Source organism: Neobacillus sp. DHD-1R, assembly GCF_057747995.1.
This window is the reverse complement of record NZ_CM173232.1, coordinates 57,672-288,357: the sequence shown is the minus strand read 5'-3', so window position 1 is coordinate 288,357 and position 230,686 is coordinate 57,672. Positions and strand designations below refer to the sequence as shown.

The window sequence follows — 230,686 nt, the reverse complement described above, 5'->3', positions numbered from 1 at the left end:
CCATGCGAGGTTTGTCCTCAATAGCCTTTATTGAGGACAGTTTCCACGCTATCCATGCCAGGTTTGTCCTCAATAGCCTTTATTGAGGACAGTTTCACCACTAACCATGCGAGGTTTGTCCCCAATAGCCCTTATTGAGGACAGTTTTACCGCTTTCCACGTGAGGTTTGTCCCCAATAGCCCTTATTGAGGACAGTTTCACCGCTTTCCATGCGAGGTTTGTCCTCAATAGCCTTTATTGAGGACAGTTTCACCGCTTTCCATGCGAGGTTTGTCCTCAATAGCCTTTATTGAGGACAGTTTCACCACTAACCATGCGAGGTTTGTCCCCAATAGCCCTTATTGAGGACAGTTTTACCGCTTTCCACGTGAGGTTTGTCCCCAATAGCCCTTATTGAGGACAGTTTCACCGCTTTCCATGCGAGGTTTGTCCTCAATAGCCTTTATTGAGGACAGTTTCACCGCTTTCCATGCGAGGTTTGTCCTCAATAGCCTTTATTGAGGACAGCTTCCCCGCTATCCATGCGAAGATTATCATTAATTTTTCTAGAGAATTACTTGTTTCTTGGGAAAAAAACCAGCTTAAATAGTTGCTTTATCCTTCATGGTATACGGCTTAGACTCTCTAACAGGAGGCATAACATCCTCTGGAATTCCTGGTTCATAGGTTTTACCCTTCGTACTTTCTTCAAATTCCCTTTTTGCCTTTTCCAGTACATGACCTTTGTTTAGCAGAAGGTCATAGACCGACAAGGCCATCGTTTTTGCTGCAAGATGCATGCCCTTAAAACCGATCGGTGAGCCGAAGCTGGCGGTAGCCTGCCAAGTATGAAATTGGACTCCGACTGGTGCACAAGTTGTAGAAATTTGTCCAACAGGAATGATCCAGCATACATCACCAACATCTGTCGAAGCGCCAAATGATGTTCCCAATTGGTGTTTATTGTTCTGATAAGCGATAGGCAGCAAGTCTTCAATGCCATCCTTTATTCTGCTATGATTTAGAGTTTTGACTAATTCTTTAGCGAATATGCAATCCTCTTCTGTGAACTCCTGGCATTCTAGTTGTAACATATTCTCATACATCAAATCATTTAATATTTGGTTCGGCAGCGTTTCATATGGATTAGCCAATATCTCCCAAGCAACAGTTGTTTCGGTCATCATCGCAGCACCTTGGGCGATTTTAATTAATCTTTTTTGCATGTGCTCGACTAGTTCTTTTGTTGCTCCACGCAAATAATACCAAACACTCGCCTCATCAGGGACAATGTTAGGAGCAAGTCCTCCATTTGTAATAACGTAATGAATTCTTGAGCCATCAGGAACATGTTCCCGCAAATAGTTGGATCCCACATTCATTAGTTCTACTGCATCTAGAGCACTTCTGCCGGTGTGTGGCGCTGCACCGGCATGTGCGGTAATTCCTTTAAAATAGAACTTCATCGAAATCATCGCTTGTAAGCTATAATTGGTCACTTCATTTGAAGTACCTGGATGCCAGGTCAAGGCACAGTCCAAATCATCGAAGGATGCGGCTCGGGCCATAAAGGTTTTGCCTGATAATTCTTCCTCAGCGGGGCAGCCATAATAGCGAATCGTTCCACCCAGTCCTTCTTGATCAATGGCCGTTTTTAAAGCCAGTACTGCTTCAACGCCGGCAGTCCCAAGCAGATTGTGACCGCATCCATGACCCGGTCCGTTTGGAACCACTTGGTCTCGCGCGGTACTTACCTTTTGCGATAATCCCGGCAGGGCATCGAATTCCCCTAAAATGCCGATGATTGGTTTACCGGAACCGTATTCCGCCATAAAACTTGTTGGCAGATTACCGATATTCCTTTTAATCTTAAAACCTTCTTCGCTAAGTTTCTCCATCTGTAATTCTGAAGCAAATGTTTCGTTAAATGCCACTTCAGGATGCTCCCATATCTTTTGGGCCATATTGGTGAAAATAAGCTGATTCTCATTAAACCATTGTAGAATATCCTGTTTACTCAGAACGACTCACTCCTTTTAATGCGGGAAAGTATTTTTGAAATAAAACAACATTACATGGATTTTCCCCCCGTTACCGTCTCATTCCTTTCGAAGTTAAGTTCCTTTCTAGAATTAATGCACAAAGCGGCAATAATACTCACTACCGCACAACAGATTAAATAAATGAAAGAAGGGTTATAGGATCCATTAAAGACTTCAATTAAATACCCCATGACCATCGGTGCAAAGAACGCGCCAATCATTCCCCCTAGGTTGATAATCCCGATTGCTGAGCCGATATTGCTTTTTGAAATGACTTTATGAGGCAATGACATGACTGTTGCAAATACAGTGCCGTGGAAAAACAAACAAATAGATTGATAGAAAATCACCAAAGTTACAGAGGGTGCGTTAAATAATAAGTAGAGAAACAAAATAACTAAAATGGAACTGATAATGGCAACTATTTTTTCCTTTCCGCTTAAGTAAGATTGGAAAAGTTGGCCCGCGACTACAGTCCCTATAGCTCCAGTTAACGCTGGAATGGACGTAAGCATTCCCATTGACAACAGGTCAAGGCCTCTTACTCCTACCAGATAAGGGGGCATCCAAGAAATAAGGCCCCAGACAACCGTGCTCATTCCAAACCAAATTACCGCTAATTTCCATGTAATAGGGATCTTGATTACATCTTTAATTGAAGCTTTTTCTTGAACCGCTTCTTCTGAACTGTCCTCAATCATATTCTCCGGCTTAAGATACTTCCAAAGGATCCAGGCGACAAGTACACCAAGAATACCAATTGAAATAAAAAGATGTTTCCACCCAATCCACACAAGTAATGGTGTTGCAATCAGTGGTGCGATGACCCCGCCAAGTGAATTGGAAGACATCATAATGGTCTGTGCACCAGGACGTTCCTTCTTTGGAAAAACACTCGCAATTGCTTTTGAGCTTGCTGCAGGATATGCGCCTTCTCCAAGACCAAACATAAAGCGAATCGTTACCATCGCCATCAACGACCAGGCCATCCCCGTTAATACTGTAAATAAAGACCAGAATATGATGGCAATGGTTATTACTTTTCTAGAACCGAATTTATCAGCAAGCCAGCCCCCAGGTACCTGCATTAAAGCGTAGCCGGCAAAAAAGCTGCTGAGCACAACTCCCATAACAGTCGGACTGAGTTTAAAATCCTTCGCAATTTCCACAATTCCTACATTCATGGCCATTCTATCAAGATAGGATAAACACCAGCCAATAAATAAAAACGTCAGAATAATATACCTTTTCTTATTTACTTTTATGCTGTTTTGCATAACCTTCCCCCTTAACATGTTCTTGTAAAATTTACCCTTCTGGCTAAAAACAATAGACAGAATCTAAATGTCTATCCCCCTTTACATAAAATGAAACCGCATACATAAATAGTTTGAATTTTTGTACTTTTCAGTACTAAATAGATAGTATAAAATATTAGATAGATAAACAATGTGGATATCTCCACTGTTTATTCAACCTAGTTGTTATTATCCACAGTGGAGGTCATGGATATGGGAAAAGGCTCCCTTCTTGGAGAGTTAAAGATGGAAAATCAGCAGGCACAAAATGCTCTGATAAATATGATTGAAAGTTTTCAAGCCATTAACTCTTCACTTGAATTGGATAAAGTGTTGAAAAAAATTATTTATAGTGCCATCAATATTGTCCAGAATGCAGATGCCGGGTATATCCAACTCTATGACAAATTTCTCAACAAACTAGTGATAAAGTCCTACGTTGGTTTTAACGATCATATCCAATTTTTTAAGATAAATGTGGGTGAGTCCATTACTGGAAGGGTCTATCGGGACGGTACTGTAAGTTTGATAGGATCAAAAGCAAAAATTTATGAAAATATGTTTGACTTAAGAAAAGAGAATATAGACTGTCTTGAAATAGCACATGGGCAGCGAAATATTAAGTCTATTTTATCGGTTCCCATTTCTTTTAGAAGCAATAAAATTGGCGTTATGACGCTTCACTGCTTTGATAAAGAAGATGGACTCAATGAAACAGACCTTCTCTTTTTGCAGAGTTTTGCTTCTCAAGCTGCGATTGCCATCCATAATGCTCAGTTACACATGGAGGTACAAAAAAGCCTGGAGGAAGTCACGTTTTTATCAAAAAAGCTCACGGATGCCAATAGATTACTGGCAAAGAGGACAGACATCCACAATCTCCTAACCAGATTGTCGATGCAAAACCGAGGACTCGATTCCATTATCGTTGAAATGAATAAACTGATGGATAAAAAACTATTCTTTTTAGATTACCTTTCAGGAGAATGCAAACCCGAACACAATATTCCTTTCCACCAAAGCTTTGATGATCTATTACTGCTTTTTACAAATAAAACGAAGCCTGCCTATGTGTCCATCTATGATTCAGTCCAAACTGACTACTATATTTACCCGATTCGGTCCGGATCGATTTTTTTAGGATGCTTAATTGTAGAAGCCCCTAGCGGCATGTCACCGCTTGACTGCTTAATCCTTGAACAAGGAGCGCCTATTCTCTCTTTAGAAATAATGAAGCTTCGGTCACAAACGGAGATTATGTATAAAAAAACCTATGAGGCGTATCAGCAATATCTAAAGACAAAAAATCTCAAACAGGTGGAACTGCTTGCAGGGGAATTAGGAATTCAACCGCATTCTTTTCACATGACCGCTTTAATCGAGCTTGATGGAATCGCGGATTTGCAATCACTTGAAAACCATGCCATGTTACTACTCACACAACTGAAGAAGAAGTTACATCTAAAAAACAGTCTTCTTTTTCATTATAATAACAAAATTACCATCTTTTCTTCCTCCCTTAATGGAGGCAATGAAGGCCGCTTTATTGAGATGGTGGAGAGTACTATTCATTGGTGGAACCAGCAGTTTCCCGTATCCGCTCGAGCGGGCCTCTGTACAGGACATTACTATCCAGAACAGGCAGAAGAAAATCATGTAAAAGCCGAAAAGGCCCTGCTTCAATTAAAAAAGCAAAAGAAAAAGGGCGTCCTGCATTACAGAGACATCGGGATCAGCCGTCTCTTTTTACATCACCATTCCGAAGAAATTACCTCATTCCTAGAAGAAACGTTTTCTCAGTTATGGAAGGATCAACAAAAATACGGGGAACTTTTTCATACGCTTTTATCGTTTATCCAAAATAATCGTTCTATGACAAATACGGCTATAGACTTACATATTCACGTAAATACCCTCTATAACCGCATTAAAAAAATTGAAGAAATTCTTCATCTGGATTTTAATCTTTTCGAAGACTATTTAAAGGTGCAAATGGCCGTCTATCTTTATAAATCGTATATCAAGTAAAGACTAGAGGATCGGTATTATCACCATTTGTTTCTAAGAAACACCTAAAAAAGCCCTTTCTTGAAGGGCTTTTTTTGATTGCGACTATCCCTGTTATAAGGTGTAAGTCTGTGCTTGAATATGATCTTTTAGCGGCTACAGTCTAGATTATGCATCTGTTTATTTAAAGAACCAGGTGGTTAAGCATTTTTTATATTTTTATTTTTAAGTAACTAAGCACTTGAGTCTTTTTTCGCTACATAGTGCAGTTTCCTGTAATGATTCTCTCTAATAGTAAAGATTGGGCTATTGTATTTAGCAAGAGCCTTAACACCTTTTGATTTTTAACATATTTTGTATTGAATCGATTTAAAGGAGGTTATTAAATGGATGGTGTAGGAGCTGGCGGAGGATTCGCATTAATAGTTGTATTGTTTATCCTTCTTATTATTATAGGAGCATCTTTTTGCGGCGGAGGATACGGAGGATTTTATTAATTAACAAATAATCTTTAAACGGAGGGGATATATATGTTCGGATATGGAGGATTCGGCGGCTGTGGCTGCGGTGGCTACGGTTACGGCGGCGGCTTTGGTTATGGCGGAGGTTTTGCCTTAATCGTTGTCTTGTTTATTTTATTAATTATCATTGGAGCAACTTGCTTTTATTAATTAAAAGCATCCAACCAAATTTCTTCAAATAAAAAGGCCCTGTTTTAGGGCCTTTTTACTTGGCTTTCATGCACCGAACGCATAAAAAGCGCTGAGGAAGTAAAAGGTAACGCGGTATGGCTGATGGCACTTCTAGCTTATGCATCCGTTTTATATAAAGTATCGTTAAATTAAGCCCTTATTTTATCTTAAATATTCTTTACGCAGTTTTAATAATCACGTTTCAGTTAGTTTAATAAATTTAATATAATTGTTAACAATAGGGATATTAAAAAGAAGCCAGCCATAAAATACCCAAAATATTTTAATGGTTTAGGCAATTTTTTTACAGCATCCTTGCTCACAACATTTGCAGCATTTCCTTCTATTTTGTTAAGGTGGTCTATTACATCATTAAAAGGCTTATTTTCTTCTTTCATCCAACCGCCCCCTTTACCACATTTTAACATATATATTTATTTTATTCTGGTGGTTATCTGGGGGAGAAGAATTATAAATTCTGTCCCCCTTTCCCTTTCACTGATTACTTGTATTTTCCCTTTGAAAGAACGGATAATTTGATAGCTTACCATCATTCCTAGTCCTGTCCCACTTTCCTTTAAGGAATAAAACGGAGAGCCAAGCCTATCCATTTGCTTTTTTGTCATCCCAATTCCTTGATCTTTAATGGTAATCTTTATAGATCCATCATCTGTTGGAAAACAAGTAATCCAAACCAATCCACCATTCGGCATAGACTCTATCGCATTTTTCAAAATATTAATCAAAGACTGATTTAATTTTTGCGGATTAGCATAAATCCAACAGTTATCAACAAAATCCGTTTTCATCTCAACACTATGGTTTAGGGCGTAACCTTGCATGATATTGACTACACGCTGTACCTGATAACCTGCGTCGGTTCTTTCGTTGCTATTTAATGAGGGTTTACCAATCGATAAAAAATCATTAATAATTTCATTGGCCCGATCTAATTCTTCAATCGAAGTTTGGATATATTCCTTCTTGTTCTTAGGCAAGTCAGGCTCGTTTAGAAGCTGCAGAAAACCTCGTGTCACTTGCATCGGATTCCTAATTTCATGTGCAAAAACACTTGTTAATTCACTTATAACTCGCAATTTCTCCGAGTTTTGCATATCCGCCCGGAGCTGGTGAATCTCTCTGAGCGTTTCATGCAACATAATAAAGAACCACGTAACTACCACTACAAAGAAAAGATGAATAATCTGTACTTTAAGATTCTCTATCGAGAAACCTCTTAGAATACCGGAAAAAGTCAGGCCAATTAAACAGTAGTAAAAAGAAAGACCAACCGCAATTTTAACCCGTTTATCTTTTTTCGAACGTATAAACGACTTTTGAAAAAACAATATAACTGGCAATGAGACTAATAAGACAAGAATTGTATTATAAAAACCGATACTGATTCCAAAATAAAGTCGATAAAGGATGATAAGTGCTGAAAGGAAGATACCTGGCCAAATTCCTCCGTATAAGCTCCCAAATAATAGCGGAATAATTCTTAACTCTACCCGTGAATTTTGACCAAAACTCACTGGAAAGGACATTAAAATTAATATGGATAATCCCCACAAAATGGACATTATTACGTTTTTACATTTATTACTCTTTACCCTCTCCGTAATAAAGGTAAAGTAAATAAATATGGGTATTACGATAAGCGTTGTTTGCAGTAAAAAATCCTTTATTATACTCATCTTCGTTACCTTCCAAAAGAATCCAATGATTTAGTGATTATTCCCTATTATACTTGAAAGTTATCATCGTTGGCAGAATTTTCATTATTCTATCAAGCCAAATTCATCAAAACTGACACAATAAAAAGCTGCCAACTGACAGCTCTGTTCTATAATTCTGGACGATTTAGTTAAGATTGATGTACGTTAATTAGTTCCTGAAGTGACAGGTGATTGTTGTTTTTCCCAATCTGTAGGTCCCTCAGCTGGTTCAATAAACTTTCGCCAATAGTCCCCACTTTGCTTATCAAATAAAATGATGTTGGAATCATTTGGTGAGATTAACTCATATCTGAATGTGTCATCCTGTTTTACTATTTCTTCTTTATTCTCAGAGGATTTTAACGATTGTGCTATAAACCAAGAAGCTAAAGCAATACAAAGTCCCAAAAAGATAATGGAAAATGAAATTAGATTTTTATTCATAATAACCCCCTATTTTTCCCTTTCTAGAACTTATTCTACAGCACAAATAATTAAACCTTTTTTAACTTTCTGCTCGGTTCCTACAAATGAAAAAATTCCCGCTTATTAAAGAAGCTCCCTCATTAGTTAAAAAAAACGGATTAAATCCATTTAGCAAACCAGGCTACATAATAGGCTGCAGGGATAAACAAAAGTTGAGCCACAATTGTACCCAAAAATTTAGAACTAATCATTGTCAAAGAATAACTTTTTAAAAAAATATAATCACTTTGTTTTTTCATCACTCGATCCGCTAACACGGAGGCTTTGGGATCAATGAACAAGGTTAATAAAATCGTGGCTATACCATTTATGATCCCTGATGACATTAATGCCGCCTGCGCATAGTCTTTAGGAACTAACATAGATGCATATATGGAAGATAACACTCCAATGGTAAATACAGCAGAAATGATTACATTAATCACAAAGAGACGTTTTGGAATAGTTTTTAGTGTAATTCCTTTTAGGTACGTAAGTCGTGGAAGTCTAAAACACCTAACGACCTTTTTAATCCCATTTTGATTAAATTGATTCATAAATAGGGCAATAATGGAACCACGTTGATTGGAAAGTTGCACAATGGCTCGTGAGAAGATATTGATGAATGTCGGAAACAGAAGTATTCCCAACAACACACCAAAAGATGTGACCCCAATTAAAATTCTATATTGTTCCTCTATGTAGTGTAATTTGTGTAAATGCGGGGCTTCGGCAATAAGTTTTGCTGTCAGAGGTTGTTGAATCATGGTGGAAAACCTCGAAACAATCACCAATGTACTAAACAAAGATAACGCAGTGGCAATTAATTTTACCCTTGCCCCTGAAATCCTTGTTGAATAGGCTAATGTCTCAATCATTGTAATGATCAATAAAAATAGTGCTATCATGATTACCTTACCAGTAATTAGTTCCATATTAATCCCCTTACTAAATTCTTATAGCTGTATTATAAACTAAATCTGTTGTTTGGAAATCAGTAAATAGACACGGTCGCTAATTGAATCAGAGCATCTACTTCAAGGCCTAACTAAATTTACTGTTTAAAAGATAATCCTTTTTCCTCCAAAGTTGCCCTTAGTTTCGGTAAAGAGGCTGGTCCCATCCCGTGAAATTTCAAAATCTCTTTTTCACTATAGGTCGATAACTTCTGTAAAGTAGTAATTCCATTGTTTTCGAGTGCTCGTCTCGCTGGTGCTGACAGCAAGGCAAGAAACCCATTTTTTGGTTTGCGTTCTTGCTCACAGATCGGACAGGTCGGACAATCGCTGCTTTTATAATATATGTGGCCGCTGTTACAAGTTTTTTCATTTTCATTTAACGTTTCCATGTTAACATCCTCCTATTTTTATGAATCATTATTATCAGTGTTCTTCGGGTGATTTATCCTCTTTTAATTGTAAAAATAGGTATCTATACTAGTCCGTACCATTAAGAGTTACATAGACTAATGATGTAACATGACAAATTCCAATGGAGGTCATTTTAATGATGAAAAGACAAAGTGGTTTTGGTGGGTTTCCACCCAATATGATGTCAAATGCAATGCCAAATATGATGCCAAATGCAATGCCTAATGTAATGCCAAACGTGCAGCCAAATTTAATGCCAAGTCAGTTTGCTCCAATGCCAGCAATGCCCGCACCATGCCTGCCACCACCGCCATGTCCGCAATACTGTCCACCTCAAGTGTTTCCAGCTCAGTATGATCCACCACTCGTTTCACCGGGTCAGGAATATGTAAAAACTAATTTATTTAATAAGGTCGTTACACATCTACATCCTTCCCACACAACGACAGTCAACAAACATCATATTAATCATCAACACTATTTCCCGCACACAGAATCATGTGTAAATGAATGCTGTGAAACACATACGATGTGCGGTGTGCCGGTTAATCCTTGTTGTCCGACTGGTCCATTTGGATTCTAGCTTCGTTTAACCCCCTTTATCGGGGGTTTTTTTTTAACAATTACTGGACATTTGCATAAACTAAAATCGTGTTCTAAGATACAAAATCTCCTTTGGTACCTTTTGGGTACCTTTTTTATCTATTTATGAGTCGTGAATACTCCTAATCTATATTCAGGATTCTTTCTACTATCTAATTCCGTTTAACTTCCTCTTATTGTAAAATATATCTAAAAAAGTCGAGGGCTCTCATGATAAAAGGAAATTCTTATATTCTTGTTTTCTCTATGGTTCTCTTTTTAATCATACTATTTGTTTCCACTACACCTATAATCATTAAAACTTTACTTGTTATTATTACGATAGGGTTTCTATTTCCTATTATTAGAAGGGTTCTTTTTAAAGATAAATATAGAAAAATGAAAGTAGCTGTCTATTCATCGTTGACCTTTACATTTGGAATTTTTCTATTCGCTATGATTGAGGGACAATCATTCTATTTAAATGGAGAGTTCTTTCTTTTTATGCTAATTGTGCTTTCTTATAGTTTAATTGGGAATTTCATTTATGGCTTACCTGTATCACTCATTGCTGAATTGATCTCATTGAAGTTTTTTAATATTCGTTTTTGGATTTCTGCAGTCATTCATATTGGATTTGGCTTTGTGACCTATTTAATTGCCCCAGACTTTTTTATCCCAGCGATTATTTGCTCGATCCTCTTTTTCGCTCTTGATGAAATCACTCGAAAAAAAAGCGACTTCTAAGGGAACTAAACCGGTCTGTTAATAAGAAAGCATTCCTGCTTATAATAGAAACGCCATGGTTAATGCATGAAAAAACTTTTCTTTAATGAAATTAGTTATTATATAGTTATAATTAATGAATCCCTGTAAATTTGGCATGCTCTTCTTTTACTAAACGGATGAATTGCTCTCTTTCGTCGTCCATACTAAGAATCATTTTGACATTCTTTTCGCTGCTTAAGAAGCGCTTCACTCTTATGTTTTGATAAATAATATAGCCGTATCTAACATCCTTCTCCATGGTGGCAAACCAATCTTCTTCTTTTAATCTGATAATGTTTTTTTCAAATTTTGACTTTGAATTAGGAATGAGATGTTCAATGACTTCGCCTACAAGATCAACAATTACCTCAAAAATAAATTCAAAAAAACTACTAATGGAAACCCACTCCTTCGGCCGTATGCTTAAAAAATTGCTTGGGCGATACAAATGGCAAGATCAGTTTTACTAAATATTAACATATGTTCATTCTCTTACTAGTCATTTATTTGTTAAAAGTTATTGATGAGTTAATGATAAACACCTGTAAAATGCTATCACAAAATAAAAAAGGCTCAGAGTATAACGAACCCTGAGTTTTTTCTGCTAATGGTGCTTTTATGATAACTTATTGTTCTAATGGGGATAAATGGCTGTAATCTTCCATTACGACTCTAAAATCACCTTTACAGTTCAACTTTATACTGTTGCAGGACGGAAATACTTTTAAATGGATCAGGTCATCCACATATTGTACGCTGCCATTAAGCGGGGCATCTACTTTAATCCTAACGGTTAAATCATATGAATGATTGGTTATAATGCATATTTGTTATTCTTGTCCATTGCCATCCAATGTTATCGTCACGATATTCTTTTTGAACGGCCTTATCTACAATAGGAAAAATAATATCGAAAATAATATCCTCCGTGGTCACATAGATACCTTCATCAACGTTTGCTGCTTGAACAGCATTTAAAGGAGTAAAGGCAATTAAACAGGACCCTAAAAAGATTAAGCAGCGCCTCATCATCGAGATTCACCTCTTCTGTATGTTTACTCCTTATTCTTTACAGGGACTATATTGTTATTCGTTGTTGAATTGGTCTGTATTTTTTATCTCTTTTAGCAATTCCACTATCTTTTCATTGGATTTATTAAGCCTCATCAACTGCGATTCTATCGACAAAATAGCTACTATAATAAATAAAGTTGTTATGATCCCAGCGACCATTAACCAAAGCACCATTTTAACAACTTTATCCGACAATTGCGCTGCCTTATCCGTTAATTGCCGCCTCTTTTCCGACAATTGCCGGTGCTCCTCGACAATCACACTCCCTTATCCGACAGTTGGACCGACTTTTCCGTTAATTGCAGCTGCTTATCCGACAATTGCCACATTCGTACCTAACAGAAAAAGGCGTTGCCGCAGCAACACCTTTACTTTATTTCAATAATCCATATATTTTTACAATTACCCACAGGATCACTGCACTCCACAGGGCAATAATGAGGAAACCCACGATCCAATTCTTGGGCTTACCCTTTTTCATCAACTCTTCTGCCTTCACTTCACAATCCGAAATGACATTCTTCGGTATCATTTTTAATGCCAGCATAATTCCCAATGGAACAATAATAATGTCATCTAAGTAACCAAGAATCGGAATAAAATCAGGGATTAGGTCAATCGGACTGAATGCATACGCTACAACACAGGCCGTAAATAATTTAGCATACCAAGGTACTCGTTCATCTTTGTAAGCAAAGTAAAGAACAAATATCTGTCGTTTTAGAAGCTTCGCCCAAGCCCTTATTTTCCCCATAACTTCTCCCTCTTACTTTAATAATATGATAGTTAAGTTTATGATAACTCAGCTAATGGTTTAGTGCCAGTAAAGTAGGTGATAGCTATTAAGCTAGTTAAGTGGCAATCCAATAAAAAGGAAGACAATGAGTACGATGGAGCAAAGCCCTGACTAAATTTCAGGGCTCCGGGCATTTTGAGTTTTATAAACGACTGTTCGGACAAATCCCACTGGCCTCCGGGCGTTTATGAGCTTTATAAACGACCGTTCGAACCCTTTCCCCTAGCCTTCGGGCGTTTATCGGCTTTATAATCGACCGTTCGAACCTATCCCCCTGGACTCCGGGCGTTTATCGGCTTTTTAATCGACCCTTTGGAACTATCCCCTTGGACTCCGGGCGTTTATGAGCTTTATAAACGACCGTTCGGACCTATCCCCTTGGACTCCGGGCGTTTATCGGCTTTTTAATCGACCCCTCGGACCTATACCCCTGGCCTCCGGGCGTTTATGAACTTTATAAGCGACCTTCTTGGCCAAAACTAAGATCCGGTAGTAGCTAATGACACCTATAAGCCCTTTTATTTCGTAAAATGATAAGGCACCGTGGTGACAATTACGTTTCTTCGATAAAGCAAGTAAGATCGAATCAGTAAACTCGATTGATTATGAAGAATATTCTCCCAGCTATGCTTCGTAATAAATTGCGGGATCACGACAGTTACTCGATAATCAGACTCACTAGCTTTATGTTCAACCGTATCAATAAATTTAGTTAATGGATTAATAATACTTCTGTAATGCGAGTGCAGCGTCACGAGTCGCACATCTGGCTGCCATTTCTTCCATTTTTCCTCGAACTTTTGCTCGTCCTCTCGTTCAAACGCTACGTAAACGGCAATAATTTGATCTGGCGAAAGGGATTTAGCATAATTTAGTGAGTTCTTTACCACATTCGTTATCCCAGCAACTGGGACAATTATTACATTCCCTTCAATCGGAAAAGGCTCCTGATTATTGATAACCCTCAGCTGTTCCCCTACCGCTTCATAATGCCTTCTAATGCGGTGAAACAGTAAGATGATGAGCGGTAGAAATACTAAAATTGGCCAAACTTGAGCAAATTTTGTTAAAAAGAATATTAAGGTTACCGTCAAACTAATCAGTGCACCGATCGTATTAATAATAAATTTTGGAACCCAGCCTGCCGGCTTTTCACGGATCCACTTCACCATCATGCCTGATTGCGACAATGTAAATGGTACAAACACCCCGACGGCGTAAAGTGGAATCAGGTGCTCGGTTTGCGCGTGAAATGTAAGGATTAAAATGATCGATGCCACGCCAAGAATGATAATTCCATTTGAATAGCCTAGTCGGTCTCCTCTTATTAAGAACATCCTTGGAATAAACTTATCTTTAGCAAGATTAACCGCCAGCAACGGGAAGGCCGAATAACCAGTATTCGCAGCCAGGATTAAAATTAACGCGGTCGTTCCTTGAATAAAGAAATACATAAAGTTACGTCCGAACACTTCCTCGGCAATTTGCGAAACCACCGTGACCTCTGCTTTTGGAGTAACGCCGTAAAAATAGGCTAACGTCACAATTCCCGATAACAGGACGGCAAGCAAGAGGCCCATCATCATTAACGTTTTAGCCGCATTGTTCGGTGCTGGATCTTTGAAGTTCGGAATCGCATTCGAGATGGCCTCAACACCTGTTAAGGCTGAACTTCCTGAGGCAAACGCCCGTAAAAGAATAAACAAACTGATTCCCGCCACAGGCGTCCCAATTGGGGTATGTAATTCTGGCGCAACTCCGCCAGTTACAATGTGGTAGACTCCCACCCCAATTAATATGAACAAGGCTAAAACGAATAAGTAGACGGGATAAGCTAGTATCGAAGCGGACTCCGTTACCCCCCGTAAATTTAACAAGGTAATAAAAATAACAAACAATATTGTAATTTCGACATTATAGCTATGTAAATTGGGAAAAGCTGATGTAATCGCATCGGTACCGGCAGAAACACTTACCGCCACCGTAAGAATGTAGTCAACCAATAAAGAGCCGCCGGCAACTAAGCCTGGATTCACACCCAGATTATTTTTCGAAACAACATAGGCTCCCCCTCCATGCGGATAGGCAAAAATAATTTGCCGATAGGATAAAATGAGCGCCGTTAACAGAATTAGTACACCCACCGCGATCGGAATCGAATACCAAAATGCGGCTGCTCCGATGGTAAACAATACGATCAGGATTTGTTCCGGACCATAGGCCACCGATGAGAGGGCGTCAGAGGAAAGGATGGCTAATGCCTTCGTTTTGTTAATTTTTTGCTCGCCTAATTCATATGATTTTAAAGGCCGCCCAATTAGAAATTTTTTAATGGATGAAAACATGTCTTCCTCACCGTCCTGTCATGTTAATAAACTATATATTCCCCCATTAACAAAGATTTCACAGGGGAAAAATAAAAAAATGCCTACAAGTCAAAGGAAATAGACCTGTAGACACATCAATTTTCTTGCGTCACCAGTTTCACCATCCTTCTCATATAACGCTTACGAGGTTAGCTGTCGGATTCGGACCTTGAGTAGCCCTACCTTTTAAAAGGATTCACCCCATAGATTAAAATGGTTCCCCCGTACCTATTGGTTTCAGCGGTTTAGAACATCGAAACTGTGATTATATTACTCCTGTATCTTTTAAAAGTAAATGATTTTTATGTAAAGAGTTTAAGGTTTTGGAAAACAGAGATACTAATCCTAGACACAAAGGAGGGCTATTATGTTCAAAAAAAATAATCCCCTATTTTCCGATGAATTTTTAGATGAGCTAGTAAAAGAAATAAACCAGCAATTCGGGTTCAATAATGAACAAACTGAGGAACAATCAAACGAAAATTCTTATTAAAACAAAAGACACACGTTGAGAATAAAATCACGTGTGCTTTTTTCATTATTTTGACGTCTTATTTACTGTAATTATAAGATGAGATTTTTACCTACTATTTGCGAATCATTTGCGAATCGTTGTTTTCTAATCAAAAACTTCTTCTTTCCAAGCCGCCCCCTCCTCTAAATGCGATTTTTTGGGTATAATAATGGAATATGGATTTTTTTATGAGCGACTAGTTTAAAAACCAAAGAGTTTTTTTCATAAAGTGCATTTTATTTTTCAAAAAAAGGGGGGCGCGGCCATGGAGTCAACGCCTGCTGCTGAACGGATTGAACTCTTCGCGGAACAGGTGCGAGAGATGCTGCAGCCGACTACTACGGAGGATGCGAAGCTGGTTCAAAAAGGGTTAATGCTTTACCGGCAAGGGCTCGTGAAGCAATTGCAAATTTGGAATGAAAAAGTCACATCTACGGTTCAGGACGTGACACCCTGTTATGTGAAACTGGAGTTAAAGTTTCTGACCATGAGCAGCTGTTCGTGTCCTGCTGAAGGCTTTTGCCGCCATCAGATGGCAACTTTTTTCGCGGCTTACGCAAAGGTTGGCAGTGTCGCCGACTGGGTGGCGGAGTGGCGCGAGCCGATTCGGGAGTCTAATGCGGTTTCCGGCTGGGGCTTGCAGACGGCAAGAGATTTGATCAAGGCGAACGGAGTGATGCAGCCAGACTACAGCCGCTGGGTCCATTCGTTTGAGGTGAGCTTTGATACACTGCTCGGTTCGAAAAAGTTCACCAGTGCGTATGTGATTCCGGAGTTATTCGGGATTTATGAGCGCCGCATTCATGCGAGTGCGCCTGTTGAGCAGGAATGGCGCCTGCTTTATGAACTGGTCGGGATCGTGGTGTCCTTTCGGAAGCTGGCCGTGCTCAGTGAGCAGCTCGGGCATGATGAGGACACAGTAAGGCGCGTCTATTTGCATTTGTTCCAGAATTTGCTGGATGATGCGGAGGATTTGGCCGTCAAGATTGGTGTGCAATCGCTGCCGTTTGCATTTGATGAGTTTATTGAAAAGTTGAAGGATGATGCCTTTGAGTTGCTGACATGTGCGAGCAGGTTGGAATTTGAGCGGACCATTTTGTATCGGCTGTTGTGGGTCCAATTTTTCAAAAAGAAAGCTTGGCGTGAGGCCGAGTTGGTGAAGATTCAGGCGGCTCTAAAGGGGCTGCAGGATTGGGAGAGTCCGTTACCGTTGATGATAGCCGGTGCTCATCTCAATCTGCTGGTTGGGGACGATGAAAAAGCGTTAAAGTTTATTGGACAGTTTACTGATGAAGAAATTGTGCCCTATCTGGTGTATTGGATTGATTATTTGTCTGGCTTGAAGGCGTGGAAGCGTGTCGGGCCGATGATTGAGTTATTTTTGCATAAAGTAAAGGCTTATTTAGAGGTGTTGGGTGGTTATCATAGCTGTGTGACCTTTACTCGGAATGCCTTGAAGGTGATTGCGCCGTATTGTGCGGAGAATGACCGGGTTGATTTGTATGAGCGCTCGCTGCTTATGATGCTCCCGTATAGTTTCGGAGATTACGAATATTTGTTGTTTGAGCGCAAGCAGTACGACCGTTGGGGCGAACTCCAGGCGTTTGTCGGCTTGGATTTCTATGATTTGCCGAAGGAGCGGTTGAAGGTGATTGAGAAAGAGCGGCCAGAGGTGCTGCTTGGGATGCTGCACCAGACCGCACAGCGTGAAATCGACCAGAAAAACCGGTCCAGTTATCGCCTCGCGGTCCGGCATTTGAAGAAACTGCGGACGCTGTATAAAAAGCTGAAGCGCGTCGATGACTGGGAATACTTCTTGGAAACGCTAATGGAGCGCACCAAACGACTGCGTGCCTTTCACGAGGAATGCCGGCGGAGTAAGTTGATCGATATCTAAACTCGGTAATTTTCTTATTCGTTCATATGGGGTTTTGTATAAATTTAAGTTGGTTTTGTATATTTTTTGGGGGATTTTGTGCCTTTTTAAGGTAGTTTTGTGCCTTTTTTTAAGGGTTTTGTGCCTTTTTAAGGTAGTTTTGTGTAAATAGACATTATTTAGAAAAAATCATTCGATTTTACCACTAAAATATCCTAATCCCCCTGTTAAAGGAGCACGTGGCACGATGCTGAAGACTAGGTTTTTGAAGTTAATGACAACTAAATTAGGGGATGGCCGCTTTCTTCTGACGGCTCAGGATGAACGTGGTTCGTATATGAATCCATTTAGGTGGAAAAACCTCGTTTTTAGCAACCATGAAGAAAGCTTTTTTGGCACGCTTTTGGAAACGGAGACCGTCAATGGAGTGGAAGGCGTGGCCGTCAGCGGCTGGCAGCTCGTTTCTCTTTTTGCCAAGGAGTCGTTCAATCGCTTTATTGAATGGGACTGGAATGAGCAGTCAGAGATTTGTTTAGCAGCAGCTTTTTCGCTTTATGAGGGGATTTTAGAGAAAGACTGGTTACCAGACTTTTCGGTGTGGGAGCATGGCGATTTCCGCTGGAAGCTTCCAGAACGAGTGAAAGATGAATTTGATCCTTCTTTTTGGGAACAAAAAGTCGAACTGCATCCGGAGTCAGAACCTGGTGAGGCGGACTCCTCCCAAGTCGGCACAACTAAAGAATACATTTCCGTTTTATTTAATAGCGCCCTTGATGCCTATTTAACAAGAAACGCAGCGATGAAGGAGTTGTTCGGGCCGAAGCTTGAATTGTTGCGAAAACAAAATATTTCGGGCGGAGAATTAGCCCGTTATTTTGATGAGGAAAGCTGGCTTGAGTGGGTCGGAATTAAGGAAAGCGACACGCCGTTTACAATCGGGATCCGTTTAGATGAGCCAATCGATGGCGAAGGTGCCTGGACGCTCGACGTCTTTTTGCGCGGTAAGAAAAATATCGATGAAATTGTTGATATCGAAGGAACCAAGAAAATTCCGGCAAAATGGCAGCCTTATTTAGATAAAGTCGATCGAGAGCGGAGCCGCTGGGCCCTCTTGATTCCATGGCTCGAGGAGGATGGCTACATCAAAACCCATCTTACCGAGGAAGAAGCCTGGATGTTTTTAACCGAGGCTAGCGAGACGTTGGTGGCCTTGGATGTCGAGATTCTCCTCCCTTCTTGGTGGCAGGCGATGAAAAATGCCAACCTGAAGGTAAAGGCATCACTGAAAGGAACTTCGAGCCACCGTCCGTCGTTCGTGGGACTGCAGGCCATGCTCGATTTCAACTGGCGTTTTTCAATGAATGGCGTGGATTTGTCTGAAGAGGAGTTTGGCCAGCTTGTTGAGGAAAAACGGCGGCTCGTTTATATTCGCGGGCGCTGGGTGAAGCTCGACCCGCAGTTTATTCGACAAATTCAAGATTTGATGAAACGAGCTGAAAAAGAGGGTCTTCATGTACGGGATTTACTTGAACAAGAGCTCGTGGAATCCACGGCAACCGAGGACGAGTTGGAAAATCCAAAGGCGTTTGCGAAGATTCAAATTGAATTAAACCGGCAATGGAAACAGATGGTCAAGCAGCTAGCAGAGGTGCACGATATTCCGATGGAGCCTGTTCCAGACGGGCTAAGAGGCGAACTCCGCCAATACCAGCAGCTCGGCATGAGCTGGCTCTGGTTCTTGCGCCAATACGGCTTTGGCGCCGTCCTCGCCGATGACATGGGCCTCGGCAAAACCGTCCAACTCATCTCCTACCTATTAAAGGTAAAAGATGAAGAGGTGGTGCCTGACACCGTTGCTACTACTAAGAGCAGGAAAACCGTAGAAATGGTGCCTGACACCGTTGACACTACTAACATCAAGGAAACCGTAGAAATGGTGCCTGACACCGGTGATGACACCGTTGCTACTACCAAGAGTAGGAAAACCGTAGATACGGCATCCGTTTCGAAGGAGAAGGTTCCGACGAAGGCGGCGCTGATTATTTGTCCGACGTCTGTGCTGGGGAATTGGCAGAAGGAGTTGGAGCGGTTTGCACCGGAGATGAAGGTGTATTTGCACTATGGATCGAACCGCTTGAAGGAAGATGCCTTCTCCGATATGGCTCAAGCTTCCGATGTGGTGCTGACATCATATGGATTGAGTCACTTAGATTCTGAAGAGTTCGAGTCCCAGCTTTGGAGTTCGATTGCCATTGATGAGGCCCAAAATATTAAGAACGCGGCTACAAAGCAATCGAAGGCGGTGCGGAGACTGCGCGGCCGTCACCACATAGCCCTGACAGGAACGCCGATGGAAAATCGCCTTTCCGAGCTGTGGTCGATTTTCGATTTTACCAATCACGGCTATCTTGGCAGCCTGGGACAATTTCAGAAAAAGTTCGTCATTCCGATTGAGAAGGATGATAAGAAGGAAAAAGTCCAACAGCTCCAATCATTGATCCGACCCTTCCTGCTGCGCCGTACGAAAAAGGATGAGGAGGTTGCTCTCAATCTTCCCGATAAACTGGAACAAAAAGAGTATATCCCATTGACCACTGAGCAAGCGTCATTGTATGAACAGCTCATTCATGACACGTTTGCTGAGATTGAAAAGCTGTCTGGCTTTGAGCGGAAGGGGCTAATTTTACAAATGCTCAGCCGCTTGAAGCAGCTCTGCAACCACCCTGCCCTATATTTAAAAGAAAAATCAGCAGGGCGCGAGCTGCTTGACCGTTCGAATAAGATGGAGAAACTGGTCGAACTTGTGGATGCGGTTTTAGATCAGGGTGAAAGTTGTTTGATTTTTACCCAATATATCGAAATGGGTGAAATGATTCGCGCGACATTGAAGAAGAAATTTGGCATCGAGGTACCGTTCTTGAACGGAAGTGTACCGAAAACGCAGCGTGACAGCATGATCGAGCGGTTCCAGAATCAGGAGTTCCCTGTGTTCTTGCTATCGCTGAAGGCAGGCGGTACAGGCTTGAACCTGACAGCGGCGAATCACGTTATTCACTACGACCGCTGGTGGAATCCGGCCGTTGAGAACCAGGCGACAGACCGCGCTTACCGGATTGGGCAATCAAGGTTTGTCCACGTGCATAAGCTCATTTGTACAGGTACTTTGGAAGAGAAAATCGACGCCATGCTTGAGAAGAAACAATTTCTCAACGACCAAATCATCACCAGCGAAAACTGGATTACCGAGCTTTCGACCGATGAACTGAAGGATTTGGTTTACCTGGGGTGATTTTGTCCAAGGTTTGTGAATTTTCCTTCCAATTGTAAAATAAAGACTCGCTACATTTTGGGACTGTTGGTTAATTTTGATAAACAGTTCCAGAAATAGGCGAGTTTTTTACTAATGAATTGACCGAACCTGTGGTCCGATAATCCCGTTTTTCTGTTAAAATAAAGTCATCGAGGTGAATAACATTGACCGAAGCTGAAAAAGAACTAAAGGGGTTCGATACAAGCATTATTTATGATTACAAAGAGTACCCAGATAAAATTAGTGGACGTTGTGATAATTGTGGAAATGCCCTATTTCATAGTTCAGTTAAAAATTTTGTCTTCATTCGCGAATGCCGCACCTGCGGAATGAAGAAAAGTATTTGATCCTATTTAGCCGTAGGATCTTTTATTATGTCCACGGTGCTTGACACCCTTTCTATTTTTGCGGTTAGGGTGTTGTAGAATTTTTGAGGGATGTCTGGGCGGAGGTGGGCTTTGGTGACTTTTTTCTTAATTCCGTATAGGTATTTGGCCTCGATTGGATGATGGAATTCGATTTCGATGGTGGGTTTTTCTTTCATAAAGTCGGCCACGACTGCATTGAAGATATTTTTTTCCTCTGCTTTGGTTAATTTTTCAGGATTATAGTGAACACATTTAATGTCTTCAAGTGGAACGATTAGCTGCTTCATGATACCGACCTGCATGTAGACATGGCAATCTGTAATCATAAACGGACAATGCCGGATTGCTTGTATTTCAGCTAGAAAGATTAATAGAGCATAAACATTAAATACTAAAGCGATGATCGCCATAATCGCATTCCACGAATGAAGAAGGAAGTGAAACCCAACCGACTCTAAAACAAGCGCGTGGATCAACATCACGTAGAGAGCAATGGCACCGGTTTTTTTATGATAGGTAAACGCGACCTCATCATTTCGCACTATCGACAATGGCTTTTTCCGCCAAGAAAATAAGCCGTAATAAAACGTAGTCAGGTCAGAGAAAAGAATCTCGCCTAAACGGGATGGCTGTATATGCTGATCCCAAGCACCCTTCATTCGATACTTAAAGGTAGGAATGTCGGTGTTGCTTGCCCGGTAGCTTTTGATGATGGCCGGAATTTTTAGCAACAGTTGAAACACAACGAAAAGCTCGACTAGGAAAAACAATGCCTCGCCGGCAAACAAAATATATTTTACAAAGGAATAAGCAGATAGTAGGCCATGCGGAATAATCAGCAATGAAACACCGTATCCCGCCACCATGACAAGGGATATATACTTTAAGGAGAACCTCTTTCGGATGACAAAAAAGTATACGAGTAGTGGAATGGTAATGAGAAAATCGAATAAGGTGCCTAGGGCCATTCCGATGGGTAGAGGTCCTAGACTGTCTAAACGGTAAATCAAGAAATTGGAGGTAATCACCAACGAGAGCAAAACACTGAACCAAAGCCATTTATTTTTCGTTAAAAGTATCACATTTAGGCCTCCTCTAACAAAGAATCCATACAGGACTATTTTAACATAAATTCCATTTTTTGATTTAAATAACACTTTGAATATAAGAGAAACATCTAACCGTTTCATAAACCCTGATGGCTCTCCTTAGTGAAGCTGTTTAGGTACATTCCGCTGGTGCTCATTAACTACTTCTGTAAATATATCCTCCTTTGTACTAGAAGCTGTATTCATATTCCCTCTCATAAATTTCTCCAAGTCACCCATCGTAACCGGCCGGGCGTGGGGCATTAGTTCATATCCCAATTGACCGTTCACTTCGATTGTCCCTATTTTTACATCCTCAACCTTTGAAATACCTGCTATTCTCAGCCTTTTTTCCAAGTCATTCACGGTTAAACGCAGCTTTTTCAAATTGATTAGATCAATTTGGCCATTAACAATCACTGCCATGGATTTTCCCTGCAGCACGGTTTCAAATGGTTTCCATTTCAGAGCGATCCACTCCGATATCACGAGAAAGCCCACAAACGTCGCTGTAGCTAATACCGATTCGGGTAGACCCTTACCGGACACTTCAGATCCGAGCACCGCACCAATCGTAAGCAAGATAGCAAACTGAGGTATCGACATTTCTGAGATTGATTTCCGACCGCCTATTCTTAAAATCAATGTCCCAAAAAAGGCCAATACTATAGATTGCCAAAATACTAACCCATTGAAAAAACCCCCTTTTTGAATTATAGATAGTTTTCCCAATGAGATGGGGCAATACACGAGGAAGTTCTATACTAATAAACGGATTGGTTATACATACTAAATGCTATCGGCATCAAAATTACGTTTAAGAACGAGGAATTACGTTTAAATATAAGAAATGGCTAGGTTGTAAGGAGGAGGAGATCACATGTGGATTGCTGCAATGTGGGGAGCGATCTCGGGGTCGGCGGTGTTCCTGGGTGCCCTTGGCGCCTTATTTTTACCTATTAAGAAAAAAATAATAGGCGATATTATGGCGTTTGGTACCGGCGTTTTAATAGGCGCCGCTTCCTACGAACTGCTCGCCGATTCCATCCATAAAGGCGGATTAATTGCGACTGCCATCGGCTTTATGCTCGGCGCTGCGCTGTTTACCCTTTTTGATTATGCCATTTCCAAAAAGGGGGCGTCTCAGCGAAAAAGGGCCGGACAGCAGGCCACAGGAGCCGGGCTTGCCATTTTTATAGGAACGGTAATGGATGCTGTGCCTGAGTCGATCATGGTCGGGGCCAGTCTGTTAGAAAGGGCGTCCGTCAGCTGGCTGTTGGTTGTCGCCATTTTTTTGAGTAACATTCCTGAAGGACTTTCGAGCACCGCAGGTTTACAAAAAAGTGGCTACAGGAAAACAAAGATCTTCTTTTTATGGTTTACGGTTCTATTTATTTCGGCATTAAGTTCATGGGGTGGATTCTTTTTCCTGTCAAACGCCCCGGACTACCTGATGGCCGGAATCGCCGCGTTTGCAGGGGGCGGCATTATTGCGATGGTGGCCTCAACCATGTTGCCTGAAGCCTATGAAGATAGCGGACCCGTGACGGGATTAATGGCTGCCTTAGGTTTGCTGGTCTCCCTCATCCTTGATCACTTTTCGTCTTGATTGCTTTTCCATTAAAAGAGCTTGTTCCTTTTACCGGAAACAAGCTCTTTTAATGAAATACATATAAGCCTATGCGATTAACTTCCGGCATGTTTCTGCACATTTGAAGCAAGTATCGGCACATTTTTGGCAATGGTCATGTTGATGTTTTTTACACTCATTTCCACAAGTTTCACAAATCTTCGCACATACCTCCGCTAATTCGGAAACAAACGGAGTTCCTCTGCTAATGGATTGGGCTAAAAATGCACAAATATCGGCGCACTCTCGATCCAACCGAATACAATCAGCCATCATTTTAATATTCTCTTCTTTCAAACAAGCGTCATAACAGTGATTACAATCCATCATACATTCATGCAGGGTCTCAAGGACGGCTTGATGTTGTTCATGAGACATAATTGATTTCCTCCTTTCATCATCTCTTCCATATTTACGTACCCCACATCCTTTTCCTTAAACAGTCATTTCCCCAAAGAGTCGAATTCATTATGTAAGAGTCATCCGCTGTTTCTACTTTTCTCTGGACCTAAGACCTGCCCATCCATTTCTCCCGCTTGGTTTTAAATATTTTTCATCCCTCTGTCATAAACTAAAGCCATTATGAATGAGGAGTGTTTCGGATGAAGCCATTATTGTTGATTAGTGTCCTGTTAGGAATGGTGTTTTCCTTTCAAATCGAGGCAGCGGCATCGACTCAAAGTCGTGAGACCTATGAAAAAACGGGACATGTTTTCTGGGATATAAACACGAAGGAAAAGGTAGTTGCCCTTACATTTGACGATGGTCCCCATCCCTATTTCACTCCTCAAATCCTTGACCTATTAGCGAAATATGATGCGAAGGCGACCTTTTTTGTGGCTGGGTATAAAGTGATCCGATTCCCGGCTGTTTTAAAAAGAGAAATAAAAGAAGGGCACGAAATTGCTAATCATACTTACCACCATATTTATGCTAATCAACTAACTTCAGCAAAACTAACAACAGAATTACAAGAAACCGATAAAATCATTCAGAAGTATACTGGTAAGATCCCAGCTCTCTACCGTCCTGTTGGGGGTGTTTATAATGACCGGATTATCAATACAGCCAGAAAAAACGGAAAAGAAGTTGTATTATGGTCATGGAATCAAGATCCTCGTGATTGGACCGACCCTCCCGCAAGTCAAATTTGTAACTATGTCATTAAAGGCGTAAAGCCAGGGAATATTATTCTTTTTCATGATTGGCATGGGAGTGAATTTTCTCAAAAATGTTCGACCGTTAAGGCATTAGCGACGATTTTAGACTTTTTAGACAAGAACGGCTATAAGTGTGTGACGGTCTCGGAATTGCTTTACCGCTCGACAAAAATCATTCCCGATTCTTTTGAACTATACCCAACAAAGCGAAACAACACGTCGCCCATTGATTTAATTTCATCATCCCTTCCAGATGTAAAAAAGAAATGACTTCTTGAGACAAATAAAGAAACGGTTCGCCAATGATGGCGAACCGTTTCTCGGGCAACGCTATGATTGGATAAACGGGCGATCTTTAAGATGGTCCGTATGCTCCTTCATGTGAACGTAAAACAATTCATAGCGCACCCAGCGAAGCGGGAATGTAAACGCAAGTTCGTTTTTCTTGTTGTAGACGAGAACGTGCTTTTTGTTGTATTCTACCTTTTTGATTTCATCCATTCCAATCGTGTTTAGCTTGGTTCCATCTTTCTTGACAAGCTTTTGGCCGACGACTTGAATTTTCTGCCTCTTGTTTCTTGTCAGCTCGTACAGGCACATTGCGCCCCCAATGACTGTAATCATCACCAAGAATGGTATGGAATCTTCTTTAAACCCTGTTGCAACCGTTTTTATCCAGTGAACTATGGCAAGCCCAAGGAAGAACCAAGCACCTCGACTAAGCCGTGGTGAGCTTTCAAAATAAACACTCGTTTCATGTTCTTGCTGTTCCTGTTCCCTTTTTTTAAAAAAAGCGGCCTTGTGCTCTGAAATGCTGACTGCTTCCCATTCGACAAAATCCGTGTAGCTGCCGTCCCATAGTTCCGCCGTATCATCGCCATCCTCGAGCGCAAAGCCGCCTGCCCAGCCGGCATACCGTGTACCGTTCTCTAAAAAGCTTAGCAAATAATAGCGCACAGGCTGGCCATAGGTGTTTTCCGTTTCGACTTGATCGATGACGTGGATCTCCTCCGGAAAGCGAATGACTCCTTCTTCTTCCTCCGGCAGGTTGATAATGGTCGAAAAAAGTCTGGTTTTTGCCAAGTGGGGCTGCTTTCCTTCAAGGATAGGATACAAATGCTCAAGATTCTGTTCCCTTAATTCCCAATAAACCATTTCCGCTGTTTCAATATGCTGGGCAGCTTCTAGTAAGGTGGTTTGGCTATAAGGGAGATTTTTTGCCAGGGATACTACAAGTGCTTGGGTTTTCAGAAAAGGATCGCGGAACCTCATCGCCTGCTCCAGCTCCGCACCGATCTCAGCGGAATAATAAAATTCCATTAAACTAATATATAATCGCATTTGTGACCGAACGGCAAAATAGCTATTTTTCCAAGCGGTGTACACATATTTACTTGAAAAATCAGGATCGAATTTGAGGTATTCCTGTTTCTTCACCTGATAATCCTCGAGCAAGGACGGGAGAATGACCTCTTTTTTATAGCCTTTTTCAAAACCGGAGGCGTTCAACGATAATAATAAATCATACAACATGAATTTATAATGGCTGGTATGGAGCTTGTCCAGCGTTTTATCAAGAATCCCCTTGATTAGCATCGGATAGGCAGCAAGCTCCTTGATGGGAATAAGGAAATCCTCTGTCTCGATCAACTGGACGATTTTTTCCTCGAGCACATAAAAAATACCTTCGTCCTCTGTTCCAAGCAAAAATTCAATCGCGCGCTCTTTTGCCTGCAGGTCAAGTCCGTCGAAATGCTGTAGGAGACCGTCCACCACTTCTTGCATCGGAAAGTCACAGACAAAATCGATAAGATAATAGGATGGGTTGTCCCACTGATCGACACGCTCCGGAAAGGCGGAGGCAGCCGTTTTGATGATATCCTTCAGAACATCTATGCGCAATTCGAGCCCTTCCTCAAGCTTATATTGAAAAAGCTGATCAAGAGCCTCATATCTTTTTTGTGGATTCTCGCTTTTTACCTGCTTTAAAATCGACCGCAACTTTAATTCGTTCAAGTTCCCACCCTATTTCTTTTTCTAGTATATGACAATATTAATCTATTTTATTTCATAACCATTTTCACCGTCAATTCCCTCCACAAAAATTCTTTTTTTGTAAACTTCCTCCTATTTTTAACAACAAATTTACACATCCTTTCAACAATAATTGGATTTATCTGGAACCTAGACCCGATCCACCATCCACTTACCACCCCCAAAAAAAGAAACAGCCTAATTTTAGGCTGCTTCCTTTTGAGGTACATCTTTCAAAACTTTATTTAATAGCGTTACTGAGTGTATACATTGTTAAACCGCAAATGAACAAATTTCAACATCCTTAATAAATCTACAAGCCTCACCATTACACGCGTTCCACTTTCCCACTTCTTGCTTGCCGGTATACCTTTGAAGTAGGGTTCGCACGATAGGACCTTGATTTTTGATGACCAGTCTTCTAGTACTTTTGGATTGTTAACATAGAAAAACATTTTTGCGCCCTTGTTCCCCGATTTTTCAACTGTCCGATTTGAAGTCTTTAACGCCATTTTTGATTCTGCATCGAAGTACAACTCACCACCTGGAAAGCGAAGCGCCATTTCCTGAATGATTCCCTTGAGTTGATTTTCCTTAAAATAGTAGAATACTCCCGCAGCGACAAAAAGTATGCCGTCTTCCTCATTAAATATCACATCATCAAACCATGAAACATCAAAAAAGGATTTGGCAATACTGATGTTCCTCGGAGACTCAGCGATCAGTGTTTTGCGGAAAGCAATCGCATCTGGTAAATCAAGATTGTACCAGTTAAGTGTGCCATTATCCACTCGTGAAAAGGTAGTATCCAGTCCAGCACCGATATTTACAATCGTGGCCCGAGGATGTTTTTCTAAGAAAGCTCGAATGGTATTATCCATTTTTCGTGCCCGGACGATATAACTGATGCCGCCATATTCTCCAAAGGTCTTAGCTATTTCAGAAAAATTAAAATCACAACCTGCGATAATCTCGATTGCTTCCTTATCGTACAAAATTTCTGGATTCTGTTCACTTGCCTGAGCGCGTCCCCAAAGAGGTATTAACATGGTGCCTTGAACAGATTGCAAATTTAATGGCATGTTATTTTTCCTCCATTTTTCTAAGCAAGTAATTCACCTTATGCAACGCATACTGAAGATCTTGTTGCTCCTCACGATCTAACTTTGCTAGGTCATTGACAAAGTTCTGATAAATTTTTGCCCATTTTTCTTGTTGTGAAGCTTTCCCTATTTCTGTTAACTCAATGACAATCGAGCGCTTATCCTTCTTATTTTGACTTTTTGTAATATACCCTTGCTCAAATAAACGCTTAAGCAGGTCTGTCATTTGCTGCTTTGGTACATTTAAGCCTTCACTTATTTGTTTGATCGTTAGGGGATAATGATTCATATAGACGAATTCTAAGATTTGGTTCTGTAAATGTGTTAAATGACTAGATTTTTGATTTAATCGTTGAAAACTCTTAAATACATTCGGGATTAACTCGATATATTCTTTACTAATTTGCGACATAGTATGGATCAGCTCCTAATATAGTCATTTATTTTATACTATTTTCTTAAAAACACAAGTTTGTATTTAATATATAGTAATCAATTATTTACTATTTTATAGTCAAAATAAAAAGAACTGACCACCCACTACCAGTTGCGATTATGTATAAAGCCTGAGCAGCGCGACTTTAGCAAAACACAAAAAGGGCGCCTGCCCCTGTTTGGGACGGCACCCTTTTCATTTTTATTAATATCTTAAGCGCGGGTCATTCGGATTGTCTGAAGTGAGTGCCGAATCGGTTGGATGATTGGATGTCATCGGTCCACCTGTCAAGTTGTCGTTGGCACTAGCATCAAAAGGACTCTGTCCTACACGGTTTTCGCGGCGATCCACTAGCACAAGGATTTTACCCTCCTTGACATAGCCTTCATAACGATCCGCTTCCTCCTCTGGAAAGCCCATTCCAATTAAAGCGCCTGCCAAGCCGCCGACGCCTGCACCAACTGCTGCACCGCCGAGGGTTGCGGCAATTGGTCCTGCCGCAACGAGCGGCCCAATGCCTGGAATCGCAAGGGCACCGACGCCTGCCAACAAGCCTAAAATTCCGCCAAGTGCACCGCCTGTTGCTGCCCCGGCCACAAGGTCTTCTTCCGTTTTTGTACCAGTAGCATCATTAATTGTGTTTACTTCGTCATTGTTTTTTCCAATTACTGAAATTTCCTCGGGCGCATAGCCTTGACGTTTTAGATCTTCAACCGCTTTGATTGCCTCATGTTCAGTATCGTAAACTCCTACTAGGTGCTTTTCATGTTCATACATTGAAATTCCTCCTTTGGACGAGTAGTCACTACACTACTATACCTACCCGGCTTGGCGGAGGATGAAACATTTCCTTATAGGTGTAACATGGACTTAATTTATGTAACATTCTTATTTTTATATTCATTATGTGGTCTAAATCTCTCGTAAATCCAATATTTTATAGGAAGAATCTGAAATTCATTCCATATGAAATAGGTGGGATCAACATGTTTGCTGTTCATTTTTTTGAAAATAAAAATCTGCTATTAACTCAGCTGCTTAGACGTATTCCTGCTGAAGGGGAAGATTTAAAAATCAAAGGTCGTAAGGCGAAAGTCACCACTGTAAAGAATATGGATGAAAAAAATGTGCATGTTCAAGTTGTATTAGAACCTGTAAATAAAAATAAATTCGTTGCTGTCGATCCTTCCAAAAAGAAAAAGCGCTAACCGGCGGAAATACCTAGGATTGCTCACTCATTTTAAGTGTAAAATTCACCATATCAGCGAATTTCATCGATTTATCAGCGAATCTTAAATTTTATCAGCGAATCTAATCCATTTATCCACGATTTTACCATTTTATCAGCGAATGAATAAAAACAGCAATTTTTTTAAAATGAGCTATACAAAAAGAACGCACAGGTAGGCGATGTGCGTTTCTTTTTTCGTAAAATGACCTTTCAATAAAAAGCAAACTCATAATTCCATTGTCATAAATACGCTGTTGGGGTCCTCGCTATAGTCGGCAAACGGCTTACCATCGCGGAACCCGAAACTGGCATATAAGCTCCTTGCGGGTTCGAATGCAGCCATCGATCCCGTTTCCAAACTTAACCTTTGATAACCGCGGCGTTTGGCCTCTTCGATGATATGTTGAAGCATCTGTTTGGCCACACCTTTTCGTAGATGGGCCGAGGCCGTTCGCATCGATTTGATTTCTCCATGTTGGCCATCAAGTTCTTTCAGTGCCCCGCATCCTGCCAATTCCTTACCTTCCCAGGCGCTCCAAAAGGTAATCTCTGGTCTGTGCAATTGATCGAGATTTAGGGCATGAATACTTTCCGGCGGCGAATTCAAGCTCATCCCTTGGAGATGCTCCCTTATCAACGCCCTCACTTCCGAACCTGTTAAATCATCTAACTTAATATCCATAAAAACCTCCGTTAGACCGATCTTGTAAATAGTAAGTGCCTACAAGTTAAATCTATCCATTCCCCCTTTTCCTTTCAAGACATTTGGCAGGAAATTTCACTTACCTAAATTTCACTTTTAAAGAACCCGTTAAAACACTTACGACATGAAAAAGGTATAATTAGAAAAACCGCAGGAAAAGGGAGTAAGAAAAATGATAAATTATGAGGGTCGAAAATTTGTTTCAATTGAAAATACAGCTAACGGTGAGGTCTCTTCAAAAACTATTTTTGAATATAAACAAAAGGGAAATATCATTACAGCCAGCTATAGTGGAGGACAGATTATCCAAGGAACACTTATTGGATTAGTAAAAGAGGATAGTAGTTTAGAGTTTAGATATAACCACATTAATAACAACAATGAAATAAGGGGCGGAAAATGTATTTCTACTCCTAACCTATTACCAGATGGCCGCATCAGACTATACGAAAAGTGGCAATGGCTTGACGCTGAAGCCACTGAGGGAACTTCAATCATAGAGGAAATTTAAATCTAAATCTATTATAGGTGTCAGGCACCGTTTCTACTATTATCAACTTTTTTATGGAAAAAGAATAATTTTATATTATATTTCTTAAAAAAGGGTAAACACTTGGTATTATCGTGTCGTTAAATCTAGTGTAGACGTAATTTCTCTCTTTTAGCAATAAAAAAAGACCTAACACTTCCCATGTTAGGTCTCCTATTCTTAATCTTATTCTTATTGCATAATAACCACTTTTACGGTTTTTCTGCCCCATGATAACGCGGCTGCCTTTGTTGGTAATAACACGTCGATTTTGTGGCCCTTAATGGCACCACCTGTATCGCCAGCAATTGCCACGCCATAACCTTCAACCCAAACTTTACTGCCTAATGGAATAACAGATGGGTCAACCGCAATCAATTTCATATTCGGATTGGCTCCAATATTATAACCCAATTTTGTGATAGATCCTGAATCATATGGAGTATAAGCAGTAGCTGTAACATACATTTCAGTACCATTTACGGCTGCAGCACTTTTAGCTTGTGGTGCAGGTGCAGATGCAGTTGTAGAAACGGGTGTCGCTTTGACAGCAGCAGCTGCACGAGCTTTTGCCTCAGCTTGCTCCCTAATAATGCTTGCTTGCAGATCCTTCATTTGTGTTTCAATGCCTGCTTTTTCTTGCTCGGCAAGCGCCACTTGTTGAGAAATTTGCGTATATTTTTCTTGCATAACGGTTAACGCTTGTTGTCTTTTTTGCATGTTTTGATCAAGATTAGCCTGCTGACTTGCAAGCGCTTTCCGACCCTCTTCTAATATTGTCTCTTGACGGTCAATTTCGGCCTTATCACTTTCGACCTGGTTTAAATCTTCTTTCTGTGCTATTAAAATGTCTTTATCCGCATCTATTAAAGTCGATGCCGCACTAGCACGCTGGATAAATTCAGATATACTATTAGATTCGAAGAATAAGTTAATTACTAGATTAACATTACTATCTTGTTGCATGGCCACGGCACGTTTTTTCATAATATCTTTGCGAGCCAGCATTTTGTCCTCTAGTACCACAATCTCTTCTTTTTTCTTTTCAATGAGTTGGTTCGTTGCATCTATTTTTTCCTGTGTTTTTGCCATTTCTTCTTTGTTCTTTGTAATCTCATTGTAAAGAGAATCTAATTCTGTTTGAATATTTTCTATATCTTTATTAACCGCTTGTTGTTCTTGTTGTTTTTGCTCTACGATTTTTTGTTTTTGCTCTAGCTGCTGCTGAGCATTATGTAGCGCATTACTATTAGTTTGTGCATATGTAACCATGGAACCTGATACACATAACATCGTTGTAAGTAACATGAGAATTATACGCTTGCTGATCGTTTGCATACGCTTCCCCCTCCTTAATACTATATTTATAACAGACTAATGTACCAGCTATGTTACAAAAATATTAAAAGTGTATCACAATTTGTCTTATTTCGTGAGAAAGTGTCAATTCTGTGGCATAACAGTGTAAATATTTGGGTATAATTATTTACTTTTGGTGATACCACCTTATTATTCCATCAGTTATCGCTCGTTGGCCGCTGCTTGTCTCCGAGTTTTTTTTCTTTTTCAAATGCACGCATCTTTTTTCTTTTATTTGGCGGTATATTACGGTACGCAGGGAGATCCAAGTAGGTGACCCGGTTACCCTCTTTGACAAAAAAGTGGGCGAAAATATCGAAGACTACTTCTTCCGTAAGAAGAATATCCTCCTCTATCATCCGTAATAATCGGAGGTGATGGTTTAGTTCGATGTTGAAATGACTGTAACAGAAAGTAGGTGTGTCGCTTTTAAACGGGATCGACAGGTAAGGAGATTGCTTAAGCTGGGGTGACTGAGATAATAGTTGAATAGCATCATAGAAACTTGGCTTGCTGATTGGATGGATCTTTTGGTTGTCCACGAGTTTACCAATAAAGTGTAACGTCATTTTTTTATTCAACACAATTCCTCCAAATTCACACGTATCCGCCATAATTATTCGACAATAATTTGGTTTTTCCTGCATTTGGATAGAGAACTTGTGTCTATTTTTTGAAAAATTTGACTTTATTATTAAGTTTTGAAACCAAAAAAGAAGCCGCTGATCTAAGTTCAGCGGCCTTTTAAATAAAAAATCAGGGGGTTTTCTATTAGTGTACCCGAATCCCCCATTATTAAACCCAGAAATTTAACCTTCAGCTTTAAATTCACACAAAAAAATCGGCACCTATTAGATAGATGCCGGGAGAATGAGGATGCTTCGGGGATGTATTTGATTTTCTTTACGAACTAAAACCCGTTGCGGGGGGTGACCTTTCAAGTACATCGCGCCTGCTCTTGATAAGCACTCCTGATGCTGGTCTGAGGCGTATTTTTTCGGAAAAAGCGGTATTCAAAGGTGTAAGGGAAATTTAGCTGAAGTTTCTTGTGGGTGTCTGGAGTAGTTTGGGATGGGGCCTTGGTCCTTGCTTTCTAGCTGCTGCTCTCTTATTAGCCATTCTAATTGGCCGACCCGCTTTTGCAGGCTGTCTACATTTTTATTAGCTTTTCCAACCATCTTAATTAAACTTTCAAGTAACATTTCTAAGTTGTTGAGATCTGCTTCACGATACCCCAATCGTCGTTTCCTCCCTCTTTGCCTCTGGTAACACCTGGGTTTCTTCCTTCTTTTCCTGAGGTAAAATGGTATTCGGCTTGGCACTGAGAAAGCGGATCGTTTCAGCAATTACCTCGGTAACATAAACCCTTTTTCCCTCTTTATTGTCGTAATTTCGGGTCTGCAGCCTGCCTGTAATCCCGACCACTGCCCCCTTTTTACAATATTGACAGGTATTTTCTGCAGCTTTTCGCCATAGTGTGCACTGCACAAAATCCGTTTCAATCTCTCCATTATGATTGCGATAATTGCGGTTAACCGCCAGTGTTATGTGTGCAACAGGAGTCCCCTCTGTCGTCATTTTTAATTCCGGATCCCGGGTCAATCGACCCACAAGCGTGACCTGATTAATCATATTCTCATCTCCTTCATTATTTGATGGCTTAATCATAGACCGGGTCCCAATCGTTGTAAAATGGTGAAAAAACAATTATCAAGGCGAATTTTGCTTCAAAATTTAATTTTGACCACCTTTTTTGTCAAAAATGAGCAGTTATTGGCTCCAAAAACAGTTTATCTGAATATCGACAATTTTTTTCGACATTTCCTTCTTCTCCACGTATGTTATAATTTAGTAAAAATAAACAGGAGGTTACCATGAAATCTTTTAAGTTATACTCATTGGATGTGGTGGATAATGACACTTCCGTTGAAGTTCCGTTAGTGGATGGCTTAATACTGAACAAGGAAGACGAACATTCCACCTGGCTGCTTGAGGCTTATACAGACCTGTCCCTCTATGATTATTTTAAAAAAATTTCTGAGCAAGATCGCGACATTATTGTGGAAGCGGTTATTACGAAGAAAGACAATGCCCCTGCCTATTTTCAAACAAAAATTTGCTCGTTGATTAAATTTGAAAACCATATCAGCGTCTTGTTCCAAGGTCAAATGCGGCGCAATAAAAGCGACTACTCCGAGCTATTGCTCGAAAATTTGATGCAAAAAGGGTTAGAAGGCACGGAGCTACTGACTGAATTCAAAGATAAAATGCAAAGCAAACCAAAGATTAAAGTAAAACATCATTAATGATTATCTTTTCAAAACCAGTCCGTGGGCTGGTTTTTTATTTAAGAATTTTTGACTTTGAGAAATGTCCAGCTCCAGGCCCCATTGGCTAGTGAGCTTCGCTTTTCTAATACAAATAGAAGAAATTTTTACAATTTTGTTGATTTTTTGGGAATTCCTAGAGATACTAGAATTATTAGTCGAAAGGAGGAAGTTTGTTGGAAGGATCATTAGGACTTATAATTAGTTTAATTTTTGCCATTTATTTGTATGTGGACGCACCTAAGCACAACAAAAGCCGCTGGCTGTGGGCCATTTTAGGGTTTATTTTTGGACCGATTGCCTTAGGAATTTATTTTATTAAAACCGATCGTAAAGTAGCCGGCTGGATTATTACCATTTTAGCAATATTGGTTGTTATCGTGCTCATTATTGTCTTTGCCGCCGTTATCGCTCTTTTTGTAAATGGCGGGTTTTCTTGATTAGAAACGGGACAGACTAGCTGTCCCTTTTTTTATTCGTCCTTCTTATCTTTGTCGTTTCTATCAATATCATCCTCGATGATGTCTTCCTGAGGTGTATTGTTGTCTTTAGACGGGTCCTTGTCGGTATCGGTATTTTTGTCCTCCGACTCTGGATAATGATTATTGTCAATTACATTATTATCGTTTACACGATTGTTATCATTGATATTGTCATTTAGATTATTATCGTTTACACGATTGTTATCATTGATATTGTCATTTAGATTATTATCCGCTGGATTGTTGAGATTATTGTTCGTTGGCGGTGGCGGATTTTGATTATCATTATTGTTACAGCCCACGAGCATGGCTGCTGAAAGAATGGAACCAGATAGTAACATAAATAGCTTTCGATTCATTATAAAAAGCCCCTTTCATCATTTAATTGATTCAAGGTTATCGTTCCCCTTATCAAAAAAATGTTTACAAGAACTTTTATCCAATTTTTTTATAAAAAAAAACTGGGATCACTCCCAGCTTTCTGATTATTCCTTTTTCTCCCCTAAAGCAAAAGTGATTTCCGCTTCGCACGCAATCTCGCCGTCCACCGTTGCCACCGCTTTACCCTTGCCAATTGGCCCGCGCAAGCGAATGATTTCAACCTCAAGTCGAAGCTGGTCGCCAGGCTTCACTTGCTTTTTAAAACGGCAATTGTCAATTCCTGCAAAAAAGGCTAAGCGGCCGCGGTTTTCTTCTTTTTTTAACATGGCAACTGCGCCAACCTGCGCAAGTGCTTCCACAATTAAAACGCCAGGCATGACGGGATAATCCGGAAAATGGCCGTTAAAAAATTCCTCGTTAGCGGAAACATTTTTTAGGCCAATCGCTCTTTTTCCTTCTTCTACTTCCAAAATACGGTCTACCAATAAAAATGGATAGCGATGAGGGATAATTTCTTTTATTTGATCAATATCAAGCATGTCTTTAGTACCTCCTACTAGAAACAGATGTTTATTTTCTATTCTACTATTAATCCTATACAAAAGGGAAGGGCCATCGCTCCTTCCCGGCTATTTCTTATTCACTAAATCCATGATATGTGTCCACGTTGACTCTTTGAAAACCTCTGCCACATTTCCGCCGCCAAGCATACCGTATCCAACGGCAGCACCGGACACCGCACAAATGACAACAAGGACAACCAAAATCACAAGACGCAGCCAAATCGGAATCAAGCGAATCCGAATCCGCTTACTTGACTGTGGTGCTGTGGGTGCATCCGTCTTTTCCGCCTGTACCTTTTTCTTGCCGTCTTTTATTTTTTGCTGCGCTTCGGTTTTAGCCTTTTTATATTCTTCTCTTGTCCTTGGCTGTTCTTGATTTAGATTGTTCACTGTCATTCATAATTCCCCTTTAACCCAATTCCGTTCATTCTGCGGATTCGGCGAGTTAATACCTATTATAACCGATTTATTTTATAAAAATTGCATTGTTTTAAAGTTCATTATCTCTATTATAAAAAATTATTCGTAATTGCACATTAATTTTTTACAGAAAAAAGTCAATCTTTGTAAAAATTACTCGTAGTTTGCGGTTTTTTATTTTAACAAAAATTAAAAAAGCCCAATGATCGAGGCTTGTCCAGCCTGCTTCATTAGACTTTTTTATATAAACTCTTATATTGTGGTAAGATGTCCTACCACAAAAATGTCCATGGGATCGGGTGAATTTTGAAACAATGACTATTACCCTAAACGACGGTTTGGAATTTTGTCGATGTTATCAAGCATGATGCCTGTGCCAATTGCCACACAATCCATAGGGTTTTCTGCAACCAATACGGGCACTTTAAGCTCATCGGCAAGCAGCATGTCAATGCCGTGCAGTAAGGCTCCGCCACCGGTTAAAATGACGCCGCGGTCAATGATGTCTGCAGAAAGCTCTGGAGGTGTACGTTCAAGAACACTTTTTGCAGCTTGGACAATAACGGCAATTGATTCACGTAACGCTCCTTCAACTTCTTCCGAACGGACTGTAATCGTGCGCGGTAACCCGCTCACCATGTCACGGCCGCGAATTTCCATTTCCTCTGAACGAGAACCTGGGAATACGGTACCGATGTTGATTTTAATATTTTCAGCGGTGCGCTCACCAATCAATAACTTGTATTCACGCTTGATGTAGTTAAGGATCTCCATGTCGAACTTATCGCCCGCCATCTTGATAGAGGAAGAAGTCACGATATCGCCCATTGAAAGCACTGCAACATCAGTCGTTCCTCCCCCGATATCCACTACCATGTTTCCGCTAGGTTGGAAGATGTCCATTCCAGCGCCAATTGCGGCTACCTTAGGCTCCTCTTCCAAGTAAATCTTCTTACCGCCACTTTTCTCAGCAGCTTCTTTGATTGCCTTTTGCTCCACACTTGTGATGTTGGTTGGACAGCAGATCAAGATACGCGGCTTTGATAAGAAGCCTTTGACGTTTAATTTATTAATAAAATGCTTTAACATAGCTTCGGTTACATCAAAATCAGCAATAACGCCATCTTTTAACGGACGGATCGCCACAATGTTTCCTGGTGTACGGCCGACCATGCGGCGGGCTTCTTCACCAACTGCTAACACTCGGTTTGTATTTTTATCAATCGCCACGACGGAAGGTTCATTCAACACAATTCCACGGCCTTTTACGTGAATCAGCACGTTGGCCGTTCCTAAATCAATCCCAATATCCCTTGCAAACATTCTCTTTTCTTTCCTCCTTGGAAACAAAATCCCTCAATCTATTCCTAATTGATTATTTTATCATATCCTATAAAATTTCCATAACATTTTAATGTGAATACGTAGACTTTTGTGGAAATTTGTCGGATTTGAGGATTCCAAGAGAATGTCTTTCTTTCAAATCGAAAAATCTGGAAGGAGAGGGTGCTGCTTATTTCACAACCTCGCCTTCCTTTTCCTCTTTCTGATATTTCATTTTTGTGGCCTCTCCACCCCTTAGGTGCCGGATCGATTTATGATAATCTAGAATTTCCTTCACTTCATTGGCCAACTCTGGATTAATTTCAGGAAGCCTCTCTGTCAAATCCTTATGGACTGTACTTTTGGATACGCCAAACTCCTTCGCAATCACGCGAACCGTTTTCCTCGTCTCCACGATATACTTTCCAATCTTGATAGTTCTCTCTTTGATGTAATCGTGCACACTCTCGCCCTCCCTAAATTGGATGTGAGAAGTGTGAAATGAGACCCGCTTATCACTTCGACCAATTCTGCTTCCGTGTGTGTTTTTATTGGTTACTTTTGGTGTCACTTTTTGGTGTCAGGCACCACAAAAAGACAGTGTCCACGTTAGGTGGACATTACCCTAAAGGGATGCGCGGCCCCACACGGCAGAAAGTTGTTACCTTCTGACAATACGATGAATAATCATGTCTCCAACTGAATACCCGCTAACTTCAAACGACTCTTCACCTCAAACACTCTCTTTGTAAAGGTTTGTAACCATTTTATTAGCTTGGATACGGGTTTATGCACAAAATAGTCAAAAGGGACAAGGTGATAAATATGTTTTTTGAAAATTGGACAATTTTGCTTTTTTCGACATTCCGATAAACCCATGCGGCTCTAGGTCTTTATGTGGAAATAACGATTGAGCATCAATATTTCCCGAGAAATTTGTCGGTCGATTTTTTCTGTTAAATGTTATTCCAAGGTGGTATTTAGCACTTTTTAGACTGCAAATCTCGATCCCTTTGCTAATTATTTTAAATCGAAATCGCTAAGTTTCTTGCCTCGGGACAATCACGGTTGAATTTTATGCAACTGTTGGATTGGAAATATACTCTCTTATAAGAACGCTTAATCTGATTACCAAGAAAGGTTTAACCTATTTTTATCTGGCGGATTCTCCTCATGTTAGTTGGTAAAATAATATATAATGTTCATATCGTGAATCTTACTACTATATTTGCAGCGTTTATCGATTTGCAATTTGAAAGGAACCTACTCGTGACACCATTTACCGAAAATGTAATTGAAATTATCCAAAGTATCCCCGAGGGCAGGGTGATGACCTACGGACAGATTGCAGGGCTCGCTGGCAGCCCCCGTGCTGCACGGCAGGTCGTCCGCATCCTCCATTCTATGAGTCGGAAATACAGGCTTCCCTGGCACCGTGTCATCAACGCAAAAGGCCAAATCGCCTTGCAGGACGATGAATACTACAACGAGCAGTGGATGTCACTTGAAGCTGAAGGGGTTAAAGTGGGCTTACATGGGATAATTGATTTGGAGAGATATCAATGGAAGCCACACTCGCTGTCGATGACACCGTATCACACATCCCCCCCACAATAAACTAGGTGCCAACTTGTATAGCTGGCACCCACTACTGACCCACAGATTATTTTATTTTTATAAACACGTTCTTGACTAGCTTAACAGGGATTAGGGAGCCGCCCCGGCCTTGGACATCTTCCACCATCATCGCCACCATTACACTCGGCGTTTGCGAATTATAGCCGATGAACCAGCCGTTTTCTGTTCCCGTCTCGCCTTGCTTTTGCTTGATCTCAGCTGTACCTGTTTTTCCCGCCAACGGATAATCCGCCATTTCCACAGCGTGGGCAGTTCCGCCTGCGTCACTGACAACCTTCCGTAAATCCGCCGCGATCACCCCAGCCTGTTCAGCGGAAATGACTGCATTTTTCCACATCTGGCCCTGCTGCTCGTCGGCCAATAATATCGGCTTAATCATATTGCCGCCATTCACAAACGGCGTATAAGTACTTAGCAAATGAACGATACTCATCTGCACCTCCCCCTGTCCGTACCCTGAGTCCGCGAGCGCTATATCATTGCTAAGCGTTCCCGTTACCGATTTCTCCAGTGGGTATGGGTAAGCAATCTCCTCTTCAAAACCAAACTTTTTCAGCCCCTCTACAAACGTCCCTTTCCCCATTTTCAACACAGCCTGTGCGAAATAAATATTATCCGAGAACACCAATGCCCTTTCCAAATTAACTGGTTCTGTTCCAGCGTGAACCCGTGTCACAAAGTACCCGCCCCACGATTTATCCTTTTGCCACTTTTTACCGAGGATTGGCACGGCCTCACCGGGTACAATCGCTCCACTCGATAACCCCACCGCTGCCGTCAGCGGCTTCATCACTGAGCCTGGCGCATAGGCCTGTTTAAATCGCGTTGTCAACGGCTGGCGCTTATCCTCCTGAAGTGCTTTCCACTCATCAGCAGAGAAGCCAAGCATGGCCTGATTCGGATCGAACGACGGACTGCTGACAAGCGCCAGCGTCTCCCCAGTCACAGGATTCATGGCCGCCGCTGTCCCTGTCTCCCCAGCCATCTCTGTAAACACCGAAGTCTGCAAATCAGCATCAATTGTCAACTTAACAGTCTTCCCATCTACCACCGGCTTTTCTGCGAGCACGACATCCGCAGTACCCTCAGCCTTCTTTTTAATGACAATCTTAACGCCGCTTGTGCCCTTCAGCTGCTCATCCAGTACCTGCTCCAAGCCTCGCTTGCCAATCACGTCACTGCTCGTATAGCCCTTGTCCTTTCGCTTTTCCAGTTCATCGGCTGTAATCGGACCCACATAGCCGATCAGCTGAGCCGCGGCCTGACCATTTGGATACACCCGTGCTTCGACTTTGCGCGTCTGCACCGGCTCAAGCGCCACCAGCTGCGCAATCCGCTCCTGGTCATCCATTGACACCTTCTTCAGCGGCACAAACAGCCCCGGCTTCACCCAGCTCGCGCCAAGCGCCTTCTTGATCTGATCCGGTGTCATCTTCAACAGCGGCGCCAACTGGCCGATAATCACATCGTCTGCCTTCCCGGCCGTCACGCCAACCTCGTATACCTGGCCGTTCACTGCCAGCCCGGTCCCATTACGGTCGACAATCTCGCCCCGTTTCGGCGCCACCGTGCTTACGCCAATCGTGTCGCCTTCCTTTAATTCCGGAAAAATATACTCCGTATTCCAGTCTACATACCAGTTCTTCTTATCGTCTCTTTTTTCCTCTTGTAATGAAGCTTTATGGGTGAATTGAATCGACCCAGCGATGCTGTTCATATTTGCGGTAAAAGAATATTGAACTTGTTTCTGATCATTCTGCTTATCATCTTTTGGTTGTTTGAAGTCAATCTTGAGGTCTTTAATCTGAAGGTCTTCGTAGATTTTTTGATAGCGGTTAGTAAACTCTTCTTTGGTGATGTTTTGTTTGGCATCATTTGAAAGGTAATCATACATCTTCTCAAACTTTTGCTTGTTCCATAAATCTATGTATTGCGAGAATCGCTCCTGAGGCGTGGGTTCCTTGCTGCACCCCGCCATAAGGACTCCCAACACAAGCAAAAGTACCACCCCAATCATTCTCTTCACATAATCCCCTCCTTTTACCCTTCATTCTACCATATCAAAGCGGGTGTCAGGCACCATTTCCACTTTTTGGGTAGTAAAATTGGTGCCTGACACCCTTTTTCTTTTTTTAATAGTTTTTACATTGTTTAGTCATAGTTTGTTCATATGTGGGGGGTATGATATGTACATATTCACACTTATTAAACCCCCTTTTACTATAGTCCGGCCTTGTGCCGGGCTTTTTTTTTGCCCAAAGACCCTTTTCTAAAAACAAAACAAAAAAAGAGGAAAGTGTTTTTCCCCTTCCCCTTTGTTTGTACCCATATTAAGAATTTGCTTTATCTGTAGAATTGGTTGATTCGTCGTTTGTATCGGATGCAGGATCATCAATTTTTTGTTGATTTTCCTTCATTTCCGGAGTGGACGATTCTTTGCTATCATCGGAAAGTGTGTCTTCCTGTAACGTATTCAACGATTTTTCAAAATAGTTCGTTGGGTTTACAGCTACACCGTCTTTGCGAATTTCAAAATGCACATGTGTTCCAGCTTTTTCATTGAACAAGCTTTGTCCAGCCTTGGCAACAACTTGTCCCTGTTTTACTTCTTCGCCAACCTTGACCTTTATGTCTTTAACGGATTGATATTGTGTTACAATACCTTTGTCGTGTTCGATTTCAATGACATTGCCGAGGGTTGCATCTTCTTCCACACGTGTGACGGTTCCGCTTAGTGATGCTGTTACATCAAAGCTTTCGCCGTTTTTAGTGGTGATATCAATTCCAGTATTTGGCACATACGTATTATTGTAAAATACGAGTGCGGCTTCCTGGTCTTCTGCTTTGCCTTGGAAATCATAGAATTTTGTTTTGACGATTGCTGCGTCAGCTTTGGCCACTGGCATTTTGAAGTTTTCCATTGCTTTATTAACTTCAACTGCGGGTGCTTGGTTCTTTTTACCAGAAAGATCAGTAGCTTTATAATCGAACTTATCTGTATTGCTGCTGCTTGATTGGTACCAAAGAACTCCCGTTAAAATGATTGCTGCACTTGCAATATAAATGGCTGGAAATACCCAACGCTTTTTGAAAAAGCGTTTTACGCTGGAACCTTGAGAAGATCGTTTGTTTTCTTCCTCTCTCATTTTCATCACCTCAGCAATCATTCTGAACAGATCAGTAGAATTATATACACAAGTCAAAAAATTTTTTTAAAAAGTTATTTTTCGACAGTGGGAATAATTTTATGCATGAAGGTAGAAAAAATTTTTTTGTATTGGAGGATCCTTATATGAAAATCGGTAAATGGGTGCTCCGTATGCTGCCCCTTCTTTATATGGCCGCAGTGTTTATTATGTCGAGCCTGCCATCCAACCAATTTGTCGAGCTGCCCAATTCGGCTATTGATCACTATATGAAAGAATCTTTGCATTTAATAGAGTTCGCGATTTTGTATGTTTTACTAGTGTTGGCGTTCCTAACGCGGCGCGGAAACTTTGGTTCTTCGTTAAACGTCGCTTGTGCTGTGTTTGCGGCCCTCTACGGCGTCAGTGATGAAATCCACCAATCCTTCTATTCCTACCGCTCAGCGTCCTGGTTTGACCTTGTGAAGGACTTCATTGGGATTAGTGTCTGTTTCTACTTTGTACGCGGGGCGTTGTTTAAAGGGAAGTTTGTGCGACTGGCAGGTTGGCTGGAGCATGTACGGGGGATGTAGGTAAAGGTTATGGAGCCACTGCAAATTTTTTGCGGTGGTTTTTTACTTCCACGCCGGATAATAAATTCTGCCTCTGTTCGTGCCTGAAGACGTGCAGCCCAGCTTCCGCAGCATATTATTTGCACTTCTAGCTGAGTCAATCTGTAAAAATCGTCTTAGCTCTGCATTAGTGATTGAAGGTTTGATTAAAAGAAAATAGTCATTAATGGCCTTCAGATGGGCCGTTTTTGATTTGCCGTTACAATTGGGACAAATCCAGGTGCCGAAACTATATTCCATAGGTAAGTGTTGGCATTGTGGACATTGAACTCCAGGGTGAATATCATTTTTCGAAAGGTGGAAGTGTTCGAGGATATCGAAATTTTCAGGCGTGTGGCAGGTCAATAGAAGGCGTTTTAATTTGCGCAAATCTTTTGGACCTAGTCTCTCTAGCTTATTATAGGCGGCCGTTTGCGAAATTTTTCCCATTAACCCCTCGCTATTACATATATTACGAAGGATTTGCTCGTTGCCCTGTTCAATTTTAATCCTAGCTTTTTCATTACTATTGACAAATAGATAATGGATTGGGTATTCAGGATAATTATGCTTCTTTAGCCAATTATTCAGTTTCAGCGCCTGCAGCCTGGCTTGGAGGACGGGATTCATAATTCTGTCCTCTTTTCCATTCCATTTTAGAATGGTTTGATTAAGATGTTTTTCGAAATGGTACTCTCCAATCCGATTTTTCACCTCGAGAACAAGCGCAAATGCAGCACAAAGGATTAAAATGTCTATTTGGAAAAAGTATTTTCCCAATGGAAGGCGAATGTTATGGAAGATTAGATATTTCTCGTCTGGGAGCATGCTTAGGTGGAAGTCGAGGGATTTTTCACCTTTGTAACCAGCCATCCAATTTTTATATTCGGTTAATAGGGTTTCGCGGATGGGATGATTAGCGGGGATTCTCGGTTCAAGCGCTTCGTACTTCTGGATTCTCAATGGTAGTGTGCATTCCTTTGCGATCAATGGCATCAGTCCTTTCTGTTTTTTAAAAATTTCTCTTCTCCTAGCTGATTTCCTGCAAGTATTGAATGTAAACTTTGTCTGATTTATGAATATTCGATTGAGGTAGCGTGGGGAGTGGAGCCATAAACCGGGTTGGGTGGGAATATCAACTAGGGTTCGCTGATTATCAACCAGTTTCGGTGGGATATCAACCAAGTTCCATGACCTATCAACCAAGGGCGCCGGGATATCAACCGATTTCAGCCTCTTATCAACCAGCCCCCATTTTTTAGTTAAAAGCCAAGCTTCAGCCTCACCAAGGTCATTGTTTTTCTCCATGTATAAAGAAGTGCTCCATTTTAGGTGGAATTCCCTGGCTCAGATCCATTTTAAATTACCTTTTTTGGGAGGGGGTATGGAGGTATCAACCGGTTTGGGGCGTGTATCAACCGATTTCGCTGGGATATCAACCGATTTCCGGCACCTTTCAACCGGTCCGCCTAGATATCAACCGGTCTAGATCAAATATCAACCAGTCCCCTTTTCCTGTCATTTTTATGCTAAAAAGCCAGGCTCCAGCCTGGCCAAGCTTATTGTTTTTTATCCATATATCTTAGAAAAGTTCCATTTGGAGGCTGAGACCCAGTTAAAATGGCCTTTTTTAAGTGGGGAATCGCGCTATCAACCAGTTTGGGGCAGATATCAACCAATTTCGCCCTGATATCAACCGGTTTCCTTGTCTTATCAACCGAGGCCCCACCTATATCAACCGATTCCCGCCTCTTATCAACCACACCTCCAAATAACACACTAAAAAAAAGCCAGGCACACCAGCCTGGCTTTCCCAACCAATCCCAATTCCTACTTCCTCGCAGTTATCGTCGCCAGCATATTCTCTGCCGATGTGATTTCCACACCTTTATAATAGTGCCTCACAATCGCCTTATAATCGGAACCCTCTTCCGCCATTCCGTTCGCACCATACTGGCTCATACCGACACCGTGACCGAAGCCTTTCGTCGTGATCACGATATTGTCACCCTTTCGCTGCCAAGCAAAATCAGACGATTTCAGGTCGAGTTTTTCTCGGATGTCCCTACCCGTCAGCACCTTACCGTTAAAATCCACTTTTCCGACACGCTTTCCGGTCGTCCGTTCGACAATTTTTCCAATCGTTGAACTCGAGCCAATTTTAACACCCAGCTTTGCTTCAAACTGTTTAACCGTCAGCACCTTTTGATTGGAAAATTTCGGGGACTTTTTATCCCATGGACTGGACACACTTCGTAAATAAGGGATATTCCCAGCCCAGTAGTCTTCGGAATTCTCAGTATAGCCGTTACCTGTGGAGAAGAACAGCGCATCGATCGGTTTTCCATCAAAGGTTAAAATTTGGCCGCTCGTCGCTCGGACGGCCTCAAGGACCTTTTCCCTTTTCCAGCTATAATCCTTCCCCCAGTCACGCCTCATTTCCGCATCATTCATGAAAACCTGATGAATTTGGGTGTCCGTAACCTGAGCACCCTTTGGTACGCCCATCGTATCCTTACTGACTAATCTGTTTATAATATAGGTTCGAGCTGCTAAGGCCTGAGCCTTTAGGGCCTCCTCTTTAAATTCTGCAGGCATTTCCGCGGCCACTACCCCAACAAGGTATTCTTCAAAAGGGACTTTTTCAATGATTTTCTTCGATGAGCGAAACACTGCAATGTCTACTGCCGTATTTGAGTCGATCGTAGAGGTTCCATTCGTCTCTTTCGCCGAGGCCTTCCTTAAATCCTCTCCTAATTTCCCGCTCGATTGATGCCCATTCGAAAAAGGTAAGACAAGCACTGCAGGAATTATTAAGGTCAAGGCAATGAGGAGTGATGCTAGTACGATGAGTGGTTTGATTTTTTTCATGATAGTGCCTCCAGTTTGTAAAATTCACAGCCAGCCCAACAGCTGGGATGTGTCTCCATTCATACATATGGAAGCGGACAAGCATTTATTACAGATTTTTTCTAAAACTGTTCATGGTGTCAGGCACCGAAAGCACAGTAAACATAGTGAAAACGTGAAAACTGTCCGGCCACTCACCGATCCTTATAAACAGTGTGCCAAGCTGCCAAATGGTGCCTGACACCCATAACAACCATAACACTCCCTAAATGCTGTAAACGGCGCCTGACACCACGCATGTGCCCCATCACGCTCAATCGAACCCCCGCACAACACAAAAAATCCCTTAATGTGCAGCTGTCTGATATCAGACGACTTCACCCTAAGGGATTTTGCTCATCAAAAGCACGATTGAATTATGCGTTCAAATCGGAGACGAATTTTGGAACATCAACGAAAATTTCATCTGCTTCTTTAACACGCTCGATGTCAGCACCTAAACTAGCCAGCTTGCCGTGGAAGTTTACATAGCCGCGGTCTAAGTGTTTCAACTCAGTCACGCGTGTCACGCCTTCAGACACTAAACCAGTTAAAATCAACGCAGCCGCTGCCCGAAGATCGGTTGCTGACACTTCAGCGCCCTGTAAATTCGACGGACCATTTAAAATAACAGAACGGCCTTCAATTTTAATATCTGCATTCATACGGCGGAACTCTTCAACATGCATAAACCGGTTCTCAAACACCGTTTCAGTAATCATCGAAGTACCGTCAGCACGAAGCAATAACGCCATCATTTGTGACTGCATATCCGTTGGGAAACCTGGATGCGGCATCGTTTTGATGTCAACCGCCTTCAATCGTTCAGGACCAATGACACGAACGCCATCGCCTTCCTCATGAATCTCCACACCCATCTCTTCCATTTTCGCTATCAAGGAAGAAAGATGTTCCGGAACAGCGCCTTGCACCAATACATCTCCGCCCGTAATCGCTGCAGCTACCATAAAAGTACCCGCTTCAATCCGGTCAGGAATAATCGCATGATCTGCGCCAAATAATACATCAACGCCCTCAATTCGTAACGTGCCAGTGCCGGCACCTTTCACACGAGCGCCCATTTTGTTCAAGAAATTCGCCAAATCCACGATCTCTGGTTCTTTTGCAACGTTCTCGATGATCGTGGTCCCAACCGCGAGGGACGCAGCCATCATAATGTTTTCCGTTGCCCCAACACTTGGGAAATCCAAATAAATCTTTGCACCTTTTAAGCGGCCGTCTACTTCCGCTTCAATAAAACCATTTCCTACCTTCACACGTGCACCCATGGCTTCAAAGCCCTTTAAATGCTGGTCGATAGGACGGGATCCAATTGCACAGCCGCCTGGCAAAGCAACACGTGCCCGGCCATTTCGAGCGAGCAGTGACCCCATAACAAGCACAGACGCACGCATTTTTCGTACGTACTCAAACGGCGCCTCATCTTTTAACACTCTGGATGCGTCAACTACAACTGTATTATTTTCAAATACCACTTCAGCATTTAGATTGCGTAAAACTTCATTAATTGTGTATACATCGGAGAGTGTAGGTACTTCACGTATCACACTTTTTCCGTCACTTGCTAATAATGTTGCAGCGAGAACAGGTAGAACGGCATTCTTTGCACCTTCAACTTTAACCGTTCCATATAACCTTTGTCCGCCGCGGACGATGATCTTTTCCAAGAGTATTCCCCTCCGCGTCCATTTTCTCTATATTAATATTCAATCGTAATGATAGGGGTTCCAACTACAATGGTAGTCTGCGCGCCCAATCCTTCGGAGCGTATGCCAATTTGCAAATTCATGCTATTTTTTTCATCTATTGAGCCTGCAAACATCGGCGAGCTCGCCGAAACAGACATGAAAGTCTCCTCTTTTAACGCTTCGATTTCTTTTGCATTAAAACTTGACAATACCTTACTGGCTCTTGTATTTAAAGCCGTATCAATCTTATCACTGTAAACGCCTTTCATACAAGAAAAAACTGTAGGTTTTCCTCGAAATATGTCGGATAGCCTACTTTGGAAATTCTTAGTAGTGAAAAAGGACTCTGACGCCTTATTCCACGCCTTCCCTTTCACACTATATACTATATACGCATTGACAGGTTGTTTTGTGTGGGTTGCCATCATTTGAAGCATTTCTTGGTGGTGTTTAGAAGTTGGAGATACTGCTGTCACTTCCCATTTCTGGCTGGTGTTCGTTACAGTCCATTCCCAATCAGGAAACTTTTGCTGAAGCTTTTTCGCATAATCCTTCACTTCCTGCAAACTCTTCATGCCCGTCACATGCTCCCGTGCATAAAAAGACCAATCATCGAGCAAAATATGTTCGGCTTCCAAAACAGAACCGATTTTCGCCAAATCATCAGCACCTTTTGGAAAAATGGACAAGTTGCCGTCTGCCTGCTTTTTCGCAGTAACAAAGGTTGAACCAACGGCGTCCCTATCTTCCATCTGGATAAGGTCTTTGCCGGCCTCAGCGCGGAAAATATCTATAGCTTTAGTTGCTCGGTTCCCCATAACCACCAGGATCAAACATACAATCGAAATCATGTATAAAAACATCGTTACATTTTTTTTCATCTCTCTACTCCCCCTTACTACCATTGTTGCCAGGTAGTGAGAGAGCAATACTTGGGAAATGTCGTCACTTTTAGACAAGTTTTTAAAACAACAAACCGTCCAAATGGGACAAAAAACGCCAGAAAATGAATATTTACATAAGTTTCAAATGAAAGGGACAAACATAGCTTTCCACATAAACTCGATTGTACTCAAATATTCGATAAATGGGAACATGTAAGAAGACCTAAATTTTTACCAATTTATCAAAAAGTGTAAGCGCCCGTTCTTAGTTAAAGACCATTGGCAATTGTTGTGACCAGTGGAGGTAATCCAGGAAAAAATTACTAACAGACGACCCGATGAATATGGCTAATAATATGTAAAGTAATCGCGCCTGAAAAACATGGTTTGGCCGCAGCAGCTTATCTAAACGAATGGACTGCAGTGCCCACCAGGAAATCGCAATAAACACCAAATGGGATATGATGCTCAACATAGCTATTTGCCCTAAATCCGCCATCATTCTGTCCTCCTTTATTAACCCATGACTATTCTATCACACTGACGAATGAAAGTCCGAAAAGTTTCACTAATAGGTTAATTTTGGAAAATTCTAAAAAATGAAGGCGGTTAAATAGACAATCGCCACTCCGCTTTGGCTGCCTAAACACATTTTTAAGTATTTAGGCTGTTAATTGGCTGCACGACTAAATTCCATTCCAGACCCTATCGAGATTCAATGGAACGTAGATCCTGTCACCTTGAATTTCCTTGTGGAGAATGGGATTTTCAAAATATTGCTCTAAGCTGCGTTCCTCCTTCGGTTTATGCCTTGCAATTTTTTGACCACCTAATAATGCATCTAAGCTTTGTTTAGAAAATTTCATATCCTTTCACCTCATTTTTTTATTAGTAGCAAGCCCTTATTTTTTAAAGAATCGAGAGGAAACAAAAGCTGGTTGCTTTTGCTTCCTATCCAATCCTCAATCTTTTAAGGTTAGGCCGACTTTGATGCGATCACAACGACTTTGCCATGATCCATTTCTTCTTCGTAGTGTTCAGCTTCATTTGTTGATAGTCCCAGTGACTCTAACATCGTACGAAGTTCATCACCGCGTGTGCGGAAAACGTTAGCTATCGAATCAAAGACTCCTTGTTCTCCTACACCAATATCGCTAATATCAAGCGCATCTGTTAAATCCTCAGAGCGGTTCTTGTCGTGTGCCAATAGATAAATTTCTTCTTTTGTGTAACCTTGTGTCATGAATTGTTCAATTTCCTTTTTCGCTTGAACACCATTTTCAACAATTTTTACTTGTTCCATTTTAATTCCCTCCTCGATTGATTCAGTATGGCTTGTCTTACTATTAGATATATAACCGCCGTTTAAAATATTGAAACCTACTTTTCTAACAATCTATTAGGTTTATTCCTGAAGACATCGTGGGTATATAAGACAATACTTATTCAATTTTTCAACAAGCGGTATGAGCCCGCAAATTATCGGAGGTGTTATATATGAGGAAACTAATTTGTAAAAATTGTGGAAATGCAGAATTCACAGTGTTAGATGTAGGTGAAAACCTATGCAAGTGCGGCTTACATTTAACCAAACCAAGCGATTATCGCAGAGAAAACCCGCAAAAATGGAAAGAGCATCTACATTTAAATCAAAAACGTCAGGCGGAAGTCATCTCGAAGGTCAGCATTCTCAAACGGGAAATTGACAAGTGTCTTGATGAACGCGATCTGGAGCGCTTTAAAAAGTTAACGAGTGAATTAAAGATTTGCCAGCATTTTTTACAAACCGGCTTAAAAGATCCAGAGTTTCGCTTCAGGGAGAGATTAAAGCAGAACCAGAATCACTCGTAACTTTTTTTCACAAGGAGGTTTATCCCTTGTAGATACGGGTACTTAATAACCATACACATTGAAAAACAGAAGGGAGAGAAATATTATGGGATTTATTTGGTCATTAATTATTGGAGGAATTATCGGTTGGTTAGCAGGACTCATTCTTGGACGTGATATACCTGGAGGGGTGATTGGGAATATTATTGCCGGATTTATCGGTGCATGGCTTGGATCACTGCTTTTAGGTGGATGGGGTCCAGAAATTGGCGGATTCTTCATCATTCCAGCCCTTATCGGTGCAATTGCCCTAGTCTTTATCTTGAGTCTCATCCTAAAAAGTACAAAAAAACATACTGCCTAACGGTTAACCAAAAACTTTAAAAATGTAATGTAAAATGACCAACAAATTGTACATCAATTTGTTGGTCATTTTTGTTTGATATAAAGCGGTTTACGCAAAAATTTTATGAAAATGCAGGGGGTACACTGGCCAGTGTACCCCTGCAGATTATATTTAATTATTTTCCTCAGATTGGTCCTTGGGCTTATTTTGTTCTTCCATTTTTATAAGAATATCATCACTAATTTTCTTTTCATGCTGGTTTTTCAATGTGAGTACTGCCGCCTTCCCATCGCTGGGCGACCCATCCGAAAAATACATTGGAAATAGCGAGAAAAACAGCATATAAAATGAGAAATAGATAAACTGATCCCAAAAAACAGACGCTTCTATAATTCCTTGAGAAGTGAGGGTGTTTACCAGATATATACCTGCCAGGTTGAATAAAGACCCGCCAAGGTAAATTAAGGCGTTCGTAACACGGTTATCATGCTTTAACGATTTAAACTCACAGGCCCCATTCCAGAAGTAGTATCTTCTTACTTCAATATTCCAAAAGGAAAATACCATTGGCCCGCATCCGATGGTGATTTTTTTCTCGGCTCCCCCGAAAAGCGTAACGAAAAAAATATGCCCGCTTAAATGGATAAGAGTAACGATAGGCAGGATCCCGAAAAAAGAGATTAGAAATTTTACAATGTCAGCGAATCCAAACATGACTATCCCCCTAAAATTGACGATGTAGAATATGTCAATTCGTTTGAGTGTGTAAAGGATGTTCTTTATTTATGTACCCGCTAAACAAAGAAGATAACTGAGAAAAAATTACAATATAAGTAGAATGCGGGATACATTGAAGTTACATCCCTCCCGGCGGTCCATGAAAACGCCCCTAACCCTAATCTAAACAAAAAAAAAGAGGTACTCGCCAATGCGAATACCTTTCATTAAAGAACCCCCGAAAACAGCCGGGCAAACGATTCTTTCCATTTAACAGCCATGCTTCTTTTATAAAACTCGACAGGGCGAATACGGCGGCAATCCTTTATGTCCTCTTCATAATGATCGACTAGGCTGCCAATTGAAGCGGTGCCGGTTAAAAACAAATTGACTTCAAAGTTTAATCGAAAACTGCGCATATCGACATTGGCGGTGCCAATCGAGGCTAGATCGCCATCGACGATAATAATCTTTTTATGTAAAAAGCCCTTTTCATACGAATAGATCTCAATCCCCGCCCGCAGCAATTCCGGAAAATAAGACTGGGTCGCATATTGGGTGAGAAAGCCGTCATTGGTGTCAGGCACCATGAGGCGAACTTGAATGCCTTTGCGGGCCGCGACGCGAAGGGCCGTTTGAATAGCCTGAGTAGGAATAAAGTACGGAGTCGCAATCCAAATCGATTCGGTTGCGCATGTGATCATCGCATAATAGTGATCGCTCATGTCACGCGTTTCCGGACCAGTTGCCACGACATGGACGAGGCCATCACCCGCTGCCGGTACCGGCTTCATATACCGTTCATCGTCAAACAGCTTCTCGCCGCACACATACTTCCAATCCAATAAAAACACAGCATTTAACGTTTGAACCGCTTCCCCTTCCAGCACAACATGGGTATCACACCAAAAGCCAAACTCCTCACTTTCACCCAGATATTCGATTCCAACATTAAGCCCGCCGACAAAACCTACCTTCCCATCTATCACAATGATTTTACGATGATTGCGGAAGTTAAATTTTTGATTAAACCAAGCTGATTTTATCGGTAAAAAAGGCTGGACTTGAATTCCAGCTGCCATCATGGTTTGAATATTCGCTTTTGAAAGGGAGTAGCTGCCAACCGCATCGTATAACAGCCGAACTTCAACCCCTGTCTGTACTTTTTCCGCTAATATTTCAATCAGCTCCTGCCCGAGCCGGTCGTAGCGAAAAATATAATATTCCAGATGGATAAAGTCCTTTGCTTCCTTCAATCTGCGTTTAATTTCCTGAAACGTTTCTTCGCCATTTCGCAATACTTTTGTCCAGGTATTCTGATTTTGATCGGTTAAGGTTACCTTCTCTAAATAGCTCGCAAAGCAGCGCTGTTGATCATTCAGCTCGGACATGTCCACCGTTCTCTGCTTTTTGCCGAGTGCTTCGAATAGTTCGCGGTCGCTCGTCCGCTTACTTTTAAATAGCTCCCCTTTTACTAATAATTGACCGGAATATACATAGAAGATATAGCCTAATACCGGCAATAACACTAAGATATAGGTCCATAATAATGTATTTTGGGCCGGTCGATTTTCAAGCCACAAGGCCAGTACCGTGTAGAAAATGATAACGCCATAAAGTGTCACAAAAATGGCTTTCCACCTAAACGGCAGCCCCGTATAAAAGATCAAGTATGTAAATGCAAGCATTACAATCACAAAGACCCATTCCAAGCGTTTTAGTTTCATCATGGCGTTCTCCCTACATCTTTTTTACTATGAAATACCCTTACCAGCCATTTGTGAAACCAAAGACCGCTTCGATTAGACATAAAAAAAGCCCGCCCCCATGAACACATGGGCGCAGGCATCTACACCTTTCGGTAGATTCGTTCCTGGGGAACAAATTCTTCGTATTGCATTCCCTTGGGCATAAATAAAATCGATTCTTTATTGCCGAGTCCAATAAATCCCCCGTCTGCAAGGCTGTCATGCATCAAGGCATGGACCTGCTGCTGGAGGGCGTTGTCAAAATAAATCATGACATTCCGGCACAAAATCACATGAAACTCATTAAACGAGCCGTCGGTCACCAAATTATGCTGAGCAAAGATTAGATTTTCCTCCAAGACAGGAAAAAAATAAGCAAATTGGTGGTCGGTCGTATAGTATTCGGAAAAGGCCTTTTTCCCGCCAGCCTTCAAATAGTTTTTCGTGTATTGCTGCATTTTCTTTAGGGGGAATGCCCCCTTTTGGGCAGCGAGTAAGGCCTTTTCATTCATATCGGTTGCATAGATTTTAGTCTTTTCTTCCAGGCCCTCCTCCATCATCAGGATAGCCATCGAATAGACCTCTTCCCCTGTCGCGCAGCCGGCATGCCAAATGCGAATTTCTGGGAGCTCCCTCAGCAAGGGCACAACTTTTGTTCGAAAGGCGGCAAAAAAACTTGGATCGCGATACATTTCCGTCATCCGGATCGACAAATCATTCAATAACCGTTCCAAAAACCCTGGTTCATGGAGCACTTTTTCCGTTAAAGCCGTCACCGTTGGCAGCCGTTCCGCCTTCACGCGGTTCATTATCCTTCTGGTCAAGGAGGCTCTTACATAGTGCCGAAAGTCATATCCATACATCTGGTATAGTCCCTCGAGAAGTAAATTTATTTCTACTTCCTGCAGCTCGTTCAGCGCTTCTGTCTCTTGTTCTGTGAATATATCCTCCGAGTGCTGGTTTGATGAATTGTTCAACGTGATTTCACCTGCTCTGTTAACCATACCCGCATTAACGAGAATAGCTGCTCGATATTTAATGGTTTCATAATATAATCAGAAGCCCCTGCTTCCATACATTTTTCACGTTCGCCTTTCATGGCTTTTGCGGTCAGTGCAATGATAGGAATATTATGCATCTCGAGGTCGTTTCGGATGATCTCCATCGCCTCATAGCCCCCCATCACAGGCATCATGATATCCATGAAAATCAAGTCAAAAGCGGATTCATCATGCAATAGGTCTAATGCTTCCTTCCCGTTGTTCGCAACTTGAACATCAATTCCTTTTCTTTCAAGCGCGGTAACGAGCGCAAATACATTGCGTCCATCGTCCTCGACTAACAGCACTTTCTTTCCTTTAAACAACTGTTCCCCTGAACCTTCGGCTTCAATTGGTTCGGCCTCTGAGTGAGTTTCCATTTCCTCGATGCTTTGTTGCTCCTGTTCCACTACGACTGTACTCGAGCTTACGGCCGCTTCTTCGAGGGCCAGCTCCATATTCATATCTTCATGATAGTCGTACTCCAGCCTGCTCGGAATATATAAGGTAAACGTGCTTCCCTTTTTCGGCTCGCTTTGTACGACAATAGCGCCGCCAAGCAAGCGGGTAAATTCACGGCAAATGGATAAGCCTAAGCCGGTTCCGCCATATTGCCTGTTCGTGGTACCATCAACCTGTTGAAAGGCGTCAAAAATAATTTTCTGCTTCTCAACTGGGATGCCGATGCCGGTGTCCGTAACAGAAATCGCCAGCACAGGTACTTCCTCATCCTCTAGTCTCAATAATTCCTCTACTTTTTCAGGATCGGCCAGTTCGATTTGAACGGTTACAGATCCCTGTTCGGTAAATTTAAAGGCATTGGATAGTAAATTCTTTAAAATTTGCTGCAATCGTTGTCCATCCGTCGAAATAACCGGCGGTACATCCGTTTGGGTGATGACGTCAAACTCCAAATTCTTTTTCGCAGCAACCGGTTCGAACAGATTCGTCAACATCTGCGGAATTTCCGTTACGTTGACCTCATCTGTTACAATTTCAATTTTGCCTGCCTCAATTTTGGATAAATCAAGGATATCATCAATCAGCCGCAGTAAATCTCCACCTGACGTATAGACGACTCGAGCGTATTCGGCTACTTCATCCTTTTCCATTTCCGGATTGTTCTCCATCAACATCTGTGACAAAATCAAAATACTGTTCAATGGGGTACGGAGTTCATGGGACATATTGGCAAGAAAATCCGTTTTGTATTGCGAACTCATCTTCAGTTTCATTGAATAATCTTCCAGTTCATCCTTCGCTTTTTTCAGCTCAGCCGCGCGTTGTTCGGCAAATTGATTCCGCTCTTCTAAAAATTCATTGGTAATGCGCAACTGTTCTTGCTGCATTTGCAATTCTTCCGATTGCGCTTGAAGCTCTTCTGATTGTGCCTGTAGTTCTTCGGTTAATACTTGCGATTCTCCAAGCAGTCTTTCTACTTCCATCCGGCCGGCCACACTGTTAATGGCCGAACCAAACTTATCTTGAAGCTGATCCAGCAGGGTCAGGTGCTGTGATTTAAACTGCTGCAGGGCAGCGAATTCAACAACGGCCTCAACCCTGCCCTCAAAGAGAATCGGAGCAATTAATAAGTTACGTGGTGAGGAAGTCCCTAAGCCGCTAGTCACTTTGATGTGTTCATCCGGAAGCTTATCCACGAGAAAAAGTCTTTGATCAAGGGCAACTTGTCCGATTAAACCTTCTCCAAAACGAAAGCTTGTTGCAATCCGTTCTTCTTCCGGAATCGCATAACCCGCTACTCTAACGAAGTCCGTGACCCCGCCTTCCTGCCTGCGCAGATAGACGACTCCGTACGTGGCATTCATCAGTGGAGCCAGCTTCGTAATAAAGGCCTCTGACAATTCTTTAATATCGGTTATTCCCTGATACATCGTGGCAATTTCCGTAAGACCTTTCTGTACCCAGCTTTGTTTCTCCAGATTGCTGAGGAGATTGTTCATAGCCTCAGCAAGTTCCCGAGTCTCGTCACGGGTGTGGACCTTGATCCTTGTAGTAAGGTCGACGTCTGATTCAGAGTCGGTAATCCCCTTAATCGTTCTCACAACCTGTTTAATCGTTTTAACGATGGAATTAGATAAGAAAACGGCTGTTACGACTGTAATGGCCGTTACCAACGCGATCAGCGCATACAATGTTATTTTTAAATTTGCATTGTTTTGATTAAGCCGTTCGGTCCGCGCTGCCGTCATTTTTCTTTCATTTTCAAGAAAAGAGTCAAATTGGGTGCGGAGCTGATCAGTTATTTTCTTTCCCGTGTTATTGGCAAAATGCTCGTTCAAATTGGCGACATTATTTGTCCTTTTCGCATTGATGACATATTCTCCAGATCTTGACTGCCAGTCCATAATCATCGGTTTAATTTCTTCCAAACTCCGCTGCTGTCTGCTGTTATCGGCTAACAAGGCATGAAGTTTATTATAGTTGTCAAGCCAGCTGCGGCTTGCTTGATTATAGGGTTCAAGATACTCCTCATTTCCCGTTATGACAAATCCTCTCATTCCGGTTTCCATGTCGAGCACATTTTTTTGAATCTGATTGGCCAGATCGTGTACTTCTATATCGTGTTCAGATATGAAGTCGACCTCTTGCTGCATATCTGACATTCTATTAATCACAATTAACAGGGAGATAACCAAACAAATCAAAATGGTTAAATAGCCTGTAATGATTTTAGCGTGTATATTAAAGTTCAAGCCTTTTATGGTAATCGCCCCCAGTATATTATTCTATTAAAATATACCTTATTCTACCATACCCCTAGACTGGTATCACCCCATTCGAGTAAGATTCCATCATTTGGACTATGCAAAGGTTATTTTCTTCTATCTCTTTCTATCTATCTCTACCACATGTTTATTACCCGCTTTCTTCCTCGATGAAACCTCTTTTTTAAAAAAAATTATGTTTCAACGTGTAGCTGCACGGGTAAGAAATAGCTATAAACATTAATTTAATTTAACGGAGGTAGGAATATGGCAACGGCAAAAACAAAAGCAAATGAAAAAACAGTGACCTTAGCTGATACGCTCAACCACCAAGTGGCTAACTTCTCAGTTCTTTATATGAAACTTCATCATTATCACTGGTATGTGAAAGGGGAAAATTTTTTCACCCTGCATGTAAAATTCGAAGAGTTATATACTGAAGCGGGCTTACATCTTGATACGATTGCGGAACGAATGCTGGCACTTGGGACTTTACCGACGGCTACGTTGAAAGAGCAGTTAGAGCTTGCATCGATAGAGGAAGCGGCAGGCGACGAAAATGCGCAAGGGATGGTTCAGGCCTTAGCCGATGATTTTAACACGATCTGTTCTGAACTAACGGAAGGTATCACGACAGCCGAGGACAATAATGATCAGCCTACTGCCGATTTATTCATTGCAATTCGTACTTCATTAGAAAAGCATAAATGGATGCTGGAAGCATTTTTGGGGGAGTAAAGTTGGTTTGAATTTTTAGATGCTGATTTAATAAGTGAAGGTGTGGGCCGCCGCTTTGAGGTTGATTGGCGGCCTTTAGCATGTTGGATGTTGGCAGAGTAAAAAGCCAGGCATCCGCCTGGCTCATCCTAATTTTTACACCTAAAACCCAAAAAAGCCACCAGCCAAATCTAAAAGTAAGCGCCTCAAGCATTCGCTGATATCATGACCAAACACACATCATCCTTTGCAGCCATCGGCAGCTGCGTGCCGGGTTGTAACTGCTCTAATAACACCGCTGGATCGGCCAGTTCCTGATCTTGTAAACTACTAATCAACTTGGAAAGCGCATTTTCATAGTCATCCGCCAACCATTCCGATAAGCCATCTGTAAACAGCATGATCCGCGTTCCTTGCTCGTATGGGATGATACCTTTGGTCACTTCAATCTCTTCAAAAAGACCAATCGCACAGCAGCCATCCGTCAGCAGCTTCACTTCCCCATCTACAATCGCAATCCCTGCTGGGTGCCCGGCATTTACATACTCAATTGACTGCTTTTCCGTGTCTAGCACAAAATAGATGGCTGTGAAATAATAGTTGATCGTACTATCCGCAATATGGAGCTGATTCATGCGGCGATTCAATTCTTTCATTACTGCTTCCGGATTACTTATACCCGTAATCGTATCCTTTAAAGCTGAATATATGTACATACACATGAGTGACGAGGAAATTCCATGGCCCATCATATCAAGCAAAATCACGCCATAACGATTCGGGCTGATTTGATACCAAGCGTACAAATCTCCGGCCAGTTCAAAGGATGGTTCGTAAAAGGCCGAAATCGATACATTTCCTTCCTGAAACGGGCCGCTCAGCATGCTTCGCTGTACTTGCTTGGCCAAATCCAGCTCATATTGAATCCGCTGGTCCCGTTCCTTCCGTAAATCCTTCTCATACTTAATACGGAGAACTGACCGAATCCGAGCCAGCAGTTCAACTTTATTAATTGGTTTCATCACATAATCAAGGGCACCGGCATCCATTGCCTCCGCCATTTTATATGAATCACCCATCGCCGTGACAAAAATAATCGGCAGGTCGTTGTACCGTTCATTGGCCAGAATGGTTCGGCACGCTTCAATCCCATCAATTTCAGGCATCATTAAGTCCATCAGGATTAAATCAACCGGAACCTCTTTAGGATCCGGTGCCTCAAGCTGCAAAAATTGATACAGCTCCTTGGCGGATGACAATAATACTAACTTATCATAGCCGGCATGATGTAAAATTTTTTCCACAATCATTAGATTTGTTACATTATCATCTACAACAACAATATTCATAGCCATCACCTCTAGTATAAAAAGCACCTGTTCCCCAGCGCGTTAATGCTTTAACACAACGGGGTTCAGGTACCTAAACATTGTTTATCCCTTGTTGATACGCATCGCTGGCAAGTGCTTTACGCAGTTTTTCGATTGCCTTTTTTTGAAGACGGGAGACATGCATCTGTGATATTCCCAAATGCTCACCCGTTTCCTTTTGACTTTTATTGGCCACGAATGTCATATGGATGATTTCCCGCTCTCTTTCTGTCAATACATGCATGACACTCTCGAGCAGGAGCTTTTGATCCACTTTTTCGTATCCTTCATCAGTGGAACCAACAATATCTAAAGTGGTAACGGTACTTCCTTCCGAACCCGTTTCAATCGGAAGATCGACAGAAGCAGCTTGGTAGCTTTTCCCCATTTCCATCGCTTCCAATACTTCCTCTTCAGATATCTCTAAATAATCAGCGATTTCGTAAATCTTTGGGGATCGTTGATATTTAGTGGTCAGCTCGTCCACCACATTTTTAATTTTTGGCCATACCTCTTTAATCCGTCTCGGAACGTGAACACTCCACGTTTTATCGCGTAAATAACGCTTTATCTCCCCAATGACCGTAGGAATCAAAAAGGATTCAAAAGATTTTCCCAAATTTGGATCATATCTTCTAATCGCGGTTAATAACCCGATCATTCCTACTTGCATGATATCCTCATGGAAATTTCTACCTTTTGAATATTTTCTTGCCAGGCTGCCGACTAAAGCCGTGTAATTTTCAACTAAGATGGTTTGGGCTAAAGAGCTCTCGTTCTCTTGAAACGATAAAATGAGAGCATCGATTTCTTCCTTAGTTCGCTTCACGGGTTGAGGCAGTTGTGCCATGATTCTCACGCTCCCCACTTAGATACTTCACCATGAAGACCGTCACGCCGGATTGATTCAACACACGGACTTCGTCCATCAGTGTCTCTATCAAAAATAGCCCTAAACCTCCTTCTGTCAATTGGTCGACCGTACTAGATTCAGTATAAGGGCCTAATTCATTTCTAGTTTGAACAAAATTAAAGCTCTTACCACTGTCAGACACCATGACTTCTAGCTTGTCCGCATACACTCCAAATCCAACGATTACTTCTCCTCCTTCTTCCTGGGGATAAGCATGCTGAACGGCATTTGTACATGCCTCACTTACAGCTATTTTCACATCTTCAATTTCCTCATATGTATAACCCATCCGGCTGGCAATACCTGATAATGTTAATCGAATGACACCAACATATTCTGGCTTGGCAGGAATTTTAATTTCGAGATAATCCATCACTTGATTCATGTCCCTCACCCTCTTAATTTGCGGATATATTCATAATGTTACTTAAGCCCGTTATTTCGAAGAGCCGTTTCAATCGATCTGATAAGTCGACCAACTGTAAATCACCATCATTTTTCTTCAACTGCTTGAACAAACTAACAAAAACGCCTAAACCCGTACTATCTAAATAGGAAACATCCTTTAGATTAACGATCATCGATTTATTATGACCTTCCGCCAGCGGAAATAATTCCTCTCTTAGCTTTGTTGCCGTAAATGCATCAATTTCCCCTGCCACACTCACCAAGATGTCCTCATTATTCTGATGTTTATTTATTTGTAAATCCATATCATCATCACCTCTGACGTATTTATTTCGTACATACCCACACTCAAACACATCTAAACCTTTTAAAAAAAAAAAATAAAAACCGATGACGGAGTGTCGTTTTCTTAACTCCTATTATACCAAATATACTAATAGGACGAATAGACCTCAGGACCAATCAAAACCCAGCAGGTTTCATTCCTTTATTAATAGGGTAAACACTGATTAGTAAAGTAAAAAAATACGAGATAAAGGTGGGAATAAGATGGATGAGAAAACAAATTTAGATAAACTGTATCCTGATCTTAAGGTCCATACAACAAAGAATGGCTCGATGGCAAACGATTTGGATGAAATGAAGAAGCTCGGCAAGGAAATGAAGAAGGCAAAAACCGGCACCGAGCTCAAAGAGGAAGACAACCTGACTCCTGATCCACTGCAATAGGAGCGGCCCTTTTACAGGGTCGTTTTTTTATTTACTTCTACATGAAAGAGGCTTGCACTTTTCCGGTGCAAGCCTCTTTTTATGTTAAATGACAAGAAAGTTAAACTTTAGCTTTGAGAATTGTCCAGCTCCAGCGCCCTAGCGGCTAGTGTCCTTCGCTCTCCGCCCTACGATAAGTTAACATCAAATCGCCTTCGGCTCTTCGTGTTTCCTTTATCGCGTTTAACGGGCAGTAGATTCTCAACTGCCCGTAAGAACCCGATCGGCTCAACTAACAATCAGCGAGAAGAACATTCGCTGATTGAAGTTTCACCTTATCTCAGTTGGAGCGCTCCAGGCCATACGCCGCTGACCAGGGCGCTTGCGCTTTTCTTAATAGCTGTTTCAAATGAATCAGTTGTTTTCACGTTGATGATTAGTTGGGTGGTCTTTTTTGTCCGGTTTCTTGATAAAATTTCTCATCTTGCAGTTCGGAATCAAAATTTCCATCCCGCTGTTTTTCATTTACATACTTAGAAACGGTCTCATCGTCTTGCTGTCGGTCTTGATCACCATTCATGGAAGGCGAATTTCCACCTTTTTGCCGTTCACGTTCAGAAGCTCCAAAGGTTTGTTGATTGGCTTTGAGCCGTTCTTGATACTCGTTCTGGTATTGATTTGCCTGCTGCACTTCTGGATCACCATTGTCATTTCTTTGGCCATTCTGTTGCTCAAGTTTCGGATCGCCCAATTGAGAGCTTCGAACATTTTTTAAGTCTTTTTCATTTTCCTTGGTAACATTTTCTCCAGCTATAAATCCTACTCTTTCATCCATGTTCTTCTGTTCAGCTTTATTAATAGCCATGCTAGTTTCCTCCTTTATTTTTCACTTGCTGCCTGTTTTTCATCCCTAATACGTTCCTCAGGTTTTACCGAACATGCAACTTCATATTTACACCACCCTCTTTCTATTGTTAGCTAGATTCGTAAGTTAGGTAAGCTTATTTGCTACCCTACTAGTGTTGTACCACCAAACAAGGTTTTCAAAACCCTTTTTCCCATTTATCTACTCTCATCAATGGACTATTTGAAAAACGAGCCTCTCTTTTTCCCCTTTAGCAAGTCGCCTGTCCAGCCTTTGATTTTTAAATACCCGTAAAGGCAGAACGTCGAGACGACGATCAAAAAAATCGAAAGAATATAACCAAACCGCCACTCCAGTTCAGGCATATACTTGAAATTCATGCCCCATAATGCCCCGAACGCCATAATCGGTGTAAAAATAATCGTTATGACGGTTAAGGTTTTCATAATTTCATTTCCCCGATGCGACGAAATGACCTCCTCCAAATTAATGATCGAATCGAGCTCATGTTCATACTCATTAAGCAGGACCATCGCCCGTTCAATCCGTTTGCAGGTACTCGTAAAAATATCGCCGTCGCTGATTCCCGGAAACTGGATTTCGTCTATCGCCATTTTCACCTCATTTATGGGGATGAGAAGGTTTTTCCAAACCAATAACTCATGCCTGCGCCGGTAAACCCGTTCAAGAATCCCGGTTTCATTCCGGTCTCGAATGCTCCATATTAACGTTTTAAGCTCCTCTTCAAATAGATCAATCTTACTTAACATTTCATTCATTAGGTCTCCAAGAAGCAATAAAAAGCCATCGACCGCATTTTCCGTTCGTTCCATTTGTCGCTCCGGCTCGTTTACGTCCAGATCAATGGTCACGAGCAGGTCTTTTTTTAGAAAAAAGTGAAAGATCTTATAGTCGCGTTCTTCGGTAAAGCTTTGCTTACAAATGAGTGAACCTTGGACCACTTTTTCCTCATTTCCCAAGCCGGCCACGCGCAAATAGTTCGATTTACTTGAGCGGACATGCTCGAGCCAATCGTTCACCAATTCCTCGTGCGACAGCGGGGCCGGCATGCGGTCCATCTCATCACTGTTCAATTGAACCCATTTCCACTTGTTAGCCCCACTATATTTTTCCAAAGCATATCCCCTCCTTTTAAATGATGTTTTTCATTTACATCCCCACAAAATGCTGAAATGAAACGTTTAAAATAGGTTTGATAGCAAGATTGGCGGGGTATTCATAAGGAAAATAGAGTTTTTCAACTCTTAAGGAGGAATTCTAATGAAAGTCTTAGGTATGAGCTCACTATTTGCGGTAGGTGTTGGGGCAACGGCTGCGCTTTGGTTATCGAATAAACCGAATCGTATCAAAGCTGAGAATTTCCTTAGAGAATGGAAACGAAAGGTAAAACCAACTGTCTTTGATAAAGCGGAAGAGCTTCCGATTGAAAAGGGCGGCAATCCGCATCCACAGGATGTTGAAGATAACAACATGGTCAGCGAGGGCGCGATGTATTCTGTAAAATTTTATAATGAGAAAATCCAGTGATGGAAAAGTGGTTGGGGCTTAGTGCCCCAACTATTTTGTTGATTGAAAAAAAGTATAAATTTGGGCTTCGAGAATTGTCCAACTCCAGCGTGCTTCCGCTCTTTTTAAGGGGTGACTTATGAATCTACTTTTTTTATTTATCTATTTTATTATCATTGTGGCGGTCATTGAAATTTTCGTTGTTTTATTCCGCTTGACGGGGCTTAAAACGGAGATTTCCAGATTTCAGGTCATCTCGTTGATGACGGGTACTGGCTTTACTACGGGGGAATCCGAGCTCATTTTGGGTCATCCGATTCGCCGGAAACTGGCTACCTTTCTTATTCTGTTTGGCGCCTTTTCCCTTGCGGTGATTATTTCCTCCATTAGTCAATTCCTATCCGAGGGGCTCAGGACAAAGGAGATTTTTTATAGCGCCGGGGTAGTCATCATCATTTTTTTCATTTTTAAGATTAAGGGCTTTCAGCGATTGTTATATAAGTTTTTTAATCACGAAATGAAACAACATATCGAGATTGCTGACCTGCCCATGCGGGACGTATTTTTGAAAAATAAAGATGATGCCCTGCTCAATCTTCATGTCTATCAAGATTCCACTCTCGTCAATCGAACGGTTCAACAAGCGATAAACAACTATGATGAGTTAGAATTCGTGGTCTTGTTCATCCAGCGCGGCGAAATCAAGATTCGCAAAAATCTTTATGACACTGTCATTCATGAAGGAGATCACATCTTGTTATATGGTGCGAAAACGGTCATTTTGCAGACCTTTAACGATGACATTACCATTATGAAGAAGAAGCGGGAGGACCTTGAAACACTTCCAAACGAAATGCTGTAGCAGCGCTGCTACGGCTTTTTTGTGGTTTCCGGCTAAACTCCGCACCAAAAAAGCCTCCTAAAAGAGGCCTTGGTTACTTTTTTCTACTTCTAAATACATAATGTGGTAGCCATCAGCTTGCTGGACTTGGAATCTGTATCCCTCTGCCTCCACCCATGCCCCCACTTGGGTATCGGCCTGCTGGGTGAGAAACCAGCCGCCAATGGTATCGACGTCTTCGGCTGACAGATTGGTCCCAAGTATTGCATTCACATCGGGAATTAAGACTTTGGCCGCGATGATATAATGGTTGGCTGCCAGGGTGCGGATGTCTGCCACCTCATCCCCATCAAATTCATCTCGGACCTCCCCGACGATTTCCTCAATAATATCTTCGACCGTCACTAAACCGGAGGTACCGCCGTATTCATCAATGAGAATCGCCATATGGGTCCGTTCGGTTTGCATTTTTATTAATAAATCATGAATCGGGATCGTTTCAATTACCTGAATCACCGGCTGGATGTAGGAAGTGATGTCCCATTCTTCACCTGATCTTTTATTTAGCATTTTAGCCGTTAATACCATTTTCACGTTCATTACACCGAGAATATGATCCTTATCCCCATCCATGACGGGATAGCGGGTATATTTTTGCGTCTTCAGAGTATGGATCACCTCTTGACGCGTATCGTCAAGCGATATGCAGCTCATCTCCGTGCGGGGCACCATAATTTCTTTGGCAACTCGTTCGTCAAACTCAAAGATATTGTCAACATATTTCCATTCCGTTTGGTTAATTTCCCCGCTTTTCAAGCTTTCAGCCAGGAGAATCCGCAGCTCTTCTTCAGAATGCGCTAATTCATGCTCGGACGCCGGCTTTAGGCCAAACATCCCGACGAGCAGGCGCGCCGAATGATTTAATGCCCAAATAAACGGAAACATGATTTTATAAAACCAGATAATTGGTTTCGAAAAAATCAAGGTAATTTGTTCTGCCTTTTGGATGGCAAAGGTTTTTGGAGCTAATTCCCCGGCAACAACATGAATAAAGGTCACGATGACAAATGCCAGCACAAACGATAACAGGTGCGTCACCGTTTCATTCAAATGCAGTGCCGCAAGTAATGGATGGAACAGCTTCTCCACCGTCGGTTCTCCCAGCCAGCCAAGTCCTAACGCCGTCACCGTGATGCCAAGTTGACAGGCCGATAGATATTCATCAAGGTGGGTCACTACCTTTTTAGCTGAGACCGCGTTCTTTTTTCCTTCGATAATCAATTGTTCAATCCGGGATGTCCTTACCTTCACGATGGCAAATTCAATTGCCACAAAGAATCCTGTTAGGACAATTAATAGGGCAATGACTAATATGTTGACCGCCAGCATGGGCCGCAACACCTCCCTTAAAAATAACAAAGAGGATGTCTCAAACCAACGGCTTAGACCCCACTGCCTCAATATCTCGCTGGTACTTTCCTAAAGGGCGACTATATTGAGGGTAATACGCGGGGTCAGACCCTTTTGAGACATCCTCTGTCATGGTTTAAACCTATAGACGATTATTTTCCTCGTCTATTTTATTGTCTAGTTTACCTAAATATTTAGCGGCAAACTCTGTTCCTCCGAGTCCGAAGGCTAGACCAAACGCCAGCGCCAATCCGCCTAAGACGAGGATAAAGGCTGCATTGACAATGGAGTGGGCCACACCCAGTTGATCCAAGGCCATAAACACGGTAATCGTAAAGATGGCATATTTGGCAATCGCCGCAAGGGTGCGAGCGTAATTATGTTTGATGATATTTTGTAAAATCCGCTCAATGAAGTGGCCTAAATATAGCCCTATACCTAATATTAAAATTGCTGCTAACAACATTGGTAAATAGGCAATGACTCCTGTTGCTAAGGTAACTAAGAAGTCTAAATGAACAATTTGTAACGCTTCGACCGTAAATAATAAGACGACAATTACTTTAGCAAGCAAGCCAACTAATTGTGACAGCGTATATTTTGATTTTTCCGGTGTTACATTACCAATGCCCATCTGGTGGAAGATATTATCAAATCGTAAACGCCACAGCATTTGGGTGACCACCTTTTCCACCCATTTTCCAAGCCAGATCCCTACTAACATCAGGATAATCGCAACCGCGATATTAGGGATCAATGATAGCACTTGATGCAGCATGCCAATGGCTGGTTCGGAAATCCCTTTTAGATCTAATTTTTCTAGGGCTGTAATGACCGTTGGAATGAGGATAAAGATAAACACGATATTTCCAATGATACTAGATATACTCGTTTCCTCAATATTTTTCACCAAGCCAAACCGCTGGCCTAGGTTATCGGCACCGAGACTTTTTAATAGATTGGTTAAAACATCGCGAACAAGCTTGGCAATTAACCAGCCGATGAACACAATCAGTGCGGCGGCAAATAACTTAGGAATAAAGGCAAGCATAGTCGAAAGAACATGTGAGAATGGTTCAGAAATGCCTTCTAGCTGTAATGCACCCAATACCCCTGGGATAAATAAGAGGAGAACAAAATAAAAGATGGCTTGGGCAATCTTGTCCACCTTGTTTAGTGCTTCTAGCTGACTATCAGCCATTTTCCATTGGACGAGTCGAGATTCCAAATGGAACATTGATGCTCCCTTTTTAAAGAGGAGACGAAGGACAAAAGCAACTACATATGCAAATAATAGAATCAAAGCCGCTTTTAATAGATGCGGAATTGCCGCCGTTAATGTCGACATCATGACGACGAGTGGACGGGCAATCAAGCTCAGGTTCAACATATTGAAAAAGATAATCCACACGACGACTAGTAATGTATAGTAAACTATTTTTCCAATAATGTGTTCAGATGAGTATTTACTTCGTTTTCCACCATGGGAAAACAACTTCTCATCGAGACTGGTTTTCTTTAATGCTGCTTCTACGGCCTTCCCAATCCACTTGGCAATCAGCCAGCCTACTAATAAGACGAGAAGTGCTAATAGTAGGTGTGGAATTTGGTCAGTGTATATGTACCAACCAGCCATCATATTTCTTAGACTCATTTAACATCTCTCCTTTTCTTAGCTCTAAATTAGTTCGATTGTTGTAATACCCTGTGAGGCTGTTTTTAAACATGAAGCACCTGTCTTACGTTTATTGAAAAAAAGTTTCACTTTGATTTTCTATGGGAATATAATCACTAGTTCGATCAACACAAAGGAGGAGAACACATGAATAAGAAAGCATTGTTAACAGGAAGCTTGGCTGCGTTACTTACCTTTGGCGGTTTGGCGGGGTGCGGCGATGGGGTTGACCAAGATAATGGGGTTAGTGATGGCGAGCAAAAAGATGCCGTAGATAATGATACAAAGAAAGAAGCCAATGACTCTGTTGAAAAAACGAAAGAGAATTTATCCGATATTAAAGATAATGTAGAAAGTGAATTAAAAAAGGATGGCGTCGGTGATGGTGTCGATCAAGATAATGGCGTCAGTGATGGAGAAAAGAAAGATGCCGTAGATAATCAATAGGTTTATATTTCGTAATAATCGGGTACTAAACAAATAGAACCTAAAACATTTCGAGGAGGAATGAACCATGAATAAAGATGAAATCAAAGGCGGCTATAATCAAGTAAAAGGTGAAGCAAAAGATCAATTGGGTAAAGCAACGGATGATCCTGAGACTAGAGCAGAGGGAAAATTCGATAAAGTAAAGGGTAAAGTGCAGGAAGAAATCGGCGAATTAAAAGAAAAAACGAAATAACTCTCATTCCCGAAAATACGAATTACCCAATCCTATCATGTCGATTTTTTTAATCGTTGAAATAAAGGAATGAAAAAGAAGAGGCTTCCCCCAGCCTCTTCTTTTTGTATGTTTACCCCTTTAATTTGACTCCTTGTGCATTTCTCCCGTTTGTTGCTCAGAACCGGCCGCTTTCCCCAAAGCGGCCGGTCTTTATTTTAATATAAGCATTTTTAAGTTTTGGCTTCGAGAATTGTCCAGCTCCAGTGCCCTAGCGGCTAGTGTCCTTCGCTCTCCGCCCTACGATAAGTCAACATCGAATCTCCTCCGGCTCTTCGTGTTTCCTTTATCTCAGTTGGAGCGCTCCAGGCTATACGCCGCTGACCAGGGCGCTTCCGCTTTTCTTTATTGAAGATTGTTCAAGAAGTCGAGCGCGATGTTTGGCGCTATGCCAAACAAGACAGAGCCGACGACGGCGACTAGCAGGACAACGACGATGCCAAATGGTAGATTCAATTTGCGTTCGTCGCTGGCCGGGCGGAAGAACATTTGCGTCATGACGCCGAAATAGTAGAAATACGACACGACGGTGGTGGCAATCATGATGGCCGCCAGTACATAGTGCGGTGTGCCGTAAAAGGCGCCGATAAAGATGTTCAATTTGCCGATGAAGCCGGCTGTACCCGGGAAGCCTGCCAATGAAACAAGTAGAATTCCCATAAGGACGGCCAGCACTGGCGAGCGGCGGTATAGACCCGCAAAGTCAGCAATCTTGGTTGAACCGGACTGCTCGGTGACGACTTGGATAATCGCAAACGCGCCAAGGTTCATCAGCATGTAGGCAAGCAGGTAGAACCAGATGGAATACAGCATGTTCGAGCTCATCGTCGTTAAAGCCACAAGGATATAACCGGCATGGGCGATACTCGAATAGGCGAACATTCGTTTAATATCCGATTGCTTCAAGGCCACGACGTTTCCGACGATCATCGTTACAGCGGCAATGAAGGCAAGATAATCTTGCATTTTAAACAGGATGCCTTCACCGTTGGCACCTATCGGCGCGGCATTGTAAAAGACTGAAACAACAATGCGGATGACGATGACGAAGCCGGCTGTTTTCGAAATGACACTCAAGAAGGCTGTCACTGGTGTTGGTGATCCTTGATACACGTCCGGTGCCCACATATGGAATGGAGCCGCGGCCAGTTTAAACGATAAGCCAACAAAAAGGATTAAGAACGATAGGCCAAGCAAATAGGCCTGCTGCCCATCCGTTACGGCGGACAGGGTTTGTGCGATCGAGAAAAGATTGGTTGTTCCTGTTAAGCCGTACACATAGCTCATCCCAAACAACGTGATCGCCGTGGAAATACCGCCATTGATGACGTATTTCATAGCGGCTTCGTTTGACTGCAGGTTGTGCTTGCGGATGCCGGCTAAAATATAGGAAGAAACAGTTAACAATTCCAACCCGATAAATAATGTAATTAAATCGCCGCTTGATGTCATCACCATGGCACCGAGCAAGGCGGTTAAGAACAAGTAATAAAACTCGCCGCGATAGTCTTCCAAGCCATCCTTTGCCTCATAGCTGACGGCTAAAAACATGACGAGGGCCGAACCTGCCAAGAGAATGATTTTAAAGGCTTTGCCAAACGTATCCAATGTAAAACTATCATCCAAAATCGACGTAGCCGGTGTGTTCAGCAGGCTGGCGACCGATATAGTCGCGGCAAGTATGCCGAGAATGCTGATCCAGCCAAGGATGCGTCGATCTTGTTTTTTCGGCAAAAATAAATCTAACAAAGTAAGAGCTGCCGTAACACCCAGGATGATGAATTCCGGTGTCATTACACTCCAGTTAAATGATTTCAATGTCTCTAAGTCCATCCTTCATCACCCTCCTAACCCTAGCATGATGGTTTCAAGTGTAGTTTGCAGTGGAGAGCTTAGAACACTTGGATAAACACCAATTAACACGATTAATACCATAAGTACGATGACGGGAATAAATTCCGCACCTCTAAGATCCAAAACGCCGGCAAATTCACGGTGCGACTTGCCGTAGGTAATGCCCAGGACTGCCCGCAAGATGTACGCGGCCGTCATGATAATCCCGATCGTTCCAATCGCAGCAATCCACGGTAATTCTTCGAATAAGCCGAGGAAGGCCATAAATTCGCTGACGAAACCGGACATACCTGGTAAACCGAGTGACGCCATACCTGCGGCAAGCAAGAAGCCTGCGGCAATCGGCATCCCCTTCGCCATTCCGCCAAGGTTTTCGATCAGCGATGTATCGGTACGCTCGTACAAGATACCGACTAGGAAGAACAACAGTGCAGAAATCAAGCCGTGCGACACCACTTGAAAAATCGCCCCCTGCACCCCAGCCGTGTTCATGGCCGCAAGTCCAATTAGTACGATTCCCATGTGGGAAATAGATGAATAAGCCAAAACCATTTTAAAGTCTGTTTGAATGAACGCTAGGAACGCCCCGTAGAGAAGATTTATGACTCCAAGGATGGCAATGAGCGTCGCAAGAGTCCTAAATTGCTCGGGAAAAATCCCCATTCCGAAACGGATTAAACCGTACGCACCTATTTTTAATAGAATCCCAGAGTGAATCATCACAACCGATGGCGGTGCTTGAACGTGCACCTTTAACATCCAGCTGTGCAATGGGAAGATCGGCAATTTGACGCCGAAGGCAATCAGTAAGGCAATGAACAAACCAAGCTTCAAGTCACTGGACAGCGGTGCACTTGGGTCGGCCATGATTTGCGTTAACAGCGCAATGTTGGTTGTGCCTGTTTTTGCAAACATAATCATAATGACAATCAGCAGCACGGCTGAACCTAAACCGTTGTAGATTAAGAAGCTGTAGGCTGCCTTTTCTTTTTCAAAATAACCCCATTTTCCGATTAAGAAGAAGGTTGGAATCAGGGTCACTTCAAAAAAGATGAAGAAGAGCACTAAGTTTTCAGCCGTAAACACGCCGAGCATGCCTATTTCTAATAGAAGGAAGAGCATAAAGTAGCCTTTCCATTCCTTTTTGATAAATTTAGCCGCAGCAATCGCTGATAAGGTTGCGACGATCGACGTCAATGCCACGAGCAACAGCTGAAAGCCGCTGAGGCCCAGCTCATAATAAACGGAGAAGATCGGTTCTTCTGCATTCATGCCGCGGAATTGAATCCAATCTGTTGCCACATTGAAATCAGCTAAATTTTTACCAACTAAGAAATGAAGGTAGGCCGCTAGCGCCAAAAATAAAGCTGGCAGGGTTGCTAAAATGCCGACCACTTTAATCACTTTTGCTGCTTGTTTTGGCATGAGTGCCAAAACGATGATCCCTAGTAAAGGGGAGAATACTAGGATTGAAAGAACAGCTGATAAATTCATCGTAAGTACCCCCCTGTAAACGCAAAGATGACGGCGAGTAATGCAAGTCCGATGAAGGCCACTGCACCATAGGTCTGAACCTGACCGGATTGCAGCTTGGATCCGGCCCTGCCGAGTCCTTGGACAATCCCGGTCACGCCTTTAACAAGTCCTTCGACGAGGAAGACATCAATGAACCGTAAGAAGTAGCTTAATCCTTTTGTGAAGGCTACGACGGTCATTTGATAAAACTCATCGACGTAATATTTGTTCAATAAAATCGTATGCAGGGTATCACCTGTCCCGCTTAACCAATTACGGGCAATTGAACGTTTGTAGTACATCAAGTAGGCAAGATAGATTCCTGCTAAGGAAACGACCGTTGCTGCAATCATGATCCAGACTGGCCCTTCGACATGACCGTTGTGGGCAAGATACTCATTGCCGTCTACGAGCCAATCGCCAAGGAACGTCCCGAACCATGGTGTGTTCACATAACCGGCTATGACCGCAAGGACGCCAAGGACAATCATTGGTCCTGTCATATTAGCTGGTGATTCGTGAACATGTTTCTGATCGCCGCGTGCTTCTCCCGTAAACACCATGAAGAACAAGCGGAACATATAGAATGCGGTCATGAAGGCGGCCGCAAGGGCAAGCAAGAAGAGAATCGGATGTCCGCCTTCCCATGCTGCTGCTAAAATTTCATCTTTACTGAAGAAACCGGATAATAGCGGCACGCCGCTGATTGCCAAGGTTCCGATTAAAAACAACGGCCCGGTCAGCTTTAATTTTTTCCATAGCCCGCCCATTTCCTCGATGTTCTGCGTGTGAACCGCATGAATGACAGATCCTGCTGCTAAGAAGAGCAGTGCTTTAAAGAAGGCATGTGTCATGAGGTGGAACACACCTGCCACATAGCCGGCAGAACCCAGTGCCAGCATCATGTAGCCGAGTTGGCTGACGGTTGAGTAGGCGAGTACTCGTTTGATATCGGTTTGCACAAGACCAATACTGGCCGCAAAGATGGCGGTAAACGCACCGATCACAGCAATCGTGAGCAATGCTGTTTTACTCGCTAAGAACAATGGGAATAGTGCTGCCACTAAATAAACCCCAGCTGCCACCATTGTCGCTGCGTGAATGAGCGCTGACACAGGCGTCGGCCCCTCCATCGCATCTGGAAGCCAGGTGTGGAGCGGAAATTGACCTGATTTTCCGACAGCCCCGATAAAAATTAAGATGGCAATTAAGGTAATCATGGATTGTGAAATGGCACCAGCTTCGACAGCATGGAAGATTTCACTATATTCAAAGGTTTTCGTTTGCCAGAAAAGAAGAATCATGCCGATAAACAGGCCAACATCCCCGATACGAGTCATGATGAATGCCTTTTTGGCGGCAGCTTTTGCCTCTTCCTTGTAAAAATAGAATCCAATTAATAAGAAGGAACCTACACCAACAAGCTCCCAAAAAATATAAGTTTGCAAGAGGTTAGTCGAGATGACAAGCCCTAGCATTGCAAAGGTAAATAATCCTAAATAGGCATAGAATACTGGAAACCGCTCGTCTCCATTCATGTACCCTTTCGAGTATGTATGTACTAAGAAACTTACGAGCGATACGATAAACAGCATTAATGCATTTAATTGATTGACTTCAAAGCCCGCTGTTAGATGCAGATCTCCTATCGTGAGCCAGTTCAATTTCGTGACGTAGGTTGGCTCTGAAAAGCGCTCGAATAACACCAAAATCGAATAGATCAGCGATGCTAATGTGAAGAGAATCCCCACATACGCACTCGCCTCCTTCAGTCGCTTACCGAATAGAAGAAGGATCAAAAACGATAATAGCGGGAAAAGCGGTATAAGCCATGCATTTTCCATCATTATCACTATCCCCTTTTCGGATGGTGCCTGTGATGCTTGAAACCACCCGAATTTTGTCGATTTGCTCGGGAGGGACATGTAGAGTCTGCCGCCACCCGAATTTTGTCGATTACTCTAGTTTTTCATTGTATCCATTTCTTCAATGTTGACGGTTTTCTTGTTGCGGTAAAGTGCGATGAGAATCGCTAGACCAACCGCGGCTTCTGCTGCTGCGACACTGATCGAAAACAGAGCAAAGATTTGACCAGTAATCGATGGAGCCACGCCGTATTTACTAAAGGTAACTAGATTAATATTGACGGCATTCAGCATTAATTCAAGCGAAATTAACACAATGACGGTATTTTTCTTTGTCAACGCACCGTATAAACCGATACAGAATAATATCAGTGCAAGTGCCAGGAAGGCTGAAGCGGGAACTGAACTCATTCCTCATCCGCCTCCTTTTTCTTTTCATTTTTTGCTAAGACGATTGAACCCACTAACGCTACTAAAAGTAAAACAGAGGTTAACTCAAATGGAATGATATATTTTGAGTAAAGGGCTTCCCCAATTTGGAACGTATTGTTTTCATGCAAGTTGGTTGGCACTTGTTCAATACCGAAGTTGTAGATGCCCAAGTAAACGGCAATGCCAAAGCCAACAATTCCTAAAAACAAGAGCACCTTTCTCCATCTGCCTGTTTTCGGTTCACTTTCATCATCATGCTTCGTTAACATGATGCCAAACAGCATGATAATCGTAATCGCCCCTGAATAAATTAAAACTTGGACAGCGGCCACAAATTCTGCTGAAAGCACCACATAAATGCCTGCTATCGCTACAAATGTGAAAATCAGAGCTACGACCATATGCACGACTTTCGTAAGGTTCAATAACAGTACGCCGCCGATAATCGCCACGAGTGCGAGGCCCATAAAAGCGAGAAATTCACCTGAAAATGTCATGCTTTATTCACCTGCCGTATGTTTTCATCGTTTTCATCAAGCCATTCTAGGTTTTTAAATAACATATCACGGCTGTATTCAGCGAGCTCAAAGTTGTTGGTCATGATGATGGCCTCCGTTGGACAAACCTCTGTACAGAGATCGCAAAGGATACAAATCTCGAAGTTAATATCATATGTGTCGATAATCTTTCCTTTTTTCGCTGGATCCGGATGCTTCTTACCCGTTAATTGAATACAATCCGTCGGGCAAATCTGCGCACACTGATTACAAACAATACACTTCTCCGGATAAAACTTCTGAATCCCGCGGAAGCGGTCAGGAAGTGGCAGCGGCTCGTTAGGATAATCATACGTAACCTTCTCGCGCGATAATTGTTTTAGGGTATATTTCAAGCCTTTAAATACTCCAAGCACGTTTTTCACCCCTTTTACATTTTAAAGATTGTTTACGGTGTTAGGCACCATTTTTCCCACTATCACAGTGAATAGCCCGTTTTTGGTGTCAGGCACCATATGCTTTATGCATTAAAAGAATAATGATTTGATTAAAGCGGTTAGGAATATGTTGGCTAGTGCGATTGGCAGCAAGACTTTCCAGCCAAATTCCATCAGTTTGTCGGCACGGAAACGCGGGAGCGTCGCACGCAGCCAGATATACACAAAGACAACCAAACTGAATTTAAGTGCAAACCATACGGCTCCAGGAATAAAGCTGAGGAAACCAAATGGTGCTAACCAGCCGCCTAGGAATATGACCGTTATTAGAGCGGACATTGCAAACAAATACACATATTCTGCGAGCATAAAGAAGGCCCAGCGGAATCCCGAATATTCAACATGATAACCCGCAACGAGTTCATTTTCTGACTCTGGAAGGTCAAATGGTGTCCGATTTAATTCGGCAATGGATGCAATGAAAAAGACGATAAACGCGATTGGCTGTAACAAAATGAACCAGCCATGCTCCTGTTGTTCCACGATATCATTTAAATTTAAGCTTCCTGTTAACAGGATGATCCCCAGGACCGACATGACCAGTGGAATTTCGTAGGAAATCATCTGGGCTGAAGCACGCATGCCTCCTAAAAGGGCGTACTTATTGTTTGATGCCCAGCCGCCAAGCAGCATGCCGAAGGTTGTTAACCCTGAAACAGCAATATAGTATAGTAATCCTACACCGATATCGGCAAATTGGAATTTGTCCGTGAACGGCATGGTTGCCAGCACCATAAAGGATGGGGCGAACGCAATGACCGGTGCAATGATAAATAATGGCTTGTCGACTGCCTTCGGAATAATGTCCTCTTTTAGTAAAAGCTTAAGGACGTCAGCGACCGTTTGCAAGAGTCCCCATTTGCCGCCCACCTGATTTGGACCGTGGCGCAGCTGCATGTAGCCCAAGACTTTCCGCTCTGCTAAAATTCCGTAGGTAACGAAGCCTAATACGATTAAAAGCAAGACAGCACCGAGTAAAAAGAAAATCCCAAAGTTAGCCCAACCAGGACTCGACTGCAGCAATTCTTCTATCATTAGCCGTCAACCTCCCCAAGGACAATATCAACTGCCCCTAAAATAGCAATCATGTTGGCAATATTTTCACCCTTTAATAGTTTTGGGAGAATTTGCAGATTATAGAAGGACGGTCTTCTAAACTTTAAGCGATACGGTTCTTTTTTTCCATCGCTCGCAATATAGCAGCCAATCTCTCCACGAGGTGACTCAATTCGTACAAAGGCCTCCCCCTTCGGTGCCTTAATAATTTTCGGCACTTTAGCAAGAATGGAGCCTTCAGACGGGAATTGTTCCGCTGCCTGCTCAAGAATTTTAAGCGATTCTCCAATCTCTTCCAGTCTTAGGTTGTAGCGGGCCAAGCAATCGCCGTCCTCCGATGTTGGGACATCAAAGTCAAAACGGTTATAAATCGAGTACGGCTCATCTTTGCGCAGATCCCACTTCACACCGGTGCTGCGAAGATTAGGCCCGCTCAATGAGTAATTGATGGCATCCTCTTTCGAATACTTGCCGATCCCTTTTACCCGGTCTATAAAGATCTCATTTCCAGTGACAAGCTCATGATAGCCCTTGACCTGTTCGCGCATGTAAGGGACAAACTCTTTCACTTTTTCAATCCAGCCTTCAGGAGCATCCCACTTCACCCCGCCAACCCGCATATAGTTGAAGGTCAAGCGCGCACCTGACAGTTCGTTCAGCATATTGATAATCATTTCACGATCACGGAAGGCATAGATAAATGGACTGGTCGCCCCAAGGTCAAGGATGTATGTCCCCCATGCCACCAAATGGCTGGCAATCCGGTTTAATTCCATCGCAATGACGCGGAGAAAATCGGCTCGTTCAGGAACCTCAATTCCCATCATCGTTTCGACAGCATGACAGATGACATAGTTATTTGTCATGGAAGATAGATAATCCATTCTATCTGTATAAGGAATAATTTGCGTATATTGCAGGTTCTCAGCTAATTTTTCTGTCCCTCGGTGTAAATATCCGATAACAGGCTTTGCTTCGGTAATGATTTCCCCATCAATTTTCACGACGAGGCGGAAAACTCCGTGCGTACTTGGATGCTGAGGACCGACATTTAGTAGCATTTCTTCTGTTCTGATCATTGTCTACACCTCCACATCGTACGGCTCATAATCTTTTCGCAGTGGATAGCCCACCCAATCTTCGCCAAGCAAGATACGGCGTAAGTCCGGATGCCCTGTAAACTTAATTCCTAGTAAATCATATGCTTCACATTCAGGCCACTCTGCACCTGCCCAAAGCGGCTGCACGGATTCGATTGTTGGGTCATTACGGTCAATCTTTACTTTTAACGCCACAGATTGACGTTTTTTGTATGAGAATAAGTGAACATAAATTTCCATATGTGTTTCGAAATCTGTTCCATGAAGCTCTGATAAATAATCAAAACCTAACAGCTCATTGTATTTTAAAAATTGAGCCACTTTAAAATATGTATCACGCTTCGCCACTAGTGTTGGAACATCCTTAGATAGTTTATTAATATAAGAATCTTCTAAAACATCAGCACCTAAATTTTCTGCAATGACTTTTACATATTTATCTAAGGTTGGCTGATTGACGGATGGCTTTGCTTCCTCTTTAACGGCTGCATTGTCGTCCGTTTTTCCGCCCGCTGCTGCTTTGGCTTTCGCTGCTGCCGCGGCTTTCGCCTTCGCTTTTGCGGCTGCGATCGCCTTGGCTTTTTCATCATCGCCGCCCGCTGCCCCATCGGGATCTGTTCCTGCTCCGGCTGCCTTTGCCTTTGCGGCGGCTGCTGCTTTGGCCTTTGCTGCCGCGGCCGCCTTTGCTTTCGCCACGGCCGCTGCCTTTGCCTTGGCATCATCTCCGGCAGGTTCACTCTCGGTGATTTCAGCCGCTGGTGCTTCGCCTCCCGCTAGCTCCATGGCCTTGCGTTTTGCCGCTGCGGCCGCCTTTGCTTTCGCTACAGCTGCGGCTTTTTTCTTCGCTAGGTCATCCGCGTCCGCTTCCTCTGACGGTGCTGGCTCGGCTGACTCTTCTGGTGCTCCCGCTAGCTCCATCGCCTTGCGTTTCGCTGCTGCGGCCGCCTTTGCTTTCGCCACGGCAGCGGCTTTTTTCTTCGCTAGGTCATCCGCATCACCGGATCCTGAAGAATCGGCTTTTTCTTGTGCCGACACTGGTGACGATGGTGTTGCTTCGGCCGCGCCGGCTTCTTTCGCCTTCCGCTTAGCAAGAGCAGCTGCCTTCGCCTTTTCTGCTGCTTCTTTCTTTATTTGATCGAGATCTTTCTCCCCGCTCATCGGTTAGATCACCTTCTTCCCAGTCTTCGCTTCATAGCGAATTTTTTCCTTTAACTTATTGATACCATAAATTAAAGCGGCTGGGTTTGGAGGGCATCCTGGTATGTATACATCAACAGGAACAATTTGATCGACTCCTTTAACAACGGAATACGATTTAACGTACGGCCCGCCTGCAGTTGCACAAGAACCCATCGCAATGACCCATTTTGGCTCAGGCATTTGATCATATAAACGGCGTAAAATCGGTGCCATCTTCTTCGTCACCGTTCCAGACACAATCATACAATCCGATTGCCGTGGGGACGTCCGGAAAAACGACCCAAAGCGGTCCAAGTCATAATTTGCCCCGCCAACGCCCATCATTTCAATCGCACAACAAGCCAGACCAAATGTCATTGGGTAGATCGAACTGCTTCGAGCCCAAGCTTTAATTTGCTCCAGCGTAGTCATAAATACATTTCTTTGCAATTCTTCCATTTCTTTTGGTGAAATAGCATCTAGGTTTAAATCCATCGTAGCACCTTCTTTTTCCAAGCATACACTAGGCCAATTAGAAGCATAATCACAAAAATTAACATTTCAATCAGTGCAAAAATCCCGAGCTTATCATAGGCCACCGCCCAAGGATACAAAAACACTGTTTCTACATCAAAAATAACAAACATCAGGGCAAAAATATAATAGCGGACATTGAACTGTACACGTGAATCGTGAAATGGCTCAATACCGCTTTCATATGTGGTATTCTTCGCATCACTAGGCATATGCGGACGCAGAAGTTTTCCCAAATATAACGCTACCACAGGCAGCAGCACCCCAAGACATAGGAACGCAAAAACTATCAGATAATTATTCTGATATACATTTAAAAGTTCCATGTCTATCCCCTCCAATGTTGTAAATTTTCATACTAATGAAACTTGTAACCGAATTCATTATAACATTGTTACAAACGTGTGTCGACAAGCCAATTCCATAAAAATTGGAATTCTAGCGCCTCGAAATTTACCAGTTATGACATGTTAGAGTTCACTTTCAAATGACCTTACATTGTTAAATTTTGCATGCCTTCGTGATAGTTGATGAGCTGGCGAAGAATTTTAAAAATAACCTAGTTGGACATTCGACAACAACCTTATTTTAACCGCAAAATTTAGACGATGTCAGTGAGAATTGTCATTTAATGTTCACTTAATATCCAGTTATTAGCTATTTTTTTAAAATTATCTCCCACCACTATTTGAATGACCAAAAACTTATAAACTACATCATTAAACTAACCCAACCAATGAGCCCATCCTAGCTTTTTCCCTTACAGCATATGCTTCACAGCCGTGAACATGCATATTAATATAAAAACCAGCCCTTTCCTACTAGGAGTTAGGCTGAAACAAGTAAATTTTTCTTAAATCTAGCTAGCTATGACCATTTTCATAAAAACGAACAGACGATTCTTCCTATCAAAATAGACTTATCAACCACTTTTTCAAAGATATCCAACCGATATTAAAAAAGATCAACCACTTTTCGTGAGATATCAACCGGTTTCAAACAGATTTCAACCGATTTTCACGATTTATCAACCAAACAAAAAACTCCACCTTCTTACCAATGCCACCATCCCAAATAACACAAAAAACCCCTCCAGCAGCCTGGAAGGGTTTTTTTATATAAGAATTTATAAGTTTTGGCTTTGAGAATTGTCCAGCTCCAGGCCATACGACGCTGACCAGGGCGCTTGCGCATTTCTCATTAATGCAATCTTTTTTCCGATACGGCGAGGCGATTGATGGCACGACGCAGCGCAAGTTCAGCACGTCTGAAATCAATATGTTCGAGTTGCTGGTCTTTTATCCGCTGTTCGGCACGTTCCTTCGCTTTTAGGGCACGTTCCACATCAATTTCAGATGCTGACTCAGCCGATTGGGCAAGAACCGTCACTTGATCAGGGCGAACCTCTAAAAATCCACCGCTCACCGCGATAAATTCCGTATTTCCACCCTTTTTCAGACGAACTGCACCAATTTCAAGCGGAGCTACCAAGGGAATATGGCCAGGTAAAATACCTAACTCACCACTCTTAGCCTTGGTACTTACCATTTCCACATCTGAATCATACACCGGGCCATCGGGAGTAACAACACTGACTTTAATCGTCTTCATTTTTTACCCTCCTGGCTCTCTTTAGACCTCTACACCCATGCGTTTTGCACTCTCAACCACATCTTCAATGCGGCCGACAAGACGGAACGCATCTTCTGGAAGGTGATCATACTTACCATCAAGGATATCTTTGAATCCTTTAACCGTTTCTTTAACAGGTACATAAGAACCTGGCTGGCCAGTGAACTGCTCAGCCACGTGGAAGTTTTGCGATAAGAAGTTTTGGACACGACGTGCACGGTGTACGACTAACTTATCCTCATCAGAAAGTTCATCCATACCGAGGATCGCAATGATATCCTGTAATTCACGATATTTTTGTAATGTGGATTGTACTAGACGTGCTACGTTATAATGCTCTTCACCAACGATATCTGGTGACAAGGCACGAGAAGTCGAAGCAAGTGGATCCACCGCAGGGTAGATACCCATCTCAGAAAGCTTACGCTCAAGGTTTGTTGTAGCATCTAAGTGAGCGAAAGTAGTAGCCGGAGCCGGGTCTGTATAGTCATCGGCTGGTACGTAAATCGCTTGGATTGATGTTACAGAACCTTTATTAGTAGACGTAATCCGTTCTTCTAATCTACCCATTTCCGTAGCAAGTGTTGGCTGGTAACCTACCGCAGAAGGCATACGGCCTAATAGGGCAGAAACCTCAGAACCTGCTTGCGTGAAACGGAAAATATTATCAATGAACAATAACACGTCTTGTCCTTGCTCATCACGGAAATATTCAGCCATTGTCAAACCAGTCAAGGCAACGCGCATACGTGCACCTGGCGGCTCGTTCATTTGTCCGAAAACCATCGCTGTTTGCTTAATAACGCCGGAATCTGTCATTTCGTGGTAAAGGTCATTTCCTTCACGTGTACGTTCACCAACACCGGCGAAAACAGAAATACCGCTATGCTCTTGAGCAATGTTATTGATTAATTCCTGGATTAATACGGTTTTACCTACACCGGCACCACCGAATAAACCGATCTTACCACCTTTAATATATGGGGCAAGCAAGTCAACGACTTTAATACCCGTTTCAAGAATTTCAACTTCAGTTGAAAGCTCTTCAAAGGTTGGTGCTTCACGGTGAATCGAATCACGGCGTGCACTTGCTGGGATATCCTCTTTAAGGTCAATTGCTTCACCTAAAACGTTAAATACACGACCAAGTGTTACATCTCCAACTGGAACAGAAATCGGCTTACCAGTATCTTCTACTTCTAAACCACGAGTTAACCCGTCCGTAGTCGACATCGCAATCGTCCGAACTGTATCATCACCTAAATGAAGGGCTACTTCAAGGGTTAAGTTGATATCCACATCTGATTCATTACGCGCTTTGGTTACAATTCTCAAAGCATTATTAAGCTCAGGCAATTGACCGTGTTCAAACTTAACGTCAACTACCGGACCCATAATCTGAAGAACGCGTCCTTTGTTCATCGTTTTCCCTCCTGACTTACTCTCAAACTTCCTTCTTAAAAATGAACCTTGTTCGTACTCTCTATAATTTAACGTTGTGGCACAAAGTCGAGGGCGTCTCACCCATTCCTATTCTCAACATCTAGTCAGAGCTCCAAAATAGGGTTCATTTTCAAAAAGATTATTGTCCAGCTCCAGCGACCAGTGGCTAGTGTACTTCGCTCTTTTCCCTACGATAAGTCAACATCGAATCGCTTCGCTCTTCGTGTTTCCTTTATCTCAGTCAAAGCGCTCCAGTCCATACGCCACTAAGCGGTCGCTTCCGCTTTTCTTATTCTAACGCCGCCGCACCGCCAACGATTTCGGTGATTTCTTGTGTGATCGCCGCTTGACGGGCACGGTTGAAGACTAATGTATAGTGATTGATTAATTCTTTCGCATTATCAGTGGCATTTCTCATTGCTGTCATCCGGGCAGCATGTTCACTCGCCTTGCTGTCGAGCAGGGCACCGTAAATTAAGCTTTCGGCATATTGCGGCAGGAGAACTTCCAAAATTTCTTCTGCAGATGGCTCAAATTCATAAGAGATGAGCTTGTGAGAAGTGGTTAAATCCGTTAATGGAAGCAATTTCTTTTCCGTCACTTCCTGAGAAATGGCACTTACATAATGGTTATAAAAGACATGTAATTCATCGAATGTTCCATCAGCAAACATGCCCACCGTGCTACGGGTCACATCTTGAATATCGGCAAAGTTTGGCTGTGCAGGAATCCCAATAATCTCAAGAGCAACATTTATACCGCGCTTGACAAAATAGTCACGGGCGATTCTTCCGATCGCAATAATAGCGAATTCCTCATTCGATTTATGTCGGCTTTGAATTGTTTGATGAACTTTACGAATCACGTTGCTGTTAAACGCACCAGCTAGACCGCTATCACTTGTCATCACAATATAACCGGTTTTTTTAACAGGTCGTTGTTTTAGCATTGGATGGTTCACACCACCTGAGCCAAGGGCAATCGATGTCGTTACCTCCTGGATTTTTTCCATATAAGGAACAAATGATTTGGCATTGACGACAGCACGATTCCATTTAGCAGCAGAAGTCATTTCCATTGCTTTTGTGATTTGACTTGTCTTTTTTGTTGAATTAATACGCGTTTTTATTTCGCGTAATGAAGCCATAGGTTCTCACCACCCTTTTTCAAAGAATGTCCAGCTCGGCGTACGGCAGTATACGACGGCCGCAACGCAAAACCTTGTTACATGTCAGACCCTATTATTCGGAAACTGCAAACGTCTTTTTGAAGTCGTTGATTGCAGAAGCCATATCGTCATCAGAAGGAAGAACCTTCGTTTTTGTAATATGGTCTAACAATTCTTTGCGGTTATGGTCTAACCAATTATAGAATTCAGATTCAAAACGACGGATATCCTCCAATGGAATATCATCAAGGAAACCGCGTGTTAACGCATATAGGATTGCTACTTGTTTTTCAACAGGGATCGGTTTGTGAAGATCCTGTTTCAATACTTCAACCGTACGGGCACCGCGGGCAAGTTTTGCTTGGGTGGCCTTATCAAGGTCAGAACCGAATTGCGAGAATGCCTCTAACTCACGGTATGACGCAAGGTCAAGACGTAATGTACCAGCAACACTCTTCATTGCCTTGATTTGCGCCGAACCACCTACACGGGATACGGAAAGACCTGCGTTGATCGCCGGACGAACACCGGAGAAGAATAGGTCTGATTGTAAGAAAATTTGTCCATCTGTGATGGAAATAACGTTTGTTGGGATATAAGCAGAAACGTCACCCGCTTGTGTTTCAATAAATGGTAAAGCTGTAATCGAACCAGCACCAAGAGTATCATTAACTTTACATGCACGCTCAAGCAAACGGGAGTGCAAGTAGAAAACATCCCCTGGATAAGCTTCACGACCTGGAGGACGGCGAAGCAGCAAGGAAAGCTCACGGTATGCAGCCGCTTGTTTAGATAAATCATCATATACGATTAAGACGTGCTTGCCTTCATACATGAATTCTTCTGCCATCGCAACACCAGCATATGGAGCTAAGTAAAGAAGCGGAGCTGGCTGTGATGCCGAAGCAGTTACAACGATTGAGTAATCTAATGCGCCATATTTACGAAGGGTTTCAACCGCACCACGTACAGTTGACTCTTTTTGACCAATCGCGACATAGATACAAATCATGTTTTGGCCTTTTTGGTTTAAGATGGTATCGATGGCAACAGATGTTTTACCTGTTTGACGGTCACCGATAATTAACTCACGCTGGCCGCGGCCGATTGGCACAAGGGCGTCAATCGCCTTAATACCTGTTTGTAATGGTTCATGAACAGATTTACGAGCCATAACGCCAGGAGCAACGGCTTCAACTGGGCGTGTTTTTGTTGTGTTAATTGGACCCATTCCATCAACAGGTTGTCCAAGCGAGTTTACAACACGTCCGATCATGGCTTCCCCAACAGGAACCTCCATGATGCGGCCTGTGCGGCGTACTTCATCGCCTTCACGGATTTCTGTATATGGTCCAAGGATGATAATACCAACGTTATTTTCTTCAAGGTTTTGTGCCATACCCATAACGCCGTTTGCAAATTCAACAAGTTCTCCGGCCATGACATTGTCGAGGCCATGAACACGAGCGATACCGTCACCGACTGTGATAACTGTACCGACATCGGTCACTTGAATTTCTGCCTGATAATTTTCAATTTGCTTTTTAATCAGGGCACTGATTTCTTCAGCTTTGATGCTCATGAGTTTCACCCCTATTCTTTCAATCTTAGCTTAACATCAATTTACGTTCTAACCGGTCTAATTTACCTTTTAATGATCCATCATAGATACGGTTGCCAATTCGGAGGCGGATACCGCCAAGTAAGTTGGAATCGACAATGTTTTCGATCTTTAATGACTTTTTGCCAATTTTCGCAGCAAACGTAGTCGATAAGGCCTCGCGCTCAGCGTCTGTAAGCGCACGAACGCTGTAGACTTCAGCTTCCGCCACACCACTTGCTTCATTTGCAAGCTCAATAAATTGACTTACCACTTCAATGATTTCGTCCTCGCGGTGGCGGTCAATCAATATTAATAACGTATTAAGAATATAGACATTGATCGATGCAAAAGCATTTGTCAAAATCTCTTTTTTCTTATCAATCGTCAGTTTCGAAGATTTTAAAACAGCTTTCATTTCGGCATCGTATTGTAAGACTTCCTTAACTACACGAAGGTCCTCTTCTACTTGACTTAGAATCTGCTGTTCCGTAGCAATTTGAAAAAGAGCTGCCGCGTAGCGTTTTGCTACCATGGAGTTGCTCATCGCTCTTCTCCTGCCTCTTTAATATATTGATTAATAAGCTCTTCTTGATCATTTGCACTTAATTCTTTTTCAATGACTTTAGAAGCAATTAATACAGATAAAGACGCAACTTGTTCGCGAATCGCTGTAACTGCCTTTTCTTTTTGCTGTTCAATTTCCAGCTTCGCCGCTTCTTTGATACGTTCCGCTTCAGTCCGGGCAACCGTGATAATTTCATCACGCTGAATATCGCCTTGTTTCTTCGCGTTTTCAATCAAATTTTGAGCATCGCTGCGCGCTTCTTTTAAAAGACTTCTTTGTTCTTCTAAAACTTTTTTCGCTTCTAAACGACTGTTTTCTGCCGCATTGATTTCATTAACAATATGCTCTTCACGTTGTTTCATAATGCCCATTAAAGGACCCCACGCGAATTTTTTAAGCAATGCTAACAAAATGATAAATACTATTAACTGGAAGAAGATATCTCCAAAATTTATATGGCTGCCGCCTTCAGCAGCAGTTGCCAAAACCAAACTGCTTGTTAACACCCTGGGCTCACTCCTTTCAAGAGTCGCTAAACGATAGAAAAAACACATAAATGAATGGCGAGGATTTGTTGATCTCCGCCATCTAGAATTTTTCTAATTTTATCGGTTTAATACCATGAACGCGATAACTACACCGATAATCGGTAATGCTTCAACTAACGCAACCCCGATAAACATTGTTGTTTGAAGCGTACCACGTAGTTCAGGCTGACGAGCAACACCCTCTACAGTACGTCCTACGATAAGACCGTTACCAATACCTGCACCAATAGCTGATAAACCAATTGCGATCGCTGCTGCTAAAATACCAATTGAACCTGTCATTTCTTTTTCCTCCTTAAATGTATAAAAATAGATGATTTTTTGTTTTGTTCATAAGAATGAACGTTTATTTAATGGTCGTGACTCACTTTATGAGCCATGTAAACCATTGTTAGCATGGTAAAAATATACGCTTGGATGGAACCTACGAAAACAGAGAAACCTTGCCATAGCAGGGTTAGCGGTACTGCTGCAATCGTACCTATAATTCCTTGATGCGCCAATCCGCCTGCCAAAAGTGACAGAAGCAATTCACCGGCAAAAATGTTACCGTAAAGACGAAGACCAAGTGTTAACGTATTAGCAAATTCCTCAATAATCTTTAATGGAAACAAGAATTTCATTGGGCTGAAGAATCCTTCAGCATATCCCTTCACACCTTTTAACTTCACACCATAGAAATGGGTAAGAGCTACAACCATTACAGCTAAAGTTAACGTGATCATCGGGTCTGCCGTTGGTGATTTCCACCAAAGCGTTTCATCAACCACAATTGCAAACGGTAAACCTATCATGTTGGATACAAAAATATACATGAGGAGCGTGATTCCAAGGATATGAAATCTTCCCCCATCCTTCCAATCCATTGTGCTGTTGATGATTCCTTTTACAAAGTCCATCACCCACTCAAAGAAGTTCTGCATCCCTGTTGGTTTCATTGCAAGCTTGCGGGTTGAAAGAACAGCGATTAAAAAGACAATTACACTCGCAATCGTAATCATCAGCATATTAGCGCCGTTAAACCAAAGACCCATGAATTCAAACTCCGGAGCTTTATGTTCCATATAAATTCACCTCACTTCCGCTTCATTTATGTACATGTATAGCGTTGTAAAAATAATCTATCATAATGACAATATAGGATGTCATTAGTCCTATCACTAAACCATAAACATTAAAATATTCCGGGTATCTAAGTGCGATCACTGCCGCAATACCCGCTGTTGCCATCCTTGAAAGGGAGCCTAGGGAGCGGACTTTTTTGCCTGCTGATACTAATTTATCAAAGCTCTCTGTCTTCCTTACTAATAACCAAAGATTAAGAAAACCAAAGCAAGTCCCCAAAATCAATCCTAAAAAGATAGTTTGGTAAGAAGTAAAGCCCCAGCCAAGAACATAAATGGCCAACAAGTAGAATATCCATTTCTTTTGCCTGTTGTACATTACTCTGAAATCTGGCATGTTATTTATCTCCTGAATAAAAATGGCGGATGGAAAGAAGCATAGAATAAGTTCCCGCAGCTAGTCCGACAAGCAGTCCGATTATTAAGAAAATTGGCTCTGTGTCCAATTGCCGATCAAGCCATCTGCCTGCGAAAATACCGATAAGAATGGAGCCGACTAACTGGGAGACAATCGCGGACATTAACGCCATTGCTTGAAAGGGATTGCGGTTGTTTTGACTCACTTCATCACATCCTCACTCTAAGAGAATGCCAATCGGGCACTAGGGTAAATTTGTTCCATAAATACTATCTTTTTATAGATAAAATCCTATGAAAACCCTACCATTTACACCCTTTGTTAGCATACAATAGGCACCAATCAATGTCAATCGGTTTACGTGAATTAATCCACAAACACTCTCACCATTATATCATTTTGTTTACACTATTATTGTATTGGAAATCTTGAACGTTTTTTGGCGGAAATGTGTCTATTTTGTGAACTTTTAATTCGATTTTAATCTAATTTTAATGCACCGGGCTGAGAAGTGTGTTTTTTCCCCTCGTTTTTCCCTCAGCCCTTATCTGCTATTCATCATTTTCAATCACAATCATCCGTTCAATAAAATCCTCTTTCCCTGCCTTTTTGGCAAATACCTTGATTAAGTAGGTCCCTTCAACAGGCAGCTGTTCCGCGGAAAGATTCTTCCGAAGCTGCCCCTTTTTCACGTTCGTCTCCGAATCCAAAAAGCCAACAAAACGGTGATCCTCCGGATTAAACAAGGCGATTCCAAACTCCTCCGCCCCGCCGGGCAAGTAAACCTCGTACCTGTACTCTCCCGGCCTGTCGCCTGTTGCAAAATCAAAGCCCATCACCCGCGGATAGCCCGGTTCCTCAAACACATATAAATAGGGGATTTGAATCAGCGCCGCTCCGGCCTGCAATCGTAAATAACCATCGTGAATCTTTCCTTTAAAAACGCGAGGGTCTACCAGCAGCTCCACGGTGATATCCTTTGCCTGGCCCGCCGCCAACGTAAACGATAATGGGAACCGCCAGCTCAGCCCCTCGACCTGGGGTGGAATCTCAAACGAATAGCGCTGCGATTTATTACTCGTATTTTCAATATGCAAACGTGCTTTATGACTGTCACTTTCAACGATAAATTTCCCAAACCGAATGCTGCTCGGCGTAACCAGCGACGATGCTTTAATCGCTTCATCAACTTGAATCCTGCCGGCCCCCTGCTCATATGTCCGGTAATAGCTTTTTACAGGGCCCAAGCCCGGTTCCGCCCCATTTTTTAAAAGCGGCTTTGCCGTATTCATCAACGACGCCTTGATTTGCGCCGGCGTCCATTCCGGATGTGCCTGTTTAATCAACGCGCAGGCCCCCGCCACATGCGGAGCTGCCATACTCGTCCCCTGTAACGACAAATAACCGCCCGGAATCGTCGAATTAATCGCTACACCTGGCGCCACAAGATCCGGCTTAATCTCCCACGTCCCCGTCACCGGCCCCCGCGAACTAAAGTCAGCCAGCCGGTCCCGCTCTTCCCTGACCAAAACCTTTGCGACGACACTGCCGTTTTTTAATTCTTTTTGTAAAATAGCTCCGTCACCTTTAGAGAGTGCACCGACAGGGATGGTCAGCTGAGTATCGAGGTTTCCCATGAAGCTGCCGCTCATATTATTGTAGATCAACACAGCCTTCGCACCCGCCTCCAAGGCATTTTTGGCTTTTTCCGAAAACGTTAATACCCCTCTTTTGATGAGGACCATTTTCCCTTGAACATGCTGCAACTCCTTTTTCCGACCGAGTCCACCGTCCACCAGCTGCAAAGAGCGGTCAAGTGCCCATTTACTTGAGCCTTCTAACGGCTGGAGGTCGATTTTCTCCCGCCTTCCTTCTATTAATAAAGATGGAATCTCCATTGTTGGCGTTGAGGCCCCTACAGAAATCGCCTTGGACGCAGTCCCCGGAGAACCAACCGTCCACACATTGGGCCCGGAATTACCGGAGGCCGCCACCGCGACGATGCCTTTGTCGACCGCACGGTTTAAGGCGAGGCTGATCGGCAGGTCCGGTCCGTTGATATCATTCCCGAGCGACAGATTGACAATATCGACCTTATCTTTGATCGCTTGTTCAATCGCAGCAAGGACCTGCTCGGTCGTTCCGCCCCCGCCCGGTCCGAGTGCGCGATAGGCCACAATTCTGGCCTCAGGGGCGACGCCCTTTATTTTTCCATTGGCGGCAATGATGCCGGCAACATGGGTGCCGTGAATGGTGGCCTTGCCAATCGCCAAGGTTTCCATCGGATCCTTGTCTTTATCGACTAGATCATGACCGCCGGCATAATTTCGTTTTAAATCAGGATGGGTGTAATCGACCCCGGTATCGATCACCCCAACCGTCACCCCTTTACCGGTGAGCCGTTCATTTTTGCTATCAAAAAAACGGCGCACTTCTTCGCCGCCAATAATTTTGACACTTTCCTCTGTTTCAACCCGGTACTCGGTGACTGGCGAGACGTTAAGAATATGCTCACGCCCGGCAAGTTGAGCAATCGCTTCTGGGCTGCCCTCGACGGAAAAACCGTCAATTGCCTCACGAAAAATGCGGCGCAGCTTTACCTGTTTAGTGGAGCTGACGAGCTGGTTAATTTCCTGTTCGGATTGCGGCTGTTCCAAGACAACAATCGCAACCGTATCGTGCGCAGGTTTCGGAATGGGTGGAATGGTGAGAAGGATAGCAAGCAGAAGTTTCATGTGACAAATTCCCCTTTTTTCATATCGTTTTCCTGGAGAGGGGAAAGTATGCACCTATCAATGCGGAATCGTGTATTCATTGATTTTCTTATCATTTAATGGGCACAGAAGCTCGTTCTTCGGAAGGGTATATCGGGTACCCCGTTTGGAGCCGGTCGGAAGGAGGTTGAGCGCGCGCAATTGATTTCCTGCCACGAAGGTGGATTCGATATGCAAAAATTCACCAAACTGTTTCCTCGTAATCGTCGGTCCGAACAGGAGGAAATAATCATCCACAGCCGGAAAATGGGCTGTTTTCGAGGTTAACTTACATTTAGGACAATGCCAATTCGCCGAATAATAACTCATCACCGTTGTTTGGCAAATCGGACAGAAAACACCTGTGTGAATATCAGCTTTTGATAATTTGTAGGTGGGGAGAATATCAGGAATGGGCGTTTGATGGTGGGTTAATAGGAGATCAACTAAATGGCTCATTTTTCTTTTGCTGAACACAGTTTTTTGATATTTCATTTCTAGTTCTTCCAGTTTATCCAAAAGGGATTCAGCATAAATTACTTCTTTAAAAATTTGTTGATGGTTCGTTTCTATTTTAGTGGTGGATTTACTGATAATGACCACTTTTTCAATCGGCAGACCGGTCATATTCAGTTTTCTCAGCCAATTATCGAACTGCAGTTTCTGCCTTTTCACCTGAAGAATCGGATTCGAAATTCCTTCTTCTTGATGATTGTATTCTTTCGTGAAATGATTGGATTCCTGGTGAAATATCAATTTTTCCGATAGATTTTTCACCTCACCCATCAAGATAAACCTCGGTGAAAGGATCACTAGATCAATTTGAAAGGGCTTCTTATCGATTAACCGCAGGCCATGAAAAATGTAATATTTGTCCTCCGGCAAAAGCGAAAGATAATAGGTGCATTCCCTCTCGCCATAATACCCTTTCAGCCACCACCGCAGATCTCGCTCAACTGTTGGCCTGATTGGGTGATTCTTGATAATCCTGCGCAGGATCGCCATACACTGGTACGCCATATTAGGTAACTTTAGTTCTAAAACAACCATTATTTCACCTCATTTAATATATTCAGAGGTAATTTCTCTTTAGATTTGCGGAATCCTTCTTAAAAAGTAAGAATAATTTGTGAATTTATTTTGACCCCTTTGCGTTTTGTGCTATTTCTAGGGGGTTTTGTGCCATTTTGGATAAGTTTTGTGCGAATTTCTCACTGTTTTGTGCGATTTCCAGGTGTTTTGTACAATTTTACATTTTTTAGAAAAAATCCACAAAAAAAAGCCGAGCAACACGCTCGACTTCTTTTTATTTCGTTCCAAATAACCGGTCGCCGGCATCACCAAGGCCTGGGACGATATAGCCATGGTCATTTAACTTCTCGTCTAATGCAGCGATATAGATATCAACATCAGGGTGAGCTTCTTTCAGAGCTTCAACGCCTTCAGGGGCGGCAATTAAGCACATGAATTTGATATGTTTTGCACCGCGCTTTTTCAAAGAGCGAATCGCTTCAATCGCGGAACCACCAGTAGCCAGCATCGGATCAACTACGATGAAATCGCGTTCTTCGACATCGCTTGGAAGCTTAATATAATATTCAACTGGCGATAACGTTTCAGGGTCGCGGTATAAACCGATATGACCTACTTTTGCAGCCGGAATCAATTTTAAAATACCGTCCACCATGCCAATTCCAGCCCGTAAAATAGGGACAAGGCCGATTTTTTTACCGGAAAGAACCTTTGACTTTGCTGGACAAACTGGGGTTTCAATATCAATATCCTCTAATGACATATCCCTTGTGATTTCAAACGCCATCAATGTTGCCACTTCGTCGACGAGCTCGCGGAACTCCTTTGTTCCTGTATTTTTATCACGTATGTAAGTTAGCTTGTGTTGGATGAGTGGATGGTCGAAGACGTATACCTTTGCCACAAAAATCGCCCCTTTTTTTAAAATTATCATTCATTCGTCTCATTTTACAGAAAAAAAAGCCATAGAGCAACCTCTGTCCTTAGGTGTCCATAGTTTAAAAAAATTTAAAATATTCCCACTTAAAAACCCGCCGACAATGCCGGCGAGTCATGAAGATTGCCTGCTTCATGCAACCTTGGTATCTAAACTTGGATCCTTTTTATCGACCATAACCGTCAATACAGCACCCGCCATAATGAAGACGGCAAAGATAATATTTTTCAAGGAGAACTCCCCGCCTAGGAATAAGACATCAAGGAAAATAGCAAAGGCTACATACGAAATATTCAGGGACATTGCCCTTACAGGACCAATTAACTTAATAGCTTGATAGTACAACACATAAGAAAGTGTGCCGAACAGGGCAATCAGTCCTATAAACCAAAAGGTCTTTGTAGATGCCACTTGGACGGTAAGTGAATGACCGACAAAGATGGGAATGATTAATACGGCAAAAATCACTGCCGAGGTTAATTGGCGGATGAACAAGGCTTGCAATGGACTTACTTCGTCATCCTTCATCCCGTATGCCGAGATCACAGACTCCATGCCCCAGCCAAAAATACAAAAAATGATAAAAATAAGGCCAATTGAAACGGACGTGCCTGTAATTAACTCACCGGAATAACTAAGGGCAATCGTGAAGCCGATACTGACCAAGAGTCCGATCCAGTTTTTCAAGGAAAGCCTGTCCCTTAAAATTAAGAAAGCAAACAGGGCACCGACTGCCGGGAAAATCGACGAAATCGAGGCGGTAAACGATGCGCCGATTTTTTGAACCGAGAGGACATAAAAGGTCATCCCCACTGGGCCGCCCAGTGTGGCTGCGAGTACGACCCACAAACCGCTCTTCGTTCTAAGCTTGCGGAAGGACTCGCCGAGCTCGCCTCTGACAGCCATTAATATCATCATCCAAATCGATGAGAAGGCGTCATGTAAAAAGGTACTGAGTAATGGTGCAGCCAGGACAATATCACTAAATTTTAAAAAGGTTGTTGAGGATAAGGCATAGCCAATTAAAATGGTATCAATCGCCCATGTTAAGCCTGCTCCTAACCCAATCGTAACGCCTTTTGCATTAAATTTTTCCAAGTTGTTCGGTCCCCTTAAATTGATTTTGGTATTCCTGTAAATTAGTTTGTGCACGGGTAAAACGATTGAACGCATAGGATCCAAAATCTTCTCCGCCTGCTTCTTTCATCAAGGCCCAGATCGTCCATAGAAAATCTAAGAAAATCTTATTCAATAAAAGTTGCTGCAGGCTTTTAGTCGTTACCTGCCCCTTGAAGTATTCCAGCAAAAAGAGCTGTTCCTCTGCCGGAGACAGTTCGGCTTCAATAATATAAGCAGCCACATCCCAAAGCGGATCATTCATACCAGAAAATTCCCAGTCAATCAAGAACATCTTCTCTTCTCCGCTTTTGACAAAGTTTTCGGCAAGCGGGTCATTATGACAGGGAACAAGGGGCACATTTAACGATTTGTAGTACTCTTCAAGCTCCAGCACCTGCTGTTTGACCTGTTCGTGGCCCTCAAAAACGGCTCCGTTTAGATCGGCTAAGATCGTTTCATATTCGGTGATTTTTTCAAACACATCAAAGCGGGCATTAAAGGTTTCTCCCGAGGTATGCAATTTATAAAATAGCCCTGCTACCTGAACCAAGTTATCTTCTCGCGTACCTGTTTTCGGATTCAGCGTTTCGGCATTTTCGATAAACCGAACAATTTTCAAGCCTGTCTTTTCATTAAAATAAATGACTTCAGGATTGATTCCCAGCCGGCTCGTGATTTCGGAGCTGATTTTTTCATCAAACCGATTAATATAGTGTTCCGTTCCTTTTCCGGGAATTCGCGCTGCGTACGCTTCACCGCCCACGATTACCTTAAAGTTACGGTTTATCAGGCCTCCAAGCACTTCGACGAAGGTCACCTCATCGATGCTGATTTTCAACGCAGAAGCAATCGCTTGCTTTACTTCGCGTTCCTTAAAATCGGCTTCTTTTCGCATTAGTATCGGGTAAAACTTATCAACTACCTTAAAATGCTGTTCATAGCTATCTATTTCGGCCCAGACTAAATCGGCAATTTTATATAAGTTAACATTCAGAACCCTTGATACATCCAAGAGAATGTACTCGTAATTCACATAAGGGTTTTTATTTTTCTCATATACATTCAGCATTTCCTTGAAAAAATCATAGGAAAGTTTCGTAACTCCAGTCATCTCACCGTCAATTCTATTTAACTGATGAATATCCTTGGAGATTTTATAAAGATAATCATTTTGGATTTCAATGAAGGCTTCATCCCCTGAACCGCTCTCTTTTGTAATCAGAAGACAATCTCGTTCCTCATGGTTTAGCAGTTCTGTAACTGCATTTTCCTCTATTAAAATATCATCCTCAATCAAGAGAAAATCATCGGTGATTAAGTCAGCCGCAGCTGCAAGCGAAGCCATGCTCCCCGTCCAAAGGTAACGTGGATTTTCCACAAACTGAATGGCAGGATTTTCTTGTATGGCCTTTATTTCGGCAAACGTTTCCTTTTTATAGCCGGTTACGATGATGATTTTTTCAATCCCATTATTCTCAAGGATTCCAATCGTTCTTTGCAATAGCGTGGTGCCCTGGATTGGCAGTAAACATGCTGGTTGATCGAATTCAGCTTTTTCCCCAGCCGCTAGAATGACAGCCTGCTTAACGGTTTTTGTTTCCTGATTATGAAGAATGACCTTTGTTTCCTGTAATTGGTCTAATTCATTTTTCAAGTATTCTTTCCCTAGTTCGGTTACTTGATAGTGGTTAGCCCGGCCTGACTTTTTTATATGAATCATCTTTTCATCTGCAAGTTCGGTTAAGGTGTAATTTACCTTTCCAACTGAGAGGTTAGTTAGTTCCGCTAGCGCTCGTTGTGAAAGATTCGCATTTTTTGAAAGAGCATCTAGTAATAGAAATCGATGCATAGTAGGGTCTCAACTCCTTATTGTTCAATATTTGAACAATAAGAATCTTAACACAAACTTTACATTTTGCATACAAAAATTTTACATTTTAAGGTAACTTTTTTTCATAAAAAAAAGGCTGTCTCAAAAAGACAGCCTCGTTTGTTACGATTAATATTCTGGATAAAGTGTAAATTTGTTTGTTAATGCTTCCACACGACCGCGTGCTTCTTCCAGCTTCGCTTCATCTTCATGATTTTTCAAGGTAAAGGCGATGATGGATGCAATTTCATCCATTTCTGTTAAACCGAAACCACGAGAGGTAACCGCTGCTGTTCCAACACGAATTCCGCTCGTTACAAATGGACTTTGCGGATCAAATGGAATCGTATTTTTGTTGACGGTAATGCCGATCTCGTCCAATACCTTTTCAGCAACCTTGCCTGTTAAGCCTAGGTTTTGTACATCGATGAGCAGCAAGTGGTTGTCTGTTCCGCCAGAAACAAGCTTTATGCCTTCATTTTGCAGGCTTTCGGCTAAGCGCTTGGCATTGGCAATAATATTGCCGGCGTATTCCTTAAAGCTTGGCTGTAAGGCTTCCCTAAAAGCGACGGCTTTCGCTGCAATCACGTGCATTAGTGGGCCGCCTTGAATACCAGGGAAGATCGATTTATCAATCTTCTTGCCAAATTCCTCTTTGCAAAGGATCATCCCGCCGCGGGGGCCTCTTAGTGTTTTGTGTGTAGTTGTGGTCACGAAATCAGCGTATGGCACTGGATTTGGGTGCAGGCCTGCAGCTACAAGTCCGGCGATATGAGCCATATCCACCATTAGGTAGGCTCCCACTTCATCGGCAATCTCACGGAACTTAGCAAAATCGATTTCACGCGGATAGGCGCTGGCACCAGCTACGATTAATTTTGGTTTATGAGTAAGGGCTTTTTCACGTACATCCTCATAATTAATGCGGTGTGTCGTTTCATCAACACCGTACTCAACGAAATTATATTGGATCCCGCTGAAGTTAACAGGGCTGCCGTGTGTTAAGTGACCGCCGTGTGATAGATTCATGCCGAGCACGGTGTCACCTTGCTCGAGGATTGTGAAGTAAACAGCCATGTTGGCCTGTGCCCCTGAATGCGGTTGAACGTTAACATACTCGGCGCCGAAAATTTCCTTTGCACGGTCGCGTGCGAGGTCTTCAACGATATCAACGTATTCACAACCGCCATAGTAGCGGCGTCCTGGATATCCTTCGGCATATTTGTTGGTTAATACAGAGCCTTGAGCCTCCATGACTGCTTCACTAACAAAGTTTTCTGAGGCAATTAATTCAATTTTAGAGCGCTGACGACCTAATTCCTGCTGAATCGCTTGAAAAACCTGCTCATCCGCTTGAGACAAATGCTTCATCCTAAATCCCCCTTTTATGTAAAAACCACAAAAATTACAAAAATTACAAAATTCAAAAATTAAAAAATTCCACCTTTATTCTAACACACCCTTCGTCATTTGACACCCTAAACCCTATAAAAATAGTAAAATTGGTGCCTGACACCCTTTATAACCGTACAATAGGAGAAATGATTCCTTGATTTGTTGGCTTTTTGGTACATTGGTATTGGTGCCTGACACCCTTTATTACATATAGATAGTAGTTTTGGTGCCTGACACCCTTTGCACTACGAGCAGCTTAGATTTTCTGTGTTGCGTTCGTAGACGGCTCGGGCACCGCCGATTAGTTTTGGGCGTACTTTTGCGATGGTGATGTTAGCATGGCCGACGGTTTTTTGCTTGACGCGGACAGGCACGGCGACATGTTTCAAGTGCATGCCGATTAAAGTTTGTCCGATGTCAATCCCGGCATCTGCTTTTATGAATTCCACTACAATGGCATCCTCCATGTGCCCAAAGGCATGGGTAGCCATTGCCCCACCTGCTGTGCGGACAGGTACAACGGAAACCTCCTCATACCCTCTTGCTGCGGCCACCGATCGTTCGATGACGATGGCTCGATTTAAATGTTCGCAGCATTGAAAAGCGAGATGGATGCCTGTTTGTGATTGAAGCTTTTGCAACTGGCGAAAAATCATTTCAGCTACTTCTTCGGTACCTGAGGTGCCAATTCGTTCGCCCACGACCTCGCTCGTACTGCAGCCAACGACCAACAGTTGTCCAGGTTTAAAGGCGATCTGCTCTGTTAATTCTGTTATAACCGTTTCTAGCTCTAATTCCCATTCCTTTATCATTTTCCTCGACCTTTCATTATAAAGAAATCCATGGAACGTTAATGTGGCTTTTTGAAATGCAAAACTATTTTCCTATAGCTGGATCATCGACTTTTCTTAAGAGTGCTTATTCTCATATTCGGTGATTTTTCCAACACGATTGGCATGACGGCCGCCTTCGTATTCGCCTGTCAGCCAAATTTCAGCGATTTCCCGTGCTAATCCAGGGCCAATGACGCGCTCGCCCATGGCAAGTATGTTGGAATCATTATGGGCACGGGTGGCTTTCGCGCTAAATGTATCGTGCACGAGGGCACAGCGGATGCCTTTCACTTTGTTGGCGGAAATGCTCATGCCAATGCCCGTTCCACAAATCAAGATGCCCCTGTCAAACTCACCGCTTGCTACCTTTTCCGCAACGGGCAGCGCGTAATCAGGATAATCCACTGAAGTATCACAATCACAGCCAAAATCTACGTATTCAATCTTTAATTCCTCAAGTAAATTGGCGATTTCCTTACGAATATTGACGCCGCCATGGTCTGAAGCTAATGCCACCTTCATGTAAAATCCTCCTGTTCTTCACACAATCTGCTTCCATTTTGACACATTGTCCCCAAAATATAAAGTCAAACTTCGACTACCCTCAGAGGGCAGCCTGTCCGTTCTTCTTAGACTAGATCTCGAGAACCAAATGAAAGAGGATATTCTCAAACCAGGAGGTAAACCTCAATATTTCCTGAGAGGCGGCTCTATATGGAGTGTTAACCGTGATATTCTGAAATGGTTTATCACAAGTTGAAATCGCCGCTTATGATTTTAGTTTTTCGATGACCTTCTCAATTAATTCTTCTAATTCATGATAGGTTGCCTCATACATCTGGACATTTCCACCATATGGGTCAACCACATCGTGATAAAGTGATTCACCTGAGTATTCCTTTAAGGTAAACACCTTCATAACAGATTGAGGGAATTGCTGTTGGATCGCAAATTTATGGGACGTCGTCATCGTTAAGATGAGGTCCGCCCAATCTACCTCGGCACCCGTTAACATACTTGAGCGATGTTGGTGCGGAATATTATTGGCATCAAGGACCTTTTTCGCGTTGGTAGATGCCTCACTGCCATTTGCAGCATAAATGCCTGCGGATTTTACTTCAATGCCCTCAAGGTTTTTATTTTTCAAAATGGCTTCGGCCATTGGACTCCGACACGTATTTCCCGTACATACAAACAAGATGCGCTGCACACTTTTTGCCCCCTTTCCTATCTCCTATGGGTTTAATTTTACCCTAGGCACAGATATTTGAACCAGCTGCAACTTAACATGACTTTTAAAAAAACCCTCTCCCGATCAATTCGAAAGAAGGGTTTACAAAAATTAACGAAGCGTAATGGCCTGCTTGCCCATTTGCACCCAGCCGCGTTTGAAGGCACTAATCGTTGCCTTGCGATTCTTGGTCACGGACAGCGGATCATTGAAATAAATATACTGTCTGTCGTAGCCTGTGATGAGGACGCTATGTTCCTTATACGTAATCGAGATTTTTCCAGTCGGGGTGTTCCAGGTCTGCCAATATTTCGATGGCACGGTATCAAACAACACATTGTTAATCACCCAAACTGGCTTCCCATTATTTAAATGCTTATAGATCTCTTCAAAGTTCGATCCAGTAAAATCAATGACACGATTTGGCAGGTATTTCTTTGCCAGCTCGGCGATCGGGCCGTGATAGACACCGAGACCGGGTTTACTAAAGGAATACATATCGCCCACAAAGCCATTATACGGATTGCCAAAGTTTATTTGTCCATTGGTCTTTGAATAACGGGTCGGATCCTTTCGCACCTGAGATGCCAACGTCATCTTGTTTGTCTTAACGCCGGCATCGAGCAGCAGCATCGTTAGCGAGGTAACCTCGCAGCCGCGCGGCAGCTCAGGCATTTGCGCAACCAGCGGAGCGTCAAGCTTGGCCCCTGAAACAGCCCCGCTGCTGCCTAAAAGATACCAATCTTGGCCGCTTTGCATCCAGCCCGTTCTCATCGTACCGTTTGAATTTAAGAAGTACCATTTCCCACCATTATACAGCCAGCCCTTTGCCATGGCACCATTTTGATTGAGGAAGTACCACTTGCCGCCATTATACAGCCAGCCTGTCTGCATTGCCCCGCTGCTCTTTAAATAATACCAACGATTCGAGGTCTTCACCCAGCCCGTTTGCCTCACACCGGAACCACTTAAATAATACCATTTTCCGGCATCAAAGGCCCAGCCGGTGGCCATGGCGCCGCTTGGTGTGAGGTAATACCATTTACCGTTTTCGTTAAGCCAGCCCGTCTGCATCACTCCGCTATTTTTAAAAAAATACCACTTGCCATTAGTATAAAGCCAGCCGGTTTTCATGGCACCCGTTTGATCTAGAAAATAGCGGCTGCCCTTATCGGTTATCCAGCCCGTTTGCATCACTCCACTATTTTTTAAAAAATACCACTTGCCATTAGTAAAAAGCCAGCCAGTTTTCATGGCACCCGTTTGATCCAGAAAATAGCGGCTGCCCTTATCGGTTATCCAGCCCGTTTGCTTTGTGCCATCTTGTCCATAAAAGTACCAGAGGCCATTTTGCTTGACCCAGCCGGTGGATATTACCGTTACCTCTATTGCATATGTATGACCTATCCCATCATCTGCCGTTAGTTTCAGGATTGTGTTGGCAGGCTGTTTCGCAATCGCAACCTCAAACATTCCTTCTGCATTCGCTTGCGTAGAATTAAGCAGGACGCCTGCATTGGTTTCCACCTTAATGGCAGCATTCGGAAATGCCGTCCCCTTGATGATTGTCGTTTCAGTTGTTATTTTTTCCAATAATTGAATTTGGAATGAATCCTCCACCGATCCAGCTGATTCCGCAAAGGCAAGCTTTGGAAATAGTGATAGAGAGATTACGATGAAAGAAATAAACAGCTTTATCGATAGTGTTCGCTGCACCTGGTGCCCCTCCCCTATATGATTTAAGATTAATAGATTGGTATAGTGAAAATTTACCAATCTCTATTCTATCATAGTTGGGATGGATTTTTGAAGATTCTGTATTTTATTCACCAAAAGTTCGCCAGCAGCTTTAAACCAAAGGCAAGTAAGATCGAGCCGCCTAGGGCTTCACTATAGGTTCCGAGCCAGCTTTGTACTTTTCTGCCGAGCAAAAGCCCTGCCCATGTTTGTACGGTGGCAACGATTCCAAAGCATAATAAAACCAAAATGGTTTTTGCTCCGTAAATGCCCAAGGTCAGGCCCACTGAAAAACTATCCAGACTGACGCTTAATGCAAATACCAGTAAGCCTAAGCCGACTGGTGTAATCACCTTTTCCTCCCCTTTTTTCAGCGTCGACCAGATCATTTGCACTCCTAGTAAGATGAGTAGTAAACCGCCGATAATGGTGGCAAAGCCCCCAAACTTGTCTGATAGAAATTTTCCTGCTATTAAGCCTAACAGCGGCATCAAGACGTGAAATAGGCCAATCGTAATACCGATATTAAAAATCTTCCTCAGCCGCAGTTTGTACATCCCCATGCCAAGCCCAACCGAGAAGGCATCCATTCCTAATGCAAATGCCATTAATAAGAGTGTACTCACTTCACCAACCGTTTCTGACATCCTTTCCCGCCCCCTTGGACTAACTAACCTAAGCATATGCACGTCCAAACGGATTTAGAAGTCAGAAGGGGAAATGAACTGATTGGAGATTGAAGGGATAAATCCCCACAAAAAAAAGCACCTAACCCCCTCATTGAGGAGATCCTGGTGCATTTTCTGTGATGAGTTTATGTCCGGCTGCTTTTTGGAGGCGGTTCATGATGGCGTGGCCCACGCCTGTATTCGGAAACATTTCACTAAAAATAACATCGACATTTCCCTGGTTGAACGAGCGCAGTGTATCATATAGGGCCGCAGCGACCGTCTCCAATTCCGCCCGTTTGCCACAGGCTAGGACAAGATCAGCCTGATACACATCCACTCTTTCCTCCGTCGTCAACACGCCGACACGGAGTCCTTCCCGCTGCTTTTCATCTACCAGCCTTTGCAAAAATTCCGTGGTGGTGCCTGACACCATATAAAGCGGAGCATTCGGAGCATAATGTTTGTATTTCATTCCAGGGGCTTTTGGCTTAGCCGACTCATCCTTTAATGCTGCATCCTCATGGACTTCCCCAACCACTGCCTCAAGCTGTTCCTTTGTCACACCGCCTGGCCTTAGGATAACCGGAATCGCCTCGGTGCAATCCACAACGGTTGATTCTACGCCCACTCCTGTGGAGCCTCCATCCACGACACCGGCAATTTTTCCATTTAAATCATCTAACACATGGCTTGCGTTCGTCGGGCTCGGTTTGCCAGAGCTATTCGCACTTGGTGCGGCAATCGGCAGTCCACATGTTTTCAACAACGCCAGCGCTACCGGATGATCCGGCATTCGTACTGCCACCGTTGCAAGGCCTGCTGTTGCTTTTTCCGACAAGACACCTTCCTTTCTATTTAGAATAATCGTCAACGGTCCTGGCCAAAATGCGTCCATTAACGTTTTAGCCTTTTCCGGAACTGCTGTGACAAATCGAGTCAGCTGCTCGCGGTCGGCAATATGGATAATTAACGGATTATCTCCAGGTCGTCCTTTGGCTGCAAAAATTTTCGCTACCGCTTCGTCACTTTCAGCATTGCCGCCAAGTCCGTAAACCGTTTCCGTCGGCAAGGCAACTACTTCATTTTCTCGTAAAAAATGTGCGGCATCCACAACTTGTGGATTATTTTCAAGATTATCCACATACTTATCCACTTTCCAGACTTTTGTGTTCATAGTTATCCACCTTTATCGTCTATGAGTCTTTTATCGAAATTTGGCGAATTTAGACGGAAAGACCCATTTTTTTCACTTAGTACGTTTGAAAGTATAAAATAAGGTGGGCTTAAAAACAAGTGTTATCCACAATTTGTGCATAACTTTGCGGAAAAAGTGGATAACTTTGTGGATATATCCACAATTATAAAGAAAATTTTAAAAATAATGAGTTATCCACATTTAAAACGTGTCGAATGTGTTTTGATTGATAAAATTCTGGGGGTAATTCTTCCCGCTCAATTCGTTGGAACCCCATTAATTCAAAAAATGGCAGGGCTACACTTTTATTAGTTGCCAAAAACAAACTTTTCATCCCTTTTTCTTTTGCTAGTTGGACCACTTGATCAAAAAGGAGGAAGATTTCTTTATCTGCTTGTCCAGGTGTGACCACGAGTGATCGCAATAACCCGGATTCCCCAAATACCTCCATGCCTAGTGAACCTCTGAGTGTTCCGTCCTCATTCTCCAGCAAGAGAAAATGGTCAACAGTTTCCTCGCTTAGTCCATCCGTCCCAAGGTTTGCTCGAACAAGAAACGCTTGTAATTTCCCCAAATCCTGATTATTTGCTTTGCGTATTATTGCCTGCATCCTATCCACCTCTTTTTAAAGATTCTACTCTATTACTATGAAAAAGTAGGAAAAATAGAACAGCTTGAATGGGGGAATCTATTAAGATTTACGTGGGATTTGTTTATAGCGTCTTTTTGTAGAGGATGGTTGCATTTTATCAGCGTTACTTCTTTTAAAAATAAAAAAGGCCAGTCCGCATGGAACTAGCTTTTACTTAAACATTTTCTCCCACATTTCTACTACGAAAAACTTAACTTTAACGGGTTCTTCATCTTCGGCTGTGTAAACAGGAGCATCCTTTTTACTATGTTTCTTCGGCTTTTTCACTTCTTCATCTTGATTTACTGGTGTTTCCTGTTTTACTTCTTGTTTCTCAGGAGATTTCACTTCTATTTCTTGTTTCTTTGGAGTACTCTCCTCTTCTACTTCTTGTTTCTTTGGAGTACTCTCCTCTATTTCTTGTTTCACCGGTTCTACTTTTTCTATAACCCGTTGATTCTTACCTTTAGTGTCATCGTCGTCCGCCAATGCCGCTTCCTCTTTAACTGGTTCCGCGTTTACCTTTGGTTCGGAAACTGTTTCTGCCTTGGCGACTTTTTCTTCCTCAAACCCATCACTCACGGCTACTCCATTTGAAAAATCAAGGAAGCATAATGGCGGATAGAGCACGCACCACCAATTCGCGCCTTCCCCACTTCCCAGCGTAATCAAAATGGCTTGGTACTCTCCGGCAGGATAGAGGAACTGACCGTATAATTTCGTTGGGAACTGCACTTTACCAAACTCAACCTTTACCGACTGGTCCGACCCTTGTTCACGCACGACATTTTCAGCAATCGCCTGAATTTCCGGAAGCTTCGCATTCATGACTTTCTTTGCTTCCTGCATCGAGGTTAAATCCTGCACCCAAAGCGTAATTTGTGCATTGACCGCATCGCGCACCTTACGTTTAATCGCTTGATCTTTTTCAAAATCGCTGTTTGCTAAAATCCTCAAGCGAATCGCTTCACCTGGAATCACAATCGACTCCTTTGCCGCTGCTTCCGTTTTTGGCATATATAAACTCAACATTGTTCCCAATGATAAAACCACTAAATATCCCCAAACCACTAGTTTGCCTCTCACTCTCCGCACCGTCCCTTCTTAATATCTACATTGTGGACAAAATGCCAGAATCTTAAACTAGTATTTTTTAATATTTTTGCTTACTTTTGAGTTTTATCTCCTAACCTAAATCGAGGGAATGTTGTTGATTTTACTGCCCGCCTCTTGCAATTAAACACAAAAAGACTTCGGGTTGTTAATCCCCGAAGCCAATTTCAGCAAACACCATTCGGTCCTTGCCGTTTATATCATTGATAATTTCCACGGTCACATCCGCGAATGTTTTTTGGAGGAGTACCGCTACCGCTTCCCCCTGCCCGGCGCCAATTTCGAAACAGACAAGGGCGTGCGGAGCGAGAACTTGCGGAAGTTCCACCATAAACCGGCGGTAAAAATCCAAGCCATCCTCCCCGGCAAACAGGGCTCGATGCGGCTCATGTTCTGTTACCACCTCGGACATCGTCGTCATATCCCCGACTGGAATATACGGCGGATTCGACATTACCACATCCAGCTTTTCTCCGCTGGCGATAAACGGCTTCAGCAAATCCCCATGCACAAAGCGAACATCCGCCCCAAGCCGAACCGCATTCTCCCGCGCCACCACAAGCGACGCCTCAGCAATATCCGTGCCAATCACCGTTAACACTTGATTAACAGTAGAATTGGTGCCTGACACCAGGTATTCCAACTTCATGGTGATGGCGATGGCGCCGCTGCCTGTGCCGATATCGGCGAGCTTGATTTCTTTGCAGCCGTTGAATAGCTGCTTCATTCTTTGGAGTGTACCGTAAACAAGTTCTTCTGTTTCCGGGCGCGGGATTAACACCTCTTCATTCACGATGAAGGTCCGGCCGTAAAATTCTTCCGACCCGATGATGTACTGGACCGGCACTCCGGACACATGCTCCATGACGGCTTTTTCAAAGGCATCCCAAACAGCAGGCGTTAAATCGTCACGTACATTGGCAAACAGCTGGGCCCGCGACATGCCCGTCAAATGCCGCAGCAAGAGCTCTCCGGCATTTTCATCGCGATTCGCTTCGATTAAAAAAGAAGAAGCCCATTGAAGAGCTTCAAATACTTTTTTACTCATTAGATGCCTCTTCAAGTCTTCTTGCCTGTTCATCCATAATCAACGCATCGATGATTTCATCAAGCTTACCTTCAATGATTTGATCTAATTTTTGAATCGTTAAGCCAATCCGGTGGTCCGTCACGCGATTTTGCGGGAAGTTATACGTCCGAATCCGTTCCGAACGGTCACCCGTACCAACGGCAGATTTACGAACTGAATCGTATTCAGCCTGTGCTTCCTGCTGGAACTTATCATACACACGCGCACGTAATACCTTCATCGCTTTATCTCTGTTTTTATGCTGAGATTTTTCATCCTGAATCGATACCATGATTCCTGTAGGAATATGGGTTAAACGAACGGCTGACATCGTTGTGTTAACGGACTGCCCGCCGGCACCGCTTGATGCGAATGTATCAAAACGGATATCTTTATCATGAATTTCATATTCAAACTCTTCTGCCTCTGGCAAACACACAACAGTTGCCGTTGAAGTATGAATGCGTCCACTTGATTCCGTTTCCGGAACACGCTGCACGCGGTGCGCACCATTTTCAAATTTTAATTTAGAGTAAGCTCCGGTACCGTTGATCATAAAACTAATTTCCTTGTAGCCGCCAAGACCGGTTGGACTGGCATCAATCAGTTCCGTTTTCCAGCCCTGTGCTTCTGCAAAGCGGCTGTACATCCGATACAAAGTCCCAGCAAAAAGGGCCGCTTCATCTCCACCAGCTGCACCACGGATTTCAAAGATAACGTTTTTGTCATCGTTCGGATCCTTTGGAACAAGCAGAATCTTCATTTTAGCTTCCAACTCTTCAATTTGCGCCTCAAGGTCATGTAATTCTTCTTTTACCATTTCACGCATCTCAGCATCAAGCTTCTCATCAAGCATAGCCTTTGCTTCTTGAAGCTGCTCACGAACTTCTTTATATTGACGATACGTTTGTACAGTCTCTTGTATATCTGATTGTTCTTTTGAATATTCACGAAGTTTTTTAGTGTCATTAATAATTTGTGGGTCGCTCAAAAGTTCATTTAACTTTTCATAACGATCTTCCACGGATTGAAGACGATCAAACACAGTCCATTCACCTCAGTTTTTAGTCCATAACATTCTAATTATAGTATAGGTGAAAACTATCGTCAAAACCAATTTGCGGGAGAAATTTTTTATGGAGAAGTTTGGAAAAATAAACGCGGGGTGAAAACAGCATAGCCGGGCAGCATTCAAGCGAAAAATGATGCATTTCACCCCTGTTTAAATACAAAAACATGCCCTAAAATCAGAGCATGCTAACGTCGATCTTCCTGTACCTTCACTTCAATATTGTAGCGGGGAAGAGCTTGAATTAATTTCTTATGGAGTCGTGCTTCTGCATCATTTTTTTGCTGATCCGAAAACATTCCTTTTTTATAAACAGACACCCACATTCGATCTCCATTAATCCAAACCGAATCGGTCGTAAATTCTTTCGTTCCGGCAATGACTTGTTTTGCTTTGTTTATATCATTCCCTTGATTGTTTGCACCAGCCTCACCACCACTGCCCGTTCCCTTAAGATCAAGGAAGTTTGGATTTTGATTGGTGATATCATTTTCCACTTGATGCTGTTTGTTTTTCCCACGGTCAGCCGTCGTGTCAACATTATTGCCACCGTTGGCCATATTTTTAGGTACATTTTGAATTTGATCATTCTCACTATTGGACATATAATTTGGTGCGGTTGTATCTTTACGCAAGTCATACGCTTCCTGACCAGCATTATTTTTATTTTGACAGCCGGTCACGGCAAACAACATGATGAACGAGAGAACCATCCACTTATTCAACATACTACACCTCCTAATTACTATCATGCCCGTCCACCCAACAATTGAGCGAGTGAAATCTTTCCAAAACAACCAAACCCCTAAAAAACCACACAAAAAAACTGCCTGAGAATCCAACTCTCAGACAGTGGTAATGGTGCCAGGCACCAATTATAACTTCTAGACAATAACAACCATGTTAACATGGTCAACGGTGTCAGGCACCATTACCCTTACACCATCTTATTTTGCTGCTGAAACGGGTGCGGTTTTTGGGACTTCGTGGTGATGACGGCAGCGGGGCTCATATGCCTCAGCTGCACCAACCAAAATGACGGGGTCATGGTAGGATGCGGGACGACCGTCAATGAGTCGCTGCGTCCGGCTTGATGGTGAACCGCACACCGTGCATACTGCCTGAAGCTTCGTCACCGATTCCGCAATTGCCATCAATGCGGGCATCTGTCCGAACGGCTCGCCACGGAAATCCATATCCAAACCTGCACAAATCACACGGTGGCCGCTGTCCGCAAGCTGCTGAACAACCCGCACAATGCCTTCATCAAAAAACTGAACCTCATCAATCGCAATAATATCAATATTTGCTTCAACGTGATGCAGCAGCTCGGTAGAATGAGAAATCGGCTTTGCATGAAAAGAAGCGCCATTATGGGAGACTACAGAATGTTCACTATAGCGATTATCAATCTTCGGCTTAAATACAGCGATTTGTTGTTTGGCAAATTGAGCCCGTCTAACACGACGAATCAATTCCTCCGATTTCCCAGAAAACATACTGCCACAGATAACCTCTACCCATCCGCTTTGCTTCATTAAATACATAAACGGTGTCTCCTCCCTATAACGAACCCTCTAACGATCTTTTTAAGTATTTATATGCTGCACGCCCTGTCAGACGTGTTTTCATCTATGTGAACAACTTATTTTTCCAATAAAAAACAGGCAAGTTAAAAGTTCTCTTGCCTGTTCTTGAGCAATTATTGTTGCTGTTGCTTAAGGCCGTATTTTTTGTTGAAACGGTCAACACGTCCGCCTGCTTCAGCGAATTTTTGACGACCAGTATAGAATGGATGACATTCTGAACATGTTTCAACACGGATCTCATTTTTAACAGAACCAGTTTCAAACGTATTACCACATGCACATGTCACCGTTACTGTTTTATAATTTGGATGAATTCCTGCTTTCATTCTTTTCAGCTCCTTCCGCCCTGAATCTTTCGAAACAGAGTTATATAAGGTGAACCCTCAAATGCTTGTCTTTATAACAAGCACGAATTACTTAAAAGACACTGTCCCCATTATAACAAGGTAACCCCACTTTTGCAAGCTGGGATTTGTTGGTTTCTTTTTTTTTAAAAGGAACTCTTTGAAGCCCTTCTATCTGGCTTGTCCCCCACAAAATCCCCTATTATCTCCTTGGTTTTAACTCTTCCCCAAGCTGGGTAAAAAATTCTTCATTTGACTTGGTTTGTCGTAATTTTTTCAAGAAACGCTCGGCAAAGTCAGGTGAGTCGGACATGGATTTGCGAATCGCCCATAATTTATCCAAGTGATCTTTCGGAATAAGAAGCTCTTCCTTACGTGTTCCTGAACGACGAATATCAAGTGCAGGGAAAATACGGCGCTCTGCAAGTTGACGGTCAAGATGCAGCTCCATATTACCTGTTCCTTTAAATTCTTCATAAATAACATCATCCATCCGGGAACCCGTATCAACTAAAGCAGTAGCCAGAATCGTCAAGCTGCCGCCTTCTTCTATATTACGAGCAGCCCCGAAGAAACGCTTCGGACGGTGGAATGCAGCCGGGTCAATACCACCAGAAAGGGTTCGTCCACTTGGTGGAATCACCAAGTTATACGCACGAGCCAAACGAGTGATGCTATCCATTAGGATAACCACATCGCGTTTGTGTTCAACCAAGCGCATCGCTCGGTCAAGGACAAGCTCTGCCACTTTAATATGATTTTCCGGTACCTCGTCAAACGTTGAGCTGACAACATCGCCCGCTACTGAACGTTCAATATCGGTTACTTCTTCCGGACGTTCATCAATCAGCAGCATAATTAACTCAACATCAGGATGATTTGTGGTGATGCTATTCGCGATTTCTTTTAATAGCATCGTTTTACCTGCTTTAGGAGGTGCCACAATTAAACCACGTTGTCCAAAACCGACTGGTGCGATTACATCCATAATCCGGGTCGACAGATTTTTTTGCGCCGTTTCAAGCTTCATTTGCCTGTTAGGATAGAGTGCTGTTAAGGCTGGGAAGTAGACGCGCTCTTTCGCTGATTCAGGATCTTCCCCGTTAACGGCTTCAACGTGGAGTAATCCATAATACCGTTCATTTTCTTTTGGAGGTCGAACCTTACCGGAAACCTTATCTCCATTGCGAAGGTCGAAGCGGCGGATTTGCGAAGCTGAGATGTAAATATCCTCTGAACTTGGCGAATAGTTAATTGGTCGTAAAAATCCAAAACCCTCTGATTGGATAATCTCGAGTACGCCTTCCATGAAAAAGTAACCTTGTTGCTCCGCGCGCGATTTTAAAATCGCAAAAATTAATTCTTTTTTTGTTAGTTTGCTGTAATAGGTCACCTTATACTCGCGGGCAAGTTCATAAAGTTCCTTCAGCTTCATATTTTCTAAACTTGAAATTGTTAAGTCCATGTGTACACCACTCTTTAAAATTTTTTCATCAAATCCGCTTATTTTTCATTCGCGAGAAATCGTTCAGTAAGATATAAATTAAGAGATTAGAGGAATTGAAATTGAAGTAGAAAAGAAATGAATAGAATTGCAGAATTTATGCATACTAAAAACAATTACTATTTTACCCTCTGTACAAAAAATTAATCAACTAAAATTTAATATTTCATTCGTTGGAAATAATTTCTGGCAGGAGTTTACTCAAAGTTTCCTCTAGGAGTATTCGGAGCATTGCCATCCAGAGACTAGATCATAAACAATCTAGTCCTAATAGCAATGTTTAAATTGATGCAATGATCGTTCTACTTGTTGGTGCCTGACACCATTTGCACTACACACATATTAGTATTGGTGCCTGACACCAGATTTAATACCACATTTTATTATTTGATTACTAGGTTTGGTTTCTTGTTAAGGCTGTGGCGGCCTTCGACGAAGCGGACGGTGCCTGATTTAGCGCGCATAACAAGTGAGTGTGTTGAACCGTAAGCCCCTTTGAATTGGACGCCGCGTAACAGTTCTCCGTCTGTAACGCCGGTAGCTGCAAAAATAGCGTCATCGCCTTTAACAAGGTCTTCCATCCTTAGGACACGACTTACATCTAAACCCATTTTAATGCATCGTTCAAGCTCAGCATCATTTTGCGGCAATAATTTACCCATGATTTCTCCACCCAGACATTTAAGAGCAACAGCTGAAATTACGCCCTCAGGAGCACCGCCTGAACCAAAGAGAATGTCGACACCCGTGTTATCAAAAGCGGTGTTAATCGCACCAGCAACATCGCCGTCGTTGATGAGTTTAATCCGTGCCCCTGCCTCACGTAGCTGGGCAATGATATGTTCATGGCGTTCACGATTTAAAACCGTTGCCACCACATCTTGGATATCCTTATTTTTTGCTTTAGCAACCGCTTTAAGGTTGTCCAAAACAGAAGCATTAATATCTACTTGTCCAACTGCCTCTGGACCAACAGCAATTTTTTCCATATACATATCTGGAGCATGGAGCAGATTACCATGATCGGCAATTGCAAGCACTGCAAGGGCATTCCAGCCTCCTGATGCGACGATATTGGTTCCTTCGAGCGGATCAACGGCTACATCGACACGCGGGCCATAGCCTGTGCCAAGCTTTTCACCAATATAAAGCATAGGAGCCTCGTCCATTTCTCCTTCGCCGATCACAACGGTTCCTTTCATTGGAACGGTATCAAACACATCCCGCATTGCTGATGTCGCAGCTTCGTCAGCCTCAGGTTTCTTACCGCGTCCCATCCAGCGAGCTGAAGCAAGCGCAGCTGCTTCGGTGACGCGAACAAGTTCCATCGATAAACTTCTTTCCATCCGTCCCCATCTCCTATATTCATTTGCTCATCTAAGTAGCTTTGTATTTATGCGCGAACAACCTTCAAGTGCATCCATTATGTGTTTTTAAGATGCTCTAGTTCTTCTTTTGTCAGTTCTTCCCGCCATGCAGTAGCACCGAGACCGTTTAATTTTTCAACAAGATTGCTGTAGCCGCGGTCAATATGTTCAAGTCCGGTTACCTCGGTAATTCCTTCAGCCATGAGTCCAGCAATGAAGAGTGCTGCACCTGCCCGGAGGTCGCTTGCCTTTACTTTGGCACCTTGCAGCTGAATCGGGCCATTAATAATCGCCGATCGCCCTTCCACCTTAATATTAGCGTTCATTCTTCTTAGTTCATCTATATGTTTAAACCGAGCACCGTAAATCGTATCGGTGACAACGCTTGAACCTGTGGCTTTTGTCAACAGAGTCGTAAATGGCTGTTGCAGGTCGGTTGGGAATCCCGGATAGACTAGCGTTTTAATATCAACGGCTTTCAAATTGGCTGAACCGTCGACATACACTTGGTCATTACCGGATTCGATATGAACACCCATTTCACGAAGCTTCGCAATCAGCGATTCTAAGTGCTGTGGAATGACATTATCAATTAAAACCCCTTCTCCAACGGCGGCACCCAGAATCATATAGGTCCCGGCTTCAATCCGGTCAGGGATGATCGTGTGACGGCAGCCGTGCAAGGTGTCGACACCATCAATCCGGATAACATCAGTTCCGGCCCCTTTAATTTTTGCTCCCATGTTTGTTAACAGTGTAGCAACATCAATGATTTCCGGCTCTTTTGCAGCGTTTTCAATAATCGTCCGTCCTTTAGCTCGTACCGCTGCCAGCATAATATTAATCGTTGCCCCAACACTGACAACATCAAGGTAAATACGGGCACCGCGAAGTTCGTCGGCACGTAAATAAATCGCACCTTGCTCGTTCGTGATTTGAGCACCGAGTGCTTCGAAGCCTTTAATGTGTTGATCAATTGGTCTCGGGCCTAGATGGCAGCCGCCTGGAAGGCCGATAACCGCCTTTTTAAACCGTCCGAGCATGGCCCCCATTAAATAATAGGACGCACGCAGCATTTTTACCTTGCCATTTGGCAGCGGCATGCTAATCATGGCTGATGGGTCAACGGTCATTTCATCATCCGTAATCTGAACCTTCCCGCCAATTTCCTCGAGCAGGTCCTTTAAGATTTCGACGTCTGAAATCATCGGCAAGCCCTCAATTGTGACTGGTGATTCTGCTAAAATGGTAGCAGGTATTAAGGCAACCGCACTATTTTTGGCTCCACTGATGCGAACTGTTCCCTTTAATGGGTATCCGCCTGCAATTTTAAGTTTTTCCATTTTCGACTCCCTTCTAAGCCCATCTGGTGATTTTAGTTGATAGGATCGGACTTTTATTTTAAACGAAAGCGCGTTGCCGGGCTCAAAAGCCTGCATATGCGCGCTTTCGCTATTTTTTAAAAAGATCCTCGTATCAAGTATGGCTTTAGGTATATTTTTCCAACACCAAAAGTCAAATTCCGACAGTTTGTCTATTCTTTAGTTTACACGAAAATTTCATTTTCATGTATGGATATTAAAAAAAATTAGGACAAAAATGGAAAAACCGCATTTTGTTAGGCTTCGTTACGGGAATTCCAGTCTTTTAGGAATCCTTCGATTCCTTTATCGGTAAGTGGGTGCTTGGTTAGGCCGATTAATACATTGTAAGGAATGGTCGCAATATGAGCGCCTCTTAACGCTGCTTCTGTGACATGGATAGGGTTACGAATGGAGGCAGCAATAATTTCTGATTCGATTCCATGTACGGCAAAGATTTCGGCGATGGTAGAGATTAGCTCAAGTCCATTTTGGCCTATATCATCTAGTCTGCCTAGGAATGGAGATACGTAGGTTGCACCTGCTCTTGCTGCAAGTAGTGCTTGGTTAGCGTTGAAGATAAGGGTAACGTTTGTTTTGATTCCTTCTTTTGAAAAAGCGTGACATGCCTTTAAGCCGTCTGGAGTCATTGGCACTTTAACGGTGACATTTGGTGCAATAGCGGCCAATTCTTTTCCTTCGCGAATCATGCCTTCTGCATCGAGGGCAATCACTTCAGCACTTACTGAGCCTGGAACTAGTGCAGCAATTTCTTTAATGCGTTCATGAAAGGACACGCCTTTTTCTCTTGCAACAAGTGACGGGTTTGTAGTTACACCAGCTAATAATCCTAGTTCATTTACTTCACGAATTTCGTCCAAGTTTGCAGTATCAATAAAGAATTTCATCGTTTTATGCCTCCATTTTTCGACTAAATTTTCTGTTTTTTAGATACATATTGAAACCGCCCTTAGTGGTAAGGGCGGTTTTATTTTACCATAATTAATCATAAACAGCCAAAAATGGTTCAAGGCTGTCTGATTGTGTCAGGTTTTCGCTGTTGAAATTAAGCTCTGCCTGATGAACCGAATTCGCGCATTTTGCCGATTACGGTTTCTTTGATGGCATCGCGAGCAGGGCCTAAATATTTACGTGGATCATATTCTTCTGGTTTTGCAGCAAGTGTTTCACGTACAGCTTTTGCAGAAGCGATTTGGTTTTCTGTGTTAACGTTGATTTTTGCTGTTCCAAGTGAAACAGAACGTTGGATATCCTTTGTTGGGATTCCGGTTCCACCGTGAAGAACTAACGGCATATCTGTAAGGCTTCCGATTTCTTCCATTTCTTTGAATCCAAGGTTTGGTTCGCCTTTGTAAGGACCGTGAACAGAACCTAATGCAGGAGCAAGGCAATCGATGCCTGTGCGTTTTACTAACTCGACACACTCGTTAGCATCAGCGTATTGAATTCCGCCGATCACATCGTCTTCTTGTCCACCAACTGTTCCTAATTCGGCTTCCACAGATACACCTTTTGAGTGCGCATATTCTACTACTTTTGAAGTAATTTCAACATTTTCTTCAAATGGGTGGTGAGAAGCGTCGATCATTACCGATGTGAAGCCTGCATCAATCGCTTCTTTACATTTATCAAAGCTTGAACCATGGTCAAGATGAATTGCTACTGGTACAGTAATTTTTAAGTCTTCCATTAAGCCTTCTACCATTTTGACAACGGTTTTGAAGCCTGACATATAACGTGCTGCGCCTTCAGACACACCAAGGATCACTGGTGACTTTTCAGCTTCGGCAGCTTGAAGAATTGCTTGCGTAAACTCTAAGTTATTTAGATTAAATTGCCCGACAGCGTAGCCTTCCGCTTTCGCTTTAATAAGCATGTCTTTCATAGATACTAAAGGCATTTCTATTCCTCCTTAGATTGGCTTGTTATCCATTTCGAATCAAGGTGCGCCATAAAAGGTTTCCCTCTATTTTGACGATTATGTATACATCAAAAAGGATATCCAGCCTGTAAAAAGTTCATATGTATCATATCAGAACCTAACAGGAAATGCCATTAATCGACCACAGTTTTTTAAACTGTCATAATGAAAGCGCAAACATATAAAGGCTGCACAATTTATTGAAAAAAATTAATAAGTTTTGTTGTCAAAAAATGTTATTTAGTTTGCCTGCTGCGGTATATGTTTGCGAACGGCCGCTCTGATATCATCAATATCAAAAGGTTTCGCAAAATGAGTAATGGCACCAAGGTCCTTGGCTTCTTGAATCATATCCAATTCACCATAGGCGGTCATGATGATGACGCGTATATCTGGGTCGATGACTTTCATTCGTTTTAAGATTTCGATTCCATCCATCCCTGGAATTTTCATATCAAGCAATACAAGGTCTGGGTCATGCTTGGTGACTATGTCTAATGCTTGGATTCCATTTGCTGCCTGGAATGTTTGATATCCTTCTTTTTGAAATACCTCATTTAATAAAATTCGAATACCAAACTGATCGTCAACGATTAAAATTTTCTCTTTCATTTCCTCCACCTCTTCCTTGGTTTGTTAACTTGACTATACTAATACATACGATCCTGTAATACTTTATTTCTACCTGGAGAAGAGAATATCCTGCCTGTTTTTTTACTAATATAGTGTTATATTGTGGAAATTCGCATTTATTTTTTTCATTTCGAGAAAAAGCTTATAATAGGTAGGGTATAAGGAGGGTTACTATGTTAAAAATGTTTACTACCCAATTAACAGGAGTTTTTAAAAAAATAGATGAAAAAGAGGAATTCGCTTTTGAGGACGGGGCCCGTTTGCTCGCACAGGCGCCTGTTGGCGATGGCTCGATCTATCTTTTTGGAACGAAGGAAATGAAGGCAGTAGAATGTGAGGCGTTAAACGGGGCCGAGCCTTTCCCTGGGGCAAAGCTGCTGGCAGATTCGACTGATGCGGCAAAGCTAAGCGTGGCTGACCGTGTGCTGATTTTCACACAAACTTCCCGCGATGAGGCGGCTGTTAAACTAGCTGGTTTGCTGCGCGATAACATGATTCCCTTTGTAGCCGTGTCAACGGTGATGGAGTCGTCTTCTAACGATGAGGAGGATTTGGCTGAATTAGCGGATGTTCATATTGATCTTCGGCTGACAAAAGCCCTGCTCCCTGATGATTTCGGTAACCGGTATGGTTATCCAAGTGCGATGGCCGCGTTATTTGTTTACCATGGCTTGAAATTTACCATTGATGAGATTTTGGGGGAATATGCGGAATAAAACAGGGTTAAATCGCCCTGTTTTTTTTGTAATATCAGAATTTGTAAGTTTTGACTTCGAGAATTGTCCAGCTACAGTGCCCTAGCGGCTAGTGTCCTTCGCTCTCCGCCCTACGATAAGTCAACATCGAATCGCCCTTCGGCTCTTCGTGTTTCCTTTATCGCGTTTAACGGGCAGTAGTTTCTCAACTGCCCGTAAGAACCCGATCGGCTCAACTAACAATCAGCGAGAAGGACGTTCGCTGATTGAAGTTTCACCTTATCTCAGTTGGAGCGCTCCATAAGGAAGGCTTCGGCAGCATAGGCATCGCACGAAGGAAAAGCGATAGCTTTTCCGAGGAGGCCATACGCCGCTGACCAGGGCACTTCCGCTTTTCTTATAAAAAAACCAGTTCCCCTTCATTAACTAGGGAACTGGTCATTTGTTTATTTTTCAATTGTAGCTCGAACAAAATCACGGAATAATGGCTGGGGCCGATTTGGTCTTGACACAAATTCCGGATGGAACTGAGATGCTACGAACCATGGGTGGTCCTGCAGCTCAATGATTTCCACTAAACGACCGTCAGGGCTTGTACCAGAGAATGTAAAGCCAGCAGCTTCCATTTCTTGACGATAGTGGTTATTAAACTCATAACGGTGACGATGGCGCTCATAAACCACTTCATCCTCATAGGCAGCAAATGCTTTTGTTCCTTCCACAAGACGGCAAGGGTATAGGCCTAAGCGTAATGTACCGCCTAAGTCCTCCACATCCTTTTGCTCTGGAAGTAAATCAATGATCGGATGGGTAGTGTCAGGCAAAAATTCAGATGAATGAGCATCCGTATAGCCAAGCACGTTGCGGGCATATTCAATCGTAGCCAGCTGCATCCCTAAACAAATACCTAGGAATGGCTTCTTCTGCTCACGCGCATAGCGAGTCGCTTCAATTTTCCCTTCAATGCCGCGGTCGCCAAACCCGCCTGGGACAAGAACTCCATCCACATCATCGAGCAGCTCCGCTACGTTTTCACGCGTAACCTCTTCCGAATTTATCCACTTAATTTCAACATCGGTATCAAACGCATAGCCTGCATGCTTCAACGCTTCAACAACGGAAATGTAAGCATCCTGCAATTCCACATATTTGCCGACAAGGCCAATGCGCGTTTTGCCAGAAAGGTTGACGACGCGGTCAAGCAATACCTTCCACTCCGTCATATCGGCTTCCTTCGTCACTAATTTCAGATGGTCACAGACAATTTGATCCATGTTTTGCTCTTGAAGGGCAAGCGGAATCGAGTAAAGCGTATCGGCATCCATACATTCAATAACGGCTTTGGCATCGATATCACAGAACAAGGCAATTTTATCCTTCATGTCCTGGGAAACTGGCATTTCCGTCCGTACGACGATGATATTTGGTTGAATTCCAAGACTGCGGAGCTCTTTCACACTGTGCTGGGTTGGCTTTGTCTTCATTTCACCCGCCGCTTTTATGTACGGGATGAGCGTACAATGAATGTACATGACATTGTCACTGCCAATATCACTTTTGATTTGACGAATAGCTTCTAAGAATGGCAATGATTCGATGTCCCCAACGGTTCCGCCAATTTCGGTAATGACCACATCGGCATTCGTTTCTTTACCAGCACGGAAGCAACGCTCCTTAATTTCATTGGTAATGTGCGGAATAACCTGGACCGTCGCACCTAAATAGTCGCCGCGGCGCTCTTTACGCAGCACAGTGGAATAGATTTTTCCTGTTGTTACGTTAGAGTACTTGTTTAAATTGATGTCAATAAAACGCTCATAGTGGCCAAGGTCCAAATCTGTTTCCGCGCCATCATCGGTCACGAATACTTCACCATGTTGATAAGGACTCATCGTTCCTGGGTCGACGTTAATGTATGGATCGAATTTTTGAATCGTTACATTTAACCCTCGATTTTTTAATAAGCGGCCTAAAGAGGCAGCGGTAATCCCTTTTCCGAGTGAAGACACAACCCCACCGGTTACAAAAATATACTTTGTCATAAGTATTCCCCCTTGATTACAGTTTGTACATTATTCAGGTTGTTTAAGGATATTTTTTCGAAAAATAATTTCATTTGATCTCCAAAAACGAAAAAACTCCTTAATAGGGAGGAGTTTTTAATAAAATAAAAGCGCTCCATCTCGCTATGGCAAGGGAGCGCATATAAGTAATATTGATTCGTCCTTTTAAAAGGAGCCCAAAAAAGATAATACAGGGGCTCACGATAAAAGTCAAGCTGTTTTGCCAATAGAAGATCAAATGGACATGGCGATCAATCTCCATTTAAGCAACCCTTCCATAAGCCCTCTGGCCTGTTCCACTAGAAAAAAAGAGGATTACAATTTTTCTTCTTCTTCCTCGTCGTCGAATTCTTCTTCTTCTTCTTCAAGCTCTTCATCCAGAACTTCGTCTTCATCAAGCTCGAATTCTTCATCGTCTTCCAGGACATCGTCATCATCCAAAATATCTTCATCTAGATCAATATCCTCATCTTCATCGTCATCATCGTCTAAAAGATCGTCTTCATCGACAAAATCATCGAGATCGTCATAATCCTCATCCTCGATTTCATCAATTTCATCGAAATCTTCTTCTTCAACAACCTTTTTCGCCTTTTTCTTCTTCGGTTTAACCACGGTGACAACTTCTTCTTCTGCTGTATCCACTGGATACCAAACGCGAAGTCCCCAACGGTTATCTCCTAATGATAAAAAGCGGCCATCTATGTTGATGTCAGTATAAAATTGTGCCAGGCGAGATTTGATTTCTTTGTCTGATATTCCAGAGGCGGCTTTAATCTCATTGACTAATTCATGAAATGAGATTGGCTGCTTACTATTTTTTAAATATTCAAAAGCCATTTCGATGAGGGATAACTCTTTCAATTCCTCTTTTGAGTACTGTGCTAAACTCACTATTGGCACTTCCTTTCTCTATTCAACACTCTCAAAACTAGCAAGAGTGCATTTCTCCCAATTTGCATATTCTTCATTATAAACAAATTCTTCCGGTTTATGCTAGTTCTAGTTATTGTTTCTCTTGATTTTTTCCTTTGATAATTGATCGTTGTGACGCTCCGTCTCTTTCTTAAGCTTTTTTATTTCCTTAATCGAAATAAAGAGAAAGAAAATCGCCAGCAGCAAAAACGAGACTGCACCCAGCTGCCGTTGATAAAGATAGTTTAATGGCCAGGCAAATATAAGTAAAATAATGATTATAAGACTACCCTTCATCCATACACACCCGCCCGTAAACTCATAGAAGTTTGAATGCTAGTTCGATTATATAAGATACAAGATTAATTTCCTATCATTCGCAAAAATAATTTTACCATAAATTAAGAAAAGCGGAAGCGCCCTGGTCAGCGGCGTATGGCCTCCTCGGAAAAGCTATCGCTTTTCCTTCGTGCGATGCCTATGCTGCCGAAGCCTTCCTTATGGAGCGCTCCAACTGAGATAAGGTGAAACTTCAATCAGCGAACGTCCTTCTCGCTGATTGTTAGTTGAGCCGATCGGGTTCTTACGGGCAGTTGAGAAACTACTGCCCGTTAAACGCGATAAAGGAAACACGAAGAGCCGGAGGCGCATTCGATGTTGACTTATCGTAGGGCGGAGAGCGAAGGACACTAGCCGCTAGGGCGCTGGAGCTGGACAATTCTCAAAGCCAAAACTTATAAATTTTTATATAATAAGATAGGTGTCAGGCACCATGTGAAAATTTCACATGGTGCCTGACACCCTTTATACTATTTTCGTGTTACATATTCCTCCGGTATTGCCCGCCGACTTCGTATAGTGCTCTTGTGATTTGGCCGAGGCTGGCGACTTTGACTGTTTCCATGAGTTCGGCGAAGATGTTGCCATTGTTCACTGCAGCTTCCTTTAGCCGGTTCAAGGCGTCCGTACTCTCTGCAGTGTGCGCATCCCAGAAGGCGCGCAAATTATGAATTTGCAGTTCCTTCTCTTCTGTCGTGGCCCGGGCCAGTTCCATATTATTCACCTCTTCCAGCGAAGGTGGATTCGGATTCAAATACGTATTCACGCCGATAATCGGCAATTCGCCCGTATGCTTCTTCATCTCGTAGTACATCGATTCATCCTGAATCTTGCCGCGCTGATACTGAGTTTCCATCGCCCCAAGCACCCCGCCGCGATCATTCAAGCGTTCAAACTCCTGTAATACCGCTTCCTCTACCAAGTCCGTCAAATCTTCGACAATAAACGAACCCTGCAACGGATTCTCATTTTTCGTCAGCCCATGCTCTTTCGTAATAATCATCTGAATCGCCATCGCCCGGCGCACCGATTCCTCCGTTGGCGTCGTAATCGCCTCATCATAAGCATTCGTATGCAGGGAATTACAGTTATCATGCAAAGCCATTAACGCCTGCAGTGTCGTCCGGATATCATTAAAGTCGATTTCCTGGGCATGCAGGGACCGGCCTGAGGTTTGCACATGGTACTTTAGCTTTTGACTGCGCTCATTCGCCCCATACTTATCCCGCATTACCGTTGCCCAAATCCTTCGCGCTACCCGGCCAATCACCGTGTACTCCGGATCTAACCCATTTGAGAAAAAGAACGAGAGATTTGGCGCGAAATCATCAATCTTCATCCCGCGGCTCAAATAATACTCCACATACGTAAAGCCATTCGACAGCGTAAAGGCCAGCTGGGAAATCGGGTTGGCACCCGCTTCCGCAATATGATACCCCGAAATCGACACCGAATAATAGTTACGTACTTGATGATCAATAAAATACTGCTGGATATCCCCCATCATCCGTAACGCAAATTCCGTTGAAAATATACACGTATTTTGCCCCTGGTCTTCTTTTAAAATATCCGCCTGGACCGTACCGCGCACCGTCCGCAGTGTATAAGCGCGAACCACTGCGAATTCCTCCACCGTTAACACCCGGCCAAGCTCCGCTTCCTTCCGCTGCACCTGCTGATCAATCGCGGTATTCATGAACATCGCCAAAATAATCGGCGCCGGGCCATTGATCGTCATCGAAACTGATGTCGACGGATGGCATAAATCAAAGCCATCATACAATTTTTTCATATCATCTAACGTACAAACGCTGACGCCGCTTTCCCCAACCTTCCCGTAAATATCTGGGCGGTAATCCGGGTCTTCACCATACAAGGTAACCGAATCAAACGCCGTACTTAAGCGTTTGGCATCATCATCTTTCGATAAATAATGGAAGCGGCGATTCGTCCGTTCTGGTGTCCCCTCGCCGGCAAACTGCCGTTTTGGATCTTCCCCTTCCCGTTTGAATGGGAATACCCCGGCAGTATACGGGAACGCCCCCGGCACATTCTCCTGATAGACCCATCTTAAAATTTCACCGTAATCCTTATATTTCGGCAAGGCCACCTTGGGAATATCCAGGCCAGAAAGACTTGTTGATTTCAGAATCGTAATAATCTCTTTATCACGGATACGGGTCACTAATTGGTCGCCGGCATAGGCCGCTTTCGTTTCCGCCCATGAAGCAAGGATTTTCTGCGACTCCGCCGTCAGCTGCGTCTCCGTTTCCCGCTTAACCACTTCTAACGCCGCCACCACTTCCGGCTGGTCTTTAACCGCTTCAATCGCCCCTTCAAGCTGAAATAATTTCCGGGCAATATTCGCTTGCGCTTCAGCCTTGCGATGGTAACCGCGTACCGTCTCCGATATCTCCCGTAAATAATAACGCCGGTCCGTTGGAATGATTACGTTTTGCTTTTCCACAATCGCATCCGTTGTAAAAGACGTCACCCAATTCGTGCCCGTCTTTTCATTGATCACTTCCACTAACGCTGCAAATAAGGCATTCGTACCCGGATCATGAAACTGACTGGCAATCGTCCCGTACACTGGCATTTCCTCTAACTCTTTCTCAAACAGCATATGATTGCGCTGGTATTGCTTTTGCACCTGGCGCTTTGCATCCTCCGAGCCTTTGCGCTCAAATTTATTGATGACAATTAAATCAGCAAAATCGAGCATATCGATTTTTTCCAACTGTGAGGGCGCCCCAAATTCGCTCGTCATCACATACATCGACACATCACAAATTTCCGTGATTTCCGCATCGCCTTGACCAATCCCGCTCGTTTCAACAATAACAAGGTCAAAGCCGGCCGCCTTCGTCACGGCCACTGCATCCTTAATCGCCAGCGATAATTCATTCTTCGATGCCCGTGTCGCTAGGCTGCGCATATACACATTCGGCGAGAAAATCGCGTTCATGCGGATGCGGTCGCCAAGTAACGCCCCGCCCGTTTTTTGCTTAGTCGGGTCAACCGATAAAATCGCAACCTTTTTCTCCGGAAATTCATTAATAAAGCGGCGGATTAACTCGTCTGTTAACGAGCTCTTTCCAGCACCGCCCGTACCCGTGATCCCGACGACCGGAATCCCCTTCTCAAGCGACTTCACTTGTTCCAGCACTTGCTCAGCTGTCGCCGCAGCCTCGTTCCTTTTATCCACATGAAGCTCTGCTAAGGTAATCAGCTTGGCAATGCTATTTACATCGCCTGTTGGCAGTTTTTCAATGTATTCTGTTACATCGGTTATCACCGTGGAAAAGTCGCATTCTTGGATCATCAGCTCGATCATGCCATCAAGCCCAAGTGTCCGCCCGTCCTCCGGCGAGAACAGCCGGGCAATCCCGTAAGCATGCAGCTCATCCAATTCGCGTGGGATAATGACCCCGCCGCCGCCGCCGTAAATGCGGATATGCGGCGCGCCTTTTTCCTTTAACAAGTCATACATATACTTAAAGTACTCAACGTGCCCGCCCTGGTACGATGAAATCGCAATCCCCTGCACATCCTCTTGGATTGCCGCGTTCACCACCTCTTCGACCGAGCGATTATGGCCAAGGTGAATCACCTCCGCCCCCTTTGCCTGAAGAATCCGTCTCATAATATTAATCGAAGCATCATGGCCGTCAAATAAACTCGACGCCGTTACAAATCGGATATGATGCCGTGGCTGATATTTCCCCATCGTGCTCCCCCTTTTGTAAAAATGAACCTTATTTACCGTTCGCTGTGTTTAGTCGTTTTTCGGACTTTTCAGAGCCTCACGAAACATTTTTGAGCAGCGGCACGCAAAAATTTTATGCTGCTCCCATTGCTCTTGAACCCGTGGCAGAGTTTCGCGCGGTTACGGTTCCAGAACGTTGGCAACGGCGGCTGAACCCCCGCCATGAATCCCCGTTAAGATAAGCTCCGTTTGCAACTCGATATATTCTTCAAGGGTAAACAGCTTCCGCAGCGCCCAGCGGCGAAAGCCCCACATTTGCCCCTGGACAAAAATGTTATGGGCAATAATGGTCACTTGTTTTTCTGATAAGGCCAGTTCCCCGTTCTCGACACATCTGGACAGGAGGTCCTCAAACATTCCGACCATTTCCATTTCCTTTTTCAGGACATACGGAAGCGCATCCTTAGATAGCGACTTCACTTCTTGATACATAACGAGGACCTCTGCCTGCATTTCATCCATTACTTGAAAGAAATTGGCGATTCCGAGCTTCAAACTGTCGATCGTCCCCTTTTTTAACGCCAGATCCTGCTGGAGGCGTTCACTAACATGGTCGTAAATGCTGTCGCAGACAAGGTAAAGGACATCTTCCTTTGTCCGAATGTATTCATATAGTGTACCAATGCTAAAGCCGGCTGCATGGGCAATCTCCCTCGTCGTTGTCCGATGAAACCCCTTTTGTTTAAAAAGCGCTACGGCCCCTTTGATCATTTGGTCACGCCTTTTTTGGACGAGGCGTTCATCCTTGACCGAGGCCTGAACTTCCCTCTTTTTCATCCCTTCATCCGCCTTTGTTCGAATTAGGCGATCGCTGATTACCGCCTTTCATGTAATGTTATTTAGTTAACATCCGCGAAATAACGAGGCGTTGAATTTCTTGTGTGCCTTCGTAAATTTGCGTAATTTTGGCATCACGCATAAAGCGCTCGACCGGATAATCCTTTGTATAGCCATAGCCGCCAAACACTTGAACGGCTTCTGTCGTCACCTTCATCGCCGTATCGCCGGCAAATAATTTCGACATGGCCGACTCTTTTCCGTATGGTAAGCCATTGGACTCCAGCCAGGCCGCTTGATAGGTTAATAGTCTTGCTGCTTCAATATTGGTCGCCATATCAGCTAGCTTGAAGGAGATCCCTTGGTTTGCTGCAATCGGTTTGCCAAATTGATGGCGTTCCTTTGCATAGTCAACCGCGGCATCTAAGGCGCCTTGGGCAATCCCGACCGCTTGGGCGGCAATCCCGTTACGACCGCCATCAAGGGTCATCATCGCAATTTTAAACCCGTCGCCTTCTTCGCCAAGCCGGTTGGCAGCCGGAACCTTACAGTCTTCAAAAATGATTTCCGTTGTTGGCGAGGAACGAATCCCGAGCTTCTTTTCTTTTTTGCCAACAGAGAAGCCTGGGAAGTTGCTCTCAACAATGAACGCAGTCGTTCCTCTTTGTTTGCTGGACGGGTCGGTTAAGGCGAATACTACATAAATATCGGCCTCGCCGCCGTTCGTAATGAATATTTTTGCGCCATTTAGGATGTAATGGTCGCCTTCTAAGCGAGCTGTCGTTCTCATCCCGCCTGCGTCTGAGCCGCTGCCAGGCTCCGTTAACCCGTAAGCACCGATTTTTGCCCCTTCCGCCATTGGGCGCAAATAGGTTTGTTTTTGTTCTTCATTACCAAATTTGTAAATCGGCCAGCCAGCCAGTGAAGTGTGAGCCGAAAGCAGGACGCCGATTGACGCGTCTACGCGGGAAAGCTCCTCAACGGCGATGCAGTATGCCAAGTAATCACTGCCGATCCCGCCATACTGCTCCGGCCAAGGAATCCCGGTTAAGCCAAGCTCCGCCATTTTGTCGAAAATCTCACGATCAAAGCGTTCTTCCTCATCCCGCTCTGGCGCTGTCGGTGCGACCTCGTTGCGTGCAAAATCACGAACCATTTTACGAATCATTTCATGCTCTTCGGATAATTTAAATTGCATTCTAGGTTCCTCCTCTGAATAAAAAGATCATTTTACAAACTTGGGGGCTATCACACAAATTTGAGTGCTAATCTAAAGCTAAGGTTGCCTGATTCTACAAATTTGGATGGTAATACTACAAATTCAAGTACGATTTCTACAAATTTAACTAACCATTCTACAAAATCCAGTATTAATTCTACAAAACATGGGTTTTATTACCATTTTTAACTCATTCATCCTGAATCTGTAATCACTCCGAATCAAAGATACTTACTAATCACAATCCGCTGAATTTCGCTCGTACCCTCATAAATTTCCGTTACCTTCGCATCGCGGAAATAGCGTTCAACCGGGTAATCTTCCGTATAGCCGTAACCGCCAAACACTTGGATCGCCTCCGTCGCTACTTCAACAGCTGTTTTCGAAGCAAACAGCTTCGCCATCGAGGCTTCCAAGCCGCACTTCATTCCTCGGCTGCGTAAATCTGCGGCACGATAGACTAATAGTTTGGCAGCCTCCACACATGTGGCCATATCCGCCAGCTTAAAAGCAATTCCTTGCTGAGCGGCGATAGGTTTACCAAATTGGCGGCGTTCCTGCGCATAGGCGGCAGCTGCAGACAGTGCCGCCTCGGCAATCCCAAGTGCTTGAGTAGCAATCCCAATCCGGCCGACATCCAGGTTCGCCATGGCAATTTTAAAGCCTTCGCTTTCATTGCCAAGCAGGTTAGACACGGGAACCTTCATGTCTTCAAACGTCAGCTGCACCGTTCTTGATCCATGAAGTCCCATTTTCTTCTCATCCTTACCGATGATGAAACCAGGGGTATTTTTTTCAACAATAAAGGCGGCAATCCCTTTCGTTCCTAATTTGGGATTCATCGTGGCAAAGACAATATTCACATCAGCCTCGCCGCCGTTGGTAATAAACACCTTTGAGCCGTTAAGGATATAATAGTTGCCCATCTTCACCGCACGCGTTTTTAAACTGGCGGCATCAGACCCTGAACTTGGCTCGGTTAAACAGAAGGCCCCTAAATACTCACCCGATGCCAGCTTTGGTATATACTTTTGCTTCTGTTCCTCTGTACCAAAGTAAAGAATCGGGTTCGTGCAGACCGATGTATGGACAGATAAAATGACACCGAGCGTTGCACTTATTTTGGACAGCTCATGAATCGCAATAATATACGAGAGGAAATCCATTTCAGCCCCTCCGTATTTTTCCGGAACTGGAATGCCCATCAGGCCAATTGCGCCCATTTTGCGGAGGATTTCCCGTGGAAACTCTCCTTTTTCCATGTTCTTAATAAATGGGGTAATTTCGCGCTCGGCAAAATCACGGACCATTTTTCTCATCATCTCTTGCTCTGCTGTAAAAGTAAGATTCATGATTAACTCCCCTTTTTGAGGATGGATTCTTTTCGATGCCTACTACCAGGGGAGTTCACAGAATCAACGGTATGTAGCACGGTATGATCCACCTGGTTTTTCTGATCAGTCTATAACTGTCTAACTCCAGCTTCCAACGGCTAATAACCTCACGCTCTCGCTTTGCTTATTTTTCGTAGCTGTAAAATCCACGACCAGATTTCTTGCCGAGCCAGCCTGCTTTGACATATTTGCGGAGCAGCGGGCATGGACGGTATTTGTCATCGCCGAAGCCTTCGTGGAGTGTTTCCATAATATACAGACATGTATCTAAGCCAATAAAATCAGCCAAGGTCAATGGGCCCATTGGGTGGTTCATCCCGAGCTTCATCACTTCGTCGATGGCTTCCTTTGTGGCCACCCCTTCGTATAACGTAAAAATGGCTTCATTGATCATTGGCATGAGCACACGATTGGAGACAAAGCCTGGGAAGTCATTTACTTCAACCGGCACCTTGCTTAACGTTTTGGTTATATCTTCAATCACTTGATACACTTCGTCTGAAGTTGCGAGGCCGCGAATAATTTCGACGAGCTTCATGACTGGAACTGGATTCATAAAATGCATGCCGATTACCTTTTCAGGACGCTTTGTGGCGGCGGCAATTTCGGTGATGGGCAGGGAGGATGTGTTGCTGGCTAAAATCGCATGCGCTGGGGCAATTTCATCTAGTTGGGCAAAAATTTTCGCTTTAATTTCCATTTTTTCAACTGCTGCTTCGATCACAAGGTCAACGCTTGCGGCATCATTTAGGTCCGTTGACGAGGTCAGCCTCGCTAATACATCCTGCTTTTGTTCGTCCGTCAGCCGGCCTTTATCCACGTTGCGGGAAAGAGTTTTTTGAATAATACCTAAGCCTCGCTCGACAAATTCCGGCTTTAGGTCATTTAACAACACCTGGTAACCCGCTTGGGCACAAACCTGGGCTATCCCGGAGCCCATTTGCCCCGCTCCGATTACCATTACCTTTGAAACCTTCATTAGTTCCCCTCCATCTGAGGCCGGAACCTGCTCCGGCCTCTATTTTTAAAAACAAATTTTATGTTTAGATGGCGATCCGCCAGTTGCAGACCGTCAGCCCACATTTGCATATCGCTACCCGATATGTGCACACCGCTACCAAACAGTTACAGTTACTCTGCCCTTGGCACTTCGATCATCACGGCATCGCCCTGACCGCCGCCGCTGCAAATGGCGGCAATACCAATCCCTCCGCCGCGTCGTTTAAGTTCGTTTATCAACGTTACAATGATGCGGGCCCCGCTAGCGCCAATCGGATGACCTAATGCGACCGCACCGCCATTGACATTTACTTTTTCCGGATCAAGGCCGGCGATCTTACTGCTAGCTAAAGCAACTGCTGCAAAGGCTTCGTTGATTTCAAATAAATCAATTTCCTCCAGGCTTCGGCCAGTTTTCCGTAAAAGTTCATTAATCACAAGTCCTGGTGTTTGTGGGAAGTCCTTTGCTTCTACCGCAACGGCAGCATGACCTAGAATCACCGCTTCCACCTGAAGTCCTTCGCGGACAGCCCGTTCTTCGCTCATTAACACAAGCGCCGCCGCGCCATCGTTGACACCTGGTGCATTGCCTGCCGTGATTGTTCCTGTTGAATTAAACACAGGGGCCAGTTTGGCAAGTCGTTCAAAAGAAGTATCCTTGCGCGGGCCCTCGTCTTCCGTTACCACAACCGGTGCCCCTTTGCGCTGCGGCACTTCCACGGGAACAATCTCTTCGGCAAATTTGCCGCTTTCGATTGCAGCAATCGCCCGTACATGGCTTCTCAATGCCCACTCGTCTTGTGCCTCACGAGAAATCTCCATTTCGGCCGCTGTTGAGTTTCCATAAGTGCCCATGTGTACACCAGTGAAACTGCAGCTCAAGCCGTCATGAATCATTAAGTCTTGAACAGTGGAGTCCCCCATCCGGAAACCCCATCTTGCTTTTGGCATCATGTAAGGGGCATTGCTCATCGATTCCATTCCACCCGCTACAATCACCTCTTCATCACCAGCGCGGATAATTTGATCAGCAAGGGTAACACTGCGCATTCCGGAAGCACATACCTTATTAATAGTCTCTGTTTTGACGTCCCATGGCAGGCCGGCATGACGGGCTGCTTGGCGGGAAGGAATTTGTCCCTGTCCGCCCTGCAAAACGGTGCCGAGAATGACCTCCTGCACCTCTTCAGGCTTTACGCCAGCCCGCACGAGGGCTTCCTTCACCACAATTCCCCCAAGTTGTGATGCCGTAAGGCTGCTTAATGCTCCTCCTAATTTTCCAAACGGTGTTCGTACCCCACTTAAAATGACCGTTTTCCCCATACCAAACACTCTCCTTTTTTTAAAATATCCCCTTTGCATCGACTGAACGCTCGCTCGAAAAATACCCAAAAATTTAACGCCAGCAAGGATCCACCGTCAAACAACAAGCAAGCAGAAATCATGTAAGCGCTTTATACTATTATTCTATTTTATCTAAAAAATCACAAAAGTTGAAATATTTTACGCGAAATTCTTAAAAATTTAACTTTCAGCAGAACAGGCAGGAAGTTCCCCTTGAACAGCTGCCCGATGAATCTGCTGATCATCCAGAGGGGAAGGGCCCCCTCAGATGAAAATATTTCCTTAAGATGCCACGACTTTTACTTCCCCGCAAATCGCTTTTTCAAGCAATTCTGCAATATCGTAGGTGGACACCTTTTCTTCAACTTCTTTCGCCTTCGTTCCATCCGACAGCATCGTTAAACAGTACGGACAGCCTGAACTGATCACAGACGGTTTAACGGCAAGTGCTTGCTCGGTGCGGCTTACGTTAATGCGGTGGCCTGTTTCTTCCTCCATCCACATCAAACCGCCGCCGGCGCCACAGCACATGCCCTTTTCGCGATTTCGTTCCATTTCCACCAGCTTCACGCCCGGAATCGATTTTAAAATTTCCCGCGGTGGATCGTAGACATCGTTGTACCGGCCTAGATAACAAGAATCATGGAAGGTGATCGTTTCGTTGACGGCATGCTTCGGTACAAGGCGGCCATCACGAACCAACTCATAGAGTACCTCGGTATGATGATACACCTCGGCCTCTAAACCAAAATCAGGGTATTCATTTTTGAAAATATTATAGGCATGCGGATCAATCGTAACAATTTTCTTGACCTCAGCCTTTTCAAATTCCTCAATATTTTTTGCTGCAAGGTCTTGGAACAAGAACTCATTGCCTAGACGTCGGGCTGTATCACCAGAGTTCTTTTCTTTGTTGCCAAGGATGGCGAACTTCACGCCGGCCTCATTCAGCAATTTTGCGAAGGACAAGGCAATCTTTTGGCTGCGGTTATCGTAAGAGCCCATTGAGCCGACCCAGAAGAGGTACTCGAATTCTTCGCCCTTCTTGTTCATTTCCTTGACGGTTGGAATCTCAACATCCTCACGAGCCTCGCGCCAATTTTCGCGCTCTTTTCGGTTTAGACCCCATGGATTACCTTGGCGCTCAATATTGGTCATTGCACGCTGAGCATCCGCATCCATTTTTCCTTCGGTTAACACTAAATAGCGGCGCAGGTCGATGATTTTATCAACGTGCTCATTCATAACTGGACATTGGTCTTCACAATTACGGCAGGTGGTACACGCCCAAATCTCTTCTTCGGTAATGACGTCACCAATTAGGCTTGGACTATATGCCAAGGCTGCAGCCGTTTCTTCGGCCCCTTGACCGCTGGCAGCAAGGGCAATTTGGTTTCCTTTTGTGTTAGCAAACGCGAACGTCGGCACCCATGGCTGCTTCGACGTCACCGACGCACCGTAAAAGGTGAGATGGTCACGCATTTTCACGATCAAATCCATTGGAGACAACATTTTACCTGTTCCGGTTGCCGGACACATGTTGGTACAACGGCCGCATTCGACACAGGCATAAAAATCGATCATTTGGTGCTGGGTAAAGTCTTCAATTTTTCCAACCCCAAACGATTCTTGGGTTTCATCTTCAAAATCAACCTTTTTCAACTTACCTGGTTTGTCTAAGCGGTTAAAGTAGACATTTACCGGTCCAGCAATCAAGTGGGCATGTTTGGACTGCGGCACATAAACTAAGAAGGTTAATAAGAATAAAAGGTGAGCCCACCATGCTATGTAAAAGATAACAATCGAGGCGGTTTCACCAACCCACGAAAAAGCGAGTGAGAGAACCGAGGCGACAGGCTCCGTCCAGGAAGGCTCTTCTCCATGCCAGATTAGGCCCATCCCATTTCCGAGCAGCACAGAAATCATCAACCCGCCGATAAAGATAAGCACAAGACCTGATTTAAAATTACGCTTTAAGCGGACTAATTTTTCAACATAACGGCGATAAAACGCCCAGAACACAGCAACAAGAATCATTAAAGTGACAATTTCTTGGAAGAAGGTAAACCCGGCATATAACGGTCCCAGTGGCAAGTGTGAGCCTGGAACAAGTCCCTTCCAAATAAAATCAATTGCCCCAAACTGAACGAGAATGAACCCGTAAAAGAACATAACATGGATGGCACCGCTTTTCTTGTCCTTTAAAAGCTTTTTCTGGCCAAACACGTTCACCCAAATTTTTTGCAGCCGCTCTTTGACATTGTTATCAAACTCAACCTTTTTCCCGAGCTTAATAAACTCAATCCGCGTCTTGACCACATAAACGAATAGACTAATCGCGTAAGCGGTTACAGCAATAAACGCAATGAGATTGATCCATAATAGACCATTCAAATGAAACGCCCCTTTCTTTGTATTTCTAGAAAATAAATAATTTTCTGAATCCATATTTAACTCTATTATATAATGAATGAGCATTCAGTCAACCAATTTTTTGTAAAAATCGTTCGACTTATAGAAATGACTGCTCTCGGTAACACTAAAAAAACCGAATGGGGGATAGATTCTTAATGAAATTTGTACTCATTTTGAGCGGAATATTACTTCTCATCATTATATGGCTTGTCTTAGATTTTAAATTAGGCAGAAAGAAGCATCACTCCCTGGTTAGCAAAATGGAAACACCGATCCTCCACGGCCATTTTGACGTATATACCCATGGAAAGGAATTTTTCCATCATTATTTTACTGGACTGCGTCAGGCAAAAAAACATATCCATATCTTATATTATATTGTCAAAAATGATGACCTTGGCCGTGAGTTCTTCGCCATTTTAAAAGAAAAGGCGCAGGAAGGCGTAGAGGTTCGGCTCTTGATGGACCGGCTCGGCAGCTCAACGATTAAGAGGGCGATCGTGAAGACCTTAACAGAGGCGGGGATCCAGGTTGCCTTTAGCAATCGAATCAAGCTCCCCTACCTCTTTTATTCCGCCCAAGTCAGAAATCATCGTAAAATAACGATTATTGACGGTGAGATTGGCTTTATGGGCGGCTTTAATATTGGGAAGGAATATATTGATGAAGATCCAAAACTTAGTCCATGGCGCGACTACCAATTAAGGATGACGGGTGAGAGTGTCAATTTTTTGCAAAGTGAATTTTTGGTCGATTGGCACGAATACGGCGGCGAAAATCTCCATCAGCAGCCTGCTTATTTTTCAAAACAGCCTAAAGGGGGTATTCGCCATCAATTTATCCCAGCCGAGGCGGGGCAGCTGGAAGAACATTTCATTCTTCTGATTCAAAAAGCGACCCAAGCCATTTTCATTGGGACCCCGTACTTTATTCCTAGCCCGCGCATTTTCGCGGAACTAGTAGCAGCACGGCGGCGCGGCGTCAGCATTACGGTTGTTGTCCCCTACACTGCGGACCATATGCTTGTCCAAGAGGCCTCCTATCGCTATATACGAAAACTAATCAAAGCAGGGGTTCTCTTTTATCAATATAAAAATGGCTTTTATCATGCAAAGACGCTCTTCATTGATGATAAAATTTGCGATATTGGCACCGCTAATTTTGATAAACGCAGTTTATTTTTAAATAAAGAAATTAATTGCTATATTTATGATGCTGCCTTTTTGGAAAAATTGAAGGGAATCATTGAAAAGGATATCCTGGACTCCACTCAAATGTCCTTGGCGGCCCTCAATAAACCGAACCTGTTCAGATCTGTGAAGGAAGGTCTGGCCGGTGCGCTTTCTTGTTTTTTATAAAATTTAAGCGGGGAGTGATCCAATGAAGATCCGATTCGGATATGTTTCAACCGCGATTAGCTTATGGGACGCTTCCCCTGCGAAAACGCTCACCTTTACCCGTTACCAGCAGTTAAGTGCGGCTGAGCGCAAGGAAAAGCTGCTCGAGGTCACAAAGCAAAATCTGCATCATACGTTGCGAATGCTTTACTACAATCTGGCTCATGAAATTGAATTGTATCGGTTCTCTAGTTCAATTGTCCCGCTTGCAACTCATCCGGAGGTGCGCTGGGACTTTATGACTCCTTTTCAACAGGAATGGCAGGAAATTGGTGAGCTGGTCATCAAAAATCGCCTTCGGGTCAGTTTCCACCCGAATCAATTTACGCTGTTTACTTCACCAAAATCGATGATTACCGAAAATGCGGTGATTGACATGACGTACCATTATCAAATGCTGGAGGCCATGGGAATTGCCGACCGCGGGTTGATTAATATCCATATTGGCGGTGCCTATGGAGACAAACCACTGGCCTTAACGCGCTTCCATCAAAATTTGAAATCACTGCCTGCTCCTATTAAAAAAGTGATGACGTTGGAAAATGATGATAAAACCTATACGGCCGAAGAAACCATACTTGTTTGTGAAAAAGAGACTGTACCACTCGTGTTTGACTATCATCACCATATGGCGAATCTAAGCGCGGTGCCACTTGAGGAGTTGCTGCCGCGGATTTTTCAAACATGGTCCCATGTCCCTTCCATTCCGAAGGTTCATATTTCCTCTCCGAAAAATGACAAGGAATTCCGCTCGCATGCCGATTTTGTGGATCCGGACTTTATCATGCCCTTTTTGACGCTGCTGCGCGAGCTCGGTCAGGATGTCGATTTTATGATTGAGGCGAAGGCAAAGGACCAGGCGGCCTTGAAATTAGTCGAGGATTTAAGCAAACTGCGCGGCTATAAGCGGGTTAGCGGGGCCAGCATTGTAATAAAGTGAAAGAGTCTCCGAGTAACCTGGAGACTCTTTTCTATTCTTCAATTAGATTTAAAACGGGCACATCTTTCTCATTCTCCGGATCTTGCCGTGAATAAATCCGTGCCATTTTTGTGGCTTCATCCACATGTTGAATAATAACGGGTGTGCCGTCATAGGTTACATGGATCATATCAGCGGATTCAGCAATTTCTTTGGCTCTTCCAACATTCATTTCGGTTCACTCCTCACTAAATGTACTCTACTAATATTTGCATTTTTTTGGACGATATTCATAAAAATGGACCGTTTTTGAGAAAGTTTGTTGCACCCCCACTTTCATATTTACTGTCCACTTTATAAAAAAAAGCCCCCTTCATCTAAAAGGGAGCCACAAATACCAATGCTACATTTTTTCCGGAGCTGAAACTCCAATTAACGCTAATGCATTTTTTAACGTAATCTTCACGGCCTTTACCAGCCCTAATCGCGCCTTCGTCCGCTCTACATTCTCACGATCGAGCACTTTTTCAGCATTATAAAAGCTATGGAACGTCGACGCTAATTCAAAGATATAGTTCGTAATCCGGTGCGGCATACGCTTTACTGCGGCCTCACCGACAACGGACGGGAACTCGCCCAGCTTTTTCAACAAATCAATTTCCTTTTCAGAGGATGCCACTAAGGAAAAATCAGCCCCGGCATCTACCACAAAGCCTTGCTCCTCACCCGAGCGCAGGATACTTGAAATCCGGGCATGGGCATATTGCGCATAATAAACCGGGTTTTCATTCGACTCTGACACCGCTAAATCTAAATCAAAGTCCATATGCGTATCCGAGCTGCGCATCGCAAAGAAATAACGCGTCGCATCGAGGCCGACCTCATCGACCAAATCACGCATTGTTACGGCTTTACCGGTCCGCTTACTCATCTTCATTTTCTCGCCATTTTTGTATAGGTGGACCAACTGAATAATGCCAACCTCAAGAGTATCCTGGTCATAACCTAATGCCTGAAGTGCTGCCTTCATCCGCGGAATGTATCCGTGATGGTCGGCGCCCCAAATATTGATTAATTTTTCAAAGCCGCGATCGAGCTTGTCCTTGTGGTAGGCAATATCCGGCGTTAAATAGGTGTAGGAACCATCCTGCTTAATGAGCACGCGGTCCTTATCATCGCCAAAATCGGTTGAACGGAGCCATGTTGCGCCGTCTTGCTCATACACATAGCCGCTTTCCCGGAGTGCAGCAAGCGCCTCATCAATTTTTCCATTTTTATAAAGAGAGGTCTCTGAGAACCACACATCAAAGCCGACGCGGAAATCCTCTAGATCCTTCCTTAACTTCGCCATTTCCACATTCAAACCGTATTCACGGAAAAAGTTAAACCGCTCCTCTTCGGAAACGTTGACATACTTGTCGCCATACTCCTCGGCAAGCGTCTTGCCGATGCCGATAATATCGGCCCCATGGTAGCCGCCCTCCGGCATGTCTTTTTCCAGACCGAGTGCCTGAAAATAACGAGCTTCCACAGAGATCGCTAAATTATTTATCTGGTTGCCCGCATCATTAATATAGTACTCGCGGGACACATCGTAGCCGGCCTTCGCTAAAATATTGGATAGTGAATCACCCACAGCCGCACCGCGGGCATGGCCAAGGTGCAAGTCACCAGTAGGATTCGCCGACACAAACTCAACCTGAATTTTTTGGCCGCCGCCAACCGTTGTTTCCCCGTACTGATCCCCAGCTTCGAGCACTGTCGGAATCAATTCTGTCAAATAGCCATTGTTCATATAAAAATTAATAAAGCCCGGCCCCGCAAGCTCAATTTTTTCAATTGATGCCTTAGAACGATCGAACTGTTCCACTAACGCTTCCGCAATCACCCGTGGTGCCTTCTTGGCCACCCGTGCCAGCTGCATCGCCATATTCGTCGAATAATCGCCATGCGTCTTTTCCTTCGGGGTTTCGAGAATCACATTCGGAATTTGTTCCTCCGTTGCAAGGCCCGCCTTTAACACCGCCGCGCGGATTTCTTCCTTAATCTTACTTTGCACCTGTTCAACTATATTCATTTCCGATCCTCCTGAAAACTAATTTCTAAATGGTATGTACCGCCCGGCGAACCCTGCATCGTGAAATCATAAAGAATATCAATCAGACCTTCAGAATGCTCAATTCTTCTCGCCAATGTTATCGTCTCAAACACACCAAACGGCAGCTCGTAACTGCCTCGCAATTTCATATTTAACCGAAACGGGAGCCTCATCTTCACCGCACCGCCTCGTAATATCAACGCCTCATCGTCCGCCACCTTCACAATCGTGCGGACTGTGCCTTCCTCGAGTTCTTCCTCATACTGTAAAAAAGAAGCATTTCCCTTTTGATAGTATCGGCCAAACACCATCAATTCAAAAGTCTCCTGTTCATCAATCGTCGTCTTCACCTTAATCTTCATGGGTATTTCATTCATCGCCAAACGAATCAGCACATCCTTTATCCCTTTTTACTTTAATAAAAGGATCTTTGCGTCTTTAACTGAAATCTACCGCAACACCGCAGCACTTTTTCTATTATAAACATACTAACCATACAAATCAAAGATGCCCGCCCCAATTCGGGACGGGCAAATGGTGTCAGGCACCATTTACAATCTATGTGACTTACAAATGGTGTCAGGCACCAAAAGTGTGCAGCATTATTTTACCCAGCCAAGCAGCATTTCACGGATTAGTTTGCTTGCCGTGTTTGCGGTTTGTTCAGATGGATCGTAGATTGGTGCTACTTCAACAAGGTCACCGCCAACTACTTTCACTTCGGAACGAGCAATCGCATGAATCGAGGCAAGCAATTCTTTTGATGTGATGCCGCCTGCATCAACGGTTCCCGTACCAGGCGCATGAGCCGGATCCAGGACATCAATATCGATCGTGACATAGACAGGACGACCAGCCAGCGTTGGCAGGATCTCCTTCAAAGGCTCAAGCACTTCAAATTTAGAAATATGCATGCCATTTTCTTTCGCCCATTCAAACTCTTCCTTCATTCCGGAACGGATCCCGAATGAATAAACATTTTTCGGACCGATATGTTCCGCAATCTTACGAATTGGGGTTGAATGTGATAACGGCTCGCCTTCGTATTCCTCGCGCAGGTCAGTGTGCGCATCAAAATGGATAATCGCTAAATCCGGATATTTTTTATGGACAGCCTTCATGACCGGCCAAGAAACAAGGTGCTCGCCGCCCATGCCAAGCGGAAATTTACCCGCATCAAGAATCTGGTCAACAAACTCTTCTATCATATCAAGGCTGCGCTGGGCATTTCCAAACGGAAGCGGAATGTCACCTGCATCGAAGTATTTTACCTCTTCAAGCTCACGGTCAAGGTATGCACTATATTCCTCAAGACCAACCGACACCTCGCGAATCCGCGCTGGGCCGAAACGTGAACCAGGACGGAAGCTTACTGTCCAATCCATCGGCATCCCGTATAAAACAACCTGGCTCTCTTCAAAATTCTGGTGACTCTTAATAAACATATTACCTTGATAAGCTTCATCAAAACGCATCTATGTATCCCCTTTTCCTATGGGGGTCACTCGCCCCCACTAGTTTAACGCACTGCTGTATCAGGGGTCAGTCCCCCGTCCCTTTAACGCACTACCGCGCCGGGGGTCTGACCCCTATAGGAGGGATGACCCCACCCAGTTACTTCACTAAATCGCCCACGAATTTAGGTAAGACGAAGGCGGCTTTGTGTAGTTCTTTTGTGTAGTATTTTGTTTCGATTTCGTGGAAGCGGTCATCGCTTACTTCTAATGGATCGTATTTCTTTGAACCGATTGTGAATGCCCATAAACCACTTGGGTATGTTGGAATATTAGCCACATACAAACGAGTAATCGGGAAGATTTCTTTCACATCGCGTTGAACATTCCGAATTAGATCCGCTTTAAACCATGGATTATCGGATTGCGCCACGAAGATTCCATCTTCTTTTAATGCCTTAGAAATACCCGCATAGAAGCCTTTTGTAAATAGGTTTACGGCAGGACCAACCGGCTCCGTCGAGTCTACCATAATAACGTCATACTCTTTGTCGCTGTTGGCAATATGCATAAAGCCGTCATCGACTCGCACATCCACACGTGGGTCATCAAGCTTTCCAGCAATCTCAGGAAGGAACTTCTTTGAATACTCAATCACTTTCCCGTCAATATCCACAAGTGTTGCTTTCTTCACACTAGGGTGCTTTAACACTTCGCGAATAACGCCGCCATCGCCGCCGCCGACAACAAGCACATTCTCAGGGTTGGGATGAGTAAACAACGGCACATGGGCCACCATTTCGTGGTAAACAAACTCATCACGAACAGAGGTCATCACCATGTCGTCTAATAACAGCATGTTGCCCCACTCTTCTGTTTCAATCATATCAAGCTTCTGAAATTCAGTTTGTTCTGTATGTAAGGTTTTATTTACTTTCATTGTAATACCAAATTTTTCGGTTTGATACTCTGTGAACCAAATAGCCATGCCCATCTTCCTTTCATGATTTCTTTTATTGTCCAGCTCAAGCACTCAGCAACTGTGTAGTGGCGCTTCCGCAATTCTTCTTTTTTATGCTACCCAAACTATTGAATTACAAACATAAGAAAAAGTCTAGCAAAAATTAAAGAATTTTTCCATCGAAGTATAAAAAGACTCTATTTTTACAATACTATTACTATCTAATTTTTTTAAAACTGGAAAAACAAGCGATCTAGCTGGAGTTCTGCTCCATGCGCTTCCACTAAAAAGGCGAGGTGAACCTAGATGGAAATCATGACTGATCAGGGATTTCGGAAGACGATCAAATATTTGCGGGTATTCATAATCATCAGTTTGATCGGCATGATTTGTATGCTTATTCTCCTCTTTGGTGTACTGGCCTATGCAAAAATTTTAGGCGCACCACCGCTGGCCGTGCCACAATCGACCTTATTTTTCGCTGACGATGGGACATTAATTGGCGAGAGTAATAGCGGTCAAAAACGCTATTGGGTCGGAATGAAAGATATTTCACCTGATTTAGTGAATGCAACCGTCTCAATTGAGGATAAAAATTTTTATGAGCACCATGGGTTTGATTATAAACGGATTGCTGGTGCAGTTGTGGCCGATATTCAAGCCTTTGCCAAGGTGCAGGGTGCAAGTACCATCACCCAGCAATATGCTCGGAATCTTTTTCTTGAACACGACAAAACGTGGAAGCGGAAACTGATGGAGGCATTCTATACGATTCGGCTCGAAATGAACTACTCCAAAAAGGATATTCTCGAAGGCTATTTAAATACCATTTACTATGGGAACGGTGCCTATGGGGTGGAAGCCGCCAGCCAATTTTATTATGGTAAAAAGGCGTCTGCGCTAACCCTAGCAGAGGCAAGTATGCTTGCCGGAATTCCAAAGGGGCCGGGCCTCTATTCACCGCTTGCCTCCATGGAAAAAGCAAAAACACGCCAAGCGATTATTTTACAAACGATGGTGAAAAACGGCTACATTACCAAAAAGGCCGCTCAAACTGCGGCTGTCCAGCCGCTCACATTGGTAGGCGAACAAAGGACACAACGAATTAAAACAGCTCCTTACTTCCAGGATGCGGTTCAAAATGCATTGAAAAATCAATTACATTTAGATGACCGGACGATCGCCCTCGGTGGTTTAAAGGTATTTACAACCCTAAATATAAAGCAACAGAAAGCAGCCGAAAGGCAGGTCAACAACTACGTGGCCAGTTCATCTGAAATTCAAGTAGGGCTTGTCGCAATGGATCCGAAAACGGGGAATGTCAAAGCCATGGTTGGTGGCCGAGACTATGAAAAAAGTCCATTTAATCGAGCCGTTCAAGCAATCCGGCAGCCAGGCTCGACGATTAAGCCGTTGCTGTATTATGCTGCCCTTGAACACGGTTTTACCCCTTCATCAACCATGCGAAGCGAGTTTACCACGTTTAAGTTTGATAATGGGCAGGCCAATTATACACCGCATAACTTTAACAATAAGTATGCGGACGGCGAAATTACCCTTGCCCAAGCACTTGCCGTCTCCGATAATATTTTTGCTGTAAAAACGCATTTATTTTTAGGAGAAGAGACGTTAATAGCAACAGCCAAGAAATTTGGGCTTTCTACCAAAATGGCCGAAGTCCCGTCGTTAGCATTAGGGACATCTGGTGTACGCGTCATTGAAATGGCAGATGCCTATAGTATGCTTGCCAACGGTGGAAAACGAGTTAATCCGTCCTTGATTACGAGAGTGGAGGACTATAATGGGAATGTCATTTTTGAAAAAGAAGATCGCGCGGAGAAGGTATTAGACCCTGCCAAGGCCTATGTCATGACACAAATGCTGACAGGCATTTTCGATCCTAAGTTAAACGGCTATGCCAAAGTAACGGGCAGCACGGTTATCAAAGATATAACCCGGCCATATGCCGGAAAATCGGGCTCAACCGAAACCGATAGCTGGATGATCGGCTACTCTCCGCAGCTCGTAACAGCGGTTTGGGCAGGCTATGATGTCGGTAAGCCGATTAATCTTGTCGCGGAAAAAACGTACGCTAAGAATATCTGGGCTAACTTTATGGAAGAAGCATTACAAGGGAAGCCGGTCAAAGCATTTAAACCGCCTAAAGAGGGTGTTGTCGGTGTTTATGTGAACCCGGCAAACGGTAAGCTGGCAACAAGAGATTGTCCTGTAAGACGGCTCACTTATTTTGTGGCAGGCACAGAGCCGACTGAGTATTGCACTGATCATTTAAAAAATAAAAATCACAAACCAGCCAATCAGAAAGAAACCCAAAAAATACCTTGGTATAAAAAAATCATGCCTTGGAGCTAAGAAAAGCGGAAGCGCCCTGGTCAGCGGCATATGGTATCACCTAATAAATAGAAAAGCTCCGGATGGCTCCGGAGCTTTTCTTGTCCTAGTTTTACAGTATTTTCACACTGAATACCATAAATACTACCGATTTTCAAAAAAAACTACAAGTAAATTCCATTCTATTTTTCTAAAAAATTTTACTCTGTTAATAATCCCTTTTTCAATTCTTCCGTAGAGTTATTCCATAAAACCTCATTATGGTTACGCAAGAACTCCGCTAACACCTTTTTCGACTTGTCATCCATTTCCTCGATGATAATATGACGCTTCAACGACTTATCCATCCGGTTAACGTGTTCCGGCAAGGATTTGTAGCCGCGGCGGATTTCACGATCCACTGTCATATAACAAGCGGTTACCCCAGCATAGTACGGACCTTCTGGCATGCGGTCGATCGTCACCCATACAAGCCAGTATGGTTTCCCGTTTGGAACCTCTTCTTTATTTTTCAAAAATTTAATTCCCTTTTCAACCGCACTTCGGGCATGCATGGCGCCAACATCAATCTCCGCCTCGCCGGCATCGACATCTATGATGACAGGTGATACATTATCAAGGCTTAGAGCCCCTTTACCAAATCCTTTGTGACCATCCGTCGGGTCACTTTTAATAATATTAAATCCGAGTTTCTTCTTATTCTCTGCCATTGTTGGTGTAGGCCTCCTTTATAAAAATAAACCTCTAATAAAATTCCCGAGCACACTCCACAGCCAGGGGATGACATTGTTAAAAATCGGCTGAATGGTGTAGTTATTTAATGGCGGTACCATCACTAAAATTAAAAAGATTAAGATTCCATATTGTTCAAATTGCGTCATTTTCGCCCTGGTATGGTTGGGGACTAAATCCTCGACAATCCGATAACCATCTAGCGGCGGAAGCGGCAGCAGGTTAAAGACCAATAACACGAGGTTCAGATTGATAAAAATCTCTAAAAAATGGGCGAAGTTGTCTGATATGGTTACACCGAAGCGGCTTAACCCAAAGGCTGCTGCAAAGCCAAGCATCGCCAAGACCAAATTGCTCAGCGGCCCCGCGACAGACACCAAAACGCCAGCTAAGCGCGGCTTTTTAAAATAAAAGCGGTTGACCGGGACTGGACGGGCCCATCCAAAACCTGCGATTAAGATTAAGATCGTCCCAAATGGATCCAAATGTTTAAGCGGGTTCAACGTCAGACGCCCTTGCTTTTTGGCGGTATTGTCCCCAAATTTATATGCAACATAGGCATGGGCAAACTCATGGAATGTAAAGGCAAAAATAAGCGTAATCGCGACATACGGAATCACCGATAGCGGATATGCCAGAAATCTTTCCAATATGGTTTCTCCTTCCCTCTTGTAACGGATGGGGTCGACCCACGTTGAGCTAGCCAGCCTCCGTTTTTCTTGTTATAAAAGAATTTATAAGTTTAAGCTTTGAGAATTGTCCAGCTCCAGGCGCCATCGGCTAGTGTACTTCGCTCTTCTCCCTGCGATAAGTCAACATCGGATCGCTCCGCTCACCGTGTTTCCTTTATCTCAGTCGAAGCGCTCCAGTCCATACACCGATAGGCGGGCGCCTTGCGCTTTTCTTATGCAGATGATTTGTTCCTTTTAGTATAACTGAAACCGCTCGTAAAAAGAAAATCAAAAGTGCAACCATTATTGCACTTTTACTTTATTTATGGAAAACTACAATTAGTTCATTAAAAGGAGGAAAGACTTATGCCATATGTTACCGTTAAAATGCTTGAGGGACGCAACGAAGATCAGAAACGTGCGTTAGTAGAAAAAGTAACCGAAGCCGTCAGCGAAACCACAGGCGCTCCAAAAGAAAACGTCACTGTCTTCATCGAAGAAATGAGCAAAAACCACTACGCAGTAGGCGGCGTCAGAGCAAGCGATAAATAAGGTGTTAATGATGTTAATGGTGTCAGGCACCATGTGAAATTTTCACAATGTTTTTAGTGATCTTAAACCTAAGCAAAAGAGTGTGAAATCAATTTCACACTCTTTTTGGTTACATAAATTTTATCTCATCTTTTGGGCTGTCAATTTTCATTTTTTCTAATTCGAGCTTCATTTTTTCTGTCTCGATTAAATAGTTTTCGTGTTTTAATTTTTCGAGCTCGAGCTGATCCTTGAGCATATTGGCCTTAATTTTGGACTGTTTCTGAAAGTGGGTGGTTAAGATGGCGATAATCGGAATTCCAAATACCATAATAACTGCAATCGTTCCCGTCATAATGAAGAGCCTCCCTAAAAAAAATCACTTTATCCAAATGATAACAAATGAACAAATAAATGGGTATTCTTTTGTTAAGCATTCCCAAGACAAAAGCCGCCTGGAGATCGATCGTCATCGCTCCAGGCGGCTTTTCTTCCATCCTATTGAATTTTCCTTCTTAAGGTCTCAATGTATTGATAGGCCTCATCAATTTCAGCCTCTGTATAGCGCTGGCTGCTTTTTAAGGTAAACACCTTATTGGTAACTTCCTCTTTTGATAGATTATCAAAATATAAAACCGTAGAAACTAGCTCGAGGAATCTAGCATTTTGCTCATTCATATCGGCAAAGCAATCCTGTAAAAACGGCATCTCTACTTCATTCATGCTCAAAAACTCTTTTCCTGAATCTGTTAGCGTATAGCAATATTGAAAATAGCCGCCTTTTTTCTCTTTCACTTCATTCAGAAAACCCATATTACAAAGTTCTTCCACTCTTGTCGTCAATTCCTCCGAATACGGCCCGTAAAAATGAAACTGGTACCGCTCATGAAAGGGAAAGTCAACCTTTTTGGCAATATATATCATCTTCTGCAGCTTTTTTCTCCCGGTGATCTCACCAGAAACCATAATTGCCTGCATCAGCTTAGCGTGATCTTTTAACAACATTCGTCAACTCCTACTCCATCTAACAGGTCTCATTTGGGGTACTTTATCTTTATAGGTTTCCACTATGTGGTGTCACTTTTTGGTGTCAGGCACCAATTCTAAGATTTCCACCATCCTAACCATTTTAACTATTCTAAAAGGGTTAGAATTTGCTTTTTAAGCTCTTTTTCTGTCGCGTCATCCTTAAGGATATCAGCTGGATAATAGAGTTTGTGGTCCGTTCTTCTTTTCCCCGAAATAGCTTCCACAATCTCTGACTCCCGGGAAAGCTCCCGTAAGTCCCCATTTTCCATCAATAAATTAATCGGCAACCGTTCTTCTTCCTCACCGGGGCGATAGAAGTCATAAGGCAAGTCGGACGATGAATCAACAACTAAATAATATTCAGGGTCAAGCCCTGCTTTTTGGAAAAGTGCAGTTAATTTAGCAAGCTTCTTGTATTCTTTCGCAGGGTCAAATTCCGCATACTTGAATAGATTGCGATTGACAAAGCGCCGACAAAGATCACTTAGGATCGGGTCGGCCTCCTCCTGCCAGATTTGAAAATAGTATAGAATAACGGATTCATCCAATTTTAAGTAGTCTTCTACTGTCACTTGCTCATGGAAGATGGACGTAAAGTGAATCGGTTCATATTTAAATGCATAGTTTTCTTCAAATAACTGCTTAGCGCGATGGAGGATTTTCGTTAAAATCACCTCGGCACTGCGCGAAACAGGATGGAAGTATACTTGCCAGTACATTTGATAGCGGCTCATAATGTAATCCTCAACCGCATGCATACCACTCTTTTTGATGACAACCTGATCTTCCCTAGGCCGCATCACCCGCAAGATTCTTTCCATATCAAATTGACCATAGCTGACACCAGTGAAATAGGCATCTCGCTGCAAATAATCCATCCGGTCAGCATCAATCTGACTGGAAATCATACTAACAACCAGCTTTTTCTCGGATGTTTTCGCAATAACTTCAGCCACTTGAGCAGGGAATTCAGGACCTACTTGCAAGAGCACCTTGTTCACTTCAGTATTGCCTAAGATAATGGCTCGGGTAAAATCTTCGTGGTCAAAGTCAAACACTTTTTCAAAGGAATGGGAAAACGGGCCGTGCCCAAGGTCGTGGAGAAGAGCCGCACAGAGGGTCAGAAGACGGTCATCGTCATTCCATTCCGGTCTGCCTGCAAATACATCATCAATGATGCGGCGGACAATTTCATATACGCCGAGAGAATGGTTGAACCTACTGTGTTCTGCACCATGAAAGGTCAAAAAGGTGGTTCCCAGCTGCTTGATTCGGCGCAGCCGCTGAAACTCTTTTGTGCCAATCAAATCCCAAATCGCACGGTCACGGACGTGAACATAGCGATGGACGGGATCTTTAAACACTTTTTCTTCCATCAATTTTTCAGCCGAATATTGCATAGAATTCCCTCTTCCTCATTACATTCCTAACTTACCTGCTGCCAACCGGACAGTATTCAGTATTCCTATTATATACCAAATATCTACAAAATTCCGCAGGATTTTTCGACATTGGTGCCTTGCACCTTTTACATCACCATGAGAGTAAAAATGGTGTCAGGCACCATTATTAACTCAATAAAAGTAAAAATCACCCGAGCTCTGGTAGATGGGTGATTATTTAATCTTTTTATTTATTTTCTCCATTAATTCCTCTTCTGTTAAGGCAGCGACTGGGCGGTTGTTGACGAAGGCGAAGGTCTTTTTCCGGCCAGGGCCACAATAGGATTGACAGCCAATTTTGATTTCAGCGTCCGGGTCAATTTCTTTCAAACGAGGGATTAATGTCTTTAAATTTACGGCCTGGCAATCATCACAAACACGAAATTCATTGGACATTCCAAACAATCCTTTCTGCGGTCAATCTTTATCTAGTCTTTATCTTATCCAACAAGCAATCAACATAAGCTTGTCGAAATCAATTATCTACACGTGTCTAGCTCCATAGGTATTTTACAGTTTCTTTTTTCTCAATGCAAGTTGCAATCTTTAGCAACTCTTGTCAATCTTACTAAATCTTTTAGTTAAAAAATCTACTATCCTTTTAATCCTTTTGGTATAAAGCCTGAAAAACTTGTCAATCCTAAGACTAGAACTTTTAAAAAAAAACGTCAGATATTGGACTGGCAATTTGTAAATTATTTTAGGGAGTTGAAAGATATGAAAGTTCGTCAAGATGCATGGACAGATGAGAATGATCTCCTATTGGCTGAAACGGTGCTCAGGCATGTAAGAGAAGGCAGTACCCAGCTGAATGCCTTTGAAGAGGTAGGGGACAAGCTTAACCGCACCTCGGCAGCCTGCGGCTTCAGATGGAACGCCGTCGTCCGCCATACCTATGAAAAAGCCTTACAATTAGCTAAAAAGCAACGGAAACAACGACAAAGAGTGTTAGGCAAAGACCAAGGTGGTAAGAAAAAGTTACTTTACAATCCGCCCGTTACTGCTTCTGCAGAATTAGACACGCTCGCACCATTGGCTATGGAACTGCCGCTCGAAACACCGGTTGACATGCCAGATTTGACAGCTGAGATCGCTGTAGAAACCTATGTTAAACCAGAGGCCTCCAGCTACAAACCAGCCGCGCCAAGCTACAGACCAACAACATCGTCTGGAGGACTGACACTTGATTCTGTTATTTCTTACTTACAAAACTTCCATCATGCCAATCTGCAAAATGAAGCATTAAAAAGTGAGAATGAAAGATTAAAAAGAGAAATGGCAGAGCTACGTAAGCAAAATGAAGAAATGGCTGCAAAAATTGAGGGACTCGAGCAGAATACCGAAACCATTCAAGAAGATTACGAGACCTTAATGAAAATCATGAATCGCGCTCGCAAACTTGTTTTATTTGAAGAAGAAGAAAGACCTGCTACTAAATTCAAAATGGATCGCAACGGCAATCTAGAAAAGGTAGCAGAGTAAGCCTTTTTAGAGAGAGTAAAGGGAGAAGAGGCAAGTGCAGCAACCTTAATATAGAAGAGGATGTCTCAAAAGGGTCAGACCCTGTTGAGACATCCTTTTTTACATTTCCGCAATTTTCTCATTCCGGTCAATGACCCGTTGGTAATAGCCAGAAAATAAGCCAAGTTCGTATTCATTTAACTGGCCCGTATATAATTCATCACTATTAGCCTTTAATTGGTGTAAAAGCCGAAGCATCACATCGGCAATGGTGAACGGGGTTCCGAGCAATTCTGACAATGAGGCCATCACTTCAGGGACAATGTCCGGGTAAGCAAATTTTGTGGGCTCGTCTTGTTTAGCCAGTTTATAAAATTGTTTAACCATCTCCGCTCGTTTTTCGCCGCTGCCATACACACAAAGATAAATTTGCACCGCTACACCCTTCCTGAGGCGGCGCTGGGAAATGCCAGCAAACTTTTTCCCATTTATACTAAGATCGTAACTTCCCGGGCAATAAGAGCCGACAATTTCCCGAGCCTCAATCTGCTGCGGGAAATCGGCAAACATAGTTTGAATCAGCTGCCACATCACATCATAGCCGCGATTGATATCAATTCCTTTTTCCGCTTCAGGAAAAATTAACGAAATGTTGAGGACGCCTTCATCAAGTACAACGGCCAGTCCACCCGAATTCCTGACAATAGATTGATAGCCCTGCTCTTTAAGATACTTGATCCCTTCTTGTAAAAATGGCAGTCTCGTATCCTGGATGCCTAAAACCACGGTATTATGATGAACCCACGTCCTTGCCGTGGCCGGCGCTTCGCCTGCACCAACCGATGCACACAACGTATCATCCATTCCAAATGATTGTAATGCTTGAAAATGAGGACCAATGGCAGACTGGTCAATAACTCGCCATTCTGGCTGGCGCAGTAAACCTTCCATCCTAAAAAACCCCTTATAAAGAATACTCCTATTTTATCATACTTAAGAAAAGCGCAAGCGCCCTGGTCAGCGGCGTATGGCCTGGGGCGCTCCAACTGAGATAAAGGAAACACGAAGAGCCGGAGGCGCATTCGTGCTTGACTTATCGTAGGGCGGAGAGCGAAGGACACTAGCCGCTAGGGCGCTGGAGCTGGACATTTCTCGAAGCCAATACTTATAAATTTTTATATAATAAAAGTCGAGCTTCGCATCATTCAATGGATCGCTCCGCCCATATCCTTTAGAAAAAAGAGCCAGCCCGCCGGACCAGCTCTTCATTTAAAATTATAAACCTTGTGCTGCTGTAATTAAGGCCAGCTTGTACACATCTTCTTCATTACAGCCGCGGGAAAGGTCATTTACCGGCGCATTTAAGCCTTGTAAAATTGGACCCACCGCTTCGAATCCGCCTAAACGCTGAGCAATTTTGTAACCGATGTTACCTGCTTCAAGGCTTGGGAAGATAAATACATTCGCATCGCCTCGCAGTACGGAACCTGGTGCCTTACTTTTTGCAACAGATGGAACAAACGCTGCATCAAACTGAAATTCCCCGTCCAACACAAGGGAAGCATCACGGCGTTTTGCTTCAGCTACCGCCTCAACCACACGTTCTGTCTCCTCAGATTTTGCTGAACCTTTTGTTGAAAAACTTAACATCGCAATACGTGGCTCGATATCAAACATTTCAGCCGTTTTTGCACTTTCAATCGCGATTTCCGCTAAATCATTGCTGTCTGGGGCAATATTAATCGCACAATCAGCGAATACATATTTTTCATCCTCACGAACCATGATGAATACGCCAGATGTTTTCTTCACGCCCGCTTTAGTTTTAATAATTTGCAATGCTGGACGAACAGTGTCTGCAGTTGAATGGGCTGCACCGCTGACAAGACCATGTGCTTTATTGGTATAGACAAGCATGGTGCCAAAATAGTTTTCATCCAACAAGATTTTACGAGCTTCTTCTTCGGTTGCTTTGCCTTTACGGCGTTCCACAAAGGAAGCCACTAATTCATCCATGCCAGCATATGTGGCAGGATCATAAATTTCAGCTGACTCGAGCGTCACACCAACCTCTTTCGCCTTTGCCTGTACTTGTTCAATATTTCCTACTAAGATCGGCGTAATTAGTTTTTCCTCAGCCAAACGAGCTGCTGCACGAACAATCCGCTCATCTAATCCTTCTGGAAAAACAATTTTCAATTCACGTCCAGAAATTTTTTGCTTTAAGCCTTCAAATAAGTCACTCACAATAATATCCTCCCTTAAAAAAAACTACCTCTTCTAGCATACTTTACTAGGGTGAAAATTCAAGTTAAGTACACAATGGTAAGCGATTACACCTAAATATTTATGTTTTCAAAAAACTTCACTCACGCTTTTACTATTTACCCCTTTTTATAAAAATATCCACATCCTTTCATTAAGAGTTTCAAAAGGGCGCCACTTGGTCAAACTATGGTATAGTTAAGGATGATAAAAAGTATGATTATTTAGGAGTGATTATAATGAGTGAAGCAGCACAAACGCTGGATGGCTGGTATTGCCTGCATGACTTCCGTACCGTTGATTGGACAACTTGGAAAATGCTCTCTAGTGATGAGCGAGAAGCAGCCATTCATGAGTTTTTAAGTCTGGTTGAACGTTGGAACCACACACAAGAACGCAAAGAAGGCAGCCATGCTTTATATACAATTGTCGGCCAAAAAGCTGATTTTATGATGATGATCTTACGCCCAACCATGGAAGAACTAAATGAAATTGAAACCGAATTCAATAAAACCAAATTAGCTGAATTCACGCTTCCAGCTCATTCCTATGTATCTGTGGTAGAGCTTAGTAACTATTTGCCATCCGATGAGGATCCATACCAAAATCCACATGTACAATCACGTCTTTACCCAACATTGCCAAAGGCAAAGTATGTCTGCTTTTACCCAATGGACAAGCGCCGTCAAGGCAATGACAACTGGTACATGCTGCCGATGGAAGAGCGCCGCAGCCTCATGCGCAGCCATGGTATGATTGGCCGTACATATGCTGGTAAAGTAAAACAAATCATCACTGGTTCTGTAGGCTTTGATGATTATGAATGGGGCGTTACCCTGTTTGCAGAAGATGTACTCCAATTTAAAAAGCTCGTTTATGAAATGCGTTTTGATGAAGTAAGCGCCCGCTACGGTGAATTTGGTGCCTTCTTTGTCGGTAATCTGTTAGAGGAAGAACGCGTAGCACGATTCCTTCACGTTTAAAAAAAGCCCCAGTTGCTGAAATCATATCGAAATAAAAAAGTTCTCAGGCCCCGGCTTGAGAACTTTTTTATGATTACTACCCTATAACCAAGTCATAAATCTCCCTATCCTCTCATACTATTTAAACAGCGAGTCTATAGTTAAAGCTCCGAAGGTCTCATCAAAAAGAGGTGAGAATAGACCCTTTTATGTGGAACCAAATTGGGTTCAAGGGAGTATGGATAGGATGCTAGGCGGTTCGTTTATCCCATTAAAAGGGGAAGCGGGCGTCACTCAGATTAGCGATTAACCTTAATTATTATTAGGAGGGAAAGACATGAGCCAATATTACAATCCTCAAGGATTTCAACCTTACACTGGGGCCGCCGGTCAGCAGGGAGCACAACCGATCGCTGGCGGCGGGCAAGGATTTATGCCGCCACAACAAAGTTTTCAACAAGTTCCGCCAGCCTTTAGCGGGTCGCTTCCAGCATCACCGCCAAGTGGATCCCCAGGAATGCTTCCGATTGAGCAGTCATACATCGAAAATATTCTGCGTTTGAACAAAGGAAAATTAGTAACTGTATTTGCTACCTTCGAAGGCAACTCCCAATGGAATGCCAAAGAATTTAAAGGAATTATTGAAGCTGCCGGAAGAGATCACGTTATTTTAAGCGACCCGCAGAGCGGCACCCGTTACCTTATCCCAATGGTAGCCGTAGATTACATTACCTTCTCTGAGGAAATTGAGTATGAATATCCATACGGAGGCGGGCCATCCATGAGCACCTTCCCGCCAAGATAATTTTTTAAAGACAAAAGGCATTGGACTCTAATCCAATGCCTTTTGTAATATTAGAAATTCCTCACCGCTCCAACGATCATTAAGACCCAGGCTGCTAAAAAGCAAACCCCGCCAAGAGGCGTAATCGCGCCTAACACACCTACTTTTGTAAGGCTTAAAAGATACAAGCTTCCGCTAAATAAAATAATTCCTGCGAGCATTAACCATCCAGACCAGCCAAAAAGTGAGCTGGCGGACACTTTGCCAAGAAGCAGACCGATAATCAGGATGCCTATGGCATGAAACATTTGATAAGTGACGCCGGTTTTCCAAATCTCTAAATAATGTGCATCCAGCCTATCCTTTAATCCGTGTGCCCCAAAGGCACCGAGTGCTACTGCCAAAAAGGCATTAATGGCCCCTACAATAATAAACGTTTTCATGTAAATATCCCCTTTCCTTCGTTAGCTTCCATGCCAATCTCCTCTTGGTCAAACCAAAACGATCAGTTCGCGGACACTTCTACTTTTCACCTAAAAATCAAGCCCGGAGTAGTAAATACCCAACTACTTAAAAATCTAGCAGTGAATCACCATTGGCCTCATCGTCCATCTCTATTTTTTTAGGCTGTTGTATGGAGGCTGCCTGTTGAAAGACGGGCTGAGTCATTAATGGTTGTTGATAGATCTGCTGTGGAATCACAGGTTGAATCGGTGCCTGTCGATGTTCCGGCGCCGACTTTTCATCTAAGATCAGTTCGCATAATATTTTAATAGAGTAAACTTTTTCTCGCAAGTTTTCTTCCTTCGCGCTGTTTTTGGCCAGCTTTAATTCATCTTCTATTTTGGCAAGTAATTTATGGACAGATATATTCATGTTTGACACCTCTAATTTCAGTCTCGTCTATATTCTACATGATTATTGGCTATTTTACGAAATTATAGACACGCCTCCCACCAATCGACATGTTTCACGTGAAACATGTCGATTTGGGATTTTGAATTTTGCTGTATAAGCGATTTTTTCGAAAATGGGATTAATATCCAATTTTTGTAGAATAATGATTGATTTTTGTTGAATTACCACTGGATTTTGTAGAATTGCCTCTGATTTTTGTAGAATTCATCCTTACTTTTGTAGAATTAACTCCTTTTTTCATAGAATTCCCTTCTACTAACAGGTCACTTATGAAAGCAAGGCCCTTTTTTAAGGAAAAAACCCGCACCACTGAAGGTACGGGTTCAAAACTATCCTAATATTCGCTGATAAATGGATTTGGCGTGGGTTAAATCCTTGGTACCATGGATGAGGGCGCGGCCGTCTTGAAAAATAACCATACGTTCCCCGCCCATTTCTACTGATATTAAATAGGGATTGCCTTTTACCTGATATCCTAGCGAACTAAGCTGGCCGGCAAGCCTCTCAAGGGAAAGCTCGCCCTCGTTTGAGGGACGGATTTGCACCGTATCGCGGCCGCACAACACAGTTGTCTTCGTCATGTTCTCACGGTCTAGGTACGGATAGGTCCGTTCCTCGCCGCAGGATAAACAGCCGGCAAACTTCGCCTTTGACATTTTTAAGCTGGTATATTGGTTCCGCCATAGATCAAAGCTGACAAAGGAGGTGCGCACTGCGTCCCAGTCCTCGACCAATATCTTCAAGGCCTCCGCTGTTTGATGAGCAATCACCATTTGCACAGCAGGAGAAATAATCCCGCCCGTATCGCAGGTCATTCCTTGAAGTGGAATCGACCGCAACAAACAATTTAAGCATGGTGTTTTTCCGGGAATAATCGAAAAACCCATCCCAAAACTGCCGACGCAAGCCCCGTAAATCCACGGGAGATTATATTTTTGCGATACATCATTCATCGCCATCCGCGTTTCAAAGTTATCGGTCGCATCTACCATCAGATCGACACCGACAGCCAGTTCCTCAAGCAATGCTGGGGTAGCGTCGCCGATAATCGCCCGGACTTCCACGTCTGAATTAATGGCCCGGAGCCGCTTTTCTGCTGCGGCTGCTTTTGGAAGCTTCTCAGCAACATCCTCTTCCGTGTACAGCTGCTGACGCTGCAGATTACTAGCTTCGACATAATCCCTGTCAATGATCGTTAGTTTTCCGACTCCAGCCCGCGTCAACACCTCAGCACTTCCTGAGCCCAAAGCCCCGGCGCCGATGATGAGGACATGCTTGCTGCTTATTTTCTCCTGTCCCACTTTGCCGATGCCCGGAAAAAGGACCTGCCTTGAATAGCGTTCGTTCATCGTTTTCCCCCCTATCGTCAAGAAAACTTGCCACTTTTGCGAGCTTTTAGGGCAAAATCGTTTCTGTAAGCTCTCAAAACCGTTTAAAATCCATGATTGCAATGAATTTTACTCAGTTTTAAAGCAAATATATCGTTCATTTTTTCATTCACAAATCTTATTTGCGAAAAAGTTACGTTTATTTGCGAATCTGCATCGTTTATTTGCGAATAACTACTTTTTATTTGCGAATCCACATGGTTTATTTGCGAATAGCCCACCACTCACGAAACCGCACGCTAAAAAATCAACCGCCGCTTACGGGAGGAATAAAGGCAACCTCATCGCCTTCTTTTATGACTTCATCATTTGAAGCAAACTCTTCGTTAATCGCTGTCATAACGGTATCCATTTTGGGAAGGTCATACTTCGAAGCTAATTCCGCTTTCAATTCAGCTACCGTTTTTCCGCTCGCATCCAATGATAAAAATTCACTGCCGACGGCGTCACGCAAATGAGCAAAAAATAAGACTTTATTCATCTAAATCACCTGCCTCCGGTTTACCGCTCGGATAGGCAACCGTTTCTAGCTGATTGCCCATCCATGCTTCGCCATCTTCCCAGTGCTCTTTCTTCCAAATTGGGACGATTTCCTTAATACGCTCAATCGCATAGCGGTTCGCTTCATAAGCATCAGCGCGGTGCGGCGTTGATACAGCAATCACCACGGCGATATCGGTAATGTCTAACCGGCCGACTCGGTGGGTAATCGCAACACGGGAGCCTTCCCATCGTTCTTCAATTTCCTGACCAATTTGCTCGAGCTTCTTAACCGCCATCGCTTCATAAGCATCGTAAATTAAGAACAATGTCTTCTTGCCCTTCGTTAATTCGCGAACAGTCCCAATGAAAGTGGTAATCGCACCTGCTTCACGCTGAATGACTTTATCAATGACCGCTTGAATATCAATCGGGTCCTTGGAGATTTCGTACATTTTCATTTTTTCACCTCTTCGGCCAATCGCTTTGGCTCCGCATTTTGGACGACCAAGTAGCCGCCAATTTTTTCAACCTGCGCTTTAAACGCTGCAGATTGAATGATCTCTATCAGCTGCCGGCCGCCTTCACTTTCATAAAAGCTGCGCGTCATCAATAAATCGTATTCTTCATCGGCAACCGGCACAAAATCTAAGCCCATTGACTTTGCGGCAGGATAAATGCCGAGCCCGGCACCACACTGATCCCCTTTTACTTCTGCTGCAACTGCTAAATGGGAGAACATTTCGCGGTCATAACCGATTACCTCCTCAGCGGTAAGACCGGCTTCTTCCAAAAGTAAATCAAACAAAATGCGGGTGCCCGCTCCTTTTTGCCGGTTTACAAAGTTAGCGTGTGACCGAACTACATCTGTGACGTTCTCGATGTTGAGGGGATTGCCCTGTGGCAGGATCCAGCCTTGCTTCCTTTTTAAAAAAGGATAAAGAATGACGTCCTGGCCTGCTAAAATTCTATTTACATAGGATAGATTGTATTGTTTTGTGGCTGGGTCGAGTAAATGAATGCCCGCTACATGGGCCTCGCCTTTTCGTATCGCCATGATCCCGGCCATGCTGCCGACATGGGAGGAGACAATTTTCATTTCCGTCCGGGCGCGCTTAAGCTCCGCTGATAGAAGGTCAATGGTCATATCATGGCTGCCGCAAAAGACAATGGCATTTTTGATTTCTTCGAGCGGACGCAGCAGTTCGACTTCTGCTGAATCGCCTTGCTCATAGCCAATGATATTGGGCGGTACGATTAATAGGCCGTCTGCTCTGACGTAGGACATCGTTACCCCTGCTGCTCTTGTGAGTGGGTTGGCGACATATTGTCCATTCACATAGCCGATATTCATTCGAACAAAATCCTCTGCCCCCATTGACGAGACAATGCGGCGGCCAAGCTTGACTGTGACGGTTTGTCTTTTTGGAACAGAAATCCCTAAATACTTGCAGATGAGCGGCTGGACAAACCATTCGAGCGCCAAGTACGCGGAAACGGGATAGCCTGGTACGCCGACAACGATTTTTCCGTTTATTTTTCCTAAAATGACCGGTTTACCTGGCCGTGCGGCGACCCCATGGGTATAGACCTCGCCTATTTCCGCAATGATGTGAACGGTAAAGTCCTTTCGTCCTGCCGATGACCCGGCATTAATGACGATGATATCGGAGGTTTCTGCGGCCTCTAAGAGCACTTGCTTAATTTTCTCCGGTTCGTCCTTGACGATGGAATGCAGTCTCGGTTCGCCGCCCCAATCCTTAATAAAGCCGGAAAAGACCGTGCCATTGAATTCAATAATTTTCCCGGAAGAGAGTGATGCAGTTGCTTCGATCAATTCATTCCCGGTCGGTATAATCGTTACGACTGGCTTTTTAACAACCGCTACCTTCAGCTGCTGTGCGGCCACTAGGATACCTAAATCGGCTGGCCTTAATACATGCCCTTGTGAAAAAAGCATTTCCTCTTGGACAATATCCTCGCCAATCGGGCGGATATGCTGCCAAGGAGTAGCAGGTTCAATAATTTCAATTGTTTCATCGTCGACGATATGGACATTTTCGATCATGATCACTGCATTAAAGGGAGCAGGAATCGCGTTTCCAGTATCGACAACGACGAATTGTTCGCCGAGCTTCAGTTGGAGTGGATTTTGCTCATGGGCCTTGTATGTGTTTTCTGCCACAACGGCAATTCCGTCCATCGCTGAAGCATGGTAGTGCGGCATCGACACATGGGCAAAAATGGGCGCTGCAGTCACGCGGCCTAAGGCATCAACAGCTGAGATTTCTTCTATTTCAGAGGTCAGCTGAGAAGCTGCCAGAACTTCTACTCTTGCTTCCGCTCGGGGTTTATCTTCTAAATAAATTTTTCGTTTGTACTGTTTCTGTTCCATACTTAAGACCCCCTTACCTTGATGGAATCACAGGTACAAATTCTCCCTGTGAAACTCCTTCTTTTTCTGAACTAATCTCAACGATGCCATCACTTTTCACCAATGTGGTGATTAAGCCTGATTTGCCAAGTATCGGCTCGGCCCACCATTCGCCATCCTTTTCAAACAGGCGGACGCGGATATAATCGGCTCGTCCCATTGACGAGGGAATATTTTTGGTTATTTTTGCAAAAATGCGCTCGGGTTTACGGTCCATTTTTTCACCCTTTAGCTTTCGTAAAATCCGCTCACCGAAAAGTCTAAAGATAATCATCGCACTTGCCGGGTGTCCGGGAAGTCCCATCACTGGTTTACCATTGGCCAAGGCTAAAATCGTTGGTTTCCCTGGCTTGATGGAAATACCATGGACGAAAACGCCGGGATCCCCTAATGATTGGATCACATCGGTTGTATAGTCCTTTGCCCCGACCGAGCTGCCGCCGGAAAGGATTAAACAGTCAACCTGATCATAGAGTACACGCGCCCTCTGGCAAAATTCGTCAAAGTCATCAGGGACAATGCCACCGTAGATGACATCGACATTCCATTCTTTCGCCAGTCCGGCAATCGTTAAATAGTTGATATCGCGAATCTGCCCTTCTACCAGTGTTTCCGTTTGGTATGGGACAATTTCGTCACCAGAGGAAAGGTAGCCGATCTTCAGTTTTTGGTAGACGGATACATGGGTCACCCCTAATGAGGCAAGCGCGCCTAATTCCTGCGGTCGCAGCTTTGTCCCCTTTTCGAGGAGAACTTCTCCTTCTCTAATATCTTCGCCGGCGCGAATAACGTTTTCTCCGGGTGCCACTTGCTTGTACGTATTTAGCAGCTGGTCTAGGTCCTCACAGTGTTCAATCATGATCACGCTGTCACTGCCCTTTGGCATCATGCCGCCTGTCGGTACATAAACAGCGCCGCCATGGGCAACTACTGCCGTTGGAACCTCACCCATTTTTACTTCGCCAGCTATATTTAAAAAGCCGGGCATGGATTCAGAGGAACCATACGTATCCTTCGCACGAACAGCATATCCGTCTACAGTTGAGCGATCAAAACTCGGCACATTTTCCTTTGCGGTAACCGGTTCGGCTAAAATGAGGTTTAGTGCATCGGCAAGCTCCTTCACCACCGTTTGTTTCGTCGCCGGTATGATTTCCTCAATTAAGGAAAATGTCTCTTCAACTGTTTTCACTTTGAAAAATTGCATGGTTCCCTTATTCCCCCTTTAAAGATCTGCCTCGGCCCACTTTTTGGCATCTTCATATTCGTGTGGGTGATTCATATTAAAAAAGACTCGTTCTAAATCGCTATTGCTATATGTCTGCAATTCTTCTTCCGTTATATATCTGACGGTTAATTGATCAAGAAGATGTTTAACTCTAAGCCGACCTGCTTCAATCTGTTGAGCGACTTCTTCGACCACCTTTTTTTGAAAAACAGAAAACAGCGGGTGCTGCTTACCGTTAATGACAGGGATGACGGCATCATACTGACTGCTGCTGTTCACAAGCACCTCTGCCAGTTCAACGGAAACAAACGGCATATCACAGGCGACAATAAAGTTGACATCGTAATCTGAAGCCTTTAGGCCGGCATGAATTCCGGCAAGCGGGCCCATGCCAGGATATTGATCCGCGACCATCCTCAGTCCTAAAAATTCATATTTTTCTGGTTCATTTGTTACTAAAATTATATCATCAAACAGAAGCTTAAGCGTATCTTGGATTCTCTCAATATTCGTTTTCTCATTTATTTTTAGCAGCGCTTTATTGGTGCCCATCCGGCTGGACTTTCCGCCTGCTAAAATGATTGCTGCTGCTTTCATATCAGAACCACCATAAGATCCAACTCCTAGCTTATTCATGGAAATGTATTAATTAGTCTCTTTTTTCTCACCGACGGCGTTATAGCCATTCTCTTGGGCTACAAAATCGAGGTGAATGGAATTCAAATCTAGTAAGGCAGGAGATGGTTTTGTAATATATTGTCTTGTATCAATCATTTTAATATAGCCGCTGCACTCTTCGCAAACTTGAATTTTAGATGTAGCATCGCCCTCAATTTCTAAAAACTGCATCTTTTTGTGGTCTTCATTACCGCAATGCGAGCATTCTAAACGCTTTGCATGCCAGTGGGCGAGGCAGCGAGGGCAATGGATAACTTTTTTTCCTGCTTCATCTAAAGAAGCCAATCTTACTGGCTCACCGCAAACAGGGCAGCCTGCACCAGGAACCGCATGGTCGATTTTGGGCTGGACCTTTTCTGCTGTTAATTGCAGGTATGGACGCAGCGCGGTTTCCGCAAGGAATTGAGGAATCCATTCCTCTAGTCCGTGCTCGGCGGCAAAGCTTGTAAAATACACATGGTTGAAGGAGAAGGCTTCTTCAATCCAACGGACGGCTGTTTCCTCGTTTAATAGACTTGTAATCCCGGAAAGCTTTGTCTCGAGGTCTGGATTGTTTTTGATAAGCGCTGCATTTACTTCCTCTATCCACTGTAAAAATAGTGAAATTTCAAAATCAATGGCCGTTAAAGCAGCAACTGGCACACCTGCATCCATGGTCGCTTTATCGAGGTTAGGTTTGATTGTTTTTGGGTCTAATTGAAGCTTCCACTGCTCCTGAAGCGTGACGATTTCCTTTTGCAAGTCGAGATATTCTTTTGAAACAACGGATTTAATCATCGTTGTCGCACCTCTTTCATATAATAAAGACTTTTGTTCTACTAATTTATAAGAGATATATTCGAGTGAAATTGTTTATGCGGACAAATCTTGCTTTTTACTTCTGATTTCTGTCCTCATGGACGGCCTTAAAAGGCTTTTTAACAGAAATGGCTGTCAATTGTTCGACAGCCATTCTTTTGTATAAAATTTAAAATTTAGTTGAATGGTTTTATGGTATTAAGCACCCTTTTTATGCTTAGGGTCATCCAAATTAGGGAAGTTGCCTTTTTTGACTTCTTCATCATACCAGTCAGGATAGTGTTCTTTAGCCCACCAGGCAGGAACTTCGCCTGTAACAACGCCTGAATAGCCTGGTCTAGAGTTTTTATGAACGACACTTAGGTAGACGTGGCCAACAACAACAGCAATGGCTAAGCCGAAGCCCACATTGTGGAAGAAATAGCCCCACTGCACGAGCGCTCTTGGAAAATATTCATTAAACCACATTGGGATTCCAGAACCAATGATTAAGATCGCCGTAAAGATTTGGATAATCGAGTTAATTTTTTCACCAGCGTTAAAGAAGGTTTGTCTAATATGCTTAAATTTAAAGCCGAAGAGTTCTTTCACAAATTCGCTAAAAAATTGGAGATCCCTCTTTTTCCATGTAACAAGCTCTTTCATCCAAAGCTTAAAGCCTTTCAGGTCAAAGATGACCCAAATAAAGGTTGGCAAGACGAATGTTACCGCAAAAATCCGATGTAACAAACGAGCACCCGCTGGACCGCCAAAAACTGGATACAACCAGTCAAAGAACTCTGTGTACATTGGCAGGGCTGTAATATACAAGGCTAAGAATGAAATGCCGTTGACCGCGTGAGCCGCAACAAATCCTTTGGAAAAACGTCTAATTTTCACATTTGGCTTTGGCTGTTTACTCATGGCGGCCACCTCCATCTTCTTCTTTGCCTTCTTTATTAAATAGCTTGTTTGCAATGAACGCACCGACTACGGCCATGGTTGTTGCCCCAATCATGGCTTTGCCAATTGGCTGGGCATAATCTTTCCAAAGAACCGCAGAAGTTGGAACTTTAGGATTTTCCGGAAGACCATATACGGATGGTTTTTCAGCTAATACATACACCGTATGCGTACCGCCAACGCCTTGTGGATTATACACTTGAGCATTTGGATAACGGCCTTTAATTTCCTGGACGCGCTTCTCTGCTTTTTGAATCATCGCCGCTTGGTCGCCAAACTCCATCGCGCCAGTGTGACAGGTCGTTACGCAGGCAGGCTGTAAGCCTTCTTCGATTCGATCTGTACACATCGTACACTTATGAGCTTTACGATATTCCTTGCCGTTTTTGTCTTTATATTCCTTCAAGGAAATCACTTCAAACGGACAGTTTTGCGTACAATAACCACAGCCTACACATTTATCCTGATCGATGACAACCGTGCCATACTTCGTATAGCTGATGGCATTTTCCGGACAAACCTTTTCACAGGCTGCATCGGTACAATGGAAGCAAGAGGAGTGACGGAAGAGATATTCTAAATCACCTTTGCCATTCTCATGCTCGATGTATTGCAAGACATTCCATGTATCCGCGGTTGTTTTCGCATGCGACTGCGCACTTCCTTGGAATTCTGTTGCTTCTGCCGGAAGGTCATTCCAGTTTTTACACGCTACCATACAGGCCTTACAGCCATCACATTTCGTTACATCGACATATTTTACATATTTCGTCATACGTCAGCCCTCCTAACGTCACAGAGGAATGCTTTATATTCTGGAATCATTGTATTGGCATCCCCAATATGCGGAGTCAGGCGGTTGGCTGTATCACCTGTTGCAAATCCCTTAAAACCAAAATGCCACGGCATTCCAATTTGATGCACTTGTTTACCGCTAACTTTAAAAGGCTTATAGCGTTTGGTTACCATTGCATAGGCTTTGATTTCACCACGCGCAGAGCTGACAATCACTTTGTCTTTATTGTTAATGCCTTTTTCACGCGCTAATTCTTCACTTAATTCAATGAACATATGGCCGGCAAGTTCGGATAGCCACTCTTGATTCCGCGTCATTGAGCCGGATTGCCAGTGCTCGCTTACCCGGTAAGTCGTTGCGACAATCGGATAGTCTGCCTTGAAGCCTTTTTTGTTGAAATCCCCATCATTGATGACCACCGCAGGATTCAAATTTATCGATGAGAATGCATTTGGAACAGGACTTTCAAATGGTTCATAGTGTTCAGGGAATGGACCATCATTCATGGTTGGTGCAAATAATAAGGCCACACTATCTTTATTCATCATAAAGGCACCCGTACCGCCTGGTTCTGTTGGTGCTGTTACTGCTTTAAAGTCAGGAACGTCATTTCCAACCCATTTCTTTTGAAGTGCATCCCACCAGATGACGGCCTTTTCTTGGCTCCACGGCTTACCACTTGGGTCTGCGGCTGCACGGTTATAGAGAATACGACGGTTGGCTGGCCATGCAAACGACCAGTTTAGGTAGTGCTCACCGCCCGTATCTTTATTATCACGGTTTTTAGATCTATTTTTACCCTCTTCAGGATAGAAGCCGGAATAAATCCAGTTACCACTAGAGGTTGTTCCATCATCCTTTAGATCACCGAAGGTTGCGAGTAATTTACCTGTGGTAAGATTGTAGCCATTGATTTCTTTTGCAACAAGATCAATATCTGGAACTTCACCTGTGCCATAATTCCAATCAAGCGCTAAGAATTGTTTCGCAGCAGGTGTTGCACTGCCTGAATAGAGTTTTTTCAGTTTTAATGCTAGTTCATGAATGATATCAAGGTCTGGTCTTGCTTCACCTCTTGAATCAATTGCCTTCCAGCGATATTGCATCCAGCGTGAGCTGTTCGAAATACTGCCTTCTTTTTCAAAGGAAGCGGATGCTGGAAGTAAGAATACTTCTGTATTAATCTTCGAAGGGTCACTGCCGGCTTCTTTTTGCCAGAATGCTGAAGTTTCAGTTTCCCAAAGGTCGATCGCTACCATCCATTTTAAGTTACCAAGCGCCTCTTTTTCTTTACCGGCGTTAGGTCCGCCCACAACTGGGTTTGTTCCAAACAAGAAGGCACCGTCAAGCTCTTTGTTGTACATGGCTTTAAATAGGTTAATATGTGAATAATTTTTATTGCCTTTTGGTAAAAATTGATAGCCAAACTCGTTATCCTTTGTTGCGCTGGCGCCATACCAGGATTTCAATAGGCTGACAACGAATTTTGGTTTGTTGCTCCAATAGCCTGTTTTTGGTGTTTCTTTTTCTAAGTAGCCTTTAAGGGTAGCATGCTCAGGGACCATTGCTTTTGGTGCTGCTAGATAGCCTGTAAGGTTATCCCATAATAGACCAAAGTCTGTTGAACCTTGAACGTTAGATTCACCGCGCATGGCATTGATTCCGCCGCCCGGTAAACCAATATTTCCTAAAAGAAGCTGTAGAATGGCAAAAATACGAACGTTTTGCGAGCCGACGGTATGCTGAGTAGTACCCATCGCGTACAGAATTGTTCCTGCTTTTCCCACCTTACTTGTTTCACAGAATGCCTTACAAACCTTCAAGTAGTCCTCTTTTGGCGTACCCGTAACCGCCGTTACCGTGTCGACATCATAACGCGAATAATGCTTCTTCATTAATTGAAAAACGGAACGAGGATTTGCTAAGGTCGGATCCTTGACCGGTTTTCCATCTGGGGTTGTTTCAATTGCCCATTTTGTCTTATCATAAGTACGTTTTGCCTCATCATATCCAGAGAACAAGCCATCTTTAAAGTCATAGCCCTCTTTCACGATAAAGGACGCGTTTGTATAGTTAACAACATATTCTTTGTGAATGAGATTATTTTCAAGCGCATATTTAATCATCCCGCCGATAAACGGAATATCCGTACCGGAACGAAGCGGTGCATAAACATCAGACTGTGCAGATGTCCGAGTATAACGCGGATCCACACTGATAATTTTTCCACCTTTTTCTTTCGCTTTTGTTAACCATCTAAAGCTGATGGGATGATTTTCAGCAGGGTTCGCGCCCATAATCAATGCACAATCAGTATGCTGTAGATCATTCCAATGGTTAGTCATTGCTCCACGACCAAATGTAGGTGCCAGACCGGCAACCGTAGAACTATGTCATATTCGTGCCTGGTGTTCTAAATAAGTCACACCAAGCCCTCTCATTAGTTTAGTGAGCAAGTACGTTTCTTCATTATCAAGTGCTGCGCCGCCTAAGCTGGCAATTTTTTCAGTCTTATTAACGAAAATCCCATTTTCCTTTTCAACAAATGAGCTGTCACGTGTTTCCTTTGTACGTTTGGCAATGGTGTCGAGCATCCAATTCCAATCTTTTTCCTCCCACTTGCTGCTGCCAGGTGCACGATAAAGTGGTTTTGTTAAGCGTTTTTCAGATGTATATAACTGGCGTAATGTGGTTCCTTTACTGCAGAGTTTACCTTCGTTAATTGGATTATCCGGATCCCCTTCCGTATAAACCACGGTATTATTTTTCGTGTGAACGAGGATTCCACATCCAACGCCACAGTAGCAGCAAATGGTTGGTGTTACAGTTGCTTTGGCAATCTTGAAATCTTTTGATTTTGCATAGGCCTTTTTCTCATTAAAGCCTAATTCCACGACAGCAAGTGTTGCAGCAGTGGCACCCGATAGCTTTAAAAATTGCCGACGATTTAAGTTCATTTCAACCATCACTATTCTCCTTCCCCAAACATGATTAGAACTCCCAATTTTCTCTCTATCTTTTATTGCTAGGTTTGTGTGATTGATTCCCCCCTTCAATACTCCTCTCTAAGGCTGGTTCATTTGTTAGATCATGCTCGACTCTTCCTGTTGACGTATAGACAGTTGCCATTTTCCCTCTCAAATAGCCAATCACTTCAATATTTAAGTATTTGGCCAGTTGGACGGCCTGCTTCGTGGCAGCGGTGCGAGAGCCGATGATCGGAAAGCCAAATTTTGCTGCTTTGGAGAGCATTTCATATGAAACCCTGCCGGTTGTTAGTAAAATCAACCGTTCAGGTTGTAAACCCTTTCGTAAGGCATAGCCAATAATTTTATCCACTGCATTATGGCGGCCAATATCTTCCCGGATGGTCATTGAACCGTCTTCTTCGACAATACAGGCACCATGCATACCACCTGTTTCAAGGTAGAGGGATGAATTTTGTGCAAATTCACTTCGCTTCTTTAAAAGATAACTAAGTGTCACTATTTTACTGGATGCGACCCTGGAAAAATTTTTCACATCCGTCATCGAAAAGAAGGTCACGCCTCTGCCACATCCGGCAGTGTAATGCTTCTTTTTTGAAAAGAATTGGTCTTCATCAAATCGGGAGCAAAGTGAAACGTGGATGCTTCCCAGATCATCATTTACCGTAATGGATTCAATATCTCTTGCAGATTGAATAAATCCTTCAGAAAACAAATATCCATATGTCCAATCTTCAAGGTCGTATTTTGTCAGTTGAAAAACGGCGATTTCGTAGCCGTTAATGATTAAGGAAATTGGATATTCATCGGGACAACCTTTGCGGTTCATACGATTCCCTCCTCATCAGGAAATTTTCCTTATTTTATCATTGTAAAAATAGGACCAATGGCACTCAGCGACATTTGTCACTATTTCAAAAAGAAACCAAGATCAGAAGGAGGATTTTGAAAGAATAAAAATCGATTCCCACTAAGAAATGGCGGTTTTATCAGATTTGCCCGAAATGTGTCGATTTTCCAACATTTTATAAATAATAAACAGCTAACCATTGTACCTATATTGCTTTATAGGGGTTGGAAAACGGTTTCATTTTAAATTAACGCCCTTTTGAGTCAATCGTACGTCCCAATGTCGTTTTTGAAAGTAATATTTATCACGCAAAATACTTGTTTACCGTACAAATAGAGGAATTGTCATTTTTTTGTAACGAATGGCAGTTAGAATAGTCCGAGGATTCAACCAGATTCCTTTTATATTTATAAATTTGTTTTATAATAAGACATAGGTTTTATTTTCAAGGAGGAAAAGATAATGTCGATTAAAAAGGTATTAACAATTGCCGGCTCAGATTCAAGCGGCGGGGCTGGGCTGCAAGCTGATTTAAAAACATTCCAAGAGCTTGGCGTATACGGTATGTCCGCCCTTACCTGTATCGTAACAATGGATCCAAAGGCCAACTGGCACCACAACGTGTTTCCGATTGATGTAGACATACTTGAGAAACAGCTGGAAACAATCCTTTCCGTTGGGATTGACGGTATGAAAACAGGCATGCTTGGTACAGTTGAAATCATTGAATTGGTAGCAAGGAAAATAGATGAGCATCATTTAGAACGTGTGGTGATTGATCCTGTTATGGTTTGTAAGGGAGAAGATGAGGTGTTAAATCCCGAAACAACTGAGGCAATGCGGGAACTACTCCTTCCTCGTGCGTATGTCGTTACGCCAAATTTATTTGAAGCTGGCCAGCTTGCCGGTATGAAAACACCGCGGACAGTTGCGGACATGAAGGAAGCCGCTGTAAAAATTCACGAACAGGGAGCCAAATTCGTGTTGATTAAAGGCGGCAGCAAGCTGCAGACAGAAGAAAAGTCACTTGACCTCCTCTATGATGGAAAGGAATTTAAGCTTTACGAATCAGAAAAAATTCAAACTACCTTTACTCACGGAGCTGGCTGTACCAATTCAGCCGCCGTCGCAGCTGAAATTGCTAAAGGCAACAGCGTCTACGATGCAGTCGATGTGTCAAAGAGATTTGTCTCTGCAGCCATCCAAGAAGGCTTCCGCCTAAACGAGTATGTGGGACCTACTTGGCATGGGGCCTACCGTAATGCCGTAAAAGTAACCGAGTATTGCGAGGATTGTGAAGAATAGAATGTAATAGATGTTAGGAGAGCTGGGCGTAACCGTTCGGCTCTCCGACTTTTTTGAGGCAAGGATTTCGCATTTTCCTAATGATTTTAGTATGATAAATACATTATAAACAAGAATACACATTAAAGATGATCCATCATTATGAACGGGAAAGGAGGCGGCATGTTGGAAATCATTGATGTAAAAAACGTACAGGACGCAATCAATCACTTTGCTAATAAGGATGTTTATATTCATCTTGAAACCACCAATGGTGCCTATGCATCGCATCATGACCAATCTTTCTTTTCTGCCGGAGCGTATATCCGCAATGCTCTTGTCCGTTATGAGCTAGGGAAAATTACCGGAAACGGCCCTTATCGGATTGGTTTAAAAATAAACCTCGGCTGGATTTATGCGGAAGGTCTTACACACTTTGAAATCGATGCAGAGAATCATCTATTATTAGCCGGTCACGATCATAGCGGGAAGCTGGCTGTTGCCCTTGAAATAAGTGCCACTCCGTTTGATTAGAAAAGCGGAAGCGCCCTGGTCAGCGGCGTAGAGCTGGACCATTCTCAGTTACCAACCTTCAGCCGAAAGGAGATTAAATAATGGAAAAAGAGCGCCATCTATTGGTCGTTTTCCCTCACCCTGATGATGAAGCATTTGGGGTATCCGGAACTATTGCGACACATGTACAGAATGGAACACCCGTCACCTATGCATGTTTAACTTTAGGAGAAATGGGCCGCAATATGGGCAATCCTCCGTTTACTAATCGGGAAAACCTTCCCAAAATTAGAAAAGAAGAGTTAAAGGAAGCGGCACGAGCGATCGGAATTCAAGATTTGCGCATGCTTGGTTTCCGTGATAAAACCATTGAATTTGAAGATGAAAATAAATTGACGGACACGATTTCTGCCATCATTGAGGAAGTCAATCCTTCCTTGATCATCACCTTTTATCCAGGCTACGCCGTTCACCCTGATCATGATGCCACCGGTGCGGCGGTCATTAGAGCGGTGGAAAAAATGCCTCCCGACGCACGTCCGGTTGTACACTGCTCCGCCTTCTCTAATAATTGCGTCGAGGATCTTGGCGAAGCGGATATTATCAACGATATTACGGCTGTTGCTGATAAGAAACTGGCCGCTATTCGGGCCCACCGCTCACAGACAGAGCTAATGTTAAAAGATATGGAAGAAAAAATGAAAAATCAAGACCCGCAAATGATGATTTGGATTCACAATGAACGTTTTTGGACCTATAAATTTGCTTAAGTAAGAGCAAGAGGATGTCTCAAGACATCCTCTTTTACATTTCACAAAATGTTCATTTTTACCATAACCCCCAGTGACCTGCTTCCACCCTCATCTCTTCACAAAATGTTCAAAATTCTCTTTTAAGTTGTGCTGTGCATCACTATTTTTCCCTTGCCCTCCGTTTAGGATAAAGGTGTTCATTTTTCAAAAAAAGGGAGGGGACAAAATGAATAAGGTCATCATTAGTTTTGTTATTAGTGTCTTGCTGGGCTTTGGGCTTGGCTATCTCGTGTTTGATGTTATTATCGGAGATTCTGACCAACAGCCGCAAGTCGCACAAACAGAGACTAAGGCTGCAAACACTGCTGCCAGCGAAAAGAAGGACACAAAAGAAGCCGCCACGACAAGTGCTTCTGTTAGTGAAGACAACATCCTTAATAGTCGAGGATGCCTTGGCTGCCATAGTGTTGAATCACTTCATTTAAAAGGCGGAGCAGTTGGACCGGACTTATCTCAAGCATTTGCTAACGTTGAAGGAAAGCATGGCAAGCCCATTGAGGAATTTCTGAAAGCGCCTACTTCAGCTGTTATGTCAGGCGTCATAAGTAAAAATCCATTAACTGATGAGGAACGTAAGCAAGTACTTGAATTACTGAAACAAGCTTCTGAAGCCAAATAAAAATAAGGTGGTGTAATGTAGATGAAAAAATGGATTCCAATTGCATCCGGTTTGCTTGCCGGTTTTGTGGCCGCAACGATTTCGTTTGCTGATTTTTCAGCCAAAACTAACACAGAAGCGACTGCCAGCAACAAGAGCGATGCAGAAAAGGTTTATGTTCCATTCGGTCAAAAAGACGATTATTACTTATTCGCATCTGGCGGTCACTCGGGACAAATGTTTATTTATGGCGTTCCATCGATGCGCAAGATCAGAACCATTCCCGTATTCTCACCAGATTCAGCAACGGGATACGGCTTTGATGAGCATTCCAAAAAAATGATGGGTAACTATACATGGGGTGACCTTCATCATCCAGCTTTCTCAGAAACAAACGGTGATTATGATGGAAAATACATGTTTGCCACTGATGTGGGCAACAGCCGTGCCGCCGTTGTCAATCTTGAAACCTTTACAACAAAGGATATCATTGAAGTGCCCAATACCGCAGGACCGCACTGCGCAGCCTTTGTGACTGAAAATACGGAGTACATGTTCTTACCGACCCGTTTCGCTGTGCCGGTCGGACAAAAATATGAATCACTCGATAACTTTAGTAAAGAGTACCGCGGCGTTATGTCTGCTGTAACATTTGATGAAAAGAATGAAAAGCTCGGGATTGCTTATCAGGTTGCCCTGCCGCCATGGTCCTATGACCTTTCAGATGCTGGTAAAAAAGGGTCAGCAGACTGGGCCGTCATGACGACCTATAATACCGAGGAAGCTACAACAAACCTTGAAATTAACGCATCCCAAGCCGACCGTGACTACATTGTGCTTTTTAACTGGAAAGAGCTTGAGAAAATGGTTAAAGACGGGAAATACGAGGATGTTGGCGGCCAAAAAATGATTTATCCGGAAAAACAAAAAGGCGGGATTTATTTAGTGCCTGTCGCGAAGTCGCCGCACGGTGTTGACGTTACACCTGACGGAAAATACTTCATTGCTTCTGGTAAACTTGCCCCATCGATGACGGTATTTTCGTTTGAAAAAGCCTTTAAAGCCGTTGCCAACAAAAAATTCGCCGGGGAACGGAACGGAATTCCAATCCTTGATTATAAATCCGTCATGGAGAGCGAAGTAAACCCAGAAAATGCACTAGGACCGCTTCATACTCAGTTTGATGATAAAGGGATGGCCTATACAACGATGTTTATTTCCTCTGAGATTGTCAAATGGGATCCAAACACAGGTGAAACCTTAGACCGTGTTCCAGTTCAATATTCCCCAGGACATTCTGTTTCAGCTGAAGGTGATACGGTAGCACCTGACGGAAAATGGCTGATCGCTTTAAACAAGATTGCCAAGGACAGCTATTTATCTGTTGGTCCTTCCCACCCTGAATCGATGCAATTAATTGACATCAGCGGGAAGATGAAAGTCATTCAATCATCACCAGTCGATCCTGAGCCACACTATGCTCAAATGATTAAAGCCGATAAGATCAAGACCATTAATGTTTACCCTAAGGACGAAAAGAATAAGGATGCTATTTACAAGAAGGATGACGCGAAAATCGTCCGAAAAGGCAACGAGGTTCACGTCTACGGAATTGCGATGCGGTCAAAATTCATCTTTGATGCAAAAGCAAAACGACCTGACGTCATTGAGGTCAATCAAGGGGATCATGTCTTTATCCACCTGACTAACATTGACTTCGACGAGGATATTACGCATGGATTTGCGATTAACAGTTACAACCTGAACATGGAAGTGCAGCCTGGCCAAACCAACACGATGGAATTTACCGCCAATAAAGCCGGAACATATCCGCTATACTGTACCAACTTCTGTTCTGCCCTGCACCAGGAAATGAACGGTTACTTCCTTGTGAAGCCTAAAAATTAATTAAAAAAGGTATTTCGGGCGAAAAGATAGTAAAAAAAGGGTCTGACCTCATGAACTGCCGGGGTCTGACCCTCTGTTTTGAAAGGTGTGATTAACTTGAATGAACAAAAGAAAAAATTATCGATGGTTTCTAGTTTATTAATAGTTGTTTCAGCAGGTCTGCTCATCGTTTCTATGTTCTTCCCTTGGTGGAAGATGGTGTTCTTTGCCCCCCAATATCCGGAAGGATTAAATATTATTGTTTACCCCAATAAGCTGGAGGGGGAAATAGATATTGTAAATGGTCTTAACCACTATATTGGCATGGCAAACTTTAGCAAAGAGAACTTCCCGGAATTAGCCTATTTAACCTATCTTGTCGGCGGATTAGCGGCAGTCACATTGTTAACAGCGATCTTACGTAAAAAGTCTGTTCTATATGGATTAATTAGCCTATTCTTCATCGGCGGCGTTCTTGGTGTTCTCGATCTAAGAAAAGCTCTACATGATTTCGGAACCAACTTAAGCCCCCATGCACCCATTAAAATTGATCCATTTGTGCCACCCATACTCGGGCATAATACCGTTGCAAACTTTGTGACCAACAGTGTTCTCGGTACAGGTTCCTATTTCTTAATTGCTGCTTTCCTATTATTGCTCATTCCGTTATGGAAGGATCGAAAGTAAAATGAAAAAATTCACGCTCTTTCTTCTTGTTTTTTCTCTTTTTATCCTAATAAAACCAGAAAAAAATTTGGCAGTCGGAAATTTGCAGGCTCTCATCGATAGCTTGAAAGAGGGGGCGGTTTTGAGGCTGGAAAATAAAACGTATGATGGAAATATCGTCATAAACAAAAGCATAACACTAATAGGCTCGGATAAAACCGTGATTAATGGAGACGGAACGGGAAATGTCATTTCCATTAAGGCTCCCAATGTGAAAGTAAGCAAGCTAACTGTCACCCATAGCAGTATGAATCGAAACTCTGCTGAAGAATATGCAGCGATTAAGATTTATACGAACAACAATGTGATTGACCACATCAGGATTCGCCATTCCTTTCACGGTATTTATTTAAGCCAGGCCCATAATAATAAAATTCGATTTAACCAGATTAAAGGCATGGGAAATGGTGAAATTGCTGCCCAAGGCAACGGCATCCATGTCTATTATGCAAACGATAACTTACTAGAACATAACACGATTGAAGGCACCCGTGACGGAATGTTCTTTGACTATGCCAACCACAACCGCAGCTATCAAAACAAAATAAGTCATACACGCTATGGCTTGCACTACATGTATTCCGATGAAAATATTTTTAAAAAGAATGTTTTTACGATGAATACGGGCGGAGCCGCCATCATGAACTCTAATCATCTGAAACTAGAAGATAATCAATTTATCGTTAACTATGGAAATCAATCATTTGGCCTCTTACTCTTACAGGCCAATGATAATTATATAGCCAATAATACCTTTTACATGAACCAGCGGGGATTATACATCGATCAAGCCACCAGAAACATGATTAAGGGCAACCGGATTACGCAAAATCAAATAGGCATTGAGCTTTGGGCTAGTTCAAATGAACAAACATTTACCTTAAACCATATTTCAGAAAACACAATACCAGCTGTTACCTTAGGCGGTACCGGAGAAAACAACGCTTGGAATAAAAACGGTATAGGAAATGACTGGGGCTCTTCTTTTCCGCTTACCGACCTAGACCAAGATGGGATTGGCGACTTTCCGATAACCTATCATTCTTCCCTCCATCAGTTGATCGAGGAAGAAGAATTAACTAGTTTATTTTTAAAAAGTCCGGCGATTCCCATCTATGAAAAAATAACTAGCACCCTGAATGATGATGAAGTCATGTTTACAGACCGACATCCACTAGCAGCTGAAAAAGGCAGTCAGCCTGTGATTCTGTTTATTGTGATTGGGCTCGCTGGCGGGTTTATTTTACTAAAAGGGAGACATCTACTATGCATTACATTTGGAAGGAATGGAAAGAAAACATAAGAGGGAAAGGGCTCTGGCTTTCGTTAAGTATCATTGTTCTCCTAACAATCAGCATTTTGTTTCGGTCCTCTGCCCTTTCATTTGATAAAGGCTTTTATGTGCTCTTACTAAATTTATTTGATACGATTATTTATTTCATCCCCATTCTTTGTTTGTTTATTGGGGCCTTCTCGATTTTTCAAGAAAAGGAACAAAAGACCTTAATTATGCTGCTGACCAAGAAAGATAGTTATGCCAGCTTCTTGGTTAAAAAAAGCCTGAGCCTCTATGCAGTGGTGCTGGTGCCGTTGATTACATGGTTTTTCCTGTATCTATTATTATTAAAATTTCAGTTTCAGCTTGATATTAAAAGCTATCTCATTTTTGTATTAGCCATTGTTGTAATGGCTCTCCTATTCTTGCAAATGGGCGCAGCCATTGGCAGCTTTAGCCGCTCGCGCATGCAAATTATCGGCTATACGATTTTTGTGTGGTTTTACTTTTTCTTCCTACACGATTTTATCCTGCTGTCATTTTTACCAGATGTCACCCATGAAAATGTCAAACTATTTTCGGCGGGCTTCTTTTTAAATCCCCTTCAAGCGGTAAGATTGTTTTTAGAAACGGGGATGGGCGTGTATTCCTTCGGCCATATGTCCAGACTCATGCAGGCGTTTATGTGGACGAAACCGGTATTCTTTTTACTGGGAAATCTCATTACCTGGATCGTTGTATCCGTTGGTACAGCGATTGTGTTCAATCGGAAGGAGGGGTATGAATGATACAGGTTACCAATTTAAATCAATCCTTTGGGAAAAAGATGGTGTTAGATTCGGTCTCGTTGGAGATTAATAAGAATGAAATTTGTGCCCTTGTTGGCCGGAATGGAGCAGGAAAATCGACGTTTATTAATAGTCTGCTTGGTTTATTGCCGGTGAAACAAGGATCGATTGCCATTAATGGCATGGAGATTACCAAGAAACATGATGAATGGAAAAGGGCGATTGCCTACTTGCCGGAAAAATTTATGCTTTATCCCATGTTAACCGGTCTTGAGAATATCTCCTTTTTTGCAGAAGCTGTTTCCAAGGCGGCCGATTTAGGGCTTATTGAACAAGTTTTGCGGTCCGTCCGCTTGTGGGACGACCGTGATGTCCAGGTCAAAAAGTATTCAAAAGGAATGTTGCAGCGCCTTGGCCTCGCGATTACCCTTTATCAGGATTCCGATATTCTCATTTTGGATGAACCCACAAGTGGGATCGATCCTATGGGGAGGAAGGAAATTTTAGAGGTACTCGCTGCGCTTCGTGATAAAACGATTTTGCTATCGTCCCACCATCTTGATGAAATAAAACAAATTTGTACCCATGTTGCCTTTTTGCAGGATGGAAAAATGGAAAAGTACACCGTAGAGGAATTTTTAGAAAAACATCATTTAGGAGGGATTGGTTTATGAAGTCACGATTACTGCTTGGCTTACTTTTACTATTAGCCTTACTAACAGGTTGCAGCGTTGGCCAGCCTGATTATAAAATTGAAGTTACGAAGGAGCTTTACTACCAGCAGGATACGGCCACACCTTTTGAAATAAAGGTAACAGATAACAAAAAGGCAGTGACAGGCCTTGATATCACGGCCCAATTAGCAATGACCGGCATGGATCATGGTACCTTCGATATGAAGTTTACCGAAGGACAAAATGGAACCTATTCTGGAAAAATCAACCTGCCAATGGGCGGCAAATATGAAGCAGTGTTTTCATTAAAGAAGGATGGTCAGAAGACAGAAAAGGTAATCCAACTTAATGTGACTAAGCCAAAAGGGGTGGCGGAAATTAATGGCACATGGATCACCGATGAAGATGTCACTTTTTATAAGTTAATAAATCAGCTTCAGCTCGAGATCAACAAAGCTGCCGCCAACAAGAAATATAGCGGCCAACAATTAGCGGAACAGTTAGCCTATTTGGAATCCCAGGAAAAGACGATCGATGATCAAAATCAGCTTTTAACACAAATTATCCGCCTTCGCTCCGTTGCGCTGCTTGCAGAGGAAAAGGGGCATACGGCATCAGCTGAAGAAATTGATGGAGCTGTTGAAAAGGTGCGCGCTCAATATAATCAATACGCTGGGGCCAAAAAATTAATCAGCGCCTACGGGGAAAACAAGTTTTGGGCAACGGAAAAGCAACAGTACAAATTCATCGTCCTCTCCCAAAAGGTCCAAAAAGACCTGATTGAACAGGTTAAAAAAGAAAACCCAACTGCCGTGGAGCAAGAAATTTATTATCAAGCACAACAGCAATACGAAGATCTCCTCGTCTCCCAAGTAAGCTCCATGAAGATTGAGATTCAGTAGGGGGTATCAGCTTATTTTGGGTTTGTTCAGGTTCATGAGGACAAGTTTCGCTCTCCTTAGCCGAGTTTTGTCCTCATGATAAATCCTTTCCTTATAGAACGTCGAAAATTGCCTTCGCCACACCGTGTTCGTCATTTGTATCAGTGATATCGTCACACAGAGACTTTATTTCATAATTGGCATTCCCCATCGCAATCGACCTTCCGGCCCGCTCAAACATCGACACATCATTATAGTTATCTCCAATTGCCATCGTTTCCGCTAATTCAATTCCATTAGCCTTAGCAAAGGTCTCAAGGGCAATTCCTTTTTGAGCATTTTTGTTGGTAATCTCAAGATTCTCGTGACCTGAAGAAGATACGGCCAGTTCATCAAAGCCTGCCAGTGCCTTACTTGCCGCTTTGAGTCTGCCAGCATCAAATGAAAAGGCAAGCACCTTATAAATTTGAAAGTCCTCATCGGCAAACAGGCTTTCGTAATCTTCGGTTGTATGTATCAATCCATCGCGGATTCGTGCTCCGGCCGCATAGGTAATTTCGTCACGATCCACTTCCGGATTGGCGCTGACTATAATATCAACCAGTATTGAAACCGCCTTGTCAGGATCTACCGTGTAGGCACCCCTATCCGTGTAGATCTCAAAGTAAACGTCATTTTCAGTCAGTTTCGCTGCTACCTCTCGTGCCAGCTGCTTACTTAAAGGAGTAGACGAAAGAATTTCCCCGTCCTTGGAGCGGATTTCGGCACCATTGACACCAATAACAGGGCAGGTTAATCCTGCTTCGGATAACACATAGGTTGCTTCCTGAAAGGATCTGCCTGTGGCAACGACAAATTCTACCCCTTGGGATTGTGCTTTTAAAATAGCTTGCTTATTTTCCTCACTGATTTGTTGGACTGAATTTAATAATGTTCCATCCATGTCTGATGCAATACATTTAATCATGCTGTCCCACCTTTTCTTTGCTTCGTTAGTGCCATTCTAACATGAACCCTCGAACTAAAACGACCAGAAAGCTTATCCCACATACTTGCTTCCTTCCCGTACACTTAGTGGTGCTAACGGCTGGCTCTCGATAAACTGTTTCACAGAAGCAGGATTGGTTTTGGAATATTCCCGTAACGCCCAGCCAATCGCTTTTTGAATAAAAAATTCCTTACTCTCCGCATTTTGCTGTATGTATCGATAAAGCAATGCTTCATTTGTGTTCTGTTTATATTTCAATTGAAAAAGCAAGGCGGCCCTTCGCAGCCACATATGATCATGAACTGCCCAGCCGTCAATCGTTTCCTCAATTACTTCTGGAAACATTTCCGCTATTTTGCCCACTGGCTTAGGGGCGATGGCATCTACGGTATCCCACCATGATTTCCTTGTAATTAATTGCTCCATAAAGGGCAAATCCTCTTTTTGCAGCTTTTTCATCGATTTTTCCATATAAACCAAGGCTGTATATTGGTATTCTCGTTCATTTTTCCCCCAAAGCTCTACCACTAATTCTTGATTAAAAGGTTCCTTTAAAATCCCGGTTTCATTAAAAAATTGCTTTTCTAACGCCTTCCTTAATGGCGACTTAATCCCGAGAAAAGGGAAGTGACCCTTCATATAATTCTTCATCGGTTCAGCATTTGCCGGGTTGGCGTTTTCCTCAAATAATTTTGTCAACAAAACAACAGACAATTCCATCCATCCTCTCCTAAGTTTACCTCTTTTAATGATTCTACTATCTTCCAATTTAACCTTTATATTGCTGGCATAAACCATTCTGGCGATGCCACACTAAACGTAACAGCAAAGGAGGGATACTAGATGACAAAGAAATTTAATAAAGGCAGCCGCAACCAAAACTCTCCGCAGGCAGGGCATGCTGAGGCCGAATTTGCAACTGAGTTTGTGAGCGGAGATAACAGCAAAGGCAAAAAAAGTAATCACACTCAAAAGAAGAAAAAATAATAAATATGTCTCAAAACAAAGGGGTCAGACCCCACAACCTCAACATATCGCTGAACTTTTCCTAATAAGCGACTATATATTGAGTGTTAAACGTGAGGTCAGACCCTTTTATGACATCCTCTTTCTTACACCCTGGCCTTTGCCAGCTCATTTATTTCTTGGGCGATTTTTTCTTGAATCTTCTCCACCACGGAAAAGTCCATCGCGGCGACATAAATCGCTTCCAACTCATCATGCAGCTCTTTGGCTTTGGCAAGAAAACTTGTTGCTTCAGTCATTTTATTTTTATATTTTGCAGAAATTTTATCAATAATCTCGGCAAAAAGATCATCCGTTCCCGGCTCGATTAAGATTTCATACATATCAATAATTTCGTCGCCATCCCGGCTTGGGAAATATTCATGTGGGGCCGTACTATCGAAAATAGCCACCCCCATTTCTCTGAAAATAACCATGTCAAGGCTGCACGGATCAAAGCCGCAATGATAGACTTCTACATCCATTCCGCGCTCCTCCGCTGCCGCTGCCAGCTTTTTCAGCATCGTGGATTTTCCTGAACCTGGCCGTCCTTTGATAAAGTAACGCTTCGGGATCTCTTCCGTCAAATTTGGCACGTAATCGACAGCACCTTTTGGAGTTGCTGCTCCTAGGAAACGATGACGCACGTCCGGAGCTTTATTTAACTTCATTTTCCCAAAAAGAGAATCAATTAATTTATTCGTCAATTGATCAGCCTTTTTAAAGTTCATACTATTTATATAAATTTTCTCCCAATCATCATGAATCTCCAACGCTTCCTTAAAAGTGGCATATGCCTTTTGGAAGGAGGCGCTAATCTGATTGGTCAGCCTTTGAATAACATTTTTCTGCACACTTAATGCACGGGCATTCCAGGCTACACCAAGGTTAATATACTCTTCCACCGCGCCCGGTGCCTTCGGCTCAATGACATGCGGTGCCGTACCGTCGACAATTCCTACCTTTAGTGCCGGAATGAGGACACCATCAATGGAATTGTTATCGGATGAACAATGAAGAAACTCGACATCATAACCCTTTTCGACCCACTCATGGCCAATTTTCTTCATTAGTGAAGATTTACCTGTTCCCGGACCGCCCTTTAGGATAAATAACCGGTCTAATCCTTGCAGATTCGAGTCATAAAGATTATAAAAGCCTCTCGCAGTATTCCCGCCGGCAAAATAATTTCTAATTTTCCCTGCCACTCATCTACACTCCCTTTTCGTGAATCAACTAGACCTGCACGGAACCTGAACGTTTGGTGCAGGAAGTTTTTTTAACACAAGCCTTTGAACAAGTCTCCATATCCAGTCATACTGGGTGTGGGTGTTGGACTTTTCTCCATATCTTATGCTTTTGCCTTATATAGGTGAGTGCCTAGAAAAATTTTATCTCACATTAGGGTACCGGGAAAACCAAATTGATTGTTAGTCCCGCTTTTATTTAGTTAATGGAACCGTTTCTGCTTTGGTTAATTCCTTTAGTTTAATCGGCTCTAGTACAATTTGGATACCGATTTTCCCGCCACTGACCACGATCTGGTTAAGAAGTAGACAGCTTTCATCGATAAATGTCTTATATTCCTTTTTCATGCCAATTGGTGAGCAGCCGCCACGGATATAACCGGTCCATTTTTGAATATCCTTTACTGGAAGCATGTCCATGCTCTTTTCACCGGCTGCTTTGGCCGCCTTTTTTAAATCCAATTCCTCAGCAACGGGAATGACAAAGACATTAATGTTTTTGCTTTGGCCTTGGGCAACGAGCGTCTTATACACTTGCTTAGGATCCCTGCCGATCTTTGCCGCTACTGAAATCCCATCAATTTTCCCATCCTTATTGTCATATGTAAGCATGTCATATTCCACTTTCTTAGTATCCAGTATGCGCATTGCATTGGTTTTTGCTTGTGCCATGTACCAAACCCCCCATTTAAATACGATCCAACTATGTGAATAATCATAGCATTTTTTTCAAAAATTACACAAAATCACCCAAAATCTGTCACCCGTTTGTCACTCTATCAAATAGGTATTATAGTAAACTAAATTTAGAAACACCTATAGTTTTATAGGCAAAAAAGATGGTTATTCTCATCCTTTTTCCGTAATTGACATTATATGTGAAATCTTTCACATGAAAATATATTACATAAAACCCCTTTTTGCTACTTTTCACATACAAATGGAGGAATGTCCTCTATTACAATTTAACCTGAGGTGAAAGCAATGAAATATGATTTAGTATTATTACACGCACCAAGTGTATATGACTTTCGAAAAAACTCTTTACTTGCGGGGCCGATTAGTGATGTGGTCCCATCATCACCAGTGTTTGAAATGTATCCCATCGGTTTGACAAGTATTGCTGATTATTTAGAGCGGTACGGGCTGCGCGTTAAAATCATTAACATTGCTAATCGCATGCTAATGAGTGAAAGGTTCGATGTCGAGGCCAAACTGAAAAAAATCAAAACAAAAGCCTTCGGAATTGACCTCCATTGGCTGCCCCATGCCCATGGCAGTATCGAACTTGCCAGGATTGTAAAGGAACTCCACCCGGAAACACCGATCATGTTTGGGGGCTTATCAGCCACCTATTATCATAAAGAGTTAATTGAATATCCATTTATTGACTTCGTCATCCGCGGCGATTCCACAGAAAAGCTGACGCTCCTACTAATGAATAAGATTGAAGCAGGCAGCACCCATTATGCCGATATCCCAAACTTAACCTGGAAAAAAGGCAGCGAATGCGGCTACAATCCCCTTACGTATGTGCCTAAGGATCTAGATGATATTGACGTCCCAGGCTATCGCTATACAATACGTTCCGTCTTTAAATATCGGAATTTTCTTGACCCGCTTCCCTATAATGGCTGGCTGCAATATCCGAACACTGCCTTATTAACAGCAAGGGGATGTACGCAAAACTGTCTCATCTGCGGGGGTTCCAGAGAAGCTTATGATCAAAACTGTAACCGGCAATCGCTGGCCTTACGTTCACCGAAGAAACTCGTCGAAGATATCCAATTCATTTCACGCTTTAGCCGAGCGCCTATTTTTATCCTTCATGACTTGCGCCAAGGCGGCCGCGAATATTATCAAGAGTTTTTCAGCCGGTTGAAAAACCTTAACCTTAAAAATGAAATTGTCTTCGAATTGTTCCAATATGCCGATGAAGAGTTCTTTAAAATGATGAATGAAAGTGTGCCAAAATATAGCATTGAAATCACACTGGAAACCCATGATGAAAAAATTAGGCGCTATAATGGAAAATTCAGCTGTACCAACCAAAAGGTAATTGATACCCTTAATTTTGCCTTAAAAAATGGCTGTAAAAAAATCGATTTGTTCTTTATGGTGGGGATTCCGGGCCAGACTTATCAAAGCGCAGTGGAAAACATTGATTTCTGTGAAACCATTCATCTTGCCTGTAACCATGACCCACGAATTTTTTACTTTGTTGCCCCACTTGCGCCTTTCCTTGATCCTGCAAGCCCGGCCTTTGAACATCCGGAAATCCATGGATATAAGAAGTACTGTCAGACACTTGAGGACCACCGCAAGGCGATTACGCAGCCATCGTGGAAGCATATGCTCAGCTATGAAACAAACGATATGACAAGGGATGATATTGTAAATTCCACCTATGAAGCAGCTGGAAAACTGAATGATTTTAAATTAAAGTATAATCTGATTAATCATGAGGATTATTTAGAAATTAAGGGGAAAATTGAAAAATCAAAGGACTATATTGATAAAATCGACCATGTCCTTGCCCTGCCGGCAGAGGAACAAGCAATAGAACTTGCCAAAATTCAAAAAGAAATCCAAGAGTTAAACAAATATAGTATCTGCGGGAAAAACGAATTAAAGTGGGAAGTCCAAAAGAATTATGCCAACTTCTTTTCCCTTGCCTTAGTAGGAATGGAACAGCTATATGAAGACTATATGATCAAAATCCGCCATCGCTTAAGTCCGAAAAGGCGGCAGCAATTCCAGTTGGAACCCGAAAGAAGAAAAATGAAAATTTAATCAGAAAAGGTGTTGGGCAATGCCCCAACACCTTTTAATGTCCACCCAAGTATGCAGCGCGAATTTGGTCACTTTGACTAAGTTCTGCAGCCGTACCTGTGGCCACAATTTTTCCTGTTTCAATAACATAGGCCCGATCAGCGATTGACAGTGCCATATTGGCATTTTGTTCAACTAATAAAATAGTTGTCCCGGTTTGATTAATTTCCTCAATGATCCGAAAAATCGTCTTAACTAATATCGGAGCGAGTCCCATGGAGGGTTCGTCTAATAGCAAAAGGCGTGGTCTTGCCATGAGTGCACGGCCCATCGCAAGCATTTGCTGCTCTCCACCTGAAAGTGTCCCTGATAGCTGCTTACGGCGTTCCTCAAGGCGCGGGAAGAGCTGAAGCACTTTTTGGAAATCCTCTTTGATGCCCTTTTTATCTTTTCGCAAATAGGCCCCTAATTCGAGATTCTCCTCAACCGACATATTAGAAAACACACGCCGTCCTTCCGGAACTTGTGAAATTCCACGCTTCACGATGGACTGGGCAACTTTTCCCGCCACATGTTCATTTTCAAATAAAATTTCGCCATTTTTAGGCTTCAACAAACCAGAAATGGTTTTTAACAGCGTACTTTTTCCGGCGCCATTGGCCCCAATTAAGGTGACAATTTCTCCTTGATTAATTTCAAGGGAAACGCCCTTCAATGCGTGAATATTTCCATAGTACACATTAATGTCGTTAATTTTAAGCATTTAAGAGACCTCCTCACCAAGATACGCTTCGATGACTTTAGGATTATTTCTAATTTGTTCTGGTGTACCGTTGGCAATCAACTGACCGTGGTCAAGTACATAAATTCGTTCACATACTCCCATCACAAGCAGCATATCATGCTCAATTAAGAGAATCGTTAAGTCAAACTTCTCACGAATTAAGGCAATTAAATTCATGAGCTCTTCCGTTTCCTGGGGATTCATTCCCGCTGCTGGTTCATCGAGCAGCAATAATTTAGGATTAGCAGCCAGTGCCCGAGCAATTTCCAACCGGCGCTGCTGACCATAAGGCAGATTCTTGGCCGTCTCATACATCACTTCATCAAGCTTGAAGATTTTCAAGAACTCAATTGCCTTTTCTTCCATTTCACGCTCACCGGCAAAATGGGAAGGGAGGCGGAGGATCGAGCTTAGCATGGAATGCTTCGCAAGAGAATGATAGGCAACCTTAACATTGTCAAGAACGGAAAGTTCACTAAACAAACGGATATTTTGGAAGGTTCTGCTGATACCCTTTTTCGTAATTTTATAGGGTGCTAAACCATTTAATTTTTCACCCTCTAAGGAAATGCTTCCTTCAGTGGGAACATATACGCCCGTTAATAAATTAAAAAATGTGGTCTTACCAGCTCCGTTTGGTCCAATTAAACCGACAAGTTCACCCTGTTTTAGTTCCAAGTTCACATCAGAAACAGCCTTTAAGCCGCCAAATCGGATTCCGGCATTTTCTACTTTAAGCAATTGGTTTTTTGTTGTCATGCTGCACTCCTCCTTTAGCCGATTTACCAACTTTAAAGAATGAGGTAATCTCTTTTGTGCCCATTAACCCTTGTGGACGGTAAAGCATCATCACAACAAGGACCAAGCTATAGATAACCATCCGGATTTCTGGATAGCTTTGCAGATAGGTTGAAATAATCGTTAATAGGATTGCCGCAATAACGGCACCTGACATACTGCCCAAACCACCAAGTACAACAAAAATTAAAATATCAAATGATTTCAAAAAGCCAAAGTTGGTTGGCTGAATAATATAAAAGTTGTGTGCATACAAGGCACCAGCAATGCCGGCAAAAAAGGCACCAAGCGCAAAAGCGGCAACTTTATAATAGGTTGTATTTATGCCCATGGCATCGGCTGCAATTTCATTTTCTCTAATCGAAATACAAGCACGGCCATGTGTGGAATTCGTGAAGTTTGCAATGACTAAAATGGTTATGATAACACAGCCTGCAAGCCACGGCCATGTCGTTAAGTGCGTGACCGTCATACCACTTGCTCCACCAACATAATCAATGTTTAAAAATACAATTCTGACAATCTCTCCAAAACCAAGTGTAGCAATTGCAAGATAATCACCTTTTAGCCGTAGTGTTGGGATCCCGATAATAAGACCTGCTACCGCTGCAACGATTCCACCTGTTAATAAAGCAATTGGAAAGGGCAAACTTAATTTCATCGTCATAATTGCCGATGCATATGCACCAACGGCTAGAAAGCCTGCATGTCCAATCGAAAACTGTCCTGTTATGCCAATTATTAAATGAAGACTAACAGCTAAAATAATATTAATGCCAATAAAAAACAGGGTATTTACATAAAATTGATTTAATGTGCCACCCACGATTAGAAACTGCATGACTAGTGAAAACACAACGGCTAAAACGATAGTTGTCCAAAAAAACTTTGCTTGTTTAAAAATATTCATCGCTCAAGCCACCCCCTAAACCTTTTCCCTGACATTTTTACCAAATAAACCTGCAGGCCGGAAAATTAAAATTAAAATAAGGACCACAAATGCAACGCCATCTCGCCATAGAGAATAGCCGGCTGCACTAACAAGTGACTCAATGACACCTAATACTAATCCACCAGCCATTGCACCTGGGATAATTCCGATTCCGCCTAAAACAGCCGCAACGAAAGCTTTTAGACCTGGGATAATCCCCATTAGCGGTTCAATTTTTGTATAATACATTCCAAAAATAACCCCTGCTGCCCCTGCTAGAGCAGAACCAATCGCAAAGGTAGCTGAGATGGTGTTATTGACGTTAATCCCCATCAACCGAGCAGCATCCATATCATGAGACACGGCACGCATCGCTTTACCAATTTTTGTTTTATGCACAATAAATTGCAACAGGATCATGAGGACAAGAGATGTACCTAAAATAAGGATGGATTGTCCACTAATTTTCACTCCAAAAATCTCTAAGCTTTTTAAGGGAACCAACCCGCTTGGGTATGCTTCCGGCTGTGCACCGCGCACATAAATCGTTCCATATTCGATAAATAAGGATACTCCAATGGCTGTAATAAGGGCCGCAATTCTAGTGGCATTTCTTAGTGGTTTATAGGCAATCCGCTCAATTAAAACACCAAAGATCGCACAGACCACCATCGAAATCAATAATGCCGGGAAAAACCCTACATGAAGTACAGTAATTGAATAAAAACCAATAAATGCACCGACCATGAACACATCTCCATGGGCAAAGTTAATCAATTTTACAATGCCATATACCATTGTGTACCCTAAGGCGATTAACGCATAAATACTGCCCAAGGAAATTCCATTTACAAGCTGCTGTATTAATTCCATATGTCTTACACTCCTTCGACGGACTTTAACATTTCTATAAATTATGATTAAACAAGATTGGCATGTTGGGAAACGTGCTTTTCTTTTATAAAGGGGAATAGGGAGGCGTCACGCTCCCTATCCGTTTTGACAAACTATGTGAATGTCTAACTGCAGCACCTGCAGCTTTTTTTATGGATTTATCTTTGTCTTAAATTGTTGTTCACCATTTTTGTACTCTAAGATAACAGCGGCTTTGATTGGATCATGGTTTTTATCTAGCTTCACTTTTCCAGAAACAAGTTCTAATCCATCTGTTTCTGCAAGCGCCTTTTGAATTTTCTTTGGATCGCTGCTTCCAGCACGCTTAATCGCATCGGCAACGAAGTAGACTGTATCATATCCAAGTGCAGTAAAGGCATCTGGAGATTTACCGTTGTATTTGGCTTTAAAAGCTGTAACAAACTCTTGAACCTTTTTGTCACTATCACCAGATGAATAGTGGTTTGTAATAAATGTGTTATCAAGTGAAGCTGCTCCTGCGATTTCTACTAGTTTAGGAGAGTCCCAACCGTCGCCACCCATGATTGGTGCTTTTATGCCAAGCTCACGAGCTTGTTTGATAATTAACCCTACTTCTTCATAGAAACCTGGAACGAATACATACTCTGGATTTGATGCTTTTATATTGGTTAAAGTGGCACGGAAATCCGTATCCTTTGCCACGTATGCTTCTTCTTTAACAATTTTTCCGCCATTTTCAGTAAATGACTTTTTAAAAGAAGCTGCAAGACCTTTGGAGTAGTCACTTGAGCTGTCAATCAAAATAGCCGCTGACTTAACCTTCAAATCATTGGTGGCAAAGTTCGCTGCAACCGTGCCTTGGAATGGGTCTATGAAACATGTCCGGAAGACAAAGTCATTTAGCTTGCCGTCTTTATTTGTAATCGTTGCGTTTGTTGCAGTTGGTGTAATTAATGGAATTTTGTTATCTTGTGCAATCTGCACTTGTGCTAATGTATTGGTACTCGTTGCTGCACCAATCATCGCTACGACCTTATCTTGCGAGGCTAGTTTAATAGCACCATTGGTAGCTTCCGCTGCATCCGACTTATTGTCGACTGTCACGAGCTCCAGTTTTTTACCATCGATGCCCTTTTTGTTAATTTCCTCAATCGCTAGTTCAATACCTTCTTTTGCCGATTGGCCATAAGAAGCTACCCCGCCAGATAGTTCTAAGTTCGCACCGATTTTAATCGTTCCCCCCTTGTCCCCATCACCACTAGCACTTGAATTACATCCTGCCAAAACCCCTGCTGCTACCATAAACGACATAAAAACACCAGCTAATCTCTTTTTCCTCATAGACCTTCCCCCTCTTTTTCGTAAAAAATTTTCCCAATTACGTTGTCCAACTGTTTTAAAAAGAGATAATATTCTGAAAATATTGTACAAAATATTTGGACGTTCGTCTAGTCTTATTATGAGGTATATTAAAATAATTTTAAAAATTAAGAGAAATGAGCCGTTTCTTATTTTAAACGCTCTATTTGACTAAAGTCAAGAATAATTTAATTTTCTGTGAATAGGAAAATCACTTTTTAACTATTTGGGCTGAATATGTTTTTTTTGGCTGCAAAGAAAAAAAGAGACCCCAGCTAAGGAATCTCTTAAAGCTTTTTTATTATACTAATTCTTTATTTTTCGTTTCTTTTCCCAAAAAGAAGACCGCGCCTGCCCCGATTAGGACTGAAATGCAGAAGATCATAAAAATAGATGAAATGGAAACCTGTTTGGCAACAAGATTACCTACTAATAATGGTCCTAAGACACCGCCAATCCGTCCAACTGCTGCAGCCATACCGGTGCCTGTCCCACGAACAATGGTTGGATACTGTTCAGGGGTATAGGCGTAAAGACCGCCCCATGCGCCAAGGTTAAAGAAGGATAAAAGAATTCCTGCAGTCATCAGCATTGCCGTTGATTCTGCCGAGCCAAACAGGTACGCACTTATGGCTGTACCAATTAAGTAGACCACTAACACAAACTTCCGGCCTAATTTTTCAATAAACCATGCTGCCGTAAAATAGCCAGGCAGCTGTGCTAACGTCATGATTAACACATATTCAAAGCTTTTGATTAGGCTGAAGCCTTTCATAATCATGACACTTGGGAGCCATAAAAACATGCCATAATAAGAAAAGACGACACAAAACCAAACAATCCATAACATTGCCGTTGCCCGCCCGTAATCTTTCGTCCATAATTTTTTAAAACTTTGGAGGGGGGAGATTCTTACCTTGTCCTTTACGGCTGTAAAACGTGGTGAATCCGGTAATCCTATTCGTAAGTATAATGCATATAAAGCGGGTATGGCACTAATTAGTAAGGCAATCTGCCAGCCAAATTTCGGAATGATGAAATAAGAAATGAGTGCGGCCACTAACCAGCCGCCTGCCCAAAAGCTTTCAAGCAGAACGACAATCCGGCCGCGCTTTTCTGCAGAAACGGTCTCAGAAACAAGTGTAGAGGCAACAGGAAGCTCTCCGCCAAGGCCGGCACCAATGATAAACCGAAACATTAAAAAGACTGCAAATGAAGTGGTGAGAGCGGAAGCGCCGCTCCCAACAGAAAATAATAATAAGGTTATAATGAAGACATTTTTCCTGCCGATTCGATCAGCCATTAAACCAAAAATAAGGGCCCCTACGGCCATCCCAATCGAGTTGATACTCCCAATCCAGCCCATTTGTCCTGGTGTTAACTCCCATTCGACCTTTAAGGCTGCAATAATGAAGCTGAGCATCCCCACATCCATAGCATCAAACATCCAGCCCATTCCGGCAATCCCTAATAATCTCCGGGTTGATATTTCTTTTTTGTTGTTCATCTGGATCCCCCTATGTTCTAACTGTTATTTACATTATTCCCTAAAATCCACTAATTTAGGTACAGGTCGTAAAACTATCAAACAATATGTATTCTATCAACTGTCTTTACACTTGTCACCACTTTATTAAAAAAGTGGATAAAAAAAGAGAGAATGCACTAGACACTCTCTCAATCAACTATATTATTTACCAGGGACCCATGCGCCATTAGCGCCTACCCAGTCTTTTCCAATTCTTGTGTTAGCTGCCATGTGGCCGCCGCTGTATAAGAAGTACCATTTGCCGCCTGTTTTTACCCAGCCAGTCTTCATGACACCGCCAGCATCTAGATAGTACCATTTATTTGATACTTTAACCCAGCCTGTTGCCATTACACCGCTGCCCTTTAAATAATACCATTTGTTCGATACTTTAGCCCAGCCGGTTGCCATCGCACCATTACCATTTAAATAATACCAATTTTTTGATACTTTAGCCCAGCCAGTTGCCATTGCCCCGCTTGACTTTAAGAAATACCATTTACCGCCTGATTTAATCCAGCCAGTCTTCATTGCTCCGCTGCCGTCTAGGAAGTACCATGTACCTTTGTCCTTAACCCAGCCAGTTGCCATCGCACCGTTTTGATTTAAGAAGTACCATTTACCTCCCGATTTAACCCAGCTTGTCGCCATTGCTCCGCTTGGATTTAGGAAGTACCATTTGCCGCCTGTTTTTACCCAGCCAGTTTTCATTGCACCACTGGCAGGATCTAAATAGTACCACTTGCCTTGGTCTTCTGCCCATCCTTTGGCAAAATCAGTAGCTGAATCACTGTCTGGACCGATGAAGTACCATTTACTATTTTGTCTAACCCATTTAGTAGTATCAAAGCTTACAGTAAATTTACTCTGCTTGCCATTGACGTCATCAACAAAACCGTTAATTTTTTCCTCATCATAAGCAAGATCTTTGATAGTTTGAACTGTGAATAGATAATTTTCTCCGTCATAAATACCTAAATCATCGTTACCACGGTCTAACCAACCAAGTAACTTTTCTAAATCTAAAACAGCTTTCCCATCCACAAATTGTAGGTCTGAATCTTCATCAGAATCAGAAAAAAGAGATACAATCTTAGCATCAGTTGTAGAAGTAAATCCAACCTTTTGAACCTGAATGTTTCCATTCACTCCTACTAAGTTGAATGCAAAGTTGTTACCGGTTTTCACTGCTTTGATTTCACCTTTATTGGTAAAAAGAGTGATACTAGAAAGCTCAGCAGGTTTAGAAGCAGCATGTGAAACATTTGCTGGAAGCACTGCTAAAAGGAAAATGAATAAAAAACTTGATAGAGCAATAATTCTTTTCACAAAAATCCTCCTATTTCTTATGTAATGAACCTCTGACTATATAAACTAGATTACTAGTCTACAAAAGAAGCAATAGTTATATTTTACATAAATATACCAAATTCTACAATATTTTTATTAATTCTTCCAATCTATATTTATTTTAATCCCCATCGACATTTTTAAATTGATTAAAAAACATCTGATAATACCTTCCTTGTGCATTCATTAATTCCTCATGATTTCCTTTTTCAATGATCTGGCCATCGTCGATTACCATAATCGCATCGGCATCGCGAATCGTATTTAAGCGGTGGGCGATGATAAAGCTGGTCCGGTCCGCCATTAATTTTAGCAGGGCTTCTTGTATATGAAGCTCTGTTCTTGTATCAATACTGCTTGTCGCCTCATCCAAAATGAGCAGGGCAGGCTTTGCTAACATCACTCTGGCAATGGCTAGCAACTGGCGCTGTCCTTGGCTTAGGTTGCCGCCATTTTCCGATAAAACCGTTTCATATTGTTTAGGCAGCCGTTTAATAAAGACATCAGCATTGGCCATCCTTGCTGCCTGCTCTACTTCATCATCACTTGCATCCGGCTTCCCATATTTAATATTTTCCTTAATCGTCCCGGAAAATAGGTAAGTGTCCTGAAGGACAAAACCAAAGCATTTCCGTAAACTATCCCTTGTGTAGTCCCGAATATCATGGCCATCCAGCAAAATTCTTCCGCCTGTCACGTCATAAAATCTTGTTAATAAGTTCACGATGGTTGTTTTTCCTGCACCCGTTGGTCCTACTAAGGCAGTACTACTGCCCACATCCGCTTCAAAGCTGACATTTTTTAAAATCGGTACATCCGGGCGATAACCAAAGCTGACGTTTTCAAAAACAACATGACCTTTCGGATTTACTAAATCAATAGCTGTTGGCGAGTCTGCCGGCTCTTCTTGTTCATCAATAACCTCAAAGACCCGCTCAGCCCCCGCCACACCTGACTGAAGAATATTAAAAATGTTAGCGAGGTCATTTAAGGGCCTGACGAATTGTCTTGAATAGGTGATGAAGCTCGCAATGGCCCCTACCGTGATTAAGCTCTTAACAGCTAGAATCCCGCCAATAACGGCGACTATTGCAAAGCCAAGATTATTAATCACGTTCATGATTGGCATTAAAAAGCCAGACCAAATTTGTGCCTTCAAGCCGACATCGCGCAGTTTTTTATTCACTGCTTCAAACTCCTCGATCACCTTATCCTCATGATTAAACGCTTTAACAACCTCAATCCCCGAGATTGTTTCCTCAATATGACCATTCAATGTCCCAAGTTGGATTTGTTGATTTTTAAATAATACACTTGTTCTTTTCGCAATCGTCCGTGTCAGCAAAAATACAAGCGGTACCGTCACTAAGCTTGCGAGTGTTAGCAACGGACTTAACATGACCATCATGAGTAAAGAGCCCACAATCACGATTACCCCTGACATTAATTGCGTGGTGGACTGAGAAATGGTATTGCTTACGTTATCGACATCGTTGGATAGCCGGCTCATTAATTCCCCATGTGTTCGTGAATCAAAAAAGGACACGGGCAGCTTTTGCAGTTTCTTAAACAGGGCGTCCCTTAGCCGCTTGACTACTCTCTGGGCAACCCCAGCCATCAACCACCCCTGCAAAAACGTGAGGGCGGCGTCGGCTACATAGGCACAAATGAGGATGACAATCATGATTTCTAGAAAATTAAAATCTACTTTGCCATGATGGAGACTCATCGCATCAACGGCCCTTCCGATTAAATACGGGGCCAGCAGCATCAGGACCGCATCGATGATAATAAAGAAAAAAATCAGGGACAGCATTTTTCGCTCATGGCCAAAATAATGCCAAAGGCGTTTGAGGGTTCCTTTAAAATTCTTCGGCTTCACAACGGGTCCCCTCATGCGGTGAGCGCCGCCGGGCCGAAGAGGAGGAGGGGTAGTGGGTGTTTGTTCCGCTCCTTTTGCCATTACAAGACCTCCTTGCCCATTTGTGATTGATAGATTTCTTGATAAACCTGACACTCTGCGAGTAATTCACGGTGGGTCCCCACGCCAACGAGCTCTCCTTGATCCAGCACAACAATTTTATCTGCATCGATGATAGAGGTAATTCGCTGGGCTATCAATAAACAGGTCAGACCCTTAGCATATTTTTTCAAGGCTGCTTTAATCTTAGTCTCGGTTGCGACGTCAACCGCACTGGTACTATCATCTAAGATTAATATCTGCGGTTGTTTGACTAATGCGCGAGCAATCGAGATTCGCTGCTTCTGCCCGCCTGAAAAATTAACACCACTTTGGCCAATACTCGTCTGATAGCCTTCTGGGGAGGTTTCGATAAAATCATGAGCGCCTGCGATCGTTGCGGCAGTGATGACTTCTTCCTCTGTTGCATCCTCTTTACCCCAGCGGATGTTCGCTGCAACACTGCCGGTAAACAGAATATTTTTTTGTGGAACAAAGGCTATCTTATCCCGTAGTTGTTTAGGGTTTATCCGTTTGATATCTTGACCATTTACTTTTATCGTCCCGCTCTTGACATCGTAGAAGCGAGGAATCAGCCCTACGAGAGTCGTTTTACCCGAGCCGGTGGAACCTATAATGCCGACCGTTTCGCCAGGCAGGATGGTAAGATTAATATTTTTTAAGATAGGCTCACCGCTTATTCCTTCATAGGAGAAGGTCACATTTTCAAAATCAATTCTCCCTTTTTCAATTGAGTCCGGCTGTACGGTCTCACTTTCCCAAGAGAAAAAATCCTCCTGTAAAAATACTTCATTAATTCTTCCAGCTGAAGCTTTTGCCCTGACAAACATATTGAAAACCATCGAGATCATCATTAGGGAAAATAAAATTTGCGTCATATAATTGATAAATGCAATGATATGACCAACTTGAATGTCACCGGAATCAACCCCAAGACCGCCGATCCACAGAACGACGACGATACCAAGATTCACGGTGAGCATAATCGCCGGGCTAAACGTCGCCATGAGACGCCCTGCGGCGATCGATTGATCTTTGAAAAGGACATTGGCCTTGGTAAACTTGCCCATCTCGATGTCAAAGCGGTTAAACGCCTTGACCACGCGGACACCTGATAAATACTCCCTGACAACAGAGTTCACCCGGTCTAATGCCTGTTGCACTTTGGAAAAGCGGGGAAATCCCAAGCGTAAATTAAGGACGATTAATAGAGCAACGATCGGCACGACCACTGCTAATACAACCGATAAATGCAGATTTAAACGTGTCGCCATCACAAGTCCGCCAATCGCCAATAAGGGGGCCTTCACGAAAATACGCATCAGCCCATTCACGAACACCTGCACTTGGGTCACATCGTTTGTGAGGCGGGTGATTAAGGATGCACGGTCAAATTTATCGAGATTTTTGAACGACAGCGTTTGAACTTTCTTAAACAAATCCGACCGAAGTTCTGTTCCAAAATTTTGTGAGACAATACTGGCAATTACACTTCTTGTTGATGCACTTATTGCCCCTAACGCGGTAATCAGCAGCATTAGACCGCCCATTTTAAGGACGTAATGAATATCTCGATTCACCACTCCCTCATCAATAATTTTTGCCATAATGGTCGGCTGCATCAAGTCACTAATCGCCTCAAAGGTAAGAAAAAGAACAGCTATGCTAAACGACTTCCAATATCTTTTTATGTATTTTGCTAAAAACGTCATCCTCTCACCCCATACGATCTGCCAAATGTTGTAATGCTATTATAATTTCGTTTACCGTAATAACACAATTAAATTGGATTACAAGAAAAGCGGAAGAGCCCTGGTCAGCGGCGTATGCCTGGAGCGCTCCAACTGAGATAAAGGAAACACGAAGAGCCGGAGGCGATTCGATGTTGACTTATCGTAGGGCGGAGAGCGAAGGACACTAGCCGCTAGGGCGCTGGAGCTGGACAATTCTCGAAGCCAAAACTTTTAAATTCTTATATGACAAAAAAAATAGCATGAGTTGCAACGGCAAACTCATGCATGGGGAGTGTTTTATTATTAGTCTTGGACAGGGCGGAATTCATGAACCCAGACGCGCATTTGCGGCAGCCACGGCATGCCTTTATGATAAGAAAGAATCGTTTGTTTATATTCCTCAACATTTTCGAAGCCCTCACGGCGGGCGTCATCATCTGTCAGTTCACCTAAGCTTTGCGAATATACCTTTTCAACCACAAACTGGCGCCCTTCTAGCGTCATAATCTCTCCTGGATCGGCATAACGGCCATTTCGGCGTGTGGCCGTTTTTTCTCCAGCAAGAACCTTCTGTACATCTGGCTGGAGTGTAACTAACCGTTCAATTGAACAGGTTTTTGGCGGCAGCGTTTCGTTATTATTTGGCATTTGTCTTCACTCCTCTCTTACTTGGTCTATTTTACCATATTAACACTTTCTATATAGTTAAATCCAATTTCAAGCGTATGTCCGAGGCTGCTAAACAACCTGTCCACCTTTATCACGGTAAGCAAGGATACCTTCTGCCGCACGGTAGGCTAATGCCCCAACCGTATCTGTTGGATTGTAGCCAGAGTTATGCGGGAATGCAGATGCCCCAACCACGAATAGATTATCGTAATCCCACATTTGCATATAATTGTTTACTGCCGATGTATCCGAATCAGCCCCCATGATGACACCGCCGGTATTATGGGTGGATTGATAGGTAGTAATATCATATGGCCCTAAGTCCTTCATCGTATCGATATGGTTTGCTCCCATTTCCTTTAATACAGATTCACACTTTTTTGCTAAGAATATTGCCATTTGACGGTCTTGTTCTTCGAAATCGAAGGTTATCCGAATAAGAGGATCTCCATAGGCATCTTTAAAGCTTGGGTCAAGGTCTAGATAATGACGCTTAAACGGCATGGAGGAGCCTTGGGATGCTACTGATAAGAAGCGATTGGCATACTTGATTGAATTTGCCTTGAATTCCTTGCCCCATGTTGGCTTTCCTCCAGGAACTGGATTGTTTTGAATCGGTCTTAATCCTGTTTGGGCAAGTGAAATCATCCCGCCATGAATGAAATTCACATTGCTATGGTCAAAATTATCACCATTGTAATCATCCACCACCATCCCTAGGGCGCCTGCACCGGCAAAGGTACTAAATTCTTTATCATCGAAAAAGCCAATCGCATTCCCTTTAATCACTTGATAGGCATAATTTTTCCCAATTACACCCCTTCCCGTGTTAGGGTCGTAAGGTCTGCCTACATCAGACATTAACAACAGGCGAATATTATTAAATACATAGCTTGTTAACACAACAATATCAGCAGGCTGCTCAATTTCTTCACCGGTTGTTACATCTGTATATAAGACACCCGTTACTGTATTTCCTGTCTTTAAAATCCTTCTAACATTGGAATGCGTTCTAATTTCAAAGTTGCCTGTTTTGTTGGCGACGGGAATAACGGTGACGACTGGATCGGCTTTTGCCCCATATTCACAGCCAAAGCGCTCGCAATACCCACAATATTGACAAGCTGCTCTTTGAATACCATCTGGATTTTTATAAGACTCCGATAGGTTAGCAGATGGCATCATATACGGATGGAGCTTCAACTTTTTTGTGGCCTGTTCAAACATTTTAATGGCAGGCGACTTTTTCATTGGCGGCGTCGGATATTTATCAGACCGTTTTCCAGCGAGTGGATTTTCCTCCCCTGAAATCCCGGTAAGCTTCTCAAATTTATCGTAATATGGCTCTAATTGGTCGTAAGTAATTCCCCAATCTTGAATTGCCATATCGGCCGGTATTTTCTTTTTTCCATACCGTTCAACAGTTTTACTATAGATTTCAAAATCGTACGGCAAAAAACGGAACGTTTGTCCATTCCAATGAACACCTGAACCGCCTAAGCCATCACCAAGCAAAAACGAACCGTATTGCCGCATTGGCAGGGCACGGATATTTTCATTTCCTCTGAACGTTATGGTTTCCTTTGATAGGTCTTGCATGAGCTCATATCGGAGTGCGTAGCGTAATTCATCATGCACCATAAAATAATCTTCCGTTTTTCGTTCCTTTCCTCTTTCCAAACCAACTACTTTTAACCCCTTTTTTGTTAGTTCGGAGGCTATAATTCCTCCCGCCCAACCAACTCCAACAATGACAACATCGACTTTTGGCAATTTCCTCGCCATACATCCACCTTCTTTTTTTAATAGTTAGCAAAATATTTAAGTAGTTCTTATATAATTAAAAGTTGGTTCCGTTTTTCTAGTATCTTGCTGCAGTACCCAGGCCTTCTGTTTTTAATGATTTAAATGGCTTTTTAGGCTTTGCGGCTTAATCTTCTGAAAATCCTTTTCTATAATTTCAGCGTAAGCCATTTGGCTGCCAGGGTATTTTTTCATTTCCCAGCCATCCATATTTTTATTTCCGCCATACAGTGGATCACTGTATGCACCTTCCAATGTGACACTCCTCAGCATTTGAAAAAAACCACTTGGAGAAATGGTTGTTACATTTACCTTATCTCCCTCAAAGTCTCTTAGAACCGCATCCTGTTCCTCCCCGCTTAGTTCAGTGAAGGCCTTCTTATAGACGGCTTGACAATGGTTTTGTATTTCACGGAGAGCAATATCGAAAATGTCTCTGCGATTTAGACGGCCTTGATATCCTTGTACTTTTTCGCCTCGAAAAAAAGGGGCCTGCATATATTCGCGGGCATTAAAGCCCCAATTACCGGATAATTGATGGTCAATAAAGAAGGCCACGCCTAGTGCTTTTGCTCCTGGACCATGATCATCCGCTGGGAAAATCCGCTCCGTAGCTGCCTCTACCACCTGGTATTGCTCAGGTGTAAAGTACATCAGAGCTTGATTAAAATCTTCGGTCTTCTTTTGAGTTTCTTTTGTATTTTTCTCCTTGTCACGGGAGATTAGGCTTCCAATAATTCCGCCAACTGCCAGCCCGCCAACTGTCAAACCGGCATTACGAATAAAACTCCTTCTTGAAACGGATTCTGGAATTTCTTTATTTTCTTCAACCAATGTCGACACCTCCTGATTTTCTTCAACAAACGTCTTTACATTTCAGCAAAATCACCATTTCTGGTTATTATGTGTGTTCCCATAAAAATCCATTCATACTTTTAAAAGGAAAAGGGCAAACCATAAAAAAAGGAGGAAAAATTATGAAACCAATTTTAAAAACTTCCTGTGTGTCATTTTTTATGGCGGTACTCGTTCTTACTGGATGCTCAGGCCAACAAGGGGAGAATCGAGTAGGGGCAGCTTCAAATCTTCATGATAAATCTTTAAATACGAAAGGGAATGGTCATGTCCATGGGTCTACGGATAATCCAAATGTGATTCCAAGTGTGGACCGTGAGAAGAAAAATACGACGAACGGAAACAAGCAAACCACAAATGGAATGGGGACAAATGTCTATAGCTTGATTGGCAGCTCAAGCTTGCATGATGGCGGAATTTCATCACATTTGGAATCGAGGCTTGCAGGAGAAGGGATCCCGGGCATAAAAGTATTTGTACTCGATGATACAATTGTTCTAGCAAGGGCAGGACAAGAAACTACCTCTACCCGCTACGACGAGATGCAAACAAAAGTGCTAACGAATACCTCCGGTTCTTCAGGAAAGGGAAACCTTGACGGAGTTGACGTATCGAAACTAAATACCGATGATAATATGGAAAAAGCCAAAGAAGTAATGGAAAAAGCTTTTAACGGCCAAGTACAAATCTTAACGATTACCAATCCAAAGGCATTGCCGCTTATTGATGGAATTAAGGCCAACATTAAAGCGGACAAGCCTAATTATACCTCTCTATCAACTGATATCATTACACTGGTTAAAATGGCAAATGAAAAGTAAGAAAAGCGGAAGCGCCCTGTTCAGCGGCGTATGGCCTGGAGCACTCCAACTGAGATAAAGGAAACACAAAGAGCCGGAGGCGATTTGATGTTGACTTATCGTAGGGCGGAGGGCGAAGGACACTAGCCGCTAGGGCGCTCCTCGGAAAAGCTATCGCTTTTCCTTCGTGCGAAGTTATGCTTCCGAAGCTTACTCTTATGGAGCTGGACAATTCTCAAAGCCAAAGCTTATAAATTCTTATATAGTAAGAAAAGCGGAAGCCCCAACAAAGGGCTCCCGCTTTTTCTATTTACACCGTTAAATCTCTCTTTTTATAAAATACATAGGTTACAACCGCTAGTGATGCAATCAAGGCAACAGATAGGACGACAAACACCGCATCCAGTCCGCCGCCATACATGACATTTTTCGCTTCAAAATATTTAAAAGGGGTGAGGTATTTTAACCCTTCCATGTCCTCATTCAAATCAATAGCAACGGACAGTACATAAGTAAGCAGCAGGATGGCTGTCGCTTGTGAAGCCGCAGTTTTTGGTTTCTTTTTCACCGCCGCAAGGGCACTGCCAATGACCATAAACAGGATTTGCAAAATAAACATGCCCGCCATGGTGATCGCAATATCACCATTAATCTTTTCCCCATGGCTGTATTTTCCCATTAAAGCAATGAATGATGCAAAGGTAACGAGATTAACGATAACCACATTCACAAAAGCCGCCATAAGTTTGGCGGTAATTACTTTACTCCGCGAGACCGGCTTTACGAATAGGAACTCCGCCGTTTTATCGCGCTCCTCCTTGGCAATAATCGTCGCCCCCAGCATCGCAGCATGGATGGTAGCCATCAATAACAAATAGAGGAACAGCAATCCATAATAGCCGCTTGCCTTTGAGACATCCAGATCATTGAAACCTAATACGGCGGCTAATGATTTAGGCATGTCGGCCAGCAAATCGTTCATGGATTGACCCGATGACGAATACGCTTCATATTTACTCATGCCTGATACCACCATGAGGAAGACACCGATGCACCAAAAGATGAGCGATTTTCGATGCGACTTCATTTCTTTTAAAAATATATTCATGATCAAACCCTCCCCTCATCGCTTTCCATTAAACCGCATGGATATCCTTTTTGGTATAAACGAAATAACTTACGGCAATCGCAACGATGATAATGACCGCACCGGTTATTAAAAAGGACGCTTCAAAGCTGGAATGTTCCATGATATAACCGTTATCAAAGTATTTAAATGGTGAGAGGTATCGTTTCACTTCATCACCTGATGTCGCACTAAACATGCCAATAAAGTAGAATGCAAATACAGTAGCTAGTGACACGGTCAGAACCGATTTAATCTTTGCAGCCAGCACAGAAATGATGATTCCTATCGCTAGAAAAATAAGCTGCACAAATAATAAGGTAAGTGACAGCAGAAAAAAGACGGTAAAACTGAACTCGGTTGTCTTCACTTGCAGGGCCGTGATGCTGGCCGCAACGAAGTAAACGACAAAGGTGATCACAATTGAGACGAATGCCGACAATAACTTGGCAGTTAAAACCGACGTACGGGTTACCGGTTTAGTTAACAGAAAGTCAGCTGTTTTATCCCGAACCTCCTTGCTGACAATACTCGTTCCGAGATTCATAGCCTGAATCGCTCCGCATAGCGTGATAAAGGTAAGCGGATAACTATAGAATCCAAGAATGGAAAAGAAGTTATCCAAGTTGATCCCAAAGGCCTTTCTGATCGGCCCCGGATAATTTTTCAGTAAGGTGATAAACTCCTCTGCATCCTTCGCAAAGGAAGCATAAAAGGACATAAACAAAACGATCATCAGGATTAAAGAGATTGACCAGATCAGTGTTGATTTCCGATAAGCCTTTAATTCATGCCTAAAGATATTCATAGCTTTCTAGGCCTCCTTTTCGTAGTAATGCAAAAAGATCTCCTCAAGGTCGGGCTCTTCAATCCAAAGATTGGCGATGTCCATTTCCGCTAATTTTTTCATGATGGTATTAATATTCCCTTTAAATAAAAAGCTTGTTAGATTACCCTTCACCTCAAGATTATTAACGCCGATTATGTTGAAGTAGTTCGGATCAAGGGGGGCATTCGTTTCGACTTTGAACTTTTTATAGTTGTTTTCTTGTAACGTACTAATCTTTTCTACGGTAACAATCTTACCTTCTTTAATGATGGCAACCCGATTACACAACCGCTGCACTTCGCTTAAGATGTGTGACGAAAAGAGAATTGTCGCTCCTTTTTTATTCTCTTCTTCGAGCAACTCAAAGAACCTTTGCTGCATGAGCGGGTCGAGGCCGCTTGTCGGCTCATCCAAAATGATGAGCTTTGGCTCGTGGAGCAGCCCTTGCACGATTCCGACCTTTTTTTTATTTCCCAGGGAGAGATCATCAATTTTTTTATGGAGATCAAGGTCCATAATTTCCGCCAATTCTCTGATTCTCTTCCTGCAATCCTTTTTGTAAAAGCTAGCTGAATAGTTTAATAGATCCTTTACCTTCATATTGTCATAGTAAAAAACCTCTGACGGCAGGTAGCCGATTTCCTTTTTTATTTCCGGTGCAAATTGAATGCAATCTTTTCCAAAAATCGTTGCGCTGCCGCTGGTTGGGTAGATAAGTGACAAGAGCGTTCGGATGGTCGTGGATTTACCGGCACCGTTTGGTCCAATAAAGCCAAAGATCTCGCCTTCTTCCACGTTAAAGCTGATGTTGCTGATTCCTCTAGCTTTGCCGTAAGTTTTGGTAAGGTTTTTTATTTCGATCACATTCATGGTTCCAGCCCCCTCATTTGAATGGTTTATTTGACTACATCTCATGAACCTGATTGCTCGTCATCATTTATAAAAGCATTTCATTAACACCTCGAAGTATTCTTCCGCTTCGGCACTAATTCTTTGATAATCCAGTTTGTGTCCCGGTGATAACTTCGCTTTGTAAAGCTCTTCATCACTCAATTTTTCAAAGGTCCACATGATTATTTTAAAGATTTTTTGAAGCTCAATATCATCTCTAAATTTGGATATGTCTATGCCTTCGTAAATTTTACCGATATTAATCTCGGTCAGTTTTTTCGTCTTATTTTCTATTTCAGCTTTTATTTCCTTTGAGTCATCCAAATACGCCTCTTCGATAAATTTAAAGATGTCGGGGTATTGGTTCAACAGCTCCATTTTAATTAATACTGATTGGCGGATTCTGGTGAAAAAATCCGGTTCTGTCAAGTCGACCTTTTTGTAAAAATCATCGGTCATGATTTGAACGCAATAGTCGAACAAAAATAAGAACAACAGCTGCTTGTTTTGGAAATAATGAAACAGTAATCCTTTAGATATGCCCGCTTCCTTCACGATTTCATTTGTCGAGGCCAAGTCATATCCTTTCTGAGCAAACTCCTTTATGGCAGCATTTATGATTCGATCTTGTTTTTCTTTATCTAAGTTGAGAAATTTAGAAAACATGTTAGGCAAACCTCCTTGTATAACAATTGACCACACTAGTCAATGGTGTCATTATAATCCCGTTGACTCCTCTGGTCAATAGATGAAAGACCTAAATTTTTACAAAAATATGAATTTCGTTTTGTGGTAATAGTATGGGTCTTGGGGATGTGCTACGATGCATGTGGAAGCACTATTTTATGGAGGTGTATGACTATTATTATTAAAGAGAGAGATCCATCATTGAGGTTAGAAGGATTCATCTCCGCGCAAAATCGCTTATCTGCAGACCATCCTATCCAACCGGTTTTAGCAGGGAAACAAGCGGCAGTTGAAGCGGGTATCGGAGGAGAGGAGAGAGTGGCCAGATCTTCCGAAATACCTCATTTCCATTTATGCAGCATACTTTCCACGATTTATCCCCTTCATCTGACGAAAAATTTCAAATGGACACGTTTGCGATGACCCCTTGGTTTGGTGCGGTTTTAGAAGTAAAAAATATTGGCGGCATCTTAGAGTTCAAAAATAATCCTCCACAATTAATTCGAACAAGGGAGGATGGACATAGGGATGGTTTTGAGAGCCCAGTTGTCCAATTAGAGCGCAACTATGAATTATTAACGGACTGGCTTAGACGGCGAAACATCCATCTCCCTCTTTATGGTGCAGTAGTTCTAGCGTATCCGAAGCAAATTGTCTCCCATCCTCCTGCAAACACAAAACTTTTTTTCCCTAGTTTGATTCCCTCTTTTATAAAAAGTCTCCCGCAGCAAGGAAAAAAATTAGATGTAGAAACTTTCCACTGGCTTTCTAACGAGCTCCTGCATAGTCATCAGCCCTTTATTCCAAAGCCGATTTGTGAGTCCTATCATATACCTTTTGGAGATTTTCAAACGGGTGTACGCTGCTTTAAGTGTGGGAAATTGGGAATGGTTAAGATTCCGAGGACATGGGTTTGTCCTTTTTGTCAGGCAACTGATTACCAGGCCGCTCAAAGGACATTGCGCGAGTGGTTTTTGTTGTTTAAACCGAGTATGACAAATCGAGAGTGCAGGGAGTTTCTGCATGTTGATATTTACACTGCTACTCGTATATTGCGAAGTATGAACCTCACCAGTGAGGGAGCATTTAGATATCGTTTATATAAAATGGACTTTAGTTCAAAGAGTGAATAACTTCCATCCACAAGTTTGAGCGCATCCCGCAAGTTAGCACAGCTTATCCGCTAGTTGCAGATGCCTATACGCTAGTTGCAGCACGCCATCCGCTAGTTGCAGATGCTTATCCGCTAGTTGGCGCTCGTCTTCCGCCAGTTGGCTTGCCTTTCGCTAATTGGCGTCGCTTTTCCGCTAGTTGTAGATGCCTATACGCAAGTTGCAGCACGCCATCCGCTAGTTGGCTTGCCTTTCGCTAATTGGCGTCACTTATCCGCTAGTTGCAGATGCTTATCCGCTAGTTGGCGCTCGTCTTCCGCCAGTTGGCTTGCCTTTCGCTAATTGGCGTTGCTTTTCCGCTAGTTGTAGATGCCTATACGCAAGTTAGAGCACGCCATCCGCTAGTTGGCTTGCCTTTCGCTAATTGGCGTCACTTATCCGCTAGTTGCAGATGCTTATCCGCTAGTTGGCGCACGTTTTCCGCTAGTTGGCTTGCCATTCACTAATTGGCATCGCTTTTCCGCTAGTTGCAGCATGTCTTCCGCTAGTTGGCATCGCCTATCCGCAAGATGCGCCCGCTTTTCCGCTGCACAACTCGCCTTCCTTCTTTCAGAGTGATATTATAAGCATGTAAATAACTAAAAAAGAGGTGTGCAGTACAGGTGAAAAATGAATTAATTGAAAGATTTACTTCCTATGTAAAAGTAGACACACAATCGGATGAAAACAGTGAAACATGTCCATCTACGGAGGGACAATGGACATTGCTCCGCATGCTAGTGGAAGAGTTGAAACAAATTGGCATGGATGAGGTCAGCATTGATGAAAATGGTTATGTAATGGCGACCTTACCGTCCAACACGGAAAAGGACGTGCCAACGATCGGTTTCCTAGCCCATGTTGACACAGCTACTGACTTCACCGGCAAAAATGTCAATCCCCAGCTCGTTGAAAACTATGACGGCGGAGAAATCGTACTTAACGATGCCTTAAATGTCGTCCTATCACCAAAAGACTTTCCGAGCTTACCAGATTACAAAGGCCATACCTTAATCACTACAGACGGTACGACCCTGCTTGGTGCTGACAACAAGGCCGGTGTGACGGAAATCATGACCGCCATGGCCTACCTTCTTCAGCATCCGGAAATTAAGCATGGTAAGGTTCGCGTTGCGTTCACACCTGATGAGGAAATTGGCAGAGGTCCACATAAGTTCGACGTTGCGGCCTTCAATGCGAAATATGCCTACACGGTCGATGGTGGTCCGCTAGGGGAGCTGGAATTCGAAAGCTTTAACGCCGCTGGAGCCAAAATTACCATCAAAGGCAACAACATTCACCCGGGATCTGCGAAAGACAAAATGGTGAATTCAATGAAGATTGCCATGGAATTACATAGCAAGCTGCCAGCCCAAGAAGCACCGGAATACACGGAAGGATACGAAGGTTTCTTCCACCTGCTTGCCTTCAATGGTGATGTGGAGCTAACAACTCTTCATTATATTATCCGGGATCATGACAGAGAAAAATTCAATGCCCGGAAAACGGCGCTTGAAAACATCGTCAATGAATTTCAAGCGAAATATGGCAGTGACAAGGTCGTGCTTGAATTAAAGGATCAATATTACAACATGAAAGAGAAAATTGAGCCGGTCATGGGAATTGTCGACATTGCCCATGAAGCGATGGTGAGCTTGGACATCGCACCGATTACTAAACCAATCCGCGGCGGCACTGATGGCTCTCAGCTTTCTTATATGGGACTGCCAACGCCTAATATTTTTACTGGCGGCGAAAACTTCCACGGCAAATTTGAATTTATTTCTGTTGATAATATGATTAAAGCAACACAAACCGTTATTGAAATCATCAAACTAACAGAGAAAAAGGCTTAATTTTTCAAAAAAACTAACCATTCATGATGAGTGGTTAGTTTTTTTATGAAAAGAGCTTTAAGAACAAAGTGCGTCTGCACATTGCTGAAGACTTAAAATCGTCTCTTTTAGTTGGGTATGCAGTTGTTCCACAGGCCATTTGCCGTCACTCTCTTGGATGTCCCTTTGAATGAGTAAAATCATCCAGATGGAAAACACCGCAGAGAACAAATAATACTCTTTCATAAATACCTCGCCATCTATTTCGATCTCTATCTGATCAAGATAAGTTTTCAAGATCTGCTCCCGAAACTCCAAGCTCACCTGCTTCGGAAAGAGGGGATGGGACATATCAATCACATGATACAAATCCCAATAAGGAGTATTTAAGTGGGTATGTTCCCAGTCCAGAATTATCAACCTGTTAGCAGCGATTGCAAAATTACCCACATGCAAATCTCCATGCGACAACACCAGCCGATTCGTAAATTCAATTTTCCTAAGAAGGATAAAAATATGCTCAATTGGGCGTATCTCCAACTGTAACGCCGGCAACTGACGTAAGAATTCATCCTTCAAACGGGTGACCTCAGCGACAATGTCTTCGATCTGCGGCTTGAGTCCTGTCGCCGGGATATCGCCTAGTTTTTCAATGGGAAAAGAGTGCCACCATGCCGCCCACTTGATTACCCCCATTACACTTGCCTCATTAAAGTCATGAGATAATGGTCCAAGGTCTTCTAGAATCATCCAATTATGTTCTGGCTGCTCAGTTATTTTATAGGAAATAATTTTAGGAAATATGGCAGGAAAATGAGGAAGGATATGTTCGTGGACCCATACTTCTTTGCCTAACTGACCATTGTTGGTTAATGGTTTAAAAATAAAACTTACCGTTGGTGATAGATAAAATCTTTCCACAAATCTCCCGTTCATCCCTTTATAGAGGATTTCTTTTCCCACAATTAACGCATCATTCAGCATACCGTTGTCCAAGACAATATTAATAGGCAATTCCATAGGCCTCCACCTACTCATAAAAAATAGTTTTATAGATTCATTACCTTTGCACAATGGCTATAATGTCAATCTGCATTTATAGCAAGTGTATAGGTCTACATCGATATCAATCAATAACCGCCAAAAAGACTTATTTAATACTTATGAACATAGTGGAGGTTTATTTCTCATTTCAGGATAAAGGGCTTAATTTTTCAAAAATATTCACTCAAGGGGGTTACATATTTTGATACTTGTTGGTCACACTAACATTGGTACAATTTCCAAAAGGAGGTCACAAATATGGATCAAAGTAACACACATGAATTCGTCGAAAAGCTGCATGAAAAGCAGGAAAAAGACAAGAAAAATAAAGAGCGCCAGAGCAAAGGACATCAAGCGGAAAAATTACCTAATCACGAGCATTAAATAGAAAAGCGCAAGCGCCCTGGTCAGCGGCGGCTCTGCATAGAACCATCTAATCCAATAACAAACAAAGGGCCAAGCTAGTCAACAAACTAGTTTTGGCCCTTCTTATCAATATCACTTATTCATATTCGCCAAAAATCCCCCCAAGAGATCATCTGCATCAAGTTCTTCCTGATTAGTTTCATCTTCAGCAGATGGTTGCTCCTTATTAGCACTTTCCCAATCAAAGGAATCCAAATCATCTTCTAGATCAGTCAAGTCGCTAGGGACGGTCACAACCTCTTTGGCAGCTGCGGTTTCAACCGTTACATAGTCAGGGGGTGCGGGAAACACTCCTTCCTCTTGAAGATACAATGCCTCCTCAATATCTACAGCATTACTATTTAAGGAAGCCAATAAGGATGTGGCCCGAACTGGGTCTGAAATGAGTTGATAGACAATACTTCCTAATAATGCTTCTGAATGCTCATACTTTAGCCAATCCCGCTGGGCCTTTGTTAAATTTTTCGGAAGCGGGATGGTGACGGTTTCCTTATCTCTTGAAAAAGATTGGCTAACTCCTTGCAAGACAAACTCAGCAATCTTACTAGAAAAATTTCTTCTCTCTGTTTCCTTTAACTTTTGCAAATGTTTGACTATATGGTCAGGGGTATCTGAAGGAACGCGAAAAGAAATCGCTTGGCCTCGCTTCACTTCATTTGAAGGTGTTTTGTTCATACCATCACCTATTTAGTTTTGACTGGCTCTGCTGCGGGTTTCTCCGTTTTTCTGATAAAATCTGTGATCAGTTTATAGTAGGCATTAGCCATCATCCAAATACTTTCCTTATCGTCTTCAAAGAATTCGATATTATAGCCATCTAAATTATTATTTAATGTTTTTAGATAGTCCTTCAAAACATGGGCTCCGCCGCCGACGAAATAACAAATTTCCGTTTGCGAGTTCTTCTGCCACACATTTCGTAATAACCGGTATTGTTTTTTGGCTAAATCAAGCAAGATGCGATCGGTAATGTCATGAACACTTGTCCTGCTCCCTTTAACCATAATATGATTTCGGTCATTTTTTCTCGTAATAATTTCTACTACATCACGGCGGCTATCTAGTTCAATGCCGTGCTTCGTCCTAATTTCTTCACGAATGGCTTCTAACGATTCGGAAACGCCCAGATTAAATCCTTGTGCCTTATCATCATCGACGTTACGATTTTTAATCACCGCGATATCGGTTGATAACCCGCCAATATCTTGGATTAAGATTCGCTTATCAATTAAGTCCTTATTAATGATTTTTAAATTATTATCCATGACTAGGTTAATATAAGCGGCAAATCCCTCTGGATAAACCTTAACTTCATTGAATTTAATATTAACCTTTAAGCCCTGGTATTTCGGTGTGACTAAAAATTCAACCTGATGGACCGAACCCACTAATTTTGATCGATATCCGGCATCCTTACCTTCTTTCACTTCACGAAGAGGCAGGCCTGTTCCCAATGTATAGGTCGCATCAATCACATTTTTGGCTCGTGGAAAGCTGTCTTGTTTGACCGCATCTAAGGCCAATGTAGCAAAAAGCATAATCAGTGTTTGGTCTTCCTCAGACTTGCTGCTGCCAGGGTCTAATTCAGTCGCATTATTACTCTTGGTTGCAAGGTTTCCCACACGATAAACGACATTGTTTTCTTTGAGGGCAGGGGAGTGTACCTTAATGTGAACGCCGTCTAATGGATTTTTGTTATCTAGTTCTTCTATCCCAATGACAGGGCGGTCTTCTGTATCTCGAGCGATAATGTTAGGAATATTTAATTCATACTCTAATTCTCCGAAAATGGCCTTAATGGAATCATTCCCGACATCAACCGCGGCAACTCTGGATTTAGTCATTACTATCATTCCTTTTCATTTAATAGATTAAGTACTTTTATCTCAATCCCTATCTATTAAGGCTATAGGAGATTAGTAGATTCTTCAATGAGGCTACCCAAAAAGAAATGAAAGTGTAAAACAGTAAACAATATGTAAACAAATGTCTACAGGTATACATATTTGTAAACAATCAAGCAAACTATGTATACATTCAGTTATACCAATATGTAAACACATTTGTATACATGTAAACATTATTGTACACACAAAGTTTACAAAACGTATACACGTATACACCACTGTAAACATTTAAGTAATGTGACAAATATTTCATCGGAGGTTCCCAAAGTTGAAAACAACAGGCCCGTTTAGAACAGAAAAAAGGCACCCTTCGACAGGTGCCTAGATTACTCATTGAACTATTGATTAATGGGTGGAGTAGTGACCCCTATTTCATCACTTTCCAGAACTCTCCGGCCACTGCTTCATATCCTGGTAAACTTAGGTGGATATTTATTAACTGTGGATTAGGACTCTCTGGAAGGTAATCTTTCAAATTACTTGCAATTAATGTATCAGTTGCGACAAATGTATCACCATGTTGAATCGCCTGGGCTTGAATTTGAGCATTAAAAGCTTGTAATAATTGATTTAACTGTTCCTTTTGTTGAAGATCTTTCACATATAGGAATGGGTTATAATAGCCCATTACATAGACCTTCACCTTTGGATTCAATTGATCAATGGTCGTAAGAATAGTGTTAATATTCCCAGCTGTTGCCGCAATTGCTGCAGGGGCTTGAGCTGGATTTGTTTGAAGTACAGGAAGTAAATCATTTGCCCCAATATCAATAGTTAAATGTGTTGCTTCTTTAATTTCTTTTTGTTTATTTACATCTTTTAATTGATCAATCACTTTTGCAGTTGTGTAACCCGAAACACCGAAGTTATCAAAATCAACTAAATCCTTCTTGAAGTTTTTAGCAATATAGTCAGGATAGCCTAAGCCATCTGTTCCCTCTGGCGTGATCCCAGCAGCTAAGGAATCCCCTAATGCGACATATTCAACCTCCAGCCAAACACCATCCGGACCTATTTTGTACCCTTCAATGACAGTATTAACCGCCATTACGCCGCTGCTTGGATTAAAGTAATACCACTTGCCTTCAACTTTCACCCAGCCTGTGGCCATGACGCCACTGCTGTGAAGGAAATACTTTTTACCGGATACATCTAACCAGCCCGTTTTCATGACTCCGTTACTTTGTAAGTAATACCATTTCCCCTTAACGGAAGTCCAGCCGGTCCTCATGGCACCACTATTGTCGAAATAATACCAGTCATTACCGCTCTTCAGCCAGCCAATTTTCATCACTCCGGAATTTTCAAGGAAGTACTTTTTCCCATTATGCGTTAACCAGCCCGTTTTCATCGCACCGGATTTTTCTAAATAGTACCACTTGCCGCGATCTAACAGCCAGCCCGTTTTCATCGCGCCGCTTTTTTGTAAAAAGTACCACTTTCCTTTATCTAAAACCCAGCCAGTCTTCATGACACCAGACTTGTCAAGGTAATACCAGTTATTTCCTTGATAAAGCCAGCCGGTTTTTGCGACACCGTTAACGTAATAATACCAATTCCCACCTGACAACACCCATCCATTCGAGCTAATTGAATAACCATTTGCTTTCGCAATAGAGTCAAAGCTGCTGCTTGAATAGGTGATGATGACCGTTGTGTACAATTGAATTTGACTAAAAAGCCAGCGAACTTCAGAATTGTGCATCCGTACACAACCTGAACTTACATACTTACCAATCGAATTTTCATTGGCATTTCCATGTATCCCATATGTTGTACCATAAGTACCTCTTGCCTCTAGCCCCATCCATCGATTCCCTAATGGGTTCCGTGGATCACCGCCGGGAATCCCACCTTTATAGTAAGGGCGATTGACAATCTTGTTCACAATTCGAAATTTACCTTCCGGGGTTAAATCTCTTGATCTACCAGTAGCCACACTAAAAGTTTTGACTAACTTACCGCCATTATAATAGGCAAGCGTGTTGGTCTTTTTGTTAATAATAATTAATTGTGAGCTGCCAGCAGCCTCTGTTGGTACATTAAAGAAAAGGACACTAAATAACAGAATAAAGATAACCGCTAACTTTTTTTTCATATCATTCTCCTCAATTATGTAGTTTTTATTACAGTAACATGTCATAATTGAATTTTTTGTCATAATTTGAAGTGGAATCTGTAATATTTTTGGATTTTTTTAGAAAAGTAGAATAATAGACTATAATTCTTTCGACATAGCTATTTTTTTAAATGATAAGGCACGATTGTAATAGCAATATCTTTATGGTGCAAAAACCAAATTCTTAATAATAAGGCACTCTGGTTATGCAATAAATTATGCCACCACTTTACTGGGATAAATTGGGGAATAAGTACATGGATCGTTTTCTCGCTATGCTTGTCTTCGATGATATGGATTAATCGTGATAAAGGTTCTATCAAGGAACGATATTTGCTTTTTAGGCATACCAATCGGCACGGGGTCCCCCACTCAGCCCAGTTTGTCTCCATCGTGTGGATCGATTCCTCATCAAAGCCAATATAAACGGCAATAACATCCTCATTCAAACTTTTTGCAAAAGATAACGTGTTATTCACAATCCGTTGTACCCCTGAAACCAGAACAATCGATAATACATCCTTTTTTAAAGGAAATGTACCAGGATCCAGTTTCAATTCCCTTCCAACATCTGCATAATGTCTGTGAATGGCTAAAGACGTGAGGACAAAGATCGGTAATACCACTAAAACAATCCAAGCACCGCCGCTGAATTTTGTCACAGAAAAAATAATGGCGACAACCGTTGTAATAACTGCTCCAATCACATTTACAGCCAGTTTCCAATGCCAGTGGGGACCTTTTACTTTTAACCATCTGCGAATCAAGCCAAATTGGGCGATACTAAAGGAAAGAAACACTCCGATGGCATATAAAGGAATGAGGGCATTCGTATGGGCATGAAAGCCAATAATTAGTAAGCTTGAACAGGCTGCTAAAACAATAATTCCATTCGAAAAGCCCAGCCGGTCTCCTCTATTTAAAAATGCTCTTGGTAAAAATCCATCTGCTGCCACGATGGCTCCAAGCTGAGAAAAGCCGTTAAATGTAGAGTTTGCCGCTAAGATTAAGACAATAAAGGTAAACCAGATAATGACCTGATACATGATGCCCTTTCCGAAATAAATCCCCGTCAATTGTGAAAGCATGGTGTTATGAGGGTCCACCGAGATTCCATTGACAAATACGTGGAACGTATAGCCTACCAACGTTACCGCCGTGATGCCCCCTAAGGCAATATAAGTTTTAATCGCATTTTTTTGCTGTGGTTCACGAAAGACAGGAACCGAATTGGAAATTGTCTCAATTCCCGTTAAGGCTGAGCAGGCCGAACTAAACGCCTTTAAAAGCAATAAAGTAGACAAGCCTTCTGGAATAGTCCCAATTGCCGGTGTACGGCCTTTGATAAAACCGGACTGAAAACCATCAATAAATCCCATTGCAATGATAAGCCCCATACAAACCATAAATCCAATCGTCGGCCAGGCTAGGATTCGCGCAGATTCCGCTACTCCACGTAAGTTTATAAGGACAAGCAGCATGACACAAAGAATAGCTAGGACCGTTTCGAATGGCGCTAATGCCGGATAAGCAGAAACTAACACCTCCATCGCAGCAGAAATTGATACCGCGACGGTTAGGATGTAATCAATCAATAAGGAACTTGAAGCAACGAGGGAAATCCATTTGGAGTTAAAATTATCCTTAGCAATCGCATAAGCACCGCCACCATTTGGATACGCTAAGATTCCCATGATATAGGATAAAATTAATATGCTTAAGAGAAGAATCGTTACCAGCGTAATCGGAAGGAGTAACCATTTCGCATCGGAGCCGAGTGATGCTAATTCAGTTAAACCTGACTCCGGACCGTAGGAAACAGATGAATACAAATCTGCTGAAAGGATTGGAAGGGCAATAAACCAATATAGTTTTGTATGCTGGCTCTGTAATTCTGCCGTCCTTATCGGACGACCGACTAGCATTTTCTTTACGCTTTTAAAATTATGTACTGAATACCATATAGATGCCACTGCAAAAATCCCTAATGCCCATTCAAGCCACTTCACCCAATGGAACATATAAAAGACTCCCTCCGCATTTTACCGTAAGCGATCAATTCAGCTAATTTAAAATCATTATAGTTTTATAGGGTAAAAAAACAACCCACCTACTTCCATTTTTTGTGAACTATTTATGTAGTTTTAAACGGCTGAGCACTTATCAAATAAGCATATATTTACTCTGTTAACAGGAATAATGGTGTCAGGCACCATGTGAATTAATTCACATGTTTATCAGCTTGAAAAGGGACTGATATTTGGGGTATTCTTAAGCAGACAATTCGACTTAAGGTTGTGGTTATATGCGGATTAATAAGTTTATTAGTGAGTCGGGAAAAGCCTCTAGACGTGGGGCGGATAAATTGATTAGTGAAGGCAGGGTCCAGATTAATGGCAAGGTTGCGCAGATTGGCAGCCAGGTTGAACCTGGGGATGAGGTCCGGATTGATGGCAGTCCTATTAGGGTCACAAGCAACTATGTTTATATTGCGTTGAATAAACCGGTTGGAATTACGAGCACAACGGAACGTCATATAAAAGGAAATATTGTCGATTTCATCAATCATCCATTACGGATTTTTCATATTGGCCGCTTGGATAAAGATTCGGAAGGCCTGATCCTTTTGACGAATGATGGCGATATTGTCAATGAAATTCTACGGGCTGAAAATAAGCATGAAAAAGAATATATTGTTACCGTTGACAAGCCGATAACCGCTGAGTTTCTCAAGAAAATGGCAGCAGGGGTAGAGATTTTAAATACTAAAACATTACCTTGTAAAGTCACACAGGTTTCTAAATATGTATTTCAAATTATCTTAACCCAAGGGCTAAATCGACAAATTCGCCGCATGTGTGCCGCACTTGGATATGAAGTAGCCAGACTGCAGCGCACCCGAATCATGAATATCCATTTAGGTAACCTTCCGGTAGGGCAGTGGCGTGACTTAAGCAAAAAAGAAAAAACACAATTATTTACTGACCTGAACTATGAACCTAAAGTATGGTAAAAAAAGTAAGAAAGCATTAAGTTCACCTTCATCTCCATAAAAAAAGAGGATAAGCAGAAAACGTAACCGTTTCTGCTTATCCTCTCTTTATTTCTGTTCATTTCGACTGGTGAAAACAGGATGTAATTGCTTAATAGTTTTCACTTTTAATTCGCTTGTTTATTAGACATCACTTGATCGACTGCCAATAATTTACTGCCATTAATCGCAATAACCACTGCCATCGCTAAGAAAGCTAAATCTAATTCATATCCAGCCATTTGGCCATTACCTAAAAAGCCAACAGCAAATTTCACTTTAACAATTGCTCCAATCATAAGTAACGACAATACAATAGACACAATTTTAGTACCTAAACCAATCAAGACTGCCAATCCACCGACCATTTCTACAATTGCTACTACATAAGCCATTCCACCAGGTATGCCAATGCTGTCAAACCAGCCTACCGTGTTTTCAATCCCACCTTGGAATTTAGATAACCCATGGATGAAAAAGCTAATTCCTAAGATTACACGTAATACCAATATACTTACTTCATTTTTATTTTTCATTGTTTCTCCTCCAAATTAACATTTTATGTTTAATCTCTATTTTCTTCTATATCGTTTACTTTCCGCCAAATTGCCAAACACTGTGGCTAAGGTTTCCATATCGATAACTGCGATGTAAAAGGTTAGCTGTTTGTTGATTATCAGCAGCGCCCATGGCATAGAAAAGGGGAACGAAGTGTTCTGTTCCATATTGTGGTACAGCAAGCTCCGCCGTCATTGCCACAGTTCGGTAGTTAAAAAGCTCTTCTTTATTCCACGTTTTTAAACGAATGGCTAACCACTCATCAAAAGAAAGGGCCCAATCATCAATTTCCCCAGTGCCATCTTTACCCCAGTTGACTGCTCTAAGGTTATGCACTGTTCCACCACTGCCAATAATTAAGACATCCTTTTCCCTTAATCCCGCTAAAGATTTCCCAATATTGTACTGTTCCACAGGTGAAAGATTAGGATTAACCGACATGGCTATAACTGGAACATCCGCATTTGGGTACATCATTCTAAGAACAACCCAAGCACCATGATCCAAGCCGCGGGTTGAATCAATCTCATAAGGTATCCCTTGTTTCTCAAATAAATCTTGAATTTCCTTCGTTATTTCGTTATTTCCTTTAGCCGGATATTGAATCTGATATAGGGCTTCCGGGAATCCCCCAAAATCATAAATCGTTTTATACTCATCAGCGACATTGCTTACTTTTTGCATATTTGACTCCCAGTGAGCTGAGAATAAGATAATCGCCTTTGGTCTTGGCAAAGTGGTGCCTAACTGATTTAAAAACCGAGTATACTCATTATTTTCAATGGCCAGTAATGGAGCGCCGTGAGCGATAAATAAGGATGGAATCATGCTTTCATCTCCTCTAAGGTTTTATTTTTCATTTATCCAACGAATCCATCAGCCATTTCCTGTAATCATCATGATTTTGCAATGATACGGAATGTCCTTCGTGATACGTTTTGAATGTTACATGTGCACCTAATTCTTGAAAATACTCATGATTGGCGACTCCCCACTCATATGGCAGGACCTGGTCCATGTCACCATGCGAAATAAATAAGGACATTTGCTTGATCGGTTTTACAGTATATTCTGTCTTCACAAACTCAGGGATATAGCCACTTAGTGCAACAATTCCTTTAATGCGGTCACCTAGTGTCAACCCCAGTGTCATGGATAGAATCGCACCTTGACTAAAGCCGAGTAAATACAATTGACTTACATCTAAAGGATATTGTTCCGAGGCATAATCAATAAAGCTGGTAAGTTTTTGAATCGCTTGATCAAATACCTCACGATGCGGTTTTCCGTAGCCTTGAATGGTAAAGAAAGCAAACCCAGGAGGCTGTGTCAAATGACCACGAATACTGAAAATAAAAAACTGGTCTTCTAAGCCATTTACCAATGACAGCATGTTTTGTTCATTACTGCCAATGCCATGCATCACAAAAAGAGCGGGATAGGTCTTATCTGGATCAACATGTGTTGGCCGACGAAGCTCATAAATCATAGGTGAATTCATTATTCTTCATCCCTTCTTTTAAAAATAATCGATACCTACTAGTAGGTTGCCTTTATTTTAAATCTATATGAAAAGGACTCATTTTTTAACAAATAAAAATAAAATATTCATATAAGAAAACAAGTGATCAAAAAAAGAAACCGCCATTTGTTTTTTAATATGAATAATTATTATCTATAAGATAACAAGTTCCTGCTAGATTGTCAACTTTTTTTTTGCTAATATAAAATTAAGTTTTTTATTAGGAAACAATCGAGGTGGTTCATGTGGATATAGGCTCAAAAATTCGCGCAATCCGGAATAGAAAAAAGATAACCATTGCTCAAATGTGTGAGGGAACTGGACTTTCAAAAGGTTTTATCAGCAATGTTGAAAACAATAATACCTCTCCATCAATTAGCACATTGCATACTATTGCAACCTTTCTTGGGGTGCCATTACCCTATTTATTGTTAGAAAAGAAGCAGCAAATGCGAGTTATTCGAAAGTCTGAGAGGACCTACTCAACTCTTAACGACTTAAAAATAGAGCATTTATCTTCCAAGGGTGGATTACGAATGATGATAGTGGACTTTCCTCCCGGTACTTCGATGGGCGAAGCAAATGCCCATGAAGGAGAAGAATGCCATTTAGTTTTGGAGGGAAAAATCCTTGCCGAACAAGGTGAAGACTCTATGATCATTGAAGAAGGGGATTCTTTTAGCTGGAATGCCAGCGTTCCGCATTTTGTTAAAAACATTGGGGAAGGAAAGGCCGTTGTGCTAATCTCCGTTTATTCTGATACCGAACTTACCGACATTTTCTAAACGGTCTTTTCCTTCATTTAAGAAGAACTCGTCACCATCCTCGGGAACGAGTCCTTCTTTTTTTCTAAAATATCAAAATTTTCCCCATGGTAAAACCTACCTATTTTGTCGAAAAAACAAGTCTTTCATAGTGTAAAGTGTTACTATAAAGGAGTATCTTACGTGGAAGGAGATCGATCTTTGATGGACCAAAATATTCTATTTCGTAATAATGTCAAGGTTCGAGGCACCGGTACACGATCAATGATATTTGCGCCAGGTTTTGGCTGTGATCAAACGGTGTGGAACCTTGCTGCTGAAGCCTTCGAAGATGATTATCAAGTCATTCTTTTTGACTATGTAGGGTCGGGAAATTCAGATTTACGTGCGTATGATTCCAATCGGTATCGTACCTTGGAAGGGTATGCACAAGATGTACTTGATATTTGTTCAGCCTTAGATTTACAAGACGCTGTCTTCGTTGGACACTCTGTTGCCGGTATGATTGGTATGCTTGCGTCACTGAAACAACCGGAATACTTCTCACATCTTATTATGCTCGGACCTTCTCCCTGCTATATAAACGATCCGCCGCAATACTTCGGAGGATTTGAAAAAGAAGACCTTTTAGGATTATTGGATATGATGGATAAAAATTATATTGGGTGGGCTAATGTATTCGCATATTCGGTTACGAATAATCCAGAACGACCGGATATACAAAACGTGATGCAGGATCGTTTTTGTTCAACTGATCCAATTATCGCCCGCCAATTTGCCGAGGCTGCTTTTTTCGCAGACAACCGCGAGCAATTACAAAAGGTAACAGTCCCATCCCTTATTTTACAATGTTCTGATGATATTATCGCTCCTGTTCAAGTCGGTGAATATCTCCACCAGCACATTCCTAATAGTACGCTGCAAAAAATGAAGGCAACAGGACATTGCCCGCATTTAAGTCATCCTGAGGAGACGATCACGTTAATTCATCACTATCTGACAGGCCTTTCTATTGAAGAATGTCTGAAGGATAGAGGTGTCCACCTTTAATGGACCGCCAATTGGATTATGCACCATGTGGATTTCTGACGCTGTTAGAAGATGGCACCATTATATCGATTAACAAAACATTACTTACTATACTTGAATATGACCTTGATGCATTGCGGGGGCAGCATATCAATGCCATCCTTTCTGTCCCTGCCCGTCTCTTTTATCAGTTCTACTTCGTGCCGCTTATTAAGCAACAACAGCGCGTAGAAGAAATTTATATCTCCCTTACGAACCGGAATGGAGATGAATTACCCGTGCTCATCAATGCGCAGCAAAGGAATGATGAGGAAGGAACAGTCATTGATTGTATTCTTATTCCGATGAGCAAAAGAAGTGAGTATGAAACTGAACTGCTCATGGCCAAGAAAGAGGCAGAGGCTGCTTTACTTGCCAAAAATAAAGCGAATGCAGACTTAGAAACTGCTCTTAGAACCTTGGAGGTCAAACAAACTGAACTCCTTAAACTGTACAAGCAAAATGAAAAGTACAAAATTGATACGGAAAAAGAGTTGGAGTTAGCTAGAAAAATTCAAGAAACATCCTTAACGGACCCGATTATTACTGAACAAATCCAAATCGAGGCGTGCTATAAAGCCTCTTGTGAATTATCAGGAGATATCTATGGGTTTTATCAAATTGATCCATCCCGTTATGGCATTATCATTCTTGATGTAATGGGCCATGGTATTTCGGCTGCAATTATTACCATGTCGCTTCAATCTTTATTCCAAAAGTTAATCTCTAGAGGCTTTACGGTTAAAAATGTGATGAAAGAATTAGATCACCATCTTCACGAGTTGTTTCAAAACAATGAGGAAGCTTGGCATTATTGCACAGCGATCTATCTCACCATTGATACGGAAAAACGCGAAATTGACTATATCAACGCTGGTCATCCCCCGGCACTATGGCAAAGTCCTAATGGAAAGCAATCATCATTATCTGCGACCACTCCTCCACTAGGCACATTTGGGGAGATGTCTTATAAAATCAACACCTTTACATACAACAAGGGAGATAGATTACTCCTTTATACTGATGGGGTAGACCCCCTTGGTACAAACTATTTATCTCCATTATTAATGAAGAATCCGACTTTATCCTTATCTGAATTAAAAGGAGAAATCATACAGGCACTGGATAAAGAAGAGATTGGCCATCACATCAGTGACGACAAATGCTTTATATTGGTTGACCTAAAATAATCCACTTCTATCCGACTTTTCTTCTTTCAGTCAAATCAAACGATAATTGAAGTAAATTTATCAAATTTTTTTCATTTACCCTATTGCTATTATTTTTATATACTGATAATATAAAATAGCATTATTGGAAAGCGATTAATTCAATATATCTTGAGTCTTTCCAAGCAGATAATTTTGACCACTTCTTTTTTAGGAAGTTAAGGCCATACGGACAGCCGGGTCAAATGCCGATTGGCAACTTTAGTTGCCTTATTGATTGAGTTAAAAGCTCAAATTTTATAAGTTGGTTACTTTACAACCAGTGCATCAGCACACAACTTGTGAAACGGTCAATAAGAGTGGTAAAAGTAATTATTTGCTATATAGACTCTGAACCTATTTGATATATCTTGAATATTAAAGAGCTTTCTGCCATAATGACCTTGTATTTTATGGTGGACGTATGCATATGACTTTTTGTCATTGATACTGATTTTTTAATATTGATTATATCTAAAGCAAGTGTTGTGCGCAGGTATGCGTTTTGCACTTGCTTTTTTTGTGTGTAAATTTTTTGAGGGGTTATGACAATAATCTTTTTCCTACAGGCAGCCTAATCTAATTAAGTTGTGATGGAATTCCTCTTTGCTTGAAAAATCTATTTAGTTAGGAGATAAGAGAATGGGAAAAGCACTTATTATCGGGGCTGGCGGCGTTGCTTCTGTTGCCATCCACAAATGTGTACAAAACAGTGAGGTATTTGAAGAGATTTGTATCGCAAGTCGTACAAAATCAAAATGTGATGATTTAAAAGCTAAATTAGATGGCGGTAAAACAAAAATTACAACTGCACAAGTTGATGCAGATAATGTAGATGAATTAATTGCGTTAATTAATGAAGTAAAACCAGATATCGTGATGAACTTGGCTTTACCATATCAAGATTTAACGATTATGGATGCTTGTTTGGCAACAAAAACAAATTATATGGATACAGCAAACTATGAGCCAGAAGATACGGCAAAATTTGAATATAAATGGCAGTGGGATTATCGCGAACGATTTGAAAAAGCGGGGATTACAGCTCTTTTAGGCAGCGGTTTTGACCCTGGTGTAACAAGTGTATTTTCTGCCCATGCCCTTAAACATCATTTTGATGAAATTGAATATATCGATATTCTTGACTGTAATGCCGGCGATCATGGCTATCCTTTTGCAACCAACTTCAATCCTGAAATCAACATCCGTGAAGTTTCTGCCAAAGGAAGTTACTGGGAAAACGGGGAATGGATTGAGACTGAGCCAATGGAAATCAAACGCACATATAACTTCCCTGAAATTGGCGAGAAAGATATGTATTTGCTGCACCACGAAGAAATTGAATCGCTTGCTTTAAATATTCCTGGGATTAAGCGGATCCGTTTCTTCATGACATTTGGCCAAAGCTACCTTACACACCTTAAGGCCCTTGAAAATGTAGGCATGACTTCGATTGAGCCAATTGAATTCGAAGGAAAACAAATCATTCCACTTCAGTTTTTGAAAGCCGTATTACCAGACCCTTCTTCCCTTGGACCGCGCACAGTCGGAAAAACAAACATCGGCTGTATCTTCCAAGGTAAAAAAGACGGAAAAGATAAAACGTATTATGTTTATAATGTTTGTGACCACCAAGAATGCTATAAAGAAGTCGGCTCACAGGCAGTAGCCTATACAACAGGCGTTCCTGCGATGATTGGTGCGATGATGTTGATGACTGGGAAATGGAATAAGCCAGGAGTATTCAATATTGAGGAATTTGATCCAGATCCGTTCATGGAAGCATTAAACAAATGGGGACTTCCATGGAAAGAATCTTTTGATCCAGAACTTGTCGATGCTGAGCCTGCGAAAGACGTTAAACCGGAGTTTGTACGTTAAAATGAGATTTGAAGAATTACCAACCCCATGTTATGTAGTCGATGAAGGTCTTCTGGAAAAAAACCTAAAAATCCTGAACGGAGTTATAAGCCGTACAGGTTGTAAGATTGTTTTGGCACAAAAAGCATTTTCAATGACAAGAATGTATCCTCTCATTGGAGAGTATTTAAGTGGTACAACTGCAAGCGGCTTGTACGAGGCACGTCTAGGTTACGAAGAAATGGGCAAAGAGAATCATGTCTTTGCCCCTGCCTATCGCGAAGATGAAATGGATGAAATTATTTCCATTTGCGATCACATTATCTTTAATTCCTTCTCACAGTTGGAAAAATTTAAGGATAAAGCTCTTCAAGCTGGCAGGAAAGTTGGGTTGCGCATCAATCCTGAGTGCTCTACACAAATTGGGCATGCCATCTATGATCCCTGTTCACCGGGCTCCCGATTTGGCGTAACCATCAAGCATTTTCGTCCCGATTTGCTTGATGGGGTGTCAGGATTGCATTTCCACACACTTTGTCAACAAAACTCTGACGATTTAGAAACTACTCTTAATGCAGTAGAAGAAAAGTTTGGTCCATACCTCTCGCAAATGGAATGGATTAACTTTGGCGGCGGGCATCATATTACTAGAGAAGATTATGATATCCCTCGATTAGAAGCGTGTATTAAGAGAATGCAAGATAAATACGGTTTAGAGGTATATCTTGAACCAGGAGAAGCAGTTGCTCTCAATGCAGGATATTTGATTACGTCTGTACTTGATTTACATCAAAACGGAATGGAAATTGCTATCCTTGACACTTCGGCAACCTGTCATATGCCAGACGTGTTAGAGATGCCTTATCGTCCTCCTCTTTTGGGCTCTGGAGAAGCAGGTGAGAAGCCATTTACGTACCGACTTGGCGGGCAAACTTGCCTTACAGGCGATGTAATCGGTGATTATTCTTTTGATCAATCCTTAAAGAGCGGTGATCGATTAGTTTTCGGTGATATGGCGATCTATACAATGGTTAAAAATTCCACTTTTAATGGCATGCCCTTACCAGCCATTGCTGTTCAAGATAAAAATGGAGATTGTCAGATTGTCCAGCAATTTGGCTATCAAGATTTCAAAATGAGATTAGCATAACAGAGTAAAAGGAAAATCTGTAACGGAAAAACCGTCTCGAAAAAAAGATACAAAGACGGAGTATCTTTTAAAATCCAGATTCTAACCCAAGAATCTGGATTTTTTTGTGAAAACAGATCAACTCTGAGATAAAAGTTGGATATATTTACAAATTGTGACACAGTTCGAACATTACATCTTGTAAAATAGTAATATAAGTTTAAAATAGTGTAATATAATTGTAATATTGAAATGCAATTACGTCAGTTTTATGCCGGTGAACATTATTAGCTAGACCACCAGGTTGCAGGGGGAATCTTTTTGGAAAGTACATTAAAAGTCGATGAAGTTACTTTACATCGGAGAAAACCATCTAAACGATTTTCAAGCTGGAAGTTTATCACAACAACTATCATCCTTGTTATTGCACTCATATTTGCGGCAATCAGTTATTATCAGGCGACCCACTTTAACGCCAATATTAAGATTAATGGCATTAAAGTCAGTGGGCTGACTGCTGATCAGGCACTTAAAACATTAAAAACCATTGAATTAAAAAACGTAGTCTATGTCGGAGAACAATTAATCTTCGATGGAAAAGATACGAAGATGGTATTTGCGGATAAAGATCTGCCAGGGGTCAAAAAACTATTAAGCAGCCAGCGGACTTACTTTCCTTCTGCAAAAGCAAAAAATTTCTCGTTACTGCCAAGCCAACTTGATCAGTATCGAAGCCAGACAATGAAAAAACAGCTTGAAGAAAAGCTTATATCCCTGAATAAGAGTTTAAAAGCACCCCAGGATGCGAAGGTTTCTTTGAAACAAGGATCAATTGTCGTCTCTAAAAGCATTAGCGGGGAGCAGTACGATGTTGCCAGTCTTTTAAGGGACTACGAAAAACAGGAATATACGAGTGAAATCCACCTGAATCCTGTCTTCATCGAACCAATCAAAGAAAACAGTCAGGTTGTAAAGGATGAAAGGAACAAGCTGCAGGCGTTCCTTCAACAAACCGTTGATTATAAGGTACAGAATCAAGTTTATACGTTAAACGCCAGCGAATTAATTAAAAATGCCTCCGTGGCAAAAGATTTAAAGATTACGATTGATGCAGATGATATTAAGAAAAAGATTTCTGAAATTAATCAATCTCAATCTACCTTAAATAAAAATTTCACTTTTAAAACCCATTCAGGTTCAGTTATTTCCGTAAAAGGACAAGGTTATGGCTGGGCCCTAGATGTGGACAAAGAAACAGCACAGATTCAGGCAGCTTTTGAAAAAGGCGACAAATCTATTTCTGCTTCGAATATTATCGGCCATGGCTGGAGTAATGAAGGCTACGGTTATGAAACGACAGCGAACCACGGCATTGGTGATACGTATGCGGAAGTGTCCATAGCTGAACAGCGTATCTGGATTTACAAGAATGGCAAATTGGCTGTCACAACGCATGTCGTGACAGGTAAGCATAGCACCGGTGAAGATACATCAAAAGGAGTCTGGTACATCCTTTATAAACGGACACCATCCACACTCCGGGGCTCCCACGTAGGCAGTGGGTCTTATGAAGTTGAAGTTAATTATTGGGCGCCATTTACGAACAGCGGGCAAGGTTTCCACGATGCCGGCTGGCGAAAAAACTGGTCAAGTACTGCTTATCTTGGGGCTGGATCCGGCGGCTGCGTCAATACACCACCCACTGTAATGAAAACCGTGTATGACAATCTCAGCACATACGAACCGGTTGTAATATATTAAAAAAGACGGCTTCTCGTGCTTCCCGACAATGACAAGGAAGTACAAGAGCCGCCTTTTCTTTTTAAAAACATCATTAACTTATGATAAAGTTCACCGTACCAGTTTTATCTGCATTTATAGATCATAAACCAAATTCTATAATTACAGTCCCTCCATAACGGGTGGGTTTTTCTTAAATCCTTTTGTCGTGATAAATGCGTAAACAAAACCAATGATCAGCCAGACAAAGCCTACTTTTAAAGTTAAGGCGGACAGATTGATGAACAAATAAAAACAGATCAGAAATCCTAAAGCTGGTATTAAGAAGTAGCGGATGAACTTCTTCTCTTTTTTACGGAAGTAATAATAAACAATAACTGAAAGGTTCACAAACATAAATCCTGTTAATCCGCCAAAATTCATTAACTCTGCTACTAAGGAGATCGGAAGGGCAAGTGCTCCGATCACGCTAATGATACACATTAATAAAATATTAAGAATAGGTGTTTTAAACTTAGGGTGGACATAGGTAAAGAACTTTTTCGGAAGTACTTCATCACGGCCCATACTAAACATTAAACGGGAAGCACTTGCTTGCCCGGTCATACCTGCTGTAAAGGTAGAAACGATAATAGCAATTGTATAAATCGTTGCTAGTGCCGCCCCCCCAGCCGCATGGGCAATATCAAAAAGGGCTGTATCTGCTGAACTAAAGGAAGTCACATCCGGCCAAACAAGCTGAGCAACATATGCTTGTAGAATAAAGATTAAACCGCCGATAAGGCAAGAAAGAATAGCGGCCTTCCAAATATCTTCTTTAGGTTTAATTGCCTCTTCAGACAAAGTAGTAATACTATCAAACCCTAAAAATGAGAAGCATGCCATAGCAGCTCCTGCAATAATAGCAGAGGTAGTAAACGTTTCTCCATTAAAGAAGGGTTTAATCGAAATAAGGGTATTGGCTCCTTCACCGCCTACAATGGCCTTGATGCAGAATATCACAAAAATGACAACGACTACACCCATAAAGAGAACAAGAATGTTGTTTGTTTTTGCAGCCATTTCAATCCCCAGGATATTAATGAATGTAATGACAGCAGCAATGATTAGGACCCATGCCCAATATGGGATAGCAGGAACTAGGGCATTTGCATAGGAAGCACCTACCATGAAAACAATCAATGGTACTAAAACGTAGTCCATAAACATGGCCCATCCCGCAAAAAAACCGAGATGCGGATTGATCGAACGCTGTGTATAAGAATAAGTAGAACCTGCAACTGGAAAGGCTGCAGCCATTCGTCCATAGCTATAAGCAGAAAACATCATGGCAACCATGGCGATTAAGTACGCTAATGGGAGCATTCCTCCCGTAGAAACGGCTGCATATCCATAAATATACGCAGGTGCAATGGGCGTCATAAAAGCTATCCCATAAATCACAAGGTCCCATAAGCTTAGTACTCTCTTAAACTGCGGATTGTTTCCGCTATTATTTTTCAAACTCATTTCATAACTTCCTCTCACTAGGCTTCCTGTGGTGTTTTCTCCAGCTGCATGCTAATAAGTTCAATTGTTTCCTCTGTACTCATGACCTCGCAATAAATTTGATTCATAATCATAATTTCTGCATCATGTAATTGTTGGGTTGCTGCACAGCAAGCATCCTCGACTAGAATGACTTCAAATCCAGCATCAGCTAAACTTCTGACAGTCGATGCCACACATTGATCCGTCACAACACCTGTACAAACTACCGTTTCAATTCCCATATTTCGAAGAAGAAATTCATAATTGGTTCCACTTAGAACACTATCTGTTGTTTTTTCAACGACAATTTCATCCTCTAAAGGTTTCAGTTCATCTATCATTTCTGCCCCATAATGTCCAATTGGAAGCAGGATATTATTCCAGCCAGGTCTTCTTTGAACCGGAGATCTATCACGTCCATCTTTATGATGGCAGGCAATTCTACCAAAGGTGACTTCTAATTGATTGTTCCGGAAGAACTCTAGTAGTTTTTGGTTATTTGGGATTACAATGTTTTCTAAACGATTATAAAAATATTCCCATTTATCCCACATCCCTTTTTCTCTAGCTACATCCGCATCACCATAATCCTTGCTCACAAATTGATTTTGCATGTCCACTATTAATAGAGCCGTTTTACTTGGATCCGGCTGAATTCTATCCTCACCGGCTGGTACAAATTCATAGTATAAAGTTTGTAAATTTTGTTTTTCCATCATGTTGTCCTCCTGAAAATAGATAGTTTCTTCCAATTCCTTAACCGCTAAAAAAGAATAAAAAAAGAAATAACATAAATCTGCATGTTATTCCTCTCCTTTTTGGCAATAAAAAAACTACAAACCAAATCTGAGATGAACTCAGAAAAACGTTGTAGTGATTCTAAAGTCCTCACCCTTATCCCATTTGAGATAGCACAACTCAATAAACCAGGGAGTTTATTAAGACAGTACTGCAATTATTCACTGCAGTCCCAGCATGTAACATCGAGAATGATTACACACTTCGGCGACATTTCCTTCTCCTTAGGATCAAAGCATTCTCAAGCTCCTCTAAGGACTAATAAAGATCGCACCTCTACCTCACTAGATTCAAGTGAGGTTTATTTAATTATTTGTATATTCTAAAATAATAATATTTTAATGTCAATGGGATTAATAACCAGGATGGCCTTACGGGGTCATCCCAGCCGCTTCTGAATCCCCCGAAGTAGCATTATCGGTTTGAATCCATACACCGTCTTGATCTACTTTATAACCTTGAATGACAGTATCGGCAGCCATTTCCCCTTCTTGATAGAAATAATACCAGTTACCATTGATTTGCACCCAGCCTGTAACCATCACACCACTACTCGAAAGGAAATATTTCTTTCCTGATAATTCAAGCCAGCCCGTTTTCATTGCTCCTGATTGATCTAAGTAATACCATTGCCCTTTATCTAAAGTCCAACCCTTACGCATTACACCATTAGACTGGAGGTAATACCACTTACTGCCGGAAAGCAGCCAGCCCGTTTTCATTTTTCCGTTGGCTTGAAGGTAATACCATTTACCGTTAGCTTGGATCCAGCCTGTTTTCATCGCTCCCGAGCGATCAAGGAAATACCATGCACCACCATTATATAGCCAGCCTGTCCTCATTGATCCATTACTAGTTAAGTAGTACCATGAACCGCCTGACTTTATCCATCCCGTTTTCATAACTCCTGATGAATCTAGGTAGTACCAGAGACCATTATTGTAAAGCCACCCCGTGTACTTCCCACTTGCCGTATAAAAATACCAGTTGCCCTTCGAAAACACCCAACCATTTCCTGGGATTTCATTCCAAACCATGCTTGATATTTTATTAATGGTTTCAATACCATAGGATAGGGATTTATTATTCGTTGTCAAAACAGCAATAACATAATTTTTACCTTGTCCATTTATGTACCCAACACTATTCACATAACTGCCAGTAGTGACCCAGCCGTTTTTTAATGCAACACTCACCCCTGAAGGAATACCATAACTAGTACCCCAACGTTGATCCGACACTACATTCCGCATAAGATTTAGACCATATGCCCTCTGCTTATCCGTTAAGAATGTATTGGGATAGGCAAAGAGTTTCATCATGGTAAGTTGGTCCGAAACCGTTGTGGTGGTTCGTCCCCACCAGCCGCCTGTACCTGCAATCGTGCTGGTCATACCAACTTTTCTAAAAAAGGCCTGCACGCTTTGATCACTGCCAAGCTGCCGCCATATCGTACTTGCAGCACTGTTATCACTATTTTCTATCATTTTAGTTAGCAATGAATTTTCATAGGTTGTGATTGGTATATTTTGATAGAGTACATCTGCTAACATCGACATCTTCACAACACTTTGAGTATAGTAGGTTTTAGAAGGGTTGTATGTATATGTCTTACCAGTGTTGGCATCATAAACACCGATTGAAACTGTGTTACTTCTCGAACTAATATAATTGGTTACATCCGTTCCCAATATTGTTGCTGCATGTACAGGCATTTTCACAAAAAGCAACATGGCCAATCCCACCAAAGCAGATGCAACTATTTTCTTATATAACTTCATTTCCTCATCCCTTCTAGCTAATCTATGAATCTAATTTTATAATACTGTACCACTAGTGAAAAAAATAGTTAAAAAATGACAATAGTGAAGAGAAACCTCTGTCATACAAAAAATCCTACCAATAGTAAACCAATAGATTTTTCATTTATCTCATGAATTCTCAATTACTTAATATATAACCAATGTTTATGCTAATAACTAAAATTAGTTGAAATGCCTATTAAAAATGAAGACGTATCCCTTTCTACAACTCTCAATATCTATTACTTAATTAAAATAATTATAGTATTTTAATTGACAAAAATATTAATAGATAGATATAATAACAAATATAAACTAATAATAATTATAGATAAGCAAACAATAACGGTATTCACCGGACAAGCTGTCTATGATTTTAAACATTATTTTTAGGAGGAATTTTAATTATGTCCCTTATTGGAAAAGAAGTACAACCATTTAAAGCCCAAGCGTACAGAAATGGCGAATTTTTAGAAGTATCAGATGCAGATTTAAAAGGTCAGTGGAGTGTCGTTTGTTTTTATCCAGCAGACTTTACATTCGTTTGCCCAACTGAATTAGAGGATTTGCAAGACCAATATCCAAAACTTCAAGAACTAGGTGTAGAAGTTTTCTCAGTTTCAAGAGATTCTCATTTTACACATAAAGCATGGCATGATACTTCAGAAGCGATTGGTAAAATTGCCTACACAATGATTGGTGATCCTGCCCATGTTCTTTCACGTAACTTTGATGTATATATTGAAGAATTAGGTCAAGCTGACCGTGGTACTTTCATTATCGATCCAGACGGAATCATCCAAGCCATTGAAATTAATGCAGATGGCATTGGCCGTGATGCCAGCACACTTATTAACAAAATTAAAGCAGCACAATATGTTCGTAACAATCCAGGTGAAGTTTGCCCTGCTAAATGGAAAGAAGGTTCCGCTACACTTAAGCCAAGCCTTGACCTAGTAGGTAAAATTTAAGGAGTCCTATTAATGATACTAGATGCCGATATTAAAGCACAACTAAATCAATATCTTCAACTGATGGAAAACGATGTACTACTCAAAGTCAGTGCAGGCACTGATGATTTATCGAAGGACATGCTAGCTCTCGTTGATGAGCTAGCAACCATGTCATCTAAAATTAAAGTAGAAACAACCACATTGGAGAGAACACCAAGCTTTAGTGTGAATCGGATTGGCGATGACACTGGGGTCACTTTTTCCGGGATTCCTCTTGGCCATGAGTTCACTTCCCTTGTCTTAGCTTTATTGCAGGTAAGCGGAAGAGCCCCAAAGGTTGATCAGAAGGTCATCGAGCAAGTGAAAAACATCCAAGGTGAATTCCACTTTGAAACATACATCAGCTTAAGCTGTCACAACTGTCCTGATGTTGTTCAGGCATTGAACGTAATGAGCGTTCTCAATCCCGGCATTACACATACCATGATTGACGGCGCGGCTTTCAAAGAGGAAGTAGAAGGTAAAGGCATCATGGCTGTCCCTTCTGTTTTCCTTAATGGAGAATCATTTGGCAGCGGCCGTATGACACTTGAGGAAATTCTCGCTAAGATGGGAACTACGACAGATGCCTCAGAGCTTTCTGATAAAGATCCATATGATGTGCTTGTTGTTGGAGGCGGTCCTGCCGGTGCCAGTGCAGCCATCTATGCGGCCCGTAAAGGCATTCGTACAGGTATTGTTGCTGATCGCTTTGGCGGTCAAATTATGGACACGCTCGGCATTGAGAACTTTATTGGTACAAAATATACAGAAGGTCCTAAGCTTGCAGCAAGTCTTGAAGAACATGTGAAAGAGTATAATGTAGATGTGATGAATCTACAGCGCGCTAAACGTTTAGAGAAGAAGGATTTTATCGAAATTGAATTGGAAAACGGTGCTGTACTAAAAAGCAAGACCGTTATCCTTTCAACTGGAGCCCGCTGGCGCAATGTTGGCGTACCTGGCGAAGCTGAGTTTACGAACAAAGGTGTAGCCTACTGCCCTCATTGTGATGGCCCATTGTTTGCAGGAAAAGACGTAGCTGTTATTGGCGGCGGTAATTCAGGTATTGAAGCAGCCATTGATCTTGCAGGTATTGTGAAACATGTAACGGTCCTTGAATTTGCACCAGAGCTGAAAGCTGATTCTGTCCTGCAAAATCGTCTTTACAGTCTTCCTAATGTAACAGTTATCAAGAACGCTCAAACAAAAGAAATTACTGGTACCGACAAAGTAAACGGTATTACTTACGTAGACCGTGAAACAGAAGCAGAACATCATATTGAATTGCAAGGTGTGTTTGTTCAAATTGGTCTTGTACCAAATACTGATTGGTTAGCTGAAACGGTTGAACGTAATCGAATGGGTGAGATTGTCATTGATAATCATGGGGCAACAACCATTCCTGGTGTGTTTGCTGCAGGAGACTGTACCAATAATCCATATAAGCAAATAATCATTTCGATGGGATCTGGTGCGAATGCAGCCCTAGGTGCCTTCGACTATCTAATCCGAAATTAATAGCGTTACTATAATAAGACAATCCCAAAAAAGAAAGTCACTGTACGATCTAACCTTACGTACAGCGGCTTTCTTTTTGCAATTTAATAGGGAAGCAATACAAATTTTCATTAAATATCATTGTTCTTATCTCTAAAAATTAACTATAGACTAGCTCTTTTTCGATTAGACCAAGCGTCCGCGCTGTGGAAATATGAATTTCGTGTAAAAGCTCTGGATTTTCCAATAGTGACACGCCATAAGAAGGGATCATTTCTTTTAATTTCAGTTCCCACTCTTTTATATGTTGTGGGAAGCATTTTTCTAATACCTCCAGCATAACGTGAACGGCAGTTGAAGCACCTGGAGAAGCGCCGAGCAATGCAGCGACCGAGCCATCAGCGGCACTAACCACTTCCGTACCAAATTCCAATGTTCCTTTACCGCCAGCCTCCGTATCTTTAATAACTTGTACACGTTGGCCTGCTACTACAATATCCCAATCCTCACTTTTAGCATTCGGAATAAATTCCCGTAACTCTTCGATCCGTTGTTCTTTCGATAACAGAACTTGCTGGATTAGATATTTTGTCAATGGAACGTTTTTGGCGCCTGCCGCTAACATCGTTAAGACATTATTCGGTTTTACAGAACCTAATAAATCCATATTTGAACCTGCTTTTAAAAACTTGGGTGAGAAACCGGCAAACGGTCCAAACAGTAAGGATTTTTTGTTGTTGATATATCGGGTATCAAGATGCGGCACAGACATTGGAGGAGCACCAACCTTAGCTTTGCCGTATACTTTTGCATGATGCAGCTCTGCCACTTCCGGATTGTTACATACCAAAAATAATCCACTTACCGGGAATCCGCCAATATGTTTTGACTCAGGGATACCGGTTTTTTGCAGTAAAGGCAAACTTCCGCCCCCGCCACCGATAAAGACGAATTTTGCAGTATGGCGTTCGATGTTACCGGTGTCCATATTCCACACTTTTAATTCCCATAAGCCGTCACTAGTACGTTTAATATCCTCGACACTATGCTTATAGTTAATCTCAACATGTTTATTCTCTAGGTGGTCAAACAACATGCGTGTTAACGCGCCAAAGTTGACATCCGTTCCCGCGTCCACTTTTGTTGCTGCTATCGGTTCAGTCAAATTACGGCCTTCCATGATAAGCGGAATCCAATCCATGAGATGTTCTGGGTCATCCGAAAATTCCATCCCTTGAAACAAGGGATTGTTTGACAGCGCTTTAAAACGTTTTTTCAAAAAGGCTACATTCTTTTCCCCTTGTACTAAACTCATATGAGGTATTGGCTTGATGAAGTCCTGCGGATTACGAATCAGATTACTGTTTACAAGGTACGACCAAAACTGCCTTGAAAGCTGAAACTGTTCATTAATTCTTATTGCTTTGCTAATATCTATAGATCCGTCAGCTTTTTCGGATGTATAGTTCAGCTCACAAAGTGCGGAATGGCCCGTCCCCGCATTATTCCACTCGTTAGAGCTTTCCTCGCCTGCGTTTTCGAGTTTCTCAAACACTTTGATTTCCCAATTCGGTGCTAATTCCTTCAGTATTGCTCCCAAAGTCGCGCTCATAATTCCGGCACCAATTAAAATAACGTCTGTTTTTTTCTGCCCGTTGCTCATTAAAACCGCTTCCTTATCCCCTATATTTTAAAAAAGATACTGGCGTTCGTGTTTAGGTTCACATAAAGCAAGGCATCACCTAAGAGAACACCTTTTCTGTCATAACGAAACCCCTATTATCAATATATCTACTATTCTAATAATTATAAACCATTTAAGGCTAGTAAAAAAGTGTGAAGTGCTCCCTGGGTACACAAAAAATACCAAAGCCTTCACTCAGCTACTTGCGCGAGGTGAGGCTTTGGTTTGTTTGGCCAGTGAACTACCATGTTTGAAAATATTTCTCGAACCTTGGGAATCTTTAAATAATCCCCGCCATTACTATATAGCTCTTAACCGTCGTCATTTCCTAAGATTCATTTTGATTTAATAAATGTACTAAATAAAGATGGCTTTCATACATTTGGACTGCATCTGTAATATCTTTAAGAGTAATTTCATATATATACGGTCTGCTTGTTAAAAACGGAAGAATGGGTTTCCAATTAATCTTGCCCGTACCCAGTTTTAACCCATCATGTTTCTGGCCTTCGCTATCTACCACGTGGAAATATTGAATATATGAATCTAATTTTTCTAGCTGTTCCAACAATAATCTATTATTACCTCTCAGAGAGATAAAAGCGTGGCTAATATCATAAGCCAATGGCAAATTTAAGGGTCTAACAATTTCCTCGAGCCAATTAGGGTTTTGGGCTGTAAAAAGACCATGGATAGAGTTCTCCCATAAAAACACATCTTTTCCGTATGACAAAATTTGTTTTATCTCATTCACTAATTTATCTTTATTTTTTTTATTGATAGTGGAGGTTGCAGTGGGCAGATAGTGAGGATGAATCACACATTTTACAGAATGAGATAAACAAATATCAGCAAGAATCCTTGTAGATAAATGATAGAAAAGGTAATCTTCTTTCTGTTCGTTGATAATATCTAAATATCTTCCATTGTACTTTGAAGGGTGATGTAAATATACATCACAACCCTGGCTTGAAAGCATTGAAATGGTATTTTCTAATTGTCTTCTTTTGTCTCTAAACAAATCGTCCTCATTTAAATGCAGTTCGATAATATCTGGCTTATATCGTAATCGGTCATACAATTGTTCCGGATCGTACGAACATTTTAAACCTAATTTCAACAAAACACATCACCACTTTCAAATAATACTTATATGAATATAAAATGAGTAGTTTTTTCCATTATAACAAAATTGCAGATACTCGTTCGTTAACTAAAAGTAAACCTTAAGCACAAATTTTACTGCTTGAAGTAATTTAGGAAAAACCACAAATATTAAATTGATTATTTATTTTAAATTTACTGAAATTTATCATAATTATTGTTAATTTTTTACAATTACCTCTTATTCTAAAGTTGTAACTTACTTAAGGATATGGAGGGAGAAGGAAGAGTGAGAAAAACTTTGAATCGGAACGCATGGAAAAAGGCAGCTCTTGCTTTTGTTCTTACGGCCACATTATCTACGGGCATTGTCATGGCATCTGAGAATCCGAAAACACTTGGCGGCCCCAAAAACACCGAGAATGATAAGAACCGTTTCATTCAAGTACAATTACTCGGAATTAACGATTTGCATGGACAATTGGACACGACCCGTAAATTTAACGGAAGATATGTAGGCAGAGTGGACTATCTCGCTGCCTATTTGAAGCAACGGAAAGGGGAAAACAAAAACACCCTTTTGGTCCATGCAGGTGACATGGTTGGTGGAAGCGCACCTGTTTCCTCGCTTTTGGATGAGGAACCCACAATTGAAGTGTTGAACAAAATGGGCTTTAATTTGGGAACGTTAGGGAATCACGAATTCGATCGCGGAGTGAAAGAAATGATGCGGCTGATTCACAGTGGGACCAACATGGAAACCGGACCCTTTGAAGGTGCAGGGTTCCCTTATATATGCGCCAACGTAATTAACGAAAAGACAGGTAAACTGATTCTCCCTCCCTTTGAAATTAAAAAGTTTAACGGCATACCGATAGGGTTTATTGGTGTTGTCTTAAGTGATACACCCAAGATTGAGACTCCAAGTGAATTAGCGGGAGTAAAGTTTACAGATGAAGTGAAAGCCATTAATAAAGCGGTGGCAGAACTCAAAAAACAAGGCGTTAAAGCTATTGTTGTACTCGCACACAATGGCGGCCGTCAGTCCACCAAGGGGGGCGACGCTACTGGAGAAATCGTTGATATGGCCAAAAGGGTTGACAATGAAGTAGACGTAATGTTTGCCGGTCACACCCATACGTATCTCAACACGGTAGTGCACGGAAAGCTCCTTGTTCAAGCTTATTCTTACGGAAAAGCTTTCTCAGACGTCGAATTGGAGATTGATCCAGCAACGAAAGAGATCGCGTCGAAAAAAGCTGAAATTGTAACCGTTTATCAGGACGCTATCAAACCGGATCCAGAAATCACGGAAATGATTACAAAGTACGAAGCTAAAGTCGCTGCCGTTGTTAATAAATTCATTGGGACGGCTGTAAATGACATTACCAGCACTCGTAACAAAGAAGGTGAATCCGCTATGGGCAATCTGATTGCAGATTCAGAACGAACAGCCATGAAATCTGACTTTGCTTTTATGAACCCTGCTGGAATTCGGGCGGACATCCAAGCTGGAGAAGTCTCTTGGGGAGAGTTGTTCACCATTCAACCGTTTAAAGAAAAACTTGTCAAATTGACGTTAACTGGCGACCAAATCCGCCGTCTCTTGAATCAGCAGTGGCAGCCGCAGGGAGTTGTACGTATGCTGCAAATTTCCGGTTTGAAATACACCTGGCACGGATCAAAAGGTGCCAGAAGCAAAGTCATTGCTATTTACGGTGCTGACGGAACCCCCCTTGATCCAAAAGCAAAATATACGGTTACGGTACCCGAATACCTGGCTAACGGCGGGGATGATTTCACCGTTTTACGTGAAGGGACAGATAAAGAGGTTGGTCCTGTTGACATCGATGTGATTGAAAATTACGTGAAGCAGCTGAAGCAGCCATTTTCTTATTCAATCGAAGGACGGATCAAGAAAATTCAATTGCCACAAGTTAGATGAATATTTTTTCAACCACTGTATGCGGGATTTTGGAATGATAGTATGTACGGTCACAATAAGTATCCTATTGAAAAGCATCGTTCCTATTTATGCGGAACGATGTTTTTTATTTGTTGATCGCGAGGTAGAAAGATAATATTTTCTAATTTTTCGTTTATTTTAGAAATATTATTGCAATATAAATGCCACGGACGTAAACAATTTAACATCTTCCTGTTCTTTTTCTCAGAAAAATTCATGTTACGATTATAAAA

The 230,686-nt window shown here is 42.5% G+C and carries 224 protein-coding genes, 2 pseudogenes and 2 riboswitches; of the genes and pseudogenes, 60 read left to right on the top strand and 166 right to left on the bottom strand.

Translation table 11 applies throughout. The features are described from left to right. Positions 1-582: 582 nt before the first annotated feature. Both AC3ANL_RS01420 and AC3ANL_RS01415 read right to left on the bottom strand, forming a co-directional pair. The gene (locus AC3ANL_RS01420) at positions 583-1,914 is read right to left on the bottom strand and encodes an amidohydrolase (protein ID WP_488327511.1); all 1,332 of its coding nucleotides are present in this window, start codon (positions 1,912-1,914) and stop codon (positions 583-585) included. Positions 1,915-2,051: 137 nt separating this feature from the next. Beyond that, positions 2,052-3,299: an MFS transporter gene (locus AC3ANL_RS01415; RefSeq protein WP_488327510.1), complete on the bottom strand. Its 1,248-nt coding sequence runs from the start codon at positions 3,297-3,299 to the stop codon at positions 2,052-2,054. Between the two features lie 234 nt (positions 3,300-3,533). Between AC3ANL_RS01415 and AC3ANL_RS01410 the strand changes: the two genes are divergently transcribed. From AC3ANL_RS01410 to AC3ANL_RS01400, 3 genes are all read left to right on the top strand, one after another. After that, the gene (locus AC3ANL_RS01410; RefSeq protein WP_488327509.1) at positions 3,534-5,348 is read left to right on the top strand and encodes a helix-turn-helix domain-containing protein; all 1,815 of its coding nucleotides are present in this window, start codon (positions 3,534-3,536) and stop codon (positions 5,346-5,348) included. 365 nt (positions 5,349-5,713) lie between these two features. Continuing rightward, on the top strand, positions 5,714-5,824 hold the full coding sequence (locus tag AC3ANL_RS01405; protein ID WP_488327508.1) for a YjcZ family sporulation protein: 111 nt from the start codon (positions 5,714-5,716) through the stop codon (positions 5,822-5,824). A gap of 33 nt (positions 5,825-5,857) precedes the next feature. Beyond that, complete coding sequence (locus AC3ANL_RS01400) at positions 5,858-5,998, top strand: YjcZ family sporulation protein (RefSeq protein WP_205178539.1); 141 nt, start codon at positions 5,858-5,860, stop codon at positions 5,996-5,998. 227 nt (positions 5,999-6,225) lie between these two features. On the opposite strand, the gene AC3ANL_RS01395 is transcribed toward AC3ANL_RS01400, so the two are convergent. The 5 genes from AC3ANL_RS01395 to AC3ANL_RS01375 all read right to left on the bottom strand — a co-directional run bounded on the left by AC3ANL_RS01395 (position 6,226) and on the right by AC3ANL_RS01375 (position 9,550). Next, positions 6,226-6,417 carry a hypothetical protein gene (locus AC3ANL_RS01395; protein WP_488327507.1) on the bottom strand — a complete coding sequence of 64 codons (192 nt, stop codon included), beginning with the start codon at positions 6,415-6,417 and terminating at the stop codon, positions 6,226-6,228. 36 nt (positions 6,418-6,453) lie between these two features. Then, positions 6,454-7,716, bottom strand: coding sequence for an ATP-binding protein (locus AC3ANL_RS01390; protein WP_488327506.1), 1,263 nt, complete (start codon positions 7,714-7,716; stop codon positions 6,454-6,456). Positions 7,717-7,902: 186 nt separating this feature from the next. After that, positions 7,903-8,181 carry a hypothetical protein gene (locus AC3ANL_RS01385; RefSeq protein ID WP_488327505.1) on the bottom strand — a complete coding sequence of 93 codons (279 nt, stop codon included), beginning with the start codon at positions 8,179-8,181 and terminating at the stop codon, positions 7,903-7,905. A 140-nt stretch (positions 8,182-8,321) separates the two neighbouring features. Beyond that, positions 8,322-9,137 (bottom strand): lipid II flippase Amj family protein, encoded by an 816-nt coding sequence (locus tag AC3ANL_RS01380; RefSeq protein WP_488327504.1) that lies wholly within the window; start codon positions 9,135-9,137, stop codon positions 8,322-8,324. Between the two features lie 119 nt (positions 9,138-9,256). Continuing rightward, positions 9,257-9,550 (bottom strand): RNA polymerase alpha subunit C-terminal domain-containing protein, encoded by a 294-nt coding sequence (locus AC3ANL_RS01375; RefSeq protein WP_488327503.1) that lies wholly within the window; start codon positions 9,548-9,550, stop codon positions 9,257-9,259. Positions 9,551-9,708: 158 nt separating this feature from the next. Between AC3ANL_RS01375 and AC3ANL_RS01370 the strand changes: the two genes are divergently transcribed. Both AC3ANL_RS01370 and AC3ANL_RS01365 read left to right on the top strand, forming a co-directional pair. Beyond that, positions 9,709-10,155, top strand: a complete 447-nt coding sequence (locus AC3ANL_RS01370; RefSeq protein WP_488327502.1) for a CotD family spore coat protein — start codon at positions 9,709-9,711, stop codon at positions 10,153-10,155. Positions 10,156-10,385: 230 nt separating this feature from the next. Then, positions 10,386-10,901: a hypothetical protein gene (locus tag AC3ANL_RS01365; RefSeq protein ID WP_488327501.1), complete on the top strand. Its 516-nt coding sequence runs from the start codon at positions 10,386-10,388 to the stop codon at positions 10,899-10,901. Positions 10,902-11,013: 112 nt separating this feature from the next. On the opposite strand, the gene AC3ANL_RS01360 is transcribed toward AC3ANL_RS01365, so the two are convergent. The 5 genes from AC3ANL_RS01360 to AC3ANL_RS01340 all read right to left on the bottom strand — a co-directional run bounded on the left by AC3ANL_RS01360 (position 11,014) and on the right by AC3ANL_RS01340 (position 15,137). Further along, a complete protein-coding gene (locus AC3ANL_RS01360; RefSeq protein WP_488327500.1) occupies positions 11,014-11,370 on the bottom strand; it encodes a hypothetical protein in 357 nt (118 codons plus the stop codon). A gap of 350 nt (positions 11,371-11,720) precedes the next feature. Then, positions 11,721-11,954, bottom strand: a complete 234-nt coding sequence (locus tag AC3ANL_RS01355) for a hypothetical protein (RefSeq protein ID WP_488327499.1) — start codon at positions 11,952-11,954, stop codon at positions 11,721-11,723. A gap of 54 nt (positions 11,955-12,008) precedes the next feature. Continuing rightward, complete coding sequence (locus AC3ANL_RS01350) at positions 12,009-12,233, bottom strand: hypothetical protein (protein WP_488327498.1); 225 nt, start codon at positions 12,231-12,233, stop codon at positions 12,009-12,011. A 136-nt stretch (positions 12,234-12,369) separates the two neighbouring features. Beyond that, the gene (locus tag AC3ANL_RS01345; protein WP_488327497.1) at positions 12,370-12,750 is read right to left on the bottom strand and encodes a YkvA family protein; all 381 of its coding nucleotides are present in this window, start codon (positions 12,748-12,750) and stop codon (positions 12,370-12,372) included. A gap of 560 nt (positions 12,751-13,310) precedes the next feature. Next, a complete protein-coding gene (locus AC3ANL_RS01340) occupies positions 13,311-15,137 on the bottom strand; it encodes an APC family permease (RefSeq protein WP_488327496.1) in 1,827 nt (608 codons plus the stop codon). Between the two features lie 143 nt (positions 15,138-15,280). Continuing rightward, positions 15,281-15,411, bottom strand: a riboswitch (cyclic di-AMP (ydaO/yuaA leader). A gap of 114 nt (positions 15,412-15,525) precedes the next feature. On the opposite strand from AC3ANL_RS01340, the gene AC3ANL_RS01335 reads away from it, so the two are divergent. From AC3ANL_RS01335 to AC3ANL_RS01315, 5 genes and pseudogenes are all read left to right on the top strand, one after another. Next, positions 15,526-15,651 carry a hypothetical protein gene (locus tag AC3ANL_RS01335; protein WP_488327495.1) on the top strand — a complete coding sequence of 42 codons (126 nt, stop codon included), beginning with the start codon at positions 15,526-15,528 and terminating at the stop codon, positions 15,649-15,651. A gap of 286 nt (positions 15,652-15,937) precedes the next feature. Further along, the gene (locus AC3ANL_RS01330; RefSeq protein ID WP_488327494.1) at positions 15,938-17,569 is read left to right on the top strand and encodes an SWIM zinc finger family protein; all 1,632 of its coding nucleotides are present in this window, start codon (positions 15,938-15,940) and stop codon (positions 17,567-17,569) included. A 226-nt stretch (positions 17,570-17,795) separates the two neighbouring features. After that, positions 17,796-19,025 (top strand): annotated as a pseudogene (locus AC3ANL_RS01325) (SNF2 helicase-associated domain-containing protein); the annotation flags it as partial. Positions 19,026-19,238: 213 nt separating this feature from the next. After that, positions 19,239-20,837: pseudogene (locus tag AC3ANL_RS01320) on the top strand (DEAD/DEAH box helicase); the annotation flags it as partial. Positions 20,838-21,022: 185 nt separating this feature from the next. Then, positions 21,023-21,205, top strand: a complete 183-nt coding sequence (locus tag AC3ANL_RS01315) for a DUF8096 family protein (protein WP_488327493.1) — start codon at positions 21,023-21,025, stop codon at positions 21,203-21,205. A 2-nt stretch (positions 21,206-21,207) separates the two neighbouring features. Here AC3ANL_RS01315 and AC3ANL_RS01310 read toward each other — a convergent pair whose 3' ends face one another. Then, on the bottom strand, positions 21,208-22,308 hold the full coding sequence (locus AC3ANL_RS01310; protein WP_488327492.1) for a hypothetical protein: 1,101 nt from the start codon (positions 22,306-22,308) through the stop codon (positions 21,208-21,210). A gap of 126 nt (positions 22,309-22,434) precedes the next feature. Next, on the bottom strand, positions 22,435-22,959 hold the full coding sequence (locus AC3ANL_RS01305) for a DUF421 domain-containing protein (protein ID WP_488327491.1): 525 nt from the start codon (positions 22,957-22,959) through the stop codon (positions 22,435-22,437). Between the two features lie 235 nt (positions 22,960-23,194). On the opposite strand from AC3ANL_RS01305, the gene AC3ANL_RS01300 reads away from it, so the two are divergent. Next, positions 23,195-23,923: a ZIP family metal transporter gene (locus tag AC3ANL_RS01300; protein ID WP_488327490.1), complete on the top strand. Its 729-nt coding sequence runs from the start codon at positions 23,195-23,197 to the stop codon at positions 23,921-23,923. 69 nt (positions 23,924-23,992) lie between these two features. Here the strand turns inward: AC3ANL_RS01300 and AC3ANL_RS01295 are convergent, their stop codons facing one another. Continuing rightward, on the bottom strand, positions 23,993-24,322 hold the full coding sequence (locus tag AC3ANL_RS01295) for a four-helix bundle copper-binding protein (protein WP_488327489.1): 330 nt from the start codon (positions 24,320-24,322) through the stop codon (positions 23,993-23,995). 224 nt (positions 24,323-24,546) lie between these two features. On the opposite strand from AC3ANL_RS01295, the gene AC3ANL_RS01290 reads away from it, so the two are divergent. After that, positions 24,547-25,374: a polysaccharide deacetylase family protein gene (locus AC3ANL_RS01290; RefSeq protein WP_488327488.1), complete on the top strand. Its 828-nt coding sequence runs from the start codon at positions 24,547-24,549 to the stop codon at positions 25,372-25,374. A gap of 60 nt (positions 25,375-25,434) precedes the next feature. Here AC3ANL_RS01290 and AC3ANL_RS01285 read toward each other — a convergent pair whose 3' ends face one another. The 4 genes from AC3ANL_RS01285 to AC3ANL_RS01270 all read right to left on the bottom strand — a co-directional run bounded on the left by AC3ANL_RS01285 (position 25,435) and on the right by AC3ANL_RS01270 (position 29,454). After that, entirely contained in the window at positions 25,435-27,120 is a 1,686-nt protein-coding gene (locus tag AC3ANL_RS01285; protein ID WP_488327487.1) for a hypothetical protein, read from the bottom strand. Positions 27,121-27,392: 272 nt separating this feature from the next. Continuing rightward, the gene (locus AC3ANL_RS01280; protein WP_488327486.1) at positions 27,393-28,220 is read right to left on the bottom strand and encodes a class I SAM-dependent methyltransferase; all 828 of its coding nucleotides are present in this window, start codon (positions 28,218-28,220) and stop codon (positions 27,393-27,395) included. Position 28,221: 1 nt separating this feature from the next. After that, a complete protein-coding gene (locus AC3ANL_RS01275; protein WP_488327485.1) occupies positions 28,222-28,653 on the bottom strand; it encodes a MarR family winged helix-turn-helix transcriptional regulator in 432 nt (143 codons plus the stop codon). Positions 28,654-28,881: 228 nt separating this feature from the next. Next, positions 28,882-29,454, bottom strand: a complete 573-nt coding sequence (locus AC3ANL_RS01270) for a general stress protein (RefSeq protein WP_488327484.1) — start codon at positions 29,452-29,454, stop codon at positions 28,882-28,884. 209 nt (positions 29,455-29,663) lie between these two features. Between AC3ANL_RS01270 and AC3ANL_RS01265 the strand changes: the two genes are divergently transcribed. Then, on the top strand, positions 29,664-29,885 hold the full coding sequence (locus tag AC3ANL_RS01265) for a hypothetical protein (RefSeq protein WP_488327483.1): 222 nt from the start codon (positions 29,664-29,666) through the stop codon (positions 29,883-29,885). A 249-nt stretch (positions 29,886-30,134) separates the two neighbouring features. Here AC3ANL_RS01265 and AC3ANL_RS01260 read toward each other — a convergent pair whose 3' ends face one another. Further along, the gene (locus AC3ANL_RS01260; protein ID WP_488327482.1) at positions 30,135-30,590 is read right to left on the bottom strand and encodes a GNAT family N-acetyltransferase; all 456 of its coding nucleotides are present in this window, start codon (positions 30,588-30,590) and stop codon (positions 30,135-30,137) included. 193 nt (positions 30,591-30,783) lie between these two features. Between AC3ANL_RS01260 and AC3ANL_RS01255 the strand changes: the two genes are divergently transcribed. Beyond that, complete coding sequence (locus tag AC3ANL_RS01255) at positions 30,784-31,122, top strand: avidin-fold protein (RefSeq protein ID WP_488327481.1); 339 nt, start codon at positions 30,784-30,786, stop codon at positions 31,120-31,122. A gap of 210 nt (positions 31,123-31,332) precedes the next feature. On the opposite strand, the gene AC3ANL_RS01250 is transcribed toward AC3ANL_RS01255, so the two are convergent. The 4 genes from AC3ANL_RS01250 to ssb all read right to left on the bottom strand — a co-directional run bounded on the left by AC3ANL_RS01250 (position 31,333) and on the right by ssb (position 34,131). Next, positions 31,333-32,478, bottom strand: a complete 1,146-nt coding sequence (locus AC3ANL_RS01250) for a 3D domain-containing protein (RefSeq protein ID WP_488327480.1) — start codon at positions 32,476-32,478, stop codon at positions 31,333-31,335. A 179-nt stretch (positions 32,479-32,657) separates the two neighbouring features. Beyond that, entirely contained in the window at positions 32,658-33,080 is a 423-nt protein-coding gene (locus tag AC3ANL_RS01245) for a hypothetical protein (RefSeq protein ID WP_488327479.1), read from the bottom strand. A gap of 432 nt (positions 33,081-33,512) precedes the next feature. Continuing rightward, positions 33,513-33,737, bottom strand: a complete 225-nt coding sequence (locus AC3ANL_RS01240; RefSeq protein WP_488327478.1) for a hypothetical protein — start codon at positions 33,735-33,737, stop codon at positions 33,513-33,515. Then, positions 33,724-34,131 (bottom strand): single-stranded DNA-binding protein, encoded by a 408-nt coding sequence (ssb, locus tag AC3ANL_RS01235; protein WP_488327477.1) that lies wholly within the window; start codon positions 34,129-34,131, stop codon positions 33,724-33,726. Before ssb ends, AC3ANL_RS01240 begins: the two co-directional genes overlap by 14 nt. Before the next feature lie 242 nt (positions 34,132-34,373). On the opposite strand from ssb, the gene AC3ANL_RS01230 reads away from it, so the two are divergent. Both AC3ANL_RS01230 and AC3ANL_RS01225 read left to right on the top strand, forming a co-directional pair. Continuing rightward, positions 34,374-34,805: a YwpF-like family protein gene (locus tag AC3ANL_RS01230; RefSeq protein WP_488327476.1), complete on the top strand. Its 432-nt coding sequence runs from the start codon at positions 34,374-34,376 to the stop codon at positions 34,803-34,805. A gap of 197 nt (positions 34,806-35,002) precedes the next feature. Next, entirely contained in the window at positions 35,003-35,266 is a 264-nt protein-coding gene (locus AC3ANL_RS01225) for a hypothetical protein (protein ID WP_488327475.1), read from the top strand. Positions 35,267-35,298: 32 nt separating this feature from the next. Here AC3ANL_RS01225 and AC3ANL_RS01220 read toward each other — a convergent pair whose 3' ends face one another. The 5 genes from AC3ANL_RS01220 to spoIIID all read right to left on the bottom strand — a co-directional run bounded on the left by AC3ANL_RS01220 (position 35,299) and on the right by spoIIID (position 38,458). Further along, positions 35,299-35,667, bottom strand: coding sequence for a hypothetical protein (locus AC3ANL_RS01220; protein WP_488327474.1), 369 nt, complete (start codon positions 35,665-35,667; stop codon positions 35,299-35,301). Between the two features lie 126 nt (positions 35,668-35,793). Then, entirely contained in the window at positions 35,794-36,228 is a 435-nt protein-coding gene (gene fabZ, locus AC3ANL_RS01215) for a 3-hydroxyacyl-ACP dehydratase FabZ (protein WP_488327473.1), read from the bottom strand. Positions 36,229-36,318: 90 nt separating this feature from the next. Next, positions 36,319-36,648: a DNA-directed RNA polymerase subunit beta gene (locus AC3ANL_RS01210; protein WP_488327472.1), complete on the bottom strand. Its 330-nt coding sequence runs from the start codon at positions 36,646-36,648 to the stop codon at positions 36,319-36,321. A 345-nt stretch (positions 36,649-36,993) separates the two neighbouring features. Beyond that, positions 36,994-37,995, bottom strand: coding sequence for a rod shape-determining protein MreB (gene mreB / locus AC3ANL_RS01205; RefSeq protein WP_488327471.1), 1,002 nt, complete (start codon positions 37,993-37,995; stop codon positions 36,994-36,996). 190 nt (positions 37,996-38,185) lie between these two features. Then, on the bottom strand, positions 38,186-38,458 hold the full coding sequence (gene spoIIID, locus AC3ANL_RS01200) for a sporulation transcriptional regulator SpoIIID (protein WP_075686609.1): 273 nt from the start codon (positions 38,456-38,458) through the stop codon (positions 38,186-38,188). A gap of 806 nt (positions 38,459-39,264) precedes the next feature. Here spoIIID and AC3ANL_RS01195 point away from each other — a divergent pair. After that, a complete protein-coding gene (locus tag AC3ANL_RS01195; RefSeq protein ID WP_488329639.1) occupies positions 39,265-39,612 on the top strand; it encodes an MGMT family protein in 348 nt (115 codons plus the stop codon). A gap of 46 nt (positions 39,613-39,658) precedes the next feature. Here AC3ANL_RS01195 and AC3ANL_RS01190 read toward each other — a convergent pair whose 3' ends face one another. Continuing rightward, positions 39,659-41,650 carry a penicillin-binding transpeptidase domain-containing protein gene (locus AC3ANL_RS01190; RefSeq protein ID WP_488329638.1) on the bottom strand — a complete coding sequence of 664 codons (1,992 nt, stop codon included), beginning with the start codon at positions 41,648-41,650 and terminating at the stop codon, positions 39,659-39,661. A gap of 313 nt (positions 41,651-41,963) precedes the next feature. Then, a complete protein-coding gene (gene spoIIQ, locus AC3ANL_RS01185; RefSeq protein ID WP_488327470.1) occupies positions 41,964-42,779 on the bottom strand; it encodes a stage II sporulation protein SpoIIQ in 816 nt (271 codons plus the stop codon). Positions 42,780-42,880: 101 nt separating this feature from the next. Between spoIIQ and AC3ANL_RS01180 the strand changes: the two genes are divergently transcribed. Further along, entirely contained in the window at positions 42,881-43,351 is a 471-nt protein-coding gene (locus tag AC3ANL_RS01180) for a VanZ family protein (protein WP_488327469.1), read from the top strand. Positions 43,352-43,393: 42 nt separating this feature from the next. On the opposite strand, the gene AC3ANL_RS01175 is transcribed toward AC3ANL_RS01180, so the two are convergent. The 7 genes from AC3ANL_RS01175 to AC3ANL_RS01145 all read right to left on the bottom strand — a co-directional run bounded on the left by AC3ANL_RS01175 (position 43,394) and on the right by AC3ANL_RS01145 (position 50,154). Beyond that, positions 43,394-44,677: a nuclease-related domain-containing protein gene (locus tag AC3ANL_RS01175; RefSeq protein WP_488327468.1), complete on the bottom strand. Its 1,284-nt coding sequence runs from the start codon at positions 44,675-44,677 to the stop codon at positions 43,394-43,396. Between the two features lie 522 nt (positions 44,678-45,199). Next, positions 45,200-46,240, bottom strand: a complete 1,041-nt coding sequence (spoIID, locus tag AC3ANL_RS01170) for a stage II sporulation protein D (protein ID WP_488327467.1) — start codon at positions 46,238-46,240, stop codon at positions 45,200-45,202. Between the two features lie 395 nt (positions 46,241-46,635). Beyond that, on the bottom strand, positions 46,636-47,946 hold the full coding sequence (gene murA / locus AC3ANL_RS01165) for a UDP-N-acetylglucosamine 1-carboxyvinyltransferase (protein ID WP_488327466.1): 1,311 nt from the start codon (positions 47,944-47,946) through the stop codon (positions 46,636-46,638). A 32-nt stretch (positions 47,947-47,978) separates the two neighbouring features. Continuing rightward, complete coding sequence (locus AC3ANL_RS01160) at positions 47,979-48,848, bottom strand: YwmB family TATA-box binding protein (protein WP_488327465.1); 870 nt, start codon at positions 48,846-48,848, stop codon at positions 47,979-47,981. Between the two features lie 268 nt (positions 48,849-49,116). Next, positions 49,117-49,353, bottom strand: coding sequence for a DUF1146 family protein (locus AC3ANL_RS01155; RefSeq protein ID WP_488327464.1), 237 nt, complete (start codon positions 49,351-49,353; stop codon positions 49,117-49,119). 184 nt (positions 49,354-49,537) lie between these two features. Beyond that, the gene (locus tag AC3ANL_RS01150; protein WP_488327463.1) at positions 49,538-49,717 is read right to left on the bottom strand and encodes a hypothetical protein; all 180 of its coding nucleotides are present in this window, start codon (positions 49,715-49,717) and stop codon (positions 49,538-49,540) included. 110 nt (positions 49,718-49,827) lie between these two features. Next, positions 49,828-50,154, bottom strand: a complete 327-nt coding sequence (locus AC3ANL_RS01145) for a YflT domain-containing protein (RefSeq protein WP_488327462.1) — start codon at positions 50,152-50,154, stop codon at positions 49,828-49,830. 194 nt (positions 50,155-50,348) lie between these two features. On the opposite strand from AC3ANL_RS01145, the gene AC3ANL_RS01140 reads away from it, so the two are divergent. Then, entirely contained in the window at positions 50,349-50,702 is a 354-nt protein-coding gene (locus AC3ANL_RS01140) for an IDEAL domain-containing protein (RefSeq protein WP_488327461.1), read from the top strand. A gap of 85 nt (positions 50,703-50,787) precedes the next feature. Next, positions 50,788-51,045 (top strand): GlsB/YeaQ/YmgE family stress response membrane protein, encoded by a 258-nt coding sequence (locus AC3ANL_RS01135; RefSeq protein ID WP_488327460.1) that lies wholly within the window; start codon positions 50,788-50,790, stop codon positions 51,043-51,045. 153 nt (positions 51,046-51,198) lie between these two features. On the opposite strand, the gene AC3ANL_RS01130 is transcribed toward AC3ANL_RS01135, so the two are convergent. The 4 genes from AC3ANL_RS01130 to AC3ANL_RS01115 form a co-directional block, all read right to left on the bottom strand. Continuing rightward, complete coding sequence (locus AC3ANL_RS01130; protein ID WP_488327459.1) at positions 51,199-51,741, bottom strand: hypothetical protein; 543 nt, start codon at positions 51,739-51,741, stop codon at positions 51,199-51,201. 230 nt (positions 51,742-51,971) lie between these two features. Next, positions 51,972-53,471, bottom strand: a complete 1,500-nt coding sequence (cls, locus tag AC3ANL_RS01125; RefSeq protein WP_488329637.1) for a cardiolipin synthase — start codon at positions 53,469-53,471, stop codon at positions 51,972-51,974. Positions 53,472-53,593: 122 nt separating this feature from the next. Continuing rightward, the gene (locus AC3ANL_RS01120) at positions 53,594-54,469 is read right to left on the bottom strand and encodes a CheR family methyltransferase (protein ID WP_488327458.1); all 876 of its coding nucleotides are present in this window, start codon (positions 54,467-54,469) and stop codon (positions 53,594-53,596) included. Beyond that, complete coding sequence (locus AC3ANL_RS01115; protein ID WP_488327457.1) at positions 54,466-57,246, bottom strand: CHASE3 domain-containing protein; 2,781 nt, start codon at positions 57,244-57,246, stop codon at positions 54,466-54,468. Before AC3ANL_RS01115 ends, AC3ANL_RS01120 begins: the two co-directional genes overlap by 4 nt. 279 nt (positions 57,247-57,525) lie before the next feature. Here AC3ANL_RS01115 and AC3ANL_RS01110 point away from each other — a divergent pair, with 279 nt between their 5' ends. Further along, complete coding sequence (locus tag AC3ANL_RS01110) at positions 57,526-57,996, top strand: Dps family protein (protein WP_488327456.1); 471 nt, start codon at positions 57,526-57,528, stop codon at positions 57,994-57,996. 185 nt (positions 57,997-58,181) lie between these two features. Here the strand turns inward: AC3ANL_RS01110 and AC3ANL_RS01105 are convergent, their stop codons facing one another. The 4 genes from AC3ANL_RS01105 to AC3ANL_RS01090 form a co-directional block, all read right to left on the bottom strand. After that, complete coding sequence (locus tag AC3ANL_RS01105) at positions 58,182-59,324, bottom strand: PP2C family protein-serine/threonine phosphatase (RefSeq protein WP_488327455.1); 1,143 nt, start codon at positions 59,322-59,324, stop codon at positions 58,182-58,184. 73 nt (positions 59,325-59,397) lie between these two features. Next, positions 59,398-60,195, bottom strand: a complete 798-nt coding sequence (sigB, locus tag AC3ANL_RS01100) for an RNA polymerase sigma factor SigB (RefSeq protein WP_488327454.1) — start codon at positions 60,193-60,195, stop codon at positions 59,398-59,400. Further along, positions 60,161-60,643, bottom strand: coding sequence for an anti-sigma B factor RsbW (gene rsbW / locus AC3ANL_RS01095; protein WP_488327453.1), 483 nt, complete (start codon positions 60,641-60,643; stop codon positions 60,161-60,163). Before rsbW ends, sigB begins: the two co-directional genes overlap by 35 nt. 13 nt (positions 60,644-60,656) lie before the next feature. Beyond that, complete coding sequence (locus AC3ANL_RS01090) at positions 60,657-60,971, bottom strand: anti-sigma factor antagonist (RefSeq protein ID WP_488327452.1); 315 nt, start codon at positions 60,969-60,971, stop codon at positions 60,657-60,659. 244 nt (positions 60,972-61,215) lie between these two features. Here AC3ANL_RS01090 and AC3ANL_RS01085 point away from each other — a divergent pair, with 244 nt between their 5' ends. Beyond that, a complete protein-coding gene (locus AC3ANL_RS01085; protein ID WP_488327451.1) occupies positions 61,216-61,395 on the top strand; it encodes a hypothetical protein in 180 nt (59 codons plus the stop codon). A gap of 415 nt (positions 61,396-61,810) precedes the next feature. Here the strand turns inward: AC3ANL_RS01085 and AC3ANL_RS01080 are convergent, their stop codons facing one another. Both AC3ANL_RS01080 and AC3ANL_RS01075 read right to left on the bottom strand, forming a co-directional pair. Next, complete coding sequence (locus AC3ANL_RS01080) at positions 61,811-62,239, bottom strand: hypothetical protein (RefSeq protein ID WP_488327450.1); 429 nt, start codon at positions 62,237-62,239, stop codon at positions 61,811-61,813. Positions 62,240-62,457: 218 nt separating this feature from the next. Then, complete coding sequence (locus AC3ANL_RS01075; RefSeq protein ID WP_488327449.1) at positions 62,458-63,375, bottom strand: magnesium transporter CorA family protein; 918 nt, start codon at positions 63,373-63,375, stop codon at positions 62,458-62,460. 145 nt (positions 63,376-63,520) lie between these two features. On the opposite strand from AC3ANL_RS01075, the gene AC3ANL_RS01070 reads away from it, so the two are divergent. Then, positions 63,521-63,787 carry a hypothetical protein gene (locus tag AC3ANL_RS01070; protein WP_488327448.1) on the top strand — a complete coding sequence of 89 codons (267 nt, stop codon included), beginning with the start codon at positions 63,521-63,523 and terminating at the stop codon, positions 63,785-63,787. 118 nt (positions 63,788-63,905) lie between these two features. After that, a complete protein-coding gene (locus AC3ANL_RS01065; protein ID WP_488327447.1) occupies positions 63,906-64,628 on the top strand; it encodes a TrkA C-terminal domain-containing protein in 723 nt (240 codons plus the stop codon). Between the two features lie 57 nt (positions 64,629-64,685). On the opposite strand, the gene AC3ANL_RS01060 is transcribed toward AC3ANL_RS01065, so the two are convergent. Both AC3ANL_RS01060 and AC3ANL_RS01055 read right to left on the bottom strand, forming a co-directional pair. Then, positions 64,686-65,996: a hemolysin family protein gene (locus AC3ANL_RS01060; RefSeq protein ID WP_488327446.1), complete on the bottom strand. Its 1,311-nt coding sequence runs from the start codon at positions 65,994-65,996 to the stop codon at positions 64,686-64,688. 163 nt (positions 65,997-66,159) lie between these two features. Next, positions 66,160-67,671, bottom strand: a complete 1,512-nt coding sequence (locus tag AC3ANL_RS01055; RefSeq protein WP_488327445.1) for a mechanosensitive ion channel — start codon at positions 67,669-67,671, stop codon at positions 66,160-66,162. A 168-nt stretch (positions 67,672-67,839) separates the two neighbouring features. On the opposite strand from AC3ANL_RS01055, the gene AC3ANL_RS01050 reads away from it, so the two are divergent. Beyond that, positions 67,840-68,139 (top strand): hypothetical protein, encoded by a 300-nt coding sequence (locus AC3ANL_RS01050; RefSeq protein WP_488327444.1) that lies wholly within the window; start codon positions 67,840-67,842, stop codon positions 68,137-68,139. Positions 68,140-68,206: 67 nt separating this feature from the next. Continuing rightward, on the top strand, positions 68,207-68,374 hold the full coding sequence (locus tag AC3ANL_RS01045; protein ID WP_488327443.1) for a CsbD family protein: 168 nt from the start codon (positions 68,207-68,209) through the stop codon (positions 68,372-68,374). A 384-nt stretch (positions 68,375-68,758) separates the two neighbouring features. Here AC3ANL_RS01045 and nuoN read toward each other — a convergent pair whose 3' ends face one another. From nuoN to AC3ANL_RS00815, 46 genes are all read right to left on the bottom strand, one after another. Then, positions 68,759-70,246, bottom strand: coding sequence for an NADH-quinone oxidoreductase subunit NuoN (gene nuoN / locus AC3ANL_RS01040; protein WP_488327442.1), 1,488 nt, complete (start codon positions 70,244-70,246; stop codon positions 68,759-68,761). A gap of 6 nt (positions 70,247-70,252) precedes the next feature. Continuing rightward, entirely contained in the window at positions 70,253-71,761 is a 1,509-nt protein-coding gene (locus tag AC3ANL_RS01035) for an NADH-quinone oxidoreductase subunit M (protein WP_488327441.1), read from the bottom strand. Next, positions 71,758-73,629, bottom strand: coding sequence for an NADH-quinone oxidoreductase subunit L (gene nuoL, locus AC3ANL_RS01030; RefSeq protein WP_488327440.1), 1,872 nt, complete (start codon positions 73,627-73,629; stop codon positions 71,758-71,760). The genes AC3ANL_RS01035 and nuoL overlap by 4 nt, the downstream gene beginning before the upstream one ends. Positions 73,630-73,743: 114 nt before the next feature. After that, positions 73,744-74,058 carry an NADH-quinone oxidoreductase subunit NuoK gene (gene nuoK / locus AC3ANL_RS01025; RefSeq protein WP_488327439.1) on the bottom strand — a complete coding sequence of 105 codons (315 nt, stop codon included), beginning with the start codon at positions 74,056-74,058 and terminating at the stop codon, positions 73,744-73,746. Further along, complete coding sequence (locus tag AC3ANL_RS01020) at positions 74,055-74,576, bottom strand: NADH-quinone oxidoreductase subunit J (protein WP_488327438.1); 522 nt, start codon at positions 74,574-74,576, stop codon at positions 74,055-74,057. The genes nuoK and AC3ANL_RS01020 overlap by 4 nt, the downstream gene beginning before the upstream one ends. After that, positions 74,573-74,992, bottom strand: a complete 420-nt coding sequence (gene nuoI, locus AC3ANL_RS01015; protein ID WP_488327437.1) for an NADH-quinone oxidoreductase subunit NuoI — start codon at positions 74,990-74,992, stop codon at positions 74,573-74,575. Before nuoI ends, AC3ANL_RS01020 begins: the two co-directional genes overlap by 4 nt. 111 nt (positions 74,993-75,103) lie before the next feature. Continuing rightward, entirely contained in the window at positions 75,104-76,108 is a 1,005-nt protein-coding gene (gene nuoH, locus AC3ANL_RS01010) for an NADH-quinone oxidoreductase subunit NuoH (RefSeq protein WP_488327436.1), read from the bottom strand. Then, positions 76,108-77,208, bottom strand: a complete 1,101-nt coding sequence (locus tag AC3ANL_RS01005; protein WP_488327435.1) for an NADH-quinone oxidoreductase subunit D — start codon at positions 77,206-77,208, stop codon at positions 76,108-76,110. Before AC3ANL_RS01005 ends, nuoH begins: the two co-directional genes overlap by 1 nt. A gap of 3 nt (positions 77,209-77,211) precedes the next feature. Then, positions 77,212-78,387, bottom strand: a complete 1,176-nt coding sequence (locus AC3ANL_RS01000) for an NADH-quinone oxidoreductase subunit C (RefSeq protein WP_488327434.1) — start codon at positions 78,385-78,387, stop codon at positions 77,212-77,214. A gap of 3 nt (positions 78,388-78,390) precedes the next feature. Then, complete coding sequence (locus AC3ANL_RS00995; protein ID WP_488327433.1) at positions 78,391-78,903, bottom strand: NuoB/complex I 20 kDa subunit family protein; 513 nt, start codon at positions 78,901-78,903, stop codon at positions 78,391-78,393. Continuing rightward, the gene (locus AC3ANL_RS00990; protein WP_488327432.1) at positions 78,894-79,268 is read right to left on the bottom strand and encodes an NADH-quinone oxidoreductase subunit A; all 375 of its coding nucleotides are present in this window, start codon (positions 79,266-79,268) and stop codon (positions 78,894-78,896) included. The genes AC3ANL_RS00995 and AC3ANL_RS00990 overlap by 10 nt, the downstream gene beginning before the upstream one ends. Positions 79,269-80,142: 874 nt before the next feature. Further along, positions 80,143-80,553 (bottom strand): F0F1 ATP synthase subunit epsilon, encoded by a 411-nt coding sequence (locus tag AC3ANL_RS00985; protein ID WP_488327431.1) that lies wholly within the window; start codon positions 80,551-80,553, stop codon positions 80,143-80,145. 21 nt (positions 80,554-80,574) lie between these two features. After that, positions 80,575-81,996: a F0F1 ATP synthase subunit beta gene (atpD, locus tag AC3ANL_RS00980; protein ID WP_488327430.1), complete on the bottom strand. Its 1,422-nt coding sequence runs from the start codon at positions 81,994-81,996 to the stop codon at positions 80,575-80,577. A 310-nt stretch (positions 81,997-82,306) separates the two neighbouring features. Next, positions 82,307-83,164 carry an ATP synthase F1 subunit gamma gene (gene atpG / locus AC3ANL_RS00975; RefSeq protein ID WP_488327429.1) on the bottom strand — a complete coding sequence of 286 codons (858 nt, stop codon included), beginning with the start codon at positions 83,162-83,164 and terminating at the stop codon, positions 82,307-82,309. 94 nt (positions 83,165-83,258) lie between these two features. Beyond that, complete coding sequence (gene atpA, locus AC3ANL_RS00970; RefSeq protein WP_488327428.1) at positions 83,259-84,767, bottom strand: F0F1 ATP synthase subunit alpha; 1,509 nt, start codon at positions 84,765-84,767, stop codon at positions 83,259-83,261. Between the two features lie 25 nt (positions 84,768-84,792). Continuing rightward, the gene (locus AC3ANL_RS00965; RefSeq protein ID WP_488327427.1) at positions 84,793-85,332 is read right to left on the bottom strand and encodes a F0F1 ATP synthase subunit delta; all 540 of its coding nucleotides are present in this window, start codon (positions 85,330-85,332) and stop codon (positions 84,793-84,795) included. Continuing rightward, positions 85,329-85,859: a F0F1 ATP synthase subunit B gene (gene atpF, locus AC3ANL_RS00960; protein ID WP_488327426.1), complete on the bottom strand. Its 531-nt coding sequence runs from the start codon at positions 85,857-85,859 to the stop codon at positions 85,329-85,331. The genes AC3ANL_RS00965 and atpF overlap by 4 nt, the downstream gene beginning before the upstream one ends. A gap of 99 nt (positions 85,860-85,958) precedes the next feature. Next, positions 85,959-86,183, bottom strand: a complete 225-nt coding sequence (gene atpE / locus AC3ANL_RS00955; protein ID WP_098527772.1) for a F0F1 ATP synthase subunit C — start codon at positions 86,181-86,183, stop codon at positions 85,959-85,961. A gap of 68 nt (positions 86,184-86,251) precedes the next feature. After that, on the bottom strand, positions 86,252-86,965 hold the full coding sequence (gene atpB, locus AC3ANL_RS00950; protein ID WP_488327425.1) for a F0F1 ATP synthase subunit A: 714 nt from the start codon (positions 86,963-86,965) through the stop codon (positions 86,252-86,254). Positions 86,966-86,987: 22 nt separating this feature from the next. Next, on the bottom strand, positions 86,988-87,362 hold the full coding sequence (locus tag AC3ANL_RS00945; protein WP_488327424.1) for an ATP synthase subunit I: 375 nt from the start codon (positions 87,360-87,362) through the stop codon (positions 86,988-86,990). 1 nt (position 87,363) lies between these two features. Then, on the bottom strand, positions 87,364-87,588 hold the full coding sequence (locus AC3ANL_RS00940) for an AtpZ/AtpI family protein (RefSeq protein WP_488327423.1): 225 nt from the start codon (positions 87,586-87,588) through the stop codon (positions 87,364-87,366). 346 nt (positions 87,589-87,934) lie between these two features. Next, a complete protein-coding gene (locus AC3ANL_RS00935) occupies positions 87,935-90,118 on the bottom strand; it encodes a S8 family serine peptidase (protein ID WP_488327422.1) in 2,184 nt (727 codons plus the stop codon). Between the two features lie 57 nt (positions 90,119-90,175). Next, positions 90,176-91,186, bottom strand: a complete 1,011-nt coding sequence (locus tag AC3ANL_RS00930; RefSeq protein ID WP_488327421.1) for a nuclease-related domain-containing protein — start codon at positions 91,184-91,186, stop codon at positions 90,176-90,178. Between the two features lie 256 nt (positions 91,187-91,442). Further along, positions 91,443-92,072 carry a uracil phosphoribosyltransferase gene (gene upp, locus AC3ANL_RS00925; RefSeq protein WP_488329636.1) on the bottom strand — a complete coding sequence of 210 codons (630 nt, stop codon included), beginning with the start codon at positions 92,070-92,072 and terminating at the stop codon, positions 91,443-91,445. Between the two features lie 165 nt (positions 92,073-92,237). Next, entirely contained in the window at positions 92,238-93,203 is a 966-nt protein-coding gene (locus AC3ANL_RS00920; RefSeq protein ID WP_488327420.1) for a DMT family transporter, read from the bottom strand. Beyond that, entirely contained in the window at positions 93,190-95,073 is a 1,884-nt protein-coding gene (locus tag AC3ANL_RS00915; protein WP_488327419.1) for an NTP transferase domain-containing protein, read from the bottom strand. Before AC3ANL_RS00915 ends, AC3ANL_RS00920 begins: the two co-directional genes overlap by 14 nt. A gap of 150 nt (positions 95,074-95,223) precedes the next feature. After that, complete coding sequence (gene glyA / locus AC3ANL_RS00910; RefSeq protein WP_488327418.1) at positions 95,224-96,465, bottom strand: serine hydroxymethyltransferase; 1,242 nt, start codon at positions 96,463-96,465, stop codon at positions 95,224-95,226. Positions 96,466-96,734: 269 nt separating this feature from the next. Continuing rightward, positions 96,735-97,301 (bottom strand): TIGR01440 family protein, encoded by a 567-nt coding sequence (locus AC3ANL_RS00905; RefSeq protein WP_488327417.1) that lies wholly within the window; start codon positions 97,299-97,301, stop codon positions 96,735-96,737. Positions 97,302-97,397: 96 nt separating this feature from the next. Beyond that, positions 97,398-97,844, bottom strand: coding sequence for a ribose 5-phosphate isomerase B (gene rpiB / locus AC3ANL_RS00900; protein WP_488327416.1), 447 nt, complete (start codon positions 97,842-97,844; stop codon positions 97,398-97,400). Between the two features lie 247 nt (positions 97,845-98,091). Continuing rightward, positions 98,092-98,532 (bottom strand): low molecular weight protein arginine phosphatase, encoded by a 441-nt coding sequence (locus tag AC3ANL_RS00895; RefSeq protein ID WP_488327415.1) that lies wholly within the window; start codon positions 98,530-98,532, stop codon positions 98,092-98,094. Between the two features lie 132 nt (positions 98,533-98,664). Further along, entirely contained in the window at positions 98,665-100,269 is a 1,605-nt protein-coding gene (locus AC3ANL_RS00890; RefSeq protein ID WP_488327414.1) for a C39 family peptidase, read from the bottom strand. Between the two features lie 110 nt (positions 100,270-100,379). Continuing rightward, positions 100,380-100,937: a manganese efflux pump MntP gene (locus tag AC3ANL_RS00885; RefSeq protein WP_488327413.1), complete on the bottom strand. Its 558-nt coding sequence runs from the start codon at positions 100,935-100,937 to the stop codon at positions 100,380-100,382. Between the two features lie 130 nt (positions 100,938-101,067). After that, positions 101,068-102,135, bottom strand: coding sequence for an L-threonylcarbamoyladenylate synthase (locus tag AC3ANL_RS00880; RefSeq protein WP_488327412.1), 1,068 nt, complete (start codon positions 102,133-102,135; stop codon positions 101,068-101,070). Positions 102,136-102,319: 184 nt separating this feature from the next. Further along, positions 102,320-102,766, bottom strand: coding sequence for a GNAT family N-acetyltransferase (locus AC3ANL_RS00875; RefSeq protein ID WP_488327411.1), 447 nt, complete (start codon positions 102,764-102,766; stop codon positions 102,320-102,322). Positions 102,767-102,958: 192 nt separating this feature from the next. Then, the gene (gene spoIIR, locus AC3ANL_RS00870) at positions 102,959-103,819 is read right to left on the bottom strand and encodes a stage II sporulation protein R (RefSeq protein ID WP_488329635.1); all 861 of its coding nucleotides are present in this window, start codon (positions 103,817-103,819) and stop codon (positions 102,959-102,961) included. Positions 103,820-104,048: 229 nt separating this feature from the next. Continuing rightward, positions 104,049-104,948, bottom strand: coding sequence for a peptide chain release factor N(5)-glutamine methyltransferase (gene prmC / locus AC3ANL_RS00865; protein ID WP_488327410.1), 900 nt, complete (start codon positions 104,946-104,948; stop codon positions 104,049-104,051). Continuing rightward, positions 104,941-106,014 (bottom strand): peptide chain release factor 1, encoded by a 1,074-nt coding sequence (gene prfA, locus AC3ANL_RS00860; RefSeq protein WP_488327409.1) that lies wholly within the window; start codon positions 106,012-106,014, stop codon positions 104,941-104,943. The genes prmC and prfA overlap by 8 nt, the downstream gene beginning before the upstream one ends. A gap of 212 nt (positions 106,015-106,226) precedes the next feature. Beyond that, positions 106,227-106,766 (bottom strand): hypothetical protein, encoded by a 540-nt coding sequence (locus AC3ANL_RS00855; RefSeq protein ID WP_488327408.1) that lies wholly within the window; start codon positions 106,764-106,766, stop codon positions 106,227-106,229. Positions 106,767-106,985: 219 nt separating this feature from the next. Then, positions 106,986-107,585 (bottom strand): thymidine kinase, encoded by a 600-nt coding sequence (locus AC3ANL_RS00850; RefSeq protein WP_488327407.1) that lies wholly within the window; start codon positions 107,583-107,585, stop codon positions 106,986-106,988. A gap of 155 nt (positions 107,586-107,740) precedes the next feature. Continuing rightward, positions 107,741-107,953 (bottom strand): 50S ribosomal protein L31, encoded by a 213-nt coding sequence (rpmE, locus tag AC3ANL_RS00845; RefSeq protein ID WP_488327406.1) that lies wholly within the window; start codon positions 107,951-107,953, stop codon positions 107,741-107,743. 220 nt (positions 107,954-108,173) lie between these two features. Further along, positions 108,174-109,436 (bottom strand): transcription termination factor Rho, encoded by a 1,263-nt coding sequence (rho, locus tag AC3ANL_RS00840; RefSeq protein WP_488327405.1) that lies wholly within the window; start codon positions 109,434-109,436, stop codon positions 108,174-108,176. 422 nt (positions 109,437-109,858) lie between these two features. Next, entirely contained in the window at positions 109,859-110,821 is a 963-nt protein-coding gene (gene glpX / locus AC3ANL_RS00835) for a class II fructose-bisphosphatase (RefSeq protein ID WP_488327404.1), read from the bottom strand. 77 nt (positions 110,822-110,898) lie between these two features. Continuing rightward, positions 110,899-112,185: a UDP-N-acetylglucosamine 1-carboxyvinyltransferase gene (murA, locus tag AC3ANL_RS00830; protein ID WP_488327403.1), complete on the bottom strand. Its 1,287-nt coding sequence runs from the start codon at positions 112,183-112,185 to the stop codon at positions 110,899-110,901. Positions 112,186-112,460: 275 nt separating this feature from the next. Further along, positions 112,461-113,111 (bottom strand): fructose-6-phosphate aldolase, encoded by a 651-nt coding sequence (fsa, locus tag AC3ANL_RS00825; protein WP_488327402.1) that lies wholly within the window; start codon positions 113,109-113,111, stop codon positions 112,461-112,463. A 158-nt stretch (positions 113,112-113,269) separates the two neighbouring features. Then, complete coding sequence (locus AC3ANL_RS00820; RefSeq protein WP_488327401.1) at positions 113,270-114,124, bottom strand: class II fructose-bisphosphate aldolase; 855 nt, start codon at positions 114,122-114,124, stop codon at positions 113,270-113,272. Between the two features lie 261 nt (positions 114,125-114,385). Continuing rightward, complete coding sequence (locus AC3ANL_RS00815) at positions 114,386-114,757, bottom strand: response regulator (protein ID WP_488327400.1); 372 nt, start codon at positions 114,755-114,757, stop codon at positions 114,386-114,388. 194 nt (positions 114,758-114,951) lie between these two features. Between AC3ANL_RS00815 and AC3ANL_RS00810 the strand changes: the two genes are divergently transcribed. Next, positions 114,952-115,494, top strand: a complete 543-nt coding sequence (locus AC3ANL_RS00810; RefSeq protein WP_488327399.1) for a DUF2529 domain-containing protein — start codon at positions 114,952-114,954, stop codon at positions 115,492-115,494. A 425-nt stretch (positions 115,495-115,919) separates the two neighbouring features. Here AC3ANL_RS00810 and pyrG read toward each other — a convergent pair whose 3' ends face one another. The 10 genes from pyrG to AC3ANL_RS00760 all read right to left on the bottom strand — a co-directional run bounded on the left by pyrG (position 115,920) and on the right by AC3ANL_RS00760 (position 130,686). Then, complete coding sequence (gene pyrG, locus AC3ANL_RS00805) at positions 115,920-117,515, bottom strand: CTP synthase (protein WP_488327398.1); 1,596 nt, start codon at positions 117,513-117,515, stop codon at positions 115,920-115,922. Between the two features lie 336 nt (positions 117,516-117,851). Beyond that, positions 117,852-118,430, bottom strand: coding sequence for a DNA-directed RNA polymerase subunit delta (rpoE, locus tag AC3ANL_RS00800; protein WP_488327397.1), 579 nt, complete (start codon positions 118,428-118,430; stop codon positions 117,852-117,854). A 108-nt stretch (positions 118,431-118,538) separates the two neighbouring features. After that, complete coding sequence (locus tag AC3ANL_RS00795; RefSeq protein ID WP_488327396.1) at positions 118,539-118,748, bottom strand: hypothetical protein; 210 nt, start codon at positions 118,746-118,748, stop codon at positions 118,539-118,541. Positions 118,749-119,271: 523 nt separating this feature from the next. Further along, positions 119,272-122,520 (bottom strand): fused isobutyryl-CoA mutase/GTPase IcmF, encoded by a 3,249-nt coding sequence (gene icmF, locus AC3ANL_RS00790; RefSeq protein WP_488327395.1) that lies wholly within the window; start codon positions 122,518-122,520, stop codon positions 119,272-119,274. Between the two features lie 159 nt (positions 122,521-122,679). Next, positions 122,680-123,336 (bottom strand): TetR/AcrR family transcriptional regulator, encoded by a 657-nt coding sequence (locus AC3ANL_RS00785; RefSeq protein WP_488327394.1) that lies wholly within the window; start codon positions 123,334-123,336, stop codon positions 122,680-122,682. 58 nt (positions 123,337-123,394) lie between these two features. Further along, complete coding sequence (locus AC3ANL_RS00780; RefSeq protein WP_488327393.1) at positions 123,395-124,534, bottom strand: acyl-CoA dehydrogenase; 1,140 nt, start codon at positions 124,532-124,534, stop codon at positions 123,395-123,397. A gap of 242 nt (positions 124,535-124,776) precedes the next feature. Next, positions 124,777-125,907 (bottom strand): acyl-CoA dehydrogenase, encoded by a 1,131-nt coding sequence (locus tag AC3ANL_RS00775; RefSeq protein WP_488327392.1) that lies wholly within the window; start codon positions 125,905-125,907, stop codon positions 124,777-124,779. A 166-nt stretch (positions 125,908-126,073) separates the two neighbouring features. Continuing rightward, positions 126,074-126,928, bottom strand: coding sequence for a 3-hydroxybutyryl-CoA dehydrogenase (locus tag AC3ANL_RS00770; RefSeq protein WP_488327391.1), 855 nt, complete (start codon positions 126,926-126,928; stop codon positions 126,074-126,076). 152 nt (positions 126,929-127,080) lie between these two features. Beyond that, positions 127,081-128,271 carry an acetyl-CoA C-acetyltransferase gene (locus AC3ANL_RS00765; protein ID WP_488327390.1) on the bottom strand — a complete coding sequence of 397 codons (1,191 nt, stop codon included), beginning with the start codon at positions 128,269-128,271 and terminating at the stop codon, positions 127,081-127,083. A gap of 303 nt (positions 128,272-128,574) precedes the next feature. Next, on the bottom strand, positions 128,575-130,686 hold the full coding sequence (locus AC3ANL_RS00760; protein ID WP_488327389.1) for a (Fe-S)-binding protein: 2,112 nt from the start codon (positions 130,684-130,686) through the stop codon (positions 128,575-128,577). Positions 130,687-130,862: 176 nt separating this feature from the next. On the opposite strand from AC3ANL_RS00760, the gene cls (AC3ANL_RS00755) reads away from it, so the two are divergent. Both cls (AC3ANL_RS00755) and uvsE read left to right on the top strand, forming a co-directional pair. Further along, complete coding sequence (gene cls / locus AC3ANL_RS00755) at positions 130,863-132,065, top strand: cardiolipin synthase (protein WP_488327388.1); 1,203 nt, start codon at positions 130,863-130,865, stop codon at positions 132,063-132,065. Between the two features lie 22 nt (positions 132,066-132,087). Further along, entirely contained in the window at positions 132,088-133,044 is a 957-nt protein-coding gene (gene uvsE / locus AC3ANL_RS00750; RefSeq protein ID WP_488327387.1) for a UV DNA damage repair endonuclease UvsE, read from the top strand. Between the two features lie 31 nt (positions 133,045-133,075). Here the strand turns inward: uvsE and AC3ANL_RS00745 are convergent, their stop codons facing one another. The 5 genes from AC3ANL_RS00745 to speE all read right to left on the bottom strand — a co-directional run bounded on the left by AC3ANL_RS00745 (position 133,076) and on the right by speE (position 137,563). Beyond that, positions 133,076-133,255, bottom strand: a complete 180-nt coding sequence (locus tag AC3ANL_RS00745) for an H-type small acid-soluble spore protein (RefSeq protein ID WP_488327386.1) — start codon at positions 133,253-133,255, stop codon at positions 133,076-133,078. A 171-nt stretch (positions 133,256-133,426) separates the two neighbouring features. Then, complete coding sequence (argS, locus tag AC3ANL_RS00740) at positions 133,427-135,100, bottom strand: arginine--tRNA ligase (protein WP_488327385.1); 1,674 nt, start codon at positions 135,098-135,100, stop codon at positions 133,427-133,429. Beyond that, positions 135,097-135,516 carry a YwiB family protein gene (locus AC3ANL_RS00735; RefSeq protein WP_488327384.1) on the bottom strand — a complete coding sequence of 140 codons (420 nt, stop codon included), beginning with the start codon at positions 135,514-135,516 and terminating at the stop codon, positions 135,097-135,099. Before AC3ANL_RS00735 ends, argS begins: the two co-directional genes overlap by 4 nt. 207 nt (positions 135,517-135,723) lie before the next feature. Beyond that, positions 135,724-136,596, bottom strand: coding sequence for an agmatinase (gene speB, locus AC3ANL_RS00730; protein ID WP_488327383.1), 873 nt, complete (start codon positions 136,594-136,596; stop codon positions 135,724-135,726). A 139-nt stretch (positions 136,597-136,735) separates the two neighbouring features. Next, the gene (gene speE / locus AC3ANL_RS00725; RefSeq protein WP_488327382.1) at positions 136,736-137,563 is read right to left on the bottom strand and encodes a spermidine synthase; all 828 of its coding nucleotides are present in this window, start codon (positions 137,561-137,563) and stop codon (positions 136,736-136,738) included. A gap of 279 nt (positions 137,564-137,842) precedes the next feature. Here speE and AC3ANL_RS00720 point away from each other — a divergent pair, with 279 nt between their 5' ends. Continuing rightward, positions 137,843-139,909: a transglycosylase domain-containing protein gene (locus AC3ANL_RS00720; RefSeq protein ID WP_488327381.1), complete on the top strand. Its 2,067-nt coding sequence runs from the start codon at positions 137,843-137,845 to the stop codon at positions 139,907-139,909. A 179-nt stretch (positions 139,910-140,088) separates the two neighbouring features. Here the strand turns inward: AC3ANL_RS00720 and AC3ANL_RS00715 are convergent, their stop codons facing one another. Next, entirely contained in the window at positions 140,089-140,598 is a 510-nt protein-coding gene (locus AC3ANL_RS00715; RefSeq protein WP_488327380.1) for a YwhD family protein, read from the bottom strand. A gap of 18 nt (positions 140,599-140,616) precedes the next feature. Next, positions 140,617-141,270, bottom strand: a complete 654-nt coding sequence (locus tag AC3ANL_RS00710; protein ID WP_488327379.1) for a site-2 protease family protein — start codon at positions 141,268-141,270, stop codon at positions 140,617-140,619. Between the two features lie 387 nt (positions 141,271-141,657). Between AC3ANL_RS00710 and thmT the strand changes: the two genes are divergently transcribed. Further along, entirely contained in the window at positions 141,658-141,843 is a 186-nt protein-coding gene (gene thmT, locus AC3ANL_RS00705; protein ID WP_488327378.1) for a 2-hydroxymuconate tautomerase, read from the top strand. A 109-nt stretch (positions 141,844-141,952) separates the two neighbouring features. Here the strand turns inward: thmT and AC3ANL_RS00700 are convergent, their stop codons facing one another. From AC3ANL_RS00700 to AC3ANL_RS00685, 4 genes are all read right to left on the bottom strand, one after another. Then, on the bottom strand, positions 141,953-142,177 hold the full coding sequence (locus AC3ANL_RS00700; protein ID WP_488327377.1) for a hypothetical protein: 225 nt from the start codon (positions 142,175-142,177) through the stop codon (positions 141,953-141,955). 143 nt (positions 142,178-142,320) lie between these two features. Next, positions 142,321-142,824, bottom strand: a complete 504-nt coding sequence (locus AC3ANL_RS00695) for a YwgA family protein (protein ID WP_488329634.1) — start codon at positions 142,822-142,824, stop codon at positions 142,321-142,323. A 131-nt stretch (positions 142,825-142,955) separates the two neighbouring features. Beyond that, positions 142,956-144,251: an HD domain-containing protein gene (locus tag AC3ANL_RS00690; protein ID WP_488327376.1), complete on the bottom strand. Its 1,296-nt coding sequence runs from the start codon at positions 144,249-144,251 to the stop codon at positions 142,956-142,958. A gap of 216 nt (positions 144,252-144,467) precedes the next feature. Continuing rightward, the gene (locus tag AC3ANL_RS00685) at positions 144,468-144,689 is read right to left on the bottom strand and encodes a YuzB family protein (RefSeq protein ID WP_488327375.1); all 222 of its coding nucleotides are present in this window, start codon (positions 144,687-144,689) and stop codon (positions 144,468-144,470) included. 321 nt (positions 144,690-145,010) lie between these two features. On the opposite strand from AC3ANL_RS00685, the gene AC3ANL_RS00680 reads away from it, so the two are divergent. After that, a complete protein-coding gene (locus tag AC3ANL_RS00680) occupies positions 145,011-145,775 on the top strand; it encodes an RsfA family transcriptional regulator (RefSeq protein ID WP_488327374.1) in 765 nt (254 codons plus the stop codon). A gap of 99 nt (positions 145,776-145,874) precedes the next feature. Here the strand turns inward: AC3ANL_RS00680 and lipL are convergent, their stop codons facing one another. Together lipL and pta are read right to left on the bottom strand one after the other, a co-directional pair. After that, complete coding sequence (gene lipL, locus AC3ANL_RS00675; protein WP_488327373.1) at positions 145,875-146,705, bottom strand: octanoyl-[GcvH]:protein N-octanoyltransferase; 831 nt, start codon at positions 146,703-146,705, stop codon at positions 145,875-145,877. A gap of 324 nt (positions 146,706-147,029) precedes the next feature. After that, a complete protein-coding gene (pta, locus tag AC3ANL_RS00670; protein ID WP_488327372.1) occupies positions 147,030-148,001 on the bottom strand; it encodes a phosphate acetyltransferase in 972 nt (323 codons plus the stop codon). 257 nt (positions 148,002-148,258) lie between these two features. Between pta and hemQ the strand changes: the two genes are divergently transcribed. Beyond that, the gene (gene hemQ / locus AC3ANL_RS00665) at positions 148,259-149,002 is read left to right on the top strand and encodes a hydrogen peroxide-dependent heme synthase (RefSeq protein ID WP_488327371.1); all 744 of its coding nucleotides are present in this window, start codon (positions 148,259-148,261) and stop codon (positions 149,000-149,002) included. A gap of 316 nt (positions 149,003-149,318) precedes the next feature. Continuing rightward, positions 149,319-149,786 carry a spore coat protein GerQ gene (gerQ, locus tag AC3ANL_RS00660; RefSeq protein ID WP_488327370.1) on the top strand — a complete coding sequence of 156 codons (468 nt, stop codon included), beginning with the start codon at positions 149,319-149,321 and terminating at the stop codon, positions 149,784-149,786. Between the two features lie 50 nt (positions 149,787-149,836). Here the strand turns inward: gerQ and AC3ANL_RS00655 are convergent, their stop codons facing one another. The 14 genes from AC3ANL_RS00655 to fdhD form a co-directional block, all read right to left on the bottom strand. Beyond that, positions 149,837-150,208, bottom strand: coding sequence for a DUF423 domain-containing protein (locus AC3ANL_RS00655; protein ID WP_488327369.1), 372 nt, complete (start codon positions 150,206-150,208; stop codon positions 149,837-149,839). 127 nt (positions 150,209-150,335) lie between these two features. Then, entirely contained in the window at positions 150,336-150,641 is a 306-nt protein-coding gene (locus AC3ANL_RS00650) for a YwdI family protein (RefSeq protein WP_488327368.1), read from the bottom strand. Between the two features lie 371 nt (positions 150,642-151,012). After that, positions 151,013-152,032 carry a thiazole biosynthesis adenylyltransferase ThiF gene (locus AC3ANL_RS00645; protein ID WP_488327367.1) on the bottom strand — a complete coding sequence of 340 codons (1,020 nt, stop codon included), beginning with the start codon at positions 152,030-152,032 and terminating at the stop codon, positions 151,013-151,015. A gap of 286 nt (positions 152,033-152,318) precedes the next feature. Beyond that, on the bottom strand, positions 152,319-152,552 hold the full coding sequence (moaD, locus tag AC3ANL_RS00640) for a molybdopterin converting factor subunit 1 (RefSeq protein ID WP_488327366.1): 234 nt from the start codon (positions 152,550-152,552) through the stop codon (positions 152,319-152,321). Then, entirely contained in the window at positions 152,545-153,012 is a 468-nt protein-coding gene (locus AC3ANL_RS00635) for a molybdenum cofactor biosynthesis protein MoaE (RefSeq protein WP_488327365.1), read from the bottom strand. The genes moaD and AC3ANL_RS00635 overlap by 8 nt, the downstream gene beginning before the upstream one ends. Then, positions 153,009-154,946 (bottom strand): molybdopterin biosynthesis protein, encoded by a 1,938-nt coding sequence (locus AC3ANL_RS00630; RefSeq protein ID WP_488327364.1) that lies wholly within the window; start codon positions 154,944-154,946, stop codon positions 153,009-153,011. The genes AC3ANL_RS00635 and AC3ANL_RS00630 overlap by 4 nt, the downstream gene beginning before the upstream one ends. Positions 154,947-154,959: 13 nt before the next feature. Further along, complete coding sequence (locus tag AC3ANL_RS00625; RefSeq protein ID WP_488327363.1) at positions 154,960-156,192, bottom strand: molybdopterin molybdotransferase MoeA; 1,233 nt, start codon at positions 156,190-156,192, stop codon at positions 154,960-154,962. Between the two features lie 18 nt (positions 156,193-156,210). After that, positions 156,211-156,810, bottom strand: a complete 600-nt coding sequence (gene mobA, locus AC3ANL_RS00620) for a molybdenum cofactor guanylyltransferase (protein ID WP_488327362.1) — start codon at positions 156,808-156,810, stop codon at positions 156,211-156,213. 48 nt (positions 156,811-156,858) lie between these two features. Beyond that, positions 156,859-157,668, bottom strand: coding sequence for a formate dehydrogenase accessory protein FdhE (locus AC3ANL_RS00615; RefSeq protein ID WP_488327361.1), 810 nt, complete (start codon positions 157,666-157,668; stop codon positions 156,859-156,861). A gap of 219 nt (positions 157,669-157,887) precedes the next feature. Continuing rightward, positions 157,888-158,592, bottom strand: a complete 705-nt coding sequence (locus AC3ANL_RS00610) for a formate dehydrogenase subunit gamma (protein ID WP_488327360.1) — start codon at positions 158,590-158,592, stop codon at positions 157,888-157,890. After that, positions 158,585-159,406: a 4Fe-4S dicluster domain-containing protein gene (locus tag AC3ANL_RS00605; RefSeq protein ID WP_488327359.1), complete on the bottom strand. Its 822-nt coding sequence runs from the start codon at positions 159,404-159,406 to the stop codon at positions 158,585-158,587. Before AC3ANL_RS00605 ends, AC3ANL_RS00610 begins: the two co-directional genes overlap by 8 nt. Continuing rightward, entirely contained in the window at positions 159,403-161,772 is a 2,370-nt protein-coding gene (fdnG, locus tag AC3ANL_RS00600; RefSeq protein ID WP_488327358.1) for a formate dehydrogenase-N subunit alpha, read from the bottom strand. The genes AC3ANL_RS00605 and fdnG overlap by 4 nt, the downstream gene beginning before the upstream one ends. 48 nt (positions 161,773-161,820) lie before the next feature. After that, the gene (locus AC3ANL_RS00595) at positions 161,821-162,393 is read right to left on the bottom strand and encodes a twin-arginine translocation signal domain-containing protein (protein WP_488327357.1); all 573 of its coding nucleotides are present in this window, start codon (positions 162,391-162,393) and stop codon (positions 161,821-161,823) included. A gap of 46 nt (positions 162,394-162,439) precedes the next feature. Next, a complete protein-coding gene (gene fdhD / locus AC3ANL_RS00590; protein ID WP_488327356.1) occupies positions 162,440-163,243 on the bottom strand; it encodes a formate dehydrogenase accessory sulfurtransferase FdhD in 804 nt (267 codons plus the stop codon). Positions 163,244-163,726: 483 nt separating this feature from the next. Between fdhD and pdxK the strand changes: the two genes are divergently transcribed. The 10 genes from pdxK (at position 163,727) to AC3ANL_RS00540 (ending at position 172,724) form a co-directional block, all read left to right on the top strand. Then, positions 163,727-164,569, top strand: coding sequence for a pyridoxine/pyridoxal/pyridoxamine kinase (gene pdxK, locus AC3ANL_RS00585; protein ID WP_488327355.1), 843 nt, complete (start codon positions 163,727-163,729; stop codon positions 164,567-164,569). A gap of 162 nt (positions 164,570-164,731) precedes the next feature. Next, positions 164,732-165,082, top strand: a complete 351-nt coding sequence (locus AC3ANL_RS00580) for a YojF family protein (protein ID WP_488327354.1) — start codon at positions 164,732-164,734, stop codon at positions 165,080-165,082. An 80-nt stretch (positions 165,083-165,162) separates the two neighbouring features. Then, entirely contained in the window at positions 165,163-165,831 is a 669-nt protein-coding gene (bshB2, locus tag AC3ANL_RS00575; protein WP_488327353.1) for a bacillithiol biosynthesis deacetylase BshB2, read from the top strand. 208 nt (positions 165,832-166,039) lie between these two features. After that, positions 166,040-166,492 (top strand): cytochrome C, encoded by a 453-nt coding sequence (locus AC3ANL_RS00570; RefSeq protein WP_488327352.1) that lies wholly within the window; start codon positions 166,040-166,042, stop codon positions 166,490-166,492. A gap of 21 nt (positions 166,493-166,513) precedes the next feature. Beyond that, positions 166,514-168,379: a Sec-dependent nitrous-oxide reductase gene (gene nosZ, locus AC3ANL_RS00565; RefSeq protein ID WP_488327351.1), complete on the top strand. Its 1,866-nt coding sequence runs from the start codon at positions 166,514-166,516 to the stop codon at positions 168,377-168,379. A 96-nt stretch (positions 168,380-168,475) separates the two neighbouring features. Beyond that, positions 168,476-169,045: a hypothetical protein gene (locus AC3ANL_RS00560; RefSeq protein ID WP_488327350.1), complete on the top strand. Its 570-nt coding sequence runs from the start codon at positions 168,476-168,478 to the stop codon at positions 169,043-169,045. 121 nt (positions 169,046-169,166) lie between these two features. Then, positions 169,167-170,387 (top strand): nitrous oxide reductase family maturation protein NosD, encoded by a 1,221-nt coding sequence (gene nosD / locus AC3ANL_RS00555; protein WP_488327349.1) that lies wholly within the window; start codon positions 169,167-169,169, stop codon positions 170,385-170,387. Then, positions 170,351-171,148 carry an ABC transporter permease gene (locus AC3ANL_RS00550; protein ID WP_488327348.1) on the top strand — a complete coding sequence of 266 codons (798 nt, stop codon included), beginning with the start codon at positions 170,351-170,353 and terminating at the stop codon, positions 171,146-171,148. The genes nosD and AC3ANL_RS00550 overlap by 37 nt, the downstream gene beginning before the upstream one ends. Further along, entirely contained in the window at positions 171,145-171,822 is a 678-nt protein-coding gene (locus AC3ANL_RS00545; RefSeq protein WP_488327347.1) for an ABC transporter ATP-binding protein, read from the top strand. The genes AC3ANL_RS00550 and AC3ANL_RS00545 overlap by 4 nt, the downstream gene beginning before the upstream one ends. Beyond that, a complete protein-coding gene (locus AC3ANL_RS00540; RefSeq protein ID WP_488327346.1) occupies positions 171,819-172,724 on the top strand; it encodes a FixH family protein in 906 nt (301 codons plus the stop codon). Before AC3ANL_RS00545 ends, AC3ANL_RS00540 begins: the two co-directional genes overlap by 4 nt. 91 nt (positions 172,725-172,815) lie before the next feature. On the opposite strand, the gene AC3ANL_RS00535 is transcribed toward AC3ANL_RS00540, so the two are convergent. Both AC3ANL_RS00535 and AC3ANL_RS00530 read right to left on the bottom strand, forming a co-directional pair. Then, positions 172,816-173,670, bottom strand: coding sequence for a Cof-type HAD-IIB family hydrolase (locus AC3ANL_RS00535; RefSeq protein WP_488327345.1), 855 nt, complete (start codon positions 173,668-173,670; stop codon positions 172,816-172,818). Between the two features lie 72 nt (positions 173,671-173,742). Further along, positions 173,743-174,411: a DNA alkylation repair protein gene (locus tag AC3ANL_RS00530; RefSeq protein ID WP_488327344.1), complete on the bottom strand. Its 669-nt coding sequence runs from the start codon at positions 174,409-174,411 to the stop codon at positions 173,743-173,745. Positions 174,412-174,534: 123 nt separating this feature from the next. On the opposite strand from AC3ANL_RS00530, the gene AC3ANL_RS00525 reads away from it, so the two are divergent. Beyond that, entirely contained in the window at positions 174,535-174,678 is a 144-nt protein-coding gene (locus AC3ANL_RS00525) for a hypothetical protein (protein ID WP_488327343.1), read from the top strand. A 125-nt stretch (positions 174,679-174,803) separates the two neighbouring features. Here the strand turns inward: AC3ANL_RS00525 and AC3ANL_RS00520 are convergent, their stop codons facing one another. Further along, positions 174,804-175,904 carry a PRK06851 family protein gene (locus AC3ANL_RS00520; RefSeq protein WP_488327342.1) on the bottom strand — a complete coding sequence of 367 codons (1,101 nt, stop codon included), beginning with the start codon at positions 175,902-175,904 and terminating at the stop codon, positions 174,804-174,806. 234 nt (positions 175,905-176,138) lie between these two features. After that, positions 176,139-176,615 (bottom strand): Cys-tRNA(Pro) deacylase, encoded by a 477-nt coding sequence (gene ybaK, locus AC3ANL_RS00515; RefSeq protein WP_488327341.1) that lies wholly within the window; start codon positions 176,613-176,615, stop codon positions 176,139-176,141. Between the two features lie 312 nt (positions 176,616-176,927). Here ybaK and AC3ANL_RS00510 point away from each other — a divergent pair, with 312 nt between their 5' ends. After that, positions 176,928-178,736: a TIGR04190 family B12-binding domain/radical SAM domain protein gene (locus AC3ANL_RS00510; protein WP_488327340.1), complete on the top strand. Its 1,809-nt coding sequence runs from the start codon at positions 176,928-176,930 to the stop codon at positions 178,734-178,736. 34 nt (positions 178,737-178,770) lie between these two features. Here AC3ANL_RS00510 and AC3ANL_RS00505 read toward each other — a convergent pair whose 3' ends face one another. The 12 genes from AC3ANL_RS00505 to AC3ANL_RS00450 all read right to left on the bottom strand — a co-directional run bounded on the left by AC3ANL_RS00505 (position 178,771) and on the right by AC3ANL_RS00450 (position 193,361). Continuing rightward, complete coding sequence (locus AC3ANL_RS00505) at positions 178,771-179,478, bottom strand: ABC transporter ATP-binding protein (RefSeq protein WP_488327339.1); 708 nt, start codon at positions 179,476-179,478, stop codon at positions 178,771-178,773. Further along, positions 179,479-180,258 (bottom strand): ABC transporter ATP-binding protein, encoded by a 780-nt coding sequence (locus tag AC3ANL_RS00500; RefSeq protein WP_488327338.1) that lies wholly within the window; start codon positions 180,256-180,258, stop codon positions 179,479-179,481. Then, complete coding sequence (locus tag AC3ANL_RS00495) at positions 180,233-181,207, bottom strand: branched-chain amino acid ABC transporter permease (RefSeq protein ID WP_488327337.1); 975 nt, start codon at positions 181,205-181,207, stop codon at positions 180,233-180,235. Before AC3ANL_RS00495 ends, AC3ANL_RS00500 begins: the two co-directional genes overlap by 26 nt. A 15-nt stretch (positions 181,208-181,222) precedes the next feature. Further along, positions 181,223-182,101 (bottom strand): branched-chain amino acid ABC transporter permease, encoded by an 879-nt coding sequence (locus AC3ANL_RS00490; protein ID WP_488327336.1) that lies wholly within the window; start codon positions 182,099-182,101, stop codon positions 181,223-181,225. A 171-nt stretch (positions 182,102-182,272) separates the two neighbouring features. Next, entirely contained in the window at positions 182,273-183,445 is a 1,173-nt protein-coding gene (locus AC3ANL_RS00485) for an ABC transporter substrate-binding protein (RefSeq protein ID WP_488327335.1), read from the bottom strand. Positions 183,446-183,764: 319 nt separating this feature from the next. After that, positions 183,765-184,970, bottom strand: a complete 1,206-nt coding sequence (locus AC3ANL_RS00480; protein ID WP_488327334.1) for an MFS transporter — start codon at positions 184,968-184,970, stop codon at positions 183,765-183,767. A 183-nt stretch (positions 184,971-185,153) separates the two neighbouring features. After that, on the bottom strand, positions 185,154-186,320 hold the full coding sequence (locus AC3ANL_RS00475) for a hypothetical protein (RefSeq protein ID WP_488327333.1): 1,167 nt from the start codon (positions 186,318-186,320) through the stop codon (positions 185,154-185,156). Positions 186,321-186,462: 142 nt separating this feature from the next. Further along, positions 186,463-188,304, bottom strand: coding sequence for an ABC transporter ATP-binding protein (locus AC3ANL_RS00470; protein ID WP_488327332.1), 1,842 nt, complete (start codon positions 188,302-188,304; stop codon positions 186,463-186,465). After that, a complete protein-coding gene (locus AC3ANL_RS00465; protein ID WP_488327331.1) occupies positions 188,304-190,034 on the bottom strand; it encodes an ABC transporter ATP-binding protein in 1,731 nt (576 codons plus the stop codon). Before AC3ANL_RS00465 ends, AC3ANL_RS00470 begins: the two co-directional genes overlap by 1 nt. Positions 190,035-190,358: 324 nt before the next feature. Continuing rightward, positions 190,359-190,703 carry an ASCH domain-containing protein gene (locus tag AC3ANL_RS00460; RefSeq protein ID WP_488327330.1) on the bottom strand — a complete coding sequence of 115 codons (345 nt, stop codon included), beginning with the start codon at positions 190,701-190,703 and terminating at the stop codon, positions 190,359-190,361. A gap of 90 nt (positions 190,704-190,793) precedes the next feature. Then, positions 190,794-192,509, bottom strand: a complete 1,716-nt coding sequence (locus AC3ANL_RS00455; protein ID WP_488327329.1) for a GMC family oxidoreductase — start codon at positions 192,507-192,509, stop codon at positions 190,794-190,796. 111 nt (positions 192,510-192,620) lie between these two features. Then, positions 192,621-193,361 carry a gluconate 2-dehydrogenase subunit 3 family protein gene (locus AC3ANL_RS00450; RefSeq protein WP_488327328.1) on the bottom strand — a complete coding sequence of 247 codons (741 nt, stop codon included), beginning with the start codon at positions 193,359-193,361 and terminating at the stop codon, positions 192,621-192,623. Between the two features lie 143 nt (positions 193,362-193,504). On the opposite strand from AC3ANL_RS00450, the gene AC3ANL_RS00445 reads away from it, so the two are divergent. After that, positions 193,505-194,203 (top strand): hypothetical protein, encoded by a 699-nt coding sequence (locus AC3ANL_RS00445; protein ID WP_488327327.1) that lies wholly within the window; start codon positions 193,505-193,507, stop codon positions 194,201-194,203. 289 nt (positions 194,204-194,492) lie between these two features. Here the strand turns inward: AC3ANL_RS00445 and AC3ANL_RS00440 are convergent, their stop codons facing one another. From AC3ANL_RS00440 to AC3ANL_RS00425, 4 genes are all read right to left on the bottom strand, one after another. Beyond that, positions 194,493-195,290 (bottom strand): DUF2705 family protein, encoded by a 798-nt coding sequence (locus AC3ANL_RS00440; RefSeq protein WP_488329633.1) that lies wholly within the window; start codon positions 195,288-195,290, stop codon positions 194,493-194,495. Positions 195,291-195,318: 28 nt separating this feature from the next. Beyond that, a complete protein-coding gene (locus tag AC3ANL_RS00435) occupies positions 195,319-196,116 on the bottom strand; it encodes a DUF2705 family protein (RefSeq protein ID WP_488327326.1) in 798 nt (265 codons plus the stop codon). Between the two features lie 6 nt (positions 196,117-196,122). After that, a complete protein-coding gene (locus tag AC3ANL_RS00430; RefSeq protein ID WP_488327325.1) occupies positions 196,123-197,007 on the bottom strand; it encodes an ABC transporter ATP-binding protein in 885 nt (294 codons plus the stop codon). Positions 197,008-197,070: 63 nt separating this feature from the next. Further along, positions 197,071-197,694 carry a TetR/AcrR family transcriptional regulator gene (locus AC3ANL_RS00425; RefSeq protein ID WP_488327324.1) on the bottom strand — a complete coding sequence of 208 codons (624 nt, stop codon included), beginning with the start codon at positions 197,692-197,694 and terminating at the stop codon, positions 197,071-197,073. A 425-nt stretch (positions 197,695-198,119) separates the two neighbouring features. On the opposite strand from AC3ANL_RS00425, the gene AC3ANL_RS00420 reads away from it, so the two are divergent. Beyond that, positions 198,120-198,848 carry a nuclease-related domain-containing protein gene (locus AC3ANL_RS00420; RefSeq protein WP_488327323.1) on the top strand — a complete coding sequence of 243 codons (729 nt, stop codon included), beginning with the start codon at positions 198,120-198,122 and terminating at the stop codon, positions 198,846-198,848. 641 nt (positions 198,849-199,489) lie between these two features. Then, on the top strand, positions 199,490-200,722 hold the full coding sequence (gene pepT, locus AC3ANL_RS00415; RefSeq protein ID WP_488327322.1) for a peptidase T: 1,233 nt from the start codon (positions 199,490-199,492) through the stop codon (positions 200,720-200,722). A gap of 57 nt (positions 200,723-200,779) precedes the next feature. Here the strand turns inward: pepT and AC3ANL_RS00410 are convergent, their stop codons facing one another. Then, positions 200,780-201,721: a phosphotransferase family protein gene (locus tag AC3ANL_RS00410; RefSeq protein WP_488327321.1), complete on the bottom strand. Its 942-nt coding sequence runs from the start codon at positions 201,719-201,721 to the stop codon at positions 200,780-200,782. A gap of 282 nt (positions 201,722-202,003) precedes the next feature. On the opposite strand from AC3ANL_RS00410, the gene AC3ANL_RS00405 reads away from it, so the two are divergent. Then, positions 202,004-202,129, top strand: coding sequence for a DUF4023 domain-containing protein (locus tag AC3ANL_RS00405; RefSeq protein WP_488327320.1), 126 nt, complete (start codon positions 202,004-202,006; stop codon positions 202,127-202,129). 114 nt (positions 202,130-202,243) lie between these two features. Here AC3ANL_RS00405 and AC3ANL_RS00400 read toward each other — a convergent pair whose 3' ends face one another. The 4 genes from AC3ANL_RS00400 to AC3ANL_RS00385 form a co-directional block, all read right to left on the bottom strand. Further along, a complete protein-coding gene (locus AC3ANL_RS00400; protein ID WP_488327319.1) occupies positions 202,244-202,846 on the bottom strand; it encodes a hypothetical protein in 603 nt (200 codons plus the stop codon). An 8-nt stretch (positions 202,847-202,854) separates the two neighbouring features. Continuing rightward, positions 202,855-204,015 carry an Alp7A family actin-like protein gene (locus AC3ANL_RS00395; RefSeq protein ID WP_488327318.1) on the bottom strand — a complete coding sequence of 387 codons (1,161 nt, stop codon included), beginning with the start codon at positions 204,013-204,015 and terminating at the stop codon, positions 202,855-202,857. A 430-nt stretch (positions 204,016-204,445) separates the two neighbouring features. Then, positions 204,446-206,176, bottom strand: coding sequence for a L,D-transpeptidase family protein (locus AC3ANL_RS00390; protein ID WP_488327317.1), 1,731 nt, complete (start codon positions 206,174-206,176; stop codon positions 204,446-204,448). Positions 206,177-206,316: 140 nt separating this feature from the next. After that, positions 206,317-208,218, bottom strand: coding sequence for an APC family permease (locus AC3ANL_RS00385; RefSeq protein WP_488327316.1), 1,902 nt, complete (start codon positions 208,216-208,218; stop codon positions 206,317-206,319). 284 nt (positions 208,219-208,502) lie between these two features. Between AC3ANL_RS00385 and rluF the strand changes: the two genes are divergently transcribed. Then, entirely contained in the window at positions 208,503-209,210 is a 708-nt protein-coding gene (rluF, locus tag AC3ANL_RS00380) for a 23S rRNA pseudouridine(2604) synthase RluF (protein ID WP_488327315.1), read from the top strand. 146 nt (positions 209,211-209,356) lie between these two features. Here the strand turns inward: rluF and AC3ANL_RS00375 are convergent, their stop codons facing one another. The 3 genes from AC3ANL_RS00375 to AC3ANL_RS00365 are packed head-to-tail and all read right to left on the bottom strand — an operon-like array spanning position 209,357 to position 211,287. Beyond that, on the bottom strand, positions 209,357-209,764 hold the full coding sequence (locus AC3ANL_RS00375; protein ID WP_488327314.1) for a DoxX family protein: 408 nt from the start codon (positions 209,762-209,764) through the stop codon (positions 209,357-209,359). 55 nt (positions 209,765-209,819) lie between these two features. After that, positions 209,820-210,614 carry a dioxygenase family protein gene (locus AC3ANL_RS00370; protein WP_488327313.1) on the bottom strand — a complete coding sequence of 265 codons (795 nt, stop codon included), beginning with the start codon at positions 210,612-210,614 and terminating at the stop codon, positions 209,820-209,822. 28 nt (positions 210,615-210,642) lie between these two features. Next, on the bottom strand, positions 210,643-211,287 hold the full coding sequence (locus tag AC3ANL_RS00365; protein WP_488327312.1) for an alpha/beta hydrolase: 645 nt from the start codon (positions 211,285-211,287) through the stop codon (positions 210,643-210,645). Positions 211,288-211,553: 266 nt separating this feature from the next. Here AC3ANL_RS00365 and AC3ANL_RS00360 point away from each other — a divergent pair, with 266 nt between their 5' ends. The 6 genes from AC3ANL_RS00360 to AC3ANL_RS00335 all read left to right on the top strand — a co-directional run bounded on the left by AC3ANL_RS00360 (position 211,554) and on the right by AC3ANL_RS00335 (position 219,098). Further along, a complete protein-coding gene (locus tag AC3ANL_RS00360) occupies positions 211,554-212,093 on the top strand; it encodes a helix-turn-helix domain-containing protein (RefSeq protein ID WP_488327311.1) in 540 nt (179 codons plus the stop codon). A gap of 183 nt (positions 212,094-212,276) precedes the next feature. Next, entirely contained in the window at positions 212,277-213,122 is an 846-nt protein-coding gene (locus tag AC3ANL_RS00355) for an alpha/beta fold hydrolase (protein ID WP_488327310.1), read from the top strand. Then, on the top strand, positions 213,122-214,330 hold the full coding sequence (locus AC3ANL_RS00350) for a PP2C family protein-serine/threonine phosphatase (RefSeq protein ID WP_488327309.1): 1,209 nt from the start codon (positions 213,122-213,124) through the stop codon (positions 214,328-214,330). Before AC3ANL_RS00355 ends, AC3ANL_RS00350 begins: the two co-directional genes overlap by 1 nt. Before the next feature lie 660 nt (positions 214,331-214,990). Continuing rightward, a complete protein-coding gene (locus AC3ANL_RS00345) occupies positions 214,991-216,229 on the top strand; it encodes a saccharopine dehydrogenase family protein (protein WP_488327308.1) in 1,239 nt (412 codons plus the stop codon). Between the two features lies 1 nt (position 216,230). Next, positions 216,231-217,358 (top strand): carboxynorspermidine decarboxylase, encoded by a 1,128-nt coding sequence (gene nspC, locus AC3ANL_RS00340; RefSeq protein ID WP_488327307.1) that lies wholly within the window; start codon positions 216,231-216,233, stop codon positions 217,356-217,358. A 300-nt stretch (positions 217,359-217,658) separates the two neighbouring features. Next, the gene (locus tag AC3ANL_RS00335) at positions 217,659-219,098 is read left to right on the top strand and encodes a L,D-transpeptidase family protein (protein WP_488327306.1); all 1,440 of its coding nucleotides are present in this window, start codon (positions 217,659-217,661) and stop codon (positions 219,096-219,098) included. A gap of 141 nt (positions 219,099-219,239) precedes the next feature. On the opposite strand, the gene AC3ANL_RS00330 is transcribed toward AC3ANL_RS00335, so the two are convergent. The 3 genes from AC3ANL_RS00330 to AC3ANL_RS00320 form a co-directional block, all read right to left on the bottom strand. After that, positions 219,240-220,586, bottom strand: a complete 1,347-nt coding sequence (locus AC3ANL_RS00330) for an APC family permease (RefSeq protein WP_488327305.1) — start codon at positions 220,584-220,586, stop codon at positions 219,240-219,242. 17 nt (positions 220,587-220,603) lie between these two features. Next, positions 220,604-221,326 (bottom strand): cysteine hydrolase family protein, encoded by a 723-nt coding sequence (locus AC3ANL_RS00325; RefSeq protein WP_488327304.1) that lies wholly within the window; start codon positions 221,324-221,326, stop codon positions 220,604-220,606. 182 nt (positions 221,327-221,508) lie between these two features. Continuing rightward, a riboswitch (Lysine riboswitch) is annotated at positions 221,509-221,692 on the bottom strand. Positions 221,693-221,776: 84 nt separating this feature from the next. Next, positions 221,777-223,186, bottom strand: a complete 1,410-nt coding sequence (locus AC3ANL_RS00320) for an N-acetylmuramoyl-L-alanine amidase family protein (protein WP_488327303.1) — start codon at positions 223,184-223,186, stop codon at positions 221,777-221,779. Between the two features lie 428 nt (positions 223,187-223,614). Between AC3ANL_RS00320 and ahpC the strand changes: the two genes are divergently transcribed. Both ahpC and ahpF read left to right on the top strand, forming a co-directional pair. Further along, entirely contained in the window at positions 223,615-224,178 is a 564-nt protein-coding gene (gene ahpC / locus AC3ANL_RS00315) for an alkyl hydroperoxide reductase subunit C (protein ID WP_488327302.1), read from the top strand. 12 nt (positions 224,179-224,190) lie between these two features. After that, on the top strand, positions 224,191-225,720 hold the full coding sequence (ahpF, locus tag AC3ANL_RS00310) for an alkyl hydroperoxide reductase subunit F (RefSeq protein ID WP_488327301.1): 1,530 nt from the start codon (positions 224,191-224,193) through the stop codon (positions 225,718-225,720). Between the two features lie 139 nt (positions 225,721-225,859). Here the strand turns inward: ahpF and AC3ANL_RS00305 are convergent, their stop codons facing one another. Then, positions 225,860-227,362, bottom strand: a complete 1,503-nt coding sequence (locus tag AC3ANL_RS00305) for a malate:quinone oxidoreductase (RefSeq protein ID WP_488327300.1) — start codon at positions 227,360-227,362, stop codon at positions 225,860-225,862. A gap of 349 nt (positions 227,363-227,711) precedes the next feature. Beyond that, positions 227,712-228,503 carry a sugar phosphate isomerase/epimerase family protein gene (locus AC3ANL_RS00300; protein ID WP_488327299.1) on the bottom strand — a complete coding sequence of 264 codons (792 nt, stop codon included), beginning with the start codon at positions 228,501-228,503 and terminating at the stop codon, positions 227,712-227,714. 357 nt (positions 228,504-228,860) lie between these two features. Between AC3ANL_RS00300 and AC3ANL_RS00295 the strand changes: the two genes are divergently transcribed. Beyond that, positions 228,861-230,432, top strand: a complete 1,572-nt coding sequence (locus AC3ANL_RS00295) for a bifunctional metallophosphatase/5'-nucleotidase (protein WP_488329632.1) — start codon at positions 228,861-228,863, stop codon at positions 230,430-230,432. Positions 230,433-230,686 lie beyond the last annotated feature (254 nt).

What these genes read in the sequence shown, in the direction of transcription:
- AC3ANL_RS01415 (WP_488327510.1), bottom strand. Translation starts at nt 3,299, where the DNA reads ATGCAAAACAGCATAAAAGTAAATAAGAAAAGGTATATTATTCTGACG.
- AC3ANL_RS01410 (WP_488327509.1), top strand. Translation starts at nt 3,534, where the DNA reads ATGGGAAAAGGCTCCCTTCTTGGAGAGTTAAAGATGGAAAATCAGCAG.
- AC3ANL_RS01405 (WP_488327508.1), top strand. Translation starts at nt 5,714, where the DNA reads ATGGATGGTGTAGGAGCTGGCGGAGGATTCGCATTAATAGTTGTATTG.
- AC3ANL_RS01400 (WP_205178539.1), top strand. Translation starts at nt 5,858, where the DNA reads ATGTTCGGATATGGAGGATTCGGCGGCTGTGGCTGCGGTGGCTACGGT.
- AC3ANL_RS01395 (WP_488327507.1), bottom strand. Translation starts at nt 6,417, where the DNA reads ATGAAAGAAGAAAATAAGCCTTTTAATGATGTAATAGACCACCTTAAC.
- AC3ANL_RS01390 (WP_488327506.1), bottom strand. Translation starts at nt 7,716, where the DNA reads ATGAGTATAATAAAGGATTTTTTACTGCAAACAACGCTTATCGTAATA.
- AC3ANL_RS01385 (WP_488327505.1), bottom strand. Translation starts at nt 8,181, where the DNA reads ATGAATAAAAATCTAATTTCATTTTCCATTATCTTTTTGGGACTTTGT.
- AC3ANL_RS01380 (WP_488327504.1), bottom strand. Translation starts at nt 9,137, where the DNA reads ATGGAACTAATTACTGGTAAGGTAATCATGATAGCACTATTTTTATTG.
- AC3ANL_RS01375 (WP_488327503.1), bottom strand. Translation starts at nt 9,550, where the DNA reads ATGGAAACGTTAAATGAAAATGAAAAAACTTGTAACAGCGGCCACATA.
- AC3ANL_RS01370 (WP_488327502.1), top strand. Translation starts at nt 9,709, where the DNA reads ATGATGAAAAGACAAAGTGGTTTTGGTGGGTTTCCACCCAATATGATG.
- AC3ANL_RS01365 (WP_488327501.1), top strand. Translation starts at nt 10,386, where the DNA reads ATGATAAAAGGAAATTCTTATATTCTTGTTTTCTCTATGGTTCTCTTT.
- AC3ANL_RS01355 (WP_488327499.1), bottom strand. Translation starts at nt 11,954, where the DNA reads ATGATGAGGCGCTGCTTAATCTTTTTAGGGTCCTGTTTAATTGCCTTT.
- AC3ANL_RS01345 (WP_488327497.1), bottom strand. Translation starts at nt 12,750, where the DNA reads ATGGGGAAAATAAGGGCTTGGGCGAAGCTTCTAAAACGACAGATATTT.
- AC3ANL_RS01340 (WP_488327496.1), bottom strand. Translation starts at nt 15,137, where the DNA reads ATGTTTTCATCCATTAAAAAATTTCTAATTGGGCGGCCTTTAAAATCA.
- AC3ANL_RS01335 (WP_488327495.1), top strand. Translation starts at nt 15,526, where the DNA reads ATGTTCAAAAAAAATAATCCCCTATTTTCCGATGAATTTTTAGATGAG.
- AC3ANL_RS01330 (WP_488327494.1), top strand. Translation starts at nt 15,938, where the DNA reads ATGGAGTCAACGCCTGCTGCTGAACGGATTGAACTCTTCGCGGAACAG.
- AC3ANL_RS01300 (WP_488327490.1), top strand. Translation starts at nt 23,195, where the DNA reads ATGTGGATTGCTGCAATGTGGGGAGCGATCTCGGGGTCGGCGGTGTTC.
- AC3ANL_RS01295 (WP_488327489.1), bottom strand. Translation starts at nt 24,322, where the DNA reads ATGTCTCATGAACAACATCAAGCCGTCCTTGAGACCCTGCATGAATGT.
- AC3ANL_RS01290 (WP_488327488.1), top strand. Translation starts at nt 24,547, where the DNA reads ATGAAGCCATTATTGTTGATTAGTGTCCTGTTAGGAATGGTGTTTTCC.
- AC3ANL_RS01280 (WP_488327486.1), bottom strand. Translation starts at nt 28,220, where the DNA reads ATGCCATTAAATTTGCAATCTGTTCAAGGCACCATGTTAATACCTCTT.
- AC3ANL_RS01275 (WP_488327485.1), bottom strand. Translation starts at nt 28,653, where the DNA reads ATGTCGCAAATTAGTAAAGAATATATCGAGTTAATCCCGAATGTATTT.
- AC3ANL_RS01270 (WP_488327484.1), bottom strand. Translation starts at nt 29,454, where the DNA reads ATGTATGAACATGAAAAGCACCTAGTAGGAGTTTACGATACTGAACAT.
- AC3ANL_RS01265 (WP_488327483.1), top strand. Translation starts at nt 29,664, where the DNA reads ATGTTTGCTGTTCATTTTTTTGAAAATAAAAATCTGCTATTAACTCAG.
- AC3ANL_RS01260 (WP_488327482.1), bottom strand. Translation starts at nt 30,590, where the DNA reads ATGGATATTAAGTTAGATGATTTAACAGGTTCGGAAGTGAGGGCGTTG.
- AC3ANL_RS01255 (WP_488327481.1), top strand. Translation starts at nt 30,784, where the DNA reads ATGATAAATTATGAGGGTCGAAAATTTGTTTCAATTGAAAATACAGCT.
- AC3ANL_RS01250 (WP_488327480.1), bottom strand. Translation starts at nt 32,478, where the DNA reads ATGCAAACGATCAGCAAGCGTATAATTCTCATGTTACTTACAACGATG.
- ssb (WP_488327477.1), bottom strand. Translation starts at nt 34,131, where the DNA reads ATGATTAATCAGGTCACGCTTGTGGGTCGATTGACCCGGGATCCGGAA.
- AC3ANL_RS01230 (WP_488327476.1), top strand. Translation starts at nt 34,374, where the DNA reads ATGAAATCTTTTAAGTTATACTCATTGGATGTGGTGGATAATGACACT.
- AC3ANL_RS01220 (WP_488327474.1), bottom strand. Translation starts at nt 35,667, where the DNA reads ATGAATCGAAAGCTATTTATGTTACTATCTGGTTCCATTCTTTCAGCA.
- fabZ (WP_488327473.1), bottom strand. Translation starts at nt 36,228, where the DNA reads ATGCTTGATATTGATCAAATAAAAGAAATTATCCCTCATCGCTATCCA.
- AC3ANL_RS01210 (WP_488327472.1), bottom strand. Translation starts at nt 36,648, where the DNA reads ATGACAGTGAACAATCTAAATCAAGAACAGCCAAGGACAAGAGAAGAA.
- mreB (WP_488327471.1), bottom strand. Translation starts at nt 37,995, where the DNA reads ATGTTTGCAAGGGATATTGGGATTGATTTAGGAACGGCCAACGTGCTG.
- AC3ANL_RS01190 (WP_488329638.1), bottom strand. Translation starts at nt 41,650, where the DNA reads ATGATTGGGGTGGTACTTTTGCTTGTGTTGGGAGTCCTTATGGCGGGG.
- spoIIQ (WP_488327470.1), bottom strand. Translation starts at nt 42,779, where the DNA reads ATGAGAGAGGAAGAAAACAAACGATCTTCTCAAGGTTCCAGCGTAAAA.
- AC3ANL_RS01180 (WP_488327469.1), top strand. Translation starts at nt 42,881, where the DNA reads ATGCATGAAGGTAGAAAAAATTTTTTTGTATTGGAGGATCCTTATATG.
- AC3ANL_RS01175 (WP_488327468.1), bottom strand. Translation starts at nt 44,677, where the DNA reads ATGGAGAAAAACAATGACCTTGGTGAGGCTGAAGCTTGGCTTTTAACT.
- spoIID (WP_488327467.1), bottom strand. Translation starts at nt 46,240, where the DNA reads ATGAAAAAAATCAAACCACTCATCGTACTAGCATCACTCCTCATTGCC.
- AC3ANL_RS01160 (WP_488327465.1), bottom strand. Translation starts at nt 48,848, where the DNA reads ATGAAAAAAAATGTAACGATGTTTTTATACATGATTTCGATTGTATGT.
- AC3ANL_RS01155 (WP_488327464.1), bottom strand. Translation starts at nt 49,353, where the DNA reads ATGATGGCGGATTTAGGGCAAATAGCTATGTTGAGCATCATATCCCAT.
- AC3ANL_RS01150 (WP_488327463.1), bottom strand. Translation starts at nt 49,717, where the DNA reads ATGAAATTTTCTAAACAAAGCTTAGATGCATTATTAGGTGGTCAAAAA.
- AC3ANL_RS01145 (WP_488327462.1), bottom strand. Translation starts at nt 50,154, where the DNA reads ATGGAACAAGTAAAAATTGTTGAAAATGGTGTTCAAGCGAAAAAGGAA.
- AC3ANL_RS01140 (WP_488327461.1), top strand. Translation starts at nt 50,349, where the DNA reads ATGAGGAAACTAATTTGTAAAAATTGTGGAAATGCAGAATTCACAGTG.
- AC3ANL_RS01135 (WP_488327460.1), top strand. Translation starts at nt 50,788, where the DNA reads ATGGGATTTATTTGGTCATTAATTATTGGAGGAATTATCGGTTGGTTA.
- AC3ANL_RS01130 (WP_488327459.1), bottom strand. Translation starts at nt 51,741, where the DNA reads ATGTTTGGATTCGCTGACATTGTAAAATTTCTAATCTCTTTTTTCGGG.
- cls (WP_488329637.1), bottom strand. Translation starts at nt 53,471, where the DNA reads ATGAAACTAAAACGCTTGGAATGGGTCTTTGTGATTGTAATGCTTGCA.
- AC3ANL_RS01110 (WP_488327456.1), top strand. Translation starts at nt 57,526, where the DNA reads ATGGCAACGGCAAAAACAAAAGCAAATGAAAAAACAGTGACCTTAGCT.
- AC3ANL_RS01105 (WP_488327455.1), bottom strand. Translation starts at nt 59,324, where the DNA reads ATGAATATTGTTGTTGTAGATGATAATGTAACAAATCTAATGATTGTG.
- sigB (WP_488327454.1), bottom strand. Translation starts at nt 60,195, where the DNA reads ATGGCACAACTGCCTCAACCCGTGAAGCGAACTAAGGAAGAAATCGAT.
- rsbW (WP_488327453.1), bottom strand. Translation starts at nt 60,643, where the DNA reads ATGAATCAAGTGATGGATTATCTCGAAATTAAAATTCCTGCCAAGCCA.
- AC3ANL_RS01090 (WP_488327452.1), bottom strand. Translation starts at nt 60,971, where the DNA reads ATGGATTTACAAATAAATAAACATCAGAATAATGAGGACATCTTGGTG.
- AC3ANL_RS01085 (WP_488327451.1), top strand. Translation starts at nt 61,216, where the DNA reads ATGGATGAGAAAACAAATTTAGATAAACTGTATCCTGATCTTAAGGTC.
- AC3ANL_RS01080 (WP_488327450.1), bottom strand. Translation starts at nt 62,239, where the DNA reads ATGGCTATTAATAAAGCTGAACAGAAGAACATGGATGAAAGAGTAGGA.
- AC3ANL_RS01070 (WP_488327448.1), top strand. Translation starts at nt 63,521, where the DNA reads ATGAAAGTCTTAGGTATGAGCTCACTATTTGCGGTAGGTGTTGGGGCA.
- AC3ANL_RS01065 (WP_488327447.1), top strand. Translation starts at nt 63,906, where the DNA reads ATGAATCTACTTTTTTTATTTATCTATTTTATTATCATTGTGGCGGTC.
- AC3ANL_RS01060 (WP_488327446.1), bottom strand. Translation starts at nt 65,996, where the DNA reads ATGCTGGCGGTCAACATATTAGTCATTGCCCTATTAATTGTCCTAACA.
- AC3ANL_RS01055 (WP_488327445.1), bottom strand. Translation starts at nt 67,671, where the DNA reads ATGAGTCTAAGAAATATGATGGCTGGTTGGTACATATACACTGACCAA.
- AC3ANL_RS01050 (WP_488327444.1), top strand. Translation starts at nt 67,840, where the DNA reads ATGAATAAGAAAGCATTGTTAACAGGAAGCTTGGCTGCGTTACTTACC.
- AC3ANL_RS01045 (WP_488327443.1), top strand. Translation starts at nt 68,207, where the DNA reads ATGAATAAAGATGAAATCAAAGGCGGCTATAATCAAGTAAAAGGTGAA.
- nuoN (WP_488327442.1), bottom strand. Translation starts at nt 70,246, where the DNA reads ATGGACTTAGAGACATTGAAATCATTTAACTGGAGTGTAATGACACCG.
- AC3ANL_RS01035 (WP_488327441.1), bottom strand. Translation starts at nt 71,761, where the DNA reads ATGAATTTATCAGCTGTTCTTTCAATCCTAGTATTCTCCCCTTTACTA.
- nuoL (WP_488327440.1), bottom strand. Translation starts at nt 73,629, where the DNA reads ATGATGGAAAATGCATGGCTTATACCGCTTTTCCCGCTATTATCGTTT.
- nuoK (WP_488327439.1), bottom strand. Translation starts at nt 74,058, where the DNA reads ATGAGTTCAGTTCCCGCTTCAGCCTTCCTGGCACTTGCACTGATATTA.
- AC3ANL_RS01020 (WP_488327438.1), bottom strand. Translation starts at nt 74,576, where the DNA reads ATGACATTTTCAGGTGAATTTCTCGCTTTTATGGGCCTCGCACTCGTG.
- nuoH (WP_488327436.1), bottom strand. Translation starts at nt 76,108, where the DNA reads ATGATAGAAGAATTGCTGCAGTCGAGTCCTGGTTGGGCTAACTTTGGG.
- AC3ANL_RS01005 (WP_488327435.1), bottom strand. Translation starts at nt 77,208, where the DNA reads ATGATCAGAACAGAAGAAATGCTACTAAATGTCGGTCCTCAGCATCCA.
- AC3ANL_RS01000 (WP_488327434.1), bottom strand. Translation starts at nt 78,387, where the DNA reads ATGAGCGGGGAGAAAGATCTCGATCAAATAAAGAAAGAAGCAGCAGAA.
- AC3ANL_RS00995 (WP_488327433.1), bottom strand. Translation starts at nt 78,903, where the DNA reads ATGGATTTAAACCTAGATGCTATTTCACCAAAAGAAATGGAAGAATTG.
- AC3ANL_RS00990 (WP_488327432.1), bottom strand. Translation starts at nt 79,268, where the DNA reads ATGGAACTTTTAAATGTATATCAGAATAATTATCTGATAGTTTTTGCG.
- AC3ANL_RS00985 (WP_488327431.1), bottom strand. Translation starts at nt 80,553, where the DNA reads ATGAAGACGATTAAAGTCAGTGTTGTTACTCCCGATGGCCCGGTGTAT.
- atpD (WP_488327430.1), bottom strand. Translation starts at nt 81,996, where the DNA reads ATGAACAAAGGACGCGTTCTTCAGATTATGGGTCCGGTAGTTGACGTT.
- atpG (WP_488327429.1), bottom strand. Translation starts at nt 83,164, where the DNA reads ATGGCTTCATTACGCGAAATAAAAACGCGTATTAATTCAACAAAAAAG.
- atpA (WP_488327428.1), bottom strand. Translation starts at nt 84,767, where the DNA reads ATGAGCATCAAAGCTGAAGAAATCAGTGCCCTGATTAAAAAGCAAATT.
- AC3ANL_RS00965 (WP_488327427.1), bottom strand. Translation starts at nt 85,332, where the DNA reads ATGAGCAACTCCATGGTAGCAAAACGCTACGCGGCAGCTCTTTTTCAA.
- atpE (WP_098527772.1), bottom strand. Translation starts at nt 86,183, where the DNA reads ATGACAGGTTCAATTGGTATTTTAGCAGCAGCGATCGCAATTGGTTTA.
- atpB (WP_488327425.1), bottom strand. Translation starts at nt 86,965, where the DNA reads ATGGAACATAAAGCTCCGGAGTTTGAATTCATGGGTCTTTGGTTTAAC.
- AC3ANL_RS00945 (WP_488327424.1), bottom strand. Translation starts at nt 87,362, where the DNA reads ATGCCAGATTTCAGAGTAATGTACAACAGGCAAAAGAAATGGATATTC.
- AC3ANL_RS00935 (WP_488327422.1), bottom strand. Translation starts at nt 90,118, where the DNA reads ATGAAACTTCTGCTTGCTATCCTTCTCACCATTCCACCCATTCCGAAA.
- AC3ANL_RS00930 (WP_488327421.1), bottom strand. Translation starts at nt 91,186, where the DNA reads ATGGTTGTTTTAGAACTAAAGTTACCTAATATGGCGTACCAGTGTATG.
- AC3ANL_RS00915 (WP_488327419.1), bottom strand. Translation starts at nt 95,073, where the DNA reads ATGCATCGATTTCTATTACTAGATGCTCTTTCAAAAAATGCGAATCTT.
- glyA (WP_488327418.1), bottom strand. Translation starts at nt 96,465, where the DNA reads ATGAAGCATTTGTCTCAAGCGGATGAGCAGGTTTTTCAAGCGATTCAG.
- AC3ANL_RS00905 (WP_488327417.1), bottom strand. Translation starts at nt 97,301, where the DNA reads ATGATAAAGGAATGGGAATTAGAGCTAGAAACGGTTATAACAGAATTA.
- rpiB (WP_488327416.1), bottom strand. Translation starts at nt 97,844, where the DNA reads ATGAAGGTGGCATTAGCTTCAGACCATGGCGGCGTCAATATTCGTAAG.
- AC3ANL_RS00885 (WP_488327413.1), bottom strand. Translation starts at nt 100,937, where the DNA reads ATGTCAGAAACGGTTGGTGAAGTGAGTACACTCTTATTAATGGCATTT.
- AC3ANL_RS00880 (WP_488327412.1), bottom strand. Translation starts at nt 102,135, where the DNA reads ATGAACACAAAAGTCTGGAAAGTGGATAAGTATGTGGATAATCTTGAA.
- AC3ANL_RS00875 (WP_488327411.1), bottom strand. Translation starts at nt 102,766, where the DNA reads ATGCAGGCAATAATACGCAAAGCAAATAATCAGGATTTGGGGAAATTA.
- spoIIR (WP_488329635.1), bottom strand. Translation starts at nt 103,819, where the DNA reads ATGTTGAGTTTATATATGCCAAAAACGGAAGCAGCGGCAAAGGAGTCG.
- prmC (WP_488327410.1), bottom strand. Translation starts at nt 104,948, where the DNA reads ATGAGTAAAAAAGTATTTGAAGCTCTTCAATGGGCTTCTTCTTTTTTA.
- AC3ANL_RS00855 (WP_488327408.1), bottom strand. Translation starts at nt 106,766, where the DNA reads ATGTTGAATAAGTGGATGGTTCTCTCGTTCATCATGTTGTTTGCCGTG.
- AC3ANL_RS00850 (WP_488327407.1), bottom strand. Translation starts at nt 107,585, where the DNA reads ATGTATTTAATGAAGCAAAGCGGATGGGTAGAGGTTATCTGTGGCAGT.
- rpmE (WP_488327406.1), bottom strand. Translation starts at nt 107,953, where the DNA reads ATGAAAGCAGGAATTCATCCAAATTATAAAACAGTAACGGTGACATGT.
- rho (WP_488327405.1), bottom strand. Translation starts at nt 109,436, where the DNA reads ATGGACTTAACAATTTCAAGTTTAGAAAATATGAAGCTGAAGGAACTT.
- glpX (WP_488327404.1), bottom strand. Translation starts at nt 110,821, where the DNA reads ATGGAAAGAAGTTTATCGATGGAACTTGTTCGCGTCACCGAAGCAGCT.
- murA (WP_488327403.1), bottom strand. Translation starts at nt 112,185, where the DNA reads ATGGAAAAACTTAAAATTGCAGGCGGATACCCATTAAAGGGAACAGTT.
- fsa (WP_488327402.1), bottom strand. Translation starts at nt 113,111, where the DNA reads ATGAAATTCTTTATTGATACTGCAAACTTGGACGAAATTCGTGAAGTA.
- AC3ANL_RS00820 (WP_488327401.1), bottom strand. Translation starts at nt 114,124, where the DNA reads ATGCCTTTAGTATCTATGAAAGACATGCTTATTAAAGCGAAAGCGGAA.
- AC3ANL_RS00815 (WP_488327400.1), bottom strand. Translation starts at nt 114,757, where the DNA reads ATGAAAGAGAAAATTTTAATCGTTGACGATCAGTTTGGTATTCGAATT.
- AC3ANL_RS00810 (WP_488327399.1), top strand. Translation starts at nt 114,952, where the DNA reads ATGTTAAAAATGTTTACTACCCAATTAACAGGAGTTTTTAAAAAAATA.
- pyrG (WP_488327398.1), bottom strand. Translation starts at nt 117,515, where the DNA reads ATGACAAAGTATATTTTTGTAACCGGTGGGGTTGTGTCTTCACTCGGA.
- AC3ANL_RS00795 (WP_488327396.1), bottom strand. Translation starts at nt 118,748, where the DNA reads ATGAAGGGTAGTCTTATAATCATTATTTTACTTATATTTGCCTGGCCA.
- icmF (WP_488327395.1), bottom strand. Translation starts at nt 122,520, where the DNA reads ATGGGGAAATATCAGCCACGGCATCATATCCGATTTGTAACGGCGTCG.
- AC3ANL_RS00785 (WP_488327394.1), bottom strand. Translation starts at nt 123,336, where the DNA reads ATGAAAAAGAGGGAAGTTCAGGCCTCGGTCAAGGATGAACGCCTCGTC.
- AC3ANL_RS00780 (WP_488327393.1), bottom strand. Translation starts at nt 124,534, where the DNA reads ATGCAATTTAAATTATCCGAAGAGCATGAAATGATTCGTAAAATGGTT.
- AC3ANL_RS00775 (WP_488327392.1), bottom strand. Translation starts at nt 125,907, where the DNA reads ATGAATCTTACTTTTACAGCAGAGCAAGAGATGATGAGAAAAATGGTC.
- AC3ANL_RS00770 (WP_488327391.1), bottom strand. Translation starts at nt 126,928, where the DNA reads ATGAAGGTTTCAAAGGTAATGGTAATCGGAGCGGGGCAAATGGGCTCC.
- AC3ANL_RS00765 (WP_488327390.1), bottom strand. Translation starts at nt 128,271, where the DNA reads ATGGGGAAAACGGTCATTTTAAGTGGGGTACGAACACCGTTTGGAAAA.
- cls (WP_488327388.1), top strand. Translation starts at nt 130,863, where the DNA reads ATGAAATTTGTACTCATTTTGAGCGGAATATTACTTCTCATCATTATA.
- uvsE (WP_488327387.1), top strand. Translation starts at nt 132,088, where the DNA reads ATGAAGATCCGATTCGGATATGTTTCAACCGCGATTAGCTTATGGGAC.
- AC3ANL_RS00745 (WP_488327386.1), bottom strand. Translation starts at nt 133,255, where the DNA reads ATGAATGTTGGAAGAGCCAAAGAAATTGCTGAATCCGCTGATATGATC.
- argS (WP_488327385.1), bottom strand. Translation starts at nt 135,100, where the DNA reads ATGAATATAGTTGAACAGGTGCAAAGTAAGATTAAGGAAGAAATCCGC.
- speB (WP_488327383.1), bottom strand. Translation starts at nt 136,596, where the DNA reads ATGCGTTTTGATGAAGCTTATCAAGGTAATATGTTTATTAAGAGTCAC.
- speE (WP_488327382.1), bottom strand. Translation starts at nt 137,563, where the DNA reads ATGGCTATTTGGTTCACAGAGTATCAAACCGAAAAATTTGGTATTACA.
- AC3ANL_RS00720 (WP_488327381.1), top strand. Translation starts at nt 137,843, where the DNA reads ATGGAAATCATGACTGATCAGGGATTTCGGAAGACGATCAAATATTTG.
- AC3ANL_RS00715 (WP_488327380.1), bottom strand. Translation starts at nt 140,598, where the DNA reads ATGGCAGAGAATAAGAAGAAACTCGGATTTAATATTATTAAAAGTGAC.
- thmT (WP_488327378.1), top strand. Translation starts at nt 141,658, where the DNA reads ATGCCATATGTTACCGTTAAAATGCTTGAGGGACGCAACGAAGATCAG.
- AC3ANL_RS00700 (WP_488327377.1), bottom strand. Translation starts at nt 142,177, where the DNA reads ATGACGGGAACGATTGCAGTTATTATGGTATTTGGAATTCCGATTATC.
- AC3ANL_RS00690 (WP_488327376.1), bottom strand. Translation starts at nt 144,251, where the DNA reads ATGCAATATTCGGCTGAAAAATTGATGGAAGAAAAAGTGTTTAAAGAT.
- AC3ANL_RS00685 (WP_488327375.1), bottom strand. Translation starts at nt 144,689, where the DNA reads ATGTCCAATGAATTTCGTGTTTGTGATGATTGCCAGGCCGTAAATTTA.
- AC3ANL_RS00680 (WP_488327374.1), top strand. Translation starts at nt 145,011, where the DNA reads ATGAAAGTTCGTCAAGATGCATGGACAGATGAGAATGATCTCCTATTG.
- lipL (WP_488327373.1), bottom strand. Translation starts at nt 146,705, where the DNA reads ATGGAAGGTTTACTGCGCCAGCCAGAATGGCGAGTTATTGACCAGTCT.
- hemQ (WP_488327371.1), top strand. Translation starts at nt 148,259, where the DNA reads ATGAGTGAAGCAGCACAAACGCTGGATGGCTGGTATTGCCTGCATGAC.
- gerQ (WP_488327370.1), top strand. Translation starts at nt 149,319, where the DNA reads ATGAGCCAATATTACAATCCTCAAGGATTTCAACCTTACACTGGGGCC.
- AC3ANL_RS00655 (WP_488327369.1), bottom strand. Translation starts at nt 150,208, where the DNA reads ATGAAAACGTTTATTATTGTAGGGGCCATTAATGCCTTTTTGGCAGTA.
- AC3ANL_RS00650 (WP_488327368.1), bottom strand. Translation starts at nt 150,641, where the DNA reads ATGAATATATCTGTCCATAAATTACTTGCCAAAATAGAAGATGAATTA.
- AC3ANL_RS00645 (WP_488327367.1), bottom strand. Translation starts at nt 152,032, where the DNA reads ATGAACGAACGCTATTCAAGGCAGGTCCTTTTTCCGGGCATCGGCAAA.
- moaD (WP_488327366.1), bottom strand. Translation starts at nt 152,552, where the DNA reads ATGAATAAAGTCTTATTTTTTGCTCATTTGCGTGACGCCGTCGGCAGT.
- AC3ANL_RS00635 (WP_488327365.1), bottom strand. Translation starts at nt 153,012, where the DNA reads ATGAAAATGTACGAAATCTCCAAGGACCCGATTGATATTCAAGCGGTC.
- AC3ANL_RS00630 (WP_488327364.1), bottom strand. Translation starts at nt 154,946, where the DNA reads ATGGAACAGAAACAGTACAAACGAAAAATTTATTTAGAAGATAAACCC.
- AC3ANL_RS00625 (WP_488327363.1), bottom strand. Translation starts at nt 156,192, where the DNA reads ATGCAATTTTTCAAAGTGAAAACAGTTGAAGAGACATTTTCCTTAATT.
- mobA (WP_488327362.1), bottom strand. Translation starts at nt 156,810, where the DNA reads ATGAAAGCAGCAGCAATCATTTTAGCAGGCGGAAAGTCCAGCCGGATG.
- AC3ANL_RS00615 (WP_488327361.1), bottom strand. Translation starts at nt 157,668, where the DNA reads ATGATTAAATCCGTTGTTTCAAAAGAATATCTCGACTTGCAAAAGGAA.
- AC3ANL_RS00610 (WP_488327360.1), bottom strand. Translation starts at nt 158,592, where the DNA reads ATGAGTAAACAGCCAAAGCCAAATGTGAAAATTAGACGTTTTTCCAAA.
- AC3ANL_RS00605 (WP_488327359.1), bottom strand. Translation starts at nt 159,406, where the DNA reads ATGACGAAATATGTAAAATATGTCGATGTAACGAAATGTGATGGCTGT.
- fdnG (WP_488327358.1), bottom strand. Translation starts at nt 161,772, where the DNA reads ATGACTAACCATTGGAATGATCTACAGCATACTGATTGTGCATTGATT.
- AC3ANL_RS00595 (WP_488327357.1), bottom strand. Translation starts at nt 162,393, where the DNA reads ATGGTTGAAATGAACTTAAATCGTCGGCAATTTTTAAAGCTATCGGGT.
- fdhD (WP_488327356.1), bottom strand. Translation starts at nt 163,243, where the DNA reads ATGAACCGCAAAGGTTGTCCCGATGAATATCCAATTTCCTTAATCATT.
- pdxK (WP_488327355.1), top strand. Translation starts at nt 163,727, where the DNA reads ATGTCGATTAAAAAGGTATTAACAATTGCCGGCTCAGATTCAAGCGGC.
- AC3ANL_RS00580 (WP_488327354.1), top strand. Translation starts at nt 164,732, where the DNA reads ATGTTGGAAATCATTGATGTAAAAAACGTACAGGACGCAATCAATCAC.
- bshB2 (WP_488327353.1), top strand. Translation starts at nt 165,163, where the DNA reads ATGGAAAAAGAGCGCCATCTATTGGTCGTTTTCCCTCACCCTGATGAT.
- AC3ANL_RS00570 (WP_488327352.1), top strand. Translation starts at nt 166,040, where the DNA reads ATGAATAAGGTCATCATTAGTTTTGTTATTAGTGTCTTGCTGGGCTTT.
- nosZ (WP_488327351.1), top strand. Translation starts at nt 166,514, where the DNA reads ATGAAAAAATGGATTCCAATTGCATCCGGTTTGCTTGCCGGTTTTGTG.
- AC3ANL_RS00550 (WP_488327348.1), top strand. Translation starts at nt 170,351, where the DNA reads ATGCATTACATTTGGAAGGAATGGAAAGAAAACATAAGAGGGAAAGGG.
- AC3ANL_RS00545 (WP_488327347.1), top strand. Translation starts at nt 171,145, where the DNA reads ATGATACAGGTTACCAATTTAAATCAATCCTTTGGGAAAAAGATGGTG.
- AC3ANL_RS00540 (WP_488327346.1), top strand. Translation starts at nt 171,819, where the DNA reads ATGAAGTCACGATTACTGCTTGGCTTACTTTTACTATTAGCCTTACTA.
- AC3ANL_RS00535 (WP_488327345.1), bottom strand. Translation starts at nt 173,670, where the DNA reads ATGATTAAATGTATTGCATCAGACATGGATGGAACATTATTAAATTCA.
- AC3ANL_RS00530 (WP_488327344.1), bottom strand. Translation starts at nt 174,411, where the DNA reads ATGGAATTGTCTGTTGTTTTGTTGACAAAATTATTTGAGGAAAACGCC.
- AC3ANL_RS00525 (WP_488327343.1), top strand. Translation starts at nt 174,535, where the DNA reads ATGACAAAGAAATTTAATAAAGGCAGCCGCAACCAAAACTCTCCGCAG.
- ybaK (WP_488327341.1), bottom strand. Translation starts at nt 176,615, where the DNA reads ATGGCACAAGCAAAAACCAATGCAATGCGCATACTGGATACTAAGAAA.
- AC3ANL_RS00510 (WP_488327340.1), top strand. Translation starts at nt 176,928, where the DNA reads ATGAAATATGATTTAGTATTATTACACGCACCAAGTGTATATGACTTT.
- AC3ANL_RS00505 (WP_488327339.1), bottom strand. Translation starts at nt 179,478, where the DNA reads ATGCTTAAAATTAACGACATTAATGTGTACTATGGAAATATTCACGCA.
- AC3ANL_RS00500 (WP_488327338.1), bottom strand. Translation starts at nt 180,258, where the DNA reads ATGACAACAAAAAACCAATTGCTTAAAGTAGAAAATGCCGGAATCCGA.
- AC3ANL_RS00495 (WP_488327337.1), bottom strand. Translation starts at nt 181,207, where the DNA reads ATGAATATTTTTAAACAAGCAAAGTTTTTTTGGACAACTATCGTTTTA.
- AC3ANL_RS00490 (WP_488327336.1), bottom strand. Translation starts at nt 182,101, where the DNA reads ATGGAATTAATACAGCAGCTTGTAAATGGAATTTCCTTGGGCAGTATT.
- AC3ANL_RS00485 (WP_488327335.1), bottom strand. Translation starts at nt 183,445, where the DNA reads ATGAGGAAAAAGAGATTAGCTGGTGTTTTTATGTCGTTTATGGTAGCA.
- AC3ANL_RS00480 (WP_488327334.1), bottom strand. Translation starts at nt 184,970, where the DNA reads ATGAACAACAAAAAAGAAATATCAACCCGGAGATTATTAGGGATTGCC.
- AC3ANL_RS00470 (WP_488327332.1), bottom strand. Translation starts at nt 188,304, where the DNA reads ATGGCAAAAGGAGCGGAACAAACACCCACTACCCCTCCTCCTCTTCGG.
- AC3ANL_RS00465 (WP_488327331.1), bottom strand. Translation starts at nt 190,034, where the DNA reads ATGACGTTTTTAGCAAAATACATAAAAAGATATTGGAAGTCGTTTAGC.
- AC3ANL_RS00460 (WP_488327330.1), bottom strand. Translation starts at nt 190,703, where the DNA reads ATGCCAAATAATAACGAAACGCTGCCGCCAAAAACCTGTTCAATTGAA.
- AC3ANL_RS00455 (WP_488327329.1), bottom strand. Translation starts at nt 192,509, where the DNA reads ATGGCGAGGAAATTGCCAAAAGTCGATGTTGTCATTGTTGGAGTTGGT.
- AC3ANL_RS00445 (WP_488327327.1), top strand. Translation starts at nt 193,505, where the DNA reads ATGAAACCAATTTTAAAAACTTCCTGTGTGTCATTTTTTATGGCGGTA.
- AC3ANL_RS00440 (WP_488329633.1), bottom strand. Translation starts at nt 195,290, where the DNA reads ATGAATATATTTTTAAAAGAAATGAAGTCGCATCGAAAATCGCTCATC.
- AC3ANL_RS00435 (WP_488327326.1), bottom strand. Translation starts at nt 196,116, where the DNA reads ATGAATATCTTTAGGCATGAATTAAAGGCTTATCGGAAATCAACACTG.
- AC3ANL_RS00430 (WP_488327325.1), bottom strand. Translation starts at nt 197,007, where the DNA reads ATGAATGTGATCGAAATAAAAAACCTTACCAAAACTTACGGCAAAGCT.
- AC3ANL_RS00425 (WP_488327324.1), bottom strand. Translation starts at nt 197,694, where the DNA reads ATGTTTTCTAAATTTCTCAACTTAGATAAAGAAAAACAAGATCGAATC.
- AC3ANL_RS00420 (WP_488327323.1), top strand. Translation starts at nt 198,120, where the DNA reads ATGGACACGTTTGCGATGACCCCTTGGTTTGGTGCGGTTTTAGAAGTA.
- AC3ANL_RS00410 (WP_488327321.1), bottom strand. Translation starts at nt 201,721, where the DNA reads ATGGAATTGCCTATTAATATTGTCTTGGACAACGGTATGCTGAATGAT.
- AC3ANL_RS00405 (WP_488327320.1), top strand. Translation starts at nt 202,004, where the DNA reads ATGGATCAAAGTAACACACATGAATTCGTCGAAAAGCTGCATGAAAAG.
- AC3ANL_RS00400 (WP_488327319.1), bottom strand. Translation starts at nt 202,846, where the DNA reads ATGAACAAAACACCTTCAAATGAAGTGAAGCGAGGCCAAGCGATTTCT.
- AC3ANL_RS00395 (WP_488327318.1), bottom strand. Translation starts at nt 204,015, where the DNA reads ATGACTAAATCCAGAGTTGCCGCGGTTGATGTCGGGAATGATTCCATT.
- AC3ANL_RS00390 (WP_488327317.1), bottom strand. Translation starts at nt 206,176, where the DNA reads ATGAAAAAAAAGTTAGCGGTTATCTTTATTCTGTTATTTAGTGTCCTT.
- AC3ANL_RS00385 (WP_488327316.1), bottom strand. Translation starts at nt 208,218, where the DNA reads ATGTTCCATTGGGTGAAGTGGCTTGAATGGGCATTAGGGATTTTTGCA.
- rluF (WP_488327315.1), top strand. Translation starts at nt 208,503, where the DNA reads ATGCGGATTAATAAGTTTATTAGTGAGTCGGGAAAAGCCTCTAGACGT.
- AC3ANL_RS00375 (WP_488327314.1), bottom strand. Translation starts at nt 209,764, where the DNA reads ATGAAAAATAAAAATGAAGTAAGTATATTGGTATTACGTGTAATCTTA.
- AC3ANL_RS00370 (WP_488327313.1), bottom strand. Translation starts at nt 210,614, where the DNA reads ATGATTCCATCCTTATTTATCGCTCACGGCGCTCCATTACTGGCCATT.
- AC3ANL_RS00365 (WP_488327312.1), bottom strand. Translation starts at nt 211,287, where the DNA reads ATGAATTCACCTATGATTTATGAGCTTCGTCGGCCAACACATGTTGAT.
- AC3ANL_RS00355 (WP_488327310.1), top strand. Translation starts at nt 212,277, where the DNA reads ATGGACCAAAATATTCTATTTCGTAATAATGTCAAGGTTCGAGGCACC.
- AC3ANL_RS00350 (WP_488327309.1), top strand. Translation starts at nt 213,122, where the DNA reads ATGGACCGCCAATTGGATTATGCACCATGTGGATTTCTGACGCTGTTA.
- AC3ANL_RS00345 (WP_488327308.1), top strand. Translation starts at nt 214,991, where the DNA reads ATGGGAAAAGCACTTATTATCGGGGCTGGCGGCGTTGCTTCTGTTGCC.
- nspC (WP_488327307.1), top strand. Translation starts at nt 216,231, where the DNA reads ATGAGATTTGAAGAATTACCAACCCCATGTTATGTAGTCGATGAAGGT.
- AC3ANL_RS00330 (WP_488327305.1), bottom strand. Translation starts at nt 220,586, where the DNA reads ATGAGTTTGAAAAATAATAGCGGAAACAATCCGCAGTTTAAGAGAGTA.
- AC3ANL_RS00325 (WP_488327304.1), bottom strand. Translation starts at nt 221,326, where the DNA reads ATGATGGAAAAACAAAATTTACAAACTTTATACTATGAATTTGTACCA.
- AC3ANL_RS00320 (WP_488327303.1), bottom strand. Translation starts at nt 223,186, where the DNA reads ATGAAGTTATATAAGAAAATAGTTGCATCTGCTTTGGTGGGATTGGCC.
- ahpC (WP_488327302.1), top strand. Translation starts at nt 223,615, where the DNA reads ATGTCCCTTATTGGAAAAGAAGTACAACCATTTAAAGCCCAAGCGTAC.
- ahpF (WP_488327301.1), top strand. Translation starts at nt 224,191, where the DNA reads ATGATACTAGATGCCGATATTAAAGCACAACTAAATCAATATCTTCAA.
- AC3ANL_RS00305 (WP_488327300.1), bottom strand. Translation starts at nt 227,362, where the DNA reads ATGAGCAACGGGCAGAAAAAAACAGACGTTATTTTAATTGGTGCCGGA.
- AC3ANL_RS00295 (WP_488329632.1), top strand. Translation starts at nt 228,861, where the DNA reads ATGGCATCTGAGAATCCGAAAACACTTGGCGGCCCCAAAAACACCGAG.